This is a genomic window from Staphylococcus equorum (genome assembly GCF_029024965.1).
In the GTDB taxonomy this organism is placed as follows: domain Bacteria; phylum Bacillota; class Bacilli; order Staphylococcales; family Staphylococcaceae; genus Staphylococcus; species Staphylococcus equorum.
Window position 1 is genome coordinate 57,672 of the sequence record NZ_CP118982.1, and the last position, 230,686, is coordinate 288,357.

Below are 230,686 nucleotides of genomic sequence, written 5' to 3' on the forward strand. Positions count from 1 at the left end.
GGTTTGAAATTGGACATAGTTTCTTCACACCCACTGAATTTGTTCAGGATGAGAACACATGGTTCAACCGAATATTAAAACTAGAAATAGAACCATTGCTAAACGAATATTGGTTTGATGAGGAGGACAGAATTCATGACCTCACAAATAAATATAAGTAGAATACCCATTAAAAATATTTACTATATGCTTGTTTATTCTTGGGGCTATCCACAAGAACACAAATTGATAACTGTATCTCAAAGAGACGAAAAAGATTTAACTAATCTTTTGTGCTTTGTATTAATTTCTAAACTTAAATCATTAATTAAAAAAGGTATCTATAAAGAGTATAAAGAAGTTCAACAAGTCTCAGGTATCTTAAGAGGTAAGACTAACTTTACCGAATCAATCAAAAATTTCTCTTTTAAACAAGGAAAGATGCATATTGAGCCTGATGAATTAACGATTGATACTTTATACAATCAAATAATTAAAAGAATCATCATAACTTTACTTCAATATGAAACTTTAGAACCTAAATATAAAATTGAACTTAAACGTATTTTATCCTATTTCAATTTAGTTTCAGATATTAAAATCAAAGAACAAGATTTCAAACATTTTATTTACCATAAAAGCAACTATCATTATAAATTCATTATGTTGCTATGTCGTTTTATTTGGACGAAACTTTTATTACATGAATCCGAAAGTCATGATTATTTCAACGATTTCACACGAGATCATAAGGAACTTGCACGCTTGTTTGAAAAGTTCGTTAGAAACTTCTATGCGCTTGAACTTTCAAACTGTACAGTGCGGAGTGAAAAATTTCATTGGGCATCTAGTGGAACATTAGAATCAGCCTTACCTGAAATGAGAACTGATATATCTATTGAATCGCTAGACGAAAAAATAATTCTAGATACAAAATTTTATCACACTGCATTAAAGCAGTCATTTAACAAAGAAAGCATTAATAGTGAGCACGTATATCAAGTATTCTCTTACTTGATGAATGATTATAAATGTCGCAACTTAAAGCAAACTGGTATATTGTTGTACCCAGAAGTCAATAAAGAGATTTCATTTGATGGAACTATACATCAATTTAGCTTTAAAGTATGTACCGTGAATCTATACGGTGATTGGAAAAATATACATGATAGGTTGTTGAATATAATTACTTGATAGCAGTAATAAATGTGATATTTTCAATTAAAATAATAGACGGTTATCTTTCTTTTGCATCACGTTTGCACATAATCAAATATCAAAAATGATTTTTAAAAAGAAGAGATTAAAAAAATCATTAGTGAATAAACTTCTAATTCTTTATACCAAAACAGCTCCTTATAAATTTAAAAAACGTAAAATTCAACATAAAAAATTTGCGGTTTCCTTTATTGCTTTTGATATTTCATTTTTTCAAAAATAGCTTATTCTAATAGAATAAAACTTCAAAATTCTTTATTCTATTAGAATAAAAGGGTCTCTGAAGCTCTTTAAATAGGCTTTATCTATAGGATTAGGGTTCACATTAACAATGCCATTCGTAATTTATAGAATAAAAATTTTTTAATGCATTATTGTCTAATGTAAATGTGCTATAAACGCTGTTATAACAGTATTTATAGCGATATCAAATGACAAAGGAATGGTAAGGAAAATACATCAGCTATGCTGATTGACACGTCAGTGGCATTGTATTTCCTTATGCTCTTACAAGATTTCTATGCCATTTTCACTTTTCTATAACTTCATGTGATTTCTCAATATAAAACTAACAACAATTTTTAATTAAGTCTGTCCACAAGCAGTACTAATTATAGTAATATATTATTAAGTTATCATCATACAGTTGCTAAAATATTAGTTCAACTGACTACTTCACTTTTGAATTTAAAGTTTATAATACTAATGTGATTTTTCTATATAGGATCAAGATAGAAAATCGGTTTTAAAAACCAAAACTAAGGGGCTCATCAATTTGAATAATTTAGGAACTTTATATTTCTTATCAGGAAAAATGGGTGCAGGAAAAACAACAAAATCGAGAGAATTAAAAAAAGATAAAAACGCAGTACTATTATCAGAAGATGAATGGCTTGAAAGTTTATATCCAAAGAAAATTAAGACATTTGAAGATTATCAATTTTTTTCAAAACAAATACAACCACTAATAAAAAAACACATACAAAACATATTAAATGTAGGATCAAACGTAGTAATGGATTTTCCAGGGAACACTAAAAATCAAAGGCAATGGTTATTAAATATAGCAAATGAAATCAATGCGAAACATGAGCTTATATATCTAAATGTTAATAATCAAAAATGCTTAGAACAAATAAAACAAAGACAAAAAGAAGAACCAGAAAGAAAGGATTTTGACACAGAAGATACTTTTAATTATGTAACTAGTTTCTTCGAAGAACCTAAAGAATCAGAGGGAATAAAAATATTGGAAATTAAAAAATGATGAGATGGCTTGTGTTTTCTATAAAACTTATTCTATCAATTGCGATGTTTACCCTCATGTATTGGCAATTGGATAAAGGTTTGAATACGTGGTTTATTGTCGGTTATATCATTATCATATTTATGATTATGTTTTTGGATAACAAACTTAAAAAGAAAGAAAATGAGGGAGAGAACTTCTAATGCATTTATTTAAATATTTCATACTCATGCTAGTCGTATTTTTTATACTCGACAGCATACTTTTGGTTCTGTTGCAAAGTAAAAAATATAGCTAACCACTAATTTATCATGTCAGTGTTCGCTTAACTTGCTAGCATGATGCTAATTTCGTGGCATGGCGAAAATCCGTAGATCTGAAGAGACCTGCGGTTCTTTTTATATAGAGCGTAAATACATTCAATACCTTTTAAAGTATTCTTTGCTGTATTGATACTTTGATACCTTGTCTTTCTTACTTTAATATGACGGTGATCTTGCTCAATGAGGTTATTCAGATATTTCGATGTACAATGACAGTCAGGTTTAAGTTTAAAAGCTTTAATTACTTTAGCCATTGCTACCTTCGTTGAAGGTGCCTGATCTGTAATTACCTTTTGAGGTTTACCAAATTGTTTAATGAGACGTTTGATAAACGCATATGCTGAATGATTATCTCGTTGCTTACGCAACCAAATATCTAATGTATGTCCCTCTGCATCAATGGCACGATATAAATAACTCCATTTTCCTTTTATTTTGATGTACGTCTCATCAATACGCCATTTGTAATAAGCTTTTTTATGCTTTTTCTTCCAAATTTGATATAAAATTGGGGCATATTCTTGAACCCAACGGTAGACCGTTGAATGATGAACGTTTACACCACGTCCCCTTAATATTTCAGATATATCACGATAACTCAATGCATATCTTAGATAGTAGCCAACGGCTACAGTGATAACATCCTTGTTAAATTGTTTATATCTGAAATAGTTCATACAGAAGACTCCTTTTTGTTAAAATTATACTATAAATTCAACTTTGCAACAGAACCTAAAAAATTAATAAATTCTGTCTCTAATTCACTCAAACTTAGTGGAATATATAAAATTTTTCTGATTACAGGTGGAGGACTAGCAGCAAATTTTTATACAAAAAATGGATTTATAAAAACAAACGAAGGAATCATGATGGAACTCGAATTATGATTAAAATAAACGATATCAATTACGTGCAACATTGAGATTTGAAATAAATATCAACTTAAATACAAAAAAGGCTTAGCCACAATGGCTAAGCCTTTTGATATGGAGACGGCGGGAGTTCATTAAAACGATAATTAAAATATTTAAAATATGCTATAAGTATTGATATAACAACGTTTTGATTGCATTAGTGATTGTGCTTGAAATGTATAAATTGAGAAAATCGGTATTATTTGGGGTAACGACTTTTAATTTATACTCTTTTTAAATTTATACTTTTCGATTATTAATAAAAGGTGTAAACTGTAAAATAATTTTGTGATTTTTTTCAATATTTTTCATTATATCAAATGAAGTATTTAATCTGTTAAGTGACTCTTCATCAAAACCTTCTTGCTTAAAACCAACCTCTTTGTAAATATCATTATATGCAACTAACACATTTATTGTTTTGTGAAAATCTAATAGAGATTGGTACATATCTTCATATTTCTTTTCAAAATAATATAAATCACTATCAAAAAATAAATCATTTAAATTTTCTTTTAATTTTATCAAGTCATTATCATGACTTTCAAACAATTCTTTAATATCATCAATAATAAAGACTGGCTTAGAGTGAACTGCCTCGTGATAGAATGTATAATCTGGTCTTAATCTCACAACTATATCTTTAAAATTTGATAAATAAAGAATATATTTCTTTTTTATATGTTCTATTTTACCAGCTTTATCTTCATTTGATATTTCTAAAGCTTTATCACCTGCTATTTTAGCACCTAAATAAGCACCACCAAATGTGGCAAATAATCCTATAAATAATATTATAATTTCCAAAGTTTCATATATGTATTCTTTATCTACCAACTGCCCTATGACTAAACCAAATGATAGTATTGCAATCATACTCACAACAATTAGCACGATGGTTATTCTTAAGTTTTCTTCATGCATTTTCTTCACCTTTTTATCTTAATAATACAATATTCAGCGGAATAATGTATATACTTGACTTCACTCAAAGCGATTTCTAGACAAGTTAGCCTATAACTACCCACATAAAAGTATTTCGAGGCTTTCAAATCACAATGAGAGAAGGATAGTTCAGCACTTATTATGTGATCTGTAATTTAACTGATGAATTATCATAGATAATATTTATAACCATAGTGAGACGATTCAAATCCTAATTTTTCATAAAACTTATGTTTTTCTATTCTTTGTTTATCTGTTGTTAGTTGAATCAATACACATCCTTCAATTTTGACCATATGAATTACTTCTCTTATGATCTCTTTACCAATACCTTGACCTCTTAAATTATATTTAACTCTAACAGATTATATTTGGGCTCTTTTAATGCCACCTCTAGATAGACTTGGGATAATTATTAATTGACATCAGGCTACAATATCATCCTCTTTTTCAACTACTATAAAATTATTTCCTTCTTGTTTTTAAATATCTACCAGTGCTTGCCTATAATTATCGTCTAAAATTTCGTCTTTACTTTCTCTATTTTTACCTAAAAAGTCATCTTTAAATAAATTCACTTTTTAAATTAAATCTTGTTCTACTGCATTTATATATTGCATAAATTAATCCCATTTTAGAAGTTTAATACCTCAAATTGTACCATAAAAGACAGAAATGAGACGTCATCACCTGCTAATGCAATATGACATTATCCCTTTACAAAACAGAACACTTGTTCGTATAATGAAATTACTAATTATACTTGAGGTGTTTGAAATGAAAATCATTAACCCTGATATGCCAGAACCTTATAAATATGAAACTGACTATCGCAAAATACCTAAAAAGTATTTAAACAGTAACATTCCAGAAGGTCGCAAGATGATTAAGTGGGCACCATTTGCAACAATGCCACAACAATATGAAACGATTAACGGTTTTATCGAAGACCAAAGTAAGACAGATAAGCCTATCTTAGATGAATTGGCCTTACGTGATTTGAATGATGTGTTAACGCAGAAATTATTTTATGATCCACCAGCCACGATTAAGTATTGGGAAAATGGATATTACAAAACGATTGAATGTGAGATAAAGAAGTTTGATAGTGAAAAGAATAAATTAGAAATTATTAAAGATAAGGAGAAGATTAGAATGAATATGGATTGTATTGTAGAAATAATATAATTCAAATTATTATAGCGCTTTCCTATGCAATAATGTATAATACAATTACTAAATAAGGAGGGGATATTATGCCAGCAGCATTAACTAAAGTTTGTTCAAGATGTGGGGAAGAAAAAAGGTTGAATCAGTTTTATGAGAATAGAACTAAAAGTGACAAAAGAAATGGCATTTGTAAATCTTGTCAAAAAGAAGTAAATAATAGTTAATATTAGGGAAATAGAGAGTCTTAAAGACTCTCTATTATTTATAATTCGTCATATGCATCTTTTGCAGCCCTTCTTTTTATAGTACTGTTGCTTTCATCTAATATAATCTCTTTTAATTCATCAGCAGAATAATTAGAGTATCTTCTTTTGTACCTATCATATTCAGCTTCAGTTTTATTTTTCTTATCTTGGACAGAACTTACAGCTTTTTCAAATATTTCGTCTTTATTATTATAAAGGTTTACTGCACCTTCTTTTACTTTTCGTCCCAAAAACTTTCCGAATTTCGCACCAGTCTTACCTGCTGTTTTAGCTGCCACTTTACCTCTAACGATATTATCTATTTCAATAGTATTATTTGGGTCATCATTTTTTAAAAAATAATGATTAATGGTTGCTTTAGTTACACGATTTGTTAGTTCTAAATCTTTGATTTCCTTTTTTATACCTTCTAACAAATCATATTCCATAGCATCTTTTTCGCTAACATAATATTCATCAATAAATTTATCAGTAAAATCTTTCATATCATTTATTAATTTTTCTTTTTCAACTTGATCCATGCCTTTAGACTTTTTGTTGAATTCTTTACTTAATATTTCATCTAAATATTCTTCTTCTCTTTTTAATTTTTTTAATTCAATATCTTCTATTCTCATTTTTAATTTCCCCTTTTAATATTCTTACTTCCCTTGATGATACCGAATAACTATTGTGGATTCTCAGTTTCGTGCAAAATGTCTATTTTAAATATTGTATTTGGCTTCGTTATGACCACCCCTTATATTAAATTAATTAAATATTACACTAAAATTTAATTGAGTAAAAGATAGAACATAAAAGCGAACAAAAAATATCCCCATCACTATTGTGACAGGTTATTAGATAACGATATAAAATTTGATAACGTTAGTAAGAGAAATCAAATCTAACTATAGTTTATCATAAAAATAATCTAGATAGTATTGTAGTAATAGAGTAATATTATAATAATGGAAGTTCGAAATTTAAGGGGGATGGATTAAATGAATATTTTAAAAATTATAATGTCTTTATTAGTTATAGCTATTTTGATGATAGGATTATCTTTTGCTGCGTTTATGGTATATGAGAACACAATAGCAAAAAAGGATGATGTATCAACCAGTGTTAATGAACAACATCAAACTGTCGAAAACGATACTAGTATGAATAGTGAACAAATAGCAGAGGATAACAACGAAGTGTCAGAAGAAAAGCCCGAATATTTACCACACTTATCTGATAAAAATTATGCATTCAGACTTATGACACTAAATAGAGATGCATTACTTGAGGGAAGTAGAGAACAAAAAGAATATGATGGCACTATACAAACTGCACGCACGAACATAGCAAATGGTCTAGGTAAAGACTTTGATTATAAAATCGTTGAACAATATGAAGCAATAAATGCTGCAGGTGGTAATCAAGGTAAGGCTCAAGAATACATTAAAAACAATCCATATAAATAACCCACCAATTAAGGTAGGTTTTATTCATAGAAACCTAATTCTATTAATCTATTTTCTACTGCTTGTATATCTATATCTTTAGCCCTTGCAATATGGGTAGCTTTGCTAAAATATTTTAATTCTCTAATTAACAAAGGTGTCTCTATATTTATATACGAAGGTCTTGATAGTCCATATGCCCTCCAATTTAATAGAGGTGGTCTAAATTTTCTTTGGTGAGGTTCTCCTTGATTAGAAGTGATTCTAAAGAAATATACTTCTTCTTCTTCCCTTTCTAAAATAAAGATAGGTCTTTCTTTACTTTCACCTTTATTGTAAGGTTCATCGAAGAAAACGGTTCTGTTGCAAAGTAAAAAATATAGCTAACCACTAATTTATCATGTCAGTGTTCGCTTAACTTGCTAGCATGATGCTAATTTCGTGGCATGGCGAAAATCCGTAGATCTGAAGAGACCTGCGGTTCTTTTTATATAGAGTGTAAATACATTCAATACCTTTTAAAGTATTCTTTGCTGTATTGATACTTTGATACCTTGTCTTTCTTACTTTAATATGACGGTGATCTTGCTCAATGAGGTTATTCAGATATTTCGATGTACAATGACAGTCAGGTTTAAGTTTAAAAGCTTTAATTACTTTAGCCATTGCTACCTTCGTTGAAGGTGCCTGATCTGTAATTACCTTTTGAGGTTTACCAAATTGTTTAATGAGACGTTTGATAAACGCATATGCTGAATGATTATCTCGTTGCTTACGCAACCAAATATCTAATGTATGTCCCTCTGCATCAATGGCACGATATAAATAGCTCCATTTTCCTTTTATTTTGATGTACGTCTCATCAATACGCCATTTGTAATAAGCTTTTTTATGCTTTTTCTTCCAAATTCGATATAAAATTGGGGCATATTCTTGAACCCAACGGTAGACCGTTGAATGATGAACGTTTACACCACGTTCCCTTAATATTTCAGATATATCACGATAACTCAATGCATATCTTAGATAGTAGCCAACGGCTACAGTGATAACATCCTTGTTAAATTGTTTATATCTGAAATAGTTCATACAGAAGACTCCTTTTTGTTAAAATTATACTATAAATTCAACTTTGCAACAGAACCTTTAATAGTATATCAATTTAATGATTTTGCATTCCTAACCACTATGATGTTATAATGCAATTAACAAAGATGTCGTGCATGTATGCACCAAATCCCCTAACTATGCCAGTAGTTAGGGGATTTTTTGGTGTGACTAGTCGCCTATTTATCATTGCGTTTGCGTAGCCAGTTCGCAAATAAAGCAACGATGCAACCACTTGCTGCTGTGGTCATGATGTTTACAAAGATGTCGGTCATTGCGTATGCACCTCCTCTCTACGTCAAATTGACGCCAGAGATAGGCGACTCCACTATTATACCATCTGTTAATCTACAAGCATATGCACTTCCGATAAGTTGAATTATGTTGAATGGAAATCATACTACTCTATTAAAATCCTCTATTTCGTGTCTCAATTCTTACATTTAAAATTTCATGAAAACTTCTAATGCTCCAAATTCTACTGGCATCTTTTCAAAAAAATTACATAGTACTTGTATCAATTAAAAAAAGATATTTAACGTCTGAAGCTAAAAATCTCTTACAAGTATCATCAATTTGATTAGCTGAAATTAATTCGATTTATGGTTCAATTGAAACTCTTTGTTATTCATAAGAAACCTTAAAATATACCTGAGGTCAATGAAAATCCCTCTCATGAAATTATAACTGAATATCAAATTTGGTCGTTTAATAATGGAATAACGACACAATTCGTATTAATATTTATAGCCATTATGATTTTTTTCAGAATATTGTTAAAATAGGGAGAATGAACTTGATTACATAAGGATGAGACAAAATGGCGAATTTAGTTAATGATACTCTATCAGCATGGTTACTAGTAGAATCTTTACAACCTGGTGAAGTTAAATATGACAAGGGAAGCACTTTACCTAAAGGTAATTTTCAAAATAATGAACAACAAAAGCAATTACAAAGTTTTGAAGATTACTATGATATATGGAATGACGAACGATATAAAATTGCAGAGCAACCTCAAAAATACGGTAAAAGAATATTTCGCTTATATAGAAATTGCTTTTATTTTAAAGAAATTGATAAAGAAATTCAAAATATTTTTAACAATAATACAGAAATTTTTAACCCAAATGAAAAGCGTTGTTATGGTTATACATTCCAAACTGATGAGAATGGAAAAGTAGTAACGGATAGTCTACATATCCCTATGATTATGAGTGCACTTAAAGAAATCAGAAAAAATAAGAGTGCAAACATAGAACAAATATTTAATGACTCTAAACGTAAATTCCAGCAAAAATTTAATGAAATTATTGCAGATGAGCCGATTAACAAAGACAAAATTAAGCAATTGGATGAAACGTACCGTGACTTTTTTGCTGTACTTATTTCTGAAACAAATGGCATATTCAAACATTATTTTACGATTGAATATATTAAAAATAGTGAATCTCCAGACCCTGATTTTAATAGTTTCTTTATTGGCGATATAGAAAGAGCTCGTAAAGATCCTAATCAAACATTGAAAGCTTATATTGAAGGCATAGATGATTCGAAGCGTATTGAGGTAGATGAAAATAAAGAAGTGTTTGATGAGTTTTTACACCCGGAACATTTGCCAGACGGTCGTTGGCCATCACAAATTGAACATAAATTATCTTTAATGCAACAACTAGCTGTAAATCGTATAACAAGTGGTAATGAACATATTAATACGGTAAATGGTCCTCCAGGGACAGGGAAAACGACTTTATTAAAGGATATCTTTGCACACTTAGTTGTTGAGCGAGCTAAAGCCTTTGTAGTGTTAGATGATCCACGGGATGCTTTTGAAAATGTTAAAATACATGACACAGATGCTTATCCTATTAAAGTGTTAAAAGAGGAATTCACTAAATTTAAAATGGTAGTTGCATCAAGTAATAATGGTGCAGTAGAAAATATATCTAAAGATTTACCAAAAATGGAAGAAGTAGTTCGTAATCCTGAAGGCAAAGCATTTCCAGAATATGAATTAGATTATAATAAAGCGACTGATGAATTGAAAAGTTTTAGCACGATTGCATCTCGATTAATAGGAGAGCCAGCGTGGGGGTTATTTTCAGGCGTATTTGGAAAAAGTGACAATATCAATAAAGTAATGAATCAAATTCTTAATAGTGATTCAAAATCTGATAATCAGCAAACTTCATTAGTGAAGTTGTTGCAAAATGAGAAAACTAGTATTGGTTATAATCAATTAAAGCAAAAATGGAAAGTTTGTAAGAAAGACTTTAATGAAGAGCACAAAAAAGTGAAAGAATTAAAACAATTATCAGTTGAAGCATATGATAAATACAAAGAAAATGAACAATTATTAAATAAAGAAAAAGAATTAAAATCAGAAATGGAAATATTGAAAGAAAGTTTAAGTCAAAACCATAAAGATTTATCAAGCAAAAACGCTGAATTAGAGAATGTAAAAAATGATTTTCAATATTTAGAGCAACAAATTGAAACAATTGGTGAAATGATTCAAACATATAATCCAAATAATATATTTGAGAAAATGAAGTCATGGTTTGGACAAACTAATGATGAGAATCTAGATAAATGTAAAGAAGATAAAATAAAGTTATTAGAAGAAAAAAAGACTTACCATACAAAAATCAATGATTTACAAAAAGGCATAAAAGAGATAAGTAATAATAATAAAGATTTCGAGCAAAAGATAAAGAATAACGAAGAAAAAATAAATGACTGTAATATCAAGCTGACAGAGTATAATAAATACAAAGCTGATTCTAAAGTTACGTTTCCTGAAGCTGATTTTTGGGATGATGATAATTATGAGAAGCGTCAGGTAGAAAATTTGTGGAATTCTAATGAATTACAGTATCATCGTGGGTTATTATTTTTAAAAGCAATGGAACTACAAAAATTGATATTAATTGCCAATAATGGTCCAGTTTATTATGCTATGCAAGACTTTAAGGCTCGTAATTCATATCTTGATTCGGCACCAGTTCGTGTGACTAATGCATGGAATGTGATGCATCTTATTTTTCCTGTAGTAAGTACGACATTTGCAAGCTTCGCATCAATGTATAAAGGATTGCCTAAAGATTTTATTGACTACTTGTTTATAGACGAAGCAGGCCAAGCCCTCCCACAAGCAGCAGTCGGAGCATTATATCGTTCTAAGAGAGTGATTGCAGTTGGAGATCCTATTCAAATAGAGCCAGTAGTAACAATGGAAGATAATTTAATAGCTAATATTAGAAAAGGCTATCATATTCATGAACGTTTACTTTCAAAAGCATCTTCTGTTCAAACTGTAGCTGATTTTGCGAATAAATATGGATATTGGAAGACTCAGACGGATGATGAAGATAGTAAATACTGGATTGGAATTCCATTATGGGTACATAGAAGATGTTTAAAGCCAATGTTTACTATCGCCAATCAAATTGCCTATGATAATAAAATGGTCTTACCTGAAACTATTACCAATATAGGTAAAACTGGATGGTATGATATTAAAGGTAATTCGGTACAGAGACAATTCGTAAAAGAACAAGGAGATAAAGTCATAGCACTACTTAAAAATGATTGGAAACAAGCTATAGAAAATGGAGAGCATGAACCAAGCGTTTATGTCATCTCACCATTTACTGAAGTAAAAAAACAAATTCAATTATTAGCAAGAAAAGAATTGCTTCATACTGTAAGTGACGATTCTAAAAAAGTAAGTGAGTGGATCAAAAATTCAATTGGAACTGTCCATACATTTCAGGGTAAAGAAGCAAAGAAAGTTTATTTTGTAATAGGAACTGACAATAATCAAGATGGTGCAGTCAATTGGTCATGCGCAAAACCCAATCTATTAAACGTTGCTGTCACAAGGGCTAAAAAAGAATTTTATGTTATTGGTGATAAAGATCGGATTAAATCTAAACCATACTACAATGTTATTAACTTAGAATCTAATACAGAAGATCTCGATGAAACCATAGAAAGCCGTTCATGATATAAATAAAAGATTCAATTAGTTAAAAGTAATCTTTCTATATAGTTGAGCATAAGTCATAGTAATAAAAACACTTTCGTTGAATTCAAACGAAAGTGTTTTTTTATGAAGAGAGTTGCCCATTCAATAGAAAATAAAAATTATAATATAGTTGATGAACAACACAAATCGATATAAAATAAAATTGTAATTTTACTTCGTGTTAAAAGAGGGGGATAACATGTTAAGAAGCATGAGTAGATTATTTATAAAGGAACAAAAAAGTGAAGCTATTGATGAGGTTGCTGTCAGTCTTTCTAAGCGTTTGAGTATAGACTCAAAGGTTCTATATAAAGATATAATAAAGTTTTTCGAAAAGTTACATTCTAAGACTATGTATTCGGGAAAGTTGAAAAATGCGCAATAACTTTATCTTTACTGAATTTAATCGATTATTGATAAATGACATGATTATATATCTCATACCACTAATTGGTATAACGTCATGGCAATTCTCTGATTCTAAAATAGTGTTCCTCACGTCAACTTACTCAATAGGATTTATCATATTGAGTAAATTCTCAGGTTATCTTATTGATAGATTTTCTAGTGTGACAGTACCCATATTCACATATTTAGTCTATATCTTGTTTAATTTGATTTTTATTTTCACTGTACTGCGTAACATGAATGACTTTGCGATTGTATTTATTATTATTGTTGTAATGAGTTTATCTTCAAGTGTCTTAGAAATTAATACAAGCGTTTTTATTCCAGATTATTTTAATGAAGATTTAACTTCTATTAATAGTTTAGTTCAACTAGTTAGATCAGTTGTCAATTTTATATCTCCAATAATAACTTTTACGTTAACTAATAGTATAACTGTAGCTATGTTTATATTGCTGATTTTGCAGATACTAAACTTCTTAATTTATACTTACAAATTAAGAAGATTGGATGTAAATTCGTATAAACAAGATGTTAATCAGAATAGTGACAATATTAATTTCAATTCGTTAAAATATATTTTGAAAAATAGAAAACTCATTTTGATAATCATCGTTACAATGGGGATTAATTTTTCAATGACAATACTTACAAATACCATGGTTTTATACTTAGTAAGATATTTAGAGTTAAGTAATAAATTAGCAGGAATTATAATAGGATTGCTTTCATTTGGAGCTATAGTTGGCTCGGTACTTCCTAATATAATGATTAAAAAGTTTAGCTTTGAAAAATCAATAGGAGTAGTAAACCTCATTTTAAGTATTCCATTTTTATTACTTATTTCAAAATCATATTTATTTTTCTTAGGTGTATTTTTAGGATATCTCTGTAGAAGTTTCGGAAGTGTTTTAAGAACCATAGTTCAATATGAAATTGTTCCTGAAAACATAAGAGGTAAAGTAAATTCTACTATATATTTATTTACTTGGGGTACTATACCAATAGCTGGTTATTCAGCTTCATTATTATTGGAGACCATATCATTACATACACTGTATATGATGATAGCTTTGCTTTTCATACTAGCAAACGGTTTGTTTTTATTTAGTTATAACGAAAATAGTCATTTAAGAAGGAATGTTTGATTTTAAAATAAGCTTAGAATATGTAGAAAAATAATAAGATAATTTAATAAAAGGAGCATTGTTAATGATAAAAAAACTAACCATGCTAGACTCTGAATCAAAAGAAATAATTTCAAATATTTGGCTAAATTCGAATTTAGATGCGCATAGTTTTATAAATAGTGATTATTGGATTGGAAACCTAGATAGAGTAAAGAGGATGTTTCCTGATTCAACCATTTATGTGTACTACGTTGATAATCAAATAGTTGGGTTTGCAGGCTTATATGAAAATTATATTGCAGGGATTTTTATCAATGCTAACCATCGTAATAAAGGAATAGGAAAGCTGTTTCTGCAAAAATTAAAAACTGATTATAATATGCTAAAGTTATATGTATATGAGAAGAATGTTAGAGCTACTAAATTTTATCTGGAACATAATTTTGAAATTATATCTAAAGATTTTGAAGGTGAAACTCAAGAATATGAATATTTTATGGAATGGAATAAAAATAACTCAAATTAATTCTAAGTCTGCTCGAAGAAAAATAATAGTTAGCCAAAATTTATAAAAAGAAAGGTTTACTAGCTTATTCTAGTAAACCTCTCTTCTTCCTAATACTAGTTTAATATATTATTTTCATTCATAACGATTGCTATAAATTCATTCACATTATATATTTGGCCTTCATGTTCCCCATATTTTCGAACTGATAATGTATTATTACTTACTTCATCATTATCGATAACTATAGTATAGGGAACTTTTTTAATTTGAGCATTTCTAATTATATTAACCTGATTTAAATGTATTTTATTATTAACAGGTATGATATTAACCTGATTTGGCGCTAACCATAACGATAAATTGCGACCATAGTATTCAAGTAAAATATCTAAAAAGCAATCAATAGATTCATAAATTGCTCTATGAATAACTACAGGTCTTTCATTTTAATTAACTGCGTGTTCTAAAGTTGTAAATTTTACTTGTTAAAAATCCAACATGAACTGAAATAGTAAAACGTAATATTTAAATCTCGCCTTTTAAAAAAATTCATATTAGTTACGTTTTTTGAGTTGTTTTGAACAATTAGAGATTTATCATTTTTTAAATACTTGAAGAAAATAAATATTTAAGGAGAGTGAAAAAGTGGAACAAAACATAATTAACGTAATAGAAAGGCATAAAAGAGATATAGAAATTAATAATAGTCACTTAACAATTAAATTAAAATGCAATCCTAGTAGTAAGAACGGTAAGGAGTTATTTGAAGTTTTAAATTTTTTAATGCAAGAAAATTATACTCTGATTTTTGGTAGCCAAGAGTACGAGTGTGTTAAATGGCAAACATTTTATCCTTGTGGAAATTTTTTTGAGAGATTGATTAGTAAGTATTTTGAGAATGATATAGAAATGTATATGTTACCATTATCAAAAACAAATGTGGATATAAAAACAAATACTGTGGATATAAAAAAAGCAAATCAAGTTAATATATTTACAGAAAGTATAAATTCAATAAAAGCAAAGAAATTCATATATAAAGAAGAGTTGGATGATAATATTAATGCTGATTTATTGTTTGCTATTAACAACATAGAAAATTCTCTTAACCACTATATAGTGCCTAATTATAGTGACATGACTGTAGTGAAAAAGTTTGCTAAGTCATCCTCTAATATTGCAAGTTTTGCTGCAGATGTTATTACGATTCTAGCTGTATTTATTAAATAATCATTTAATAGAATGGTATGGAGAAAAAGTAGCGCATTCATTAGAAAAAAAGTAATAGAAATAAAAAATTCAAGGTTGCTCTACGAAACGTATTATGGAAGCCTTAAATATTAAATATAAAAGTCAAATAAATAGATGTTAGCAAAGGAAGGGAGTTAAAAAAACATAGATTTCATCAACAAGTTGGAAAACAAAATTTCAATGAGAAAAGAATTGAAGAATTAAGTAAAGAAGAAAAATTAAATGCCAATAATCTAAAATAAGCTTAGAAGATGTGGAAAAAACATTTAGGCATAAAAAACCCCATAATATTTAAAAATATTATGGGGAATTACTTTCATCCAATTTTAGGCGTTTTTAAAAATAGCTTAGCAAGAAATCAAACTATTTTGTGTGTAACTTTAAATGTAAAGTGTGTACTTTTTCTGCCAATGCTTGAACTGGACCATCGACATCAGCATTTTCAATAACGTGATGGATAGGTAAACTTTTTACTGGTGATTGTGGTGCACCTATCTCACTTAGCCACGTATTTAATTGTTCAGAAGAACTGGCATAAACGATTCTTCCAAGACCTACCCAACCATGCGCGGCGGCACACATCGGGCAGTGTTCCCCAGAAGTATAAACCGTTGCTGTCTTGCGCTCTTCTGGTGTTAAATGATTAGCAGCCCATTTCGCTATTTCAAATTCAGGGTGTCTAGTGTGATCACCACCACTAACATGGTTGTGATCTTCAAATAAAATGTTGCCATTAGAACTCACTAATATAGATCCAAATGGTTCGTCACCCTTATTCAATGCCTGTTCTGCTAATTCGACACATCTCTCTAAATAAGTCATATCAGATTCACTAACCATCTAATAACCTCCTTAGTCATTACAAATGAATATTATTCTTTCAAAAATATTACATAGTACTTGTATCAATTACAAAACGATATTTAACATCTGAAGCTAACACTCTCTCATAGGCATCATCAATTTGATCAGCTGAAATTAATTCGATTTGAGGTTCAATGTTATGTTTTGAACAGAAATCCAACATTTCCTGAGTTTCTCTTATACCACCAATAGCTGAACCAGCAAATGATCTACGATGACCAATTAAATTTGCTACATGTAATGATATAGGCTCTGCGGGTGCCCCAACATTAACGATTGTGCCATCTAGTGTTAATAATCTAAGGTAATCATCTAATTTCAGATTCGCACTTACTGTATTAATAATTAAATCAAATGAGCTTGCAAGTGTTTCAAACGTTGATTCATCACTTGTTGCATAATAATGTGAAGCACCTAATTTCAAACCATCTTCTTCTTTATTTAATGTTCTTGATAATACAGTTACTTCAGCACCCATAGCATGTGCAATTTGAACAGCCATGTGTCCAAGTCCGCCCATACCTATAACTGCTACCTTTTTATCTTCATTTGCATTCCAATGATTTAAAGGTGAATAAGTCGTAATGCCAGCACAAAGTAAAGGTGCAGCAGCATCTAAACCAATATTATCAGGAATACGTAATACAAAATCTTCATGCACTACGATATGTGTTGAGTATCCACCTTGTGTTGGTTCGCCATATCTGTCAGTACCTGCATATGTACCGACATTTCCTTTTAGACAGTATTGTTCTTCGCCATTTTGACAATGAACACACTCTCCACAAGAGTCTACCATGCAACCTACGCCGACACGGTCATCTATTTGATATTTACTGACTTCAGAACCGACTTCTTTAACAATTCCAGCGATTTCATGACCTGGCACTAATGGATAATTAACAGGTCCCCATTCTCCATGTGCAGTATGAATATCAGAATGGCATATGCCTGCATATTTAATTTCTATCAAAACATCATTTGTATCAAGATCACGTCTTTTAATTTCCGTAGCATAAAAATCAGAATCTGGACTATTTACAGCTCTAGCTTTAACATTTAACATATATAAATTCCTCCATTATTCGTACTTCAGAATATTTCTATTGATATTCTTCATTGTTCATAATAGACCTTAAAGTATACTTTAGGTCAATGAATATGACTTCGCATAAAATTATGACTGAACAAAAATAATATCTGGAGTAAATAATATATGCATTCATTTATAAAACAGTGAAATCATCGATAAGGTTGTTTCCAGTATTTTAAAACTAATTAATATTGATTCAAAAATTACCAAATAAAAAAAGAACGCGTCTTATAAAACGTGTTCTCCTTTTTTATAAATACTTTAATTTCACTACCTAACTCACTCTACATACCCTAGTTCATTAACCACTTTGACCATGTCATCATGAATGACTAAAGTTGCGTGGTTATCATAAGGTGTATGGTCTTTATTAATGATAACTAGGTTCTGTCCTTTAAAGTTCGAAATAAGTCCTGCTGCTGGTTGAACTACGAGTGATGAACCTAGGACGATTAAAGTATCGGCTTCTTTTATTTTATCTAGTGCATTATAAATCGTATTTTGATTTAATAATTCTCCATAAAGTACAATATCAGGTCTAATAGGACTTCCACACACTTCACATTCGCGTAAATGATGCTTCATCACATAATCTTTGAAATATGCCTTATGGCAGTCAATACAATAGAAATGATTTAACGTACCATGCAGTTCGTCTACATTAAGACTCCCCGCATCAGAATGTAGACCGTCGATGTTTTGAGTGATAACACCCAATGAACGTTTATCTTGTTCTAGTTGAGCAATCCATTGATGAACAAGGTTCGGTTGTTTATCAGCTAAAAGTAAACGTTTATGATAAAAATCAACAAATCCTACTGGGTCATCTTGAAGATAATCCGTACTTAATAAATATTCAGGCGCATAGCCATCTTTTGAAATTTCATCAAATAGCCCACCCATAGAACGAAAATCTGGGACACCACTTGCGACAGATACACCTGCCCCTGTAAAAAACGTGATTTTATTAGAATCATTAATGATGTTCTTGAATTGTTCAATCCTGTCATTCATGCATTTCACTCCATTAAAAATTTAAAAATCCTTCTCCTAACCTTTAAATTAATTTTAAATTTTAAAAAGTAATTTAGCAAACAAAACAGATACTTGAGCTCCTACATAGGACGGTAGATTATCTCTTGTTTAAGGGCATATTTACGCTCCATTTGAAATTATATTATTATTTTATTGAATTTCACATTTAAAAATTATACAAATTAATTCCAAAAAGTATGATATATTTCTAATAATTATATGGATAAATTTTAATAACTAAAGGCGGTTTGGGGCTTTGAAGAAACAAAAACTAAAGTTAAGCACATTGATTATTATTGTAGTATGTATTGTAGTGTTATTTTCACTACTTATTACGAGTGTATTGATTAGTAAGACAATTAAAGAAACTATACATCAAACAACTGAAGAGAAGGCTGAAGTAATTGGTAAGACCGTTGCTCAGTCTGAGATTGTTCAATCTACTTTGAAAAAAGGTGACAATGATAACAGCATACAAACTTATGTGTCTGAAATACAACAATCAACGGATGTGAGTTTTATTGTTGTGATGGATATGAAAGGGATACGAAAATCGCACCCCAATGAAAAACGCATTGGTAAGCATTTTAAAGGTGGCGATGAAACGAATGCACTGCACGGTAAAGAGAGTGCTTCGATTTCTAAAGGGACACTCGGTGAATCATTAAGGTCATTTACACCTGTTTATGCTGATGGTAAACAAGTTGGAGTAGTTGCCGTTGGTGTGCCGATGAAAAGTGTTTCTGAGGCACTTGCAGATGGCAATAAGCAGATTATCATTGGGTCAATTGTAGGACTGGTTGTCGGTGCCATTGGTGCATATTTACTGTCTAGATATATTAAGAAAATTTTACTGGGTTTAGAACCATCGAATATCGCTAAGATACTTGGAGAAAGGAACACGATGTTGCAATCTGTTCATGAAGGTATCGTTGCTGTTGATAAAGAAGGTAAGATTAATTTAGTGAATAAATCAGCGAGGGATATATTTAATAAGGCAGATTTAAAAGGCAATCCGATAGGCATGAAGATTGATGATTATATGGAGTCGACACAACTACCAAAAGTACTCGAGTTAGGTAAACCAGAATTGGACAAGGAACAAAATATTAATGGAGTGAAGATTTTGGTTAATAGAGTGCCACTGGTTGTAAATAATGAAATTGTTGGTGCAATTTCAACATTTAGAGACAAGACAGAGGTGAACAAACTTTCGGAACAGTTAGTAGGCGTGAAGACATATGCTGATACATTACGTGCGCAGTCACACGAGTTTAGTAATAGGTTGCACGTGATTTCTGGTCTGCTGCAAATGGAACATTATGATGATTTAAAACAGTATATACATGAGATTGTTGAATTGGGTAGCGAAGAGAATGGTAGTATTACGTCGAAGATTAAAGATCCTGTATTAGCTGGCTTCTTAATTGGCAAATTAAGTTTGGCGAGAGAACAAAATATTAAATTGTCTATTATCAGCCATACAAAGATTCCTGAACCAAAACACTCATATATTACTCATGAAATGATTACCATTATAGGTAATTTAATAGATAATAGTATAGATTCTTTAAGCGCATCCGCTGTTAGTGAGAAAACAATTGACGTAAATTTGAAATATATAAATAACGCATTAATTATAGATGTTGTAGATTCAGGCTTAGGTCTAAAAGGTGAATTAGCACATCAGATTTTTGAAAAGGGCTACTCTTCTAAAGGTGAGGATAGAGGCTATGGGCTACACCTTGTTCAACAAAGCGTAGAGAAACTTAACGGCGAAATAAATATAACCTCTAATGTAGAAGGCAATGTGACATTTTCAGTCGTTATAAATTATTCAGAAAAGGGGAGACTATAAATGTTAAATATCTTAATTGTTGAAGATGATCCAATGGTTGCACAAATAAATCAACAATTCGTTAAAAAAATAGATGACCAAACTTCAGTTGATATTGCCTCAAATGTTAAAGAAGCTATAAAACATATAGAAAATAAAGAAATTGATTTACTATTGCTGGATATATACATGCCTGAGGAAAATGGATTAACATTTCTTAAATATATAAGAGAGCAAGGTTATAAAATAGACGCAATTCTCATCACAGCAGCTACGGATGTCGAGGAGATTCAAACTGCATTTCGTTACGGCGCTGTAGATTATTTGATTAAGCCCTTCGACTTTGAGCGTTTTCAACAATCATTACTGAGGTATAAAAAAGGCCTCACATTCTTTAATAAAACAAGTAGTATTAATCAAACGGATATTGATGCTGAGTTTCTCAACAAGGAAGTTGTTGACCGTGATTCAGAGCTCAAATTACCAAAAGGTGTAACAGAAGCCACGTTACAAGTGATTATTGATAAAATGAAATCCTTTGAAGAAAATGAATTCTCTACAGATGATATCTCAAAGCGTGTTAATATTTCGAGAGTTTCTGTAAGAAAATATTTAAAGTTTTTAACGGATATAGAGGTTTTAGAGGAATCGTTAAATTATGGTATAGGGCGTCCCATTAATTTCTATAAGGTTAAAAAGGATAATCTTCAGTATTTAAAGGGTTATATAGAATTATAGTGAAATGTTACCGAATCAAAGGGGTGAAATTCCTTTTGATTCGGTTTTTTTAATTACAAAAAGATAATTAAAATTTCATAAACTATAAATTTATATTGTCTATGAATAGAATAGATTTATACGTAACAAGGGGGTTAATAATGAATACGAAAGCAAATTTGAAAGCGCTTACTAATGGTGGGATGCCAATAGAGAGCAGCTTTAAAAGTTTAGGAAAAAGGCTGATTAATATTAAAGTAGGTGTGTTGCCATTACCACTTTACTTAACACTAGCTGCAATTATATTAGCTGCATCCGTATATAATACATTACCTGCAGACATGATTGGTGGATTCGCAGTAATCATGATTTTGGGTATCTTGCTAGGAGATCTTGGTCAAAAATTGCCGATTTTAAAAGATATCGGTGGACCTGCTATTTTAGCATTACTTGTACCATCTGTTTTAGTGTTTTTAGATGTTATTAATACGTCTTCAATGGAAGCGGTTACAAGTCTAATGAAGACATCGAACTTTTTATATTTCTATATTTCTTGTTTAGTTGTTGGAAGTATTTTAGGTATGAATAGTAAAGTGTTAATTCAAGGATTCACACGTATGTTTGTGCCTTTACTAGTGGGAACTATTCTGGCAGTATCTGCTGGTTTATTAGTCGGCTTATTATTTGGTTATGATATTAAGCATACATTGTTTTATATTGTTGTACCTATTATTGGAGGAGGTATTGGTGAAGGTATTCTCCCATTATCCATTGCATACTCATCTATATTAGGAGGAAGTGCTGGATCGTTCGTTTCTCAAATGATTCCAGCAGCAGTAATTGGTAATATATTTGCGGTTGTCACTGCGGGAGTCATGATGCGCGTAGGTGAAAAACATACAAAGCTTTCAGGAAACGGAAAATTAATTAAATCTGAAAATATAAATGAAACAAATGATGATAAAGAAGAGAAAGAAAAAGTCATTGATTTCTCACTTATGGGCGCAGGTTTACTCATTGCTTGTAGTTTCTTTATTGTCGGTACACTTGGTCAAAAATTCATAGGTATACCGGGGCCAGTTATTATGATTCTATTTGCAACGATTATTAAATGTTTGAAAGTAATGCCACACAAAATGGAAGATGGCGCACATAATTTATATAAATTTGTATCTACAAGTTTAACTTGGCCATTAATGGTAGGTCTTGGAATGTTGTACATACCTTTAGAAGATGTCGTTAAGATTGTTACACCAGCATATGTTGTCATATGTGCATCAGTCGTATTAACCATGATTGTTTCTGGTTATTTTGTAGGTAAATTGATGAAAATGTATCCAGTAGATGCCGCTATCGTGACGGGATGTCATAGTGGTCTAGGCGGTACAGGAGATGTAGCTATATTATCAGCATCTAAACGTATGGCACTTATGCCATTTGCACAAGTTGCTACCAGAATAGGCGGCGTATCAACAGTAATCATGGCCACGTTTTTGTTAAAAATATTAAGTTAAATCATAATACTATATAAGGGGTAATAAATATGTCAGTAAGAAATGAAACTACAGATTCTATCAGTTTACACCATGAACGTTCAGGAAAAATAGAGATTACGAGTAAAGTAGAGGTTAATGATGAACAGGATTTGAGTGTCGTATATACGCCTGGTGTATCTGAAGTATGTAAGGCGATTACAGAAGATGAATCAAAAGTAAATTCGTTAACAGCGCGAGGTAATATGATTGCTGTAGTTACGGATGGTACGGCTGTACTTGGACTAGGTGATATTGGACCCAAAGCGGCTATACCAGTTATGGAAGGGAAAAGTATTTTATTTAAAAAACTGGCAAATGTAGATGCATTTCCGATTTCATTAAATACAAAAGATACTGAAGAAATTATATCTATTATAAAAGCGTTAGAGCCTAATTTTTCTGGAATTAATCTAGAAGATATATCCGCACCACGTTGTTTTGAAATTGAGAAGAGATTAATTGAAGAACTTGATATTCCAGTATTTCATGATGATCAACATGGAACGGCAATCGTTGTGCTTGCAGCATTAATCAATGCACTTAAATTTGTTCGAAAAGAGGACTATTCTTCAAAAATAATTATTAATGGTGCAGGCTCAGCAGGTATTGCGATTGCTAAGTTGTTATTAGAAGCGGGATATAATAATATTACGCTGGTCAGTCTAGAAGGTGTCTTAAATAAATCAGAAACATGGATGAACAGCGCTCAACAAGATATTGCAACATATACAAATCTTGAAAGATCTACAGGCACATTGGATGATGTCATTCAAAATGCAGATGTATTTATTGGTGTATCAGGTCCCAAAGCGTTAACAAAAGATCATGTACAGTCAATGAATGATAACCCAGTTGTTTTTGCATTAGCTAATCCTACCCCAGAAATATATCCAGAAGAAGCAATAGAAGCTGGAGCTACAATCATTGGAACAGGACGTTCAGACTACCCTAACCAAATCAATAATTTATTAGCGTTTCCTGGAATATTTAGAGGCGTATTAGATGCACAATCAAGTGACATTACTACAGAAATGAAAATAACAGCAGCTAAAGCAATTGCTGGTTCAATAAGAGAAGATCAGTTAGCAGCAGATTTCATCATTCCGAATGCGCTAGATAAAAACGTCACTCACCAAGTCGCCGAAGCGATTAAGCATAGTGCGAAAAAAGAAGGGGAAATATTAGTTTAGAATGAAAAAGGAAACAATAAATAAAACAGTTAACAGATTTATGATTTTACACAAAATAGAAATTGAGTAACCTGAAGCAGATGAATTCTAAATAAGTATTTAAAAAATCGAGAGGGACGTAAAATAGCAGTTATTGTAAATGATATGAGTGAAGTTAATATTGATAAAGATTTGGTTGCAGAAGGTGGCCGCTTATCGAGAACAGATGAAAAACTCGTTGAATTATCAAATGGCTGTATCTGTTGTACTTTGAGAGATGATTTATTAAAAGAAGTGGAACGTCTCGTGCATAAAGGAAATATAGATTATATTGTCATTGAATCTACAGGTATTTCAGAACCTGTCCCCGTTGCCCAAACATTTTCATACATAGATGACGAACTCGACATTGATTTAACGTCGATATGTCAGTTAGACACAATGGTGACAGTTGTAGACGCGAACCGATTCACCAATGATATTAACTCAGAAGATTTATTGGTCGATCGAGACCAAGGTGCTGATGTTACGGATGAACGCACGATTGCAGATCTACTAATCGACCAAGTTGAATTCTGTGATGTCCTGGTATTGAATAAAACAGATTTAGTTACTGACGAAGAATTACAGAAACTTGAAAATGTACTGAGACAGTTACAACCTGAAGCGAAATTAATTAAAACTGTGAATGCAGAGGTAGAATTAAACGAAATTTTAAATACGGGACGCTTTGATTTTGAAAAAGCGAGTGATTCTGCAGGATGGATTAAAGAATTAACTGAAGGTGGCCATGCGACACATACACCAGAAACTGAAGAATATGGTATTAGTTCTTTTGTTTATTCCAGAAGATTACCGTTTCACGCGAAACGTTTTAACACATGGTTGGAAAATATATCAGATAACATCGTTCGTTCCAAAGGTATCGTGTGGCTCGCGCAATATAATGAAGTCGCTTGTTTATTATCACAAGCTGGGTCATCTTGTAACATTAGTCCAGTGACTTACTGGGTAGCTGCGATGCCATTAGAACAACAAAGACAGATATTGCACGAAAGAACAGATGTGGCAGAAACATGGGATATTGAATATGGAGACCGAAACACACAATTTGTCATCATCGGTACAGATTTAAATACTGAAAAAATTGAACGTGAACTCGATGCATGTTTATTAAATCGTTATGAAATAGAGCAAGATTGGGGCAGTTTAGCAGACCCTTATCAATGGGAGATAAGTAAGCAACAATAAACTAAAAGAGGAAGCATTTGATTATAATGCTTCCTCTTTTAGTATTTAATTATTTTTGTGATAGGTGAATACTATTTATTTCTTTTTTGGTCTTTGTTTTCTACCAATCAATAGTAAGCAAGCGCCTAAAATTAATGACGCCCATAGTGGTAGTTGGCTTTGACTTTGACCTGTGTTTGGTAATTGTTGTGTTTCAGTTGAATGACTATGTTCATTTGTCGCGTTTTGTTTATCGAGATTAACGTCCTCTTTATCAAGTATAGTGTTTGTTGTACTTGTTTTATTAATGCTTGTATTATATTTAGTACCATTTTGGTTATGCGTTTCTGTAGCTAGATGATGTTTAGGTTGTTTTGATTGTGAAACTAATTTTTGATTTTTCATCGTATTATTATATTGGGCATCGACGGGTGCTGTAGAAAAATCAGCTGATTGAACTGTCGAGTTGCTATTTAACTGAGACGAGTCATTTCGAACATTTGATGGAGTTTCAGAAATTAACGCGTCAGGGTTCTCAATAGCTGCATTTTGACCGACAAGAGGATCTTCCGAATGATGTTCAATTTCAAGATTTTCGTCATTCGAATCAATAGTATCATTATCTTCACCATCGTTGACAGGCGGGTTGTCATTTTTAGTGTTGTCTTGGTCATTAGGATGAGCTTGTTCACTTCCACCAATCTCATCTAACTCAAATGTAGATGTAGTGCCTGACAATTCAAAAGATACGATTAACATTGCTTTACCTGTCGGGCTGTCTTCTGCAGATACAAAAGTAATACCTTCAGGTGAGACGTCTTTATTTTGTTCATCATAAAGGTATTGCGTGAATTCAGTAGCGGTAGGGTTCGTAATATTATATATCATCACGCCTCCTACACGTTCTAAGCCGACGAAGGCGTATGTTTGATTGCCGATAGTACCAACTTCTATAGACTCGACTTCAGGACCTTTATCGTCACTTCTACCATCTACTTCTAGTTCATTAAAGTCTTCATAATTAGCATTAAAGCGTTCTGGCAAAATATCTTTGATACGCTGTTCAATATCATTGCCACTGTCGTAAACCATAGATAGGTCAGAACCTTTTAATATTGAAAATGAACGACCACTGAACGTTACGAGCGCATTATATTTTCCATTTTCATCTCTAAATTTGTGAGAAGTTGTCACTTTTAATCTGCCCAATTGATCATCATCAAATAACCCATTAGCCACAAGTGCATCTAATTCTTCTTGCGTATAACCTTCATAGTATTTAGCGTCTAATTCAATATCATCTTTAATATCTTTGACACGGACTTCCTCTGAATAGCCTTCATAATCTTGTGAATCACCTTCATTGGCAATTAATAAATATGTTTCTCCATTATATTCGTATGAATCAATACCATCTGGTTGTAACATACCGAGTACTGGTACAGGGCGTAATTCTTTTTTACCATCTTTGTCTGAAGGGTCAATGGCATTTTCAGGTAAGGAATGATCTTTATAGGGTAATCCTTGGACTTGTACGAATTCACCATTTTCAATATCTAGTTTAGCAATAGCATTTGATTCTTGAATTGTCACATAAGCATATTTCCCGCTGTCATCTGTCACGATATACTCGGGCTCTAAATTTAGATAAGCTTCTGATTTATTAGGACCTAATTCACGAATAGATTCGTTCATATGCTCTTGTGTTAGTGGGGTAGTGCGAACGTGTGAGTTGTTTAATTCGGTTGGTACATCTGATGTGTCGATAATTGACACAGAACCTTCTGGGTTCACTTTGTAATCGTCAGAGGGTTCGCCTTCATTGGCCACAAGTAAACGCGTACCATCTTTAGTGAAAGTTACCATGTCGGGTAGACTGCCTACCGTCAAATCATTTAAGTATTTTCCTGTATCACTATAGAAGACAACGTGACCGGGTTTTGTTTTATCTTTGACTGGTGCAGAAAGAGCAATATAATTACCATTAGGATGAACAGCTACACTTGTAAGATCCCCTGCTTCAATACCAGCATCTTGTAGATAAATTCGATTTACGAGCTGAATTTCTTTGTTTTTAGTGTTTTTAATATCTAAAATGTCTAATGCTTCTTTATCACCATTTATCGAATAGGCATAACCATTTTTAGCGTTATATTTTACAATTTCTGTACCACCTTTATCAAAGCCGGCACCGCTATCATAACGGCCTGTGTGATTAATATTGAGTGATGTTGAATCTTTAGAAGCATTACGTGTATTTCTAATTGTTGGATTTTGTGCAGATGCCATTTGTAAGACTGCTTTTGGCTGTTTGTCTTGTTCCTGAGTATCATGTTGAATGGCTTTTAAAAGTGTTGCTCGTTCTTCATTGGTTAAAGTTTCTAATTTTTTAGTAGATGTGCTGTTGGATGAAATGGCATCACTGTTTTCATTATTATTGTTCAATGGTTCTGAAGCGAATTGCGATTCCGTTGATGCGTCTTCTATTTTATGCGGTGGTTTTATACTATCCTCTGTTTTGTTGACCGATTTGTTTGCTGGGTCATGTTGTTTCTGTGTTGTTGAGGTTGCATTATCTGCTGAAGTATTTGAATTTTTTGTGGATTTGTCTGGTTCATTTGGAGTGTTCGAATTATCTGTTGGTGCCTCTGATTCATTTAATGGTGTCTTTGAATGCTCTGTTGATGTCTTTGAATTCTTTGTTTGGTCTATAGATTGTTTGGATTCGTCGTTCTTTTGAACTTGTTCTTGTTTAGCTTCACTAGATGAAGATTTTGGTGATTGATCAGATTTTGAGTTTTCAACATTTGAATCTTTTTTCTTATCTTTTTCTTTAAGAAGCTCATGTTGTTGAGATTTTTGTGTATTCTGCTCTGCAAATTCATCTTTACTCGTATCATGTTCTGTTATTGATTCTTCTGATTCTTTAGTGTTGTTATCAATAGATTGTTCTTCAGTAGTATCACTTTCAGTTGGCTGTTCAGGTTTTAGTGTGTCTGAAGAATTATTTAATGAACTTTGTGTGTTTGGTGACTGATTTTCATTTTTTACGTCTTGTGTGTTGGTGTTGGTTGTTTCTTCTTTAGGTTCTTCTGTAGTTCCTTTATTTTGATTATGTATATTTGCTGCTTGATTGTTGTTCAAATTATGATTATCAGTAGGTGTTGATTTAGGTGATGGTGATTCTAATGTATGGTTCTGACTACTAGTTTGATCTTGAGCAGTTGTAGTTTCAGAACCATTTTTAACGTGACTATGTTCATCGGCGGAAGCTTGATTACTCATCCCAAGTAATAGACATGTCCCAATAGTAACTGAAGCAGTTCCCATCATACCTTTTCTAATAGAATAAATTGTGTTTCTTTTCGTATTGTTAAACATAAAATCCCCCTAGATAGATAAATACGTACTTATTAATTATCTCACTAGTATGTTTGTGTATTATTTTTTTAAAATAAAGAATTAGTAAATATGCTTTATCAAAAAATAAATAAAACTATTAATACATAGTGTTACCTATATGAATCAAGTAATTTAGAAAATATTTAATTCAATTACATTTGGGAATAGAGTAATCATATATATATTTTGATGTTGCTACGTTTCTTTTGGGTTTTATTGCGAGAGGTAGTTTTACTATAAAACAATAAATATTGTACACAGTTAATTTAATAATTTATACTGGGTAAATATTAGAAAGAGCGTCTAAAGTATTTTAATAAAGCATCACTGAAGGAGGTACACTATTGAAACAAGCTACAGAATTTGCGCAGTTATTAAGATCATTAGATGGACAGAAGTATGGTGCATATAAACGCTTGAAAGGTTTGTATCAATTTAAGCAGTTTCGTCTTGCGATTGATCATGCACAAGTGGATCCGTATGCGCCGCCTTCAAAAATGAGAATTATCATGAATCGTGAAACGGCAAATATTCCAGACAATCTGCTAGATTCTAAAAATAAAATTGTGGCAGTATCTGATTTTCTAGCTCGAGTGTTTAAAGAAAGTATAGAATCGTTGAAACATAACGATAAACACGCAAAAAGTGCTAGAAATATTTCTATCGATCGTTGTGGTCAAGAGATATTAGAGCGGACTGCTGTTGTGATCAATAAACAGGACATTGAAGTGAGGCTAGAAATTAGTTTGCCAGCAGCAGGTCGGAAAATTTTAGGAAAAGTCGCAGCAAATATATTAATCGACACGTTACCAGAAATTGTAGAGCATGCATTACTTTATAAAAATATTGATCAAGCTGCATTAAAGACACAAGTTACGTTAATGTTGGACCAAGCATTTATTCGTGAAGAACTTGAGCGCAGACAACTTGTATCATTTGTCGCGAATGGTTCCATATTGCCACGTAAAAGTGGTGTTTCAGATAAACAATTATCCGGTGCTGTAGCGTTTAATAGTCCGGAAAATGTAGAAGTTGAATTGTCTTTACCGAGTGGGAAAACCATCACTGGTATGGGTGTTCCGAAAGGGATTACTTTAATTGTTGGCGGAGGTTTCCATGGTAAGTCAACGATACTTGAAGCATTAGAACGTGGTGTCTATAATCATATTCCTAGTGACGGTAGAGAATACGTTATTACGTGTCATGATGCTATGAAAATACGTGCAGAAGATGGCCGTAATATAGAAAAAGTGAACATCAGTCCCTTTATAAATAATTTACCGGGAAATAAAAATACTCAGCAATTCTCGACTGAAAATGCTAGTGGCAGTACGTCGCAAGCAACGAACGTGATGGAAGCATTAGAGGCAAACACATCATTATTACTAATTGATGAGGACACATCTGCAACAAACTTCATGATTCGAGATAGCCGTATGCAACAACTGATTGCGCCTGAGAAAGAACCTATCACACCATTTGCGAGTAAGGTAACACCACTTTATGAAGAATATGGCGTTTCTACAATTTTAATTGTAGGTGGCTCGGGTGATTATTTTGAAGCGGCAGACCAAGTGTTGATGATGGATGAATATGTATTGAAAGATGTTACAGCACAAGCTCAATACATTGCGACGTCAAACGATAGTAATAAAAGCACGAATATAGATAAAAAATTCGGTGACATTCCTAAACGCATCCCGTTAAAGTCTAGTTTTTCTAAAAAAAGGAAAGAAAATCGTTTTAAAATTAAAGGACTGTATTCGATTTTATATGGTAAGGAACTTATTGATATTTCAGGTTTGGAACAATTGGTAGATAATAGTCAAACACAATGTTTAGCGGACATGATTGATTATTACCAGAAGCATCTATTAAATGAGCAGGATACTTTAACTCAAGCAGCTGACAAGCTTTATGATTTTATAGAGCACAATGGTTTAGACGCACTTACTCCATTTAATGGACACCCAGGAAATTTAGCTTTGCCAAGAAAGCAGGAATTCTGTGCAACGCTTAATCGTTATCGTGGGTTAAAAGTGAAAAGCACATAAGAAGACGACAAAGCGCTTAACCAAAAGTTATATATGTTTTTAAAGTATAAATAGTCTTTTAAAAGATTTTCTGAATTTATCCCATGCTTCTATATCAAGGTAGTATTTATTTTCAGTTTTTTTAATCACCTCTTTTTTTAATAAGTTTTTAAACGTTCTACTGTATTTAATATTTAAACTTTCGTAAGTCTTAGCAGATTGGGGTGAAGTGGCTTGTACTTCGATAAATTTCTTAGCGACTTTATTTTGCTTCCATATTAAAACTTCTGATCCGTTAGTCATATAATCCTCCTTTTTCAATTATTATATCATAATATAAAATAATAATTGTAATTATCACAATATAATTATTACTGTGTTTATAATTAAAACAATTAAATAGTAGGAAATGGCAGTGAGAGGATAACATTTGCTTAATAAAGTACTAATTATTATGAATTCGGGAGACTGATTAAAATAAGAACAACCCTCTTAACGTTTTGTATATAAAGGCGTTAAGAGGGTTGTTGACTTTCAATATTTATTATAAAAGTCCTGATGATACATAGTAGATAAATATGATTAAATTTAAAATAAATAATACGATTGCTGGCATTGCCTTCTTAATAGGATCGTTTCCTAAAAATACGAGAGATAACGCGCCTGCTAACATTGTCGCGCCAAGTAATATGCTAGCTAAGAAAGCGAACATGCCATAGAAAATGCCGATAAGCATTGCTAAACCACCAAGCAACTCAAATGTACCAGTGATTTGATTGAAAATGGGTGGATAACCAAGTCGCGAAAAATCAGCTTTCATGGCTCCGGATAATATTTTAGAACCTGTCATTATGAAAAATATGCCTAAAATAATTTGTAATATAATAATTATAATTTCCATCTAAAGCGCCTCGTTTCATTTATTCTTTGTCACGAGATATTAAGCCAGAAAGAATGAATGGAATCACACGATTGATATAGGTTTCAGCAGGGATATCGCTATAACTTTGACACCATTTTTCAGAAGCTCGATATATACTTGCACTTAGCATCGTTGCAGCTAAGTGTCGTGTATCGTCATCCTCGAAATTCACCTCTAGCAACAATTTATAAAGTACTCTTTCAACGTGTTCTTGTATAATGTTGCCGATTGTTTCAGGATAACTCCTATGACATCTTCTATTTAACGATAATTGAAACTCTGCGATTGTTTTAAAAATATTAGAAATGGTAGCCTCATCTAATTGACGTTGTTCATAATTTGCATAGTTCAAATTAATCAATAATTCTTCGGCAAGGACTTTATCTAGTAAATCGTAAATATCACTAAAGTGATAATAGAACGTAGCTCTATTAATAAGTGCTTCTTCCGTAATATCTTTTACAGTTATATTTTTAAAATCTTTTTCATCTGAAAGCTTAATAAATGCTTGCATAATTGACTTTCTGGTTTTAATAACTCGTAAGTCTGATTTTGATTTTAGCATTCGACTCCCTCATTTTCTCCCAACACTTTGTCATTAGTGTTGAATATCCAACATTAATATATCTTTGTTGGTACTTATTATCGCTATTAATACTTATTATAAAGCTATATTAGTTATATTTAAACTTTGGAGGTTATCTCAATGGAAAAAAACATGGTATGTGATATGTATTCTGGTATATGTAAACCAAGTGAGGAAAATGAAATTGAAACGATAAATTTTGATGTGAGCGCACCAAATTTAACTTTGTATTATGTAACAGATCCTATGTGTTCACACTGTTGGGCATTTGAACCAACTCTAAATAAATTACTTGTACAATATGGTCATTTATTTAATTTCCAAATGGTTATGGGGGGATTATTAGAAGAATGGGGAGACGGCCCGATAGATCCAGCGAATGGTATCTACAAGCCTGCAGATGTTACCCCACACTGGCAAGAAGTAGGGAATTATTCACGCATGCCTATTGATGGCACAATAATGGAAATAGATCCTGTTCAATCTTCATTTCCTGCATCTAGACTCTATAAAGCAATTCAGCGTGTAGATTCACCTGCGGCTGCAATTAAATTTACTAGATTAGTTAGAGAAGCTGTTTTTGTTTTTAATAAAAATATTTCAGATAAAGCAGTGCTTAAGCATATTGTTGAAGATTTATATAAAGGTGACAATACTATAGATGTTGACTCAATTTTAAACATCGCAGACAGCGACATAGGACAAAATCTACTTAAGGAAGATTTTAATTTAGTGAGTCAATTGGGCGTACGTGGATTCCCAACAATAGTAATCGTTAATAAAGATAACCAAGGAACAAAAATTGTAGGAGCTCGCTCATTAGAAACTTATATAGATGCATTAGAAAAATTAGATACTTCTACAACTATAGAGCCAAATCCATTGCCAAAATTCTCATTATATTTAAATGAACAATCAAGTTTATTTTCCAAAGAAATTGAAGTAATGTACGATATCGAAGAAAAGAATGTTCCAAATTTTATAGAGAAAGACTTGGACAAATCGAAATACACTATCTCGAATATACTTGGAGAAAGCTATTACGAAGCCAAATAAATTGAGTTGTTATTAATGAATTATAAAATTTAACAAGATGAAAACACTATGAAAAGTAGTGTTCTCATCTTTTTTATTTCCCGAGAAATAATTAAATAACAGAACAGACCCTTTTAAATTTAATAATAAAGAATGCTAGTTACATCGTTGTTACATTGAATATTTAGATGCTATAAACAGTAAATTATCTTTATATCGCCTGGTGTTTTATCATGTAATCAGCAGAGGATTTTTTTAATTGTGTGATGCTCATATACGTTTTAAATATAAAAGTATAAGCATGATATCAAATTAGAAAACCATCAATATTCAATAAGGTTTATAAAGGAGTACTAAATAAATGACAAAACATATACCATTAAGTGTCCTCGAACTTGTAGGCATTTCAGAAAATCAAACAGTCAAAGAAGCGCTTGAAGCATCTATGGATAATGCAGAGCTTGTAGATCATCTTGGATTCAAGAGACTTTGGTTTGCTGAGCATCATAATACAAAAAATCTTGCATCCAGTGCTACATCACAACTGATTGCGATGGCAGCAGCACGAACAAAAAATATTCGTGTCGGCTCGGGCGGGATTATGTTGCCAAATCATTCACCATTGCAGTTAGCTGAAAATTTCGGCACGACTGCACAACTTTATCCGGGGAGAATTGACCTTGGACTTGGAAGAGCGCCTGGCACTGATCAAAAGACATCACAGTTGATTACACGTTCTGATAGTGATGCACAGACTTTTGCAAATTCTATTTTTGACCTCATGGGCTGGTTCAGCGACGAAGGTCTCGGTAACAGTGTTCCTGTGACTTCCACAGTAGGTACAGGTACGAATATACCAATTTGGGTATTGGGCTCAAGTATAAATGGTGCATCTATTGCTGGACAGCTTGGCCTGCCGTATTCTATTGCGACACATTTTGCACCTGATGACTATAAACAAAAAATTGACATGTACCGTTCAACATTCAAGACGGATGCGCCAACTTCTCAGATTGATGAACCGTATGTCATGGCGGGGATTAATGTAGTTGTAGCACCAACAGATGAAGAAGCAGAAAAAATTTGGACAACGACGATTCAAATGATGAGAGATATGCATACTGGTCAGCAACGTAAGCTACAACCACCTGTAGATCCCGAAGAATTAGGGTCAGAAGAACAAAGAAAAATGATGGAATCAATGTTCAGTATCAAAGCGGTGGGTTCACCTGAAACAGTTCGTAATAAATTAGAAGCATTCACTGAAGAGACTGGAGCGGATGAACTTATCATTGCGACTTATGCGTATGACCCAGAAAAAAGAAAACAATCCATGGAACTACTCGCAGACCTGTGGTTCTAAAGCAGTGATGCTCAAGGAAGTTATTTTCATGGTTAATCAAAGTAAAAAACAAAAATCGTCTGATTAGATTTAAGATAATGAGAACTGCATGTCGTTTATGATATGCAGTTCTTTTATATATAAATAAAAAGTGAATAAAAATTATTTTAAAATTGAAATTAAGGATTTAATACATCTTTTTTAAAAGCTATTTGCTATATGCATCTTTAGTTTCGTATACTATTACTATCAAACTAAAGGGGAAATTATATGAACAATTCACAAAATCAAGTTATTCAAAGTTATAAAGAATTTTGGACGCGTTTTTTGGACATTAATGGCAGATCTACTCGTCCTGACTTTTGGCATCCTTTTTGGATTAACTTCGTAATATCTTCGCTTTTAGGAATAGTATCAGCAGGTTTACTAAGCAGTGTATTCGCAATTGCAATTATTATTCCTTCATTTACCGTAATGGCCAGACGTTTACATGATACAAATCGTACGATGGTTCTTGCAATAGTTTCTCATATCAGCGGTTTTATAGCGATGGTGGCAACTATTGTATTTATTGTCGGTGTTTTAGCAGTTGCAAGCTCCGGTAGTGGTGGCATGATTGGTGCTTCATTATTAGCTGGTGCATTTGGTGCCGTTGTTGCTGGAGTAATAGCACTATATACTTTATATGTATTAGTTATCACTGGTAATAAAGAACCTAATAATTATGGCTCAGGGGGAAGCTGTGAAATTGACCCTCAGGCTCATACTCATTAGTTAAATAAATTCATTAAAGACTGTAGATAAAGGCTCAAATGAGTTTTTACCTACAGTTTTATTTTGTGTTTCCTTTAAAGTAATGGTTCGATTTTAAAAATACTATCTCCAAAAATTAAATAGTGGTAAACTTATATCTTAAGTATTAAAACTGAGCATTTAATAAAGGAGTAGTTGAGTACTTTGAAACTAATAAAAAAAGCAATCATACCGGCAGCTGGTTTAGGTACAAGATTTTTACCAGCAACAAAAGCAATGCCGAAAGAAATGCTACCAATCTTAGATAAACCTACAATTCAGTATATAGTTGAAGAAGCTGCAAAAGCGGGCATCGAAGATATTATTATCGTAACAGGTAAACATAAACGTTCAATTGAAGATCATTTCGATAATCAAAAAGAATTAGAAATGATATTAGAGGACAAAGGTAAAACAGATTTACTAGAAAAAGTGCATTATTCTACAAGCCTTGCTAATATTTTTTACGTAAGACAAAAAGAACAAAAAGGTTTAGGTCATGCGATTTATTCAGCAAGACAATTTATTGGTAATGAACCATTCGCAGTTCTTTTAGGTGATGATATTGTAGAATCTGAAACGCCAGCAATTAAACAATTGATGAATGTATATGAAGAAACAGGCAAGTCAGTGATTGGCGTACAAGAAGTACCAGACTCAGAGACACATCGTTATGGTATTATTGATCCTTTAGAAAAATTAGGATTAAAATATAAAGTAAAGCAGTTTGTGGAAAAACCAAAACAAGGTACAGCACCATCAAACTTAGCAATCATGGGACGTTACGTTTTAACGCCAGAAATTTTTGATTATCTTAAAAGTCAAAAAGAGGGCGCAGGGAATGAAATTCAATTAACCGATGCTATTGAGAGAATGAATAGCGAAAGCCAAGTTTATGCATATGATTTCGAAGGTAACCGTTATGATGTCGGAGAAAAGCTGGGATTTGTCAAAACAACGATTGAATATGCATTAAAAGATAAGAACATGAAAGATGAATTAAAAGCATTTATAAACAACTTAAATTTATAAAAAATAAACGCAATTCACTTAACAATAGTGAGATTGCGTTTTTTATCTTAAATATAATCAGTTTATAATATCAACAAATTTTTCATTTGCTGTTAAATAATAGCCATCAGAAGTTTTTAATCTAGGTGTAAGTTTGTCAGTGAATGCAAGATCAACAATATCTAATGTCATTCCAGGTTTTAAAGTTTTAATTGGATCGTTGTTAAATGAAATAGTTTCGTACAATTTACATTTTTTAATAACTTCTACTGATTTTGGAATATGAGATACATAACCTTCAATCTTATTAAGATTTATTTCTGTTACAAACGCTTTATCCACTGTGATGTATAAATTATCATTGGTGATTAATAGAGGTGTTTGATCAGCACTTTTTCCAGTTGCTTTAATTTTTATAAGTTGCCCTTTTGCAATTGAGTCGAGGGGATCATTGAAATCAGTATTTTTATATCTGTTGATTTCTTGTTTCACAACAATATGGTCAGGCGCATGTACTAGATAATGATCCGTATTTAATGAAACAGCTTCTTTTTTATCTGAAATAAATTCAAGGTGAAAGTTCTGACGTTTTAATTTACTTTGGTCATTAAAATTTGGATAAGTTGCACGAACTAACACTTGGTCAAAGCCGTTATATTGAATTGAAATATTAAAATCAGTATCTTCAAATTTCAAATCGTCTGTTTTAATATAAATACAGTCATTTTCTACTATGAAATCCACTTTTTTACTGAAGCGGTCATCTTTAATTTTGACTAATTTTACTGCGTCAATAGCTATATTAGGTTGTTTATACAATTCTATGACTTCATAAAATGTATTATTGATTAGTCTTGTACCATTGTATATGGCAGTACATTTTGTTTTAAGTTCAACCAAATTCTTGAAACTTTCAGGATATTTAAAATAAACCATGTGATCTTTAATATATTTATAAGCATTTGCTTCATAAATCATATATTCAATATATGATACAAAATTCTTTTGATTATGGTGGTATGTATGATAAACATTTTTATACTTATCATTTATTAATAATTTTTCCATCTCGTAGCCCGCACCTGTGATTACAGACTCAACTTCATTGAATTGTTGATAAAAGAAATCCTTGTCATTAGAATTCAAGAATGTTTTTGTAACTAAGAAACGAGAAATAAAATCCATTTCTAAAATACGACATAAAATTTGCTCTTTAGCGTATTCAGGAAGTTCCATTTGAATAATTTCTTTAAGTACATCCAAATTAAACTGAGATTTTTCCATCATGTCAGTGGCTTTTATTAATGAAATATTATCAGCATAACGATTTACATGATAGACAGGTTCTGGTGACATAGAAGCACTTTGAGATTTACTGATTAATTCAGAATAAAACAGTTTATCTTCTCCATACTTTAAATTTTTGAACTTCATATTGTTATCAATAACAGTTGAGCGCTTGAACACTTTACCCCAAGGGCCAACAGCTCTAAATATATTATAAATTTCATAAGGTACCAGTCCATTCGCTTCTTTATAAGAAGCGAAGTTAGCTACTTTTCTTATTTCATTATTCATATGTTTGTAACATTGACCAAACCCAATATCTGAATTATGTGTTTGCATCTGACGAATTAATTTAGGAAAACCTTCTGCTTCTAACCAATCATCAGCGTCTAGTATAGTTAAATATTCTCCATTGGCTTCTTGCATACCAATGTTACGTGGGATTGCAGGGCCGCCTGAATTTTCATCTAATTGAATAGCTCGAATAAATTCATATTGTTCAGCATAACGATTTAATATTGCGTACGAACCATCTGTGGAAACATCATCCACAAAAATAGCTTCAATTTGCGACTTATCAATATTTAAATTAATTAAGGATTGAATACAATTTTCTAAAAAAGGTTCTTTGTTATATACTGTTACCACTATTGAAATTAATTTCTGAATTGTAATCTCCTACTTATTGCTTGTAACTAAAAGTATTTATCACCATTATATATTATTTTCATGTAATGTACATTCAAATATTAATAAAGATGATTAACTACGTATTTGAAGATACATAAAGTGACATTATATTTTTAATGTTTATAGCTCGACTTTTAGTGCCTTATATGTAGAAACGCATCAAACATGACGCTAAAAATAATTCACTTAGAATGTTACTCTATTCATTTAACAGGTTTGCTTATTCGTTTCTATGCCTCTTGTAATGTTATAGTTTAAGAAACTATAATAGCGAATGCGATTAAATATTCAAATGGTGATGTGAACATCTATTTAAAAGTAGAAGATGCTAAAGTTATCGTCATCATGGAAAATGATGCACCGAATTTAACTCAAGAAAATGTAGAACAAATATTTAATCGTTTTTATATGGCAGATCGTTCTCGTATAGGATATGGAAGCGGATTGGGCTTATCAATTGCACAAAGTTATATGAAGAAAATGGATGGTACAATATACGCAAAATTAGAGAATGAAAAAATATCCATTATATGTGAATGGGATAAACGAAGCGAGTAAAAACTATAAAACTGCTTATATATCATTTCATTGGTTGTAAGTTATACGCTATAAGTATTGGAGAAGGTTGCCTATGAATAATTTTAAAAAGATATTTACAAGTAGCACGAAAACGGCAAATAAGAAAGTAATCACCGTATATGTGATTTTGCGCTTAATTGTTATGTTCAGCCTTATTAATGAATTGATATTTATCCAAAGATGGGATGTGATTTTCACCCTTGTTTTGACGCTTGTACTCTTTACTATTCCACAATTAACTGAACGATTATTAAAAATTGAAATTCCTAATTTACTTGAATTTATAATTATACTGTTTATTTTTAGTTCTACGATTTTAGGTGAACTTGGAGATTTTTACAGTTATTTTAGACTATGGGACACAATGCTTCATTCAATTAATGGCTTTTTAGCTGCAGGTATCGGATTTTCACTAGTATTTTTACTTAATAAAAATGTACGAGGAATCAATTTAAATCCACTGTTTCTGGCAATCGTTACATTTTGTTTTTCTATGACAATCGGTGTGATGTGGGAGTTCTTTGAATATACTGTTGATCAGGGTATGGGTATGGACATGCAAAAAGATCGAGTAGTTCAAAAAGTGAATAGTGCAGCTTTGGCAAATGAGCACAATACTGTGCATCACATTGATAATATTGAGAAAACAATTATAGAGAGTAAAGACGAGTCGGGAAATCATGTAGAAAATGTGGTTGATGGTGGCTATCTTGATGTCGGCATACATGACACAATGAAAGATTTATTTGTGAACTTGCTGGGTGCAGCTACATTTAGTGTGCTAAGTTATTCATACGCGAAATACGACCGGAAAAAATATAAATTTGTGAAGAATTTTATTCTAAAAAGAGAAAAACCATAATTGTTCACTGTCGATATTATGAAGTTAACGACACCTGAAATTAAGCTCAAATAGTTAAACCTGAGGTCCTTTTTGTTCAATATAATCAATTTTATAATTTAACTATTTGAGTTTTTATCTACAGAGCTCCTTTTTGGTATTGAGTTTTAAGTAAAATAAGTAATATAGTTAATAAAATGAATGAGGGTAACCAAACAAGATCCAAATTCAACATGCCTAGATAAATACAAACAGAAAGAATGGGTAGGCCGAGTGAATTTCCCAGGGAATAAACACTTTTTACATTGTGACTTGCGTATTCTGTCACGATTATTTTTCTGAATATGATTCTTGCACCACCAAAAGATAGACCAAAGCATAGCATTAATAGCAGTTTTATTATTATTGTATCCTCGAAGTAATACCATAGAACAGATATTGATATACTTATAATTAAAAAGATATTCATCCATTTATAAGACATATACTTACTAAGTAAAATACCGATAAGTGCCATACCAACGCCTAAAGCACTATCTAATAATGCTACTTCGTGTATCTCTCGATTTTTATATACTGTAAATGTAGGTAACATAAAATTGATAGTTCCTAATATTGGCCACATAAGCATGCCAATGAGGTAATGAACTATTTTTACAGGTTCCTTTGAAGTATGTGCAGTTTTACAGGTAACATCATGTGTCATCAATTTTACTTTTTAAATGCCTAAGTGAAGTAAGAAGTAGACTATCCCGTATATTAAAAAAATCCAAAATAAAGCAATGAATTTCATAATTACTGCAATAAACAAAGGTCCTATCATTAAAGCGACTTGATTGACTGTCATTGAAAGAGAACTATATTTATTAATAAATTCTTCATTTTTATTCTCTTCTAATTCAGAAAACCACAATTCTAAACTTGTTTCTAATAGAAAAAATACAATCCATAAAGCAAAATTCAAAAGTATTAATAAAAGCGTGTTTTGGTAAATCATGGTGATAGCGATAACTATAAAAAATATTCCTAAAAAAGATAATTTTGTAAGGTTACTGCCTGAATAATTTTTGAAAAATAAATTGATTAAAAATGGAGTGAATATTGCAGGAACGAATGAGAGAATAGTTGAAATCGCTAAATCACTTGTAGATTCAGGACTGGCTAATTCCCAGTTAATCGCTAGAATTAATCCACCACAGATAAATCTATATAAAGCCGTAATGATTAAGTATTTATTCATTATAATCATCACTACTATCAAAAATTTTATTTGCTAAATCATTAGCTTTATTTATATGTTTATATATTTTAGTAGTTGGTAGCTCGGGCCAACCAAATTGCACTAAACCATCACGACTGCTCCAGTTTTCAGGATCACTTACGATATCACCGATATTTTTTAATAAACTGATACGCTTAATTTCGGTATCTTTTGATATATCTGGGAAATTGATATTTGCTATTTTTCCTTTTTGTGCCTTCATGAAAGCTATTGCTGATGTGCTGTTTGGTCTAAATGTGAATGGAGGTTTGAGTTTGTTGTTTATATACATTTCAATATGTAGTTGATAGGGGTTAATGCTGTAAGAAGATTCAACTAAATCCATAATAGCATCTCCGCCTGGTCTAGCTGCGGCTTCAATGACGTATAGATTGTTGTCTTTGATTTTTATTTCTATGTGAGCTACCCCACGATTAATTCCTAAAGATTTACATGCTTGTATTGCTAGTTTTTTAATATTTTCATCTTTATATCTGTGGCTAGGAACTAAGTGCCCCATTTCAGTAAACCAAGGTCTTGGAGATAAATATTTTTCTGTGACAGTGATTACTTCATAGAAGTTTTCACCACATAAAACTTCTACAGACACTTCCTCGTTGCTATCGATAAATGTTTCAATAAGAAACGTATTTTTAGAAACTTTGAAAGAATCAGCATAAGCAGCCATAACTTTTTGAGATTTCATATAAGCTTCCTTACATTCTGCTTCATTATGAGCTAAGTAAACGCCGCCACTACCGCCAAAATCTACAGGTTTTATAATAACGGGAAACTCAAATGTTTGTATCAATTCTTTCAATTGTTCAATAGTTTCAAAAAGTTTCGATTTTGGAGTAGGGATATCAGCTTTTTCAAATACTTCCTTCATTAGATGTTTATTTCTACAAGCTTCTACGACTTCATCATCAAGGTAAGGCAACCCGTAGTCTTTGTTTAACTTATTAGCTACTTTAAGTGTCCAATCATTTAAAGGAACTATAGATTTAGGTTCATAACCTTGTGTTTTATAATAGTCTATTTCATTTTTTATATCCTCATAACTTAAGGGGTCTGCATCAATACAAAAATCAAAATAAGCATTGTATTTATATTTCGAACCTTTTATTGCTGTCCATATCTGAAAATCTCTTATTGATTTCCCACCGGCATATGATCGTTCTCTAAGGAATTGATCAGCTCCTAATAACAGTAAATATTCTTCCATATTAGCCTCCTTAATTTTTATGCATATTTTATTACATAAAAATAATACCATATTAATGTAAATTTAAACAATTAGGAAAACGATTATTTTGTTATAGTATTGTGGTTTGTTTTATATAGTGTTGCTTTGTATTGATTAGAAGTTTGGAAAAACTTAGTGAGCTGATTGGTTAAGAAGTATCATGATCTAAGTTAGCGTAAAGATTTGAGGTTAATATATTAAAGGATTTTAAAGTTATAGTTTGGGGATGAAATCAAATTTCATATTTTTGATTTCATCCCCAGTCTTTTTCATTAAAATAAAGTTTTATTCTTCTTGCAGTTCATTGTATCCAAAGTCAATTTCAAAACCTAAATCTTGAATCATTTTATAGTCTAGTTGATTTGGCTGTCCTCCAGTAATTAAATAGTCTCCTACAAATATTGAATTTGCAGCCTTCAAAGCTAAAGGTTGTAGTGAACGTAAATTAACCTCTCTACCGCCAGCAATTCTAATTTCTTTAGATGGATTAACGAGTCTAAATAAAGCAATTAGTCTTAAACATTTCATAGGAGTTAATTCATCCATTTCTCCGAACTTTGTGCCTTGAATAGGATGTAAAAAATTAATAGGAATACTATCGGCATCAATTTCTTTTAAGGCGAATGCCATATCAATAATATCTTGATTTGATTCTCCCATACCACAAATGACACCAGAACATGGTGAAATATTGTTTGCTTTCATAATTTCTAAAGTATTGGTTCTATCCTTATAAGTATGTGTAGTTACAACTGTTTCATGGTAGTTTTCGCTTGTATTTATATTATGGTTATATCTATCGACACCAGCTGCCTTGAGTTTTTTAGCTTGCTCATCATTGGTTAATCCAAGACATGCACATACTTTCAACTGTGGGTGATTTGATTTTATTTCTTCTACAGTTCTACTTATATGGTCAATTTCTTTATTACTTGGACCTCTACCGCTCATAACGATACAATAAGTGCCTATATTGTTTTCATGCGCTACTTTGGCACCACTAACGATTTGTTCTTCTGGCACTAAACTATAGCGCTGCTTTTGTTTCATATCCCTAGATTGACCGCAATAACCACAATCTTCAGGACAGATACCACTTTTTGCATTTAAAATCATGTTTAATTTTACTTTTTTGCCGTAATAGTGTTTTCTTAATATGTAAGCCTCGTTTAATAAATCTAATGTGTCTACGTTAGAATCTTCATATACATTTAGCAACGTATCTTTAGTTAATATTTTCCCTTGTAAAATGTTTTCAGCTAATTTCATATTAATTCTCCTCATTTCATTAGGCTTTAATAGTTTCTCCTTTTTATAATAAGGCTATTTCTATACAAATGTAAACTAAAATAAATAAATGGTTTACATTAACTCCGTACTAGCTGAAAATTCTGATGAGGGGGGAACAAGGTTTTATATTCAACTTGCTTAAGGAAGTCTAATAAAATTTACAAAAACTTAAAATTTGATTTGATTCATCTAAGTAGTCACGATAAACTAAAGTCATTGTAAAAAATATATTTACGAGGGGATAGTGTAGTGTTTAATAGTAGCGAACAATTAATTTTAGGATTTACGATCATTATTTATTTTATTTTTCTATTGCTCATGTCTGTATACATACAACGAAAAATTAAAACTTATGATGACTATAATATGGCAAGTAGAACGGTAACATTATGGCCACTGATTTTAACATTTGTCAGCACTGGTGTAGGTGGCGCGACATTGTTAGGTTATATGGAGAATGGTTATACATTAGGTATGGGACAGCAGTGGATTCATATCACTATGATGGCCGCTGTTATCGTACTTGCATTCTTTTTATTAAAACGTATTAGATTATTAGGTGAAAAGCACAATATGGTAACAATCGGTGATTATACTGCGCTTCGTTATGGAGAATCAGCACGTATTCCAACTGTTATCAGTTTCTTATTTGCTTATTGTGCGATGACAGGTATGCAGTTTGTTGCAATTGCTTCTATTTTAAATTTAACAATAGGATTAAATATGACAGCGGGTATTATTATAGGATGTATCTTGCTGACTATAAAAACTTATCTCGGCGGTTTAAAAGCTGTGATTTGGCAAGATGTTGTTCAAGGGACGATGCTAACGATTGGTATCATAGTACTATTCTTTGTGGTTATATTCTACTCAGGTAATTGGAGCGAAATTAAAGCTAATGCGAGTAGCCAAAATCAAAATGATATGTTGAACTTCCTTAATATCACACCAAATGAAATCTTAATTTATCTGTTAACATTAGCTTTTTATCAATTTATCAGACAAGATGTGTGGCAACGTATTTGGGCAGCTAAAGACTTGAAAACTGCGAGAAATGGTTATGGCCTCTCGATGATTATTGCGGTAGCATTAGGTGCAATGACAGTATTTATTGGTGTCTATGCTAAGTTTGGTTTGAATTTGGACATAGCAGAAACCCCATTAGTTTATTATAATGTCATCCAAAACGTGTTCCCATTTCCATTAGTCCTTGTAATGATTATAATATTATTAGCAGCAGTCATATCTAGTGCGGATTCCTTCTTTATTGCAGGTTCTTCATCTATAGCTAACGATATTATAAAACCAAATGTGAAAAGTGATAATCAGAATAAAATGCTGTTATATAGTAAACTTTCAGTGTTAATCGTAGCTGTGATTTCGTTAGTATTGGCGCTTATGATCCCAGGATTAGTAGATCTTATGGTAACAGGTACTGCAATGTCAGTTTCAGGCTTACTTGCGCCAGTGATGTTCGGTCTATTTTGGAAAAAACCTACGAAGCTTGCAGGTAACATTGCAATGTGGAGTGGGCTTGGTTCAGCAGTAATATGGCAAATACTAGGTCATCCGTTTGGTCTACATCCAATCTTAATTGGGTTGCCACTATCAATAATTATGTTATTACTTGTAACATTCTTTGGTAAAAAAGATTACGCAACAGTTTAAGCAAACAGTTCACCAAAAACTTTATAAAAAATAACAAAATCTCACTCATCTTATTTGATGAGTGAGATTTTTATTATAAGCTAATTGTGTTTTTTATATCATATACTTTCATATTAGATTATATCTCAAGTTATTCTTCTGATATTTTAACCACTTGTTTACCAAAGTTTTCACCAGAAAATAATTTTCTAAATGCATTAGGCAATTGATCAAAACCTTCATCGATTGTTACTTGTGATTTTATTTTATCTTCAGCTACCCATTTGGCAAGTTGTTCGCTTGCTTCTTTAAAATGCTCTGCAAACTGTCCTACTACAAAACCTTGCATTAGGGCTTGGCTTTTAACTAGTGTTTCCTGAATTCTTGGTCCCATTTCAGTTTGCGTATTATTGTAAGTTGAGATTGCACCACAAACAGGTACACGTGCAAATGTATTTAAATGTTTGAAAACTTCATCTGATAATTTTCCACCGACGTTTTCGTAATATACATCAATACCATTTGGTACAGATGCGGCAAGTTGTGCTTCAAAATCATCGCCTTTATAATCAACAGCCGCATCAAAGCCTAATGTGTCTGTTAAATATTGTGTTTTTTCTTTTCCACCGGCAATGCCAACTACTTTTGCGCCTTTTATTTTAGCAATTTGTCCTACTACAGACCCTACAGCGCCGGAAGCAGCAGATACAACAACTGTTTCTCCTTCTTTTGGTTTACCTATTTCCAACAAACCAGTATATGCTGTCATACCTGGCATTCCTAAAATGCTTAAGTATAAATGTAGAGGAACTTCTGTGGAAGGTATTTTAGTCACTTGATTAGCATCAGTAGTGATTATTCTTTGCCAAGGTAAGACACCCGTAACATAATCTCCTTCTTCCAAGTATTCTACTTCGGATTTTATAACTTTCGCTAAAACATGCCCATCAATTGGTTTGCCGATTTCATAAGGTTTAACGTAACTTTTTGAATCATTCATTCTTCCGCGCATATAAGGATCCACAGAAATATAAATAGATTTTAATTGTACTTCACCTGTACTAGGTTCCGCTGTTTGGATTGCTTCGTATTTAAAAGTGTCATCTTTAGGTAATCCTTCTGGTCTTTCGTTTAATACAATTTGTTCATTTTGCATAATAATCCTCCGTTTTAATGTTTTTTAATTAGTGTTTAAACTGACTTGCTTAAATAAAATGATTTCTTGTAATAATGATTGCTTTTGAACTATAAAAATCAAATCTTTTTAATTGTTTTTCCTCCTCTTGCGTGGTTATATAATAAGATAACAGTTAAACCTTAGTTTAAGAGAAGGGATGTGCTTACATTGGAAAAAATTTATATTGATCAAGTAGCAAGCATATGTGATATAAGTAAAAGTAAATTAAGATTTTATGAAAAAAAGGAGATATTAAAATTTATAGAAAGAGACACTAATAATAAAAGGCTCTATAGTAAAGATGATATTGAAATGATAAAATTCATCAAATGTTTAAGTAATTTGAATATGAGTTTAAAAGAAATCAAAAAAAATACAGGTATGTTATATGATAATGAAATAGATATAAAAACAATATTAGAAGTACATTTAGGGGTTTTAAATAACCAAAAAGAAGTATTGAACAAAAGAATTGGAGTTATTGAAGGAGAGTTACTTCAAATCACTTAATTTATTACTCTCCAGTTAAAGTTGTGATATTAATATATGGAAAGTTCATTTGAAAAAGAGGTGTATTCATTTATGAGTATTGTTACAGTAATTTTAGTTTTATTAGTTGCTATTGAATTTATATATATAATGATATTACAAACGATTAAAACGACTTCCCTTAGAACTAGTAAAATATTCAATATTAAGCAGGAAGAATTAAAAAAGCCCAATTTAAAGGTTCTTATGAAAAACCAAGGTGTATACAATGGACTTCTTGGTGTGATGTTATTATATGCGCTGTTCTTTTCCCATAATCCTAGAGAATTAATTACTTGTATTTTAATTTATATCATTTTAGTTGCCGTATATGGGGCAATTACTAGTCAAAAATCTATAATTTTAAAACAAGGCGGGCTCCCTATAATCGCACTTATTTCATTGCTTTTTTAGTTTGGATTTAACTTATTGCCGTAATGATGAACTTTAAAATCCCCCCTACTGTTATACAAGTAGGGGGGGGATTTTATTATTCGTCGACATCTGCAACAACTGTTTGTTGGTAATCAATTAATATGACAGATCTAAGACCTGTACCTTGTTCTGATCCTTTTTCAACTGGACTTACATAATGACTTACATTAGGGTCGTAAACGCCGTAGGATTCTAAAGGGTTCTCCATTTCAAAAACTTCTATTATATTGTTTTCATCAGTATCTTCCGGATTATTCCCAGCAGCTTCCGGTACAGCGATAGCATTCGTTCCACCAACAATATTCTTTCTTTCAATTAAATGAGCAAAAGTAAACGGCTCTCCGTCTTGGTGTAAACAGTTCGGTGAGGAAACAGCTTTATCTCCGTCATTTTCTACATACAATTTAACGAAATGCACACCCACATGAATCGGTAAAATTTTATCCTCTTCGTTCCAAAACGTTTCATGATAGTTGGCTATTATAATATCGTTCAACAATTTATTACTTCTTATATTTTCATCAATAGAATGGAATTCTCTATATGAGCCAGAATGTTCTGGATTAAACTTCCCTTGAAAATACGCAGAATAATCAACGCCATTTCTTTCAATGGTAGGAAGCCAAAAAGCATCTTCTGTGCCAGGTAACACGATTGCTCTAGAGTATCTTCTATATCTATTAAGGTTAGGGGCATAATCATCTTCAGGTAGATCAGCAAAGTACGCTAATATTTCATTATAATCTTGTTCAATACCCTCATAATTTAAACTTTTCATTAAATCATATCTTGAATAACCATCTTTTTGTAATTTATTCATTATTCAATAGTATCCTTTCTGTTTTTAAATCTAATAATGTTTGAATGTCCGTACTAATTGCGTCCAATTATTCATGATTCTTATATATGTGACTTAATAATCTCTTTTATATTTTATACCATTGTAAGTAGCAAACACAAATATCGATAAATTTTGATTTTCTAAAAATGAACAAAAACATTTTATCGATTTAATCCGACTATTCTTATATCATTTACCATTTTGGTGTTGACGAAGTATATAATATTCGCTATATTTACTAGCATAGATATTATCTGAAAATTCTATATATTGAGAATTTTCATCTTAGGAAATGAGTAAAGTAATTCAAAAATATTAAATTAAATTTTAAAATTTCCTCAACAGTCACTATTAAGCACAACGAAACTACATTTAGGAGGAAAAACATATGCCGAAGAAGCAGATACATTTTAATGGATTTGTTCAAAACTCACCATCCCCACATTCATCTGGATTATGGAAACATGACAAAGACCAAGGTGCACATCATAATCAATTAGATTATTGGATAAATATTGCGCAAACTTTAGAGAAAGGTAAGTTTGATTCTATATTTATTGCAGACGTTTTAGGAACATATAGTGTTTATAATCAATCGAGTGATGCTGCAATTAAGCATGCAGTTCAACTGCCTGCGCACGATCCTATACCGATTATTTCTGCTATGGCTGCAGTGACAAAACATATTGGCTTTGCCCCAACAATCTCTACTACATATGCACAACCGTATAGTTTAGCTAGGCAATTATCTACATTAGATCATTTAACTAATGGTCGTTTAGGTTGGAATGTTGTCACTTCTTATTTAGAAAGTGAAGCGATTAACTTAGGATTGAAAGAACGATTACCAAAAGATTTAAGATACAACAGAGCAGATGAATTTCTCCAAGTCGTTTATAAACTTTGGGAGGACAGCTGGGAAGATGGGTCTGTAGTTAACGATAAAGACACGGATACGTACGCGGACCCTGATAAAGTGCATGAAATTAACCACGAAGGTGAATTCTTTAGCGTGCCAGGACCCCATATAGTTGAACCATCACCTCAAAGAACGCCTGTATTATTTCAAGCAGGTGCTTCAGAAAAAGGTAAAACGTTTGCGGCGAAACATGCAGAAGCAGTGTTCACGAAACATACCTCAGTAGAATCATTGAAACGCTATGTAGACGATATACATACTAGAGCTGAACAGCATGGCAGAAGTAAAGAAGATATTTTAGTATTCCCTATGGTACTCCCAATTATCGGAGAAACAGAAGAAGAAGCCTATCAAAAATATGAAGCATTAACAGAGCATATTAGCTATGAAGGTTCCGCATCATTATTAAGTGGACATACAGGCATTGATTTTTCAGAGTATGACCCAGATCAGTATATAGAAGATATTGAGACTGAAGCGATGCAAGGCAATCTTAATATGTATACCAAAGACCCACACCATAAATGGACACTCAGAGAAGCTGTGAAAAATCATGGTCTAGGCAATGGCACAGCTAAATTTATTGGAACGAAAGAGCAAGTCGCTGACAAGTTTGAAGCATGGGCAGTTGAAGGTGGGGCCGCTGGGTTTAATATCGCCCAAAGCTATTCACCTGGTACATTTGAAGAATTTGTCGATTATGTTATCCCTGAATTACAAAAAAGAGGTCTATATAGAACAGAATACGAAGGCACAACACTTCGTGAAAATATGTTCGGTAAAGATCAAAAAACAATAAAGGAAAATCATCCAGCAAAAAACAAGAGTGCAGCGAATACTCTTATATAAATTAATAATAAAGGAGTAAAGAACAATGGATGAAATTACTCTCTATACATGGATAGGCTTCATATTATTTATGATAGTCATGGTTATTGTCGGTTATATCAGTTCACGTAAGATGAAAAATATTGCTGATTTTGCCACTGGTGGCGGTAACATTGGGCCTAGAGTGCTTGGACTATCATTTGCAGCAACATACTTAAGTGCAGCCACCTTTTTAGGCTATCCCGGTTGGTCATATGAATGGGGTCTTAATAACTTATGGTTATTTCTAGCCATGTTTATTGGTGGACCTACGGGTGTCTTAATGGTGGCTAAAAAGGTAAGGAAATTGAATACAAATCAAAAATCTTTATCGCTTCCAGATTGGTTAGGAGATTTTTACGATAGTGATATAATGCGCGTAGGTACTGGCATTATCCTTCTTTTTAATATATTTTATATAGCCAGCCAGTTTGTTGCAGGCGCAAGGATTTTTGAATATTTACTCGGTATGTCTTACTTTAGCGGACTCGTCTTTATTGCGGTTATTGTTGTACTTTACGTATACGTTGGTGGCGCACTTGCAGATATCTATACCGATGCGATTCAAGTTGTAATTATGGCCATTGCAGGTCTTGCTGTATTTATCTCAGGAATTGTTATTTTTTGGAAAGGGAGTATAACAAGTACATTTGCTGGTATCGCAAATAATTTATCTAACCAAAATGAAAATTTAGTTAAGGTATTTAATCCAGAATCTGTACATTTCAACTCTTTTGCCATGGTTTTAGGTGCAATCGTTATACAGTGGGCGTTTGCTTCTGCACCACATTTATTCAATAAAATATTAGGTTTGAAAAATGAAAAAGATTTAGGAAAAATGATTAATACTTATATTATGGTCACGGGGCTATGTCTACTCGTGCTATTCGGTGGTATATTCGCTCGTGTCGCGCTTGGAGATAGTGTCGAAACGTCAGACTTAGCACTGCTTGACTATATCATTTGGGCATTTCCTGCAGTGATTGTAGCACTTTTCGGTGTGGTCATTTTAGCTGCAGCAATGTCGACAACAGATGGATTATTTGTATCTATTTCTACAGTATTTGCGAATGATATATTCTTGAAGTTCTTAGTTAAAAGAAAAATAATAAATATTAGTGATGAAAAAGCGAATAGAATTGCATTTCAAATAAGTAAAATCAGTGTGCCAATTGTAGGTTTATTATCATTTTTACTTGTTTTACAACCACCAAAGCATATGAGTGACATTATGTGGATTGGAATATCAGGCATCGCAGCGGGCACATTAGGTCCTATCTTACATGCCATATACGCTAAAAGGAAAGCACCAGCGAGAGCAGCAGAGTTATCTATGTTTGTAGGGCTAGGTTCATATTTAGTCATTTACTTCGGCGGTATTATTCCAAGTACTATGTCGGCAGGGGCAGTAGCAACATTTATCGGTATCGCAACAATTACAATTGCTGCATTTTTCATCAAGCCAAAAGATAATCAAAAATATAATGTAGAAGAAGGTAATAATTAATGTTTGTTAATGAGATGTTATCGATATGGTTATATGGTTTTCTAGGAATGTTTGTTGTAGTGTTTATTTCGTTAAAAGTCGGATATTCAAATAAAGATAAATAAATAATTTTAAAAGGAGCATTTACATGCCATTAATTAAATTAGACATGATCAAAGGTAGAGAAAAAGAGGAAATCAAAAGTATTTTAGATATCACATATAACGTGATGTTAGATGCGTTTCAAGCACCAAAAGGTGATAAATATTTAATTGTTAATCAACATGAGGACTATGAAATGGAAATATTAGATACAGGCTTAGGCATCGAAAGAACGGATGACGTGATTGTATTTACTATCGTTTCAAGACCGAGAACAAAAGAACAAAAAACGACATTCTACAAAAATTTAGTGAATACGTTACATGAAAAAGTAGGCATTCGTAAAGAAGATATTATGATTAGTTTAGTAGAAAATACCGATGAAAACTGGAGTTTCTTTAACGGTGAAGCACAATTTTTAACAGGTGATTTATAATCTAACTAAAGGACATATTATTTCGTTAGATGACAACACTTATATAAAGCATAAAAAATACACTTCCACTTTGTAGCGGAAGTGTATTTTTGTGTTTATCAAAAATTAGAATTTATCTTTTAAGTCTTTAGCTTTATCTGTTGCTTGGTCTTTCAATTCTTCTTTTTTCTCGTCGTCATTTTTAATTTCGTTGGCCTTATCTTTAGCTTTATCTGTTGCTTGATCTTTATACTCGTCAAACTTACTCATAAATAAACGCCTCCTTAAAATGTTATATTACTATGATTCCACATATCAAAGAAGTTAAACATATTTATTTTTAACTTTTTCCATAATAAAGAAAATATTTTAAAACCTAGACAAAACCTGTGCTATAAAGCATTAGATTTGTCTTTTAGTTTTATTATATAACCATAAAATCTAATGAGAAAACGTTTTCAAAAAACACATTTTTCAACCGTAAAAAGTATTAAAAATTAATCTTTATTAAGTTGAATTCTAATTAAAATATAAAAATAAACGTGAATAATACGAAAAAAATAATTTTTTTAATAAAGGAATAGTATTTTTTATGAATACAATGTAATATGTAATCATACCTAATATTAGAGGGGGAGTTTATGCAGTGAGAGAGAGACAGAGGTTTTCTATAAGGAAATTGGGAGTTGGCGTTGGATCTGTATTGATTGGTCTTACGATTTTTGCAACAAGTGGGAACGTTGCATCGGCTGATGAGAGACAAAATAAGGGAGATAGTTTTGAATCCGTCGTGTCAGATAAAAGTGTAGGCGAAATTGGGAGCCCTATACAAAATGATACAGAAAAGCCAAGTGAAGATGAAAAAGGTACGATTGAAACTGCTCAACAAGAAATTGAAAATGTGAAAGCTGAGAATACATCAGAAGTTTCACAAGAAAAGTCAGAATTATCAAACGAAAGTAAAGAAGAAGTAACACAAGAAGAGATAACAACATCAACAGAAGATGTGAAAAGTACGGAAGAAGTTTCACAAGAAACACCAAAAGCATTACCTGAAGATGAGAAAAACATAGATGAGGTAACACCAGAAGAGCAAGAACCAGTAACTGAAGATGTGAAAAGTACGGAAGAAATTTCACAAGAAAAATCAGAATTATCAAACAAAAGTAAAGAAGATGTATCAGAAGTAGCACAAGAAGAGCCAGTGACACCGACAGAAGATGGAAAAGATACAGAAGAAGTGACACAAGAAGATACGAAAGAATTACCAAAAGATGAAAAAGACACAGAAGAAATAATCGAAGAAGATACAGAAACGTCGCCTAAAGATGAAAAAGATACAGAAGAAGTACCTGAAGAAGATACGAAAACATCACCTGAAGATGAAAAAGACAAAGAAGAAGTGACACAAGAAGATACAAAAACATCACCTGAAGATGAAAAAGACACCGAAAAAATAACCGAAGAAGATACAGAAACAGCGCCTGAAGATGAAAAAGACACAGAAGAAATACCTGAAGAAGATACAGAAACGTCGCCTGAAGATGAAAAAGATACAGAAGAAGTGACACAAGAAGATACAGAAACGTTACCTGAAGACGAAAAAGACACAGAAGAAATAACACAAGAAGACTCGGAAATATCACCTGAAGATGAAAAAGAAATAATTGAACCGGCTGAAGAAGGATCAAAATCAGAAGATGAAGATATAGCAGAAACAAATGCGACACTTCAACGAAGAGCAGATGTAAATAATCAAGCTACTGAAGGTATACAAACCTATGCTGCGCTTGCAGATGTTACACTTTTGGATAATATGGAGCTAACAGCGACTCATAATAATGGTGTATTAAATCTACAATTAGAGGGGAGACCTTTAGTTGGTTTAGGCGTAGGAAATACGTATCCAACATTCCAATTGTCTCCACAATTCCGTGATTTAATGACAGATCCTAATTTTTTAAATGCTATAGAATTAGATTATGATTTACCAGGATTGCTTGGTGTATTAAGAAATACTGGAACTTTACAGGGCAACGAATTGACGATTGACCCTAATACGGGTGTAGTTTACGGGACAGTTGAAAATTTAGTGAATTTAGGTGTTGGTAGTAGAGTTACTTATAATTTGATGATTGATTTAAACCAATTGACAGAAAATGGTATGTTACCTGAATCTGATCTACCAGGAAGACAAGAATATAATTTTTCATCAGCTGCGGGTAGTGGTTTAATAAATGTTGATCTTCTCGCAAACAGCGGAAATGACACATCTATTGTTATAGAAAACGAAGAGGATTCAGAGTCCATTAGTGAAAGCGAATCATTGAGTACGTCAGAGTCACTCAGCGAAAGCGAATCATTAAGTGATTCCGAATCACTAAGTGAAAGTGAGTCATTGAGTGCCTCCGAGTCATTAAGCGAGAGTGAATCGTTAAGTACGTCAGAATCGCTAAGTGAAGTTGAAAGTGAATCACTAAGCGAAAGCGAGTCATTGAGCGCATCAGAGTCGCTAAGTGATAGCGAATCAATGAGTACATCGGAATCACTAAGCGAGAGCGAGTCATTGAGTGAGTCAGAGTCACTAAGCGATAGTGAATCATTGAGCACATCAGAATCACTAAGTGAAAGTGAGTCATTGAGTGCATCTGAGTCACTAAGCGAAGTAGAAAGTGAATCATTAAGCACGTCGGAATCACTAAGCGAAAGCGAGTCGTTGAGCACTTCTGAATCATTAAGCGAAAGCGAGTCATTGAGCACATCAGAATCACTCAGCGAAAGCGAGTCATTGAGCGCATCAGAGTCACTAAGTGAAAGTGAGTCGTTAAGCACATCAGAATCACTCAGCGAAAGCGAGTCATTGAGCACATCAGAGTCGTTAAGCGAGAGCGAATCGTTGAGCACTTCTGAATCATTAAGCGAAAGTGAGTCGTTAAGTACTTCTGAATCACTCAGCGAAAGCGAGTCATTGAGCGCATCAGAGTCACTAAGCGATAGTGAATCATTGAGCACATCAGAGTCACTAAGCGATAGTGAATCATTGAGTACATCAGAGTCACTAAGCGATAGTGAGTCGTTAAGCACATCAGAATCACTCAGCGAAAGCGAGTCATTGAGCACTTCTGAATCATTAAGCGAAAGTGAGTCGTTAAGTACTTCTGAATCATTAAGTGAAAGCGAGTCATTGAGCACATCAGAGTCGCTAAGCGAAAGTGAATCATTAAGCACGTCAGAATCACTAAGTGAAAGTGAATCATTAAGTACGTCAGAATCACTAAGTGAGAGTGAATCGTTAAGCACATCAGAGTCGTTAAGCGAAAGCGAATCGTTAAGTACGTCAGAATCACTCAGCGAAAGTGAATCATTAAGCACGTCGGAATCACTAAGCGAAAGTGAGTCGTTGAGTACATCAGAATCATTAAGTGAAAGTGAATCATTGAGTACATCAGAGTCATTAAGCGAGAGTGAATCACTAAGCACATCTGAATCACTAAGTGAAAGCGAATCATTGAGTACATCAGAGTCATTAAGCGAGAGTGAATCACTAAGCACATCTGAATCACTAAGTGAAAGCGAATCATTGAGCACATCCGAATCACTAAGCGAGAGTGAATCATTAAGTACGTCAGAATCACTCAGCGAAAGTGAATCATTAAGCACGTCGGAATCACTAAGTGAAAGTGAATCATTAAGCACATCTGAATCATTAAGTGAAAGTGAGTCGTTAAGTACATCAGAATCACTAAGCGAAAGTGAATCATTAAGTACGTCGGAATCACTCAGCGAAAGTGAGTCATTGAGTACATCGGAGTCACTAAGTGAAAGTGAGTCATTGAGTACATCGGAGTCATTAAGCGAGAGTGAATCATTAAGTACGTCAGAATCACTAAGCGAAAGTGAATCATTGAGTACATCGGAGTCATTAAGCGAAAGTGAGTCGTTGAGTACGTCGGAATCGATCAGCGAGAGCGAGTCATTGAGTACATCAGAATCATTAAGTGAAAGTGAATCATTGAGTACATCGGAGTCATTAAGCGAGAGTGAATCATTAAGTACGTCAGAATCACTAAGCGAAAGTGAATCATTAAGCACGTCAGAATCACTAAGTGAAAGTGAATCATTGAGTACATCGGAGTCATTAAGCGAAAGTGAGTCGTTGAGTACGTCGGAATCGATCAGCGAGAGCGAGTCATTGAGCACATCAGAATTACTAAGTGAAAGCGAATCGTTAAGTACTTCTGAATCACTCAGCGAGAGCGAGTCATTGAGTACGTCAGAATCACTAAGTGAGAGCGAGTCATTGAGTACGTCAGAATCACTAAGTGAGAGCGAGTCGTTAAGCACATCCGAATCACTCAGAGAAAGCGAGTCATTGAGTACATCGGAATCACTAAGCGAGAGTGAATCATTAAGTACATCGGAATCACTCAGCGAAAGTGAGTCATTGAGTACATCCGAATCACTCAGCGAAAGCGAGTCATTGAGCGCATCAGAGTCACTAAGCGATAGTGAATCATTGAGCACATCAGAGTCACTAAGCGATAGTGAATCATTGAGTACATCAGAGTCACTAAGCGATAGTGAGTCGTTAAGCACATCAGAGTCACTAAGTGAAAGCGAATCGTTGAGTACATCAGAGTCACTAAGCGATAGTGAGTCGTTAAGCACATCCGAATCACTAAGCGAAAGCGAGTCATTGAGCACATCTGAGTCGCTAAGTGATAGCGAATCAATGAGTACGTCTGAGTCACTAAGTGAAAGTGAATCATTAAGCACGTCAGAATCACTAAGTGAAGTAGAAAGTGAATCATTAAGTACATCCGAATCATTAAGTGAAAGCGAGTCGTTGAGTACGTCTGAGTCACTAAGCGAAAGCGAATCGTTGAGCACTTCTGAATCATTAAGCGAAAGTGAGTCGTTGAGCACTTCAGAATCACTAAGTGAAAGCGAGTCATTGAGTGAGTCAGAGTCACTAAGCGATAGTGAATCATTGAGCACATCAGAATCACTAAGTGAAAGTGAATCATTGAGTACATCTGAGTCACTAAGCGAAAGTGAATCATTAAGTACATCGGAATCACTAAGTGAGAGTGAATCGTTAAGCACGTCAGAGTCACTAAGCGAAGTAGAAAGTGAATCAATGAGTACTTCTGAGTCATTAAGCGAAAGTGAGTCATTGAGTGAGTCAGAGTCACTAAGTGAAAGTGAATCATTAAGCACGTCAGAGTCACTAAGTGAAAGTGAATCATTAAGTACGTCGGAATCACTAAGTGAAAGCGAATCGTTAAGCACATCTGACTCATTAAGTGAAAGTGAATCAATGAGTACATCAGAGTCATTAAGCGAGAGCGGATCAATGACTTCATCTGATCCAAATAATTCATTAGATTCTACAAACACAGTAGAAGCATCAAACAATTTATCAGGTTCTACAAACTCAGCAGAAGCAACGAACAATTCATCAAGTTCTATAGACACAGCAGAAGCATCAAACAATTCTTCAGATTCTACAAATACATTAAAATCAGCAAATGATTCAGGTTTTGAGAATGAAGCGAATCAAAATGATAAAGATAAAGACAAAGATTCAGAGTTACCAGATACAGGTGACGATACAACGAAGAATGGATTGTTAGCAGGTATTCTTGGACTAGGTGGTTTAGCACTACTGAGAAGACGTCGTAAAAAAGAAACTGATAATAATTAATAACATTTGATTTGAAAATCAATACAAAATACAGCTGAGGATATTCTCCTTGGCTTATTTTGTTATAATAAGTTAATAAATATTTCTATAGTTATAGGAAGTGTAATATATGAGTGAAAATATAAATGAAAAAGAAGAATTAGATGAAATAAATAAACAAATTGAAGAAGAATTAAATGAATATGATGCTGAAAAAGATCAACAAAAAGCAAAAAAAGAATTTCTGACACTTAAGTTCTTTGGCACGTCTATTATATTGACCTTTATGATTTTTAGCATAGTGAAATTGTTTGTTTGATAAGTAAAATTGTGATTTTAACTTTAGTTATTGAGGTGTAATACATGACGATATATAACATGAACTATGGCATTGGATGGGCAAGTAGTGGTGTAGAGTATGCGCAACTTTACAGAGCTCAAGCTTTAAGAGGAAGAGCGGAAACATTAAAGTTTGTGTTTTTAGAATTTATAAAAACTGAAAATATACAAACCTTAACAAAAAATTTAGGGTTTAATGATGATGAAGTGGTATGGTTATACCAATTTTTCACAGATATAAAAATAGCACCTTCAAGTGTTAAATTAGATGAGATTATTCAATCACTCAATGACGACATCACTAAAACAGAAGCTGAAGGAAAAATTAAAAAGTATTTTTTTAATAAAAGCAGTAACTATATCGTATGTCATTTGAAAGACGAAGATAGCGATATTGTTGATAGAGTCGAATATGTATCAAGAGGGAAGTTACTACGCAAAGATTATTATTCTTATGTACGTGTCTTTTCAGAGTATTACGCCCCCGAAGATAATATGGCTAAATTATATATGAGAGTCTTTTACAATGAAGACGGTTCTACAGCATATAATGAATATGTAAATGGTGATGATAGTATGTTTGTCTTTAAAGATAGAATACTATATTCCAAACAAAATTTTATTGCATATTTCATGGAAAAACTTCAGTTGTCGCATGAAGATATGATTTTATTAGATCGCTCAAAAGATATTGGTCAAGTTATGATAGAAAATAAAAATCAAGCTAAATTAGGTGTAGTGATTCATGCAGAACATTATAATGCATCGACAACGAACGACGATTATATACTTTGGAATAATCATTATGAATATGTATTCACTAATGCGCAGGAAATTGATTTCTTTATCACAGCAACGGAAATTCAAAATAAACTGCTGACAGAACAATTTGAAAAGTATAATCATATCATGCCTAAAATATATACAATACCTGTAGGCAATTTAACAACTTTAACACAACCTTTAAATAGAAAACCTTATTCTATTATTACTGCTTCAAGATTAGCAGCTGAAAAACGTGTAGATTGGTTAGTTAAAGCAGTCGCAATTGCGAAACAACAAAGACCTGAAATAACATTTGATATATATGGAGAAGGTGCTCAAAAGCAGACATTGCATAACCTTATTCGTGAAAATAATGCAGAAAGTTATATCACTTTACATGGCCATGTAAATTTAAATCAAGTATATAAGAATTATGAATTGTTTCTATCAGGATCAACGAGTGAAGGCTTTGGACTAACATTGATGGAAGCGATTGGTTCAGGATTAGGGCTTATTGGTTTTGATGTTAATTATGGAAATCCGACTTTTATTGAGGACAAAGAAAATGGCTATCTCATACCTATTAAATTAAATGTAGAGTCAGAGTCAGAAATAGTAGGAAAAATTGCTGAAGCTATAATTCGATTTTTTGAAAATGATACAAATGATTTCCATGAGGCATCTTATAAAGTTGCTGAACAATTTACACAAGATGCTGTAAAAATCCAATGGAATAATTTAATTGAAGAGGTGCTTTATGATTAATTTATTTGAAGCTTTCGATAAACAAACAATAGTCCTTTATAATTCATTTAAATTTTCTGGTATGAATAGACAAACAATCGTTATTGAAGCAGATGGCTTTCTTCCTGATGATGTTAAAACCCCATATGAATTTTTTGCAGAAAATGAAAATTTGCCAGTTAAACCATTATTTTTTAACCAAGTTAAAACACCGAAATTCTGGTTGATTGAAGGCAATAATAACGATGCTGTAATTAAAGATACAGGAGATATTAAAGCGAGAATTATTTATAAAAAGAATTATAAACATAGAATCGTAGAACGTATCGAGTGGTTAAATAAACAAGGACATACGCAGTATATTGATTATTATAATAAATACGGATACAGTTATGCACAAGTAGTATTGGATCCTAATACCCATAAAAGAATATTAAAACGTTACTATAACGCTAAAGGTGAAGTGTTTATGGTTGAGAATTTCATCACAAATGATGTTATTTTGAATTGGCAAGGCAAAGAATACTTCTTCCATTCGAAAATACAATTTGTTAATTTCTATATCCAAGTTGCAGGGTTAGAATCAGAACAATTTTTAATCAACTCATTTTCAGTACCAGCCGCAGTGATGAATGGTTTAAGCGAGCCTAGCAATGATTATTTTTATTGGCAAGGTGATATTACGAGCGATATTATTCGTCATATGGAAAATATACTATCTAAAGAACGTAGATCATTCAGTATTATTGTGCCGAGCGATGAAGCCTATGAACAACTTAAATCATCCATTAGTGATAAATGGAAAAATAGAATATATAAATCTGGATATGTATATAAATTCCTGAAGTCTAATAATCATTCTAACCAAGTGCTAACACTAACAAATTCTGACCAAATACCGCATTTAGAACAAATTGTACAAGCACATCCACATTTAGATTTTCATATTGCAGCTATGACTGAAATGTCTAAGATATTAATGAACTTGAATAAATATACCAATGCTAAATTATATCCAAATGCTAAAAAGACTGAATTTAAAGCACTTTATAAAAAATGCGATATCTATTTAGATATTAATAAAGGCAACGAAATATTAGATGCAGTTAGGGCAGCTTTTGACTACAAACTATTAATTTTAGGTTATGATGCCACTGCACACAATAAGGTAGTAACAGCACCAACTCATTTATTCGATGTAGAGCATCCTGATATGCTAATCAGTGCGTTAGAGGAAGTTACACAACACAATGACACATTCGATAATTACTTAGAATTACAATTACAACAAGCTAATGCTATCGATAAAACAACATTTATTGAATCAGTAAATTAATAAATCACACAATAATAAAAACTCCCAATGACTTTATAATTAAGTCATTGGGAGTTTTTGCTAGAGTTCTTGTTTATTAAATATTTTAATTGATGAAATGTATGAAACTATTAATAAAATAATACCTAAAAGTGCATAGGTACTAACTACGAGTAAATTACTTGTTAGGTTAGCTATACCTTCAATTGATCCAGATGAAGCGAGAATTGGCATAATAAATCCAAAGAATACTAGGAAAAATAAAGCTATTACTATAAAAGATGTTGTGATTAAAATAACATTTGAATTTTCTGGTCCAAATTTAAATGTTAAAGGGAACATTATAGCGTATGAACCAGCGCCACCTATACCTATTAACATAGATACTAACGTGAGATTTAAATTTTGTGTTATGAGTGCTAATGGTATAACACCGATGATAAGTCCTATTAAAATAAGAACACCGTAGAAGATGAAATAACTGTTTACATATGCACTTCTACCTTTAGGTAAAGTCGACACATAATACATCCATTTTGAATCCTTCTCATGTTTAATGTTATCAGTTACAGGTGAAATAAGAAAAATCATTGGTAAAAAACATGTCATGATAGGGTTCATAAATGTGAATAGTATACTAGCGACAATACCTACAATTAAGTAAGTAAAGAGTGATTTTTTTGATGAGTAATAACTGCTAAGTGTTAATCCCTTCATTATTTATCACCTCTCATAATTAATTTGGTTGCGTCATCAATATTTTGCAAAGGTCTCGCATTTGTTATTTGGCTGCGATTATTGATTAAAGTAGTCCTCGTGTTATTACGAGCCCTTGAAGCTACAATAAGATTAGTTGGAATATTGAAATCTTCTTCAGGTTGCTCAACAATGCCATAATTATCCAACAAATTTTGTTTATTTTCTTCAAAAATAACTTTGCCATCTCGCATAAATACTAGTTTAGTTGCAAGCTGTTCAATATCTTCTGAAATATGAGATGAAATTAAAATCCCATTATCTTCTTCTATGTAATCCTCTAACATTTCAATAACTTCTTCACGACTTGAGACATCCATACCGGCAGTAGCTTCATCAAGAATGAGAAGTTTACTTTCATGTGCTAACGATATTGTCAAAGCAGCTTTCATACGCATACCACGTGAAAAGGATTTGATTGCATTATTATTAGGTAACTCAAATTTATCGATTATTGAAAAGAATTTTTCGCTATTCCATGATTGATAAATATTAGAAAACACTTTATCAATTTCTTTGATTGTTAGTTTGTTTGGTACACGTAAATCATCAAATACAACACCAATATTTTCTTTATAGTTGGAATCACTTTCTGTTATAGTTTCATCGAAAAAAATGACTTCTCCACTGTCTTTAAAGCGATTTCCTACCAATGTATTAATCAGTGTAGATTTACCCGAACCATTTTTCCCAATTAAACCTACAACTTCTCTTGGTTTGATTGATAGTGAAATATCGGAAAGGTGAAAGTCAGATTTTGTGTAAGACTTATTTAAATTTTGAACTTTTAAAAGATGTTCCATAGATACACTCTCTTTCTATATATTATATTTATAAATAAAATTTACGGACTTTTAACATATAACCAAATGCATTATAAATAAAAAGAATAATAATAAGGAGCAATCCTAAAAGTTGGTTGATGCCAGTAATTAATGAGAATAAACCTAATATCATTCCACCAATAATCAATAAAGTAAGATTGATATGATAAATTTTGAACATAGAGACGAGTGTTATATGACGTTCGCCTTCGTCCATGATGTCTAGAATTTTCTCCGTATACTGAGCTTCACCTTGTTTTGGATAACGACTATCAAATTTCCTTACAAAGAAACCAATCATTAGAGAAGGAATAATTGTGATTAAATATGGAATAATAGGGTAAAAAATGTCCCCCTCAGAAGCATTTACCATCACTATAATAAGCATACAAATTAAACTAATTAGAATTTGAACATAATAAATGAAGCTCGTTCTCATAAACATCATATTTGCCTTCTCTTCATATTCATCAGCTTGTTGCCCCTCTATATCATGGTTCAATTTTGATTTGAATGTGAGTGCATTTTTTTGAACTTTATATAACACTAGCGTAAGGATTATATTAATGAGGGATGCAATGAGACAAACAATGATTGTAATTTCGTGGCTTGCGAAACTTATGTTTGAAAAATGACCGTTATTTTCAAATATGCCAAAGGATAGGCCAATAATACCACCAATGAGTCCTCCTACTAAAACAAGCAATAAATAGCGTCCTACTTTCATAAATCTTCCTCCTCAATTATGAAGATGTTTTCAACGGGTTCATTAAATATGCGAGCAATTTTAACAGCTGTCAGAATTGATGGCATAAAATCATTACGTTCTATTAAAGAAACAGTTTGTCTAGAAATTCCTGCGTTTTTAGCAAGTTGTGTTTGATTATAGCCATCACGTGCACGTAATTCTTTAAGTCGATTGCGCATTATTGATCAACTCCTTAGGGTTAATATATATTACTTTTGTCATTTTGACAACTATATTTGTCAAAATGACATGTATCGTGTATGTTATATGTGAGAAATTTATAATATGAAGAGGGGAGTCATTATTATGAAAAAAATTGATATTATAGGTAATGATTCGTTAATAAAGGCATTTTCTAAATATCAAATCGCCTTATGTATTGTTTTTGGTGGCGTGTTTTTTGTCATGGTAAAGATGTCTGATACTATTGATATTTTCGATTCAATGTTAGCTAATATATTTATTGGAATAGGGTTATTTATAGGGACATTTATCGTACATGAATTAATTCATGCTTTGTTTTTCAAATTATTTTCACCATTGAATAAGGTGAATTTTGGGATGGCTAACGGCATGATATATTGTGCAATACCAGGGGGAAGCTTTACGCCATTAACTTTTGCTATAAGTGCAATAGCACCATTTGTAATTATTACTTCAACTTTCATCATAACTTTTTGTATGGGAATTTTACCCAAAGTGTTCTTTTTATCATTTGCTACCATGCATACAATGTCATGTGTTGGAGACTTTTATTGGGTGATTAAAATGATACAAACGCCTAAGCATTCTAAGATTGAAACTACAGATAGTGGCATTGTTATCAGTTAAAACTTGGAAGTTACGAAAAATTATTTCGATATTCAGACGCACTAATTTCAAAATGCTTTGTAAAATTTTTAGAAAATAGTAAAGGATCCTTATATCCGACTTTACTTGAAACTTCACATATCATGTTATTCGTATGTATAAGTAATTGAGATGCATGATACATACGGATATATGTTAAGTATGCTTTGGGAGAACAATTTAAATTCTTCTTAAACAGCTTGAATAAATGACTGCGAGTGACATTAACATATTGCGCAACATCAACGACACTAATATTCTTGTGATAGTTTGAATTGATAAATTCGACTGCTTTTTGGATATCTTCGTTAACAATATCGACGTTAACTGAGAAATTTTTAGGAAACTGTTCTTGTAGCATATAAACTAATTGGTATATATGCTGCATGATTAAAATATCATGTGAGTTGCTAGACGCAATGGTTTTTGAAAGATTACAGATATTTTGGATCGTTTTTTTAATTTCAGAAGTGTCTTTACCTTTAATGACGTGATCATCAACGATATAACTGCGTGCTAAATAATCTAGAATCTGTTTACCGCTAATACCAACCCAATAATAAGTCCAAGGTTTTGAAAATGAAGGCTTATATTCAACTTCCATACCTTTTTCTAGTAAAAACATATCGCCTTTTTTTAAGTTAAAACTCTCCCCATTATATTTAAAAATACCTTCACCATGAGTCACGATATGTATGACAGATGTTTGGAAAACTGTATAATTATAACCTACGTTTGGTACACCGACTTCAATACCACATTCTACTAAATTAGCATCTATTAACTTTTTGCTAAATTTTTTCCATAAAACTTGCATAACACACCTCTCAATTCATTATATTGAACTTCTTTAGACTTATATAACCACATTATAATAACAAAATGCAACATTTTGCCATATAACATCATCATTATGCTATTCATTACACGCACTTTAAGTTGGTAAAATGACATTAACATATATGTAAACGCTTTAAAAATTGAAATTTTAGAGGTGGAGAAGATGGATAGATATTTAACTGGAAAGCAAAAATTAGCTTTTGGATTTGGTGCAATAGGGAAGGACGCCATATTTAATATTGTTGGGCTCTTCTTAATGTTTTATATCACAGATATTGTAGGTTTATCTCCTGCGTTTGTCGGAGTTATGCTTTTTGTTGCACGTATTTGGGACGCGATTAATGACCCGATTATGGGGATGATCGTTGATAATACGCGGAATAACTTTGGTAAGTTCAAGACTTGGCTCGTTATCGGTACGCTTGCTAATGCTATTGTTACAGTCTTGCTGTTTACGAATTTAGATTTATCTCAAACGTCTATGTATATTTATATATCGATTATGTATATTTCCTGGGGAATGACATATACGATGATGGATATTCCATACTGGTCTTGGTTACCGAACTTGACGCATAATCCTAGAGAACGTGAAGAGATTTCAGTTATACCTAGATTTTTCGCAAGTTTAGCTGCATTTATTGTAGGTACTTTTGGTTTGTTCTTTATACATAAATTAGGTGATGTCTTTGGTAGTGGCAGTGATTCAGTAGGAATTTTTGTCTTTGCCGTAATTTGTAGTATTGTTTTTATCTTTACGATAGGTGTAACAGTATTCAAAGTACCTGAAGATCATGAAATGGAAAAACAAATAGGTATTAAAGTTAATTTTAAAGATATTGGTCGTATTTTATTTAAAAACAAAGAGTTACTTGCCATCATGGGTGTTTTATTAACTTTTAATTTATGTCTACAAACGCTTAATGGTTCTATCATTTATTACTTTAAATATGTAGTGAATGCGGAACATTTATTTTCAATTTTTAATTCAATGATTCTGTGTGAAATGCTTGGTTTGCTACTTTTACCACGTTTTATTAAATGGGTTGGTAGAACTAGAGCGTTTAATACATCCATTACACTTATCATAACTGGTTTGGTTATTATTTTAATATCAGGCTTCGTGGCGCCACAGAGTACTATCTTAGTCATTATAGGTGCAGGTATGTTACGTGTTGGTTCAGGATTTATGATTGGTATAACAACAGTGTCGCTTGCAGATGTGATTGATTATGGTGAAGTGAAGTTTGGGCAACGTAATGAGAGTGTGATCACTTCCACAAATACGTTTTTAACTAAAGCTTCACAAGCAGTTGCCGCTTTAATTGTGGGGATTGGCTTATCTGTATTAGGTTATACGCCGAATGAGGCACAATCAGAGACCACGGTTAATGGTCTGCGTATCATGATTATTGTCGCACCGCTAGTTTTCGTTAGTCTAACAGCATTTTTATATCATAAAGCATTCCATTTAAAAGGTGACTTTTTAAATGATATTGAGAAAACACTCCGATATAAACGTCAGAGAGAACATAGAGAGAATATTAAATAGAGGGGATGTCATTTTATGTTAGAAAAGCAATTTCATGAAAATATGGAGGTTCAGCATGTGAACTTGATGCCAAGACGTGCATTTTATATACCTTATCAACGAGGGGAGGCTGACTACCGTTTAGAAACACGTTATAATACAAAAAATGTGACATTATTAAATGGTGATTGGCACTTTGAATATTTCAATTCTCTAGAAGCATGTTTAAATCAACCTCAACAGATTAAAAAGGATATATTGCCAGTACCGTCTGTATGGAATTTATATGGCTACGATCAAATACAGTACCTTAACACACAATATCCAATTTCATTTGATCCACCATATGTTCCGAAGTATAACCCATGCGGACGTTATACGCGTTCTTTTGAGTTAAGTTCATATGATATGCAGAGTGATTATCATTTGAATTTTGAAGGTGTCGCTAGCGCATTTTATGTATGGATAAATGATCAATTTGTAGGTTATAGTCAGATATCTCATTCTATTTCAGAATTTGATATTTCAAAATTTGTACGTGATGGAGAAAATACGATACAAGTTCTTGTATTAAAATATTCAGATGGCACATATTTTGAAGACCAAGATATGTTCAGACATTCAGGTATTTTTAGAGATGTTTATATTTTAAAACGAGCGCAATCACGTGTAGATGATTTTAAAATTGAAACACACTTAAATGATGATTTGAATAAGGCAACGATAGATGTGAACTTGGCACGTAAACAAGGATTAGACCAAGTTGAATTACACTTATATAATCCATATGGTGAATTAGTCAGCAGTACTCAAGCTTCAGAACAGTGTAGGTTTACAGTTAACAAACCACAATTATGGTCAGCAGAAAGCCCTGTACTTTATACGTTAGCAATTACTACTGCTCAAGAAGTGATTACCCAAAAAATTGGTATTCGAGAAGTTAAAATCAGAGATAATCAATTTTATATTAATGGACAATCTATTAAATTACGTGGCACCAATCATCATGATAGTGATCCTAAAACAGGCTATACGATAAATGAAACTCAATTTATGAGAGATTTAGAGCTTATGAAGCAAGGTAATTTTAACGCAATTCGTACAGCACATTATCCGAAATCGCCTTTATTCTATGAATTAACAGACCAATATGGCTTTTATGTGATGAGTGAAGCAGATTTAGAAACGCATGGTGTAGTTCGTTTATATGGTGAAGAGAACACTGAGCACTTTAATATCATTACGGATGACCCTAAATATCAAACTGCAATTATCGAGCGTATTGAAGCATCAATAATCCCTTTGAAAAACTATAGTTCGATTGTTTCATGGTCAATGGGTAATGAATCTGGATATGGCGTTAATATGGTTGAAGGCTTGGCACGAGCGAAAGAATTAGATGTTACACGACCACTTCATTATGAAGGCACATTACATCGTGATAAATCAAAAGACTATGATTTATCTAACGTTGAAATGATTAGTAGGATGTATCCATCTCCAGAAGAAATTGAAACGACATATTTGAAGAACCCGAATTTAGATAAACCCTTTATTTTGTGTGAATATGCGCATGCCATGGGGAATTCACCAGGCGATCTTCATGATTATCAAAAGCTTGTTGAGGCATACGATAGTTTTATTGGAGGGTTCGTATGGGAATGGTGTGACCACGGAATTCAGACAGGCGTGAAAGATGGTAAGCCAATATTTAGGTATGGTGGAGATTTCGGAGAACGTCTACATGATGGTAATTTCTGTGTGGACGGTATTGTTTCACCTGACCGTATACCTCACGAAGGATATTATGAATTTAAACATGAACATAGACCTTTAAAAGTAATAGCGCAAGATGAGTATCAACTGACATTACGTAATCAACTTGATTTCACACATATAGAAGATTATTTAAGTGTTGAAGCAACCGCTACTTATTTAAATGGAAAGCGTCAGACGTTTGAAGTTACTTTTACTAAATTCGCACCCCATACGACTCAAAATATTGATTTAAGTGATTATATTAATATAAATGAACTTAGTGATTTGATGTTACACTACAAATTGGAATGTACAGATAAGTTACGTCCGGCTCATTTTGAATTAGGATATGATCAAATCGTGTACCAACGCCAATCAATGACGTATCAGAATACGAAACCGTCATCAATAGCATATAAAGACGATATTCATACAATCCATGTTTCTATTGGTGATTGGATATACACTTTTAATAAAATAGATGCGAGTTTAAAAACAGTTGCGCATGAAGGTGTAATAGTTATGAATCAGAAAACAGAAAATAATCTATGGCGTGCACCAACAGATAATGACATCAATGCTAAGCAAGAATGGGCATACGCTGGATATAAAGATATTACTACGCGTGTGCATGATTACAGAATCGTTGAAAATAAGAGTGACGTCAGTCTTGTTTTTGATATTGCGTTGGTTAATGAAGCGGTTCCTCCTGTGCTTTCAGGTACACTTACGTGGACAATTCAAAACGATGGTACACTTACTGTGAATTATGATTTAGCGAAAGATACATTAGCGCCATTTCTACCACGTTTCGGTTTAGCCATGACATTACCAAGTAACTATGAGCAAGTCGAATATTATGGGAATGGTCCTTATAGCAGTTATCAAGATAAAGGTGTGGCAACATATTTAGATTATTTCGAAACGACAGTGACAGATAATGTAAGTAACGATATCAAACCTCAAGAATCAGGAAGTCATAATCAGACTACATTTGTTAAAGTTTCAAATGGTCGAAATGCTATGGTTTTAACAAGTGGAGACACATTCAGTTTTAATACAACGCATTATTCATTAAATCAGCTAACGCATACGTCACATAAAGACGAATTAGAAGTCGAAGATTATACGTATTTGCATATTGATTATGCTCAAAGTGGGATTGGCTCTAATAGTTGCGGTCCAGAATTAAATGAAGCTTATCGACTCAATGATACACAATTAAAATTTAATTTTAAATTGAATTTTGAGTAGCTAGTGTTTAAGGTGTTCACTCATATTAGTCAGCAATTCAGAAATTTATTTTATATTTGAAAAGGCCGTTATCACGAAATGTGGTAATGGCCTTTTTTGAATTAAATCTTCATGACAAATAGTGATTTAGCTATTTCCTTGGAAAATAATAAGATGACATAAAAATAAATCATGGTGTTATATTTCCAATACATGCTAAAATTAAAATTAATAATAATGCTAAAAATTTCTGTATTATAAAATATAAAAATAATTGAACTATAGAACACTACATTCATAATATAAAAGAAGGTGTGATTTTATTGGAACTTAGACATATGCAGTATTTTGTTGAAGTCGTAAAACAAAAAAGTATGACGAAAGCAGCAGCTAAACTTTTTATTACACAGCCAACAATTAGTAATACGATTAGATTACTAGAAAAAGAATTAGAAGTAACATTATTTAATAGATATAAAAACCAAATATACCTAACTGATGCAGGAGAGGCATTCTTTTTTCAATGTAAAGAAATGCTAAAAATGTATGAAAACATCCCTAATGAATTAAGTAATCTTTTAGAATTGAAAAGTGGACATTTAAAAATAGGCATCCCTACAATTATTAATATTCGAAGACTAATAAAACTCATCTCTCAGTTTCATGATTCTTATCCAAATGTAACATTTCAACTTTTTGAAAATGGAAGTAAAAAAATTGAAAATGATATATATTATGGTGATTTGGATATGGGGATTACTGTCTTACCGACGAATCATAAAATTTTCAGTACATTCACTTTTTTGGAAGAAAAATTAAAGCTTGTAGTTCATAAAGATCATCCATTATCTGATAAAGATACGATTGATATTGAAGATTTAGAGCATCAAGAATTTATTTTATTTAATTCTGATTTTTACTTAAACGATAAAATAAAAAATACGTGTAGAAACTATGGGTTTAATCCTAATATTATTTTTGAAACGACTCAGTGGAGCTTTATAGAAGAAATGTTAATAAATAATATGGGCATCTGTATATTACCTGAGGGGATACTTGATTTATTGGATAAAGATTTGAAAGCTATTAGTATTAACGAACCTTCAATGAAATGGGAACTTGCCATTATTTGGAGAAAAGATATCATAGTTGATTCATTAACTAAAAATTGGATTAAATTTATACAAGAAAACTACTTATTACACCATTAAACGCAAGGTCATTCACAAAATTTATGCCCTTATAAAAAAAGGATATTTTCTATTTATATGCTCCCGCTCTATAATTTATGACATAAACATTATAGAACGGGAGTTTTTCATGGAAAATTATAAATATCCGAGCGATAGTAAAATTGTCAGTACCGATCAAGTGTTAATTAATGACTTAAATAATTACAACACACTATTTGGTGGCGTATTGATGAAAAAAATCGATAATAATGCGACATTGTCTGCTAGAAGACATGCAAGAGTTAAAGAATGTGTCACAGCATCTACAGATAGTGTAGAATTTTTACATCCTATTACTCAATCTGATTCAGTTTGTATAGAATCTTCTGTAGTTTATACAGGAGAAAAATCTATGGAAATATTTTGTAAGGTTATTTCGGAAGATATGATTACAGCAGAAAGAAAAATTGCTGCTATCGCTTTTCTTACGTTTGTAGCCTTAGATGAAAACAAAAAATCAATTAAAGTACCTAAAATTACAGCGCAGACTCAAGATGAAAAAACATTGTATATGTATGGTGAAGAAAGAGCGAAAATGCGTAAAGCGAGAAGAGCACAAAGTAAAACATTAATTAAGTCTCTTAATTTATGTAAACCATGGGAATTGGAGAAGTGATAAAAATGGTTAATGAAATGGATGAACTCACACAATGCAAATTAGATTTAAAAACTTTGAGAGAAGAATCTCCTCAGTTATATGAGCAATTAGAATATATAGCAAGTTTAACAAGACAATTAAGTATTCACTATAAATATTTAGGATTACTTATGTTTTCAAATAATAATGAAGCTATTCAAAACAATAGACCTATCTTAATTAGGGATTCTGTTTTGGAGTTATATGAAAGAGAAGTTGAAAAAGTAAAACAAAATAATGAATTCAAATTTGTTAATGAAATGATATTAAAATTCCAATTTGTAGCTTACTCACAAATATTCCTTATCGTTTTAGGTGCAGAACCTAGTTTTGTATTTAATAACACGATTATTAAATAATACAGGGCTACTTCTATCTTGAAATGAGGCAGCAATAAATGAGCATATCAGAATGTAGATATTTATGTATCAAACAAGACAAATCCTTTGAAAAAGGTAAGCTATATTGGCTTTTCCCAACAGAGGTGTCTACACTTGATGAAAAATATTTTTACGTATCAAACGATGGACAACTTTTAACAGAAGCGTACAAAAGTAGTAACTTTATTAAAAGTGTCTCGAACTAATGTAATTTAGCATTTTTTAAATACGGTAGGAACTCAATCCACTGTTGTTTTAAAAAATTAGGATTTTGAACATGTCTAGTTATCTATTTTATAGTATGCATCCTCAATCATACTATTCCTTAGTTGGCCGGACTCTTCAAAATATGACAAGTATAGATGTATAAAAAAAGCAGTCACAAATTTAATGATTTGTGACTGCTTTTTATAATATCATTCTTTTTCAACATTTGATGCACAAGCAAAGCAATACAAGTGATTGTCATTATATTCACCATTCAAGAAACCATTTAAACAATAAATATCTTTTTGGCAGACAGAACATTTCCCTACTAATTCTCTCATTTTAAAAACCCCTTTGAAAATTCATGCATTCGTCTTAAGTTAATCATACTATAAATCAATAATATTTATACAGTTGAGATAAAGGGACTAAATATGTTTTGTATAATTGTATCGATTTTGGAACGTGCTGACGCCCAGGGAAATAGTATGAGGGAGAGACTACAGGCTCGAGCCATACCCCTAGGCAAGCATGCACTTTCAAAATCGTAAGATTTTAGTATAGAAAAAAGAACTAATACATAATTTAATGTATTAGTTCTTTGCATTTGAGAATATATGATCATATCAGAGTTTTTTTACAGTCAATAATAAATAGATAAAGAATGGGGCGCCGAATGCAGCAATGAACACACCAGCCGGAACTTCTTTTGGTAAAAACACCGTTCTTCCTATAAGATCCGCAATGACGATGGAAAGTGCGCCAAAGATCGCTGACATTAATAAGCGCTTTAAATAATTCCCTTTAATTAAAGCTTTAGCAATATGCGGTGAGATTAAACCAACAAAGCCAATGTTACCCACAAAACTAATCGCTGCACCAGCAAGTATCGTTGTAATCACCATTTGAATGAGTCGCGTTTGATTAACCTTTACGCCTAAACCTGTGGCAACATTATCATGCATAACGGATACTTTCATTCTCGGAAGCACGATAATCAACAATGGCAAAGTACACACTATAAATAACCCCAATATCAAACTGTTTTCAAATGTGGCACCAGATAAACTACCGACAAGCCAAGTATAGGCTTTAGACGCAGCAAGTTGTTTTGTAAGCACAAGCGTGCCATTAACGAGCGCCATAAATAACGTTTGAAGTGCGATACCAATAATAACTAATGTCGTTGGTTGGATATTGCCCTTTTTTTGAAAACTGATAAGAATCATCATGACCACAGCTGCACCAGTGAGCGAAAACGCCGGCAGCCAATGGACACTAATATCTCCTAAAAACGCAATAAATGCTACTGCACCAAATGTTGCGCCACCTGTTACACCTATAATATCTGGAGAGGCGATAGGATTTTTAAGTACATTTTGTAGAATCAAACCACTAACGCCAAGTGCTGCACCAGCTACAATAGCCAATATAATTCTTGGCAAGCGCAACACTTCGATTGTAAATTGATCAGGACTTGAAATAGGATCAATAATATAAGAAAGGATACTATTTAACGATATAAAAGTAGACCCCAGCATTAAACTCAAGATTGAAAAAACAATCAATATGAGAACGGCAATGACTAAGCGTTTAGTATCTTTTTTATGGACTGTCTCATTCATATGCGTTGAATTCCTTTCCTAATAATATAAATAAGTGTAATTGAGCCAATGACTGCTGTGATAACACCTATAGGAAGTTCGAGTGGTTTAATAATTGTCCTAGCTAAAATATCGGACAATGTCATTAATATAGCGCCACTAACCGCAGTGAAAGGTATTAAATATTTATAGTTAGCCGGCATTAACTTTTTACTAATATTCGGTACGATTAACCCGATAAACATAATAGATCCTGCAAGTGCGACCGAAATGCCGGCAAGCGCACTAATAGTTAATACCATAACCCTTTTTGTTAATTTGACCTTTTGACCAAGTGAAGAAGCAATTTCATCACTCGTCATTAAGATGTTGATATGTGACGACATCGCAAAGGCAATGAGCAGAAATATAATAATTATTGGAATCACCCAAGGCACTTCCCACACATTACGCATAGCAACAGAACCACTTAGCCAAAACAGAAAACTTTGTAAATTGCTTTGGTTCATAATTAAAATGCCCTGTGTAAATGCTCCGAATAATGCTGAAATCGCTGCGCCAGCCAATATCACACGTTTAGGTGAAAATTGCGCTTGTTTAAACATGCCAAGTGTAATGACAAGAACAGTTACAATAATTGCCCCAATAAATGAAATAGTTATGAGCGCTTCAAATGATTGCACTTTAAAAAATGTTAAGCCACAAATCACAAAGAACACGGCGCCTGAATTAACACCAAACAGCCCAGGTGAAGCAATTGGATTACGTGTTAATACTTGCATAAGCAAACCAGATACAGAGAACGCCGCGCCGGTAAGTAGAGCAATGATTGTTCGTGATGCGCGTGATTCGGCAAGTAGAATATGTATATCGTTATTGCTATTAAAGTGGAACAACGCTTGTACCAACTGTGAAAGTGATACAAGCGTGTTTCCAATTATTAAACTTAAAATCGTTACAACGATAAGGCATAAACCAGAAAGCATTAATTTATACCGCGGTTTAAGTAACATGAGGTAACTCCTTATTGATTAAGATTGTTTTTCAATATCTAATTTTTTGTATAAATCATCAATGAGTTCAAGAGATGAAGTATAACCACCAGCCATGTTCCATGTGATTTCATCTACATTTTTTGAAACTTCATCATTTTTTACTGCATTTAAGTTTTTCCATTGATTACTTGATGTCCAATCTGCTTCTGTCTTCTTAGTTAACTCTGCGTCTTTATCAGTAGTGTTAGACTTGAACATAAATATATGATCAGCATCCATAAGCGGAATGCTTTCTTTAGATGTTAATTGAATGATGTCTTTACCTTTATCAACTTGTTTTTGTTGTCCTTCTGGTCGTTTAAACCCTAAGTCATGTAAGATGTCTCCAGCGTATCCACTTGCATAAATACGTGCATGATCTGGTCTGAAGTTGATAACTGAAGCTGACATTGGCCATTGATCTCCATACTTAGCTTTTGCATCTTTTTTAAATTGTGCAACTTTATCATTATATTTCTTTAATAACTCATCAGCTTTGTCTTCTTTACCGAGTGCTTTACCCATCATTTTCGTTGTATCTTGAAATTTATACACTGTATCGTGCGTAATTGTTGGTGCGATTTTAGAAAGTTGTTCATATTGTTTTTCGTTTCTGACTTTAGAACCGATGATTAAATCTGGTTTTAACTTAGATATTTCTTCTAAGTTTGGTGAAGGTTCTTGACCTACTATTTTTGTATCTTTTAGGTCGTCTTTTATGTAATCATATTTAGGTTGTTGCGTCCAAGATTCTACAGCACCGACAGGCTTGACGCCTAATGCGACAGATACATCAGTCGCGCCTTGATATAATGTTACGACACGTTTTGGTTTTCCTTTAATTTCAGTGGTCCCCATAGCATGTTTAATCTTCGTTGTTTTACTATCTTCTTTTGACTCCGATGACTTTTCGGACTCCCCATTTCCACAAGCTGCTAACACCATAACCGCTACTATAACAGTAATGAATACTTTTGCTAAATGCTTCATTTCTCTAAAACCTCCAACTTGGATTGATAATCATTATCAATCCTAATATCTTATAAAGTAAACGATATGTCAACAAAAATTTTTAATTTTTTAAAAAATTAAATAAAGATTTGACATTTTTAGAAAGGATACCTAGAATACAGTTTATTGATAATGATAATCGTTATCAGTATCGTAATGTTATTAATAATCCATATTTTTTAGGAGGAATTTAAGTGAGACAAGAACCTAAGCATTGTCATGATTCTTTACTTTCATGTATAGGCAAAACGCCAATGATACAGCTCAAGCAACTGTTCCCGGAACATAATGTTTACGCAAAATTAGAATATATGAATCCAGGCGGCAGTATGAAAGATAGACCAGCTCAATACATCATTGAAGATGGTTTTAAAAAAGGAACAATTACTAAAGGTACACATTTAATTGAGAGTACTTCAGGAAATTTAGGTATTGCTCTAGCAATGATCGCTAAGATAAAAGGATTAACACTAACATGTGTGGTAGACCCGAAAATTTCAGAAACAAATTTAAAAATTATTAAAAGTTATGGTGCAAATATAGATATGGTAAACGAAGCGGATGAAAATGGTGGGTATTTAATGACACGTATTCAACGTGTTCGTGAATTACTTGATTCCACTGACAACGCATATTGGATTAATCAATATGCAAATGAATTAAATTGGAAAGCACATTATCATGGTGCTGGTGCAGAAATCGTAGAGCAAATAGAAACTCCAATTGATTATTTTATAGCGCCAGTGAGCACAACAGGTAGCATTATGGGCATGAGTAGAAAGATCAAAGAATATCACCCGAATGCACATATTATTGCGGTGGATGCGAAAGGGTCAGTTATTTTTGGTGAAACGCCTAAAGATAGAGAATTACCAGGTATTGGCGCGAGTAGAGTGCCTGAAATTTTAAATAAAGAAGAAATAGACCAAGTTGTTCATGTGGATGACTACCAATCAGCACTTGGATGTAAACGCTTAGTTGATTATGAAGGTATTTTTGCAGGAGGATCAACAGGTTCAATTATATCAGCGATTGAAAAAGTCATTGATTCAATTGCTAAAGATAAAACAATTGTGACGATTTTACCTGACAGAGGCGATCGTTATTTAGATTTAGTCTATTCAGATGAATGGTTTGATGAAGTGAAAAACAAAAAAGGAGCGCTAACACGATGAACAAAGACATGTTGTATTTAAATAGATCAGATATTGAACAAGCAGGAGGTAATCATTCAACAGTTTATGTAAATGCATTAACTGAAGCATTAAAAGCCCATGCGAATCAAGATTTTGTGCAACCATTAAAGCCATATTTACGCGCAAATGGTACAGAAGGACATATTGCGGATCGTATTATTGCCATGCCAAGTCATATTGGCGGTCAAGATCCAGTATCAGGTATTAAATGGATTGGTAGTAAACATGACAATCCTTCAGAACGTAAGATAGAGCGTGCAAGTGGTGTCATTATCTTGAATGATCCTGAAACAAACTATCCCATTGCAGTGATGGAAGCGAGCTTAATTAGTAGTATGAGAACGGCAGCTGTCTCAGTTATTGCTGCTCAGAAATTAGCGAAAAAAGGATTTGAAGCATTAACAATTATTGGCTGTGGTCTAATCGGTGATCGACAATTGCAAAGTATGCTAGAGCAATTTGATCATATTAAACAAGTATATGTTTTTGATCAATTTGAAAAAGCCAGCGCTAATTTTATTGAAAAATGGGCCGAAGCATGTCCAGACATTCACTTTGTTCAAGCGACAACAGCGAAAGAAGCAGTTGAAAATGGAGAGGTAGTCATTACTTGTACAGTTACGGACAAACCTTACATTGAATATGATTGGATTCAAAAAGGCACATTTATCAGCAATATTTCAATTATGGATATTAAAAAAGACGTCTTTACACAAGCAGATAAAGTCTTGGTAGACGATTGGTCACAAGCAAATCGCGAGAAAAAGACAATTAATCAACTTGTATTAGAAGGGCGCTTTAGTAGGGAAGCCTTACATGCTGAATTAGGAGAATTATTAACGGGTGCTAAACCAGGAAGAGAAAATGATGACGAAATTATTTTATTAAATCCAATGGGTATGGCAATCGAAGATATTTCAAGTGCTTATTATATTTATAAAGAAGCTAAGCAACAGCAAATCGGAACAATATTAAGTCTATATTAAGGAGTGTCGTACAGTGATAGAAGTCACAGCGAATCATCAACAAAATCATGCACACACTACTATTTTAAGAGATCTAGTGGATGGTCTATTATTTGAAGATGTCTTCGGTCTTCTGACAAAAAGTGAAGCATTGCAAATCGCTTCAGATACGATATTGAAATATGGCAATGAAGATAAGGTGCTCTATATACCTGTTTATCATAGTGGTTTAAATATTTATAGATTAAAAGGAACGACCGTCTTTGTAAAAGACAATGACGAACAACACGCGATCAATGCTTTAGGGTTATGGGATGCATTAGTTGAAATGAATGCACCATCGAGCCATGAATTGAATACAGTACGTTTTCGAGAAGGGCTAGAAGTTGCGATGGATCAGTTAACAGCGCAATTGGCAGGATTAACCTTATCAGAGCATCCCTTTATCAAATCAGAACAGTTTGCGAGTTTAAAGGATCGTCCATTTCATCCTTTAGCTAAAGAAAAACGTGGTTTAGGTAAATCAGATTATCAACAATATCAACCCGAATACTTTAAAACTTTTTCTTTAAAAACGGTCGCGATACATCGTGATTACATTTTAAAGAGTGAGTATTTAAACGAAAGCTTACTCAATGAAGCATTAGCAATCGAAGACGAGGATATATTACCACACACACTTGAGTCAGCAGACTTAGATTCAGAGTCGTATATGGTATTTCCTGTACATCCTTGGCAAATGACACATGTGATTCCCGAAATGTTTCAAGCAGAAATCGCAGCGCACATCATTGTGCCATTAGATTATGAGTTCGGCGAGTTTCTACCCTCATCATCTATGCGCTCGCTTATTGATATTCAACGTCCGTTTCAGCATATTAAAGTACCGTTTTCAATGCAGTCGTTAGGTGCACTGAGATTAACACCGACACGCTACTTATTAAATGGTGAAAAGGCAGAACAATTATTAAGTGAAATTATATCTCAAGACAGCACTTTAGAAAATAAGGTAGCGCTGTGTAATGAAAAGCAGTGGCTATCGTTTATTAATGCAGATAAAGATATATTCCAAGATCAAATAGGCCATCTGACAACACAGATTAGAAGTTATCCTAAGCAAGTGACAGCACCATCGTCACAACTCGTATCGATGGCTGCATTAGCGGCACATGATGCCACATTATATGAAGATATTCTTGGCATAGCCCAAGATCAAATGGAAAGTCAGCAATTAGAAGTGTTATTTGATGAGATAATAGATCAATTTCTTCATATTATGCTTAAATTTATGAAAAATGGTGTCTTACCAGAAGTACATGGACAAAATATTTTAATCTTATTTAAAGAAGGGCACGTGGATCAATTTATATTGAGAGATCACGATACAGTACGTATTAATCCACGGTGGATGCATGAAAATAACATTGATATTCCACAATATGCGATAAGCAAAAATTCTCCAAATACGTTAATTAATGAAGATATAGAAACATTCTTTACATATTTTCAAACATTAGCAGTATCAGTGAATTTATATGCAATTGTAGATATGCTACATCACGTCTTTGGATTGGATGAACTAATGTTAATGAATAAAATTAAATCATCACTTTCAAAGCATGTGCAGCAGATGGATTGTTCGGAAGTGGATAAAGCACAAGTGCAACATATTTTGTTCGAGAAGCAAACGTGGCCTTTTAAACGCGTACTCTTACCACTTTTACATCAACAAGAATCAGGTGGCGGTAGCATGCCATCCAGTATTGGGACAATACCAAACCCAATGATGCGTCATGAACAGTGAAGCGATTTGGTATAGGAACTTTCGCATTTTATGGCTGAGCCAGTTTATTTCGATAGCTGGACTGACCGTACTCGTTCCTTTGTTGCCAATCTATATTGCATCGCTCAAGGATTTATCTGTTACAGAAATTCAAATGTGGAGTGGGATTGCAATTGCAGCGCCCGCTATCACAACGATGATTTCATCACCGCTGTGGGGCAAACTTGGCGATAGAATCAGCCGAAAATGGATGGTACTCCGTGCATTATTAGGTTTAGCAGTTTGTTTATTATTGATGTCACTCTGTACGACGCCACTGCAGTTTGTGTTAGTCAGATTATTACAAGGTTTATTTGGCGGTGTCGTAGATGCTTCTAATGCATTTGCGACGAGTGAAGCACCTGAAAAAATGCGTGGTAAAGTACTTGGGAAATTGCAAAGTTCTATTAGTGCGGGCTCTCTTGTGGGACCACTTATCGGAGGCGTTGCAGCAAGTATTGTTGGATTTCAGTCGTTACTGTTAGTGATTGCTATTTTGACATTTATTGTCTGTGCAGTAGGTATTAAGTTACTTATAGAAACTACACATCAGCATAACAGTAGCGAACCAGAACCTATACGTTGTGGTGTAAGACAATCATTTAAATGTTTACTGTGTTCGCAAGTGACATGTCGTTTCATTATTGTTGGTATGCTTGCCAATCTTGCGATGTATGGCATGATGACTGCACTCGCCCCTTTAACAACTGGCGCCAACCAGACATTTTTAGATGATAAAGCGGCAGTAGGTCTTGTTCAATCTGCATTTTGGACTGCTTCTATTTTAAGTGCTCCATTATGGGGAAGCTTAAATGATAAAAACTACGTCAAATATGTCTATTTAATCACTGCACTCATTTGTGGCTTAAGTGTTATATTCCAAGGCCTGTCCACTACACTATGGATGTTAATCATTTTTAGAATGATACAAGGATTTACGTATAGTGCATTAATTCAAAGTGTGATGTATGTCGTTGTTAAGGCATGTCATCAAGATTTAAAAGGCACTTTCGTTGGTTCCACAAACAGTATGTTAGTTGTAGGACAAGTTGCAGGCAGTATGTTAGGCGCTGTGATTACAAGTAGCTATAACCATACGGTTACATTTATCGTGATGGGTGGCATATTTATAAGCAGTTGTGTTGTCTTATTATCATCTCAATTAAACGCTGTGAAAGATTATAAATTAACAATGAATGTATGGGAGTTGAATAATAAACGTGCAAAGTAATCAGAATATTGAAATAGCTGAACAAGCAGCTGTAGAACGTATATTGAATGTATATTTTAGAGAACAAAATTTGTACAATGCGCAGCCAGAGCAAAACATGTGGCACATCACGCTCGGGCCGTCTAAAACGTTAATAGGTAAATTTAATTATTGGTCAGTAATGGGTCATCACACATACCACCCAGTGATGTGTGCACAAGACAATGGCACGTCTTCACAGTTAGCACCAATGGAAGTGATTGAGCACGTGTTTGAGATGCTCGAACAACAAACAGGAGATGAAGATAAAACCGGATTAAAAGCAACACTACACAATATTTATAAAGATATTAACAATAGTGTAAAACGCACTGCACTCTATTTAACACGTGCGCAACAACAACAAACAGAAGATGAGTATATTATTTCGGAACAATCCCTTTATTTAGGTCATCCGTTTCATCCAACACCCAAAAGTTCTGTCGGATTTAGCGAAGAAGATTTATTGCATTATGCACCAGAGTGCCACGCACAATTTCAACTGTATTATATACAAGTTAATCGTTCTATCATGCTAGAACGATATGTGGAAGGTAGAGCTGCCACAGTAAATGAATTGGTATTACAGTTGGCACAGTTAGATTCTGATGACATAGACGACGGTTATACATTGTTACCCTTGCATCCATATCAAATAACCGTATTAAAAGATAACGCTAAGTTTAAACAATGGATGGATGACGGCTTAATTAAAGACATCGGTATCAGCGGACATTATGTCTATCCAACGTCTTCTGTTCGCACGATATTTTCAAAAGAGCTTAACATTTACCTGAAATTACCGATAAATGTCAAAATCACAAACTTCGTAAGAACGAATGATTATGAACAAGTAGAACGAACGATTGATGCTGCAAATGTCATCGCATCGATAAAAACAGACTATGAAACAAAGCATTTTAAACTGATGTTTGAAGAAGGTTATCGTGCATTGAAATATTCGTCTGAAGCAGGGGCTTTTGATTTATTAGCAAATACTGCAATGATCGTGCGTGAAGGTATTGAAGATTATTATTCGGAGAAACAAATTCACGTGTTAGCGAGTCTATTTGAAACGATGCCACATGAGCCGGACTCTATGTTAGGAGACTTGATTACTCAAAGCGGTTTGTCGGATGAGGAATGGTTAAGTGCATACTTAGACATCACCTTATATCCAATGCTTGAATTACTATCTGAAACTGGCATTAGTTTAGAAGCACATGTACAAAATACTTTAATTGAATTTAAAGACGGCCATCCGGAAGTATGTTACGTCAGAGATTTGGAAGGCGTATGTATAGCAGAAGATATCGCAAAGCGTGCGCAAATTATTCCCAATATAATACAAAGCGATAGTCCAGTTGTCTATAGTAATGAAGCAGCGTGGCATCGTTTTAAATACTACATTATTGTAAATCATTTAGGACATTTGGTCGCTACAATGGGCAAACGCGTTGGCAGTGAAACGACATTATGGCAAACGGTTCGCAATAAATTGTTGAATTGGTCTCAAGACGCCAGTACATCAGCACAAATGAAAGTCTATGTGGATGACCTATACGAAAGGCCAACATTTTCAGCAAAAGCAAACTTTATGAGCAAAATAAAAGATTGCGGCGATAACCCACTTTATACCAATATACCAAACCCAATGTTTATGGAAGAGGAGGTACGACAACATGATGCACAATATTGAACAACAAGTAAAGCAACGCATTATGAATCAACTTGTAACTTCTATTATATACGAGGATGTTGTGCAATATGAGGTGACACAACAAGGTGCTACTTCGATAGTTACCATTGAAGCTGAAGACGCAACGTATCGCGCTGAAGTGAGAGAATTAGACAGCTTTCAAAGGCTAGAACTTACGTCACCCGTATGGCGAATCACAGATGATGGCGATACAGCAGTAACGGTTGATTACGCTACAATGTTACGAGAAGTCATATATACATTTGATAAAAACAATGAAAAAGTTGAGGCGTTTATCAACGAATTACTACAAACGGAGCTGAAAGATACACAAGCCATGCGATATAAAGAGATGACTGCGGGTAGTGTTGAATTAACGTTCGATGCACTTGAATCTTATGCGATGGAAGGCCATCCTTATCACCCAAGTTATAAATCACGCCTTGGTTTTACGCCTGTAGATAATTTGCAATATGGCCCTGATTTCCAACCGACATTTACATTGAAATGGCTCGCAATTCCCAAACATTATATTGAACAAACTGTCTCTCGAAATATTGAATCGCAAGACTTACTTCAACAACAATTAGGTGATGAAGTTGTGCAGCAGTTTAAAGAAGTGCTACTAGCATTAGATAAATCATTAGCAGACTATGAGTGGTTACCTGTGCATCCTTGGCAATTTGATCACATTATTGCGAGTGAACTTGCTGAACAATGGATTAATGGTGAAATTATATTACTAGGCGAATCGGAAGAATACTATACACCGCAACAATCAATTCGTACATTATCACCTGTGGACACGTCTAAATATTATATTAAAGTGCCCTTAAGCATTACGAATACATCCACTAAACGTGTATTAGCGCCACATACGATTGAGAATGCAGCGCAAATTACAGATTGGTTAAAGCATATTCATGAACAAGATAGCTATCTAAATAAGGAATTAAAAACAGTATTCTTAGGTGAAATATTAGGTATGTCTTATATTAATGATAATTTAACTGAATCAAAGCGTGAAGCAATATATGGTGCAGTATCTGTCATATGGCGAGAGAACTTACACAGTTACTTAACTGAAACAGAAGATGCGATACCGTTTAATGCGATTTATAGTTTAGACCAACGACAAAATCCAATTATTCAGCAATGGATTGCACAATATGGTGTAGCAGCTTGGGTTAGACAATTTATCAAAGTTGCAGTACAACCGATTATTCATATGCTTTATTATCACGGTATTGCACTTGAATCACATGCGCAAAACATGATGCTTATTCATGAAGACGGTTGGCCAACACGTGTAGCAATTAAAGATTTTCATGATGGTGTGCGTTTTAAACGTGGATTACTAAGTACAGAGGCACAAAATCCTCAATTAAAAGACACACCAGAGGAACATAAGAAAATTAATCGTAATTCATTTATCGAAACAGAAGATGTGGAACTTGTTAGAGACTTTACTTTAGACGCATTTTTCTTTATTAATATTTCTGAAATTATTATGTTCTTTGAACGTCACTACAATTTGAGTGAACATAAACAATGGATGTATGTATACGATGAAATCAAGCAATATCGTCAAACCCATCCTGACTTACCTAATTATGAGCACTTTGATTTGTTTGAAAAAACGATACAAGTAGAAAAATTAACGACAATAAGATTATTAGAGGATACGGAAATAAGAATCCATCACGTAACTAACCCGTTAGGAGTGATTCATCATGATGACGTTATCCCTCAAAGATAAATTGGCACAAGACACTGAAGTCTATGGCATTTTCAATTCGATTCCGAATCCACTTGTTATTGAAATCATCGCAGCAAGTGGTTACGATTTTGTAATTATAGATACTGAACATGCTGCCATTAACGATGAAACGTTAGAACATTTAATTCGTGCAGCTGAAGCAGCGCAAATCACGCCAATTGTCAGGGTCACTCAAGTCATTGATCGAGATATTATCAAAGTGTTAGACATGGGCGCAAGAGGTATTATTATCCCTCATGTTAAAGATAAAGCGACCGTAGAACATATTGTGGAATTAAGTCGCTATTATCCTCAAGGTATGCGCAGTTTAAATGGTGGACGTATGGCCAAGTTTGGTGAAATTCCATTAACGGATTACATGACGAACGCAAACGACAAAATTATTGTCATGGCGATGATTGAAGATCAAGAGGGCATCAGTGCCATAGAAGACATTGTACAAGTTGAAGGTTTAGACATGATTATTGAAGGTGCTGCCGATTTATCGCAATCGTTTGGCATGCCATGGGAAACGAGCAGTGAAGTCGTACAATCAGCATTACGTTACATGCATGACGTGACAAGTGATTACAATAAACACTTTTGTGCCTTACCAAGAAATAAAGAACAACAAGATATATGGGCACAACGTGGTGTTAATACGTTTGTACTTGGAGACGACCGTGGCAAACTCTACCGTAACTTAAAATCAGAATTAACCTCATTTAAAGGAGGAGTCGAACGTGCCACAAATATTCGACAAAATTAAAGAGATAAAGCAAACTGGCGCACCTGTTTGTCATTATATATATGATTTAAACGCATTACGTCAACATATGCATAAAATCGTGTCGTCCTTACCAGAGAACTGTGAGATGTATTATGCGATGAAAGCGAATAGCGAAGATGACATTTTAGCAACGATGAGTGAATCCGTTGCTGGATTTGAAGTTGCATCTCAAGGTGAAATACAAAAAGGCTTAGCACATAAAAAAGCGAACCGTATTATTTTTGGTGGCCCAGGAAAAACAGACGAAGAATTAACATTTGCCATCGATCAAGGCATTCAACGCATTCACGTTGAAAGTATATACGAATTAAAAAGGTTAAATGCTATCCTAGATACCAAAAATAAACAGATGGATGTCTTATTACGTGTGAATTTATCAGGACCTTTTCCAAATGCGACGCTACACATGGCAGGACGCCCAACTCAATTTGGTATATCGGAAAATGAAGTCGAACAAGCAATTAAGCTTGCACTTGAACTACCGCATATCAAATTAGAAGGATTTCATTTTCATTCTATTTCAAATAACTTAGATGCAGCGTTACATTTAGATGTTATGCGACTCTATTTTCATAAAGCCAAAATATGGTCAGAAGCTTTTCAATTTCCACTGAAACATATCAATATCGGTGGAGGTATCGGAGTCAATTACGCAGATTTAAATCAACAATTCGAATGGCAGAAATTTGTGGAAGGCTTTCAAGACGTCATTAATGAAGAAGCGATGAATGACGTTACGTTGAACTTTGAGTGTGGCCGATACTTAGTTGCGCAAATCGGTTACTATGCGACTGAAGTCATTGATATCAAGCAAGTGCATAATGCGTATTACGCTATTTTAAAAGGGGGCACGCAACAATTCAGACTACCAGTGTCATGGCAACACAACCATCCTTTTGAAATATGTCATATTAACCATAACCCTTATCACTTTGAACGCATGGAAGTCGCAAATGAAAAGGTGACATTCGTCGGTCAACTCTGCACGCCGAAAGATGTTTTCTCAAAAGAAACACCAGTAAAATTTGTAAGAACTGGGGATGTCGTAATATTTAATTACGCTGGCGCTTATGGTTGGTCTATTTCTCACCATGATTTTTTAAGTCATCCACATCCGACATTTATCTATTTATCTGATCAATAAGGAGGACTACAATGGAACAAATGTATAAAGCATTAAAACTTGTACCAGTGGAACACATAGACTTACACGAAACATTTGAGCAAAAGCGTTTAGAAAAGACAAAGCAAAGTATTGAAGCGGAACAAATTATGAGACATCCAGTGTTAGTTACACAAACACAGTCAGGTAGATATATGGTTATTGACGGTGTGCATCGTTTCACGAGTCTCAAGGCACTTGGATGTCGCGTTGTACCAGTGCAAGATATTAATGAGACACAATATTCAATTAGTACATGGAACCATAAAGTGGCTATTGGTCAGTGGTGGGAAACTTTGCGACAAGATAACAGTTTGCCATGGACGACAGAAATTAAAAATACCACGCCATTTATTACAATGTGCAAAGGCTATAACGAACAATATTTATATGTAGAAGATTTAGGAGAACAGAAACTAGAAGCGTGGGCAAAGGTCGTTGCCAGTTATAGTCAAACCTATGATGTGGAACGTATAGCACAGAGTGATAATACTTGTGTATCTAACCAGCATATTTTGATGAAATATCAGCCGCTTGGTTTTCAAGAAATCGAAACAATCGTCAATAGAGGAGAAACTGTCCCAGCCGGTGTCACGCGGTTTAACATTTCTGGTCGCTGTCTTAACTTACAAGTGCCGTTAGCAATTTTAAAAGAACAGAGTGAGCTAAATAGAAATGTAAAATGGAATGAATTTTTAGAGGGAAAAATGGATAGTGTACGTTGTTACTCTGAAAAAGTATATTTAGTTGAGCAATGACGTCTTATTATAAAAAAGAACGAGTGATGCATGGCATCCTCGTTCCATTCTGTCGACAAAGTCTTATGATTTTGTCGATTTTTTGTGCCTATTTAGTTTTTTCATCTTTACGGGCTTGTTTTAAATCAATTTGAGCTAATAGTGGATCATGATCACTCGCACGACCTGACATATCAGTGAAATCACTGTTTACATGAATTGGATCTAATTCTGTATGGTTTTTCAAGTTATTTGAAACGAATATGTGATCAAGTGCTTGCGAATTACCTTGATAATTGTATGAATAACGTTCGTTTTCAGGTAAATCGTAAATCATATTGCTCATATTAAAGCTTTCAAATGTTTTTAGCGGTTTTGACCATTGGAAATCATTATAATCGCCAACGGATACGATATTTGCATTAGGATTGTCTTTTTGAACTTGTTCTACAAAACGTCCAACTGACTTCGCAATTTCAACACGCTGATTTTCACTTTCTAATACAGGTGGTTGTTGACTACCGAATAGCGGTGTATCACCATTTTTAGAGTTCCAATGATTCGCTAATACGATGACTTGTTCGCCATGGAATTTAAATTGAGCAGCCAATGGTTTTCTAGAATCATCAAAGGCAGGGTTATTTGGGTCGATGCGACCTGGATTTAATGTTAAGTCGCCATCTTTATATGAGACTGCTGTGTCCGCATCTCCAGATTCAATAGATTTATCAAATTGAACACGCTTAGGATTGTATAAGAAACCAACACGAATATTTGCATCAGGCTGTCCGCCGTCTTCATTCATTGAAGGATCTATATTTAAATATTTATATTTAGGACCACCAGCTTCTTCAATATCTTTAATTAAGCGCTCATAAGATTTATTAGCTTCTGGTCCACCTTCTTTTGGACCATCATTATCTTGTACTTCAGTCACGCCGATAATATCAGGATTTTTCATGTGTTCTGTGATACCATTCGCTATTTTATCCGCTTTATCCTCTGTTGTAGATGATGAATTGCTAGAGAAATTTTCTAAATTATAAGATGCAACATTGAGCTTTTGATTACTCGGTTCAATGGAAGTTGGTTGTGGCTCAGTATTACCCTCGACATGTGCTTGTTTCATGTCATCTAAATCTACATTTAGTTTGTAGTTTTGGAATCCATAATTCACATGACCAATAATTGGACCTTTAAATTTATCGCCTGTTGCTACATCAAAATCACGTGCTTTATTATTATCATACATTTTAAAAGGAATACGTTCACCATGCTGGTCATTTTCTGTTAAACGTACACCGCCATTGTCAGTTTCAGCAGGTTGGTCGTCTAAAACAGTGAAAAGGTCACCGTGTTCTTGTGGGCCAACACTTCGGACATCGCCAACTTCAACACGCATGCCCTCTAGCGATTCCCAGTAGTCAATTGCGTATTGCTCACGATCAAAGGTTTGAAAGTTATCGTTTGCAGAAATTTTGCTTGGTACTTTTTCAATCTCATACGGCTCGGGCAATTTTTGGTTACTTTCTTCAATAGATACATTGCCACCTTTATCGTCACGCGCATTAATTTGAGTTACTGGTAAGTCAGTTTCTTGTTTATCGCCATAACCGTCAATATAATATTCATCGACAGTGCCCGTAACATTAACTAAGTCACCTTTTTGGGCGTCGTAATTTTGATTACCCGTATAAATGATAAGCCCCTCAGATGTATTTGGGTTATTATCCTGTTTATCGTCAGGTGTTTCTATATGTAAGTACTTACCACCATTTAATTCATATTGATATGTAACAATGCCTTTTATGTTGTTTACTTTTTTGCCATCGTAAGGTGATTGATGACCTTCGCCTTGGATATCGTGAATCTCTATACTTTTTGTCGAACTATCTTTTGTATCTTTCGGACTCTGCTCTGCTGTCGTTGCGTGAAGTGTACTAGGTGCTATGACAGTAGTTGCTAATGCCATAGATGTGATAAATGACCAAGTTAATTTCTTCAAAACCATTCCCCTTTAAATTTCAAATTTAATTATATTGTAACAAAGCTAATTCAAAGGAATTGTTAAGATAGCGTAAATTAATATTAAGTTTGGTTGATGGTAAGGGGAAATAAAAGTGAATAATTTGGTTTTTTAAAATTTCTCCAAATAAAATTAAATAGTAATTTGAAATTTACAAAATCCATATAGCATTAACTTTAGATTAATATTACATTGCTAGAATAGTGAATGAAACATTAAAAATTCATATTGGGAGGTACGTGTGATGGCATATAAGTATCGTTCTATTGCTGTAAGTACTGTAATGAGTCTAGCTATAGTATTTACTACAGTTTCAGCACCAACAGCTGATGCAAGTGGTTCAGGTAGTGCAGGTAGTGCAACAGAAGGGGAAAAAAAAGGTGATATTGAATTACTGGATAAAAAACCTAAAGTAGCTGAGGTTCCAGAGAACAACAATCCTAACCGTGTAATTACAAATTTAAAGGGTGATACTAAAACAGAAATGGGTTTTAGTTGGTATACAACAGACAAGTTCAAAGATTCTAAAGTATGGGTTTCAGAATCTAAAGATTTTTCAGATGCAAAATCATTTGATGCAAAACCTAAAAAAGTAGACTCTAAGTATCTTGAAAGAGATAAAGATGGCAATATCATCTATAAAGATGTAGCCAAAGATGATGAAGGCGAACCTATTGAAAAAAATGGCAAACCTAAAGTGAATGGTTATTACACCGATGAAAATGCAGGTGGCCCTGAGTGGACGAGTGGCGACAAGCACGGTAAAACAGATTTAATCAAAGAAAAAGAATATACATACAAAGCACAAGCTAAAGATTTAAAACCGAATACACAATATTACTACAAAGTGGGTAGTGAAAGTGGGAAGAAAAGTGAAATAGGTAAGTTCAAAACTTCCGGTGATAAAGGCGATCCATTTAGCTTTGTACAATACACAGATACGCAAAATGCTTTTTGGAATGAGAACGTAAGAAATGAAGCAGCATTTGGTGCTGATACATTGAAAAACGCAATCCAAACAGCAGGAGATCCTAACTTCGCACTACATACAGGGGACTTTGTAGAAACTGCTGAAGTTGAAGATGAATGGAAAGACTTGTATAAACAATCTAGACCATCATTTATGTCGTTACCAGTTGCTGCAGCGCCAGGTAACCATGATGAGTATGCGTTAAATGAAGAAGATGAAAAATTATTGAATAAATTCAATGAACACATGAACGTACCAAAAGAAAATGACGCAGTAAATGGCGGTTCGTACTATTCATTTGATTATAATGGGGCACACATGGTAGTAGCGAATACAAACGACAATAAGAAATCAAAAGACAATCCAGATGAAAAAGCCATCGGTGATGAACAGATGGAATGGATTAAGAAAGATATTAAACAGGCGCGAGACAATGGGGCAAAATGGGTTGTTTTAAACTTACACAAACCAATGTATTCTAAATCATATCATGCACTTTCAGATGAAGATGTGAAGAAAGTAAGAGACGAATTAACAAAAGAAATTGATGATCTTGACGTTGACTTAGTATTACAAGGACATGACCATGTGTTATCACGTACACATCCTTTAGAACACACATCTACGAAAAATAGTTTTGTGAACGCGAAGAAAGAAGATACTGAACAATTCGTTGGCGAAGATGGCGTGAAATATTATGACGATCCAGAAGGTTCAGTTTATGTGTTACCTAACACTGGTGGTACGAAAGAATATGATAGTATTTATGACCGTTCATTAGAGCACATTAAAAAGGTTAGACCAGAATTAAGCTGGTTAACTCAGAAAGATTTAGATCATTACAACAGTCTATTCAAACTAGGCGAGCAGCCACAAGAAACAGACGCATTTGAAGATAAACATGAAAATAACAGAGATTCATCAGCTCAAAACTTCTCAGTATATGAAGTTGAAGGCGATCAATTGAAAGTTAAAATTTATCAACTACGCGGTGACATCAGTAAAGGTGAACAACGTAGCGTAGAATTAGTAGATGAATTTGGTATTCAAAAAGATTAAATATAATTAAAACTGATACCTAAGCTGTAATTTATTTTATAACTTAGGTATATCGGTTTTCCTTTGAAAAAGGAGACTTTGTTTTATGAAACAATATATTAAAGTATTATCAATGGTATCTATTTGTACAGCGTTACTTATGGGTTGTAGTAATGAAGAAAATGAGACAAATAATCATTCTGGAAAAGAAGCAGTAGCGCAAGAGTCCAGTGAAAACGAAACATCAAATAAAACTCAAATTTCTGATGAAGAGCAGAAGAAAATAAAAGAAGAAATGATAGATTGGTTAGCTGAAGATAAAAAAGAAGACGGTAAGGCAGTCTCCAATCGTTATTTTAGTACAAGTAGTATTTCTGATGGTGATTGGTATGCGGGTACGGAAAAAGGAGAAATACAAATCAATAATACAGGCAAACCTGGACCTGAAGCATTCGATTTGCATGCTGTAACTGGTGCCGTTGCCTATACACCTAAAGATGGTGAATCAGGCTTTGATAAAGAAGCGGAAGACCTTTCTAATGTAGAAGGTTATAAGGAAGTTGCAGACTTAAGTAAGCCAGTGACAAAATACATTTTCACTGAAGAGGGCAAGGTCTACGAATACCAATTTGAAGGTAAAGATGATGTGACTTTAGCATCAGGATTTGCACCAAAAGATCATACTGGTAAAGACCCGAACCTACGCCCAGACCAACAATTTAAAGAAACCGAAAACAAAGCGTTGAGTAAGTTTTATAAAGAATTGGTTGAAGAATATAAATAAGAGTATATTGGAAAATCATATAGTTAATTTTAGCAGCAAATAGTAAATTACCATTTTTTTAATTTGGTGTTATTTATATTTGCTGCTTTTATTTTTTTAGTTAACAAAAGTGAAATTAAAATAACAAGGGATGTGTTTTAATTCTTAAATTCTTAAATGTATAATTTTTGTTTTAAATGTTAAAAGATAGTGGTTTCATAATTATAAAATTAAGAAAAATAAGTTTTAGAATTAAAAGTCTGAAAATTCCCATTATAAATGGTATATTAAAATTAGAAGTATACAATATTAAAGATATAAATTAGTTTGATTACGATGAATAAAAGTATATGGCTGTTAGTGTTTACCAAAGCGAAAATAAAATACACATAGCGCACTCGATAAAATCAGAATGTACAAAATATATAGTACATTCTGATTTGTTATATTGTATAATACATTTTATATAAATATAATTCAAAGAGGTGCACCGTTTTAATGATTAGAATATTGATTCCATGTTTTAATGAAGCGTTTGTAATTAAACAAACTTATGATAAATTAACAGAAATTATGCAACACGATAGTTATATTAACGGTTATACATATGAATTACTTTTCGTGGATGATGGAAGTAGAGACCAAACATTAACAATAATTCAACAATTATCTGAATTAGATAGTAGAGTGAAATATATTTCGTTTTCACGTAATTTTGGTAAAGAGTCAGCGATGTATGCAGGTTTGAAAGCAAGTACGGAAGCTGAGGCGTTGATAATCATAGACGGAGATTTACAGCACCCGCCTTCATTGATTCCGCAAATGATTGTAGATTTTAGAAATGGCGAAGATCAAGTGGTGGCTAAAAGGGATAGAACTGGAGAACGTTGGTTACGTAAGCATCTGTCTAAAATGTATTATTTAATGATTAATAAAATGGTAGATGTTACCTTAGAGGATGGCATAGGAGATTTCAGGTTATTGAGTCAGCGTGCCGTTAAAGAGGTTGTTAAATTAGGAGAATACAATCGATTTTCAAAAGGATTATTTGCATGGATTGGCTTTGAGCCTAAAGTCATTGAATATCAAAATGTACAACGTGAAGAAGGAGAGTCTAAATGGTCATTTAGTTCATTGTTAAATTATGGTATAGATGGACTGATTTCCTTTAATAATAGACCGTTACGTATTATTATTTATTTGGGATTATTCAGTTGTTTGATGAGCTTTCTCTATATTGCATTCAATTTAATTTATACACTGAGTTATGGTGTGTCTACGGCTGGTTATTTCACTACTATTTTTGCGATATTATTTCTAGGCGGCGTGCAGCTGACTTCTCTAGGTATTATTGGCGAATATATAGGTAGAATTTATTATGAAGTGAAACAGAGACCGTTATTTATTATACATAAGACGAATTTAAATAAACATGAGGTAAATTAATATGAAATCACTAAATTTGGACAAGATGTATCTGACACTTACAGCACTATTTTTATTTTACTATTTTATGGCGTTCTTTTTACCATTAACCCATGATGATTGGGATTGGTATAGTCAGTATGGCGTACAAATGTGGCAGGAAAAATATGCGAATTTAAATGGGCGTTATTTGGGTAATATTTTAGAAACTGTAGCAGTTCGTTTGGATTGGTTTAGGTGGATATCTTACGCGTTGATTAGCATGGCTATGATATATATTATTGTTCGTTTTACTCATAATACGAAACAGCCACTATATTATTTAATAGCTTTCATATTTATGGTTACGATACCAAGTGAGATATACAAACAAACTTATGGATGGTTTGCAGGTTTTTATAATTATGTCCCAGCAACATTGTGTGTGGTGTACATTTTATGGTTTATTGTTACAGTTTTATTCGAACGAAGAGGGCTTACACCTGTAACTAATATTGTCTTTTATATTATTTGCTTTATTGGGCAATTTTTTATGGAAAATACCACACTCTTTAATAGTATGATTTTGGTGTTAGCCATAGGTTTGAATTTATTACTTTATCGACAAATTAATCCTAAATTTATAGTTGGTTTATTATTATCTGTGGCTGGTACATTGATTATGTTTTTAAACCCTAATTATCGTAAAATATTTTTTGAAGGCAGCAGTTACCAGAATATATCGAGTGAAACAGGATTAGTCGATAAAATATTCCACACGATAACTACGACAATTCCAGATTGGGTCTTTTTCAATCAAATTGTGATTTTATCTATGATTATTGCTGTGGTGCTAGTTATGCTATATCGCAGTACTGTGCTGCATAGCTTATCCAAGGTGAAAATAGGGCTGACTGTTACAGGATTATTGATATTGCCTATTTATTACTTTTTCATATATAAAAAATTCGAATTACAAAATTTCCATTCAATCACTATAGCAAATCTGCTTAATACTTTGATTTGTATTATATTTTTAGGTGGAATGATTTATGCAATACATTTAGTGATCGGGCAAAAGGAAGTACGTTATACATTATATTTACTCCTAGCCTCAACTATACTTGTAAGTGCACCTTTAGTCATTGTATCACCACTCGGTCCAAGGAATTTTTATACTGTATATGTAATCTATAGCATCATTTTATTGATTTTACTTGTTCAACTCAACGTCATGCATGCGTTGTGGCGTAATATAATTGTGGGAATTGCAATTATATTTGGTGTTGTTTATTTGAGTGGTTTTTGTTATATTCACTATCAAAATGAAACGCGAATCGCGAATTTGAAACAAGAAGTAAAAGAGCATCCAGATAAGGATTTCTATACGATGGAGAAACTGCCATTTGAACATTATTTACATCATGCAACGCCAACCAGCGAGAAATATCAAACACTATTCAATAAATATGAAGGTTTACCAGCAGATACAAAAGTTAAGTATGTGCCTTTTGGTAGCGAAGAAAAGAAGAGTGATTGATGAAATCATGCGTTAATTATTATGAATTATTACTAGTGTTCGAATTACTCGAAACACATAAAAGCTCCGGGATAGTAAATTTACTAACTACCCCGGAGTTTTTATTTAAATATTTGTGAAGTAATTTATTAATCATCGCCATCTTCATAATCATCATAATCGTCGCCGTCGTCATCACTGTCATCGTCACCGTCATCATCATCTGAATAAATACGTTGTTTTTGATTTGTAGGCGGTGGTTGTGTAGGTTGGGTTTCAGTTGATGCTGCATCATTATTTTTATTGAACCAAGCCACTGAGGATACTTTACCTGTAACATGATTGATAATGATATTAGCACCTTTTTGACTACTTATATCTTGAGTCACCAAATAGTATTTAATACCTTTATCTTCTTTTAAAGTAATAGATTTAAAGGTACCGCCGACATGTTCTTTTGCTATATCTTTGGCTGATGCTTCACTGATTTTTTTATCTTCCTCTTTCTGTTCCTTTTTGGGTTCAGGTTTCTTTGGTTTTAAATCCTTTGTTTGTTTTATATTAGAAATTGTTTTCTTTTCTCTATCTACTTTAATGTGATATATACCTTCACTTGATTTTAATTTTACTAAAAATTCATTTTTATTATCAGTGAGCTTGATAGATTCAATATCACCATTGTAACGTTTCTTGACCATTGCTTTTGCATCTGTCTCTGCCATAAGTTGCTGATTCGCTTTTAAAAATATAATTACACATAGGGCGACAGATAATCCAATACATGTCATTATTAAAATTAATTTAACGAGCAGTTTCATTTTTTGACTCCTTTAGGCACAGTTAAAATAAAGGATGATCCTTTATTTACTTCGCTTTTTACATCAATCACTATATTTTGTTGTGTGGCAATTTCTTGCGCAATGGACAACCCTAAACCTGAACCGCCAGTGCTACGTGACCGTGCTTTATCTACACGATAAAAGCGAGTGAAAATATGAGGCAAGTCAGATTCTGGAATACCTATACCGTCATCCATAATTTCAATGTTGAATGAATCTTTATTATCAGAAATTCTGACAATAATAAGTGATTCACCATATTTGTGCGCATTATCTAAAAATATGTGTATTAATTGCTTGAATAAAGAAATATTTAGCCAAGCTTCATAAGATTCACAAGCTACTTCTACTTTTATATCTTGTTTATATACATGCTTTAAACGATGTGTGATTTCTTCAATTAATTCCACTATATTTTCATATTCAAGACTACTTTCCGTCTTATTTTTAGTTATTTGAGCATAATATAATAATTGTTCTGTTAAATATTTCATTTTTTTGGCTTCATCACCAATAGCATGGATACTTTCATCTAATGTTTTTTGATCTTTCTTTCCAAATCGCTGCAACATTTGACTATAAGAGTTTATAACTGTAATTGGTGTTTTTAATTCATGTGACGCATTCATAATAAATGCTTGTTGTCTCTCGTCGTGTTCTTTCAATTTGTTCATCATGTCATTAAAGGAAGTAGATAATTCCTGCAATTCATACGAATCATTTTGTTGTACTTCTACAGGTAAATAATCTTTGGTTTCTTGTGTTTCTTTGATGTGCTTACTTAATTTCAAAATCGGTTGCGTGATAATATTGGTGATTACTCTATTCAAGTAAAAAATAACTATTAGTAATAATATAACTGAGCCGATTAAAATCCATTTTAAAATTTGAAAGGATTCATACTTAAAGTCTACATTTTCATAAAGCTGTAAATTGACGACTTCACCATGTTCCCAAACGATAGGCAAGGAAATCATTGCAAAATGATGACCTTTATAAGCAACGGTTTTTTTATATTGCTTACTTTGAAAGGGTTGTTGGATATTATTATAATCTACATTAGTCGTGAAATTCACTTTGGCTTTATCGTTCTTATCAATAACGCTGATGTAGCCATCAGAAAGTATGTAACTGTTATTCATAATTTCTTGATTCGTTCTATTATCCGATTTTTTAATTTCTTCTATAATATTAATACTACGTGCTTCAAGTTGATTTAGCTCAGAAGCTATTGAAAAATGTTTGAAAATAACATACACAAAGATGTTCACACAAATAATCAAAATTACGGTCATCACGGTGATATACAACTGGATTCTAGTTCCTAATCTCATATAAATTAATCCTTAATCATATAACCATACCCACGGACACTATCGATAATGGATGGTTTGTTTTTGTCTAACTTTTTACGTAAGTGACGTACATACACATCGACTACGTTAGTATCGCCTTGGTAATCAAATTGCCATACGTGTTTGATTATTTGCTCACGCTCTAAAGCCTGATTTTTATTTTCCAGGAAATAAACAAGCATTTCATATTCTTTTGGCGTAGTACTCACTATAGTATCGTCCATATAGACTTCACGTGACTTTGTATCTACAGAAATATGTCTATGTACGAGAATGTCATCATCTTCTTCTGTGTCAGCATGTAGCATTTTTAAATGCGCACGGATTCTAGCTAATAATTCTTCTATTTCGAAAGGCTTAGTAACATAATCATTTGCGCCAGAATCAAGGCCGCCGACTTTATCCATTAATGCGTCACGAGCGGTTAACATGATGACCTTTATTGAATTATCTTTCGTTCTAATACGTCTTAACACTTCCAAACCATTTAATTCTGGCAACATAACATCAAGCAAGATGAGATCAAAGGAATTATCTTGAAATGCTTGTATTCCTTGCTTGCCTGTATATGCTAAAGTCACATCGTATTCTGCAAACTCTAGTTCTAATTGCAATACACGTGCAATTTTTTCATCATCTTCCACAATTAAAATCTTTTCCATTATTCAATACACCTACTTTAGTTTTAAACCTATAAATTGCCAATAAAATAAATACATTAAGACCATAAATACTACATAAATAGGGAGTAACCACATATTTAATTTTAAAAGTTGTGAAGTATTAAATGGTCGATCATCTAACTCATAAAATATTAATAATGCTTTTGAACTTACTGGTAATGTTAAGCAATAGTTTATGCCAATTAATGTTATAAATACAACTGACATAGGATTTAATTCAAAGGTTTTTGCGAAAATAAGTACCGTTGGAACAAGTACCACAGCTCTTGTTGTATGGCTTGTAATGAGTAAATGTGAACCTGCACTAATGATGCTTAGTATAATCACAAATACAATTGCAGGCATTACTGGTAATCCGTTAAGTAATGATAAAATTTGGTCTTGTATGTACTTAACGACACCGTATTTAATTAGTAATTCTCCAAGCGCAGTTGCACTAGCTACGAAAAATATTAAACTCCATGACACTTCTGATAAAGCTTTTTTCCAAGTTATGAGTCCTAATTGAGGAATCAACATGCAAAAAGCCATTAAAATTGTTACAAAAGCAATATCAAGTCCATGTAAACTTTCAGTAACCCACAGTACAATAGTTATGCCAATTAAAATAATTGCTTTACGTTCCTTTGACGAAAGTGGTGTTTGTTCAACGTCAACTTCAATATCGACAGGTTCTTTATCTGAAACTTCCTTCATAGGTTGTTGTTTAATAGGACTGTACATTAATATGACAGCAGCAATCAAACTAATTAGTAAACCAAAGGGTAAGCCCCATAACACGAAATCAATATAAGAAATCGATTTATCTGTTTGACCTTCTAAAATACCTATACCTATTAAATGACTTCCCGCACCAATTAAGGTCGTATTCGTCATAGTTAAAATAAGTATAGGTATCATTAAACCATACATCGTGGCACGCTTTGGAAACTGTGTTTTTATCGCTTGATAAATAGGTAACATTGCTGCTGCACGACTTGAAGTTGAAGGTATAAAGAAAGTCATGAGTTGAATCGTTGCCAAAATGAATAAACTTGCACGCTTTTCAGTATGGCATTTTCGGCTAAACCAATTGACGAGCCTTGTTAATAAACCACTTTCTTCTATGACACTACTGATGATAAATGCGCCAATCATTAACCAAACGATATGTTGATTTAATGATTCAAATAATATTGAATCTGGAACACCCAGCAACACTGCACCGATCAAACATAGCATCCCAGCTAATCCTGCAGGTAAATTTGAAAATATAAATAATATAAGAGCTAAAATAAAAATCATTATACTTACTTTGCCTAAGTAACTTAAATCTAATACCAAAAAGATATAAAAACTTAAACAAAGAAAAGATATCCAAATCCATAGATGTGAAAATGAAACATTAGCTAGCATCTGTAACGACTTCCTTCAGTTTTTGCTTTTGTTGTTCCCTTGCTTTAAAAAGGTTCATACCAATCATAATATAACGAATCGCACTTTCTACACTGCCCTCTAGCCATTTATCTGCGTCGTTGATTGCATTTTCTAAAGTAGCTGGTTCAGGTATAATACTAGAAAATGCATCAATACCACTTTGATAATTTATTTTTGCGCCTTTACCAATCGTTCCTGCAAAAGCTATTACAGGTTTATTGTGATTTTTAGCAATACGTGCAACTTCAGCAGGCACTTTTCCATTCGGTGTTTGATAGTCAATACAACCTTCTGCAGTGATGACAATATCCGTTGATTCAAGATTGCTTTCGATTTGAATATAATTTTTAATTAAATCAAACCTTGGATGCAATGTTGCATTAGCGAAAGCGATGAGACCGGCTCCAAGACCACCTGATGCCCCTGTACCTTCTGCATAACGTAAATCTTTATTTGTATGTTGCTTAATTAAAGCAGCTAAATGATATAAATTATTTGATAAATGTTCTACGTCCTCTTGTGACGCCCCTTTTTGAGGACCAAATACTCGTGCAACGCCTTTATCACCACATAATATATTAGACCAATTTACAGCAACATCAATTGGTGTTGTTGATACTCGGCTGTCTATATTGCTTAAATCTAAGTCATGAATTTTATCAATATCAACGCCACCATCAATGTAAACTGCCTCGCCATGCTTATTATAAAATTTAACGCCAATAGCTTGAGCCATACCTACGCCACCATCAGATGTACCAGAATCGCCACAACCTATAATTATTCTATCTACACCGTAATCAAGTGCTTTAATAATCATTTGACCTACGCCATAAGTTGTTGTGTATAATGGGTTTCTTTGTGTCTTAGGGACATGTCTTAACCCTGCAATTGCAGCCATTTCAATCACAGCTACAGTTTCTTTCCCTTCTTTAAATACGCCAAAGTAAGATTGGATGCGTTGTCCGACAGGGCCAGTGACATGAGTCATTATTTTATAACCATTTCTAATTTTAATAATAGATTCTACGAAACCTTCGCCACCATCAACCATAGGTATAACGTTCACTTCATAATTTGAATTGACACGTTTAATACCTTTTTCAATTGCATAACCAACTTCTTCTGCACTTAAACTTTCCTTAAAACCTGATGGAATAACTGTAAATTTCATAATCTTCATCTCCCCGTATATAGTCTTAATTAATTGATACTCTTAGACTATGGTATGGGGGTTTACAATTGCTTAAAGAATTATTAAAAAATGATTAAAAAATTTAATAAAACATGATACCCAGTGCTAATCCTAAAATTACAATTAGCCATGACGGTGCTTTACAGTATGCTAGTAATACAAATAATATGGCAGCAAATGCGAAATCCATATGTGAATTGACGGATGATGTAAAAATAGGATCATACAGTGCTGCAATTAGAATACCAACTACACCAGCACTGACCGCTTTTAACATTGCTTTAGCATAACGATTCGACTGCACGTGTTCCCAAAATGGTAAAACGCCAATTAATAGTAAAAAGGCAGGTAAAAAAATAGCGATTGTTGCGACAATGCCACCTGGAATGCCAGACATAACGGTACCGATATATGCTGCAAAGGTAAATAATGGACCCGGCACTGCCTGTGTTAATGCGTACCCTGTTAAAAAGTCGTTCGCACTGATCATATCTGTTGCGACAAATGCTTGTTCTAATAATGGTAGAACAACATGGCCGCCACCGAAAACAAGTGCACCTGAGCGATAAAAATGATCAATCATACTCACCCATGAATTGGTTGTGAAGAAATTAATAATAGGTAAAATTAATAAAAAACTGAAAAAGAGTGTAAGTGCAATAACACCAACCAGTTTAGGAATATTGAATATCTTTATTGATGGTTTACTTTCATCATTTTCTTTAAAGAGTATTAATCCAGCAAGCGCCACGATAATCAATGCACCCAATTGTGACATAGGGTGAATCACTGTGACTGCCATAACTAAGGTAAATAGTGCAAGAAGCTTTGTTTTCACATCAGGCAAAAGTTTCTTGCCCATGCCAATAATGGCATTAAGCACGATGGCAACTGCAACTAATTTCAAGCCATGCGTCCAACCTAAATCACTGCTGTAAGCAAGGAGCAGCGTCGCACAAAGCATTAATACAATGACTGAAGGCAATGTAAAACCAATAAATGAAATAACACCACCAAGTAAACCTGCCTTCGTTATGCCGATACCAAAACCGACTTGGCTACTTGCAGGACCAGGTAAAAACTGACATAACGCGACTAAATTTGTATATTGCTGTTCTGTGAGCCACTTCCTACGTTTAACGTATTCATCATAGAAGTAACCGAGATGTGCTGTTGGACCACCAAAAGATGTACAACCTAATCTTAGCGCGACCAAAAAGACTTCAAGATATTTCATTAGCATAACCTCCCAATTTATAAATTATACTTCGCCAACAAGTTCTTTTAATTTTTGTTGGCTTTTGGCTAACATTTCTTTACCAAATGAAGTGATGGTATAGTTCTTGCGTTGTTTACCTGCAACCACATTTTTCTCACTAACAAGTAATCCTTCGTCTTCCATACTATGTAAGAGGGGATACAACGTACCAGCGCTCATTGTATAACCGTGTTCTTGAAGTTCCTCAATCATCCAACTACCATAGATAGGATGTTCACTTGCATGATGCAAGATGTGAATATAAATAAACCCTAAAAACATACGTCTTTCTAATTTTGATTCCACATACATTCATCCTCTCTAATTAATATATCGAAAAGCGATATCGCATTTCGATTTCAATGTAACATTTATACTTTTGTCTGAGGTTGAATTTACATAAAATTTAAGAAATTATCATATTTTGTAATATTGCTTATAGCTCATTTTTCTTAATTAAAAAACAGTTTATTTAGTGAGAATTAGAAAATGTTTTTAAGATTTAAATTATAAAAATATTGTAAATATTCACTTAATTAATGTACACTGTATAATGTATACATTAAAAAGGGGTGTGAATATGAAATTTAAATTAGATTATGAAGAAATAGATTTAACTTTTGATAATGCTTATTGCATTGGATATTCAGGAAGAAATGTTGAAAAGACAAAGGAGCATATAGCTGAATTAAAAGAACTAGGCGTGCCTGAACCTAATTCAGTTCCTGAAATATATCATTTAGATCCGCTACTTTTTAGACAAAATAAGTCTATTTCAATTATTGGTGATCAATCTAGTGGAGAAGCTGAAATTGTTATTATCTTTGATAATGATAAGCGCTATGTGACGCTTGGTAGTGATCACACTGATCGTGAACTAGAAACTGTGAGTATTCATAAGTCTAAACAATTATGTGCAAAGCCAATCGCCAGCACTATATGGGATTTTACTGAGGTAGAAGAACACTGGGATGAATTAGAGCTAAGGTCATTCGTATTCGTAGATGGGGACTGGCAATTATATCAAGACGATAAAGTAAGCAGTATTTTACCTTATAAAGATTTAATAACTTCTTTAAATCAAGATGACGCAAATTTAAAAAATGCTGTTGTTTATTGTGGTACTGTGCCATTGGTTAGTGGATTTAAATATCCGAATGCTTTTAAAGCTGAGTTAGTAAATCCATCTAATAACAAATATATTACATTAGAATATGAGGTGAAAAAACTATGATCAACGTCCAATTATTTCAATTTAATGTTGCCTTAGGTGATTTCGAAAAAAATAAAAATAAAATCATGCAATTATTTAGTGAGGAGTTGTTAAAAACTACAAGTATTGTTGTTTTACCAGAAATGTGGAATAACGGTTACGATTTAGAAAATTTAAATGAAAAAGCTGACGATAATCTGAAAGTAACCATAAACTTTATTTCAAATTTAGCTAAAGAATATAAAGTGAGCATAGTTGCAGGGTCTGTTTCGAATAAAAAACAAGATGAAGTTTATAATACGTTAGTTGTTTTTAATGAGAATGGCGAACTCATTTACAATTACGATAAGATTCATTTGGTTCCAATGTTAGACGAGCCAAAGTTCATGGTTGGAGGACATTTTTTACCACAACCTTTTCAATTGATGGATACAGATATGGGGGGCATTATTTGTTACGATTTAAGATTTCCTGAGTCAACACGTCAATTAGCAGTAAATGGCGCTAAAGTGATTTTTGTCGTTGCAGAATGGCCAGATTCAAGGTTATATCATTGGAAGCACTTAAATATTGCTAGAGCAATTGAGAATGCGGTATATGTTATAGCTTGTAATTCATCTGGAAGTGATGGCAAAACGACATATGCAGGACATTCTATGATTGTTGATCCAAGGGGAAACGTTATTCAAGAAGCTGGAGAAAGTGAAAGTACAATTTTTACTGAAATAGATGTGGAGCTCGTTCATGAAATACGTGAAAGTATACCCGTATTTAAAAATAGAAGAATAGATTTATATTCTTAATGGGCCTTTAAGGGGATGACATTTTATGAAAAGATTTTTTTCATTTTCTTTATTAATAGTTTTAATATTAAGCGGCTGTCAAAGTGGTGAGGATAAAACTAAAGATGAGGAAGTAAAAACAATACGTCTGGCACATACTGGTTCAGATACACACCAATATAATATAGCTTCCCAAAAATTCAAAGAATTAGTTGAAAAGAAATCTCAAGGTGAGTTAAAAGTTAATGTCTATGGAAATGGAAGCTTGGGTAATGAAGACGAGTTAGTAGATCAAACGATGACTGGCTCAATTCAAATGTCTACTGTAGCAGCTGATAGTAGCTTGTCAAACACAATACCAGAAATGAACTTATTTGGTATACCGTATTTATTTGAAAATAAACAAGATGTGTATTCTAAACTCGATGGCAAACCAGGAAAAGATTTATTGAAATTAGCACAATCTAAAGATATGCAAGGTCTTGGGTATTGGGAAGTAGGATTTAGGCATTTTACGAATAATAAAAGAGAGATAAAGCATCCTGAAGATATGAAAAATCTAAAGCTAAGAGTACAATCTGCGAAGGTATGGAATGAACATTTAAAATCTTTAGACGCAATACCTACGCCGATTAGTTTTAGTGAATTATATTCTGCATTAGATCAGGGCGTTGTAGATGGCCAAGAAAACCCATTACCAACAATTGCATCTCAAAAATTATACGAAGTACAAAAATATATTTCTTTAACCAATCATACTTACACACCTGCAGTTATCCTCATGAATCAAGATTATTATAAGAACCTTTCTGAGCAGGAGAAGAAAATAGTGAATGAAAGTGTTGAAGAATCAACGAAATATCAACGTAAATATATTGCAGACCAAGAACAAAAAATAAAGAAACAACTAAAAAATGAGGGCATGGTTATTACTGAAGTAAATCGGGATGAGTTTAAAAAGAATACGAATGATGTACATTCAGAAATCAATGATCAAGTACCTAAATCCATAATTCGTCAATTTAGCGAATAAGGGGGATAAATATGAATAAATTAAATATAATAGAGAAGAAATTTATAACCATTCTTACTCACCTAATGACAGTTTTTATGATTTTATCGATCTTGACTATATTCTTGCAGCTCCTTACACGTTTTGTTTTTAAAACTTCAATTTTTTGGTCACAAGAACTTTTAATGTTGTTTTTTGTGTACAGTATTTTATTTGGAGCAGTGGTATTAATGTATAAGCAAGAGCATTTACAAGTTGATTTATTTGAAAAGTTACCTAAAAAGTTAGAAAAAGCGCTAGATTATTTTGTGAAAAGTGTAATCACCTTCGTACTATTAATAATTTTTTATTATAGTATTTTACAAGTGAATTTAAGTATAAGTGCGGGGCAAGTTATGACTTCTATGCCAATTGGTAGATGGATTATGTATATACCAATGCCAATATGTTTCATATTGATGATTTATTTTACTTGGAAGCCGGGTGATAAATCATGATATTATTTCTAATTATATTGTTATTTGTACTTATAATTATCAGAATGCCCATTGCGTTTTCTTTAATGACTGTATCTATTATAGGAATTGGATGGACTGGTGTAGAATTTTTAGAAATTATACCGAGGAAAATGTATTTTGGCATAAATAATTTCTCACTTTTAGCTATACCTCTATTTGTATTAGCTGGAGAAATAATGTCAAAAGGTGGTATGTCTAAAAGAATTGTTGAATTCTCTAAACTACTAATTGGTCCATTGCCTGGTGGTTTAGCAATGGTTGTAATAATTTCGAGCGTATTTTTTGCTGCGTTAACAGGTACAGCAATAGCTGCAGCAGCAGCAATAGGTGGCATGTTGTTACCATTAATGAAAAAAGAAGGATATGATGAAGGTTTTTCTGCATCATTAGTTGCTTCGGCTGCGACAGTGGGACCAATTATACCACCTAGTATTATATTTATTTTATTTGGTGTTATGGCAAACCAATCTATAAGTGATTTATTTATTGGAGGAGTTGTACCCGGTATTTTAATGGGTGTTGGGTTGATGATTTATAGTTACTTTGTAGGTAAAAAAGAAGGGTATAAATCTATGGATAGTTTTCCACCATTAAAAGATATACTCTTAGGTTTTAAAGATGCAGTTTTGGCGTTATTGATGCCAGCAATTATTATAGGAGGTATTGTTAGTGGATTATTTACTGCTACAGAATCTGGTGTAATTGCAGTTTTATATGCGATAATAATAAGTAGTGTTGTATATAGAGAATTAAACTTCAAAAAAATGTATGAAGCATTAATTAGTAGTACAAAGACTTCCGTTGGTATCATATTTTTAATAGGAAGTGCAGCAATATTTATTTGGTTTGTTTCCTTTAATAATGTTCCAGAACAACTACAATCTATGTTAGGTGTTTTTGCAGATAATCCAATTTTACTATTACTTGTAATAAATATTGTATTATTAATAGCGGGTACATTTATAGATACGATAAGTGCAGTTACTATTTTTACGCCAATCTTCTTACCGCTAATTATGGCAACAAATATAGATCCTATTCATTTCGGCGTGGTAATGGCTGTGAACCTATCAATAGGAATGATAACGCCACCAGTAGGAGTTTGTTTATTTGTAGTATCATCTATAAGTAAAGTGCACATCAAAAAAATTATCAAATCAGTTACACCACAATTAGCTATTTTACTTGTAATATTAATAATTATTACGTACGTACCATGGTTAATTACTTATCCGGTTTCGTTATTTAAATAAATTCTCTAGGAGGTTCAAGGATGTATGATTCTTTAAAAAAAGTTAATAGAAATTCAATAAAACAAGAAATATATGATCAAGTTAAGCGTTCATTATTTAATAATGAATTACCACTTGATCAATTTATTACTGAAGTTGAATTATCTAATTTACTAGACGTCTCTCGTACACCGGTTAGGGAAGCAATAAATGAATTAGTGTTAGAACAACTTATGATTTTTAAACCAAGAAAAGGTTATAAAGTAAATACATTTACTAACCATGAAATTGATCAAATTTTCTTATTGAGAGAATCACTGGAGATTGCTTGTGTGCCTTTTATTGTACAAATAATAGATGAAGATCATATCCATGATTTAAAAGCTATTATTGAAAAACAAATAAAAGCAGCTCAAAATGATGATTATTATACATTTATGTTATTAGACAAAAGTTTCCATACCTACTTAATGGAAATTATTCAGTTTGAGTTATTTTTAAAAAGCTATAATGTGCAACATGACCTATCCATTCTTATTGGTACTCAAGGATTAAAAAGCCAAGGAAGAATGATAGAAGTTATTGATGAACATAATGAAATAATTAAGGCACTATCATACAAAAATGAGGAAGCTATCGTAAACATGATGAAATCTCATTTAGAGAAATCTATGACTGCGTTTAAAGTGAAATAGTTGTAGTTTATATAGCAAATATTTCCTATATATAAGTTTAAACAATGAATGATAATAAATAATTGAAGATACTATATTATTATGGAAGTGGCACTAATTTGGGCTGACTCCTGCGGGAAAGGCACTGGCCGAAGACTACAGGCTGAGGCCGTGCCCGCGGAAAGCATGCACAAAAAAGTGCCAACAAAGTCGAAGACTTTGTCTATACCATGAAAAACGGCAAACTAAATATGTTTGCCGTTTTTTTATGTTGTTATGAAAATAAGTTAATAGAAATATATAAAATTAAATCGTCGAGATTTCAACGTAGCCTTAATTTAAATATAAAGTGTCACCCTCTCTATGATTAACTACGTGAATGTTTGTAGTGACTCATGAATATTAAGATTAAATTGATAAGTCCTACGGTGAGACCACCTATCAGCGCATACAATCCAAGAGGTACGAGAAACCAAGGCTCATGCAGTATGCCGTCTTGTGAAACGTAAGAGGGGATGGCTAAGAAAAGTATCGCACAGGTGATACCAATCAAAATTAAAATCATACTTACAATACTTAGACGTATGCGTTTGATGCTTTTTCCATCATTAACGAGTTTATCTTTAATAACGTCATCGCCTAAGATTAAATCATCGAGTGACAAGTGGAACGTTTTAGCGATATGCACAATTATTTCTATATCTGGTAAATATCTATTATTTTCCCAAGCTGATACTGTTTGTCTCGATACATTAAGTTGTTCGGAAAGTTGCTCTTGTGTGAGTTGATGTTCTTTTCTAATCGATTTAATTTGATTTCCAAAATCCATACGATCTTTCCTCCAATCTCTATATATCTATATAGTTAGATTCTTCGTAAAAGCTGATGTTATGAGATTGCTAGCAACACTTTACACCTCCCGCAAGACATACTGTCACTCAAAACAGCTATGTCTTGTGATGCTTTCTTTTATAAATACATTCTATATTTGATAATAAAAACTTGAAAGAAGGCAGTTAATTGTCTAATAAATTTAGGAGGTTATATACAGATTATGAGTAAAAAATATTTTTTTCAAGTATTTTTTGCATGATTTTCGGAATTTTAATGGGAGGTCTATTTATTGTTTTACCTAGTCATGTCGATCAAGATGGCATCTTACGTGAGCCATGGTTTTTAGTGGAATTTGGTTTCTTATTTGTGGCATTAGGGATATTATTAATGATCGTAACTGTCGTAAAATATTTATACCATCGTTTTGTACAGCATAAACAATAACGTTTTAAGAGACTAGAGCATAAATAAAGCATCTCATGTTGATAATTTAAATATCTAGTAATCTTTATAGAGCGTGAAAAGAAATCAAATGACAAATTTTGGTTTATTTTCTCGCTTTTTTTAAAAACAAAAATAAGATAATTTACTAAAAAAGTAAAATTAATGTATAATAACATGTAAGCGCTTACTAATTTATTTGAATCATACTAAATCAAGCTTTTAAAAGGAGAATGTAAATGAAGGACAAAGTGATGATGATAACGGGCGGTAGTAGTGGCATGGGCAAAGCAATGGCGAAACGATTTGCTGAAGAAGGTGCCAAAGTAGTCATAACAGGTCGCTCATTAGAACGACTTGAAGTTGCTAAAGCGGAAATTGAACAATATGAAGGTCAGGTGCTATGTATAGACATGGATGTACGTGATCCAGAGCGTGTGCAGTATACAGTAGATGAGACTGTAAAAACATTTGGACAGATAGATGGCCTTGTGAACAATGCAGCGGGTAATTTTATTTGCCCTGCAGAAGATTTGTCGATTAATGCGTGGAATTCAGTTGTAGATATTGTATTAAATGGTACTTGGTATTGTACACAAGCAGTAGGTAAAGAATGGATTAAAAATGGTCAAAAAGGTCGTATTTTGAATATGGTTGCGACGTATGCTTGGAGATCTGGTCCAGGTGTTATTCACTCTGCAAGTGCGAAAGCTGGCGTCCTTGCTATGACGAGAACACTTGCCGTGGAATGGGGTTCTAAATATGGAATTACAGTGAATGCCATTGCACCGGGGCCAATTGAAAATACAGGTGGGGCAGGAAAATTAAGTCTATCTGAAGAAGCACGTCAACAGACACTAGATAGTGTACCAGTTGGTAGAATGGGTCAACCTGAAGAAATTGCAGGTTTGGCTAAATTCTTGTTTTCAGACGATGCGGACTATATCAATGGCGCTTGCATGACCATGGATGGCGGGCAATGGCTCAATCAGAATGCATTTTAAACAATTCTCAATTTATATAAAAGACAAATCGGACGATTCATATCGTTTGATTTGTTTTTTTAATTCAACGCTATCGCTAATATATAATAAAAGTAACGGATTCAATTACAATTTATAAAACAAATTAACCTTATTCAATTGAAATAAATGACTATTTCTACTATGATATATACTTGTGTTAAAAAAATAACGAAAAATTATATCTACGAAACTTTTTGGTTAATAACTGAAAAGTTTCTTTTTATGTCGTGCTTCCTAGGCGATCAATATAAATGAAATAAAACAGTAGGAATGAGTGATTTTCAAATAAAAGGAATGAGGTGTTATTGGGATGTTGTACAAAATCCATTTTAAAAATATATGTTTCTGTATTTTAGGAACATTTCTTATAGGTATAGGCATTAATGTGTTTGTAATTCCTGCTAATTTTGGGGAGGGTGGTACGGTAGGTATTTCGCTAAATCTAAAATATACACTAGGCTTATCACCGGCAATTACCTCTCTAATTATAAATATGATATTAATTGCGGTAGGTTGGAAATATTTAAGTAAAACGACAGCAGTTTACACATTGATTACAGTAATTTCGAGTTCAATATTTTTAGGACTAACTGAATCATTTAATATGCAGATTGAATCTGATTTTATAAGCACAGTGTTTGGCGGCTTACTACTTGGTGTCGGTACTGGACTTGTAATCTCAGCGCGAAGTACATTAGGTGGCACATCTGTTATTGCTAAAATTATAAATAAGTATACTGAAATCAAAACTTCTCAAGCGTTGTTTATGTTTGATTCAATCATTGTGTTATCTTTCTTATTCATCCTTCCTGTGCAAAATGTTTTATATACAATTGTTATGCTTTTTATCGTTGAGAAAAGTATGTCATTTGTAATAGAAGGTTTTAATCCTAAAAAGCAATTACAATTATTTCAAATTATAATAATGAAATTAGTAAGGGGATTAATAAAGAAACAGGTAGAGGTTCAACATTATTGAATGGAGTCGGTGGCTATGAACGAAAAGAGACGAATGTGCTTTATGTTGTCGTGCCGCAAAACCAATTATCAAGAATTAAGAAAATCGTTAATGCTCACGACGAAAATGCTTTTCTTGTTATTCATGATGTAAGAGATGTCTTAGGCAATGGCTTTATGAAAGTACAGTAACGTAAAATATGTGTAGATATAAATACACATCAAAAAAGTCCTAATACTGTCATCAGTGTTAGGACTTTTTATTAATAATTATGGCAATGTTAGATTTTAATTATGGGTGGAAGATTACTTTATCAAAATGTTTCTTTTTATTAACTAATGCTTCAAATGTTTCAGGACCTTTTGCTAAATCTAAGCGATCTGAAATCATCGGATCCACTTGAATCTCTCCTGTAGACATGTAATGAAGGGACGCATGCCATTCTTCGCCTGGAAATGGGGCGGATAAGCCGTTCCAAGATCCAATAACATTAAGTTCATTGCGTAATATTTTTTCAAAATGAACACGATCCATTTCAATATCGGAGTAAGGTATGCCTAGCAGTAAGACTTCCCCGCCCTTAGCCGGTAACGTTAAGACTTGTCCAATCGTAAATGGTGAGCCTGCTGATTCAACAGCGACATCTATGTTATGAGGAATAGTAGCGATAACGTCATCTAAATTTTCTGCTTTAGAATTAATCGTATAATCTGCGCCAAGCGTCTTAGCAATTGCTAATTTATCTGGGTCGATATCAATAGCAATCGTCTTAGCGGCACCAAATATTTTAGCCCATTGAATGGCTAGCAAACCGATACTGCCACATCCTATAACAGCTACAGTCGCCCCAGGTTTCATACTTGTTCTATAAAAACCATGTGCTACTACTGCAGAAGGTTCGACCATAGCAGCTGTATCAAAGTCTACATTAGTTGGCAATTTTAAGACGTTATTTGCAGGTAGTTTAACGAATTCTGCAAAACAGCCAGGTTCATAAGAGCCAATAACATATAAATGTTCACATCTAGAGTATTCACCTTTTTCACATTGTTCACAGGCGTGACAAGCGATAGCTGGGCAACCCGTGACTGCATCGCCAACTGCCACATGATTAACGTTATTGCCTATACTTTCTACAACTCCTGAAAATTCATGACCAAATGTCATGCCTTCACGATAAGGGCCTAGCTTCTTATAGCGAGAATTGTCTGAACCGCATATACCAGTTGCAATCACTTTAATAATGACATCGTTACTGTCTTCAATTTCAGGCGGTTTTGTTTCTTCGTATCTTAAATCTTCAATGTCGTATAGGTTCAAAGCTTTCAAAGTATTTCACCTCTTATCTTCTGAATATTAATTTTGTTCAGAAGTAACTTTTTTCTTTTTAAAAAATTTTGCGCCGAAGTAACCAAGAAAAACGACTATATTACAATAAAGTAAGTTATTCATATATAAATCTGTAATACCTCTCAATGGCCCAAGCATGAAATCTAACATATGTTCTACCATAATAATTATCTCCTTATATCATTTAATTGCTAAATGATGGTTATTTGAAACAAGTTAATCGATAGGGCGAAGGAGTACTTTGATGCCTTCTCCACCTTTGATATGGTTGTAGCCTTCTTCCCATTGCGTAATATCAAGTTCATTTGTGACTAACGCTTCAGCATTAACATCACCACTGCTTAATAGTTGTAAAGAAGGTTCCCAGTCGGCTGGTTTTTGACTTCTCGTACCGACCACTCGTATTTCTTTTTGTATGATTTTCTCTAAATCAAAAGAAATTTCTGGATCTTTAAAGATACCAACTTGGACATATTGTCCTTTTTTACGTAAGATATCTAAACCTTGTTTGGCAGCGGGTACTGCACCAGAACATTCTAAAACTACATTTGCACCATAACCATTCGTAATACTGTTTACATAGTCTTTTAAATCAGTATTTTGAATATTGACGACATGATCTAATTTAAGTTCTGTTGCCTTATCTAATCTTGTTTGATCATTATCTAATCCAGTGATTACGACTTCTGCACCTTTACTTTTAACGACTTGCGCGACAAGTAATCCAATAGGTCCAGGCCCCATAACGACTACGACATCGTCAGGCTGTATTTCAATTTTAGAAACGGCATGGTGGGCACAAGCTAATGGCTCCGTCATAGATGCTGCTTTATATGAAACATTATCAGGAATACGGTGGACACTAGCTGCACGTGCAACTAAATATTGCGTAAAGCCACCGTTTTGTTGTGTGCCTAAACCTTTACGATGATTACATAAATTATAATCACCACTTTGACAATATTCACATTCACCACAAATGTAATATGTTGTTTCAGAAGTGACGCGATCACCAATTTTAAAATCGGTGACATTAGCGCCTGTCTCTACAACCTCTCCTGAAAATTCATGGCCAAGTGTCACTGGAAAGTTCACTTTATAATGACCTTCATACGTGTGCACATCCGTGCCACAAATGCCTGCATAATGGACCTTTATTTTTACTTCATCTGCGTTCGGTGAAGGTATCTCTCTATCTAAGACTTCTAGATTCCCGAATCCTGGTTCAGTTTTAACGAGTGCTTTCATGTAATGTCAGCTCCTATTTGTTAATTAAATAAACTAAAGAATTTGAAGATAATGTAATTTAAGATGTTACCACCTTGGTCAAGACTTGAAATTTGAGATGAACCAGATGGCATATTTACGTTTGTGCCTTCTGCCATGCTTGTGAATATCGGTGCAACATCTGTTGCGATATATAAAGAGATGGCAATCATGATTGTGCCGACAATAACCGAGTGTATGATATTACCTCGTGCAGCACCTACGATAAATGCGACGATAAATGGAATTGTTGCTAAGTCACCAAATGGTAAGACTTGGTTACCAGGTAAAATAACTGCTAGTAATACTGTGATCGGAACTAAAATTAAAGCTGTTGAGATAACTGCTGGGTGGCCTAATGCAACCGCAGCGTCTAAACCAATATAGATTTCACGATCTCCAAAACGTTTGTTTAACCAAGTACGTGCAGATTCGGAAACAGGCATTAAACCTTCCATCAAAATCTTAACCATACGAGGCATTAACACCATAACGGCAGCCATTGACATACCAAGGTTGATAACATCGCCAGCGTTGTAACCAGCTAATAAACCAATGATTAAACCAAGTACTAAACCGACGAATATGGATTCACCAAATGCACCAAAACGTTTTTGAATCGTTTCTGGGTCTGCATGTAATTTGTTGATACCAGGCACTTTTTGTAAACCTTTAACTAAGAAAATACCTGGCGCATATGAAATTGTACTACCTGTGGCGATCGATACCCCAGGTAAATCGTAGAACTCACTCATCATTGGTGCAGTCCAGTCAGCTACTTTCAGACAGACGATTTGGAATATTGCTGCAGCCACTAATGATTGCCAAATGCTATCAGATACGGCGTAAACCATGGCACCCATAAATGTATAATGCCAGAAGTTCCAAATATCTACGTTCATTGTTCGGGTAGTCTTTGTCAGTAACATGACAATGTTAATCACAATACCTAAAGGAATAATAAATGCTGCGATAACAGATGCCCATGCAATAGATGATGTTGCTGGCCAACCCACATCAATAACATTTAAGCTTACCCCTAGGTTCTTAACCATAGCTTGAGCAGCGGGTCCCAAGTTGTTTACAAGTAAATCAATAACTAAGAAAATCCCAACGAATGCGACACCAATCGTCAAACCAGATCTAAATGCTGCGCCGACTTTTTGCCTAAAGAATAATCCTAGTAAAAATATAACGATTGGAAGGATTACTGTTGCCCCTAAATCTAGAAAAGCTTGAATAAAATCTACAAATCCACTCATCCCTTACACCATCCTCTTTAATATAAAGTGATGTTGGTATAAATTAAGACGCCATTTTGATAAAACCATGAACTTCTTTTTTGATATTTATCCCAACGATTGATTCGGTATTTTAAATTAAATGACTCATTATTCTTGTAATGCGTCTAAGATTTCTTTTTTAGTATCTTCAACGCCAATTCCAGTTAAGAAATTACGTGCGTTAATGACAGGGAAGTCGTATTCTTTTTGCGTCATTGCAGTTGTAACTAATAAATCTGCTGAATCTGCGTAAACACCAACTTCTGAAATTTTAATTTGTTTTAAATCTACTTTGATATTGTGCTCTTTTGCCATTTCTTCGATTGCACTGTTTACTACCGTTGAAGTTGCGATACCTGCGCCACATGCTACTAATACTTGTTTCATAATAATTTCCTCCTAATTTGAGAACTTAATATTTAAATTCTCTTCCTGTTATATTTTTTATTAATAAATTGAATGATTATGCGTCTGCTAATTCTTGCTCAATAACTTCTACGACTTGATTGCTATCTGTTGCATTGGCAATGGTTTCAAGTATTTGATCATTTTGGAAAATACCCATCAATTTTTGAAGTAATGATAACTGTGCATCCTCTTTATCCATTGCGAGCATAAAGATTAATTTTACATCGGTTGTTTCTTCAACTTCGCCCATGATGACGAAGGGCACTGTTTCTTTAAGGACAGCCACACCGATTGATTTTGAATTCACGTGCTGAATATCTGTGTGTGGGATAGCTACAGAACAATAAACTGTAGGTAACCCTGTAGCAAATGATTGTTCTCTTTCGATGACTGCATCTTTGTATGATGCTTTTACGTAACCATTGTCATGCATTAAATCAGCTAATTGACTTAATACGTCTTCTTTTGTTGTGGCCTCTAAACCAATGACAACATTCGAGGCATCAACTGTTAAACCTTCCATATGACGCAACCCCTTTGCTTTAGTCTATTTTTGAAAATTGTTTAATCGTTTCAAATATTTGGGACTTTGAATCTGTTTGTATAATGCTTTGCATACTTTCATTGTCTTGTGCTAAATCTCGCAACTGTAATAGAGGTCTTAAATGTTTGAATTTATCTGTTGCTGCGATAACCACAAAGACCTGTACTTTCAGACCTGTACTTAGCGTTAATGGTTCATCTAATACCAACATACTCATAGACGTACGGTTTACGTTTTGTTCGTTTTCAGCATGTGGTATGGCGATGTGTTGATTGATAACCATATAAGTATCGTCAAAAGATTGAATCATTGAATCGATGTAATTTGCATCTATATACTTTTGACTAGAAAGTGCTTCAGCTGTTAGCCGAATTGCTTCTTCCAAATTTGAAACATGAGATGCAAATTGAATATGGTGTATCGGTAATAAATCTTGTAAATTCAAATGACCATTTAACGAAATTGAAGACGATTTGATTGAAGCATATGCATGAATATCATCAAATTGGTTTTTAATTTCATTAAGTAAAGCATCTTCGTTATGAATATCAGCATGTTCACGTATCATGGCTAACATCTTTTCAGCGTGTATGTCTGTCTCGAAACTATTGTTGGGTTGACCGAATACGTGCTGACGAAGGTCGTGTTTTTCTTTGGCAGTTAATATAGATTTCGTGATATATAATCTTTTGTGTGTCATCACGTGCATTGGTGAAAAGACAATATCAAAGTCTAGCGTATACTGATTAAATTCACGTAGTGATAATGCATCTAAAAATATGAATTCTGGAAACACACTACGCAATTCTTGTAACATCAATTGAGAAATTGATGTACCTTGTGTACAAACCACAACAGCTTTTACTTTTTTGTCGATGTCTTCATCTTGTCTTCTTAGAATACCGCCAATGAGTATGGTTAGATATGCGAGTTCATTATCAGGTAATGGTTGGTTAAAGAACTTTTCCATAGGTTTAGAAGAGAGTTTAACAAGATGAAATAATTCTTTGTAATCATCTTTCAGATTATTCTGTAAACTATCGACATCAGATAACTCGTATCTAATTCTGTAAAAGGCAGGCTTCATATGAAATAACAATTGGTTGACCAATGTTTCACGATCTTCAAAAGTGATAAAAGTGATTTTCTCAAATTGATCAAGCATACTTTGTAGTGCAGTTTTTAATTCTGGTAAAACTTTCACATCATCTAATTCCGACCATTGCACACTTGTTGATAAGAGTTGCAATGTTATAAATAATTTCTCTTGCCGAGGTATATCAGGATAGTTTGAAGTTAGTATTTCAGTTGCTTGATACTCCTCAGTGTCGGAAAGGTCATTGTATCCAATTGAAAAAGGTGAGACGATCTTATCGTGCTGAATTCTTCTCATAATGAAATAGAGTTTGTAGCGTAATGTCTCAGTACTTTGATCAATAAAATTATTCTCTAAATATTGTTCGATTTTGTTGATTTGAAAATCGATGATTTGAAGTTTCTCTTCTTGCAACGCTAAACTTGCTAAAATATCATCTTTTGAAATATTTAAAGTGAATACTTTATCAATTAAGCGTGTTAAAAGTCTTCTAATTTCAAACTCATTACCGACTAAATAATAACCCTCCTGCCGTGAATATTTCAGAGTGACATCATATGGTTCTAGTAATAATTTTAATTTTTTCAAATCATTTAACACTGTGTTCTTACTTACTTTTAAATCGATTCCAAAGTGATTTAATGACAATGTTTCATCTTCTCTAAACAACATCAGTAAAATGAGATGCGCGCGTTGGTAAGCAGTATATACTTGCTCATCTTCCTGTGGAATAGGTTCAATTGATACATTAAGAAAATTTTTGATTATATCATCAACGATGAAAAATCCTTGGCTTGTGCGTTCAATCGTTGGGCAATCTTGTTCAGTTAACCATTCATTGATTTTTTGGATTCGATAGCCAAGTTGTCTACGAGACATGTTGAACATTACTTCTAAGTCTTTGCCTTTAATTTTCGGATTTTTAATCATTTCGGTAATGATATTAAAGTTTTCTGCTTGTATTTTGAATCCCTCCCTTGTTGTTGACTCTAATTTAGCACAGCTCATCAAAGAGTTGTACACTCATTAGACACAAATGCATTTCCGTTTTATGTACATCATTGTGATTAGCATGAGAAAAAGCACTTACCATCGCATTTGGAATGATAAGTGCTTATCGTATAATATGTTTATTATTTTAATAATTTCATTCTTAATTCATTGATTATAAGATACGAAAGTTAAAAAGAGAAATTATATTACCTTTACTGAATGATTTTCTATAATAGAGACTACGCAATAATGATGAAAAATTACTATAAATTTTTAAATTATTTCATTTTACATTGACATATAATCGTCAAAATTTCATAATAGTAGTTATATATATAAGAAATCTAAATATTCGCAAAACTATGTTTGGAATGATGACTATCAACGAAGTGAAAAATTTATGTAAAACGCATACAAGTTTAACACCGCAGGCTATACAACATATCGTAGAAGTATCTGATCATTTACAAATGATTGCTGATTTAAATAGGGCGAATGTGTTTATTGATTGTCCTACTAAAAAAGATGGAGAAGTTATAGTAGTAGCGGAGGCCATACCTACAAATGACGAAGGTTTATACCAAGGTTCAGTCATTGGTGAAAATGTGTATGAAAAATTTGAACCCGCTGTATTCCAAGTGTTGGAAGGAGATGAATTTGCACAACATCGTGCAATCACTCAAGAAGGTAAAGTTGTAGAACAAAGTGTTACACCAATTAAATTGGAAGATGTCATTGTTGGAACGCTGATTATGGAAATAGATGTAAGCAACAAAGTAATGGAAGAAAAACGTTTAAGAGCTTTGACGCAGGCGACAACAACATTAAGTGATATCGTCTCGCAAAATAGTGAGAACCCAATTTTTGTACCGGATATGATTGAAGAAAGTTTATTTGATTTAGATAACGCATTAGATATTCGCTACTATAATTTAGCCGGTGAGACAATGGTTAGAGATTTAGTAGACGTCAATTGTGAAGCGGGATTGAATTTCGTAACGCTGTTCCCGAGCATTAAAGACATGCTTACAGATGGTCGTGTTATCACAATTGAAGAACGCGAGCTTAAAGGACACTACTTTCAAGTGAAATGTATTCAGTTACTTGAAGAAGGCGTAATGACAGGTCATTTAATACTATTGAAAGATATTACAGATTTGAAAGAAAAGGAACGCGAACTCATTTCTAAATCTGTAGCAATTAGAGAAGTACATCACCGTGTGAAGAATAATTTACAAACCGTTGCCAGTTTACTGCGTTTACAGATGAGACGCGGATTGCCAAATGGTAGTGAAAAATATTTCCAAGAAAGTTTAAATCGTATTCTAAGTATCGCTTCTGTATATGAAGTCATTCTAGATGAATCATCGACAGATACGGTGAATATCGATAAATTGATTAAAAAGATAGGTAATATGGTCGTTTATAACGAATCATCGAATAAAACCTTACATATCACATATCAGACAGATGAACATATTAATTTAGTATCTAATATTGCAGTCTCTGTAGCATTGATTGCGAATGAATTAATTACGAATTGTTTAACACATGCTTTCAACAATCAGACTGAGGGTATCATAAGTGTAGTGTTAGCTTACGATACAGAATCTGATACCGTAAAGCTTGAAGTTCAAGATACAGGTGAAGAAGAGAGTGCCTTTCAACCATCATTTGGTTTGAAAATTGTCACTACTATAGCAGAAAATGATTTAGAAGGTACATTTAACATTGACCGTAATTCAATTGGAACAATAGGTAAAGTTGAGTTTCAACACAAAGGGGTGGATTGAAATGAAATCTATTATGGTAGTTGAAGATGAAGCAATTGTCCGAATGGATATAGTAGAAATGCTTGGGGAAGCAAACTACAATGTCGTCGCAGAAGTAGGTAATGGAGAAAAAGCAATTGAAGCCGCAGATCAATTTCGGCCAGATTTGATCGTCATGGATATTAAAATGCCAAAGTTGAATGGTTTAAAAGCCAGTAAAATTATTGGTAAGAAACATGATATTCCGATACTTATCCTGACAGCATATAGTCATTGTGAGTACGTTGAAGAAGCTAAGCAACAAAATATCGTAAGTTATATCGTTAAACCTATATCTGAGTCACAATTGCTGCCAGCTATTGAAATTGCAATGTCGCAATCAGATAGTATGGGTAAACTCAAGCAAGAAGTGAGTGATACACGTTTGCAAATGGAGCATCGGAAACGTATAGAAAAGGCAAAAGGCTTACTAATGAAGCAACTTGATTTAACGGAAGAAGCAGCTTATCAAAAGCTTAGGAGAAACAGTATGGATAACCAAATAGCTATTGAAAAAGAAGCTTCAGCAATCATTAAACAATTGGGGTAATAGCATTACAATACAAGTGAATATAATCAAGCAAAGGTGCTTATTTGAATTAATCAAATAGGCACCTTTTTGTTTTTTTATAGCTCATAAAATGGGGGGAACTATCATGGAACATATTGGTACAGTGATTATTTACATTATTATGGTATGTGCAGTGTTAGGTGCTTTTGGTGCAATTCGGAATGCGAATGAAGGTATAGGGAAGGAATTTATGGAAGGAATTTATACCATTGGACCTATCTTTGCTAACTCAGCAGGTATTATGGCTTCTATTCCATTCATATCGCAGTTTATAGAAAAATTCTTTGGACCACTTTTTGATAAAATTGGTGCGGATCCCGCTATAGCTGCAACATCAATACTCGCGACAGATATGGGGGGATATCAACTCGCAGATGTATTAAAGGATAGTTATGAAGGTTGGATTATGGCAATGATTGTTGGCTTCATGGCTGGTGCCACAATCGTCTTCACAATCCCGCTTGGTCTCCCGATGTTGGATAAACGAGATCATAAATACATGGCTTTAGGTATTCTATCAGGTTTGTTGGCCATTCCTTTTGGCGTATTTATTTCCACGGTAATTATTTTATTCAGTCATACAAAAATACGTACAGTGATTGATACAACGAGTGCAGCAACACATGTGTTCCAAATTAGCTTGTCTACTGTGTTTATCAACTTATTACCGTTAATTATTTTTGTAGTAGTAACAGCCATAGGGCTGTATTTCTTCTCAGATATTATGATTAAAATATTTATTGTCTTTGGTAAAATACTAGATTCTTGTATTAAATTGGTCTTTGTATTTTCAGTAGTAGAAATATTTACAGGATTATTTACAACAGTTTTTGGTGTTTGGGGATTTGATCCAATTATGGCGGATAGTGAAGATAACTTTAGGGCACTAGAGAACGCAGGGAATATTGCTATCATGTTATCGGGTGCATTTCCAATGGTTTATTTAATACGTAAGTACTTCTCTAAAGGTCTGCATAGTGTTGGGAGTAAAGTAGGACTCAGTGAAGTAGGTAGTGCTGGGTTTATCGCTACGATTGCTAATATTCTAGCAATGCTTAAGTTAGTAAAAGATATGCCACCTAAAGATAAAGTGTTAAATATCGCATTCGGTGTCTGTGGTGCATTCTTATTAGGTGACCATTTATCATATACGGCGAATTTCCAGCCGACGCTCATACCAGCTGTATTAATTGGTAAATTGAGTGCGGGTGTTATAGCCATATGTTTTGCTTATATTCTATGTATACCGAAAGCGAGAAAATTGGAAGAAATTGATAGACGTTCCGGCATCATTGGAGAACATGAATATTTAGATAAATAAACATAAAAACAGGGTGGGCAAATTCATGCCAACCCTGTTTTTATGTGTTGAAGTACACATAGGATAAATATGCTTACAAGATTATTAAACTAAATACTCACATACTATAGAAGAAACACGTTATGAAATTTATTTAGAACACAGTAAAAGGAAGCGGGAATATGAAATCAAAGTGTAGAATTTGATTTCGTATTCCTACTTCCTTAAAAGCTGACTCGATATCTGATAACTACTGTGAATACGCTACTTATAGAGATGTATTAGAAATAGTTTGCAGTGATACCGCCGTCTACATTCATGTTTGCACCGTTTGTCCAATCCGACTCATCTGATGCTAAGTATAATGCAGCGTTCACAATATCTTCTGGTTTGCCAAATCTTCCAGTAGGTTGTCTATTTAATCTCGCATTTTTAGCTTCTTCATCTGCAACTAACCATTCCATTAATAATGGTGTTTCAATCGGACCAGGGCTGATTGCATTTGTGCGAATGCCTTTAGGACGAAATTGAATTGCTAATGATTTCGTTAAAGATACGACTGCTCCTTTTGAAGCGGTGTACGCATCTTGAGGCACTGAACAACCCATTTCAGCAACAAATGAAGCTATATTAATGATAGATCCAGAATTGTTTTTCTCCATTTCAGGAATCACATATTTCGTCATAAAGAAAATGCCTTTAACATTTATATTCATGACTAAGTCCCATACGTCTTCGCTTGTATTGACGACAGAATTATCTGCTTCTGGCATGACGCCAGCATTATTATAAAGCACATCAATTTTTCCATAAGTTTCAACTGTATCAGCAACCGCACTTTTAACATTGGCTTCATTAGCTATATCTACTTTGAAAAAAGAAGCTTCTCCGCCGTTATCTGTGATTGCCTTCACAGTCTCTTGACCGGCTTGTTCATCTCTCTCGAATACTGCGATTTTACCGCCTTCATTTGCAAACATTTGTGCGGCTACTTTACCCATGCCACCGCCAGCACCTGTGATAATACATACTTTGTCTTGTAATCTCATAATCGTTTTCCTCCTCAGTAATATATTTAACTTTGTTCGAAGTAACGCGAACGTTCCCAAGTTGTTACGAAAGAATCGAAGTCATTCTGCTCTGATTGTGCAGCTTCTAAATAGTGATTCGCAACATCTTCACCAAGGACTTTTGTTACCACATCACTATTTTTCCAAGTTAAGATTGCTTCATGTAACGACGATGGAATACGATCGATATTATCTTGTTCATAAGCGTTACCAACGAGTTCTTCAGTAAGTTCGATTTTATTTTCGATACCATATAAACCTGCGCCAATTAAAGCGGAGTAAGCTAAGTATGGATTCATATCTGCACCTGAAATACGTGATTCAAAGCGTAATGCGTTTTGTTCACCTACAACACGATAGCCAGCAGAACGGTTGTCTTGGCTCCATGCAATACTTACCGGTGCCCATGAGTTAGGCGCAAAACGTTTATAAGAGTTCACGTATGGCGCAAACATTAATGAAAAATCTCTCGTAAATTTAATGATGCCAGCTAAGAAATGTTTCATCGTTTCAGATTTTGGTTCTGCTGCATCATCACCTGCATAGAAAGCATTCGTTTTCGTGCCTTTTTTCATCATACTCAAATGAATATGACCACTTGATCCTGTCCATGCTTCGTAAGGTTTAGCCATGAATGTTACAGATTTATCGTTTTGGATACAGATTTCTTTCATACCATGTTTGAACATAATATGTTGATCAGCAGCATCTAAGGCGTCTGAATATTTTAAGTTGATTTCGTGTTGCCCTTTATACGCTTCACCTTTTGAAGATTCGATAGTAATGCCCATTAAGTGCATTTGATTTCTTATTTCTTGATAAATCGGCTCATTCTTACTACCTTGTAATAAGTTATAATCTTCATTTAAGTGACCGGCAGCTTCTAAATTGTCGTATCCTTGTTTCGAAATATCTTCAAATGAATTATTGAATAAATAGAATTCAAGTTCACTTGCCATATGTGGTGACAAGCCTTGTGCTTCTGCTTTATCAATTTGTTGTTTTAGAATGTTACGTGGCGCAATCGCAATCGGTTCACTACCATCTACGGTATATACATCACAAAAGACCATTGCAGTGTGTTCTAACCACGGTACAACTTTTAACGTATTCAAGTCAGGTACGGCTAAGTAATCACCGTAACCTTTGTCCCAGTTCATAAATTCAAAATTATCGTTTGTATCCATTTCAAAGTTTGTACCTAACAAGTAGTTACAGAAATGTGTACCATCAGATATATCATTTTCTAAAATGAAATCACCCGTGATTCGTTTCCCCATCAAACGACCTTGCATGTCACAAAAACCCATGATAAGTGTATCGATATCATCAGATTTAACTAATTCAAGTAATTGTTCCTTTGTAATATCGCCAGTTACTTTTTTGCCTTTAATATTGTTATTCATATATGACAACCCCTTATTAGTTTATTTAAGTAAAGATAATGAAATATATTTCAATTCTAAGAACCCATCTAATCCAAAGTGACTGCCTTCACGACCCATTCCACTTTCTTTAATACCGCCAAATGGTGCTTGAGGGACACTTAATTGAGTACCATTGACACCAATCATGCCAAATTCTAGTTTTTCACTGATTTTATAAACTGTATTGATATTATTAGAAAAGAAGTAAGCGGCTAAACCATATGGTGAAGCATTTGCAATATCAATCGCTTCATCTTCATCTTCGAATGTAATAATCGGTGCGACAGGCCCAAATATTTCTTCCTGTGCTATAGCCATTGTTCGTTCAACTCCTGTTATGACAGTAGGTTGATAGAAAAGGGTAGATGTAGAAATGTCAGCTTTAGCTCCACCAGTTTCAACTTGAGCACCTTGTTTTTTAGCATCTGCGACTAAGTATTCAACTTTATCAATCGCTTTTTGATTAATCAGAGGTCCTACTTGCGTATCCTCTTGATCACCTGGACCGACTTTAATTGTTTTTACACGGTCAATAATCTTTTGTGTCATCTCTGCTTTAACATCTTTGTGTACAAGTACAACATTGATGCCATTACACATTTGACCGCTGTTTTCGAACTTGTTATCAACGATAGCGTCTGCAGCGTTATCCAAATCGGCATCCGGTAATACAATTGCTGGTGCATTGCCCCCGAGTTCGAGTGAGATGCGTTTGACTTGATCAGAAGCTTTGCTCATTAATTTCTTGCCAATTGGTGTTGAACCTGTGAATGACATTTTTCTCACACGCTTGTCCTCAAATAGTTTGTCTGAAATGAGTGAAGAACTACCAGTAACAATATTTGCGACCCCTTTATCAATGCCAGTTGCCATTAATTCGTCGAAAATCGCAATTGCAATTCTTGGAGTTTCGCTTGATGGTTTGACGATGACAGTACAACCAGCAGCTAATGCAGGTGCAACTTTTCGTGCAACCATTGCGCCAGGAAAATTCCATGGTGTAATCAAACCACAAACGCCTACAGGTTGTTTTGTGACTGAGATACGTTGATTATCTGATGAAGGTGGAATGACCTCACCATAAATACGTTTGCCTTCTTCAGCAAACCAACGAATGAATTTAGCACAAACACCAACTTCACCAAAAGCTTCTGCGTATGTTTTGCCTTGTTCTTCACTCATAATCGTTGCGAGTGATTCTTGTTTATTTAATAAATTGACTGCCCATTGTTCTAAATAACCTTGTCTTGTTTCAGCAGTATAGTTCGACCATGTTTCAAAAGCAGTGGACGCACTTTCAATTGCTTGTTGTACGATATCTTCAGTTACACTTGGTACTTTGCCAATTGACTTTCCGTTTGCTGGGTTAACTATGGCGATGGTCTTGTCTGTTTCAACTTTTTCACCGTTTACCCAGTTATAATTTAAATTACGCGTCATATAATCTCCCCTTAGTATGCAAAAAGACGCCTATATACTCAATTTTTGTTAATTGAGATATAAGCGCCTTTGCTTAGTTGTTATTCACTTGGAAAAACTGAAAATAAAATTTTGAAACCCTTTTCAATTTCGAGTTAACCAAATATTACTAAATTTTTTAAATGTTGTCAATATTCAGATAATGTACTATACTTTGCACAAATAAGCGTAGGGGGTAGATTGAATGGGCAAAACGTTGGATTTATTACAAAAATTAATTACTTTTGATAGTTCTAATCAAGAAGTTGCAAATGAAACCATTGATTATTGTAAACAGTGGTTAGAAGAACAGGGGCTCAAATCTGAAATTATAACGAACAATGATTATAAGATGCTTATTTGTAATGTAGGCGAAGGTAGTAAGCGACTTATTCTAAATGGGCATGTTGATGTGGTGAGTGGGAAAGAAGCACAATTTGACCCTGAAATTAAAGATGGCAAAATTTATGGACGCGGTTCTGCTGATATGAAAGCAGGTGTCGCTTCATTTATGGTTGCAATGACTGAACTTCAAGATGTTGATTTAGGTGATGCCAGCGTTCAACTTCAATTAGTTACAGATGAGGAAATTGGTGGTCATAATTGTTCTGCGTATTTAACAGAGCAAGGTTATTTAGGTGATTTTGTGATTTGTGCTGAACCAACTCAAATTGGAATTGGCTATCAATCTAAAGGAATTTTACAATTTGATATTCAATTAAATGGTAAATCGGCACATGGTAGTAGACCTTGGGAAGGTGACAATGCCATTATAAAAGCCTATGAAGTATACGAAAAAATAATTGACTTGCCGTTTGCGAAACAATCTACAGATATTTTTGATGGCCCCTCCATCAATCTTGCTAAAATTTCTGGTGGTGAGGTTTATAACAAAGTACCAGATGTATGTACGCTTTCAGTTGATATTCGTTATTTACCTAACCAGGATAAAGATGACATTCTAGAACAAATTAAAGGTGTTACAGATGATGAAATAGCTGTGCATATGTCAGGTCCGAGTGTGAAAAATGAAATAGATAATCCTTATATTCAACATCTTGTAAAAGAAATTAAATCTGTAACTGGCAATCAAGAAGCCAATATTTTTGGACAGCATGGCTTTGCTGATACAAGATATTTTTCTAGATTTGATGTGCCTGCAATTGAATGTGGACCTTCTGGTGATGCGTGGCATGGCGATGGTGAATACGCCGTAGTAGACTCATTAGACCAATATAAAGATATCATTGTAGGTTTTGGAAAAACGTTTAATTAGAAATTAAAATTAAAGCGAACGCCCAATTTAATCATTGTGCGTTCGCTTTTTTGATAACTAAAAGTGACTAAATTAAACCAATCCATTGCCAGTAAGTGAAACTAAATAACACGATAAGTAAGTAACCGATAACAGTGATTGGAATACCTGTTTTTAAGAAATCTTTAACGGTAAATGTTTCGGTACCATATGCTAGCATAGATTGTGGCGAACTAACAGGAAGTAAGAAGCCAAAGCTAATTACAAATTGCTGTATGAGCACAAAGGCCATAGACTGTTCTCCTAAATCTAATGTGGTCGTGAGTGAAATGAATACTGGAATCAATGCAGAAGCCAAACTTGTGGCACTCGCAAAACCTAAATGAATCAATATATTAAACAAAGCAATTAAAGCAATCGTCATCACTAATGGATAATGTTCGAGACCGATAAGCCCAAAGGTTTGATCACTTAACCATTGCGCAGCAGTTGTTTTTAATAACACGTTACCTAACGAAATACCCACACCAAATACAATAATCGTTCCCCATGGAATACGCGACTCAGCTTCTTTCCATGTCATAATACCAATTTTAGGGGTTAACATGATTGCTAGCGCTAATAAAATAATAGAAGATGAATCAATCGGATGTAGCACTTTTTCTGTAGACCAAAGTAAAAGTAATGCAATTGAAATAGCGATGAGACGCCATTCTTTAGCAGTGACAGGGCCCATTTCATGTAATTGTTGTTTAATCAGTTGTTTGCCTCCAGATATTTCATTTACTTCTGGTGGCATTACTTTTAGCATAATGAAATAAAGTGCAATAGACATCAAGATAGACCATGGACCAGCATACAGGAACCATTGTCCCCATGAGATATCTATGCCTAATTGATCATTAATAAAATTGATAGCAACGATATTTTGAGCGGCTGCCGTCTTAATACCTACATTCCAAATAGATACAGCCTGCACCGCCGTAATGATAAGTAAAGCAGCAAGTTTACTATTTTTAGAAATGCCAAAAGCAGTAACCATACCTAACAAAATAGGAATAACTGCGCCAGCACGTGCAGTTGCTGAAGGTACAAAGAAAGCTAGAAAGATGGCAACAATAATCGTCCCGATAACGATGCGATTAGTCTTATTGCCTACCATAGAAAGAACGATAAGTGCGAGACGCTTATGTAGATTTGTAATTTGCATTGCGGTAGCTAAAAACAGTGCTGCAGCTACCAGTGCAATGGCAGTAGATGAAAATCCACTAAAAGCGAGTTTCAATGCGTTGGTCGTCCCGAATAAGCTACTACCTTCTAAAACTTTACCGCTTGCTTGTGGATTGCCTAGAGACTCCGTTAAATTTTGTACGGGACTAAATCCTAAGAGCAAGATAATCAAACCGACAATCATCGCTGCTGATACAGGGTAAGTGACTGCTTCAGTTACCCATAAGATAACGGCGAATAGTAAGATAGCTAATGCACTTTTAGCCATGAAAGGTAAGGTGTCTGGCGTTGGTAATAGCATGATAATCACAAGCGCAAGCACACTGATGATTAGCCAAAGCGGTTTAAATGTGGTGTTTTTATTCTTTGCTGAATGTTGTTTCATCTTTAAAATGCTCCTTTTCTTAATTTTTCAATTTTATAATATCAAATCAGTAAAATGTGCTCACTATAATATTAAAAAGTTCATAAAAATGCCTTTAGTTAAGTAAGAAATATAAATAAAAGGATGAGAACCTACATTATAATGACTGAAAAATTGTGTGCATTTTATAAAATGTTTAATTTTAAAGAAACAGAGAATAATAATGATGTAGAGATAATGTGCGTGAATTTAAATAAATGATAATAAGGTGATTAAATGGATGCAAGATTTCCAATAGGAGAATTAGAAGTTCCAGATAATGTAACATTAGATGATATACAAAAATGGGCGAAAGAAATAGAAGGTTATACTGAACGCTTAAGAGAGACTGTAGACTCGCTAGATGATGAAGCGTTGAATGCAAAGTATCGTGCAGGGAGTTGGACAGTACGTCAACTTGTACATCATATTGCTGACTCTCAATTAAATATGTATCAGCGTTTGAAGTTAGCACTCACGGATAACAATCCGACCGTACCAGCATTTATTCAAGATGAATGGGTGATGTTGCCGGATAACGACTTACCTATCGAAAGCTCGATTAAGATGCTAGAAGGCATGAACGAGCGTATCGTAGCAATTGCTAACAATTTAAATGAAGATCAATTAGCACAAACATTTACGTTAAAAGATAGTGGCGAGATAACGGTAGCTAAAAAGATAGCAAAATTATCTTGGCATGAAGAACATCACTTAGCACATATTAAAATAGCATTATCTAAATAGTAGAATTGAGAAGGCCGTTCAAATTATGAGAATTTGAACGGCTTTTTAATTTGGTATGTAGTTGACTTAGTTGATTTATAGAAAATGGGTGTAAAATAACTCTTGAAAAAAGTCTGAGTATGATTTCTAATAAATTGCAAACTGAAAAATAAAGTGGAATTGTACACAATTGACAAACAAATTACATAAATATTACGTGTTTATATTTTATAATAATCTGTTTATAGACGTTTATGAAAGCTTTTAGTAACTTTTTCGCCATTATTAGTAACTTTTTCACTGTAATTTAGATGTAAAGAACGTGCGTATATTTTAATTTGACTGTAACCTACAAACATTTTATGGATGTTATAGTATTATTTGTGAGTTGGTTGAAGCAGTAAATTAATTTTTAATTAAATAATTGAAATTCAGCCATATAAAATAAAAAATTAAAATTATCTTTTTGGGAGGATTTATTAATAATGAAAAAAACAGTAATCGCATCAACTTTAGCACTTGGATTAGGCGTAACAGGAGCAGCAGGTAATTCAGCTGACGCTTCAGAGCAAAACGTAGATAAAGCACAATTAGCACAATTAGCGCAATCAAATCCAGAGCAATTAAATGAAGCACCTGTTCAAGAAGGTTCATATGACATCGACTTTAATTATAATGGTACAGAATATAGTTTCGAATCAGACGGTACAAACTTTAGCTGGAGCTTTGGTGGAGGATCAGATGAAGGTTCAACTGAAGCACCTGCTCAACAAGAAGCACCAGCTGAACAAGCAGCTGAGCCAGCACAACAATCAGCACCAGCTGAACAAGCTGCAGAACCAGCTCAACAAGAGGCACCAAAAACTGAAGCAACTCAACAACCACAACAAGAATCTACTTCAAAAGAATCAAGCTCAAGTGAAGCTTCAAGTGGTTCATCAGTAAATGTTAACTCTCATTTACAAGCAATCGCTCAACGTGAATCAGGCGGCGATCTTAAAGCTGTTAACCCATCATCAGGTGCAGCAGGTAAATATCAATTCTTACAAAGCACTTGGGATTCAGTAGCTCCAGCAGCTTACCAAGGTGTATCTCCAACAGAAGCACCTGAATCTGTACAAGATGCTGCAGCAGTTAAACTATACAATGAAGTTGGCGCTTCACAATGGGTTACTGCATAATTTAAACAGTAATTAATCATTTTAAATAAACGATTCAAAACCTGCTTCTATAATATAGAGGCAGGTTTTTTGATTTAATAAATAATTTGAGATAAATAAAACAAGGGAGTGGGACAGAAATCTAATTTTTCTAATAAAATTTCGTCGTCCCACCCCGGCACAGCTGACTAGAAAATGGAATACAAGAGCTTTAGCTCTTGCATAAGAACTACTTGTCTTCATAAATGAAGTAGTAGTTCTTTAAATGCTTGATATAAGCGTATTTTCAATTCAGTCAGCCACTGCCAATATAAAAAACTGAGGCTAAGACATGTGATATGTCCCAGCCTATTGTTTTTGTTATTAAAATATTTCCGAGGAAATGCAATTTTAGTATGGAGACGATACAAGTATTACAAATAATGTGACCAGATACCGTCGCTTGGAATTGATTCTACAGATATAATTTCATCTTTAGTCGGATGTTTTACGCTAAGATGCGATGCCCATAAAGCAATTTGTTGACCAGGTTTATTAATATGTTGTCCATATTTTTGGTCTCCATACAATGGTAAGTTTTGATTCGCAAATTGCACTCTAATTTGATGTGAACGTCCAGTTCGCAATTGTACTTCGACTAAACTTTTCTTTTCAGCATTACGAATTATTTTGTAGTCTAAGATCGCTTGTTTTGCTTCTTTTCTTCTTGAATCTACCACATATACGATATTTTTATTACGATCTTTCCAGAGATAATCTTTAAGTTCACCTTGTTTTTTTGCAGGTGTGCCATGAACAACTGCTAAATAAGTTCTATCAAAATTTTGCTTTCTTAGTTCATTTGATAAACGAGATGCAGCTTTGGATGTTTTAGCAAATACCATAGCACCACCGACTGGTCTATCAAGACGATGTACTAAGCCAAGATAAACTTTTCCTGGTTTATTATATTTTTCTTTAATGTAATCTTTTAACATAGACAATAAATCTTCATCTTTTGAGTCATCAGCCTGTACTGGTATATTGATAGGTTTTTCGACCATAAGTAAATGATTATCCTCATAAAGGACATTGATAAACATTGAACTCCTCCAAATCGATATAATACTTTACATAGTTAGTACGCAATATTAAAAAATAATTAAAATTATATCAACATAGTATATTATCATATCGTAGAATAAATTCAATATCATAAATATATTCTAGAAATAAAAAATAATGTGTTTAAAATAACGTGAAATAAAAATAAATCGAAGTAAAAAAGTAAGTGTATACTATTGGTGTAAAGGTACATCATTGTCACACTAATTACATAGAGATTACATAGAGGTAAAGCAAGTATTCTATTTATGAACTATCGTGAGAGTATTTTGGTTGAATTTTCTGGAAATTATTAAGATATTTAGTGTAATGGGAGTGTAAAAAGTCGATTGTTTTTTTAACTTCACTGTAACCCACGAGCTATTTATAGATGTTACAGTAGGTCTTGTAAATTAATTGAGGAAAGTAAATCGTCTTAGCGATGATTGAAATTACGAATTAATTTTAAAACTATAAAATGAAAATTATCTCTTAGGAGGATTATTAATAATGAAAAAAACAGTAATTGCATCAACTTTAGCAGTAGGATTAGGCGTAACAGGAGCAGCAGCAGGAAATTCAGCTGACGCTTCAGAACAAGGTATCGACAAAGCAGACTTAGCGCAACAAGCTCAATCAAACTCTGAACAATTAAATCAAGCACCTATACAAGAGGGTTCATATAATCATAACTTTACTCAAGATGGCGTAAATTATAACTTCCAATCAGATGGTACAAACTTTACTTGGAGCTATGGTGAAGGTTCAAATGGTTCATCAGAACAAGCTTCAACTAATAGTGGTCAACAACAAGCTCAACCACAACAAGAACAAGCTCAAAAAGCAACTGCTGAGCAACCAACTGAACAATCAGCTCCACAAACTGAAGAAACTCAACAACCACAACAAGAAGCTGCTTCAACTCAATCTTCAGAAAGTTCAAATGAATCAAGCTCAAGTGAAGCTTCAAGTGGTTCATCAGTAGAAGTTAATTCTCATTTACAAGCAATCGCTGAACGTGAATCAGGTGGCGACCTTAAAGCTGTTAACCCTTCATCAGGTGCAGCAGGTAAATACCAATTCTTACAAAGCACTTGGAATTCAGTAGCACCTGAAGAATACCAAGGTCAATCACCAACTGAAGCTCCAGAATCAGTACAAGACCAAGCAGCAATGGATCTTTACGAATCTGAAGGTGCTTCACAATGGGTTACTGCATAATATAAGCAGTAATGTCTAATTAAAATTAAATATAGTTAAGTGAATAAACTAATCCCTGTTTCTACTATGTAGAGACAGGGGTTTTTATATGTAAATAAATTTATTTTGAAAATTGATTAACTAATGGGTGTAAGGGAATAATATGATATTATGAAAAAACTTTTAGCACATTTAATCGTAGCATTGACGTTAGCAATTATATTATTTTTGACTACTTTATTTTTCGATTTATTTAAATCGATGCACTTAACAGCATTATTACTGAATATAGATTTTTTAATAGATGACAATGCTTCAAATATTGTTATGGAATTTTTAATTCATGTAGGCATTACAATTTTACTTTATGCTTTACTCTATTTTATTTATAAAAAGTTAGGGGATTATTATTATATCGCGTTAATTTGTGTCATGTTTTCATTTTTAGCACTGTATCCATTGCTGATTTATATGGCAATTAACCCTGTTTTTCAATTCCAATTCATGGGGTATATCTGTTGGATTATTGCACATATTCTATTTTTAGTTTGTACGCATAAAGGGATTAAGTTTATGGAGAGAAGGTTTTAAAATTCATAATTTTGTTGAAAACTTAATACAGTAAAAGTGAAAAGTCGCTTTATAATTATTATGTAACGACGTTAATTACTCTTAAGGAGGGGTTTTTAATTAAAAATGCAGAATTAGTATTATTTGACTTAGATAATACTTTATTTCCTTTCAATGATTTATGGTTAATTGCGAATAAACAAATTTTCAACGATTCTGGATATGCAGAAGATATTGCATATAATGAATTCCTCAAAATTTACACTTATTATGATAAAAAATTTTGGTTGAAACATAGTCGAGGAGAGATAACTTTAGATGAACTCAGGCAACTACGATTAATAGAAAGTTTAAAATATTTTAAGAAAAATATTACCACAAAAGAAGCACATGAATATTTCTTAGCTTTTTTTGACATTATTATTCAACATATTAAACCAAATATAACATTAAATAATCACCTTAATGAATTGAAAAAATGGGTCAATATAGGTATATTAACTAACGGGAAAAATTCAGAACAAACAACTAAGATAGCACGTTTAGAATTAAAAAAGATATTTGAAAATAATATTTTTATATCTGAAGATATTGGAAGTGAAAAGCCTGATGGTGCTGCTTTCTTAAAGGTAACTCATATGCTAAATATCAAACCTGAGGATACAATATATGTAGGGGATTCTTGGGAAAATGATGTTTCTGGTTCACTTAATGTAGGCATGAAACCAATTTGGTTTAACGGTGATAAAAAAAGAAATGACGAAAATATAGAAGTTACTAATAGTAGTATTGAAAAGTTAGTAAAAAACTTGATAACACGAGTAAAACGATAAATAAAAAAACTGTTATGCATCATGCATAACAGTTTTTATATTATTGGCTTACAAGATTTTTGAAGTTTTCTAAGCGTGCGGCTTTTTCTTCTTCGCTAATGTCATGTTTTTTTACATAACGATTATTTTCGTGAGTTGCACATTCGTGTGTACAAGCACCTAAATAACGTTCTTCATTTTCTTCAGAAACAAGAATTTGTTTGTTACATTCTGGATTGCTGCAATTGATATAACGTTCGCATGGTGTACCATCGAACCATTCTTTACCCACAACTGTTTTGTCTACTTGGTTGACTTCTACACTAATACGTTCATCAAAGACGTACATTTTACCGTCCCATAATTCACCTTTTACTTCCGGATCTTTACCATAAGTAGCAATGCCACCTTCAAGTTGACCTACATCCTCAAAGCCCTCTTTTAATAAGTAACCAGAGAATTTTTCACAACGGATGCCGCCAGTACAATAAGTGACAATCTTTTTGTCCATGAATTGCTCTTTATTTTCTTTGATCCACTCAGGTAGGTCTCTAAATCTCGTGATATCAGGACGAACTGAGCCGCGGAAATGACCTAAATCGTATTCGTAATCATTTCTTGCATCAATGACTACAGTATCATCAGCCAATAAAGCTTCTCTAAATTCTTTTGGTGATAAGTAATTTCCTGTTAATTCTCTTGGGTCAACGTCATCTTCTAAATCTAGAGCAACGATTTCTTCTCTTGGACGTACGTGCATTTTTTTGAAAGCATGTCCTTCAGCTTCATCAACTTTAAAAGTAATCCCTTTAAATCTTTCATCTGATTTCAATTGTTCCATATATTTATCAGTAGCTTCGACTGTCCCAGATACAGTACCATTGATACCTTCTGTAGATACTAAAATACGGCCCTTAAGTTCTAAATCCTTACAAAATTCTAAATGCTCCGTAGCGAAAGTTTCGGGGTCATCAAGTGTTGTATATTTATAATACAATAATACTCTATAATCCATAATTCGATTCTCCTCTAATCTATTCTTTTCATTATTATTAATATAAAATTTATGGTTGAAGTGGTTGGTTGTATTGAAGCAACGTAATGCTTCATTTATAATTTACTTACTCATTATTTCGAGTAAAAGAACAAAATTCTCCTTATTGCATTATAACAAAAAAGGGATAATATTCAATTTATTAATTTAAATTAGTGCAATATTTTCATTATATATGAAAAGTACATTTGAAGAAATAGAAAAATAAAAATGCTCTTCTCAAAGCCGTCACTTTAATAGTGAAAACCATGAAAAGAGCATAGGTATATAGCATTCATTTTATACTTCTTAAAATTTAGAAACAGCTATGATGAACTTATTTCTTTTTATTTGTGCAAACAAGTGCAGTCACTAAGCCAATTGTACTTATAGCAAAAATAATGTTCATAATTGCTAAAGTTTCGATGATTACGACGTCTTTGCCTAATCTTTCAAAGGCATTTTGCTGCATTTCCTTTTCAGAGCTTAAATCGCTTTGTGATCTTGAAGGTTTTTCTTCGATATCTTCTAACATTCTTTCTTCAACTTTAGGCATGTAATTCCTCCTTGTATACTACTTTAATATTTTCCCTTTTGACAAAAAATCAATCATACACCTTTGAAAACGCTAAACTATAAGTAATTGCAAATGAACGTGGTTATTACTATACTGAATTGATAATTGTTAGTTGAAAAGGGAGAGATGTAAATGGAAACGGTATACTTGGCAGGCGGATGTCTATGGGGTGTACAAGCCTTTGTTAAAACTTTACCTGGTGTAGTAGACACAGAAGGTGGCAGGGCAAACGGTATTACAGATACACTCGATGGAGAATATGATGGATATGTAGAAGTCATTAAGACAACATTTGATCCAGCAAAAGTGACAGTTACAGACTTAATGGGATATCTATTTGAAATTATTGATCCTTATAGCGTAAACAAGCAAGGTGAAGATGTTGGCTTGAGATATAGAACAGGATTATACAGTGAAGATGCCAAGCATTTAAAAGAGGCACAAGCATTTATAGATGCAATTGAAGACCATCATCTGATTGCAACAGAAGTATTACCACTGACAAATTACGTGAAAAGTGCAGAAGAAAATCAAGATAGATTAACAAGATTCCCTGATGATTACTGTCATCTTCCTAAAGCACTCGTAAATAAATATAAATAAATAAATAAACAAGGCGGCTCTCAGATTAGTGAGAGCCGCCTTTGCTTATGAGCAGTGATTATGAACTATCTCATGATGTATAAAATAAGTAGTTTATCTTTAAGCCTTTAACACATCTTGTTCTAATGGAATTGATTTTTGAGCGCCTTCAACTTGGACTGTAAGCGAAGCTGCTTTATTTGCGTAAGTAATACTTTCTTCTATATTAAAGTCTGTCATATTGAGACGACTTGCAAATGCACCGATAAAAGTGTCACCTGCTGCTGTTGTATCAATCGCTTTTACTTTAAACGAAGGTATTAAACCAGCAGAATTTGCTGTCGCGTAATAAGTACCTTGCTCGCCAAGTGTGATAATAACAACTTTCATTCCTAAAGATAAAAAGTATTCGGCGTTTTGATGCATTGACGCACGATCTGTAACTGCGATACCACTTAATAATTCTGCTTCTGTTTCGTTTGGCACAATAATGTCAGTTAAAGTAAGTAAATCTTTAGATAATTCACTTGCAGGAGCTGGATTTAAAATAGTAGTGACATTGTTTTCACGTGCGATTTTAAAAGCGCTAATAATCGCAGGAACAGGCACTTCAAGTTGAGCAATAATATAATCTGCTTCTGCAATTGCGTCAGCTGCTTTATTTACATCTGTATCATTTAATTCCATATTTGCGCCACCATAAACTAAAATTGTATTTTGTCCATTGGCATCAATTGTTATAAATGCTTGGCCTGTTTGGGCAGTATCTGTTGTCATGATGTAGTCTGTATTCATATGCGCTTCTTCAAAATCTTCTAACATGAAATCTGCGTCTCCTTCAGTTCCAATCTTAGAAATAAAAGTTGTTTGGGCATTTGAGCGTGCAGTTGCAAGTGCTTGATTTGCGCCTTTACCGCCACCATAAATTTTTTGAGCATTTTGAAGATGTAATGTTTCTCCCGGTTTAACAAAACGGTCTACGTTTAAAATTTTATCTACATTGGTAGAACCAATAATTACAACTTTATTTGTCATAGTATATTCTCCTTTTTTCTTTAAAATGTCACGTTAGATTCAAGTGCAATATTTGAAAATGGTGTCGTTTCCCCTGTGCGAATATTAGCTTTTGTTAGTGAATGATTTAAATTTTGTTTCATTTCTTCATGTGGAATAAATGAAATTTCTACATTGTCACCTATCAATGATTTAATTTGTTTAAGTTGTTCAGCGTTTTGTGTTTTGATTTCTTCTGCAAGAAATATTTTTTGAACTTCAACTTCTGATAAAACGTTCTCTAAAACATCAATAAAGCGTGGTAGATCTTTAGTAATCGCTAAATCAATACGACGTTCGTCATTTGGAATTGGCATACCCGCATCATTAATTGTTATTAAATCAAAATGACCCAATGTTGCAATTGCATGTGATACATGACTATTTAAAACCTTTGTTTTTTTCATAATTAAATCTCCCATCCTATAGTTTATTTAATAAATACTGTAACTGCTGCTGCTATTAATATGATTACAAGTCCAATAATAGTAACGATAAGTTCTTTTGGTGTTTTTCTCTGATTCAAGAAATAAATACCTGTTAACGTAGCTAATACTACTGATGTTTGTGACAGTATGAATCCTGTCGCTAATCCATTCATATCTGACTGTGCAGAAATTAAGTATGTTAATGCACCAAATGCAAAGAACAATCCTGAAATAATTTGTTTCCAGCTGACTTTTTCTAAGAAAGCATTGCCTTGTTTCATATTCATAAATGCATAAATTACTGCAGCAAGCACCATACCCATTGCTTGTGGTAAGAATGCTTCCATACCACTGATATTAGTTGCTTGAGGTGCTGCAGAGTAGGCCCAATAACCTATTTCACCTATAAGTAGTAAAATAACTGCATTTCTTAATTTCTTACTATATTGTTGTTCTGATTTTTCACTCCAAACGGTCATATATGCACCAATTAGCACAACAAGTAGGGCAGTGAAGCCGATAATTTTATTTGTTAATCCTGGCCAATCTCCTAATGCAAAGACACCCCATAGTGATGCACCTAATAGTTGAAATGCAGTTGTGATTGGCATAGCTCTGGAAGAACCGACTAGACCAAATGCTTTAAAAGTAATAATTTGTCCAAAGCCCCAACCAACACCTGATATTAATGAAAATATAAGGTTCATTCCTGTTGGAAAATCGATACCTTGAATGAATGCGAAACCTAATGCGAAAATCAACGTTCCTACTGTTGCACCAAATATTTGGTTAACTGGTCGTCCACCAAACTTCGATGCGATGGTAGGAAATAGTCCCCAACCCAGTAATGGTCCAAGACCAATTAAAATTGCTATAATATCCATAAGACACCTCTATATATATATTTATGTAGTGATTATTTTTAGGTAAAACGATTTAGTAAAACGTTTTACTAAGTCATAATAACATCAATTTCTATATTTGTACACGCTTTCATTTTTTACAAAAAAATATAAGACCTAGAAGATAAGCTGAAAATTGATAACTGCTAACTCGAGTCAAGCAATCAATGACATATCTTTAAGTCTTATATTATGTGTGTTTTATTTTTAAAAATGTTGCGTTGTTTCTCTGATAACTAACTCATTATGTAATGCAACGTTATGTAAAGTTGCATCATTTTGATTCAGCTTATGAGTGATTAAAGCTAATGCAGCCTCGCCTATTTCTTTAATAGGTTGTGCAACTGTGGTGAGGGAAGGGACAAGATATTTTGCAATGTCTATATTATCAAAGCCAATAACTGAAATATCGTTTGGTACGTGAAATCCTTTATCAGCGAGGCCACGCATAATACCAATAGCCATCTCATCATTTGTTGCAAAAATAGCACTTGATTTGGACTTTATAATATCATCAATGACTGCAAATCCACCTTCTTTATTTAAAGGGGTTTCGATAATTATAGGAGATGGTATCTCATGCATTTCACAATATTTGATGAAACCATCTGTTCTTGCTTTCATATTACTCGTTAAATTATAAGGTTGAATGATTGAAATGTGCGTGTGGCCGTAATCAATAAGATGTGCGGCTGCCAGTTCACCACCATTGCGTTCATTTGTTTTTACGATATCAGTAAATCCATGGTCATCACTTTGATCTAGTACGATATAGGGTATATTATGATTTAATAAATATTGATTTAAACGAGACGGGTTCTTAATCATCTGCGCAATAATCAGACCATCCATGCCTCGTTCGACAAGATGCATAATCCCTTCTTCGATTTTATCTTCCTTTGTTGTTAAGAAGAATAAATCGACATCATCTGGTTTGTGATCGTCCATAGTTTGCATCATCGTGGAAAAGAATGGATTAGTTAAATTTGGTAATAGCACACCGATTAATTTTGTTTGGCTACCACGTAATTGTTGCGCATTTTTATTAGGGAAGTAGCCTAATCGCTCTTTAGCAGCAATGACTTTGTTTACTGTTTCCTCTGAAAAACGGTTGCTTTTTTTATTTAAAATTTGCGAAACCGTAGTCAAAGACACGTCTGCTTCTTTAGCTACATCTTTGATAGAAACTTTTTTCATCCAAGTTCACTCCTTATACAATCTATCCATTTAATATAATAAGTAATATTTTTATTAATTATAGCGTACCATGTACAAAGTAAAATGTATCCATTTCTTATTAATAAAATGAAAACGTTTTATATTTTGGGGGTGAGTTTTTTTAAAAGTGAAGAAAAGATAGGAGTGACGCAGTTCATGTAGTAAAATATTTTTACAGACAAGTGGGAATAAAGGTGGCTAATCTCATTGAAAATGGGGTGATGCCTATGATTTTGGTCTCTACTCCAAGAAAGGATAGAAAATGACTGATTATGAAATCTTGATGGTTGTGTTAACAATCATTGGACCCATATTAGTTTGTAATAGCCAAAAAAAATAACCTTCCAACTTTGGAGAAGTTAAGGTTATTTTAACCAAAAAGTCACCGTGTTTTAACGGGTCTGTGAGGGAGGTATGTTAGCGCATATCTCCTTCTTAATTTTAATATAACAACGGTTAATTCATAAGTCAAAAGATTTTATTATATTTTTAAAAGCGTACATAGAGACGTTATAAGACTTCAATAAAATGATTCATTTAGGGATAGTTAAATTTTTCAAAAAGTGATGCAGTTCATGTAGTAAAATATTTTTACAGACAAGTTGGAATAAAGGTGGTTAATCTCATTGAAAATGGGGTGATGCCTATGATTTTGGTCTCTACTCCAAGAAAGGATAGAAAATGACTGATTATGAAATCTTAATGGTTGTGTTAACAATCATTGGACTCATATTAGTTTGTAATAGTCAAAAAAATAACGTTCCAACTTTAGGCAGATAAATGTTGAAACGTTATTTTCACTTTGTCTAGCCACCGTCTTTTTAACGGGTCTGTGAGGGAGGTATGTTAGCGCATACCTCCTTCTTAATTTTAATATAACAACGGTTAATTCATAAGTCAAAAGATTTTATTATATTTTTAAAAGCGTACATAGAGACGTTATAAGACTTCAATAAAATGATTCATTTAGGGATAGTTAAATTTTTCAAAAAGTGAAGATAAGGTAGGAGTGATGCAGTTCATGTAGTAAAATATTTTTACAGACAAGTTGGAATAAAGGTGGCTAATCTCATTGAAAATGGGGTGATGCCTATGATTTTGGTCTCTACTCCAAGAAAGGATAGAAAATGACTGATTATGAAATCTTAATGGTTGTGTTAACAATCATTGGACTCATTTTAGTTTGTAATAGCCAAAAAAATAACGTTCCAACTTTAGGCTAATAAGTGTTGGAACGTTGTTTTCAAATCAAAAAGCCACCGTATTTTAACGGGTCTGTGAGGGAGGTATGTTAGCGCATATCTCCTTCTTAATTTTAATATAACAACAGTCAATTCATAAGTCAAAAGATTTTAATGAGTGACGTTTCAATGGCTTAACAGTAGTCTTTCAAGAGGGAAGGCAGTACAAAGAACGACGTTTAAACTAAGTACGTAATTACTTTATATTATATGATGAATTCAACGTATAAATTCAATTTTTCTTAAAATTTGATTCATTGAATAAATATGACGTATGCTATAATATGCGGTATTAAGACAAATTGGTGAGACTAGGAGATTTTCAATTATGAATAAGCCGAAATATCAAATTGTAGCGGACGAAATTAAAGAAAAAATAATTAACAAAAGCTATCAAGTTGGAATGCTCTTACCTACAGAAAAGCAATTTCAGGATAGATATAATTTAAGTCGCTATACAATCAGACAAGCAATGGATTTATTAGTCAAAGAAGGATACATTAAAAAGAAAAAAGGTTCTGGATCATATGTGAGTTACAATTATTTAAATACAAATCAGAACAATGAAACTAAAAAAATAGGCGTAATCGTGACTTACTTATCGGATTATATTTTCCCGAGTATTATTCGAGGTATTGAGAATGTATTAAAAAAGAATGGCTATTCTTTAATATTAGCAAGTACGAATAACAATCATGAGGAAGAACGTAAATGTTTAGAGATGATGCTGAATCAAGGTGTGACGGGACTTATTATAGAACCTACTAAGAGTAATGTCTATAACCCGAATTTGTCCTATTATTCATTATTCAAACAGCGAGATATTCCGATTTTAATGATTAATGCTAAGTATGATGAGTTGAATTTGCCTTATATAGCAATTGATGATGTGAAATCTGGCTATTTAGCAACAAAATATTTAGTAGATCAAGGACATGAAAATATTGCTTTAATTACTAAAATAGACGATAACCAAGGTAAATTAAGAATGAAAGGTTATTTTAATGCTTTTGAAAGTAATCATATTCTTTTTAAAGGCGAACATATTTATACATTTGATACCGAAAGTAAGCCACAAGTCATCGAACAAATTGTTCAGCATATTTATGAGAAAAAGATTAATATCACTGGCTTAGTTTGTTATAACGATGAAATTGCTTACGAGATTATCCAAAGATTAAAACAGCGAAATGTGCAGATACCAAGCGATTTATCTGTGGTTGGCGAAGATAATTCAGTGCTAAGTAAATTGAGTGAGATGGATTTGACTACAACGTCACATCCTCAAGAATTACTTGGTAGAAAAGCAGCAGAATGGATGATTAACGCGATAAATACAGATAAAAAACAAACGTCACAACTTATAGATACATATATTATCGAACGAAATTCTGTAAAAAAATTATAAAAGACAGGCTCAAATCAATCAAGCTATTGGTTTGAGCTTTTTTATAACTCAAAACATGTACGGACATAAAATAATAAATATTGACATGTACGGACAAATATTATAAGGTATATTTGAAAACGGTTTCAATAGGAGTGTTGGAAATGGATGGTTTGAAGAAAGCATTAAGTAGTGAAGATATATCGATTGGTATTGAACTTGGTTCTACAAGAATTAAAACCGTAGCAATTGATAAGCATTTAAATACAGTTGCATCTGGACATTTTGAATGGGAAAACCAATTCGTAGATGGATATTGGACATATTCCATTAATGATATCTGGGTCGGTTTACAGAAAAGTTATAGTGCAATGACAACAAAAATGAAAGAAAAACATAATTTAACATTAAAACAAGTGAAGTCGATTGGTATCAGCGGTATGATGCATGGTTATCTAGCGTTTGATCATAATGAAGATTTACTTGTACCATTTAGAACTTGGAGAAATGGTAATACAGCAAAGGCAGCTACGTTACTTAGCGAAGCGTTTCAATTTAATATTCCAGAACGTTGGAGTATTGCGCATGTATATCAAGCCATATTAGATAAAGAAGCCCATGTGAATCAAATTGAATATTTAACAACGTTAGCTGGATACGTACATTGGTACTTAACTGGTGAAAAAGTTGTCGGTATTGGCGAGGCTTCAGGCATGTTCCCTATAGATGTTAACAACAAAGCTTATAGATCAGATTTATTAAATACAGCTAATGACTTATTTAAAGGAAAAGGATTTGAAAAGTCAGTAGCAACTATATTACCTGAAATTAAATTGGCTGGTGAAAGTGGCGGTCGTCTTACAAGCGAAGGTGCAACATTATTAGATCCTTCAGGTAATCTCGAAGCTGGTAGCGTTATGTGTCCGCCAGAAGGCGATGCTGGTACTGGTATGGTAGCAACGAACACAGTAGCGCAGAATACAGGTAATATATCAGCCGGTACTAGTGCATTTGCAATGGTTGTATTATCTGATGCATTAAAAGGTATGTACCCAGAAATTGATGTAGTAACAACGCCCGATGGTAGTGAAGTAGCAATGATTCACACCAATAACTGTACTTCTGATATTAATGATTGGATGAACATATTTGGCGAAGTATTAAGCGTCATGAGTGTTGATTTTTCATCGGATAAGTTGTACGGACAGATATTCGAGCGTTCATTGGAAAGTGATGACAACATTGGTGGCTTACTTTCATACAACTATGTTTCAGGAGAAAATATCACAGATGTAGAGACAGGTTATCCATTATTTGTACGTGAACCAAACTATAATTTCAATTTAGCTAATTTTATGAAAATGCATTTATATAGTGCATTCAGTACTTTGAAAATTGGAATGGATTTATTGAAAGATAATGAATCGATTAACATAGATAAATTGATAGCACATGGCGGTATTTTTAAAACCAAAGGTGTCGCACAGCAAGTATTATCATCAGCACTTGAAAATAAGATTACCGTAATGGATACGGCAAGTGAAGGTGGCGCATGGGGTGTCAGTGTTTTAGCTTACTATACCGCACAAGAATCTCAACAACCTTTAGCTACATTTTTAAATGAAGTTGTATTTTTAAACACAGAAGAAGTAACTACAGAACCAGTAGAACAAGAAGTGATTAACTTTAATAATTATGTAGAAAAAGTTAAAAAAGGTTTACCTATAGAACAATCGATAGCTAAATATTTAGGAGGCAAATAACATGTTAGAAACGTTAAAAGCTGAAGTTTTTAAGGCAAATTTAGAATTGCCAAACCGAGGATTGATTAAATACACATGGGGTAATGTGAGTGCCTTTGATGCAGAATCGCAATTATTTGTTATCAAGCCGAGTGGCGTAGATTACGATGTCATGAAACCAGAAGATATGGTGGTTTGTAATTTAGATTGTGAAGTGGTTGAAGGAGATTTAAAACCTTCTTCAGATATGCCAACGCATGCTGTCCTTTATAAAGAATTTGGTGATATTGGCAGTGTCGTACATACGCATTCACCATGGGCAACAACGTGGGCGCAATCAGGATTGAACGTGCCAGCTATGGGAACAACACATGCAGATACATTCTACGGCGAAATTCCGTGTGCTAGATTTTTAACGACTGAAGAAATCAATAAAGATTATGAGTATGAAACAGGCAATGTCATTGTTGAAACATTTAAAGAAAAAGGTATCAACCCACATGAAGTACCTGCAGTATTATTGCATGGTCACGCACCATTTATTTGGGGAGATAATTGTGAAAAAGCTGTGATGAACGCAGTAGTGTTAGAAGAAGTATGTAAGATGAATATCTTCACAAGACAATTAAATCCATTCGCAGAAACATTACCTAAAGCAGTACTTGATAAACACTTTGAAAGAAAACACGGCGCAAATGCCTATTACGGACAAAACTAAGGAGGAAACAAAATGGCTACAACAAAAAAATTCTGGTTTGTGATTGGATCACAAGAACTTTATGGTGATGATGCACTCGCACAAGTTAAACAAAATGCACAAAATATTACGGACGAATTAAACGCGCAGGCACAATTACCGTTTGAAATAGAATTACAAACGAAATTAGCAATTTCTGCAGATGTTATTACAGATATTATGAAAGAAGCGAATTATCGTGATGATATTTTAGGTGTGATTACATGGATGCATACATTTTCACCAGCGAAAATGTGGATTAGAGGTACTAAATTATTACAAAAACCATTATTACATTTAGCAACTCAATACAACAATGATATTTCATGGGAAAACATTGATATGGATTATATGAATTTACATCAATCAGCGCATGGTGATAGAGAATACGGTTATATTAACCGCCGTCTTAATAAGAAAAATGAAATTATTTTTGGACATTGGAAAGATGAAAATGTACAAAAGCAATTAAGAGAATGGATGGTTGTAGCCAATGCTTATAATGAAAGCTTCAACTTAAAAGTTGCAAGATTTGGTGACAACATGCGTAATGTAGCTGTTACTGAAGGGGATAAAATCGAAGCACAAATCCAATACGGTTGGACTGTAGATTATTTTGGTATAGGTGATTTAGTAGAATATGTGAATCAAGTAACAGATTCAGAAGTAGATCAATTATTTAAATCATATGAAGATTTATATGACTTTGAATACAGAGCGTACAGTAAAGACGCATTTAATGCTTCTGTTAAAGAACAAATAAAATATGAAATTGCGATTAAACGCTTTTTAGATGAGGGTGGATATACTGCTTTCACTTCTAACTTTGAAGATTTACATGGCATGAAACAATTACCAGGTTTAGCAGTACAAAGACTTAATGAACAAGGTTACGGATTTGCAGGTGAAGGTGATTGGAAGACTGCTGCTTTAGACCGCTTACTTAAAATTGCTGCAGAAAATGAAGCAACAGGGTTCATGGAAGATTATACGTACGACTTAAGAAGTCACCAATCACATATACTAGGCGCACATATGTTGGAAGTTGATCCAACATTAGCAGACACGAAACCTAAAATCGTTGTAAATCCCCTAGGTATAGGTGGTAAAGAAGATCCAGCAAGATTAGTATTCGATGGAAAAGCTGGCGACGGCGTAGTGGTCACAATGATGGATCTTGGCACACACTTCAAGTTTATTGTGAATGAAATTACTGCTAAACAATTAGATGAACCTGCACCTAACTTACCAGTAGCTAGAGTGTTATGGGATGTTAAACCATCATTAGAACAAGGCGTGAAACGTTGGATTGAAGAAGGCGGCGGTCATCACACAGTACTGTCACTTAAATTGAATACATCGCAAATAGAAATATTATTAAACATGTTTGATTCAGAATATACATTAATAAATTAAATTACAGTAGATTTGTCGTTAATCAAATAACGTAATGTAAGGCATATTTTGTTTTAAAAAAGGGTGAATGGGATGAAAATAAACAGTAAAGTTTCGAATCGCTTTATCTATTTCTTCGGCGCTTTTGGTGGGATACTTTTTGGTTATGACATAGGTGTTATGACCGGAGCGTTACCATTTTTAAGAGAAGACTGGAATATTAATAGTGGATTTATAATTGGGTTAATTACCTCGTCAGTAATGCTAGGCGCAATATTTGGTGGTATTTTAGCAGGTAAATTATCTGATACGCTTGGTAGAAGGAAAATGATTTTAATTTCTGCAATCATTTTCGTAATTGGTTCTGTTTTGTCAGGCATCGCACCACATGATGGTAGTTATTTCTTAATTATATCAAGGGTAATTCTTGGATTAGCAGTTGGTGCTGCATCAGCATTAGTACCAGCTTACATGTCAGAAATGGCTCCAGCTAAGTACCGTGGTCAATTGTCTGGTATGAATCAAACAATGATTGTATCTGGGATGTTATTATCATACATCGTAGACTATTTCTTAAGAGGTTTACCTGTTGAAATGGGTTGGAGATTAATGTTAGGTGCAGCAGCAGTTCCAGCAGTCATTTTATTCTGGGGCGTATTAAAATTACCAGAGTCTCCAAGATTTTTAATTAAAAATAATAAATTTAAAGAAGCTAAAATAGTCTTAAGCAACCTTAGAAATAACCAAAACGTAGATAAAGAATTTGAAGAAATAAACAAGACTATTCAAATAGAAAGTAAGAATAAAGTAAACCAATCATTAGCAACGTTATTTAGTGGCAAATATAAATATTTAGTTATCGCTGGATTGGGTGTAGCTGCGTTCCAACAATTCCAAGGGGCAAATGCAATATTCTATTATATTCCATTAATTGTTGAACAAGCTACAGGTAGCTCAGCAAGTACAGCTTTAATGTGGCCAATTATTCAAGGTGTGATTTTAGTATTAGGATCATTACTCTTCATTTGGATAGCAGATAAATTTAACAGAAGAACATTACTTATGTTAGGTGGTACTGTGATGGGATTATCATTCATATTACCAGCAATCATTAATTTGATATTACCAAATGCGAATCCAATGCTCATTGTTGTATTTTTAAGTATTTATGTAGCGTTCTATTCATTTACATGGGCGCCGTTAACATGGGTTATCGTTGGAGAAATATTCCCATTAGCAATTAGAGGATTTGCTTCAGGTGCAGCATCTTCATTAAATTGGATTGGTTCTTTCTTAGTTGGATTACTATTCCCAATTATGACAGTGTATTTCCCACAACAAATCGTATTTGCGATATTCGGCATCATTTGTATACTCGGCGTACTGTTTGTGAAAAAATTCGTTCCAGAATCTAGAGGACGTACACTAGAAGAAATCGAAGCAATCGGTGCTTCACATGCCTCAAACAATGAAAAAGCACAAGCACAAACTGAAAAAGTATAATTAAGATATTACTTTGAGACTGGAACATATATTTATGTCCTAGTCTTTTTTATTTTCAAAAACTACAAATGTTTAGAAGTTAAATTTAAGACCCTCTCTAAAAATATCACACGTGATTTTAGAGAAGGTCCTTTTTTGTGAGGAAAATGACTTTATTTTAAGAAACCTAAAACAAAGTCTACACCGCTAGCTAATGCACTCGCAATGCCTTGTACCCATAGTTACCCAATCATGAGCGATACCTGCTTGGATGGCATTATTTAGTGCTTCTATGATTGCTGACATATAAAACACCCCTTTCCAAGTATTTAAAATTAAAACAAAGTTTTAATTTATAAACTACAATATAAAATATTTCCCTGTCAATTTGCTTGAAAATGCCTAACTAGCGGATTTTTATGCTTAAGTGTAATATTACTTATTTAATTGGAATTGTAAGAATTGGATATTTTTTAGTGCTAAATTGATTTTACAAATGAGAGGTATATACTCGTTTTATAAACAATAATTTACATGGGAGAGGGAACTCTATGGCTGACCTTGTAGCAAAGTTAACAAACGCAATAAAATATTATGATCAAAAGAAAGTCTTAGATGGCATTAATATAGAATTAACTGAGGGAGAAATATTAGGGTTGATTGGTCCTAGTGGTTCAGGAAAAACTACGACAATAAAATGTTTAATGGGTATGGAAAGTTTAGATGAAGGACAGGCTCAAATATTCAATAAACAAATACCTAATCGCAAAGTATTGAATGAAATAGGCTATATGGGTCAAAGTGATGCTTTGTATGAGTCATTAACAGCACGAGAAAATTTAGTGTTTTTTGGGAACTTGATGGGGTTAAAAGGTAAGAAATTAGAAGAAGCAATTGCTGAAAATACAAAAATAGTGAATTTAGAACATGAATTAGGAAAGATAGTTTCTCATTTTTCAGGTGGTATGAAACGTAGACTTTCTTTGGCTATAACACTGTTAGCTAACCCCAGCCTTATTATTTTAGATGAGCCTACGGTTGGTATTGATCCTAAGCTTAGAAAAGATGTTTGGAAGCAATTGAATGAATTAGCAAATAAGGGAAAATCGGTGATTGTTACAACACATGTTATGGGAGAAGCGGAACGTTGTGATTATATAGGCTTAATTGTTGAAGGAAAATTATTTACGATTGGAACACCTCAAGAATTAAAAGATAAATTCGAAGCTGATTCTATAGAAGAAGTGTTTATAAAAGCAGAAGCGGAGGTGAAATAATGAGATTTAAGGCGATTTTTATCAGAGTTATTAAAGAATTATTACGAGATAAAAGAACGTTAGCTTTAATGTTATTTGCACCTATTTTGGTTTTAACATTGATGTATTTTATATTTGATACTAATAATGAAACAAATATAAAAATGGGGGTGAATGCCTCAGTATCAGATGAAATTGTGAACGCTTTGCCTTCAGATAAAGTAGATATTGAAAAATATGATGCGCCTAGCTCAATTAAAGATACAATTGTGGATTCAGATTTGGATGCATATATTGAACAAAAAGGGCCTAATCTAGAAGTTACTTATAAAAATGAAGATCCAAGTCTTACAGGGTCAACGAAGCAATTGTTAGCGAGTGCAATCCAAAAAAATAAGATGCAAGATATGACTAACATTGTTGAAAAGATACCGGACAACATGAAACAAGGCAATGGACAACAGGCAGAGGCATTGAGCATAGATAGTCATTATCTTTATGGTGATGCTGACAGCACATTTTTTGATAAAATATTTCCAATTCTCATAGGTTTCTTTGTCTTTTTCTTTGTATTCTTAGTTTCTGGTATAGCACTTTTAAGAGAACGTACGAGAGGGACTTTAGAACGTGTACTTGCAACATCTGTTAAAAGAAGTGAAATTGTCTTTGGTTATTTAGCAGGTTATGGTTTGTTTGCGATATTACAAACATTAATTATTGTATTTTATTCGATATACTTACTGAAAGTTGAAGTTGTAGGAAGTATCTGGTGGGTATTATTAATTAATATACTTATTGCATTAGCTGCTTTAGCTATTGGTTTGTTTGTTTCAACTTTTGCAAATTCAGAATTTCAAATGGTTCAATTTATACCGTTAGTTGTTATACCTCAAGTCTTTTTCTCTGGACTTATCCCCTTAGATAGCATTGCCAATTGGGTCAGTGCTATTGGCTATGTATTTCCGTTAAGATATGCCGGTGATGCGCTGACCAATGTAATGATTAAGGGACAGGGATTTGAATTTATTTGGTTCGATATTGTTATACTGTTGCTATTCATTTTGATATTTACAATACTAAATATCATTGGTCTTAAACGTTACAGAAAAGTATAAAGAATAAATTTGAATTTTTACACACATTAAAATATAAAACTAAAAAACACTTTCGCGTAAATTTATTTAAATATGAATCCAGCGAAAGTGTTTTTATTAATTTCTATAATTTAGTCTGTTTCGTAAAAATATATAATTGTTTTTAAGTTTAACGATAGTGGAAATATCTATACATTAACTTCGAATTTTACTGTGCTGAGTTATTACTTTGAACTTCTTCCACATTATTAGAAACTTGTTTATCTTTGTCTTTAATCCAAACTTTTTCTAATTCTTCTAGTGTTTTACCTTTTGTTTCTGGAATGAATTTCCATACGAACAAGCCAGATAAAATACTCATCAGTGCGTAAAATCCATAAGTCATTGTACCGCTAATATCCATCATAGATGGGTAAGTAGAAGTAATTGTAAAGTTTGCTAACCATTGTACTGCGACAGCTATAGCCATCGCGCCACTTCTAATTCTGTTAGGGAATATTTCTGATAATAACACCCAGATAATTGGTCCCCAACTCATCATAAATGATGCAGTATATATAACTAAGAATATTAATGTTGTAATGCCAAACGCACCATTAGCAGCGAGTGTACTCATTCCGATCATTCCAATTGCCATACCAGTAGAACCGATAATTAATAAAGGCTTACGACCAAATTTATCGACGTATAATATAGCGATAACGGTGAATATTACGTTTACTAATCCCATCACAACAGTTTGTATCATTGAGGTATTCTCACCTGCACCTAAATTTTCAAAAATACGAGGTGCATAATACAATGCCACGTTGATACCGATGAATTGTTGGAAAATAGATAATAAAATACCGATAATAATCACAGTTTTACCAAAACTAAATAATGGTGCTTTTACATCTGTTAGTTTATTTTTAGTTGATAAGATATCGTTTAAAACGTTCTGTGCATGATTTTTAGAAGAGTATATTCTATTTAATACTGTAAGTGCTTCAGTGTTTCTATTATTTAAAGATAAATACCTTGGTGTTTCAGGTACTAAAAATAATAAAAAGAAAAATGCAATTGCTGGTATTGCTTCAGTCATAAACATATAACGCCATCCGATTAGTTCAATCCAGCTTTGAGATTGACCGAAAGTGATACCATAGTTTACAAAATAAACGACTAACATACCAAATATAATAGCGAATTGGTTCCATGAAACAAGTCTCCCTCTTATAGAAGAAGGTGCAATTTCACTAATATACATTGGAGATATTGCAGAGGCTAATCCCACGCCAATTCCACCGATGACACGATATAGATTAAATGTTATCAGTAAAGCAAGACTGGATTCACCTGGTTCAAAAAATAAAAACTCCGGATAGCCTGATAAAAGCGCAGAAACTATAAATAAAATAGCAGCTATTTGTAATGATTTTTTACGACCGAGACGACTTGAGAAACTTGAAGATAACAAGCCACCAATAATACAGCCGATTAAGGCACTAGAAACTGTAATGCCATGGATAAAGCTACCGTAATCTTTAGTTAAATATTTCTGGAGAGATTGTTCAGCACCAGAAATAACTGCAGTGTCATAGCCGAATAACAACCCACCAAGCGTTGCGATTAAAGCTATTTTAAAGATAAACTTCTTATTATTATAAGTTGACATATATCCATCCCCTTGATAAATCACTTAAATTTACTTAGTTTTTGAGTTACTGGTTGTGTAGCGTCATAGATTGTTTTATAAATATCAAATAAGTTGTGGTATGATTTACTATTTTCTTCAATAGGAGATACTTTTTGATCATATGTAATCCATGATTGACTCATTTCATTGAAAGTATCAAACCACGCTTCACCCATGGCTGCTAACATCGCTGCCCCATAAGCTGGACCTTGTTCTTCAGTTCTTGTGGTGATAGCTGCATCGAAAACATCTGCTTGGATTTGGAGCCATTCATGATTTTTTGCGCCGCCCCCGATAGAAACAATTTCCTTAATGTTAATACCGTTGTTTTTCATGATTTGAATGCTTTCATTTATAGAATATGTGATACCTTCGATAACAGAACGTTTCATATCGAGTTGTGTGGTATTCGCATCCAAACCGATAAAGCTGCCTCTAACTGCCGCGTCATTATGTGGTGTACGTTCACCGAGTAAATAAGGTGTGTACATTAATCCATTCGACCCAACATCAGAATCAGAAATCGTTTTTAAGAATGCAGCAAAATCTGCATCAGGGTCTAGTAGTTGTTTTAACCATTCCAGACTATAACCAGCGGATAAAGTAACTCCCATAATGTATTTTTGATCAGGCACACAGTGATTAAAGTAATGCACATTGCCATCATTTTCATAGTCAGTATTATTTTCAATGGAGAGTGCTACGCCAGAAGTACCAATACTTACCAATTGCTTTTGTTCATCTGTGATACCAGAGCCTAAAGCGCCACATGCGTTATCTGCGCCCCCTTGATAAACATTGATATCCCAATCGATGTTTAAAGCTTTTTTCACGTTGTCAGTTAATTGACCACTTTTTTCATGAGAAGCAATGATATCTGGACAAATAGATGTGTCAATATCTAAACTATTTAGTAGTTCAGTAGACCAATTTTCTTCTTTCACGCTAAACATAATTGTACCTGCAGCGTCTGAAGGTTCTGTAAAAATGTTGCCAGTTAATTTATAAACAATGTAATCCTTTGGCAACATGAATTTATGAATTTTGTTGTAATTATCAATTTCATTATTTTTAAGCCACATTAGTTTAGGTAATGTAAATCCTTCTAACACAGTGTTTTGTGTGAATTTCAGTAGTGCGTCGAGACCTAATTTATTTTTGATTTCATCAACTTCATTAGATGTGCGTGTGTCATTCCATAAAATAGCAGGTCTAATGACTGCACCTGCTTGATCAATAACCACTAGGCCGTGCATTTGACCTGAAAAACTAATGCCAGTAATTTCTTTTTGTGCATATTTGTTTAATAAATGTTTTAAACTCTCAATTGTTGCGTCATACCAGATATCTGGATTCATTTCACTGTATCCAGATTTAGGATGCAGCGTATGATAAGAGACGCTGTATGAATCTACAACGTCTCCATTTTTATTAACAACAATAGACTTTAAGGAACTTGTACCAATATCTATACCGATTACATAAGTCATTTTTATCAGTCTCCATTATTAATGTTTAAAATATATTGATTCATTTGAGCTTTAATTACTTCTAAACGATCAGAAGTATTATCAATCTCCTTAATGTTGAAAGCATATTCCTCTAATTCTTTAAATGAAGTATTACCTTCAACTATTTTTTTACCAATACCTTCAGCAAAAGATTTATATTTTTCATCTACAATATTTTCAAAGAAATTATCTTCAATCATTTTGTGTGCTACTTTTAAACCAAGTGCAAATGTATCCATACCAGCGATATGCGTTAAAATTAAATCTTCTTGTTTGAATGAAGTTCTTCTTGGCTTAGCATCGAAGTTCAAACCACCTGGATTTAATCCACCATTTTTTAAGATTTCGTACATTGCTAATGTTGTATCATAGACGTCAGTAGGGAATTCGTCTGTGTCCCAACCTAATAGTGGGTGACCTTGGTTTGCATCTACTGAACCTAATAAATCATTATCACGTGCATATCTTAATTCATGTTGGAAAGTGTGACCAGCTAATGTTGCATGGTTTGCTTCAATATTGAATTTGAATGTTTTATCTAAGTCATATTTTTGTAAGAAAGCATGTGAAGTCGCAACATCAGTATCATATTGGTGTGTTGTAGGTTCTTTTGGTTTAGGTTCAATTAAGAATTGTCCTGTATAACCAATTTCTTCTGCATAGCTTTTAGCCAATTTTAAGAAATTAGCTAAGTTGTCTAACTCTAATTTCATGTCTGTGTTTAGTAAACTTTCATAACCTTCACGTCCGCCCCAGAAAACAAAGTTTTCAGCGCCTAATTTTTTTGCGATTTCTAATGATTTCTTAACTTTTGCAGCGGCATATGCGAAAACTTCAGCGTTAGAAGAAGTTGCTGCACCATGTACGAAACGTTCGTGTGTAAAGTTGTTTGTCGTATTCCAAAGTAATTTTTTACCAGTTTGATCCATTTTTTCTTTAATAAGGTCTACAATGATATCTAAATTTTCATTAGATTCTTTTAATGTTGCACCTTCTGGAGCGATATCTATATCGTGGAAACAGAAATAATCAATACGTGTTTTTTCCATAAATTCGAAAATTGCATCAACTCTTGCTTTAGCTTTATCCATGTCACTTAAGTTATCCCAATCACGTTCAGCTGTACCAACACCGAATGGGTCAGATAAGTCAGCTGTAAATGTATGCCAATAAGCCACACCAAATCTTAGGTGTTCTGCCATTGTTTTGTCGCCTACTTTTTCTTCGGGATTATAATATTTAAAACTAAAAACATTATTTGATTTAGGTCCTTCGTAATTTACTTTATCAATATTGAAATATGTCATGATAATCCTCCTATAACTAGTTGGTTAGTTTATTAAACAAACTAACTTTAGAGATAATATAGCACGGAAAATTATTTTTGTAAACGCTTTCTAAAATATTTCAAAAATAACCCTTCTACAAAAATGTAAAAGGGTGTGCTTGTTTAGTTAGATTTTAATTGAATATCATCAATGTTTAATAATTTCTGCATAATTGCGATTGAGCCACCTAATAAGGTTGCGTGTTTCACATTCGTAGTAAGATTGAGTTGTACGGAATGAGTCGAATATTGATGTAGCTGTGTTTTAATCGAATCTAAAATAATAGGTAATTCATTGATTAATGTGCAGTTAACATAAATCATATCCGGATTAAATTGCGTATTTAAATTGTGAACTAATACTGCAATTTTAGTTGTAAAATATTCAATTTCTTGAATAACAATATCATTATGTTGATGATAAAGTTCGATAAGTTCTGAAAGTGATATATTTTGTTCAAATTTATTACTAATACTTTGAATTAATGCTTCTTGAGAGCAAATATTTTCAATTGTGTTGTATGTTTCACCATTTTGAAGAACGAGCGTTTTACCGATTTCGCCAGCTTCACCATTAGAGCCACGATATAATTTTTTATCGATGATTAAACCTGCACCAATGCCTTTGTGAATACTTAGAGCAATTAAATTTCTCATTTCTGAATTACTATGGATGCTTCTTTCATAAATTGCAGATAAGTTTGCTTCGTTTTCAATAATTACTGGAACTTGAGTCAGTGATCTTAACTCATCTGTAATGGAAATGCCTTCACTTTCATGGAAGGGAAGGTGAATAATAGTTTGATTGTGATCTACAATACCGTGAATTGAGACAGACATGCCCAACAAGCCATAGGAAGTATCATAGCTTTCAGAAGTAGGTATATTTGTTTTTAATATAGCCAAGATGCTACTCACTTTTTTGTCAGGTAAGTTATATGATTCATGTTTTAACACGGTACCATCAAAATAATTGTACATTAATTCTACAGAGCTATATGTTAAATCCATAGAAATATAATAGCCATAATGTTTGTTGATTTTTAGGAGGATTGGTTTGCGTCCTCCGCTTTTCGTACTATTACCTTCGCCCACTTCAATGACTAAGGATTTCTTTTTCAAAGCATTTAATATATTAGAAATAGTGGCTTTATTGATTTCTAAATTCTTAGATATCTGAGTGCGTGAAATATTATGATTATTGAAGATTTGTTTTAATACACGTCTTTCATTCATACTGATTTTTAAATTATTTTCCATTTTTTAATTACCTCTTATAAGTTTAAACAGGGTTTAAATGCGATTTTTGTCTAATATTACAACAGTGTAACACATTACACCAAAGTTATAGATTATAGATAAAGTTATGTTAGCAAGTAATATTAGTGATACAAGTCTTATATTATATATTATAGTAGACAGATTAAAAAAATGGTAATTATGAAGATAAAACATAAAAATAATCTAAACATTTTTATGTTTAGATTATTTTAGAGTGTCGACAAAACCTCCGACTTTGTTGGCAATTATTATATACAAGATTTCCGCGGGCATATCCTGTAGTATCCAGCTAGCACTTTATTAACTAGTTATGAGACAGCCCAAATCATTGCCATTCTTAAAAACAGATTATAATCAATTATCCATTTTGATGTTTTAAGTTAATATTCTAAGCGTTTGAACATTTTTAAACCTGCGAGATAACATACGATAGAGTAAACGAGTGTTATTAAAATAATAATTACTAGTTTAGTAAAGAATTCACTGATATTATTTGCTTCTTCATAACTGTTAGGAAAGAAATATTTAAATCCATGAATGAGTGGGGCAGCAGACATTATCATTAATAATATGACCACACCAAGTATGTTAAAACCTGTTGAGAGTTTCATAGATAACATAATTCCAAAGAAAATAGCTATTAATGTAATACCATAGATACCTATAATGCCTAAAATATCACTGTAGTTAATACTTGCAGAAGATGATAAAAAATCTCCCGAAGCATAATTGAATTTAATAATATATGTAAAATATAAAACTTGAGAAGCAATGAACAATAGAATGAAATAAATAACATACATAGATAATAAAGCAGCTATTTTAGAGTTATAGAGATATGTACGGCTAATATCTTTATAAAAAATTAAACGACCAGATTCATACTCTTCATAAAAAAGAAAACTAATAAAATAAGTAACTAAAATTAATGGTACAGCAAATTGAGATTGAGCAGCTAAAACACCATAATAGAAATCTAGTCCGGTGAGTCCATTTGTTTCTCCATTTATTTGCATAAAATTAGTAGGGAGGATTAGTGTAATTAAATATAAAAACGGATAAAGCGCAATTAAGTAAAAAATTAAAGCTGAATTGCGAGTGGATATATTACAAAATATATGTTTAGTAAGCATTTTCTCACTGCCTTTCAAATTCATCATAATGGTGATATAAATTATCTTGTTCATTGACTGTATTTACTAATGTGTAATGATTAACTACATATTTCATAATATCGTTATACTCCGCAGAATCGATTTCAATAGAAATTTCATTCATAGAAATATTTTTTATTGTTGTAAATAGGTCTAATAATTCTTGTCTATGCTCAGGATGAATTTGTTCCTTAACTACAATTTTTAAAGCTTGGTCTTTGTTGTAATCAATATGATGAAGTTTTCCATTTTTTATAATAACGAATTTATCACAAACCTCGGATAATTCGTTTAACTGGTGACTTGAAATAAGAAGCGCAATGTTTCTTTCTTCCACCCATGTTCTCAAAGCGCTAATGAGCGTTTTAACACCGTCAGGATCGAGACCAACAAAAGGTTCATCCATAATTGCTAATTCAGGTTCATCTAGTAAACACATCGCCAAAGATAATCTTTGTTTCATACCAAAGGAAAAGTCTTTCACTTTTTTATTTTTAGTATGTGCCAGTCCAACAAGTTCTAGAACATTATCGATATTATCAAGATATTTTTCCTTATTATTTACTTTTAAGTAGTAAATCAAATTTTTTTTAGCGGAAAAGTGTTTGAAATAAACTGTATCAATCATAATGCCTACGTTTTTCATAACGTTATTATTTTTAAAAATATCTATACCGTTTAAAGTGATAGATCCTGAAGTTGGTTTTTTAGACTTAGCAATAATTTTCATTAATGTAGTCTTACCAGCGCCATTTTTACCGATTAATCCAATAATATCACCTTTATTAATCGTTAAAGAAACACCATCAAGCACATTGAAGTCAGAATTTTTAAAGCGTTTATAAAGATTATCTATTTTTAACATTATGTTCTCCTTTAAAAAATATTTTTAAGATTAAATAAGTTAAACAAAAGTATATTAAAAATGAAAAGATAAATTGAGGGATGGTAAGTAAATTTTGATTTATTTCTATATAAAAATCGTTCTTCTCAGTTGTAAAATCATCACTAATTTCTTTGAATTTTGGATTAGACATTATAGAGTTTGACACAATGTAATAATATAAAATATTGAACAGAGCCATTATAAATAAAGATACTAAGTTATATGTATTCTTGCTAAAAATAATAGAAAGAATATTTGATAGTAATGGAAAAATAAGTAATCCCAAAATCATAAATATTAATCCTAAATTGACATTTATTAAAGACATTATAAAAGAGAATACAAGATTTAATATAAATGAAAAAATGATATTAGATTTGTTGAATACTCTTTTCATAAAAACAAACTCCTTTTAAGAAAACTTGTAAATCAAAATATTATACAACCAATGGAAAGCGATGGCATCTTGTAATTTATATTTATCTGCGAGCCAATACATAATTAAGCTGCTTGGGAATTTTGTACATAAATTAACTATGAGATCGCCATTAATATGTAAGATTAAGGAAAATAAAAAAGAACCTATTATAAAACTTGATGATTTGTTAAAGACGCTTAATAAGAGTATTAGTAAAATATGTCTAAATAGAAATTCTTCACAAATAGCTACAATAAAATACTCAGTTGTTGCTGCCTTTCCAATTAAAAATAAAGAAAAAGGCAAAATAATAATAAATATAAAAATTAAACGTTTATAATTAAAAATTTGTAAGTACCAAATACGTAAATGCTTTTTAAATAAATACATTACAAGTAAAGTGGGTAATCCAATGAATGAAATGATAAAAATAAGCATAAAAATTATATAGTATATAAGAGCGGAAGAATTATCTAGAATAGATACTGAAAGCATAAGCATTATATTTAAACTCACACCAGAGACAACTATAAGTAATGTTGCAATTACAATTGCTTCTATTTTCTTCATAAATATTGACCTTTCTTAGATATTAAGAAGAAGGTGTGTACTAACACACCTTCAATAACAAAGATTAAAAATACCATTTTTTGCCTTTTCTACCGAACTTGAAAATCCACAAATTCACTTCATTTAGACTAAATAAATCTAATAAAGATTTCATATGCAAAACCTCCATTCTGTTATTTGATTTTAATATAATGCGTTTTCATAAATCGGTCAATATAATAAAATCAGAAAATTATGAACATTTTATGTATGATATATCACATTAAATTCATTATTTTTTAAATATGTTAAAATTCATAATATAAAGATAAAACAAAAATAGTATTTTTAGAAGTTGAATTTTATGATTGACAAGTTATTTTCAAGAGCGTATTATATAAAAATGTACATGGGGTGTACTGTATAAATAAAAACACTCCACATATTTAAAAAATAGATAAATTTAAGGATTAATACTCTCCATAACGCAATGTTTATAGCGTTTGGGATTATTTTCAAACTAATAGTACATGGGGTGTACAATTTTAAAAAGAAAGGTAGATAGTAAATGTTTAATGAATTTAAATTTATATTCAGAAATAAAATGTTGATCGTATCTCTTATAGCCATAGCACTTATCCCTCTAATTTATGTGGCACTATTTGTAGGCTCAATTTGGGACCCATATGATAAGACAGATCAATTGGAAATATCTATTGTAAATCAAGACGAATCAGCCAAATTAAATGGTGAAAAAATAACAATTGGCGATGATTTAGTAGATGAATTAAAAGATAATGAGGATTTTAAATTCCAAGCAGTTTCCGAGAAAAAAGCTGCACATGAATTGGAAAAAGGTAATAGTGTGGGAACAATTATTGTACCTAAAGACGCATCTAAAAATGCAACGACATTACTAGATGAAAATCCTAAAAAAATTAATTTAGAAACGCAAGTTAATCCGGGATCAAGTTACACGGGTAGTCAAACTGCTCAGAAAGCAATTGATACAGTAACAGACACAATTAAAGATGATATTCGTGAAAATTACTTAACTGAAATATTTGCGAGTACGAAAAAATCAGAAGATGGTTATCAAGATACATCTGACGCACTAGGCGAAATGTCTAATGCAGAGTCACAATTAATTGATGGTAATCAGCAAGTCAGTGATGGCTTGCAACAATTAGTCCCAGCCGTAGGACAACCTGCACAGCAATTATTATCAGGTAATGACCAAGTTACTGATGGTTTAAATCAATTACAGGAAAATAATGACCAATTAAAAGCTAAGTTAGATGAAGCAATCACGAGTCAGCAAGATGTTTCACTTGAAGATGACAATGAAAAAGCATTAAATAATGTAACGAAAATAAATGAAAATAATCCTACTGAGGCTGACAATTATGGCGAAACAATTGTACCTTATATGGCGAGTGTAAGTTTATTTGTTGGAGCAGTGTCATTTAGTGCGATTTATCCATTGAGAAAAACATTAAACAAAGGCGTTTCCTCAACTAAACAAGCTCTTGGTAAGCTATTACTTTATCTTCTGCAAGGTAGTTTATCAGCATTGTTTATGAGTAGTTGGGTTATATTTGCATTCAATATGTCGATTGACAACGTAGGCCAGTTCCTATTAGTGAGCTTCTTATGGGCTATTGCTGCAATAACGATTACGTCATTCTTAGCATTATTCTTGGATAGAATTGGATTATTCTTATCCATGTTATTACTCATATTACAATTGAGTTCAAGTGAAGGTATGTTCCCAATTGAACTTTCAGCCAGTTTCTTTAGATGGATTCATCCATTTTCTCCAATGTCCTATGCGATTCAAGGATATAGAGAAGCAATCTTTACCAATGCCGGACACTTTGACTTTAGTTTCATTGTAATACTATTAAGTGCTATTATTATTGGAATGATATTATTACAATTCTTAGTGCTATTATGGTTTAACAAGAGAGAAAAAGTTCCGTTTTCAGTGGAATTTAAATAAAGCTAAAGCAATATAGGGGTGAAAAGTATGGAAAATGAAAACATCAATCAAACGATAGAAGAAGCCATTACCAAATTTCAGTTTGTTATGTTGCATTTAAATAAAGAAATTGTAGAAATGATAAAGGAAACAGGTTTAGGTAATTTTCTATCAAGAGAACAAATTGAAGCAATGAGAATAATACAAACTGAAGGTAAAGTGACGATTAATGCACTTGCAATGTTGCAAAATATATTTAAAACGGCAGCTTCTAAACGTATCGTTAAATTAGAAGAAATGGGCTACGTTGAAAGAGCCTATACAGATAATAAACGTATTAAATTAGTTAAACTCAGTACAGAAGGGGAGACTTTTTTAAAAAAGGCAAATTCAGTTATGATTGAAGCTGTTAAAGAACGTATAGGTGACAAATTTACAACAGATGAAGTACATGAGTTTGTAGACCAATTGTCGCGTCTTAATGACGCATTTAAAGCACATAAAAACTGACAAAAAAGACTCGCATACAATGCGAGCCTTTTTTGTTATTATATTATTTATTATTTCAAACATATTTTGTTTATAATGAATAGACTTAAATATTAACAATTAGTATAATTAGCATTGTAATTGAAGCGAATAAATAGAAATAGGAGGCGCACGATTATGATAAAAAGAACAACTGAACGCGTACTCACATGGATAGGTATTGCATTGCAATTAATTGGTGTAGTTCTTATCGCAGTTTTCATACCAATGATAGGTAACAATGAGGTGAAAGAAACAGTCATTCAACAAATGATGGCAGATGATCCAAGCTTCTCATATGAAGATGGTACAAATATCTTCGGTATGTTGAGTAGTTTATTAACAGCAGGCTTGGTTTTATCTATAGTAATTTTGATCATTGCAATCATTGGAGCTATTTTAATAAATAAAAAAGCTAAAGCAGCCGGAATCTTACTTATTCTAGTAGGTGTCATTTCATTCTTAGGAAACTGGATAAATGCGATATTATGGATTGTTGCAGGTGTTATGTTATTAGTGAGAAAACCAAAACAACCGATTCATGGTGAAGGTGAAATGTATAATGACAATAAACAAGACGCAGTGAATGAGTCATATGAAAGATCTAATTCTAATCAAGATCAAGATTTAAAAGACTTTGATGATTTAGATGGAAAAACGAAACAAGATTATAATGATCCATATAAATACTAATTAAACTCGATAATTAAATGGATCAAAAACAAACTAGGTTTCCAGATGATTGGAAATCTAGTTTTTCAAATTATAAATAAAATAGACATATTATAGTCATATTCACATTCATAAAACCGTAAAAAATATGTTATATTTTAATAAAGAGCTATTCAATTAAATTAATTGTTATCAGGCTATTTTCTGATATTAAAATGGGGTGAAAAATATGATGATGGTAATTGGAATGCTATTACCTATTTTGGTAGTTGGATTTATAGTGATGTCAGTGTTAGAAGAGAAAAAAAGAAACCGCAAGAAATAAAAAATTAAGTATTTGAAAGGAACACTAAACTTAGAATACTTAATTACAAAATAGAGCTAATTTCCGCATGAAATTGGCATTTTACCCAAAGGTTAGCCTTACCTCTTAGTGAAGGAAGACTAGCAGAAGTCTAATTCTCGACTCAGTATGTGGAATTCATAGTGGTTTGGATATATATTTTTTCAGACGACCAAATTAAAAAGAGTCTAGATTTCAGAATCTTAAAAATGAAATTCCATACATAAAATATTTATAAAAAACGGATTGTTTCACGTTAAACAATCCGTTTTTTATTTCATATGTAAATATAAAGATGAAAAATATTTTATTAGTCAGACAAACAGTAAATTAATTAATATTCTGCTATCATAAACTATAATAATTAATTTATATAAGTCTAATTCATATATGATTTTGAACAAAGGGGGAATATAATGAGTGAGATGTTGTATATTTTACAAACTGTACTTTTACCTATTTTTATCATGATTTTTTTAGGGTTTATTTTACAAAAGAAATTCACATTAGATTTAAAGACGCTAGCTAAATTAAATATATATGTATTTGTACCAGGGTTTATATTTGTGAAGTTTTATAAAACAGATTTCGCTATAAAGCTTTTATTTTACATAGTCATTTTCTTTATTTTGTATATGGTCGTCCTATATATAATTGGTAAGCTGTTGTCTACTATTCGTAAAACAGATAAAGGGGAAGCAACAACGTTGACGAATAGCATTCTGTTTTTCAATTCAGGCAACTATGGCGTTCCAGTTAATGATTTAGTGTTTAAAGGCGATCCATTAGCTATGTCTGTGCAAGTTATTGTATTGTCATTACAAAATATATTCACTTTTTCATACGGAATTTTTGCGATTCAGTCGTTGCAAATAGGGAAATTACAGGCGCTACTTGGATATTTTAAAATGCCAGTTTTATACGCTTTGGTGTTAGCTATTATTTTAAATTATAATAATGTGCCAATACCAGAATTTATTTGGACGCCAGCAAATTACGTGGCGGATGCAATGATTGCTGTTGCATTATTATTGCTAGGGGCTCAAATTGCGAATATTAAATTCAGCTTTAAATGGTCAATTTCTTATATTTATATATTTGTGAGACTAGTTATTGGTCCACTTATTGCTTTAGTGATTATTAAATTACTTGGTTTAGAAGGCGTGATTGCACAAACGTTATTTATCGCTTCTGCTATGCCAACATCGGTAAATAGTTCAGTTATTGCGCAAGAATATGATAACCACCCAGAACTTGCTGCGCAATTGGTCTTCTTATCAACACTACTAAGTGCAGTAACAGTAGTCATCGTCATCTATTTTTCTAGAATTCTATTTTAAATATCTAGACAACCTAGTGGAGCGGGAATATGAAATCATAATTTGATTTTATATTCCCGCTCTCTTTTTTAGAATTTTGATTTATTTATCGGACGTGTTATAAATAGGTCGTATATCACATATTACGAAATAAAAATTTAAAATCTATTTATAAAGGACCGATTAAATTGACTGATGCAGTGTTAGGTATTGATATTGGAACAAGCTCTGTTAAAGTAATAGCAGTAAATAGACATGGTAAAGTTTTACAGAGTGCAAGCGAATCTCTAGACATCATACAGCCACAAAATGGGTTTAATGAACAACATCCAGAAGCGTGGTTTAAAGCAACTAAACGATGTATTAAGCGATTAATGGTGACAGATGAAGTTAAGCATATGCATATTAGCGGACTATCACTTTCAGGACAAATGCATAGTTTAGTAATATTGGACGATAATGGCGAACCACTACGAAATGCAATTCTTTGGAACGATACAAGGACTACACCTCAATGTGAAGTTATTAGAGAAAAACTAGGTGATTATGTGTTAGATAATCCTGTATTAGAAGGTTTTACCCTTACGAAATTATTATGGATAAAGGAAAATGAACCTGAACATTGGCGCAATACGAAAGTGTTTTTATTACCTAAGGATTATGTTCGATTCAAATTAACTGGCAAGTTAAATATGGAATATTCAGATGCCTCAAGTACATTATTATTTGATCATAAGTGCAAAGCTTGGGATGAAAATATTGGTGAACAATTTGATATTCATAATATTTACCCTAAACTTGTAGCTTCACATAAATTAGTTGGTTATATGGACGAGAAGATAGCAACAAAACTCGGACTAAATGGGCAAGTGGCTGTTATTGCAGGTGGTGGTGATAATGCATGTGGAGCGCTTGGTGCGGGAATGATTAAAACCAATGAAACACTTTGTAGTATTGGCACTTCAGGCGTGGTCTTATCATGTGAAAGTGAAAAACATACGGAGTATCGCCGGAATATGCATTATTTTAATCATGCTTTAGAAGATATGGCTTATGTTATGGGCGTGACACTTGCTGCTGGTGACAGTTTGCAGTGGCTACGCCGAAATATATTAGGATATTTAAGCTATGATGAAATCATTACCATGGCGAGTCAATCACAGGTTGGCAGTAATGGATTATTATTCACACCATATCTATCGGGAGAACGCACGCCACATGGGGATTCCAACATCAGAGGGAGCTTTATAGGTTTAAGTGGCTTACATAGTAGTGGTGACATGGCACGGGCAGTTATTGAAGGTATAACCTTTTCTTTATTCGAGTCGATAAAATATTTACGCGATTGTGGTAAAGATATTCAACATATCGTGTCTATCGGTGGCGGGGCAAAAAGCGACTTTTGGTTGCAATTACAAGCCGATATATTTAATGCTGAAATTAGTAAATTGAAGTATGAAGAAGGGCCTTGTATGGGTGCGGCAATCTTGGCTGTATGTGGTCTAGGATGGTATGAAAGTATCGAAGCGGCTACAAAGCAATTTATACGTTATGAAAAATCTTTTAAACCAGATAGTGAGAAACACAAACAATATATGCAATATTTTGCTTTATATAAAAGTGTATATCGACAAACTCAAAGTCTTACAGCTAGTTTACTAGAAATATCTAAAAGTAAAAAATAGTTACTAGTTGAATTATTTAAAAATAAGTAATAGTATCTACTTTAACACTTAAAAACAACTTAAATTATAATACCACTTGAAATAATCAATGGAATAGGTTAAGTTGTATGTAATAATTCTTCAACACATATTTAATAATTATTATAAAAATTAAATAGCTTAAATAACCACTGGAAGTGCCTTGCATAAGGCTGAGACCGAAGTAGTAACTTGGGAATTCCTTGAACCTGATCCAGTTTGTACTGGCGTAGGAAAGTGGCGTTATAAACATGCGAATTCGTTAATCCAACGTCATTTTTCTTACCAGAAAAATGACGTTTTTTTATTTGGGGTGAAAACATTGTTTATAGCAATTACACAGTATAAGTATTTAAATGCAGTAGAAATTAAGCAGTATATCAAAATAGAGCAGTTTATAGACTATTTAATTATCAGAACACCAATGGAGACGGCTGAATTGATTGATTGGGTTCATTTGCTTAATCAATCCGGCTTTCCTAAAAGTAAAATAATTATTCATGACAATTTAACTGTATTAACACGATGCAAGTTACGTGCGATTCATTTTAAAGAAAAAGATGAGCGCATAGCGGACTTTAAATATAATCATCCAGACATCCAAGTTAGTATGTCTACACACGACACAAAACATATAGCGCAAGCAGAAGCATTACAGTTAGCATTTGTCTTATATGGACATATTTTTAAAACCAATTCCAAACCGAATCAACATCCAAGGACAGAAAATGAAATAAATAAAGCGTTAAAATTCAATATCCCAATTATCGCTTTAGGCGGTATCAATACACAAACTTTAAAAGAGCTACCTAATGGATTCAAAGGCATTGCAGGGATTTCCATTTTTGCGCAACAAAACGTAAATGAAATCAAACAGCTGAAGGAGGCTTGGCAGACGTATGTATGATGTCATAATCATTGGCTCTGGTGTAATGGGCATGTCAATCGCGAGAGAATTAAGTAAATCAGATATCAAAATTGCTGTGATAGATCGTGATATACCAGGGAAACATGCTTCATTTAAAGCTGGAGGCATGCTTGGTGCTCAAAATGAATTTACTGAAGACAGTGATTTGTTTCATATAGCACGAGAGTCTCAAGTTATGTTCGAGCCACTGAGGGATAGTTTGCTAGATGAAGTAGGCTTAGATATTGAATATCTGGATAGTGGTTTAATTAAACTCGCAAGCAGTATTGATGATAATGCAAGTGTTGAAAAGCAATACAAATTTCTGCAGCAATACAACCGAGATGTGGAATTATTGCCTGCAAAGTCACTGAAAGAAAGAACGAATGGCAACGTAATATCAGACAATTTATCCGCGATGTATATACCGAATGATAATCAAATCAATGCCAATAAATACACGAAAGCGTTATTAAAATCATTAGAACAACGGGGCATTCACCGTATTTACAACACAGAAGTTAGTGACATAACACCATTAAATCCAGGATATCGTGTGGTAACGGATACAGATGTGTTAACTGCGGAAAAGGTAGTGGTCGCTGGAGGAGCTTGGAGTGGAAAATTATTGAGCCACCACATGCCAAACAGTAGTGTTACAGGAGTTAAGGGTGAAGTGTTACTTGTAGAGCATCCAAATCTGTCTTTAGAAACAACGCTATTTACTACAAATGGTTGTTACGTTGTTCCAAAAATGAAAAATCGTTATTTAATTGGAGCCACAAGTTATTTTGATGATTATTCAGTAGGTGTTTCTCAATTAGGGAAAAAATGGTTGTTACAACAGGCTACGATGCATATTCCTAACTTAAGAGATGGTAAATTAATCAATCAATGGTCAGGCATTAGACCTTATACCTCAGGTGAAAAACCCATTATGGATGAAGTAGCTAAACATTTATTTATCATTTCAGGACATTATCGCAATGGCATTTTACTATCACCTTACGTTGGAAAATGGATGGGCGATTGGATTCAGTATGATCGTAAGCCGGAACAATTTGCAGATTTTATAATTGAAAGGGGTAAGACCAATGAAGTGCATTATAAACGGTGACAACTTTACTTTTGATAGGGCATTAAGTATTCAGGAAGTGATTCAAGAACTAGATTTGGATGAAACGCGTATGATTGTGGAACATAATGAACAATTAATTCAGAGAGAACAATTTTCAAAGCATAAGGTTACGGATGACGATCGTTTGGAATTATTAGAATTTGTAGGAGGCGGATAACATGTTCAAGATAGGCGAATTTAAGTTAAATTCAAGATTATTATTAGGAACAGGGAAATTTGATAGTGAAGCGATACAAACTGAAGCAATCGAGGCGTCAGGGACAGAGGTTTTGACCTTTGCAGTACGTCGAATGAATTTATATGATAAAAAGTTACCCAATCCATTAGCGAAAGTAGACTTATCTAAATTCATTACTTTTCCTAATACTGCCGGGGCCAAATCAGCAGAAGAAGCAGTCCGCATAGCTGAAATCGCAAATCATGCAGGTGTCTGTGACATGATAAAAGTAGAAGTTATAGGAGACGATGAAACGTTATTACCCGACCCGTTAGAAACGTATAAAGCTTGTGAAATCTTGTTAGATAAAGGTTATACAGTTTGTCCTTATATTTCTAATGATGTGGTATTAGCAAAACGATTAGAAGATTTAGGTGTGCATGCAATTATGCCACTCGCATCACCGATAGGCACGGGAAGAGGTATTAATAATCCTTTGAATTTACGTTATATAATCGAAAAAGTAAATGTTCCTGTCATAGTTGATGCGGGTATTGGTTCTCCTAAAGATGCCTGTCATGCAATGGAACTCGGAGCAGATGGTATCCTACTTAATACGGCAATATCTAGCGCACAAAATCCAGTGAAAATGGCGGAAGCGATGAAATTAGGTATTCATGCAGGTAGGTTGAGTTATGAAGCGGGAAGAATACCAGTGAAATACACAGCACAAGCTTCAAGCCCTACTGAAGGTATAGGGTTCCTATGACACAACGCTATGATCGTCAAATGCGTTATGAACCATTTGGTAAATATGGACAAGCGCAATTGCAACAGACACATGTCATGATTATGGGCGCAGGTGCGCTTGGAAGCCAATGTGCAGAGTTGTTAACTCGAATGGGTGTTGGTCAGCTCACTATTATCGATATGGATATTGTAGAAGAATCCAATTTACACAGACAGGCTACTTATGTTGAAGCAGATGCCACGCAAATGCTGCCTAAAGTAGAAGCGTTAAAAGTACATCTTGGACAAATTAATAGTGAAGTTCAAGTACAGGCGTTATATCAAGAGATTACAAATACAAATATAGAAGCATTACTCTGTCAACATCAACCTGATATCGTACTGGATGGAATGGATCATTTTGCGATTAGGTATTTGATTAATGAAGTTTGTCATAAATTAGGTGTGCCATGGATTTATGGAGCAGCTGTAGGCAGTAAGGGTACAGTATATGCCATTGATTATCATGGGCCATGCTTAAAATGTATGCTTGGTACAACGCCATCTACAGGGGAAAGTTGCGCAATAAATGGTGTACTTCCTCCAGTGATTCATCAAGTGGCAAGCATGGAAGTATCAGAGTTATTAAGGTGGCTGTCTGGAAAAGGTTTTTCTAGAAAGTTAACAACGATGGACTGCTATACGATGCAGTATAAAACACTTAATATAGATACATTAAAAAACAATAACTGCCCTATCTGTAACGAAGGAAATTATGAATATCTCAACATGGCTCAACAAAATTCTATTGAAAAACAGTGCGGTAATGTATTTCTATTGAGATTTACTCCTCAAATATTTAAATATACAGATTTACTACCAGTGAAAGTCATGAAAAGTAATTATTTCGCTAAAATGATATCTTATCGAGATTATGAAATAACGCTATTTAAAGACGGCAGAATGAACGTGTATGGTATTGAAAATGAAGACCAAGCTGTAGCATTATATGAAGAATTTCTAAAATGCTTAAAGTGATAAATGAGTTAATACATTTATTGCAAAAACAAACTAAAGTTCATGAAATGTTTAAAAATATATGACAAATTCGTTAACGTAGATGTTCATATTTGAATCACTATATATAGTGTTATAAATTAAAATAAAACACAATATATAGTAAAGAGGGATAATGTGAATAAACTTGAAACGAATTTAAAAAATCTTATTACTAAAGATCCTACAGTAGTTAATGAAAATGCCAATAAAGATAGTTCTACGTTTTCAACAATGAGAGATTTAACGGCGGGAGTAGTTTCTAAATCATATGCATTGGACTATTTACTGCCAAAGCATGTGGCTGAAGCGCATAAACAGGGAGATATTCATTTTCATGATTTAGATTATCATCCTTTTCAACCATTAACGAATTGTTGCTTAATCGATGCTGAAATTATGCTAGAAGACGGTTTTCAAATAGGTAACGCAACAGTGACTTCACCGAAATCGATTCAAACAGCATCTGCGCAGTTAGTACAGATTATTGCGAATGTATCGAGTAGTCAGTATGGCGGTTGCACAATTGATAGAGTCGATGAATTGTTAAGTAAGTACGCTCTATTTAATGAGCAAAAACACCGCAAAGTTGCAGAAAAATTTGTGAATGCAGCGGATATTGATACATTTGTGGATAATCAAGTGACACAAGATATAGGCGATGCTATTGAGAGTTTAGAGTATGAAATTAATACTTTATATACATCTAATGGACAGACGCCATTTGTAACACTGGGATTTGGACTCGGTATAGATAAATATAGCCGTAAAATTCAGCAAGCAATTTTTCACACGCGTATTAAAGGATTAGGTAAAGACCGCATTACCGCAATTTTTCCTAAATTAGTATTTTCCATCAAAAAGGGTGTGAATTTCAGTGAATCAGATCCCAATTATGATATTAAACAACTTGCGCTAGAATGTTCTACAAAGCGTATGTACCCAGATATTTTAAATTATGATAAAACTGTGGAATTGCTAGGCGATTTCAAAGCACCGATGGGATGTCGTTCATTTTTACCTGCATGGAAAAATGAAGCAGGTGAATATGAAAATAATGGTAGATGTAATCTTGGGGTAGTGACACTCAATGTACCACGCATTGCATTAGAATCTGATGGAGATATAGAACTATTTTGGAAATTATTCCATGAACGCATGAATATCATGCATGATGCGTTAGTGTATCGTTTAGAGCGAATAGCAGAAGCAACACCTGATAATGCTCCTATTTTATATAAAAATGGCGCATTTAAACATCGTTTAACAGACAATGATAGTGTGATGGACCTATTTAAAGGTAAACGTGCAACATTGTCTATGGGGTATATCGGTTTATATGAAGCGGCTACAGTATTCTTTGGTCCGAATTGGGAAAGTAAGTCCAAAGGCAAAGCATTTACGTTAGCTATTTTAAAAGCCATGAAAGTTTATCAACTACGTTGGACTGAAAAATACGATGTGTGGTTCAGCATATATAGTACACCAAGTGAATCTTTAACAGATAGATTTTGCAGATTAGATCGAGAAAAATTTGGTGACGTTGCTGACATTACAGATAAAGGCTACTACCAAAATTCATTCCATTATGATGTACGTAAAGACGTTACACCATTTAAGAAAATAGATTTTGAAAAAGATTATCCTGTATATGCGAGCGGTGGGTATATTCACTATTGCGAGTATCCAAAGCTCAATCATAATTTGAAAGCTTTGGAAGCGGTTTGGGATTATTCCTATGACAAGGTGAGCTATCTAGGGACGAATATCCCTATCGATCATTGTCGTAAATGTGATTTTAAAGGAGATTTCAAAACAACAGCTAAAGGTTATCGATGTCCTGAATGTGGTAATGATGACCCAACAACCGTAGATGTCGTTAAACGAACTTGCGGTTATTTAGGCAATCCTGTACAACGGCCGACAATTGAAGGTCGTCATAAAGAAATGTGTGCACGTGTTAAACACTTGAAAGATACAACATTATGAAGATCTTAGAAATCACAAAGGGACAAGGTTATATTGCCAAAATAGAAGCGCAGAGCTTTGTTGATGGCGAAGGGGTTAGATGCAGTATGTACGTTTCTGGTTGTCCTTTTGCTTGTAAAAATTGTTATAACAAAGCTGCTCAAAATTTTAGATACGGAGAACGTTTTAACGAAACTATTTTAGAAGAAATTATGGATTATTGTGAACCTGATTATATTTCAGGTTTAAGCATTTTAGGTGGCGAACCTTTTTGCAATTTAGATATTACTTTAAAATGTGCCCAAGTATTGAGGCAACGTTTTGGTAATTCCAAATCGTTATGGGTATGGACAGGATTTTTATATGAATATTTAGTTCAAGATACTGCTGAGAGAAGGGCATTACTTGAGCTCATCGATGTATTAGTAGATGGGCCTTTTATCAATCATTTGTTTCAACCTAACTTACCTTATAAAGGTTCATTAAATCAACGCATTATTGATGTACCAATTTCATTGAGCACAGGTAAACGATGTGAATATATTACGACTTAAAAAGAACTTAATTTTTTATATTCTAACTCGGTTACGCAAGCGAATTAGTATTAATATAGTAAGAAGTTTCCTAATATAGAGGGGAACAAGGAACAAGAAACTGAATTTAATCATTATAGATAGAGATTAAGCATAGCGTAAAGGAGTAGATTATGAATGTGTACAGGATTTTCATTCTTATCAAAGAGTAACCAGGCGATCTTAGGACGTACGATGGATTTTGTCTATCATTTGGACGGACAACCCGCAGTACAGCCGCGTCATTTTTATTGGGAATCACGTGTTGGATATAAAGGTGAGACGCTGTATGGTTTTATCGGAGCAGGCAGCGATATGGCAGGCTTTGTATTTGGAGACGGCGTGAATGAACACGGCGTGGGTGCTTCCGTACAATACTTTAGAGGTTATGCATCGTATGCTTCTGAAGTACGAGAAGGCTTTATAAATATTAGCCAAAACGAAATTATTACATGGATACTTGGCTATAATAAAAATATTGACGATTTAATCGAAAATGCTAAATCAGTTAATGTGGTAGCACATGTAGTAAACGAAATTGCAGAAGTACCGCCATTGCATTATCACGTTTCTGATGATACAGGTAGATCTGTCGAACTTACATTCCAAGGTGGCCGTATCGTCATAAATGAAAATCCAATCGGCGTATTAACGAATAACCCAGATTTAAACTGGCATTACGAAAACCTAAGAAATTATACAAATATTACACCACAGAAACCAAAGGAAAGTACATTTATGGGGCAACCACTAAAATCCTTAGGAAATGAAGGTGGCACTTATGGTTTACCGGGTGGCTATACAGCACCAGAGCGATTTGTGCGCACCGCATTTTTGAAAAATCATCTTATAAATAGTGACAAACCTGAGTATGATGTGTTGGATGCATTCAAATTATTAGATGGCATTAGTATTCCTAAAGGCGCTGTACTTGATGAAAATGGAGAATTGCATTATACCCTTTACCAAACAGTGTTCAATTTAACAACACGCACAATGTATGTTAAATGGTACGATACAAACCAAATGACTGAATTGCAATTAACTGAAGACCTCATCACAAAAAAAGATATTACTGTTTTTGAAACAGCTAAAGGTTTAGCTACCAATAAATTGAATTAATAACATATTGATTATAATGATGAAAGATTAAAAAAGCGGAGAGACGATGATATTTATCGTTTCTCCGTATTTGTATTAAATCAACTATTTTATAATTAATGATTAATGATTAATGTACTTAAGTTTAATTTGTGAAATTTATATACTAAAAGTCATATTGATCATTTTCTTCTTCTATTATTTGTGAATACACTTTGGAGACGCGTAATGTTGAAGTAGCTAATTCCTCTATTCTGAATAAGATATCATCATTTACAATCGTACCTTGTGAGAAATCACGTTCTTCGATAAATACATAAGTTTGAATAATGTGTGCCTTCATATAACCTAATATTGGTTTTAATTGTGTTTCAGGAATTAAATAATGCTTAGGCGAACCGGCCGTGGCTATGATTCCGATAACTTTATCTCTAAAAGCGTTAACAGGAAGTAAATCAAATACGTTTTTTAAAGTGCCAGGAATTGAAGCTTGGAATATAGGGAAACCAATAAAAATAATATCAGCTTGCATTAAGGCAGTAGTGAATTCTAAAGTATCCCCTGAATAATCTAAATAATTGCGACCATCACTAAATGACAAATTTAAATTTTTTAAATCAAAAAATTGAATTTCATGTTCTTCATGTTGATGAGAAATTGCTTCGTTTAAATATGTCATGGCTGTACTTGTCTTAGAACCGACAGTTGAGCCGGATAGAATTACGATTTTCATGTTAAGTCACCTACTTTTTCAAATGTTTTTTGACTCCAGGTATAATTTCATTACCGATAAGTTCGATATTTTTCATGATTTTATCGAAAGGTACACCACCAAAATCAATTTGCGCCATAAATCTTTGGTGATTATATAACTCATGTTGGTAAAGTATTTTTTCAATAATTTGCTGTGGACTTCCTACCATTAGGGCATCTCTATAATCAGGTGTATTTGCAAATTGTTGTTTTGGATAACCAGTTCCTCTTATAAATGACATGCCTACATTAATATGAGGATAAAATTCACGTAAAGCAGCTTGTGTTGTATCAGCAGTATAGAATAAACTTGCTGTAGAAACAGGTAATGCTTCAGCGGAATTGTCAAAGCCATATTCTTTGGCAGTTAAACGGTATTCGTCTATAGAATTTTTAAATGTCATTGCTGGACCACCTAAAGTTGTAATCATCATCGGAATACCTTGACGACCAGCCTTGATTGCACTAGCAGCAGGACCACCAACTGCTCTCCAAATTGGTAACACATTATCTATAGGCCTTGGAAAAATTTCCATGTTATTTAAGTCAGGTCTGAACTTACCAGACCAAGTAATTTTATTTGCTTTATTAAGTTCTAACAGTAAATTTAATTTCTCTTCATAAAGTTCGTCGTAGTTATTTAAATCTAAACCAAATAAATCGAATATACCAGTGCGTGATGCTCTTCCCGCTACAATTTCTGTGCGACCCTGAGAAATAAGGTCTAGTGTTGCAAAGTCTTCAAAGACTCTAACTGGATCAGCTGCACTAATAATAGAGGATGAACTAGATATTTTAATCGTATTTGTTGCTTGTGCGATTGCACCTAAAATAACAGTGTGCGCCTGTGTAGTAAAATGTTCTTGATGGCTTTCACCAACGCCGAAAACGTTGATACCTGCTTGTTCGGCTAATTGACTCGCTTCAATTAATTCTTGTATACGTTTTTCAGAACTTACTTTTTCACCTTTATGAGGATTAAGTAAGTGGTCTCCAAGTGAATAAAGACCAAATTCTAATGGGGTATTTTCATTCATTTTTAATTTAGCCATAGCGTATCATCCTTTATAAATCATGTAGTTTAGACTCTATTTCTGTTCTTTGATTTTCCATAAAATCTGGCAAATTGAGTTCTTTACCTAGGTTTTCAATCTCTGTATCAACCGTAAATCCAGGTGAATCAGTTGCAAATTCATACATAATACTATTATGTCGATAATAAAGAGATTTGAAAAAGTAGCGATCTATAATGCCACTATTATTTCCTGGGTTATGATCAATTGTGTTTAATACGGACTCTAAATTTGAATCTTTTGGCGTGTTCACGGCGATATGATGTACATATCCTTGACCAGGACGCGCACGCTCTCCTTGTTGTTCAATAACTACGAAATCAGTATACAAACCTTCTTGATCTAATGTCATAACAGTTTCGTCAGTGTCTTGACGAGGTGCATAATTTAGTTCGTTTTTTAAAAAATCGATTGTTGGTTGAGCTTCACGTACTCTAAGCTCAACAGGTCCCATACCTAATATTTGATGTTGTACAGGAACATCCGCATAAGGATTTTTTCTCCACGTTGTGGGGATTTTATAATCATCGTTAACGAGCAATACGATTTCTAGATTATCGACATCTTTAAATAATAGTGCTGGCTGATTTAGATATGTTATATCAGTTGTCGTAATATTAGCTTCTGTGAGACGCGACTTGAAATAAGATAGTGCAGCTTCATTTGGGACGAGTAATGATAAACGATGGATAGAATTTGTACCAGGACGGTTCTTACCTACATGTGGAATTTCAAAAAAACTTAGTAATGTACCGACAGAGCCAATTTCATCACCGAAAAACAAGTGATACATAGTTGGATTATCTTGGTTCACGGATTTTTCTACCAAGCGTAATCCTAATAGTTGAGTGTAGAAGTCTTTGTTTATTTGAGCATCTTTTGTATACATTGAAATGTGATGATGACCGACAATGTTCATATGTGTACCCCCGTATTATGATAATTTCTAGTTTTAATACTCATTACCTATTTAAAAGAAAATAAACCGATGTAGTATAAAAAGTATACTAGTTATCTATAATATATGTCGAAAATGGAAAAAAAGCAATAACTGTGAACTAATATAATTTATACATAGTTTTCATTTAAATTATATTAGTTCTATAATTAGTCGAAATAAAAATAGGCATAGATACATTGAATTACTATGTATCTATGCCTATTTGATGTTATTCAGTTTTTTTAAAATCTAAATAATAGAGACTGAATTCTAAATCATTTTTTAGGTGTGTTTCTAATAATTCAACAGCTAAATCTATGTCTCTCTTAAAAAGTGCCGCAACAATTTCCTTGTGTTCTTCGATTAATCCAGGGCGACGTTGATTAATGACAGTTTGACTAAATAAATAGATAAAACTTTTGTATTTTTGATACGTATCGAGTATAAATTGATTATTTGTAGCTGCAATAATCTTTTGATGGAACTTGTCATTCGTTTCAATAATTTGATCTTCAGATTCTTTATCGATATTTATTTCGGCATACTTATTTAATTCTTCTAAATCTTCTTTTGTGTATACTACCGCTGCTTTTCTTAATGCATAGGTTTCTAATAAAATACGCATTTCAAAAATTTGTCTATATTCTTCACTTGTTGGCATGAAAATATAAGAGTTTTTAATAAAATATTCTAATTCTAGTTGTTTCAAAGCCTCGCGTATAGGTGTTCTGCTTACATCATACTTCTTAGCAAGTTTAGCTTCTGTAATCTTTTCATCTTTTTTCAATTCACCAGAAATAATATCATTTCTAATCTTTTGATAAACAGTTAATTCATTAGTGTTCAATTTCTTCACCTCATTATCATAAGTGTACTATAAATAATTCTTTGTATAAATGTATACATTTTAACTGTTTTAGTATACAATAATGTTTGTAAACGTTTTCAGGAGGGTGTAATTTATGAAAATAGGATTTATTGGTCTCGGTATAATGGGAAAACCAATGGTTAAGAATTACTTGAAAGAGAATGTGACGGTTCTCGTTAATGATTTGAATAAAGAAGCAGAAGCAGAAGCTATTAATGAGGGGGCACAAGCAGTATCTGTAAAACAAATGGCTCAAGAAGTAGATCACATTATTACTTCATTACCTAATGGTGAAATTGTAAAAGCAGTTTTATACAGCGGAAAAGATGCAATTTTAAATCAGTCAGATATTAGTGTTCAGACAGTCGTTGATACAAGTTCGTTAACGCCAAATGAGTCGTTAGAGATAAGTAAAGTTTTGAAAGAAAAGCAAATTAAATATATAGATGCACCTGTAAGTGGCGGTGAGCCATTAGCAATTACTGGTGAACTCTCAGTCATGATTGGTTGTGATGAATCAGATTTAGAAATCGTTCAGAGCGTTCTAAAACCTATTGCAAAATCTGTGATAAGAGTCGGTGATGTCGGTGCAGGAAGTGTTGTTAAACTGGCTAATCAGATTATAGTAAATACAAATATTGCAGCACTTTCTGAAGCAGTTGTACTTGCGAAAAAATTTGATATTGACTTAGAAAGCATGCATGAAGCAATTAAAGATGGCCTTGCAGGTTCAAATGTTATGGAAGCAAAATTTCCTAAGATGATTGAAGAAGATTATCAACCTGGTGGCACACTTAATATAAACCTGAAAGATATGAAGAATGTAAGTTCGACAGCAGATACAGTTGGACTAACACTACCTTTAGCAAATCAAGTCAAAGAAATATATAAATCAGAAGTAGCCCAAGGGAATGGTACAAATGATCATTCTGGTATTATAAAATATTTTGAAAAAATTAATAATATATAGATGAGGTGAGAAAGTGCTAACTGAAGATTTAATTAATCAAACAAACAATGACGAGATTCATAAGCAATTGGATGACTTTAAATATAAAATCATAGTTTTGGATGATGATCCAACTGGTACACAAACAGTTAAAGACTTACCTGTGTATACAGATTGGTCGGAAGATTTAATTGAAGATGGATTTAACCAAGAGAATCATATGTTTTATATATTAACTAATTCTAGAGCATTGAATGAACAAGAAACGACAAAATTGCATCAGGAAATTAGTCGAAATATAGAATTGGTTTCTCGACGTTTAGACTACCCTTTTATTGTAATTAGTAGGGGCGATTCCACTCTAAGAGGTCACTTTTATTTAGAACCTAAGGTCTTAAGTGATGCCTCAGAAAAAGCATTTGATGCGGTGTTTTATTTACCTGAATTTTTTGAAGGTGAGAGGTATACATATAACGGCGTCCATTATCTTAAAGAAGATGGGAAATACACTCCTGTTTCTGAAAGTGAATTTGCAAATGATACTACATTTGGTTTTGAATCCCAAACGATGGCAGATTTTATAGAAGAGAAGAGTTTTGGTGACGTTAAAGCTGAAAATGTATACCATATTACGTTATCTCAAATAAGAGAAAGAAATAAAGAAAGTATATTACAAACATTTCACGCAGTATCAAACTTTGATGCAGTCGTGGTAGATGCATTAAATGATGAAGATATGGATTATTTTGTATCTTGTTTAACAGCATTTTTAGCGAATGATGATAAGAAATTTATGTTTAGAACAGCTGCATCGTTTGTGAAATCGATGTGTCAGACTCCAGGTGAAATCATTAATCTAAATCAGTTTAGTAATAATAACCATGGCGGTTTGATTATCGTTGGATCACATGTGAAAAAAACATCATCACAATTACACCATTTACTAAACAACACTCATATCACACCAATTGAATTTGATGTTAAATCAGTTACTAAGGCAGATTTAAACGTATATATAGACGAAAGAATTCAAGAAGTAGAAGCATTAATTAAAAATAGTAAAGATGTGGTTGTTTATACTTCTAGAGATGTTATTAAGACTGAAGATTTAACAAATAATTTAGGGATTTCTACAAATATTTCAAATGCTTTGGTAGAAATTGTAAGGGGCTTAAGCATAAAACCAAAGTTTATTATTGCCAAAGGCGGAATCACTTCTAGTGATGTTGCCACTAAAGGATTGGAAATTAAAAAAGCACAAGTAATTGGGCAAATAACGCAAGGCGTACCTGTGTGGCTGACTGGTGAAGAAGCAAAGTATTCTAATATGCCTTATGTTATTTTCCCGGGAAATATTGGTAGTACTAATACGTTAACAAATGTATACAAAATGAACAGTAGTATAAAAGAGAATTAGAAGGTAGGGAGATAAAATGATGGGAGAAATGTGGCCATTAATTGCTGTAGTAATAGGGGTACTTATATTATTAATGTTAATTATTTGGCTTAAATTAAATACATTTATTGCATTAATCATTACTTCAATGGTAACAGGTATCTTGCTAGGTATGCCTTTAGACACGATTGTCACTACTATTGAAAAAGGGATGGGCGATACTTTAGGACATATTGCAATTATCTTTGGTCTCGGGTCCATTTTAGGAAAACTGTTATCTGACGGTGGTGGAGCAACACGTATTGCAGACACACTTATAAACGTTTTTGGCGAAAAATATGTGACCTGGGCTATGATTATTGCTTCATTTATTATTGGTATTTCGTTATTTTTAGAGGTAGCGTTTGTATTATTAATTCCATTAGTATTTACATTAGCAAAAAGAATGGAAATATCGAATTTAAAAGTCGGCTTACCAATGGCAACATCAATTGCTATAACACATGGATTTTTACCACCTCATCCAGGTCCTGTAGCGATTTCCGAAGCTGTTAATGCAAATATTGGTTATGTGCTAATGTATGGAATCATTATTGGAATTCCGTTAGCGATTATTGTTGGCGGAACATTTCCTTTAATTGCACATAAACTGACACCAGAAGCTTTTAAAAGAGAAGGTAATCAAGCAGCAGTTGGAGAAATGAAGGAATACGATCAAGATCAATTACCTAGTTTTGGTATTAGTCTACTAACAGCACTTGCTCCAGTTATATTGATGTTATTGGCGACAGTGGTACAACTCATTACGGGTAATGATGATGGTAACGCCAAAGGATTTGAAGGTTTTATTTACTTTATTGGTACTTCTGTAACTGCAATGCTTATCGCTGTGTTGTTTGCGATATATACAATGGGAATTAGACGTAAACAAACAATGAAGGAAATTATGGACACTGTTGCTAACGCAATTACACCAATTGCTATGTTAATACTTATCATTGGTGGTGGAGGAACATTCAAGCAAATATTGATCGATGGCGGTGTTGGTGACACTATATCAGAAATATTTAAAGGCACAGAAATGTCACCGATTATTCTTGCGTGGTTGGCCGCTGCTTTATTACGTACAGCATTAGGCTCTACAACAGTAGCAGCGATTTCTTCAGTAGGAATTGTATTACCATTATTGCAAACAGCAGATGTGAATATTTCCTTAGTAGTATTAGCAATTGGGGCAGGAAGTATTTTCTGTTCTCATGTTAATGACGCAGGTTTCTGGATGTTCAAAGAATACTTTGGTTTAACTATGAAAGAAACATTTTTAACATGGACGCTATTAGAGTCTATCTTATCTGTGGTAGGTCTTATCTTAATATTAATCACAAATTTAATTATATGATATTAATTGTTAACCAAAATAAAAAATCCCTTCATAAACAATCACTTGAATGTGATTGCTATGAAGGGATTTTATTATGATTTGTTGTCCTGAGTCAGCGTAAGCATACCATCTTCCATGTGATATACGCTATCACAATACTCTGTTAGTCGCTCATCATGCGTAACGACGATACAAGTTTTGTTTTGTTCCATCGTTTGTTCTTTCAAAATTTTCATTACTTCCATTGCATTATTCGTGTCTAATGAAGCGGTTGGTTCATCAGCTAGAATAATTGATGGTTTTGTATAAAGTGCTTTAGCAATCGCAACGCGTTGCTTTTGTCCACCAGATATTTCACTTGGAAGTTTATTCTCAAGCACCGCAATATCTAGTTGCTTAACAAGTTGATTATAACTTGCTTCATCTAGCACATCTTTTTTCTGTTTTTGTAGTAACTTAAATTGCTGTTTTACATTTAGAAATGGTACAAGATTCGTAGCTTGAAGAATAAAACCAATTTCTTGCATCCTCGTTTTTGCTAATTCTTTTAACGACAGTTGAGAAACGTGTTTATCATTGATGATAATTTCACCAGATGTAGGTGTTTGTAATGCGCCGGCCATTGTTAGAAACGTACTTTTTCCAGAACCAGAGGGTCCGATAATGGCAATTAGTTCATTTTTATTAAATTTTAAAGATGTAGGTTTTACAGCTTCAATTGTTTGATTCCCGTCTTTAAAGCTTTTAGTGACGTTTTTAAATTCTAGCATTTATTATACACTCCTATTTATCCTATTGCCTTGAGTGGATCTACTTTTCTAATCGTCAATATCGAGAAGAGGCTACCTAATAGAGAAACTATGATAAGGACGACGCCGTATACTAATAATGTAGTAACATCAAATTTAACCGGGACTACACTTGGTAAAAAGGCGCCGGTCAGTAAAGTTAGCGCCAGTCCAATTAATGTACCAATCATTGCAATGATGAATGTTTGTGATAATACAACTTTTGCTAAATATCCATTTGTGAAACCTTGTGCCTTTAATACACCGAATAAATTTGTTTTTTGTAACGTAATGACATATAAAAAAATGCCAATCACTGTTGCAGAAATAATAAATAAGAACGTGATCATAAAGTTTAAAGTTAAGTTTTGAGCTTGATAACCTGGTAAATTTTCAACGAAACTTTCAATTTCTATAGCTTCTAAATCACTATTTAAATCTTGCTTATTCCAATTTTTATCTTTGACCACGACCGCATTGGTTGTATCTTTATCCAATGAAGGGTTAATTTTTTGTATTGTACTATTATTAGAAAATAGGACTGGCGAGGCATTGTATTTAGCACTTTCACTAAAGCCTACAATTTCCAATTTTTCATCTGATTGTGATAACGATAATTTATCTCCTATTTTAAACCCTTTATCTTTTAAAGTTTCATCCGCCACTACTTCATTGTCAGATTTTACTTTTTTGCCTTCTATCATATCAGGTACTAGGAAAGAATCAGAAGTGACACCAAATAGTAAGGCATTTTCTTCTGCATTACCATTAGAAGCGATAACACCAGTCTGTTTTAAAGTCGTTTGTTTATCATATGTATTTCTGACATCATCTTTATTGAACGAAGACTGTTCTACAGTTTCATTTGCATCTTTATTTAATACAATAGCATCGGCTTGCCATTTATCGATGCCTTCTCTATTCATATTCATCAGACCGCTTGCTAAGCCGGATAAAAGGAAAAGTAGGTAACTGATCATAATTAAGACACCGATAATCAAGCTGAATTTCAACTTGTTACGCTTAATTTCATTCCATGCTAAAAACATAAATTACCTCCTATGTGTTAATTGCGATTATATTTATATAAATTAAAAAATTCATTTTCAACTTACTTGTTTTATAAAGCTTACTTCTATCATAACCTATTAAAAAATAAGATGTATTCATTTTCTATGTAAAAAAGACAGTGTATCTTGAATCGTAGATTATTTAATGAAAGACAAAACACTTGTATAAGCATTGCTTATACAAGTGCTTTGAAAATTAATCTTCAAAATTAATAGTTTGTGGTTCATCTAATGTTTTATCATTCATTATCTTAATAGATTGTGGCTGAGCTTTAACTACGCATAATTCTGGGTCAGTTTTGTTATCGAAAAACGATTTGTCTTGATTTTGCCATAACCAATCAATTGTTTCTTGGTCTTGAGCAATTGATAATGTGGCATCAATTTCTAGAAAACTACGATTATTTGTGTCATCGTAACCAATTAAAATATGTGCACGTGGATTTGACTCAATTTCGTCAATTTTTATTGAGTTAACATTTGTTTTTGTATAAAGCGTGTTACCGTCATTATAAAAAATCATATATCTACTGTTAGGCACATTATTATATGCGGTAGATAGCACTCCGACACGTGATGTATTAAGTATTTCATTAATCTTGTTAGTTAAATTAGTATTATCCATATATAAATCACCTCTGTTTGCTTTATTCCCTAATAATGATATTTAAAAACTAAATTCCGAAAAAACTAATGAAGTTCAATTAGATAATAATTATTCTAAAATCATCATAAATGCTAAAACTACAAGACATGCAGACATACTAACTTTATAGATAAATTCATATTTTAATAGAAGTTTTTTAAAGCAAAGTCCCATAACTGCCCAGGCAACTGCACCTGAAACACCTATAAGTGCAATGATAATTGTATAACTGAGTGTAGCAAGAAAACTTATATTTTGAGTAGTTACATAGGTCACGATTGCAGTAAGTACATAAACGATTGTTTTAGGATTCATATATTGAAGAAGCAAACCATCTCTCATACGATACGTATTGCTTTGTTGAGCGTCTTTAGCATTGTGTTTAAATACAGAATAAGCAAGATACAATAAGTAAATAAATCCCACTATTTTAATTACAAATATAAAACTCGAAAAGTAAGCAGCCATATACTCACTAAATAATAAGCAAAGCATGGAAAGTGTTAAAAAACCTAATCCAATACCAATTAAGAATTTCGCAGTGCCTTTAAGACCTAATTTTAAAGCGCCATCTAATGCTAATAAGTTATTTGGTCCAGGTGTATAACTCATAAAAAAAGTATAAAAAACAAATGATATAAACAAATTGCATTCTCCCTTCATTATCCTGTATTATGGAAATATAAATATAAAACTTCCGCTCAATAGGATATTTCCTTTTAAAAGGATTTTATATCCATTAAACAGGAAAGTCAATGTAAAAGGGGCATAATAATGGAATTTCATAAAATAGTAGCTAAGAATATTTACTTATATAGAAAGAAAAATAAGATTAGCTTGGACAAATTATCAAAGCTCACAGGGGTGAGCACATCTTCATTGAATGAAATTGAAAAAGGTAATACGATTCCTTCAATAAATACCGTTTGGAAAATTAGTAATGGTTTAAAATTATCGTTTAGTAGTTTAATGAATGAGGCAGAGTCAGATTATACACAGTTAAAAAAAGAAGATGTTGTACCTGTTACTGAAGATGAGGGGAAATATCGTGTTTATCCATATTTTCCATTTGAAAAGAGTAAGTCCTTTGAATTCTTTTACGTTGAGCTTGATCCAGGAGCAACATTAGATGCCGAACCCCATTTATCCGGTTCAGAGGAATCAATTATTGTAATTGATGGACAATTAGAAATGCATTTAGAACATGAAACGCTTCATTTAGGCGAAGGCGATGCTTTGAGGTTCAGATCAGACATCTCTCATAGTTATGTTAATAATGGAGAAAATATGACCCTAATATCTATGGTTATTGACTATCAATAAATTAAAACCCATGTTTCTCTACATAGTAGAGGGCATGGGTTTTGTTATAAAATAATATAACTGTGTGTAAAAGATTTATTATTCTTTTTTATGAAAATTGTCTTTATTTTTTTCTCTGTTAAACCAAAAATATGCATTAGGAGCATCTTGTTGCGTGGGTTTATAAACAGCTAAGCTGCCAGAGCCTTTCGATTTTTTCTGATTTTCAAAATCTTTTAAAGCACGAAAGGCGGGCTTACATAAAATCCATATAGCTATAATATTTAGCCATGCCATCATACCAACACCTACATCGCCCATTGCCCACGCAGCATCAGCGGTCTTGATTGTGCCATATGCAGTGGCAAAAATAAGTAGGAAACGGGTCAATGTAATATAAAAATTTGATTTTTTAGCACTCAAATTTCTAGTAAGATACGCAATATTTGTTTCGGTAATATACGAATAAGCTAATATGGTAGTAAATGCAAAGAAAAATAATGCAACTGCTATAAAATAAGAGCCGAATCCAGCGAAATTTGGGTCAAATTGGTAGCTATCGCCTTGAAATGCTTTATCGATACCAGATTGTACATACATGGCAGTCCCAGAGAAATCTTTAGAGCCATCTGCATTTAATACATAAACACCATTATCTTCAATTAAATTAGGCTGTCCTTGTGCATTCTCTGTGCCATCTGTTGTATTATAAGTTCCTGAAATTAAAATAATTAGTGCGGTAGCTGTACAGACGAAAATAGTATCTATATAAGCTGAGAAAGCTTGTACAAGCCCTTGTTTTGCTGGGTGAGATACTTCTGCCGCTGAAGCTGCATGGGGTCCTGTCCCTTGACCTGCTTCATTTGAATATAATCCTCGTTTTACACCAATTTCAATCATTGCCCCAATAATTCCACCGAAAGTAGATTGTAACCCTAGTGCAGATTTAAAAATAAGTGCGAATAATGCAGGAACTCCTCAATATTTAAAAAAATTACAATAACAGCTAATAAAATGTAAGCTATAGCCATAAAAGGGACAATTGCTGTTGCCATACTGGCAATGCGTTTAATTCCACCAAAAATGATAAGCGATAGTAATATTACTAGAAAAATTGTGACTGCCCATTTTGGAATGCTAAAAGCACTATGTAATGAAGTTGCAATTGCATTGGACTGTACGCCTGGCATTAAAAGTCCGATTGAAATAATAGTCACTATAGCAAATATTAACGCAAATATTTTTCCGAACTTTCCTCCAATACCATTTTCAATGTAATAAGCAGGGCCGCCTCTGTATTCCCCATTTTCCTTTTGTTTATATATTTGACCCAATGTAGACTCTACAAATGCAATGCTTGCACCTAGTAAAGCTGTCACCCACATCCAGAAGACTGCACCGGGGCCGCCAATAAATATGGCAGCTGACACACCAACGATATTCCCAGTGCCAACTCTGCCAGCTAGTGATAATGAAATAGCTTGAAAACTAGAAATACCTTGTGGAGATTTTTCACCTTTGAATAATAAACGTAACATTTCTTTAAATTGTCTCACTTGTGCGAAGCGAGTAATAAGTGAAAATATCAATCCTGTTATTAATAAACCAAAAACTAACGGAGGACTCCATATAATTTTATCTAAGAAATCAATGAATTCTGTAATCAAATTAATTCTCCTAACATAAAATGAATTTTTATACTGATTTATGTAAGCGCTCGCTCGTAATTGTACACGTCTGAAATCTGTGAGCAAGAGTGTCAATTAATTCATTAACATTTTAATGAATTAAAATATAGAATTAATTTTTAATAATTTTATATATGGAGTAAAATAAAAACACACAAAAAATCTGTTCAAGTTTCTATTATTGAGACTTGAACAGATTTTTGGTTATGCTATTTTCTTTTTTCTGCAGTGGCGTTAATTCTTTTATTTAATAACACAAAGAATAAGATGAATGCGATAGAAATAAAGATGTGACCTAAACCAGCAATGCCCGCGATTGCAGGACTTACACTGAATCCTTTGATAGTAGCAATACTGTTCACAAATTGCATCGCTACAGTTACTAATACGCCTAAGTGGAAAATATAAAAGAAACTATTAAATAATTTACTATTACGAGTCAATTTAAGTTGATGTTCGATAACCATGAAAATCAAGAACATAATTGTACCTAAAACTAATAAATGTGTGTGCGTTACATTTAATTGCGAATAACCGCTAAAATTTTCTCCTTTTGACATTTCTCTATAGAACAAACCACTAAGTAATCCTAATAAAGTATAAAAGGCAGAGCTGAACATTAATTTTTTCATTTTTTCTTCCTCCAAATTGTTAATAACTGCAATATAAAGTAATTTTATGAACTGTTTATGAACAGCATAAAAATAAATTACCGTTTATAACAATATGAAAGAAACGCACGATAACGAATGAAATATAAATTTTAATATTAGCATATCAAGTAGAGCGTATTTAAAAAATAGCACCTTATTATTTTTGTTGTGCCAATAACAGCGAATAAATAGTATCCAGTACTGGCGTATCCACTTGATGTAATTTTGCTTTTCTAAATAAAAAGCCTTGGATTCCTTCTATTTCTAATGGGTTATCTGAGATGATATCGTAATACATACTTGTGCCCATTTGATTGGGATAACCTTCGTAAATCGTCATAATACCATCGATAATGTCATCACCAAAATAGATATTTTCAGCTTGTGCAATGGCTACACCTTCAACTAATAATTGCTTACAAAGGTGTTTCATTCCTGGGACTTGAAGTACTTCGGCAGTGCGACGACTTAATGCTGTGACACTATTAATAGCTAAATTAACAAGTAGTTTATACCAAATGGCATAATCAATATCGTTTGTGAGTTCAATTTCTAAAGAAGAGCCAGCTACAATATCTTGGAATGCACGCGTTTCTGGAGAATCTTCTAAAATGATTTTGTGATCACGATAATGCGTTACTGTAGAACCAGATTTTCGTCCGCTAATATAAACAACACCTTGAAATACGTGAGGGTGTTCAAAGCGTGACAACTGACCGTGACCATTTTGAGCAAGTATAATAGTTGTTTGCTCATGGATTAAATGTTTCATTTCTCTTAATACATCATCAAGTTGAGGTATTTTAACCGCAATAATTAAAACATCAACTTGGCTTTGATCAGTTGTTAATGGCGTTACCTGTAAAGTATGTGCATGTCCAGTATTATTATTGGCAAAGTAGGTGAGTGTTTGATGTTGTCGACCGAGTAAGCGTAAATCAGGATGTATGGTTAAAAGGTCAATTGCAATCGTGCTACCTACTGCGCCAGGTCCAATTAATGCAATTTTGTTCATGTTTTTAATTTCCTTTTCTAAGTAGATTGGTTAGTATATGGATAACAATACAAATATAACAAACTGCGGAGATGATTTTAATTGAAAACATTAAATCAGTTATTAGATATGAAACAGAGTAACGATAAAATATCAATGGTGACAGCTTATGATTATCCTAGTGCGAAGCAAGCTGAAGCAGCACAAATAGATACAATATTAGTTGGTGATTCATTAGGAATGACCGTCTTAGGCTATTATAGTACAGTACAAGTGACGGTAGACGATATGATTCACCATGCAAAAGCAGTACGACGAGGTGCGCCAAGCACGTTTGTAATTGTAGATGTGCCTTTTGGTGCGGTGGGTATAAACGAGCAGTCGGATTTAGAAACAGCTGTAAAATTATATCAGCAGACTCAAGCGAATGCGATTAAAGCTGAAGGTGCACATTTAACTCAATATATTGAAAGTTGTAGCAATGTGGGTATTCCAGTTGTTTCACATCTTGGGTTAACACCCCAAAGTGTTGGTATAACTGGGTATAAAATGCAGGCAAATACTAAAGAAGCAGCACAACAACTTATAGATGATGCTTATAATGTACAACAAGCAGGTGCTGTTATGTTAGTGCTAGAAGCAATTCCAAGCGATTTAGCTGCTAAAATCACTAAAAATTTAGATATACCAGTTATTGGAATTGGAGCTGGTAAAAGCACAGATGGTCAAGTATTGGTGTATCATGATTTACTAAATTATGAAGTCAACCATCAAGCAAAATTTGTGAAACAATATGGTGATTTTTCAAAAGGTGTTCAAGCATTATCTCTATATAATACAGAAGTTAAGTCACAACAATTTCCAAGTGATGCGCACACTTACAAAAAGCAGGTCATGAACGAGGTGTCTGAATGACTGAGTTAATTACTACTATAGAAGAAATGACTGAAATGTCTAAGCAATGGATAAAATCAAATAAATCAGTGGGCTTTGTACCTACGATGGGCGCTTTACACGAGGGCCATTTGAAAATGATGTCACAATCTATTACTGAAAATGACGTGACAGTGATTAGTGTTTTTGTAAATCCACTACAATTTGGACCTGATGAAGATTTAGATGCGTATCCTCGAGACATTGAAAGTGACACAATTAAAGCCTCATCAGTAGGCGTAGATTATATTTTTTATCCGAGTGAAAAAGAAATGTATCCGGAACAACCTACAATTGAAGTAAAGGCTGGACGTCTAGCATCAGTATTAGAAGGCGCACAACGTCCGGGGCATTTTGACGGCGTAGTGACAGTAGTAAATAAACTGTTCAATATTATACAACCAGAACGTGCTTATTTTGGAAAAAAGGATGCACAGCAATTAGCTATAGTGGAAAAAATGGTTGAAGACTTTAATCATGCAATTGATATTGTAGGCGTAGACATCGTTCGTGAAGCGGATGGTCTAGCTAAGAGTTCACGTAATATTTATTTAACGTCAGAAGAAAGAGCAGAAGCGCCTCACCTTTATAAAAGTTTGCAGTTAGCACAATCATTATATAATCAAGGTGAACGAAGCAGTTTGAAAATTATTGAAGCTACGCGTGATTATATACAACAACATACGAGTGGGGATATAGAAACAGTGGCAATTTATAGCTATCCTCAACTTGTCGAACAACATGAAATTACAGATAAAATTTTTATATCGCTAGCAGTCAAATTTAGTCAGGCACGTTTAATAGATAATATTATTATCGGTGATTAATTTGTCGTAATGTATTTACATGATTAGTGAACAATTCAGTTAGATACAACATTCTCTCAATATACAATTTACATTTTCTTAGTGTTGATTTATCATATGTAGAGAGAGATATTTATCGAGAAAACAATTATATGATAATTAAATAGTTTTAAGGGTATAAATACAGTAGTAAAAATAATGTATGCGTTATCTCAAGAACTAAACAACTTTGTTTTATCTTATATAATTAATTAAAAAGTGATTATGAGAGGTGGTAAAAAAATGAGTGAATCTAACTCAAAAGATGTCATTTTAATTGGTGCTGGTGTTTTAAGTACAACATTCGGTACGATGTTAAAAGATCTTGCACCAGAATGGAATATTAAACTTTTTGAAAGACTCGAAAAACCTGCAATTGAAAGTTCTAACGAACGCCACAATGCTGGTACTGGACATGCCGCATTATGTGAATTGAACTACACAGTTGAACAAAAAGATGGTTCAATCGATATAGAAAAAGCGAAAGAAATTAATGAACAATTTGAGATTTCAAAACAATTTTGGTCTCACTTAGTAAAAAGTAATCAAATTCAAGACCCACAAGAATTTATACGCCCATTACCGCATATTAGTTTTGTGCAAGGCGATAAAAATGTGAATTTCTTGAAGAGACGTTATGAAGCACTTGCGCCTTTATCAATGTTTAAAGGTATAGAATATACAGAAGATCATAAAAAACTACAAGAGTGGATGCCATTAATGATGGAAGGCCGCGACCCAGAAGAAGTAGTTGCAGCTAGTAAAATTGACGAAGGTACAGATGTTAACTTCGGTGAACTTACAAGAAAAATGGCTAAAAACTTAAACGAACATGAAAATGCAGAACTTTTCTACAAACATGAAGTTCAAGACTTCAGCCGTCGTAAAGATGGTAAATGGGAAGTTAAAATTAAAGACCTTAAGACTAATAAAGTAGAACATCACATCACTGATTATCTATTTATTGGTGCAGGTGGTGCTGCAATTCCAATGCTACAAAAAACTGGTATTCCAGAAAGTAAACATTTAGGTGGATTCCCAATTACAGGAGAATTCTTAGTATGTAATAATCCTGATGTTGTAGCTAAGCACGAAGTTAAAGCTTATGGTAAAGAACCTGAAGGTACACCGCCAATGACGGTACCTCACTTAGACAGACGTTATATTCAAGATGAAAACTCATTACTATTTGGACCATTCGCAGCGATTGGCCCTAAATTCTTGAAAAATGGTTCTAATTTAGATTTATTTAAATCAATCAATCCTAGCAATATAATCACTATGTTAGCTGCAGCGGCGAAAAACTTCCCGTTAATTAAATATTCTATTCAAGAAGTATTAGCTAAAAAAGAAGATCGAATGAAAGAATTACGTCGATTTGTTCCTGATGCTAAGGATGAAGATTGGGATATTATGCAAGCTGGTAAACGTGTTCAAGTTATCAAAGATACGAAAGAACACGGTAGAGGATTTATTCAATTCGGTACAGAAGTTGTAAATTCAAAAGACCATTCTGTAATTGCATTATTAGGTGAATCTCCAGGTGCTTCTACTTCGGTTTCAGTTGCATTAGAAGTAATCGAGAAAAACTTCCCAGATTATATGGCTGAATGGGAACCTAAGTTGAAAGAAATCATTCCATCTTATGGTAAATCATTAATTGAAGATTACGCATTATTAAAAGAAATACGACAAGCAAATAATGCTGAACTTGGTTTGAATAATTTATAATAAGTAACAAATTTACCCTTGGAGCAGTTTGGCTTCAAGGGTTTTTTATGTTTGATAATAATTTTGAAAACGAATTACAATCACTGACTATCTGTAAGTAAGACACTATCTACAAACCTTCAGCACAATCCTACTAGTGAAATTCCCTTGAATTTTAAAGTCGGAAAATAAAATTTTTCGCTTACATTTGTTTTGAAGAATACTCTCGTGTATTTTACATATAACTATATGAAACAACTAAAATTCACTATTATCTTATTTTTATTCATTGAAATATATCATTTTATATGTCCTGTACTATAATAACTTTAAAATAGTTCTTGTGTTTTAAAATATGGTTGAGTAATATTGAGTTGTACAAATTTATTTTGAGGTGGAAATATTATGAAAAACAAACAAGGGTTTTTACCTAATAAAATGAACAAATATTCTATTAGGAAATTTACAGTTGGGACGGCGTCACTTTTAATTGGAGCTACATTAGTATTCGGCGTAGGAAGCGAAGCACAAGCAGCTGAATTAGATGAGATTAAGACTAATGATAGTGGAAGTAACAAAGGGGAAGCATTAGATATAAGTGAAATAAAAACTATTGAAACAGAAACGCAAGATGTTGAGAAAGAACCAATTTCTAATGCAAATGACGTTAAAGATACAGAGGGTAAAGAAGAAAATTCTGATATAGACACATCAAAAGTAGAAAGTGAAAATACAGAAAAGGTTCTTGAATCGCAAAATGTTGTAGAGACAACAAAAGAAAATACAAATATTGAACATTCAACAGACAACAAAAATCAGGAAATTAATGAAAAAGCTACTTCAGAAAATAATGTAATTGAAGAAGAAACACCTACTAATGAAAAAGTAGAAAGTGAAAATACAGAAACTCCTAACATAAATGAAAATACGGATACATTAAAAATTGAAGAAAAAACAAATGATGAAATAAATACAAGCGAACCGAAAACAACTGATGAAAATAAGCATGAAATGACTGAACAGAAAACAAAAATTGAAGAGGATTCTCAGCAACCAACAGAGTCAATTAATGAAAAAGTGCAAACAGAACAAGAAATAACTTTAGATCAAACAGAAATGGAAAATGGCGACAATGTAAATGATGAAATTACACCTACTGATCAATCTACAGCCGACTCAGCATTGATACAACAATTATCAACTACTACGGATAAAGAAGCAGAAGTTAAAACTTTCTTAAATAGTGAGTTGTCAGAAGAAGAAACAAAATCAATTATAGATCAAACAAATATTAACTTTGAAGAAGCGTCTAATGAGTAAATTAAGAATGAAATCTTAAAAGCATTAGCGATTCAATTAGCTAATGAGCAAGATGCGAATACAATTTTAGCTACACCTAAAAGAACAATGCTACGCACTATGGCAGCACCAACAGCAATAGCAACAGCTGATGCGACAAATGAGCAAGTGGATAAATCACTGGGTTACGTAGACAACTATACATTTGCGAGTTTAATATTTGATCCTAAAACATTATCTTCACAAGGTGCTTTAGACAGCAAGGAAATAGATTTTAATATTGATAGCTATATGTCAGGTTCAAACTCTGGTGATAGATATAAGATTGATTTGAAGTTAGATCCAATTATTGCTAAGCACGTTACTAAAATATCAGTAAATCCTGCCAACCGTAGTAATCCAGTAGAATTTGTACGTTTAACTGACGACCAAGGTAATTTAACCAATACGTGGGAAGTCAATTTTATCAGAGCTAATAATGGGCTATTTGGTGGTGCTGAAATATTAAGTCAATATTCAGCTGAAAACGGTAAGATTTATTTAGATGATACAGTTAGAAATATAATTAATGAGGCTGGAGATTTAAGTAACAATAAATTAAATTACCAAATGTTTGTGAGAGATTCTAGTGAAAATAAAATTGTACGTACTACCGAAAGTAGTGGATATTTCTTAACAAATGCTGACTCAGATTTAATACAGCTGCAAAATAAGATATCCACTGCAAATAGTAAATCATTTACATCAAGTAGTGGCTCTGCGGTGTTTAATTCAGATATCGGTAATAATGGTGGCATTATAATAGACCAACAAGTTATGAAAGATGGCATTTTTAGTTACAATACTGCTGGAAATAAACAATGGTCATACAATTATCAAATTGATAAGGACTTATTACCTTACATTGAGAGTGCAGAATTACACACGTATGATTACGCTGGTTTAGCTGGGTTTGATAAAACTTATTATGCTTCTAATAAAGTAGCAGATTTAACACTAGACACAATAGGTAATGGTAAAATCACAAGTGAAAATTTGAATGACCTTATATCATTCAATAATAGCTTGCCAGAAACTGTAGGTATGAGAATAGTTTTGAAATTAAACCAAAGCGTGAATAATATTTTAACTAAAGAAGCATTGTATGATTCTGCAGGTAACTTAATTAGTGAAACAACTAAGCAAAAAGAAGATTTCACATTTGCAGGATATTTAACTGATAACGGTGGAATGCTTATCAATAATACAATGGGCACTTCAACATTAGCATTACAAGATTATGATAAAGATGGTCTGTTAGATAGGTATGAGCGTCAAGTATCATTGAGTAATGCTGAAGTTTTAGATACTGATGCTGATGGGAAAAATGATGGTGATGAAGTAGTCAATTACAAAACATCTCCACTGGTAGGTTTACCAGTAGTTGCAGATATTAACATGGCAGATACTATAGTAAGTGGATCAGTCCCATTAAAAGAAGGAGCAGTTTCACAAACTGCAAAAGTGATTAATGCGGATAATCAGATCATTGGCAGTGCAACTGTAAACAGCGATGGATCATTTGCTATTGTTATACCTAGCTCGCCCGCAGGAGAATATACAATTGCGATTGATTCACCAAATTATGCTAATGATGAAGTAAGTAAATTTAATATTATAGATAATACTATAGTCCCCACACCAACGATTGATCCAGTAGATGATAATGATACAGTCATTGTTGTTCATGGTGCTACAGGGTCAACAGTAACTGTTACTGACAACCACAACAATGTAATAGGAACAGTGAAAATAGCAAATGACACTACTTCAGGTAGTATTACATTATCTAATCCACTAGAAGCAGGTACAGTGTTGACTTCAACTGCTAGTGAAAATGGTAAGATAAGTGATTCATCTAAAACAATAACGGTTACAGATGCAACCGCACCTGACGCTCCAATAATTAATACTGTTACGAGCGAGGATACACAGGTGAGTGGGACGGCAGAACCAGGAACTTCAGTTAGAATTAATTTTCCTGGTGGAGGATACACTGCGATAACTGCAGATAGTAATGGTAATTATATTATTGATATACCAGATGGTGTAATACTTGAAGGTGGCGAATCAATCACAGCGACGTCTAAAGACGATGCGGGTAATATATCTGAAACAGCAACAACAATCGTTACTGATATCACTGCACCCGAGACACCAACGGTGGAAGAAGTAACGAGTGAAGATACACAAGTTAGTGGCACAGCCGAACCAAATTCAGAAATAACTGTAACATTCCCAGATGGCACAACAGCAACAGGTACAACAGATGAAGAAGGTAACTATACAATAGATATTCCATCAAACATTGATTTAGTAGGCGGAGAAGAAGTTACCGCGATTTCAAAAGATAATGCAGGTAACATATCTGAAGAGGCGACAACAACAGTAACTGATATCACAGCGCCAGAAGCACCAACGGTGAAAGAGTTAACAAGTGAAGATACACAAGTCAGTGGCACAGCTGAACCAAATTCAGAAGTAACTGTAACATTCCCAGACGACACAACAGTAACAGGCACAACAGATGAAGAGGGTAACTATACAATAGATATTCCGGAAAATGTTGAGCTAGAAGGCGGAGAAGAAGTAAAAGTTGTAGCTACAGATAAAGATGGCAATGTATCTGAAGAAGGATCAACAACAGTAACTGATGTGACAGCACCAGAAGCACCAACGGTGAAAGAAGTAACAAGTGAAGATACACAAGTTAGTGGCACAGCTGAACCAAATTCAGAAGTAACCGTAACATTCCCAGACGGCACAACAGTAACAGGCACAACAGATGAAGATGGTAACTATACAATAGATATTCCGGAAAATGTTGAGCTAGAAGGCGGAGAAGAAGTAAAAGTTGTAGCTACAGATAAAGATGGCAATGTATCTGAAGAAGGATCAACAACAGTAACTGATATCACAGCGCCCGAGACACCAACGGTGGAAGAAGTAACGAGTGAAGATACACAAGTTAGTGGCACAGCCGAACCAAATTCAGAAGTAACCGTAACATTCCCAGATGGAACAACAGCAACGGGTACAACAGATGAAGAGGGTAACTATACAATAGATATTCCAGAAAATGTTGAGCTAGAAGGCGGAGAAGAAGTTACCGCGACTTCAAAAGATAATGCAGGTAACATATCTGAAGAGGCGACAACAACAGTAACTGATGTGACAGCACCAGAAGCACCAACGGTGGAAGAGTTAACAAGTGAAGATACACAAGTAAGTGGAACAGGAGAACCCGGCTCAACAATAACAGTTAAGTTCCCAGATGGAAGTGTGGTAACGGGTGTAGCTGATGATAAAGGAAACTACGCAATCGATTTACCAATTGATAAAAAATTAAAAGGTAACGAAGAACTTGTAGTGACATCAACAGATGCATCAGGCAATGTATCAGCAAAAACAAAAGTAACTGTAACAGATGTGACAGCACCAAACGCACCAGCGGTGAATGAAGTTACGAGTGAAAGTACGCAGGTAACAGGAACAGGTGAACCAGGTTCAACAATTACGGTTAAGTTCCCAGATGGAAGTGTGGTAACAAGTACAGCCGATAATCAAGGAAACTACGCAATCGATTTACCAATTGATAAAAAATTAAATGGTAACGAAGAACTTGTAGTGACATCAACAGATGGAGCAGGCAATGTGTCAGCAGAAACAAGAGTAACTGTTAAAGATACAACAGCTCCGGATGCCCCAACAGTGAATGAGGTAACAAGTGAAGGTACACAAGTAACAGGAACAGGTGAACCAGGTTCAACAATCACAGTTAAATTCCCAGATGGAAGTCTGGTAACGGTTGTAGCTGATGATAAAGGAAACTACGCAATCGATTTACCAATTGATAAAAAATTAAAAGGTAACGAAGAACTTGTAGTGACATCAACAGATGCATCAGGCAATGTATCAGCAAAAACAAAAGTAACTGTAACAGATGTGACAGCACCAAACGCACCAGCGGTGAATGAAGTTACGAGTGAAAGTACGCAGGTAACAGGAACAGGTGAACCAGGTTCAACAATTACGGTTAAGTTCCCAGATGGAAGTGTGGTAACAAGTACAGCCGATAATCAAGGAAACTACGCAATCGATTTACCAATTGATAAAAAATTAAATGGTAACGAAGAACTTGTAGTGACATCAACAGATGGAGCAGGCAATGTGTCAGCAGAAACAAGAGTAACTGTTAAAGATACAACAGCTCCGGATGCCCCAACAGTGAATGAGGTAACAAGTGAAGGTACACAAGTAACAGGAACAGGTGAACCAGGTTCAACAATCACAGTTAAATTCCCAGATGGAAGTCTGGTAACGGTTGTAGCTGATGATAAAGGAAACTACGCAATCGATTTACCAATTGATAAAAAATTAAAAGGTAACGAAGAACTTGTAGTGACATCAACAGATGGAGCAGGTAATGTGTCGCGAGAAGCAAAAGTGAAAGTTAAAGATACGACAGCCCCAGCAGCCCCAACGGTAAATGAAGTTACAAGTGAAAGTACACAGGTAACAGGAACAGGTAACAGGAACAGGTGAACCAGGATCAACAATCATAGTTAAATTCCCAGATGGAAGTGTCATAATAGGTACAGTAGATAACCAAGGAAATTACGTGATTGATTTACCGGTTGATAAGAAATTAGATGGAAATGAAGAATTGGTTATCACATCAACAGATTCATCAGGTAATGTGTCACGAGAAACAAAAGTGACAGTTAAAGATGCGACAGCACCAGCAGCACCAACAGTGAATAAAGTTACGAGTGGAGATACGAAAGTAACAGGAACAGGTGAACCAGGATCAACAATTATAGTTAAATTCCCAAATGGAACTATCGTAACTGGAAGGGCTGATAATCAAGGAAACTACGTAATTAATATCCCTTCTATAATAGATTTAAACCCTGGAGATACTATACAAGTCTCATCAATTGATAAGTCAGGAAATATGTCTGGAACAACAACAATTATTGTGAATAATAGTAGTGTTTCAATAACAAAACAAGCGAATGATCATGATAAATCTAGCAATAATTTTGATTTAAATAGTCAATTAGGATTGAATGGAATTGAAGGGGAAGATGGAAAAGAACACACAAATTTAAATAGTAACATCAAACATTCCGATGATTCAGTTAATCATAAATCAGGGACAGATGTAGCTTCCAAAGGCGATGTTATACAAACTAATGATGAAAAAGGTACTATTTCAAATATGAATAATGATAAAAATAATCTAGATAAAGGAAATAATAAACATGTAGATAAATTACCTACTACTGGTGAAAATGAGAACCAAAATAAAGGATTATTCAGTTCATTATTAGCTATGATTGGTGCATTTATATTAATTGGAAGACGTCGTAAAAATACAGAAGAACATTAATAAGTATTAATATTATAAAGATAAAATATCATTAAAGTATTACAAAATAAAGAAGACGGAATGCTCTTTAAATAGAGCTTCCGTCTTCTTTTGTATATAACTTATTGATGATGTGCCATTTCTAAAAATATAGCTTAGGCGTATAATGGAGTAATTAGTAAAGAAAGGTGTGGAGAAATGCAAAAAGCTTATCGGCAACTTATATTAGGTATGATTTGTTTGTTTATAGTTATGGCAATTGGACGTTTTGCATACACACCTATTATGCCGTTTATGCAACAAACGGGACATATGGATAACCAGAGTGCAGGATTACTTGCAACTATTAATTACTTAGGTTATTTAATTGGAGCAATTATTCCTATATGGATAGTTGTGTTTAGCAAGGTTACAGATTTGAAAGTTTATTTACTAATCAATATAGTTTCAACAATATTGATGGGATTATTTGATAATTTTACATTATGGATAATTTTCCGTTTAATCGCAGGGATAACGAGCGGAACGGTTTTTGTTTTAGCCTCAAATGTGGCGCTCGAAGCATTGAGAGCAGCGAACAAGGGTCGTATCTCAGGTATGCTTTATAGTGGTGTGGGTCTAGGCATTTTCACAAGTAGTATATTCATATTTTTATTCACTACAGAAAATAATTGGAAGATAACGTGGATTTTACTGGGCGTTTTTGCTTTAGTTATGGGAAGTTTTGTGTTTTTTGGTATGCGCCAAAATTCAAATGTTGAAAATGAAACACAAACCTTAAATGAAAAGGAAGATAAACCGAAAGTTAAGTTGAATAAAAAATTTATTTGGGGATTTTCAATAGCGTATTTTTGTGAAGGTGCGGGTTACATAATTACAGGTACATTTTTAGTAGCAATCGTTAAATCCATACCTGAATTTGCAGATTATGCAGCGTTAAGTTGGATGTTTGTAGGATTAGGAGCTATTCCATCGACGATTTTATGGTCTATGATGGCTGAAAAATTAGGGTACAGTAAAGCAACTAATTTAGCATTTATTTTACAAATTATTGCCGTAATATTGCCTGTTTTTTCAGAAAGTATAACGAGTTTAGTGATAAGTTCTATTTTATTTGGTGCTACGTTTCTTGGTTTAACGACATTGTTTATGTCTAAAGCACAAACGTTAATGTTTCAAAGTAATAGTAAAATAAATTTAGTTGCTTCATTAACGGTTATTTATAGTTTGGGACAAATGATTGCACCAGCACTTTCTGGTGTATTGATCGGTGAATCTGGAAATTATAATGCAGCACTGATTTTCGCGTCAATTATACTTTGCGTGGGACTATTAAGCAGTATGTATAGTTATAGAGTCACAAATTAAATGATATATTCAAAAGAGAAAATGGATTTAAATAAATAAAAAGTTAGAGGAGTTATATACACGTGTAGAAGTACTCTATTCAGGTTTTTTAACAGTCATAATACTTTTGTGTAAATTGACTTTTTGTGGTAATATCGTCATGGATAAAAATTCGAGATAATAATAGATAAGAAGGTTTAAATATATATGAAAGAAAACTTTTGGCGTGAATTACCACGTCCATTTTTTGTTTTGGCACCAATGGAAGATGTTACAGATGTTGTTTTTCGTCACGTTGTCAGTGAAGCAGGCAGACCTGACGTTTTCTTCACGGAGTTTACAAATACAGAAAGCTTTTGCCACCCTGAAGGTGTACACAGTGTACGCGGACGCTTAACATTTACTGAAGATGAACAGCCTATTGTCGCTCACATTTGGGGAGATAAGCCAGAGCATTTCCGTGAAATGAGTATCGGTATGGCAGAAATGGGCTTTAAAGGCATCGATTTAAATATGGGTTGTCCTGTGCCGAATGTTGCAACAAAAGGTAAAGGTTCAGGACTAATTCAGCGTCCTGAAACTGCAGCTGAAATTATTCAAGCAGCTAAAGCAGGAGGTCTTCCCGTAAGTGTTAAGACTCGACTCGGTTATTCTGATATCGATGAGTGGAGAGATTGGCTGACACACGTATTCGAACAGGATATTGCGAACCTATCGATTCATCTTCGTACGCGTAAAGAAATGAGTAAAGTGGATGCGCACTGGGAATTGATTGGAGAAATTAAAAAGGTTCGTGATGCAATCGCACCGGACACATTATTAACGATTAATGGAGATATTCCGGATAGAAAAACAGGACTCGAACTGGCAGAGAAGTATGGCATTGATGGTGTAATGATTGGACGTGGAATTTTCCAAAATCCGTATGCATTTGAAAAAGAACCAAAAGAGCATACGAGTGAAGAGCTATTAGGTTTGTTAAGATTACATCTTGATCTATTCGATAAATATACAAAAGAAGAACCCCGTCAGTTTAAACCATTGCGCAGATTCTTTAAAGTCTATGTACGTGGCATCAAAGGTGCAGGTGAACTGAGACATCAGCTGATGAGTACGAGTACAACAGATGAAGTCCGGACACTGCTTGATGAATTTGAAGCACAAATGACACCTATACAATAACATTAATATAATTGGATAAAAACACTGAAGAAGTAAAAGAAACGGCTTATAAATCTTAAATTTAAGATTTGTAAGCTGTTTTCTGTTTGATTGTTAATGAAATAATAAATGCAATAATCATGAAAGCTGTGATCATAAATACAACACCTGGCCATTGTATCAGCCCATAGAAGATACCTGCTAATGTACCGCCAATAGATGACCCCATGTAATAAAATAATAGATATAAACTAGATGCTTGCGCTTTATGATGTTCAGCACGACTTGCAACTACGCCACTTGCTATCGCGTGACCACTGAAAAATGCATAAACACTGAATGCCAATCCGAGTATTTTAAAAGCTAAAAAAGGTAAAAGTGTAATCCAAATACCAACGATTAATAGTAATATGCTGAATTTTAAAGCGTTTAATGTGCCTAATTTATTACGTAATTTTGCATTTAATATAGAAGATATCATACCAATTAAGAATAATAAGTAAACAAAGCTAATAATACTGTCATGCAATTGATAAGGTTTAGCTGCCAACACAAAGCCAATATAGTTAAAAGCAGCGATGTTACAGCCTAATAATAGAAAGCCAATCATAAATGGTTTTAGTAAACGAATATTTTTCAAATGTTGACTATAGCTCAATACTAATGCTTTAACAGAAAAGTGTTGTTTCTCAAAATGTCGAGATGCTGGTAGTAAGAAAGCAAATAATATTGCTGCAATAACACTAATAACTGCAATAGAGAATAAGCCGACTTGATACCCATAAATACTTGAAATAAATCCAGTGAATATTCTACCAAACGCACCACCAAAGGCGTTGCCACTAATATAAATACCCATTGCCTCGGGTAAACTATGTGCAGAAATTTCTTCTCCGATATATGCCATGGCGATAGAGGGTAAGCCTGCTAAACAAATGCCTTGTATAAGTCTAACAATTAAGAAGGTGTTGAAATCTGTAATGAACGGTTGCACTAGCGCTAATAATGACACCGAAATTACAGAAAAAATCATAATAGGTTTGCGTCCAATTACTTCCGATATTGCACCGAAAAATAACATAGCAAAAGCTAATGTCAGGGTTGCTGCCGACAATGCCAAACTTGCAACAGTTTCGCTCACATTAAATGATTGTGTGAAGTGGGGTATTAATGGTTGAACGCTATATAGAATTGAAAAAATAGTAAATCCTGAAATGAAAAGTGCAACGATAATTTTAATATATGCTTTTGAACCTCTATTTACATAGTTATTTTTCAAATCTTCCATTATATGACCCCTTTATTCTTAATATATCTATAGTATCACTTAACAGATAATATAAAAAATACATTATTTATTTTAAAAGATCTAATAATATGAGGACTTAGATTATTGAGAAGTGACTGTATTTTTTAGAAGCTTTAGATAGAATTTTCAAAAAAATTACAGGTATCTCAAATCAATTACTAAGAAATTAAAAAACAGTTTCTGCTATTCTCTTTATATAATTTCTTTGCTATTGTTAGCTAAGGAAAAATTTTGGGAGGATTTATTAATTATGAAAAAAATCGTTACAGCAACAATTGCTACATTGTCATTGGGAGCAGTGGGCATAGCACAGTCAGACGCAGAAGCATCAGAGAATAATCAATCAGGTACGCAATATTCAAGTAACCAATCTACAAATGGTATATTTGAATATGGTTATATTGATGAAGATAATAATGGGAATTATCACCATACATTAGATGGAAACTGGGATCAATCAATGTTTGATCAACAACAATATTATTTCTATTTAATTGATGAAGAAGGAAATTACCATTATTACTATTTCCCTATGAATAATCAGGGCACAAACTCAACAAATACGAATGCAACAAGTGCATATAATGATAACAACTATAGTGCTGATAAAAGTCATGAAGCTGTTCAACAGAGTGGCTACGATGTAAATGAAGCACCAGCGCAATCACAAGAAGCACCACAAAGTTCTAATAATGAAGTTTCTGCTCAAACTTCATCACAAGAACAAAGCACAGCAGCTAACGACAACGCATCTTATACACAAAATAATACATCATCAAACGAAAACTATGAAAATAGTTATACGCGCAATGACGGTAATGGTGTTGAAGATGTAAAACAAAATGCAACATCAAATAATGTAGAGAACACAACAAATGCACCTGCTACAGAATCAACAAACACAAATAGTTCTAATGAAGGACAAGCTACACAACAAGAAGCGGCACCTTCATCAGAAGCTTCAAACAACAATGCATCATCAAACAACAATAACAATGCGAGCACATCAGAAGCTTCAAATAACAATGCATCATCAAACAACAATAACAATGCGAGCACATCAGAAGCTTCAAATAACAATGCATCATCAAACAACAATAACAATGCGAGCACATCAGAAGCTTCAAATAACAATGCATCATCAAACAACAATAACAATGCGAGCACATCAGAAGCTTCAAATAACAATACATCATCAAACAATAATAACAGCACAAGTTCATCAAATTGGTTAACAAGTAATAGTCAAATGCAACCATATGGTCAATATCATGGTGGCGGGGCACATTACGGTGTGGACTATGCAATGGATGAAAACACACCAGTGTATTCATTAGCAGATGGTACTGTTGTTCAAAGTGGTTGGAGTAATTATGGTGGCGGAAACCAAGTTACAATCCAAGAACAAAACAGTGACAACTATCAATGGTATATGCACATGAATTCATTAAACGTTCAAAAAGGTGACCAAGTTAAAGAAGGACAACAAATCGGTGAGTCAGGTAGCACTGGTAACTCTACTGCACCACATTTACACTTCCAACGCATGGAAGGCGGAATTGGTAACGGTTATTCAGTAGACCCAACTTCATACGTAAACTCAAAAGCATAAATTAAAATGATAAAATAAAACGTTCTTGAAATTCTGTTATAGAATTCAAGGACGTTTTTTTATAGTAATATGCAGAATTAACAAAGAATATTTGAAATATCTTTAATACCATATCATACTTACATTAAATTTAAATTGAAGAGGATGATGGTATGTTTACTGTTTATGGACATAGAGGTTTACCAAGTAAAGCACCAGAAAATACGCTCGCGTCTTATAAAGAAGCTGGGAATACGCCTGGATTAAAATGGATAGAATTAGATGTAGCGATTACTAAAGATGAACAGTTGATTTTAATCCATGATGATTTTTTAGATCGAACAACGAATATGGTAGGAGAAGTGACACAATTAAATTATTCCGACATCAAAGATACATCAGCAGGTAGCTGGTTTGGCACAGAATTTGAAGCAGAAAAACTACCTACGTTTGATGAGGTTATTGAATTGGCAAATGCCTATAACATGAACTTAAACATTGAATTGAAGGGCGTTACAGGTCCGAATGGCACAGTATTATCAGAAAGTATGATTAAACAAGTTGCAGATAAACTAAAAAGATTAGATTCGGAGTTAAATGTATTGATATCAAGTTTTAATTTGGTTTTAGTGAAATTAGCAGAGCAGTTTATACCTGATTATGAGAGAGCTGTAATATTTAAATCAGCAGCTTTTGGTGATGATTGGAGAACGTTATTAGATTATTGTGGTTCGAAAATAGTGAATATAGAAGATGCGAAATTGACAGAAGCACGTGTTAAAAAAATTAAAAATGCTGGCTATGTATTAAACGTTTGGACAGTAAATAAGCAATTACGTGCAAATCAATTAGCAAATTGGGGCGTTGATGGTATTTTTACAGACAAAGCAGATGAAATGATTCATTTAGAAAGATTGTAAAATTGTATTTCTGGAGGGGGTTAGGAAAGCAAATTCCGAATTTTGATTTTCTTCTGCTCTTTTTTAATATGATTTAAAATCAGAGGTCCTTTGTCTTAATTATACATTAAATAATAATATTATTATAGACTACTTCTTTATTGTTTATCAGTTTATACTGGTGAATAGCTTAGATGAAGAAGGAGTGTTGAACAATGGTAGAACAAAAAGAAGTGTTGGATCAAGGACCATTTTTTCATGGGACAAAGGCTGAATTACAAATAGGTGATTTACTACAAACACAGAGAATTTCTAATTATCAAAACCGTAAAATGAACCATATTTATTTTACTGGCGCTTTAGACACAGCTAAGTGGGGGGCAGAACTTTCGGCTACATTAGCTGACGAACCGGCACAAGAATATATTTATATTATTGAACCCATTGGGGCATTTGAAAATGATCCTAATGTCACAGATAAAAAATTTCCTGGTAACCCAACTCGCTCATATCGCTCGAAGGAACCTTTGAGAATTGTAGCAAAATTAGCTACATGGGAACGACACTCGAATCATGATATTGAACAAATGTTAAAAGGGTTAGCACAATTACGTAAAGATGGATTAGACATTATTGAAGATTAATATACAATTGTAATGAAAATAATGTAAAGCAGTCTATAATTAATAACAGTGGGCTGCTTGTTTATATAAAAAAAGATTATTCCCAGTGAGGTATTATCTGTCACATATTAGTGTTAAAATTCATTTGATAAATGAGAAGAATCATATCGGCTTTCAAAGCAATATAAACAGATGTAACGCTTGGAATTCGATAAAATAGTATAGTTATAATGTATGTAATATTCAAATATAAATAAAAAGGATTAATAAATGATATGTTTCGAAAATTTATAAGTGTAATACCGACTGCTATTTGTGGCTTAGCATTGGGTATTTCAGCATTAAGTAATCTTTTGTACATTATGGATAGGAATGTTTTAGCTACAATATTTTTAATTATTAGTGTTATTGTAGTTGGATTATTTATACTAAAATGTATACAATTTCCTAGCATTGTATTGAAAGAATTATCTGACCGTAATATATGTGCGACTTTTCCCACGTTTACAATGACGTTTCTGACATTACTCTATATCTTATACCACCAACTGAATATTACCTGGGAAATCATAATTTGGTTGTGGTGGTTCGTTGTGATACTGCAGTTTGTTATTATTGGGTTATTTATTTATTACCATATTTATTTACATGAAAATGAACGTATCGTTCCGAGTACCAGTTGGTTTGTTACATTTGTGGGAATTGGCGTTATTTCAGAAACTGCTGAAGATTTTTCACCATTCTTTGGGGAATTGATCGTGTATATTGCGACGCTATGCTTTTTAGTATTAATATGTGTCGTACTGTTTAAAAAGACATGGCGATTATATAACGAAAATCAATTTCCTATGACAATCATCATAGCAGCACCAGCTTCACTTTGTTTAAACGGTTATTTATTAAGTGTAGTACATACACAAATGTTTTACATTATAACGATGTTGATTATCTCTCAACTCATATTTATATACTCATTAACATTTATACCGAAATTATATAAATTGAATTTTAGATTTTCATTCTCAGCATTAACCTTCCCGTGGGTGACAACAGCGACATCACTCTATAACTTACTTGAAATTGAATCTTTACCTCATAAAGTACAAAGTGTATTGTATTTTGTAATGATATTTGAAGTGATATTTGCAATCGTGACTGTGATTTACGTGATTTTAGGATATGCTTCATTTCTAAAGAAACGTACAATTGAAATAAAATAACCTAAATTAAAGAATGAACCTATCATCTAGTCAGCATAGTGGGAGTGGGTATACGAAATTAAATTTTGATTTCGTATACCCACTCCTTTTTAACTGCAATGAATTGAGTCGTTTTAACTGACGGATTTGCTCGCTTCAAATAGAGCATCTAGATGACTTGTAGTTAGTGCTGTATTTTGATTGAGTACTTTAACATCGTTATAAAGTGCTTCAAGCTCTTTAAAAGAACCTTGTGTTTGATTGATGAGGCCAATGTTCATAACTGTTTTTAATACTATATTGGATAATCCTTTGAAATTTTTAAATATAATAAACTGTGCTTTTGGTTTTATAGTATGGCCTTTGTGTTCTAACAATTGATGTAGTTCAGTAAAAGCAGCTATCGTTTCTTTGGTTAACGTCTGCGCGTTAGTGTTTTGGTTTTGTTTTAGAATAAATAGCATGTTTAAAGGTAAGACTAAAGCAGCGTGTGACATCAACCAATCTTCAAAGTTCTGTTCATAAGTTAGTTTGATTTTCGCATTTTTAAATATTGAATTTAGTTTGTCTGAGAATGTAATTTCTCCATGCATGTTTCCTACTTTGAGCTCTCCAGCATTAAATCTTAAAATATTAGTATGGCTTGCTTCTCTTGAACCACCAGTCATTAAAAAGCCGAAAGTGATATGCTTAAGGTGATTACTCTGTTGCGTCAATGTGCTTTGTAGTAATTTAGGATTCATGTTATTTCCAATGAAAATAATGTTTTCACTTTTGTTTTGAGCTAATGTTGGTACGACATTGTAAAAATCTGAATATTTCATAGTTACAAAAATAACATCATAAATATCATGTTCTGAAAGTGTACTTATCGTTGTTATATGTTCATTTGTCGTTTTTCTTTGCAATGAATGCTGAAGTTTCAAACCTTTTTGATTCAAGTGCTCTAAAGTTTTTCCACGTGCAAACATTGTAATGTCATTATCTTTGGTATTTAGTGCGTGAGCTAAAAATTGTCCCTGTACACCTGCACCATATATTAAAATTTTCATATCATTATCACTCCAATTTAGTTATTGAACAATTGTTTAATAGCTTGAAGTTATCATCAATAAGATTTAAACTCAATGAACAATACAACCTTGTTGATGTTTAATGAACAAATATTAAAAAATGTTGATATTAAAAGGAGTTAAAATGGATAAACGAAAAGAAAAATCCCAAAAACTTATTATTCGTAGCTTTGTTGAACTGATTAGAGAAAAAGACTTTGATAAAATATCAATGAATGATATTGCTCAACATGCCAATATAAATAGAGGTACCATTTATTTGAATTTTATAGATAAGTACGACATTTTAGACCATGCAATTGATTATATTTTGGGCGCAGCAGTGGATAAATGCAATATTTATCTTGCAGAATCAGGAGATAATAAAGAAACGTTGCGTGAAGTCATGTACGTGATTGACGATAAGTACGATATTTTGAAAACTTTGGTTAAAAAGTCAGATCTTAATATGCTTAAGCAAACATTATCAAAGAAAATGCGCGACACCATAAATAAACAAAACAGTGAAATTACTGCCCAGTTTTTATCTTCTGCTGTAGTAGGCGTTATTATATGGTGGATTGAAGAATCAAAACCGTGTGATATAGATACTTTAGTAGGAGAACTTTCTGTATTATTGGAGCCACATTTAAAGCACTTGTAACAATCAACTGAACTGTAATAAAGATATTAATTAATAACCCCCGCCGATGCGCTAAAAATTACAAAAAAGGAATGTGAATAATGGAAAGTAATAATAATGATTATGAGAATTTGTTATTTTATTTTGCTTACAAAACGTTTATAAATACAGCAGATGAAATTATTGAAGCATATGGCTTAAATAGACAACATCATAGGTTCTTATTTTTTATCGAAAAAGTACCTGGAATTACAATAAAAGATTTATTGAAAAGTTTAGAGATTTCTAAACAAGGCAGTCATGCAACGTTGAAAAAATTAAAAGATGAGGCATATATCACTGAACAACCAACCGAAACGGATAAACGTATTAAAGCCTTGTACCCCACAGAAAAAGGAACCAAATTAGTAAAAGAACTTAATAAGGCACAAAATGATTTATTTCAAGATATACAGAAAAAAGTTGGCAATGATTGGTATGCCATAATGGAAGAATTTGCTTCTTATCGTACAGGATTTCAAGAAGTAAAATATTTAAAAGACGAGAATAAGAAAGATTAAATGATTAAACAACTTTATACTATTTAAAATTAAGGATTTTCTAACTATAGCGGAATTAACTTGCTGAATTACTATTATGAAATAAAAGGAAGGATGATTGTATGGTTAAGATAGCAATTGCAGGGGCAGGAGCAATGGGTGGTCGTGTTGGGACGCAAATTGCCGAAGCAGGATATGATGTAACTTTAATAGATTATTGGACAGAACATATTACAAATATTCAGCAACATGGCTTGAATATACAAACCGAAAAAGATACATATCATATTAATATCAAAGCGCAGTTGCCAGAACAAATCGATGAACAATATGATTTGATTATCATTTTAACAAAAGCGATGGATTCAGAAGCAATGATTGAGGCGTTGAATGAAGCTAATGCGATTAAAGAAACAACGGCGGTATTAACAATGATGAATGGCTTAGGACATGAAGAACGTTTTGCCAAAATCATACCGAAATCACAAATATTTTTAGCAGTAACGATGTGGACAGCAGGTTTAAGAGGGCCTGGACAAATACTGTTAGAAGGTACAGGAACAATAGAACTGCAGCGCGCAGACGGTGGGGAAGACTATCGTACAGAAGCGATTAATACAATTTTTAATAATGCAAAATTAAATTCTACAATCAGTGATAATGTCTTTGAATCTATATGGTCAAAAGCTACATTGAACAGTGTACTGAATCCATTATGCACGATCTTAGATAAAACAATAAACCAATTTTCACTATATGAACAAGCACGACAAATGGTTATTCCTATTATTGAAGAAATCGTGGCTGTGGCTCATGCACGAGGACTAGAACTCAATTTTGAAAATTTAATTAACAAAATTGAAGCTGCTTATCCAATTGAATCACAAGGTTTACATTATCCATCAATGCATCAAGATTTATATAAAGGGCGGCTAACAGAAATAGATTATTTAAATGGACAAATTGTTACATACGGTAAAGCCTGTGGTGTGGCGACACCACATAATGAAATGCTGACACATATGATTCATCAATTAGAATTAACATATAAAAAATAGTAAAAAATAAAGTCAACATCGTTGACCTTTCATCTCTATTAAGTTAAGTTTGTAGTGTAATAGAGATGGATAAAAAAGGGGAAATGATGAATGAAAAAACGTATAGGACAATATTTAATGGACTGCATCAGCGCTGTAGGCGTCGATAAAGTATTCGGTGTGCCAGGTGACTTTAATCTGACTTTTCTAGATGATATTATTAGTCGCGATGATATGGACTGGGTTGGTAACACAAATGAATTAAATGCTAGTTATGCGGCTGATGGCTATGCGCGCTTAAAAGGGATAAGTGCAATGGTAACAACATTTGGTGTAGGAGAACTCAGTGCTGTTAACGGTATTGCTGGTGCATATGCTGAACGTGTGCCGGTTATTCAAATTACCGGTGCGCCTACAAGAGCAGTAGAAAATGCAGGGAAGTATGTGCATCATTCCTTAGGAGAAGGAAATTTTGATGACTACAGAAAAATGTATGAACCGATTACGACGACACAAGCGTATCTTACGCCTGAAAATGCCCAGTCAGAAATTCCTAGAGTAATTGAAGCTGCATTAACTGAAAAACGCCCAGTGCATATACATTTACCAATTGACGTAGCAAGCGTAGAAATTGAAGTAGACCAACCGTTTGAAGTGCCACAACATCAGGGGATGGATGTTGCTAAATATGTGAATATGATCAAAGAAAAGTTACAAAGTGCGGATAAACCAGTCATAATCACAGGCCATGAGATTAATAGTTTCGATTTACATGAAAAGCTTGAACAATTTGTGAATCAAACGCAAATTCCTGTAGCACAATTATCATTAGGCAAAGGTTCGTTTAATGAAGAAAACCCATATTACATGGGTATTTATGATGGCTCTTTAGCAGAAGAAGATATTAGAAATTACGTGGATCAAAGTGATGCAATTTTAAATATTGGAGCGAAATTAACAGATTCTGCAACTGCAGGATATTCGTATCAATTTGATATTGATGATGTCGTTATGATTAATCATCGTCACTTTAAAATGAATGAAACGAAAGATATGGAAGTATCACTTATCGATTTATTGGATGGCTTAAATACAATTAATTACGTTAATGGCGCAACGTTCCCTCAATTTCAACGTCCTAAAGAAAATCAATACGATTTGAATGGAGATCCTTTATCTCAAGCAACTTATTTCAAAATGATGCAAGATTTTATTAAGCAAGACGACGTGATATTAGCTGAACAAGGCACATCATTCTTTGGTGCTTATGATTTAGCGTTATACAGTAACAATAAATTTATAGGACAGCCATTATGGGGGTCAATTGGTTATACTTTACCAGCGACACTGGGTACGCAGATGGCGAACACACAGCGTAGAAATTTATTATTAATTGGAGACGGTTCCTTACAATTAACAGTACAAGAAATGTCTTCGATGATCAGAGCGCAAATCAAGCCGATTATTTTTGTTATCAATAATGATGGTTATACAGTAGAACGTAAAATTCATGGAGAAAATGCGTCATACAACGATATTAAAATGTGGGATTATAAATTATTACCAACAGTCTTCGGTGGAAAAGATGAAGTCATTGTGCACGATGTGACAACGAGTGAAACACTACAAAATACATTCCTCGAAATCGAGGCACAACCAGACATGATGCATCTAGTTGAAGTGAAGATGGCAGTACATGACGCACCACATAAATTAAATGCAATTGGCCAAGCATTTGCCAAACAAAATGGTTAAATTCACATAAAATGTAACAAGGAAGCATTGGACATGATAAGGTCCAATGCTTTTTACATATTTTGAGATATTAATTCGTTTTTACAAAGCAAATACGCGATATAAAAAAGACAAACTAAGCTGTTTTATCTGCTCAGTTTGTCAGTATTTTAAATTAATCTTTTTCTATTGCTTCATAATCTACTTGATCATAGTTTGTTTCAAGTTTACGTAACTCGTCACGGGTTTCTTTTTTTAACCCTTCGCCGTAGTCCATCATTTTAACGATATCTTTAAACGCCGCGTACGGGATTGCGAGTTCATCAATATCGTCGATGGTTACATGTAAATCAATATCCTCTGGACGGTCTTCTTGTAATTTTAAGACAAAATCTGGTTCCGTCACAAATGGAGACGACATCCCCACCATATCTGCATGTTGTAAAGCATCAAGCGCACTTTCAGGTGAATTAATACCGCCACTAGCGATGACAGGAATTCTACCATCAAGGTAATCATGGACGACAGCATTGACATATTTTCCTGTGTGCTTGCCGTCAGAACGGACTTTGTTTTGATAAATTTGACGTCCCCAACTTGCGATTGCTAAATATTGTATATTCGCTGTATCTAATACCCAATCCAGATGTTCGTTGAATTCGTCTATTGTATAACCCACATCACTCCCTCGTGTTTCCTCAGGTGTAGCGCGATAGCCTAAAATAAATTGTGGTGGTGCTTCTTTATCAATGACTTTTTGTACAGCAGCTAGTATTTCCAACCCGATACGAGCACGATTATCTAAACTTTGATTTCCGTATTGATCTGTACGTTGATTAGAAAAAGTAGAGAAAAATGTTTGTATAAGTAAGCGTTGGGCAGCTGAAACTTCTACACCATCAAAACCAGCTTGTATAGCACGAGAAGTTGCCTCCGCATATTGATGCGTTACAGAGGTGATTTTATCTATAGACATAGCTAGAACGTCATGTTGAATAGGAGAATTTAAGGACATAGCGCTTGGGCCATAAACTTGGCCATAATTTAAGATGGCTTGATTTGAAAATCTTCCTGCGTGAGTCAGTTGTAAAATGGCTTTATTGCCATTTTTTTTCATTGCAGTTGCTAATTTTTTTAAACCAGGTATACAACTGTCATCAGTGATACTAAAACCATATTCAAATAATTGACCATAAGGTTCAATATAGGCTGCACCTGTTACTTGTAAGGGCGCAGCGTGTGCCCGGCGTTGTGCATAGCGTAAGTCTTGCTCAGTAATATGTCCGTCTTGTGTTGAGGAATTCGTAGTCATAGGTGATAGCACAAAACGGTTATTGAAGACGACGCCATTGGGTAATGTTAATGGTTCGAATAATGCTTGATAATGAGTTTTCATAACTATAACCTCGATCTTCGTTGTAATATGTAATTTTAAATTAACACTAATAGGATATCGTGGTCAATTAAATAAAAAATATGGTAATTTTTTCAAGCAAAATGTAACAAAAATTTTCTATATCAGTTATCCTAGAGGGTGAGGGTAATTTAAAAAAGGGAAACATGTTTTGCAGATACGTGTCTAAAGTTTTGTACATGAATTTTAGCATAACTGAGATACGATATACACTCAAACGAAAGTGCTTACATTATAAGTACGACAAAGTATATAAGGTCAGTATTGGTGGAGGTGGTAACCAACGTGGTTCAATTGAATATTTTAGATTACGCTGTTATTGATGAAGGCAAGTCAGCACAAGATGCCTTACAGGATACAGTACGCTTAGCGCAATTAGCAGACAAACTTGGTTATAAGCGCTTTTGGATGACGGAACATCATAATGTACCGGCGTTTGCATGTAGTAGTCCAGAATTATTGATGATGCAATTACTGGCAAAGACGAAGCAAATCCGACTCGGTTCGGGTGGAGTGATGTTACCGCATTATAGTCCGTTTAAAGTGGCTGAAAATTTTCGATTATTAGAAGCATTTTACCCTAGGCGTGTAGACTTAGGTATCGGTAATAATTCAGGTACACCCAGTGTAAAACAAGCTATGAATGAAACGAAAACACATTTCTTAGACTACGAGCAGTCTATTACCGATGTGCGACATTATCTAACTGAGCGTGAACCAGAGCAACGTTTTAAACAAGTATTTGCACAACCTCGTGTTACTACTGTGCCTCAAATGTGGCTATTAAGTACGAGTGTACCGTCTGCACAAATGGCAGGACGTCAAGGCATGGGATATACACTGGGAACTTTTTTATTACCTAATGAAAAAGCAATTAAAAAAGCTGAAAGCAGTGTACAAGCTTATAGAGAAGCCTTTAAACCTACGGCATTAAATATGAAACCTACTGTTATGCTCACTACATTTGTTGCAGTTGCTGATACAGCATCAGAAGCAGATGCACTAGCTCAATCATTAGACGTTTGGCTACTAGGAAAACAACAATTTGCCGAATTTGAGCGTCTACCTTCTATCGAAACAGCACAATCATATTCACGTTCTGAAAGAGATGAACGTTTGATTACTCAAAGCCGAGCTCGTATAATTGTAGGTACAAAAGAAAGTGCAAAAAAACAAATAGACACAATGATTCAAACATTTAATGCTGACGAAGTGATGGTTGTACCTTTGATACCAGACATAGCGCAACGCTGTCGTACAATCGAATTACTCGCGCAAATATATTTATAACAAATTGATGAAAGGAAGATATTTTATGAAAAAATTAGCAAATTATTTATGGGTAGAAAAAGTTGGAGAGCAGTACGTATATAGTATGACACCTGAATTGCAAGATGATGTAGGAACAGTAGGTTATGTTGAATTTATGGGTGGCGACGACATTAAAGTCGATGACGAAATTGTTAGTATTGAAGCTTCTAAAACAGTATTAGACGTTCAATCACCATTAGCAGGTAAAATTGTTGCACGTAATACAAAAGCTGAAGATGAACCAACGCTTTTAAATTCTGAAAAAGCTGAAGAAAATTGGTTAGTTAAATTAGAAAATGTTGACGAAGCAGCATTTAATGCACTTCCTGAGGCATAAATTATGCAACAAACAGAACGTTTGGCGTATTTAATTGAGTATTTGTGGCAAGAAACACATGATGGCGCCATTGCAGACTTACCTGATAAGGAAGCAGAACGTTTCGAAACGTTTCGAGGGTTAGTAAATGTAAGGCCAGCAACACCGATTGAAGCTGATTTTATTGAGGTACAAGATGCATTTTTGAAAAATTACAATGCGCAACAAGTTACGTCGTTAACATCATTAACCCCATATCTCAATGACGATATATATTTATGGCAAGGTGATATCACGCAGCTTGAGGTAGACGCTATTGTAAATGCGGCTAACAGTAAGCTGTTAGGCTGTTTTGAGCCGAATCATAACTGTATTGATAATATCATTCATACTAAAGCAGGCGTCCAGTTGCGTTTAGCTTGTGCAGATTTAATAGATAAACAAGGTAGATGTGAAGGTGTTGGTAAAGCAAAAATCACCCCTGCTTATAACTTGCCTGCTCAATATGTCATTCATACAGTAGGACCACAAATTCGTAAGACACCGGTGTCACAAATGAACCGTGATTTACTTGCGCGCTCGTATCGAAGCTGTCTCGAACTTGCGGACCAGCAAAACTTATCAAGTATTGCTTTTTGTTGTATTTCAACAGGCGTATTTGGTTTCCCTCAAGATGAGGCTAGACAGATAGCAATTTCGACTGTAATGCAATATAAAAGAGAACATGATTCTGATATCACAGTGGTTTTCAATGTGTTTACAGATAAAGATGCTGCATTGTATAAGGAAGGACTGAAACATTATGACTGAATCAACTTGGGATGTCTTAAATACTAGTTATAATCGACAATCCGATATATTAGCAGATGCTTTAAATGAAGCGGACGCAGTTGTGGTTGGGATAGGTGCCGGTATGTCAGCGTCAGATGGTTTTACGTATATAGGTGAACGTTTCACACAAAATTTCCCGGATTTTATTAAAAAATACGGTTTCTTTGATATGCTACAAGCAAGCCTTCATACATTCGAAAGTTGGCAAGAATATTGGGCTTTTCAAAGTCGATTTGTTGCGCTGAATTATTTAGACCAACCTGTAGGAGCATCTTACACTGCGCTTAATCAAATTTTAAGTAATAAAGATTATCATATCATCACGACGAATGCAGATAATGCATTTGCGGTAGCTGATTTTGATTTGGATAAAGTTTTTCATATTCAAGGAGAGTATATCTTGTGGCAATGTAGTCAACATTGTCATGCGCAGACTTACCGTGATGATGCTGCAATACGTCAAATGATTGTAGAACAAGAGAATATGGAAGTACCACGAGAACTCTTGCCGCATTGTCCTGAATGTGATGCGCCCATGGAAATCAATAAACGAAAAGCACAAGTTGGTATGGTAGAGGATGCTGATTTTCATGCGCAGTTATCTCGCTATAATCAGTTCCTTGATGCACATAAAGAAGATAAAGTATTATATCTAGAAATAGGTATTGGCTATACGACACCACAATATGTGAAACAACCTTTTCAACGCATGACACGACATAATCCAAATGCTTTATTTATGACAATGAATAAGAAAGCATATCGTATTCCAGAAAATATTCGAGATAGAACAATACATCTAACCGAAGATATTTCAACACTCATAACTGAAGCCAACAAAAAATTAACTATATAGGAGAACAATATGTATTTAATTGAACCTATTCGCAATGGCGAATATATAACAGACGGTGCAGTTGCATTAGCGATGCAAATTCACGTTAGCCAAAATATATTTTTAAATGAGGATATCTTATTCCCGTATATCTGTGATCCAAAAGTGGAGATAGGTCGTTTTCAAAATACTGCGGTAGAAATTAACCAAGATTATTTAGATGAACATGGTATTCAAGTTGTTCGCCGTGATACAGGTGGTGGCGCAGTTTATGTAGACAGTGGTGCAGTGAATATGTGTTGTATTTTAGAAAAAGACGATACAATTTATGGTAATTTTAAACGCTTTTACGAACCAGGTATACATGCTTTACATCAACTGGGTGCAACAGAAGTTGTGCAAAGTGGACGTAATGATTTAGCCATTCACGATAAAAAAGTATCTGGTGCAGCAATGACTTTGATTAAGGGACGTATCTATGGTGGCTATTCTTTATTATTGGATGTAGATTATGAACCTATGGTTAAAGTATTGAAGCCGAATCGTAAAAAAATAGAATCCAAAGGTATTAAATCCGTAAGATCACGTGTAGGCAATATTCGTGAATATTTGGCACCGGAATATCAAAATGTAACGATCCATGAATTTAAAGATCTGATGGTTAAAGAGATTTTAGACATTGATGATATGAATGACGCAAAGCGTTACGAATTAACTGATGCTGATTGGGAAGCCGTTGATGAAATGTTAGCGTCAAAATATAAAAATTGGGAATGGAATTTTGGTGGTTCCCCACGCTATGAATATAATAGAGACGCGAGATTAGCGGCAGGCACGATTGATATCTCTCTTTCGGTAGAAAAAGGACGTATTTCAGCATGTCGTATTTATGGAGATTTTTTTGGACAAGGCGACATTAAAGACGTTGAAGAACAACTCAAAGGCGTACGTGTAGTCAAAGAGGATTTATTAAAAGCTTTAAGTGAAATAGACATTACATATTATTTCGGTAAAGCTACTGCAGAAGAATTAGTAGATGTAATATTAAGTTAATAAAAATTGATAATTAAGGCTGAGACATAAATTCATGTCTCAGCCTTAATTGTTACATTCACTTTCGTCACAACAATATTCAATGGTTTATAAATAGGTTGGTTATGTTTTCTTTGATTTGAAAAATACCTTAAGGGTAGAAGATGAAGAGACTCGAAATATAATCAGCTTTTACTTAAGGAGGTTGTAGCATGGATAAGCAACATATTAAAGAGGCTTTAAATAAGCATTCAGAAATAATTATCGAAACTATAGAACATGACCGCATTACTGTAAAGAAAATTGAAGATAATGACGATGAACAGTATTTACATGTATTGGAGCCTAAAGACCAAAAAGTAGAAATTGCTAAAATTACAGATTTTCAAGAAAATAACTTTAATCAATTATAATAAATATGTATAAAAGACCAATGTACCCCGCATCCTAATTAAAAGAATACGGGGTACATTGGTTTAGCTAAATAATTTAATTTTAGAGTACATTAGCTGCGCGTTGATCTGTAACAATGAGTAGTACATTACCTTGATCCATAAGTTCTTCGTAATCTTGCGCATCACTTTCAGAAACGCCAAGAATTTGTAACTTATCTCTTAGTTGGTCACCTTGGTTTTGTTCATCTTCGCCAACATCAGAACGATTGTAATCAATACCTGAGACCTCTGTATTTTTCACGATGCGTTCTGTATGATCTGCATCATGAGATAGAACATAAATATCTTTTGCATTAATTTTTTGATCTTTTAATGTGTTGATATTAATTTCAATGTCTTCATCATTTGAATAAGCTTTAACAATTGGTGTCATATACATACTCCTTTAACAATTGAATTATTTTATAATGCCACTATTTGTTTGTTCATTTTCATCAACCGTTTTAAGACGTGCGTAACGATCATGTGCGATATAAAATTTAGTGTGTTTAAGAGAAAAGTCATATAATTCTTCTCTTTTAATACCTTCAGGCATTTCAAATTCTGTTACGACTTTTTCTTCACTTTGATTTTCTACTTTTACGACTTGTTCAGGTTCAACATCTAATGTTTCTTTAGGATAAACCAAAGCAATTGTTGTTTTACTTTCTTTAACATCTTCTAAATTTTCTATTTTAAAAGCTTCGCTAATATAGTTTGCTACTCTTTTTTCGCGTTTACGTTTTCTTTTATTAACTGCAGCTTCTTTTTTATAATTTTTTCGGAAAATGAAATAAATAATTAAAACAATTACTATAAATATTAAAAAATAAAATATGGACACAAAAATGCCTCCTTTATTTAAAGAATATAAAAAATGATTTCATGTTATACCTTTATATTAATTGTATACCACTAGTGAGATTTTCAAAACAAAATACGAATTGTATCAAGACTGTGGATTTTGAATTACATGATGAATTCAAATATAATGATATATTGAATGGGTTTTAAAATAGCTATTAACAATTTAATATTGTACCAAGTGATAACGTAGCATAATTTAGATTAAGTGAGAAGGAGAGACCAACATGAAATTAGGTATCGTAGGCGCGGGCAAGATCGTCAAAGAAGCATTACCAGTGATGGAAGAAATTTCAGACATTGAGTTTCATAGTATTATTTCAACAGGAAGAAATCCAGAAAATGTAGAAAGTTTACAGAAACAGTTTAATATTAAAACAATTTTTACGGATTATAATGAGTTCCTTCAAGATGAAGGTATAGAAACGATTTATTTAGCTGTACCAAATCATCTGCATTTTGATTATGCACGCAAAGCAATTGAGCAACAGAAACATGTAATATGTGAAAAACCATTTACTTTAACTAAAGAAGAATTAACAACATTAAAAGCATTGGCTGAAGCGAACAACGTTATTATTATCGAAGCTATTACTAACCTGTATTTGAGTAATTATGATGTGTTAAAACAATCAGTGAGTGAAATAGGTACATGTAAAATAGCCCAATTTAATTATTCACAGTACTCTTCAAGATATGATAATTTTAAAAAAGGCATTATTCAACCTGCTTTCGATCCTGAGAAGGGCGGAGGTGCACTCATGGATATCAATGTATACAATATCCATTTAGCAGTTGGACTCTTCGGGATGCCTAAAGGTGTTACTTATTTTGCTAACGTTAAAAATGATATTGATACATCTGGTATCTTAAATCTTGATTATGATGAAATGAAAGTTGTTTGTATTGGTGCAAAAGACTCTAGTTCTGACAATCAGTCTTACATTCAAGGTGAAAATGCAACAATTCATATTAAAGGTCCAACAAATGAATTAAAAGCGTTTGATCTTACATTTAATGACGGTGGTACACAATCATATCAAGTTAACCAACAAAAACATCGTATGTATGAGGAATTTGTGAAGATGGTTCAGATTATTAATGATAAAAATTTCGATTTAGCAGAAGAAAAATTAGAGCATAGTATTCAAGTTATAGAAGTATTAGAACTTGCATTAGATAGTGCAAATATTAAAGTGGGTCCTTCATTAAAATAATTAAGCAATAAAAAATCCAGTACTTCACTTAAGTGTGAGTGCTGGATTTTATGTTGTCGATAGATTTTTAATTTTGGAGCAGTCTTTTGTGTGTGTTTTCCGAGGGTACAGCCTCAGCCTGTAGTCTTTAGCTCGTGATAGACTATTTTAATCTTCTATTTTAATGTGGTTATGAACTTCGTGCTGAATTTCATTGTATACAGTTGAGAAAGTTTTGCCAGATTGGATTGCTGCATTTTTTACATCTTCAAATTCTGGTTTCGCTTTGATAATTTTATTATCCATCATGCCTATTTTTACTAATATAGCACCATACTTTGTGTGAATTGTTTGAAACTGGCGATGGAGAATTTTGCGATTGACTGCATAACTTCTTACACCTAAAGAGCTTGTATTTTTAAGTATATAATTCTCAAAGTATTGTGCGTCATCAAATTTACTAATCACTGTAAGTTGTGTTGCGGGTCTACTTTTCTTCATCGTAATTGGAGTGAAGTAAGCATCTAGCGCACCGTCATCCAGTACTTGTTCGATAAAGAAACCGAGCATCTCTGGTGTCATATCATCAATCTGACACTCTATCACTTGGACTTGTGTTGGTGTGTTGTCTTTTACTGTATATTCAATTGTTCGTAAAATATTGGGGAAATCGAAATCTTTCGTACCACAACCATAACCGATTTGCTCCATGGTTACTGCAGGTAAAGGACCGATTTCCGAAACTAATGCTTTAATAAAACCAGCGCCAGTTGGTGTTGTCAATTCACTGTTAACATCAAAGGACGCAAGCGGGATACCTTTGAGTATTTCAGCAGTCGCTGGTGCAGGTACTGGATAGACACCGTGTGCGATATTGATTTTACCGTTACCAGTTGGGATAGGCGAGGCATAGAGTTCATCAATAGCTAAATCTTCTAGTGCAAGACATCCGCCAATAATATCAATGATAGAGTCCATAGCGCCAACTTCATGAAAGTGAACATCTTCAACAGACATACCGTGAATTTTAGCTTCTGCGTGTGCAATCACGTCAAATACCCGGAGGCTTCTTTCTTTCACTCTGCTTGGTAAGCTACTCTCTTTAATCATCTTAAAGATATCTGATGCTTTTCTATGATGGTGTGCTTCTTCGAAATCAATTTTAAGTGACATAGCTTGAATGCCTTGTTTGTTTTGAGTTGAGAAGTTAAGTTTGAAATGATTGAGCGGTAATGTTTTTAATTGTGTTTCAATAAAGGTGACATCTGCACCCAAATCTACAAGCGAAGACAATAGCATATCTCCAGCAATACCAGCATGACAATCAAGATAAATCGCTTTGGACATAATGTTTCACTCCGTTCTAAGCATTTTCAATCATATTTATAATCATTGCGGCATTATAGCCACCACCAAATCCATTATCGATGTTGAGTACGCTCGAGCCAGGTGCGCAAGAATTAACCATAGATAAGAGTGTGGTAACGCCATCTAAATTGGCGCCGTAACCAACACTCGTAGGTATTGAAAAGACTGGATGATCCACTAAGCCGGCAACGACGCTAGACAATGCACCTTCCATACCAGCAATAACTACGGACACCTTGCTTTGACGAATGTTTTCGATATGTGCAAAAAGCCGATGGATGCCAGAAACACCTACGTCATAAAAGCGTTGTACTGAAATACCCATAACTTCAGCTGTAATAGCCGCTTCTTCAGCTACAGGTAGGTCAGATGTACCCGCACAAATAATTGCTGCAAAATGTTCAGTTTTGTTAATTGTATTAACGGGTGTACAAACGATACGTGCTGTCTCATGGTATTCAAGTTGTGGATACTTAGCAATGACATTCTCTGCTTTAATTTGATCGATTCTAGTAATTAAGATGACTTCATTATGCTTTATTAAAGTGTGTACGATTTCGTCTAATTGGGTTACAGTTTTCCCTTCACCAAATATAACTTCAGGAAAGCCTTGTCGTTTTGTTCTGTGTAAATCAATTTTTGCGAAACCTAATTCATCATAATGACTTAATTTATCTTTGGCTTCTGTAATGGAAAGCTCGTTCTCTTTAACTGCTAGAAGTAATGACTCTATTGTGTCTTGGTTTTCAGTCATAGTTTCGCCACCTTTATTTTGTTAAATCTCATCTTGTGTATTGATGACTTCATTCATGCTGCCTGTACGATAACCTTCTAAATCAATGGTTACATAATCAAAACCAAGTTCTTTCAAGCGAAGTGTAATTTTATTTTTATATTGAATCACTACTGGGATATCTGTGTCGTCTACTTCTATTCTTGCGATATTATTATGATAGCGTACTCTGACATGATTAATGTTTAAGCTTAAAATGAATTTTTCAGCTTCATTTACTTTGTTAACCTTTGTGAAATTTAAAGGTTCACCATAAGGGATTCGAGAAGCCAAGCTACACAAAGCAGGCTTATTCCATACAGGGAGATCATTGGATTTACTTAACGCTCTAATTTCAGATTTATATAATTCAATTTCTTGTAGCACACTTCTAACACCGAATTCAGTTCTTGCTTTGAGTCCAGGTCTGAAGTCATCTAAATCATCCATAATCATGCCGTCGATGACATAGTCAAAGTTGTAGTTTACTCTCAAGTCTTCAAGTTTTGAATATAATAAACGTTTACTGTAATACCAACTACTTGGTGTGTTTTCAACTATATTTGGATCTTTTAATTCTTCAATTTCAGTTTCTATCACATTGGCATTTAGTGATTCACCTAGATGCAGGGCTTGATCAAATTCTTCATTTCTAAATAACTCGGATTTTACAATAACTGCTTTTACATTATCAGTGCCGAGTACATCGATGGCTTTCTTTAATACAAAGCTGCTATCTACACCACCTGAAAACGCGACGATTACACGATTCATATCTTTTAATACACGTTCTAATTGTTGTTCTTTAGTTAATACTTTAGTTAACATAATGATTCCTCCTAAATTATGATTCTACGTATGGAATAGTAAGTGGTCCGAGTGGCATAACACCTATCGTCATATCTTTTCCATATTTATCTTCTAATGCTTTAAGTGTCTCATTTATATTATGCACTGGATGTAACATGGCATCTTTGGTTTGTTGGTCACTGAGTTTAGAATATAAATAAACATCAGCGAAAGTTTGAATCACGGCTTGTTTTTGTACTTGCCATTGGTCAAGCATCGCGAAGTTAGGATCACTGATCATGTCGACAAGCCCTTGAGGGGAGTCAGCCATTTTTAGTATCTCTGCATAATTACCATGATTAGGATAGCCATCGCTACATTCAGATAACATAATAATGGTGCCACCTTCTTTAACTACTTTATGTGCTGCACTCATGCCTTTAACTGTTTGATATAAGTTTTGATCTAAAGGATAGCCGGAGTTAGAAGCAATCACGACATCAAAACGCTCATCACACTTGAACATAGCATGTGCTTTGGCATATTCACACCCTTTATCATGTGCTTCATATAATTCACCAGCAAATACTTCGGTAATCGCTTTCTCTTTATTCAACGTGACGTTGAGCATAAAGTCTGGTTTACACATTGCATTGATTTCCCGGGTCATATTTTGAACAGGATTATCTTGCATATTGCCCCAAGTTGAACGTATATCGCCAATCATTTTAGCGTTATGGAAGGTCATAATTGTTTCTATGCCAGCAATACCAGGCATAATACCTTTAGGCCCACCAGAGAAGCCAGCGAAGAAGTGAGGTTCGATAAAACCGGTGACAATTTTAAAGTCAGATTCAACATAATCTTTGTTCAGGTATACATCACAACCATATTGACTATGGCCTACTTTTTTAAGCGTATCCTTATCATTACAATGATTATGTACAATTTTCACTTTGCTCACTATGTCTTCACCAAGCATTTGTACAAGTTCTTCTCGTGTTTGATCGCGATGTGTACCTGTACCATTGATAATCACAAAGTTTTCTAAAGGTACGTGGGCTAATGTTTCTATCAGTAATGGTACGAGAATGTGATTGGGTGTCGGTCGTGTGATGTCACTAATAACAATAGATACAGTTTGGTTAGCACTCACCATGTCTTGCAATGGTTCTGAGCCAATTGGATTATTTATGGCTGTACGTATTGCTGTTACATGATCTTCAAGTGGATCAATGTTTTTGGGTTCAATTAGAACGCTTTGCTCCGGCAAGTCAACTTCAACATTTGATTTGCCGTATAATATTGTAGTCTTCAAAGTTAATCCTCCTTTTTATTTAAAGCGCTTTCATAATTAGCCGTATTTGTGGCTTGTTTTAACTTAGGAAATGCTTTGTGATCGTTTTTAAAATGTTCCTGAGTGCCATCAATGCCTTTGCGCTTCTGGTATTTATCTACCATGATAACAGCAATTGGACATAAAATCGCCGTAGTAATAGCAGAAACTGAAATTTGAGCTGTCGCGATAGGTGCTACTTTTTCTATCATAGCAAATTCACTTTGACTCAAATTACCACTAGCTAAAGCAGTTGAAGCGGCTGCGACAACTGCAGCAGGTGTAGAAACGGCGTTACCTGCAGTAGACGATTCTGAAATAGGACCGATGACACTTTTCTCTTTAAATAGTTTAAAGGCAATTACACCTGTCACAGCTGTACAGACAAATGTAAGCAATGCTAATGTGAGGCCACCAGATAATACTGAGAAATTAAAGAATTCAGCTAAATTCATTCCTGCTCCTAATGAAAAGGCAAAGAAGGGAATGAGTAATGATTCTCCTGGTCGTAAAAATTCTGCGATTTTAGGATCTAAGTTACCTAAGAGCATACCTATTGCGAGCGGTAATAACACAGAAACGAAAGAAATGACTGGAAAATTCGTACCGATAAATCCTAAAGATATTAATGTAAGTAAAGGACCATCATTAATAGCTAATATAGATAAACCACCGATATCAGAGCGGTTGCCATATGCACTTGTTAGCGCAGCATACATTCCGCTGTTACTATTGGTCATTGCTGCAATAATTGCTATTGTAGATAAACCGAATAACCCTGTCCATGGATCAAATATAGCGCCAAGTAATAGACCAACACCTAAACCCGAAAAATATTTCGTTGATGTTAATATCATACCTTTTTTCAATGCCTTGCCACCAATTTTTAAATTCATTTGACTTCCTACACAAAAGATAAATAAGGCTATTAAAACGAGCGCACTATCTTTAAATAAATCCTGAGAAAATCCCCCAATTTGCAACATTTCATAATGACCTTCTTCAGTCTTTGGAGCGCCTAAAAATTTCAAACCATTCGTAATAAAATTCAAATGCAATTGATCAATCGTGTTGATTGCAGCGCCTAATAATAACGGAACAACCATCAAGCCACCAGGTACTTTTTCAATCGTATCTTTAATTCTCATAACGAAACATCCCCTTAATTATGCTAGTGGTTATGGAAAAATGTTCTTATGATGTTCTTAGTCGTTTTTTTTATTAATTTTTCCGAATTTGCTAACGTCTCTGCGAGTGACAATGGACCATCGGTTAAACTAAAAGCACTTACCACACCAACCTCATCAAATTGGTCTATATCTACTTCGATAGAGCCTCCGATAAAGATGACAGGGACATCAAATTGTTTCGCACATTTTGCGATGCCCATAGGTGTCTTACCATAAAAAGTTTGAAAATCAATTTTGCCTTCTCCAGTAATAACTAGATCTGCATTTGGTAAAAGCTGTTCTAATTGCGTATGTTTTATTACTACTTGAATACCATCTTCAAAATGACTAGGTAAAAATGCTTTGAAAGCACCTCCTAGTCCGCCAGCTGCACCAGCCCCTGGCAAATCATGAAGCCTCATATTCGTACTTCTTTCTACAAGATTTGCCCAATGCGTGAGATTGTCATCAAGTTGTTTAATATTATCTTCTGTGGCACCTTTTTGTTTACCAAAAACATGTGAAGCGCCGTCAGGACCTATTAAAGGATTTTGAACATCCGTCGCAATAATAAATTCACAATGTTTAATTCTAGTGTCGAAATGACTTAAGTCTATTTGCTTAATATGTTGCAAAGCACCTCCTCCAAAGGCGATATCTTTGCCGTTTTCATCTAATAGTTTGGCGCCTATAGCTTGTAACATACCTGCACCAGCATCATTTGTTGCAGAGCCGCCAATAGCTAAAATAAATTTTTTGTAACCTTTTTCTAAAGCGTCATAAATTAATTCGCCTGTGCCATAAGTCGTTGTTGTCATAGCATTTAAAGTGTCATCAGTTAAATGTTTTAGCCCAGAAGCTTCTGCCATTTCAATTACGCATGTGTCGTCACCGAGCACACCATATTGAGCAGTTACATGATTTCCAAGAGGACCTGTTACTGAAGCAGTATGAAAGCTTCCGTTTGTGGCATTCACTAGTGCTTCCATCGTACCTTCGCCGCCATCACCAACGGGTAAAGCATGTATGTCAGCTTGTGGATATACTTCTGTAATGCTGTCTGCCATATATTTTGAGACTTGGGTTGCTGTCATACTCCCTTTAAATGAATCCGGTGCTAAAATGATTTTCACTTGTGAATCCTCCTTTGTAAACGCTTACTTTTGTTTATTATTTCATTGTATCGATTTTATTTTATTGAAAATAGAGTTAAACTATACAAATATAAATCTATAATTTTGTATAAAAACGATAAGTGGTGAAAATATGAATATACTCACAGAGGAAATGGCAACATTAATTGTAGAAGAAACAGCTAAAAGAACACAGAGCAATATTAATATCATGAATTTTAACGGAGAAATCATAGCATCATTTGATAAAAAACGTGTAGGCACAATTCATGAAGGTGCACGTAAAGTATTAGAACGAGAAGAAACAGTTATATTATCAAAGGAAGATAGTGCGACATTAGAAGGAACACAACCAGGCGTAAATTTACCGATTATTTTTCAAGATAACATCGTCGGTGTGATTGGTATAACAGGTGATCCTGAAAAACTCACCCATGTATTAGATTTAGTGAAAATGTCTACGGAATTATTGCTATACCAAAATTATTTTACATACGAATTAGAGGGGAATATACGTAGTCAGGAGTTATTTATAGAAGAATTGCTGAAAAGTGAACCGTCAAAATCATTTATTCAACATTTGAGTAATCAACTTAATACTAATCTATTAACATTCGGCAAATGCATTATCATCAATATTGAAAAACAAATATTCTCTAAGAACAGCACCGTGCGTACATTAGCAAGTAAGATTGACCCTAGTTCTTTTGTCATTGCGTTTACGAATCATAACCGTATCGTAATTCTTGCTACTGATGAAGACCGATGTGCATTAGATGTGAAAATAAATCGAATTCATCAAATGTTTAAAGACTTACAATTAGAAGTGCATATGACCTCAAGTCTTATATTTACAAATTTAAATGATTTTAAAAAAGCGTATGAAGAATGTGAGCTCGTATTTATGTTAAATGAGCAATCAGCACCACTTGTATCATTTGAAGAGGTAGAAGAAAAAACACTGTTATATCAAATCGACAGCGAAATTAGAGAACGATTCAAAAAAAGAATAATAGGGGATTTAGATGAGCAAAGTATTGCAACATTGAAAATATTTTTTCATAACAATTTGAATATCTCGCAAACAGCAAAGCACTTATACATTCATAGAAATACACTGTTATATAGGTTAGAAAAATGTAAAACAGTTACAGGATTGAACCCTAAAAAGTATTCTGAGGCATTGAAATTACAAATTGCAATGTGGTGTTAAGGCGAGAATAGATAGGTGTGATTTGAAAAGCAAATGATTATAAAATTTAGAATTTTGATATTTATCATGATTGAATTTTCAAATTGTAATGGGTGTAAAATATTAGAACTTCAATTTTTAGAAAATTATTAAAAACCACTTTACAAATTACACGAACGACAATATAATAAAATTAAGTTATTGCTAAATAATTCTATAAAATAAATAATGAAAATCTTTATAGATGCAAAACGTTTTGTTTTCAGTTTGAAATTTTGTTTTGGAAATGGCGCCATTATTGAGTTGTTAAGTAATAACTCACATCAATGTGTCATTGGTGTATTTCAAGATGAAGGAGCGTGAACAAGATATAGCCGAAATAAAAGTTATTGTTTAGAAAAGTATTTTGCAAAGCACGAAGCTATAAAATAAGTATTACACTACAGAGGAAGTAGCACCTTATTTTCAACTTAAAAGTTGAGCATATTCAAAACTAATAATTTCCACCTTTGTTACTCGCGACATAATTCAATTGCAAGTATACCTCTTTATCACTTTATCAAATGATTATATATTAAATATTCACCTACTTTAAAGCAGACATTTGGTCTGTAACATGTCATTTTGAATGATTGTAAATGCCACAAGTTATAAATGTTAGATTGTTTATATAGCACAAATCTATCTATTTAACTCACTTAATCTTTTAACATTTATCAATAAATAGAACCAGTTTATATCAAATGAAAATATTAAATAGATTAACTGTGCGTTTTATGATTGATAGAAATATAACATTTCATTGATGGTGATATGAAAGCTACCTATGAAGCAGGTTCCTTATATTGTAAGCATCATAGTTGCATAGTAAATTAAATGATATCTTACATTCAAATATGACGATAAACTGGTGAACATAAGAAGTTCCAAGCAATACATTAATAATGATTGCTTGGGCTTTTTTGTGTTTAAAGCAGCTACCATTTGTTTGAATCAGATGAATTTGTAATAAAGAAAAAATAAATATATTTTCCAAATTTTCAAATATTATAGTTGTTTTTTGCTTTTTAATATGACATACTCAATAACAATTAGTATAACGTATTTCAAAATAGGGGTGATTTAGTATGACAAAATATATTTATGCATTTGACGAAGGTCAAAAATCAATGAAAGATTTACTAGGTGGCAAAGGGGCCAATTTGGCTGAAATGAAACGCTTAGGGTTACCTGTTCCAGATGGTTTCACGCTTACAACTGAAGCGTGTATTGAATACTTGAAACATGGTTCTAAAGTGCCTGAAGCATTATCAGAACAATTGAATAGTCAATTAGCAGCATTTTCTCAACGTACAGAAAAATCATTTTCATCTGAGGAACAATTATTACTTGTTTCAGTACGTAGTGGAGCGAAAATATCTATGCCTGGTATGATGGATACAATTTTGAACTTAGGGCTAAATGATGATAATGTGAAAAAATTAGCAGCGAAAACAAATGATGCTCGTTTTGCTTATGACTGTTACCGTAGATTGTTACAAATGTTTGGTGAGGTCGTATATGGCATACCAATGAATGCATTTGATACATATTTTAATGCTTATAAAACGCAACATGAATATCAAAATGATGCTGATATTCCGGCAGAAGGGTTACAAGAAATTTGTGAACATTTTAAAGGTGTCTATTTAGATGAAGTATACAAACCATTTCCACAAGAACCATTTGATCAACTAACAGAAGCAATTGAAGCAGTATTCAAATCGTGGGATAACGATCGTGCTCGAGTCTACCGAGAATTAAATGAAATTCCACATGATATAGGTACTGCAGTTAATATTCAAGAAATGGTATTTGGCAATAGTGGCGAACGCAGTGGCACAGGTGTTGCGTTTACACGTAATCCTGTCACTGGAGAAGCGAAATTATTTGGTGAATATTTATTAAATGCACAAGGTGAAGATGTCGTAGCTGGTATACGTACACCTAAAGATATAGAATCATTAAAAGATCAAATGCCACATGTGCATCAACAATTTGTAGATGTATCGCAACGTTTAGAGACACATTATAAAGATATGCAAGATATAGAATTTACGATTGAGAATGAACAGCTCTATATTTTACAAACGCGTAATGGCAAACGTACAGCGAATGCAGCGATTCACATTGCAGTAGATTTAGTTGAAGAAGGTGTAATTACAAAAGAAGAAGCTGTGATGAATGTCGAAGTAAAATCGATTGATCAATTATTGCATCCTAATTTTGATAAAACAGCGCTAGATCATGCTTCAGTTATTTCTAAATTAGGCTTGCCAGCCAGTCCAGGTGCAGCGAGTGGAAAAATTGTCTTTTCAGCAGAAACAGCTAAAATACAATTTGAACAAGGTGAAAGTGTTATTTTAATGCGCCCTGAAACGTCACCTGAAGATATTGAAGGTATGGTCGCAAGTGAAGCAATTGTAACGACGCATGGCGGAATGACTTCTCACGCAGCAGTTGTAGCACGTGGTATGGGTAAATGCTGTGTTACAGGTTGTTCAGATTTAGAAATTAATGTTGTCGATAAAGTTGTAAATTATCCTGGTGGCACATTGCACGAAGGCGATATGATATCTGTTGATGGCGCTCAAGGGGACATCTATGTTGGAGAAGTTGAAACAATGAAAGCAGAAAGAAGTGAAGCTTTCGAACAGTTTATGGAATGGTCAGACGGTGTAGCAAAATTAGACGTACGTATGAATGCAGAAACGCCTCAAGATATCCAAGGTGGCTATCAATTTGGCGCAAAAGGCATTGGGCTTGTACGTACAGAGCATATGTTCTTTGGACCTGAACGTCTCGTTGAAATGCGTCGTTTCATTCTGTCAGATACACAAGATAAACGTATCGCAGCTTTAAATGAAATTAAACAATATCAAACAGCAGATTTTGAAGAAATATTAAAACTATCTGGAGAACGTCCGACAATTATTCGTTTATTAGATCCACCACTACATGAATTTTTACCAAAATCAACAGAAGAAAAATCATCTGTTGCTGGACAATTAAATGTACCAGTAAAAACATTAGAACAATATATAGAAAATTTAAACGAAGTGAATCCAATGCTTGGTCATAGAGGTTGTCGTTTAGCTATTACTTATCCTGAACTATATGTCATGCAAGTAGAAGCGATTATGGAAAGTGCATTAAGATTAAAAGTACAAGGTATTGATTGCCAACCAGAAATCATGATACCGCTTGTTTCAACTGTTGCAGAATTCACGACATTAAAGACACAAATCACTGAACGTATTGAAGTATTGCAGCAAGAAGCGGGAGAATCTGTAAATTACCTCATAGGTACAATGATTGAAACACCACGTGCTTGTCTAATTGTAGGAGATTTAGCAAAAGAATGTGATTTCTTTAGCTTTGGTACGAATGATTTAACACAGTTAACATTTGGTTTTTCACGTGACGATGCTGGGAAATTTATTGGTGCGTATTCTGAACAAGGCATCATAGATATTGATCCTTTCCAAACGTTAGATGTAGAAGGGGTAGGACAATTAGTTAAAGTAGCAACGGAACAAGCGAAAGCTGCCAATCCAACGCTTAAAATAGGGGTTTGTGGTGAACTTGGCGGTGACCATAAATCAATACAATACTTTAATAATTTAGATATCGATTATGTCTCATGCTCTCCGTATAGAGTGCCAGGCGCATTGCTTTCTACTGCGCAAAGTGAAGTTGAAGGTGGTCGATTACGTGTTTAATGATACACAAACACCACAACTCACTTTGTTCGTGGTATCAGATTCAATTGGTGAAACTGCACAACGTATGATTCACGCCACGTTAACTCAGTTTCCAGAAGTATCACAAATAGAGATTAAGAAGTTTCCATTTATTAAAAGTGAATCAGAATTAATTAATGTTTTGAAACGAGCAAAAGAACGAGGGGCAGTCGTTGTTACGACGTTAGTGAACCCAGAATTTAATATAGTAGGTCAAAAGTACGCACAAAATGAACAAATCCCTTATGTCGACTATATGTCAGATTTAATAGGGATTATTCAGCAGCTTACCAATTGTTCACCTATTCTTGAAAGTGGCGCTTTACGCAAATTAGATGAAAACTATTTTAAAAGAATTGAAGCAATGGAATACTCAGTGAAATATGATGATGGTAAGCATTTTACTGATATTGGCGAAGCGGATGCGCTCATCGTTGGAGTTTCTAGAACATCAAAGACACCTTTGAGTATGTATTTAGCGAATAAGGGTTATAAAGTAGCAAACATTCCTTTAGTACCAGAAGTTGATATACCAGATGAAGTCTTTAAATATAAGAAGTTGAAAGTATTTGGTTTAACTGCTAGTCCTAATTACATTTTGAATATTCGTAATGAACGTGTAAAAGTTTTAGGATTACATGGGCCTACAAATTACAATAGTATTGAACGTATCAGACAGGAGTTAGTATATGCTGAGGAAATTTTTGAAAAATTAAACGCGACTGTGATTAATACGGAATATAAATCTATCGAAGAATCTGCATTTTATATTGAAAAATTCTTGTAATAAC

At 33.4% G+C, this 230,686-nt stretch carries 210 protein-coding genes, 4 pseudogenes and 1 riboswitch (1 of these 215 running past the window's edge); of the genes and pseudogenes, 125 read left to right on the forward strand and 89 right to left on the reverse strand.

Features of this window, described 5'->3' with window-relative positions:
- The 4 genes from PYW44_RS00220 to PYW44_RS00235 form a co-directional block, all read left to right on the forward strand.
- Positions 1 to 161, forward strand: partial view of an AAA family ATPase gene (locus PYW44_RS00220; RefSeq protein WP_115075900.1) — the end only. Its footprint begins 2,290 nt before the window's first position; 161 of the gene's 2,451 nt are visible here — the last part of the coding sequence; its start codon lies off the left edge, out of view; the stop codon is at positions 159 to 161.
- Complete coding sequence (locus tag PYW44_RS00225; RefSeq protein WP_170166231.1) at positions 136 to 1,173, forward strand: 5-methylcytosine restriction system specificity protein McrC; 1,038 nt, start codon at positions 136 to 138, stop codon at positions 1,171 to 1,173. The genes PYW44_RS00220 and PYW44_RS00225 overlap by 26 nt, the downstream gene beginning before the upstream one ends.
- A 799-nt stretch (positions 1,174 to 1,972) precedes the next feature.
- Positions 1,973 to 2,464 carry a P-loop nucleotide/nucleoside kinase family protein gene (locus PYW44_RS00230; protein ID WP_115075902.1) on the forward strand — a complete coding sequence of 164 codons (492 nt, stop codon included), beginning with the start codon at positions 1,973 to 1,975 and terminating at the stop codon, positions 2,462 to 2,464.
- A complete protein-coding gene (locus PYW44_RS00235) occupies positions 2,461 to 2,646 on the forward strand; it encodes a hypothetical protein (protein ID WP_115075903.1) in 186 nt (61 codons plus the stop codon). The genes PYW44_RS00230 and PYW44_RS00235 overlap by 4 nt, the downstream gene beginning before the upstream one ends.
- 122 nt (positions 2,647 to 2,768) lie before the next feature.
- Here the strand turns inward: PYW44_RS00235 and PYW44_RS00240 are convergent, their stop codons facing one another.
- From PYW44_RS00240 to PYW44_RS00250, 3 genes and pseudogenes are all read right to left on the reverse strand, one after another.
- A complete protein-coding gene (locus PYW44_RS00240) occupies positions 2,769 to 3,443 on the reverse strand; it encodes an IS6-like element IS257 family transposase (protein ID WP_001106019.1) in 675 nt (224 codons plus the stop codon).
- Positions 3,444 to 3,920: 477 nt separating this feature from the next.
- Positions 3,921 to 4,604, reverse strand: a complete 684-nt coding sequence (locus PYW44_RS00245; protein ID WP_115075904.1) for a hypothetical protein — start codon at positions 4,602 to 4,604, stop codon at positions 3,921 to 3,923.
- 191 nt (positions 4,605 to 4,795) lie between these two features.
- Positions 4,796 to 4,975 (reverse strand): annotated as a pseudogene (locus PYW44_RS00250) (GNAT family N-acetyltransferase); the annotation flags it as partial.
- Between the two features lie 427 nt (positions 4,976 to 5,402).
- Here PYW44_RS00250 and PYW44_RS00255 point away from each other — a divergent pair.
- Both PYW44_RS00255 and PYW44_RS00260 read left to right on the forward strand, forming a co-directional pair.
- Positions 5,403 to 5,813, forward strand: coding sequence for a YolD-like family protein (locus PYW44_RS00255; RefSeq protein WP_115075906.1), 411 nt, complete (start codon positions 5,403 to 5,405; stop codon positions 5,811 to 5,813).
- Positions 5,814 to 5,881: 68 nt separating this feature from the next.
- Positions 5,882 to 6,019, forward strand: coding sequence for a hypothetical protein (locus tag PYW44_RS00260; RefSeq protein WP_170166228.1), 138 nt, complete (start codon positions 5,882 to 5,884; stop codon positions 6,017 to 6,019).
- Positions 6,020 to 6,057: 38 nt separating this feature from the next.
- On the opposite strand, the gene PYW44_RS00265 is transcribed toward PYW44_RS00260, so the two are convergent.
- Positions 6,058 to 6,678 carry a hypothetical protein gene (locus PYW44_RS00265; protein WP_115075907.1) on the reverse strand — a complete coding sequence of 207 codons (621 nt, stop codon included), beginning with the start codon at positions 6,676 to 6,678 and terminating at the stop codon, positions 6,058 to 6,060.
- 366 nt (positions 6,679 to 7,044) lie between these two features.
- On the opposite strand from PYW44_RS00265, the gene PYW44_RS00270 reads away from it, so the two are divergent.
- Positions 7,045 to 7,512, forward strand: a complete 468-nt coding sequence (locus tag PYW44_RS00270; RefSeq protein WP_103267952.1) for a hypothetical protein — start codon at positions 7,045 to 7,047, stop codon at positions 7,510 to 7,512.
- Between the two features lie 393 nt (positions 7,513 to 7,905).
- Here the strand turns inward: PYW44_RS00270 and PYW44_RS00275 are convergent, their stop codons facing one another.
- Positions 7,906 to 8,580, reverse strand: coding sequence for an IS6-like element IS257 family transposase (locus PYW44_RS00275; protein ID WP_052998601.1), 675 nt, complete (start codon positions 8,578 to 8,580; stop codon positions 7,906 to 7,908).
- 197 nt (positions 8,581 to 8,777) lie between these two features.
- Entirely contained in the window at positions 8,778 to 8,873 is a 96-nt protein-coding gene (locus PYW44_RS00280; RefSeq protein ID WP_002510758.1) for a type I toxin-antitoxin system Fst family toxin, read from the reverse strand.
- A gap of 545 nt (positions 8,874 to 9,418) precedes the next feature.
- Between PYW44_RS00280 and PYW44_RS00290 the strand changes: the two genes are divergently transcribed.
- The 4 genes from PYW44_RS00290 (at position 9,419) to PYW44_RS00305 (ending at position 14,692) form a co-directional block, all read left to right on the forward strand.
- Positions 9,419 to 12,607 (forward strand): AAA domain-containing protein, encoded by a 3,189-nt coding sequence (locus PYW44_RS00290; protein WP_115075908.1) that lies wholly within the window; start codon positions 9,419 to 9,421, stop codon positions 12,605 to 12,607.
- A 220-nt stretch (positions 12,608 to 12,827) separates the two neighbouring features.
- Entirely contained in the window at positions 12,828 to 13,013 is a 186-nt protein-coding gene (locus PYW44_RS00295; RefSeq protein ID WP_115075909.1) for a hypothetical protein, read from the forward strand.
- The gene (locus PYW44_RS00300) at positions 13,003 to 14,184 is read left to right on the forward strand and encodes an MFS transporter (RefSeq protein WP_115075910.1); all 1,182 of its coding nucleotides are present in this window, start codon (positions 13,003 to 13,005) and stop codon (positions 14,182 to 14,184) included. Before PYW44_RS00295 ends, PYW44_RS00300 begins: the two co-directional genes overlap by 11 nt.
- Positions 14,185 to 14,248: 64 nt before the next feature.
- Complete coding sequence (locus PYW44_RS00305; protein ID WP_107518631.1) at positions 14,249 to 14,692, forward strand: GNAT family N-acetyltransferase; 444 nt, start codon at positions 14,249 to 14,251, stop codon at positions 14,690 to 14,692.
- A gap of 95 nt (positions 14,693 to 14,787) precedes the next feature.
- Here PYW44_RS00305 and PYW44_RS13340 read toward each other — a convergent pair whose 3' ends face one another.
- Entirely contained in the window at positions 14,788 to 15,102 is a 315-nt protein-coding gene (locus PYW44_RS13340) for a His/Gly/Thr/Pro-type tRNA ligase C-terminal domain-containing protein (RefSeq protein WP_115076069.1), read from the reverse strand.
- A gap of 217 nt (positions 15,103 to 15,319) precedes the next feature.
- Between PYW44_RS13340 and PYW44_RS00315 the strand changes: the two genes are divergently transcribed.
- Positions 15,320 to 15,904 carry a hypothetical protein gene (locus tag PYW44_RS00315; protein ID WP_115075911.1) on the forward strand — a complete coding sequence of 195 codons (585 nt, stop codon included), beginning with the start codon at positions 15,320 to 15,322 and terminating at the stop codon, positions 15,902 to 15,904.
- A 384-nt stretch (positions 15,905 to 16,288) separates the two neighbouring features.
- On the opposite strand, the gene PYW44_RS00320 is transcribed toward PYW44_RS00315, so the two are convergent.
- The 3 genes from PYW44_RS00320 to PYW44_RS00330 form a co-directional block, all read right to left on the reverse strand.
- Positions 16,289 to 16,765 carry a nucleoside deaminase gene (locus tag PYW44_RS00320; protein ID WP_115075912.1) on the reverse strand — a complete coding sequence of 159 codons (477 nt, stop codon included), beginning with the start codon at positions 16,763 to 16,765 and terminating at the stop codon, positions 16,289 to 16,291.
- 49 nt (positions 16,766 to 16,814) lie between these two features.
- Positions 16,815 to 17,855: an NAD(P)-dependent alcohol dehydrogenase gene (locus PYW44_RS00325; RefSeq protein WP_069812827.1), complete on the reverse strand. Its 1,041-nt coding sequence runs from the start codon at positions 17,853 to 17,855 to the stop codon at positions 16,815 to 16,817.
- Positions 17,856 to 18,161: 306 nt separating this feature from the next.
- Positions 18,162 to 18,896, reverse strand: coding sequence for an NAD-dependent protein deacylase (locus PYW44_RS00330; RefSeq protein ID WP_115075913.1), 735 nt, complete (start codon positions 18,894 to 18,896; stop codon positions 18,162 to 18,164).
- 277 nt (positions 18,897 to 19,173) lie between these two features.
- Here PYW44_RS00330 and dcuS point away from each other — a divergent pair, with 277 nt between their 5' ends.
- From dcuS to PYW44_RS00355, 5 genes are all read left to right on the forward strand, one after another.
- Positions 19,174 to 20,775 (forward strand): DcuS/MalK family sensor histidine kinase, encoded by a 1,602-nt coding sequence (gene dcuS, locus PYW44_RS00335; protein WP_115075914.1) that lies wholly within the window; start codon positions 19,174 to 19,176, stop codon positions 20,773 to 20,775.
- A complete protein-coding gene (locus tag PYW44_RS00340) occupies positions 20,776 to 21,492 on the forward strand; it encodes a response regulator (RefSeq protein ID WP_115075915.1) in 717 nt (238 codons plus the stop codon).
- Positions 21,493 to 21,632: 140 nt separating this feature from the next.
- Positions 21,633 to 22,985, forward strand: coding sequence for a 2-hydroxycarboxylate transporter family protein (locus tag PYW44_RS00345; RefSeq protein WP_115075916.1), 1,353 nt, complete (start codon positions 21,633 to 21,635; stop codon positions 22,983 to 22,985).
- Between the two features lie 29 nt (positions 22,986 to 23,014).
- Positions 23,015 to 24,196: an NAD(P)-dependent malic enzyme gene (locus tag PYW44_RS00350; RefSeq protein ID WP_115075917.1), complete on the forward strand. Its 1,182-nt coding sequence runs from the start codon at positions 23,015 to 23,017 to the stop codon at positions 24,194 to 24,196.
- Positions 24,197 to 24,280: 84 nt separating this feature from the next.
- On the forward strand, positions 24,281 to 25,426 hold the full coding sequence (locus PYW44_RS00355) for a GTP-binding protein (protein WP_115075918.1): 1,146 nt from the start codon (positions 24,281 to 24,283) through the stop codon (positions 25,424 to 25,426).
- A gap of 75 nt (positions 25,427 to 25,501) precedes the next feature.
- On the opposite strand, the gene PYW44_RS00360 is transcribed toward PYW44_RS00355, so the two are convergent.
- Complete coding sequence (locus tag PYW44_RS00360; protein ID WP_107517024.1) at positions 25,502 to 28,786, reverse strand: choice-of-anchor I family protein; 3,285 nt, start codon at positions 28,784 to 28,786, stop codon at positions 25,502 to 25,504.
- Positions 28,787 to 29,151: 365 nt separating this feature from the next.
- Between PYW44_RS00360 and PYW44_RS00365 the strand changes: the two genes are divergently transcribed.
- Positions 29,152 to 30,861, forward strand: coding sequence for an ABC-ATPase domain-containing protein (locus PYW44_RS00365; RefSeq protein WP_115075919.1), 1,710 nt, complete (start codon positions 29,152 to 29,154; stop codon positions 30,859 to 30,861).
- Between the two features lie 39 nt (positions 30,862 to 30,900).
- On the opposite strand, the gene PYW44_RS00370 is transcribed toward PYW44_RS00365, so the two are convergent.
- The 3 genes from PYW44_RS00370 to PYW44_RS00380 form a co-directional block, all read right to left on the reverse strand.
- On the reverse strand, positions 30,901 to 31,143 hold the full coding sequence (locus tag PYW44_RS00370) for a hypothetical protein (RefSeq protein WP_115075920.1): 243 nt from the start codon (positions 31,141 to 31,143) through the stop codon (positions 30,901 to 30,903).
- 241 nt (positions 31,144 to 31,384) lie between these two features.
- Entirely contained in the window at positions 31,385 to 31,741 is a 357-nt protein-coding gene (locus tag PYW44_RS00375; protein ID WP_046465713.1) for a DoxX family protein, read from the reverse strand.
- Between the two features lie 19 nt (positions 31,742 to 31,760).
- A complete protein-coding gene (locus PYW44_RS00380) occupies positions 31,761 to 32,327 on the reverse strand; it encodes a TetR/AcrR family transcriptional regulator (protein WP_002506296.1) in 567 nt (188 codons plus the stop codon).
- A 141-nt stretch (positions 32,328 to 32,468) separates the two neighbouring features.
- On the opposite strand from PYW44_RS00380, the gene PYW44_RS00385 reads away from it, so the two are divergent.
- The 4 genes from PYW44_RS00385 to galU all read left to right on the forward strand — a co-directional run bounded on the left by PYW44_RS00385 (position 32,469) and on the right by galU (position 36,549).
- Positions 32,469 to 33,404 (forward strand): DsbA family protein, encoded by a 936-nt coding sequence (locus PYW44_RS00385; protein WP_115075921.1) that lies wholly within the window; start codon positions 32,469 to 32,471, stop codon positions 33,402 to 33,404.
- Between the two features lie 340 nt (positions 33,405 to 33,744).
- A complete protein-coding gene (locus PYW44_RS00390) occupies positions 33,745 to 34,746 on the forward strand; it encodes an LLM class flavin-dependent oxidoreductase (RefSeq protein WP_002511738.1) in 1,002 nt (333 codons plus the stop codon).
- A 306-nt stretch (positions 34,747 to 35,052) separates the two neighbouring features.
- The gene (locus PYW44_RS00395; RefSeq protein WP_230622017.1) at positions 35,053 to 35,499 is read left to right on the forward strand and encodes a DUF805 domain-containing protein; all 447 of its coding nucleotides are present in this window, start codon (positions 35,053 to 35,055) and stop codon (positions 35,497 to 35,499) included.
- A gap of 183 nt (positions 35,500 to 35,682) precedes the next feature.
- Positions 35,683 to 36,549, forward strand: coding sequence for a UTP--glucose-1-phosphate uridylyltransferase GalU (gene galU, locus PYW44_RS00400; RefSeq protein ID WP_021339363.1), 867 nt, complete (start codon positions 35,683 to 35,685; stop codon positions 36,547 to 36,549).
- Between the two features lie 57 nt (positions 36,550 to 36,606).
- Here the strand turns inward: galU and PYW44_RS00405 are convergent, their stop codons facing one another.
- Positions 36,607 to 38,463, reverse strand: coding sequence for a glycosyltransferase family 2 protein (locus PYW44_RS00405; RefSeq protein WP_115075922.1), 1,857 nt, complete (start codon positions 38,461 to 38,463; stop codon positions 36,607 to 36,609).
- Between the two features lie 309 nt (positions 38,464 to 38,772).
- Between PYW44_RS00405 and PYW44_RS00410 the strand changes: the two genes are divergently transcribed.
- The gene (locus PYW44_RS00410; RefSeq protein ID WP_256092550.1) at positions 38,773 to 39,063 is read left to right on the forward strand and encodes a sensor histidine kinase; all 291 of its coding nucleotides are present in this window, start codon (positions 38,773 to 38,775) and stop codon (positions 39,061 to 39,063) included.
- A gap of 73 nt (positions 39,064 to 39,136) precedes the next feature.
- Entirely contained in the window at positions 39,137 to 39,946 is an 810-nt protein-coding gene (locus PYW44_RS00415) for a DUF2238 domain-containing protein (protein WP_002506301.1), read from the forward strand.
- Between the two features lie 118 nt (positions 39,947 to 40,064).
- On the opposite strand, the gene PYW44_RS00420 is transcribed toward PYW44_RS00415, so the two are convergent.
- From PYW44_RS00420 to bioB, 4 genes are all read right to left on the reverse strand, one after another.
- Entirely contained in the window at positions 40,065 to 40,631 is a 567-nt protein-coding gene (locus PYW44_RS00420; RefSeq protein ID WP_021339366.1) for a hypothetical protein, read from the reverse strand.
- 12 nt (positions 40,632 to 40,643) lie between these two features.
- Positions 40,644 to 41,165 carry a hypothetical protein gene (locus PYW44_RS00425; protein ID WP_236593593.1) on the reverse strand — a complete coding sequence of 174 codons (522 nt, stop codon included), beginning with the start codon at positions 41,163 to 41,165 and terminating at the stop codon, positions 40,644 to 40,646.
- Positions 41,158 to 42,411 carry an ATP-grasp domain-containing protein gene (locus tag PYW44_RS00430; RefSeq protein WP_021339368.1) on the reverse strand — a complete coding sequence of 418 codons (1,254 nt, stop codon included), beginning with the start codon at positions 42,409 to 42,411 and terminating at the stop codon, positions 41,158 to 41,160. Before PYW44_RS00430 ends, PYW44_RS00425 begins: the two co-directional genes overlap by 8 nt.
- A 306-nt stretch (positions 42,412 to 42,717) precedes the next feature.
- On the reverse strand, positions 42,718 to 43,701 hold the full coding sequence (bioB, locus tag PYW44_RS00435; RefSeq protein ID WP_002511733.1) for a biotin synthase BioB: 984 nt from the start codon (positions 43,699 to 43,701) through the stop codon (positions 42,718 to 42,720).
- Positions 43,702 to 43,971: 270 nt separating this feature from the next.
- Between bioB and PYW44_RS00440 the strand changes: the two genes are divergently transcribed.
- On the forward strand, positions 43,972 to 45,390 hold the full coding sequence (locus PYW44_RS00440) for a sodium:solute symporter family protein (RefSeq protein WP_021339369.1): 1,419 nt from the start codon (positions 43,972 to 43,974) through the stop codon (positions 45,388 to 45,390).
- Between the two features lie 130 nt (positions 45,391 to 45,520).
- On the opposite strand, the gene PYW44_RS00445 is transcribed toward PYW44_RS00440, so the two are convergent.
- Positions 45,521 to 46,525 (reverse strand): NADP-dependent oxidoreductase, encoded by a 1,005-nt coding sequence (locus tag PYW44_RS00445; protein ID WP_021339370.1) that lies wholly within the window; start codon positions 46,523 to 46,525, stop codon positions 45,521 to 45,523.
- A 189-nt stretch (positions 46,526 to 46,714) separates the two neighbouring features.
- Between PYW44_RS00445 and PYW44_RS00450 the strand changes: the two genes are divergently transcribed.
- Entirely contained in the window at positions 46,715 to 47,056 is a 342-nt protein-coding gene (locus PYW44_RS00450) for a helix-turn-helix domain-containing protein (RefSeq protein ID WP_021339371.1), read from the forward strand.
- Positions 47,057 to 47,128: 72 nt separating this feature from the next.
- Positions 47,129 to 47,488: a DUF1304 domain-containing protein gene (locus tag PYW44_RS00455; protein WP_021339372.1), complete on the forward strand. Its 360-nt coding sequence runs from the start codon at positions 47,129 to 47,131 to the stop codon at positions 47,486 to 47,488.
- Between the two features lie 76 nt (positions 47,489 to 47,564).
- Here PYW44_RS00455 and PYW44_RS00460 read toward each other — a convergent pair whose 3' ends face one another.
- Positions 47,565 to 48,329, reverse strand: a complete 765-nt coding sequence (locus PYW44_RS00460; RefSeq protein WP_021339373.1) for a 2OG-Fe dioxygenase family protein — start codon at positions 48,327 to 48,329, stop codon at positions 47,565 to 47,567.
- Between the two features lie 409 nt (positions 48,330 to 48,738).
- Here PYW44_RS00460 and PYW44_RS00465 point away from each other — a divergent pair, with 409 nt between their 5' ends.
- From PYW44_RS00465 to PYW44_RS00475, 3 genes are all read left to right on the forward strand, one after another.
- Entirely contained in the window at positions 48,739 to 50,118 is a 1,380-nt protein-coding gene (locus PYW44_RS00465; protein ID WP_021339374.1) for an LLM class flavin-dependent oxidoreductase, read from the forward strand.
- Between the two features lie 25 nt (positions 50,119 to 50,143).
- Entirely contained in the window at positions 50,144 to 51,643 is a 1,500-nt protein-coding gene (locus tag PYW44_RS00470) for a sodium:solute symporter family protein (protein ID WP_021339375.1), read from the forward strand.
- 127 nt (positions 51,644 to 51,770) lie between these two features.
- Complete coding sequence (locus PYW44_RS00475; RefSeq protein WP_002506312.1) at positions 51,771 to 52,160, forward strand: tautomerase family protein; 390 nt, start codon at positions 51,771 to 51,773, stop codon at positions 52,158 to 52,160.
- A gap of 105 nt (positions 52,161 to 52,265) precedes the next feature.
- Here PYW44_RS00475 and PYW44_RS00480 read toward each other — a convergent pair whose 3' ends face one another.
- Positions 52,266 to 52,409 carry a hypothetical protein gene (locus tag PYW44_RS00480; RefSeq protein ID WP_002506316.1) on the reverse strand — a complete coding sequence of 48 codons (144 nt, stop codon included), beginning with the start codon at positions 52,407 to 52,409 and terminating at the stop codon, positions 52,266 to 52,268.
- 376 nt (positions 52,410 to 52,785) lie between these two features.
- Between PYW44_RS00480 and PYW44_RS13420 the strand changes: the two genes are divergently transcribed.
- The 4 genes from PYW44_RS13420 to gtfB all read left to right on the forward strand — a co-directional run bounded on the left by PYW44_RS13420 (position 52,786) and on the right by gtfB (position 61,009).
- A complete protein-coding gene (locus tag PYW44_RS13420; RefSeq protein ID WP_142711453.1) occupies positions 52,786 to 57,846 on the forward strand; it encodes a YSIRK-type signal peptide-containing protein in 5,061 nt (1,686 codons plus the stop codon).
- A 109-nt stretch (positions 57,847 to 57,955) separates the two neighbouring features.
- The gene (locus PYW44_RS00490; RefSeq protein ID WP_021339006.1) at positions 57,956 to 58,144 is read left to right on the forward strand and encodes a hypothetical protein; all 189 of its coding nucleotides are present in this window, start codon (positions 57,956 to 57,958) and stop codon (positions 58,142 to 58,144) included.
- A gap of 44 nt (positions 58,145 to 58,188) precedes the next feature.
- Positions 58,189 to 59,694 carry an accessory Sec system glycosyltransferase GtfA gene (gtfA, locus tag PYW44_RS00495; protein WP_021339005.1) on the forward strand — a complete coding sequence of 502 codons (1,506 nt, stop codon included), beginning with the start codon at positions 58,189 to 58,191 and terminating at the stop codon, positions 59,692 to 59,694.
- Complete coding sequence (gene gtfB, locus PYW44_RS00500) at positions 59,687 to 61,009, forward strand: accessory Sec system glycosylation chaperone GtfB (RefSeq protein WP_021339004.1); 1,323 nt, start codon at positions 59,687 to 59,689, stop codon at positions 61,007 to 61,009. Before gtfA ends, gtfB begins: the two co-directional genes overlap by 8 nt.
- Positions 61,010 to 61,069: 60 nt before the next feature.
- On the opposite strand, the gene PYW44_RS00505 is transcribed toward gtfB, so the two are convergent.
- From PYW44_RS00505 to PYW44_RS00520, 4 genes are read right to left on the reverse strand one after another with little or no spacing between them, the layout of a single operon-like run.
- Positions 61,070 to 61,705 (reverse strand): ABC-2 transporter permease, encoded by a 636-nt coding sequence (locus PYW44_RS00505; RefSeq protein ID WP_021339003.1) that lies wholly within the window; start codon positions 61,703 to 61,705, stop codon positions 61,070 to 61,072.
- Positions 61,705 to 62,547: an ABC transporter ATP-binding protein gene (locus tag PYW44_RS00510; protein ID WP_021339002.1), complete on the reverse strand. Its 843-nt coding sequence runs from the start codon at positions 62,545 to 62,547 to the stop codon at positions 61,705 to 61,707. The genes PYW44_RS00505 and PYW44_RS00510 overlap by 1 nt, the downstream gene beginning before the upstream one ends.
- 28 nt (positions 62,548 to 62,575) lie before the next feature.
- Positions 62,576 to 63,295, reverse strand: a complete 720-nt coding sequence (locus PYW44_RS00515; protein WP_069802507.1) for a DUF3169 family protein — start codon at positions 63,293 to 63,295, stop codon at positions 62,576 to 62,578.
- Complete coding sequence (locus PYW44_RS00520) at positions 63,292 to 63,495, reverse strand: helix-turn-helix transcriptional regulator (protein ID WP_002506324.1); 204 nt, start codon at positions 63,493 to 63,495, stop codon at positions 63,292 to 63,294. The genes PYW44_RS00515 and PYW44_RS00520 overlap by 4 nt, the downstream gene beginning before the upstream one ends.
- Positions 63,496 to 63,622: 127 nt before the next feature.
- Between PYW44_RS00520 and PYW44_RS00525 the strand changes: the two genes are divergently transcribed.
- Entirely contained in the window at positions 63,623 to 64,147 is a 525-nt protein-coding gene (locus PYW44_RS00525) for a DUF3267 domain-containing protein (RefSeq protein ID WP_021338999.1), read from the forward strand.
- Positions 64,148 to 64,157: 10 nt separating this feature from the next.
- Here the strand turns inward: PYW44_RS00525 and PYW44_RS00530 are convergent, their stop codons facing one another.
- Entirely contained in the window at positions 64,158 to 64,982 is an 825-nt protein-coding gene (locus PYW44_RS00530) for an AraC family transcriptional regulator (RefSeq protein WP_021338998.1), read from the reverse strand.
- Between the two features lie 186 nt (positions 64,983 to 65,168).
- Here PYW44_RS00530 and melB point away from each other — a divergent pair, with 186 nt between their 5' ends.
- The 6 genes from melB (at position 65,169) to PYW44_RS00560 (ending at position 71,982) form a co-directional block, all read left to right on the forward strand.
- Positions 65,169 to 66,557, forward strand: a complete 1,389-nt coding sequence (melB, locus tag PYW44_RS00535) for a melibiose:sodium transporter MelB (protein WP_021338997.1) — start codon at positions 65,169 to 65,171, stop codon at positions 66,555 to 66,557.
- A gap of 15 nt (positions 66,558 to 66,572) precedes the next feature.
- The gene (locus PYW44_RS00540) at positions 66,573 to 69,548 is read left to right on the forward strand and encodes a glycoside hydrolase family 2 TIM barrel-domain containing protein (RefSeq protein WP_115075923.1); all 2,976 of its coding nucleotides are present in this window, start codon (positions 66,573 to 66,575) and stop codon (positions 69,546 to 69,548) included.
- Between the two features lie 302 nt (positions 69,549 to 69,850).
- Positions 69,851 to 70,738: a cidABC operon transcriptional activator CidR gene (gene cidR / locus PYW44_RS00545; RefSeq protein WP_002506331.1), complete on the forward strand. Its 888-nt coding sequence runs from the start codon at positions 69,851 to 69,853 to the stop codon at positions 70,736 to 70,738.
- Between the two features lie 109 nt (positions 70,739 to 70,847).
- Positions 70,848 to 71,375, forward strand: coding sequence for an acyl-CoA thioesterase (locus tag PYW44_RS00550; RefSeq protein WP_002511719.1), 528 nt, complete (start codon positions 70,848 to 70,850; stop codon positions 71,373 to 71,375).
- A gap of 5 nt (positions 71,376 to 71,380) precedes the next feature.
- Positions 71,381 to 71,755: a hypothetical protein gene (locus PYW44_RS00555; RefSeq protein WP_002506333.1), complete on the forward strand. Its 375-nt coding sequence runs from the start codon at positions 71,381 to 71,383 to the stop codon at positions 71,753 to 71,755.
- 38 nt (positions 71,756 to 71,793) lie between these two features.
- Entirely contained in the window at positions 71,794 to 71,982 is a 189-nt protein-coding gene (locus PYW44_RS00560; protein ID WP_021338994.1) for a hypothetical protein, read from the forward strand.
- 210 nt (positions 71,983 to 72,192) lie between these two features.
- On the opposite strand, the gene PYW44_RS00565 is transcribed toward PYW44_RS00560, so the two are convergent.
- The 4 genes from PYW44_RS00565 to PYW44_RS00580 all read right to left on the reverse strand — a co-directional run bounded on the left by PYW44_RS00565 (position 72,193) and on the right by PYW44_RS00580 (position 75,611).
- On the reverse strand, positions 72,193 to 72,324 hold the full coding sequence (locus PYW44_RS00565) for a hypothetical protein (RefSeq protein WP_256092634.1): 132 nt from the start codon (positions 72,322 to 72,324) through the stop codon (positions 72,193 to 72,195).
- Positions 72,325 to 72,609: 285 nt separating this feature from the next.
- A complete protein-coding gene (locus PYW44_RS00570) occupies positions 72,610 to 73,608 on the reverse strand; it encodes a FecCD family ABC transporter permease (protein ID WP_021338991.1) in 999 nt (332 codons plus the stop codon).
- Complete coding sequence (locus PYW44_RS00575; RefSeq protein WP_069812878.1) at positions 73,605 to 74,600, reverse strand: FecCD family ABC transporter permease; 996 nt, start codon at positions 74,598 to 74,600, stop codon at positions 73,605 to 73,607. The genes PYW44_RS00570 and PYW44_RS00575 overlap by 4 nt, the downstream gene beginning before the upstream one ends.
- Positions 74,601 to 74,618: 18 nt before the next feature.
- The gene (locus tag PYW44_RS00580) at positions 74,619 to 75,611 is read right to left on the reverse strand and encodes an ABC transporter substrate-binding protein (protein WP_021338989.1); all 993 of its coding nucleotides are present in this window, start codon (positions 75,609 to 75,611) and stop codon (positions 74,619 to 74,621) included.
- Between the two features lie 215 nt (positions 75,612 to 75,826).
- Between PYW44_RS00580 and sbnA the strand changes: the two genes are divergently transcribed.
- The 9 genes from sbnA to sbnI are packed head-to-tail and all read left to right on the forward strand — an operon-like array spanning position 75,827 to position 87,032.
- Positions 75,827 to 76,807, forward strand: coding sequence for a 2,3-diaminopropionate biosynthesis protein SbnA (gene sbnA, locus PYW44_RS00585; protein ID WP_021338988.1), 981 nt, complete (start codon positions 75,827 to 75,829; stop codon positions 76,805 to 76,807).
- Positions 76,804 to 77,814, forward strand: coding sequence for a 2,3-diaminopropionate biosynthesis protein SbnB (sbnB, locus tag PYW44_RS00590; RefSeq protein WP_107514884.1), 1,011 nt, complete (start codon positions 76,804 to 76,806; stop codon positions 77,812 to 77,814). The genes sbnA and sbnB overlap by 4 nt, the downstream gene beginning before the upstream one ends.
- Before the next feature lie 13 nt (positions 77,815 to 77,827).
- Complete coding sequence (gene sbnC / locus PYW44_RS00595) at positions 77,828 to 79,597, forward strand: staphyloferrin B biosynthesis protein SbnC (protein WP_069812883.1); 1,770 nt, start codon at positions 77,828 to 77,830, stop codon at positions 79,595 to 79,597.
- Positions 79,587 to 80,846, forward strand: coding sequence for an MFS transporter (locus PYW44_RS00600; RefSeq protein WP_107514886.1), 1,260 nt, complete (start codon positions 79,587 to 79,589; stop codon positions 80,844 to 80,846). The genes sbnC and PYW44_RS00600 overlap by 11 nt, the downstream gene beginning before the upstream one ends.
- Positions 80,836 to 82,563 (forward strand): IucA/IucC family protein, encoded by a 1,728-nt coding sequence (locus PYW44_RS00605; RefSeq protein ID WP_115075924.1) that lies wholly within the window; start codon positions 80,836 to 80,838, stop codon positions 82,561 to 82,563. Before PYW44_RS00600 ends, PYW44_RS00605 begins: the two co-directional genes overlap by 11 nt.
- On the forward strand, positions 82,550 to 84,322 hold the full coding sequence (gene sbnF / locus PYW44_RS00610) for a staphyloferrin B biosynthesis protein SbnF (RefSeq protein WP_236593612.1): 1,773 nt from the start codon (positions 82,550 to 82,552) through the stop codon (positions 84,320 to 84,322). Before PYW44_RS00605 ends, sbnF begins: the two co-directional genes overlap by 14 nt.
- Positions 84,297 to 85,091, forward strand: a complete 795-nt coding sequence (locus tag PYW44_RS00615; protein WP_069812891.1) for an HpcH/HpaI aldolase family protein — start codon at positions 84,297 to 84,299, stop codon at positions 85,089 to 85,091. Before sbnF ends, PYW44_RS00615 begins: the two co-directional genes overlap by 26 nt.
- Complete coding sequence (locus PYW44_RS00620) at positions 85,066 to 86,256, forward strand: type III PLP-dependent enzyme (RefSeq protein ID WP_069812893.1); 1,191 nt, start codon at positions 85,066 to 85,068, stop codon at positions 86,254 to 86,256. The genes PYW44_RS00615 and PYW44_RS00620 overlap by 26 nt, the downstream gene beginning before the upstream one ends.
- 11 nt (positions 86,257 to 86,267) lie before the next feature.
- Entirely contained in the window at positions 86,268 to 87,032 is a 765-nt protein-coding gene (gene sbnI / locus PYW44_RS00625; RefSeq protein WP_107515888.1) for a bifunctional transcriptional regulator/O-phospho-L-serine synthase SbnI, read from the forward strand.
- Positions 87,033 to 87,120: 88 nt separating this feature from the next.
- On the opposite strand, the gene PYW44_RS00630 is transcribed toward sbnI, so the two are convergent.
- Positions 87,121 to 89,022, reverse strand: a complete 1,902-nt coding sequence (locus tag PYW44_RS00630; protein ID WP_370444978.1) for an endonuclease/exonuclease/phosphatase family protein — start codon at positions 89,020 to 89,022, stop codon at positions 87,121 to 87,123.
- 259 nt (positions 89,023 to 89,281) lie between these two features.
- Here PYW44_RS00630 and PYW44_RS00635 point away from each other — a divergent pair, with 259 nt between their 5' ends.
- The 4 genes from PYW44_RS00635 to PYW44_RS00650 all read left to right on the forward strand — a co-directional run bounded on the left by PYW44_RS00635 (position 89,282) and on the right by PYW44_RS00650 (position 94,752).
- Positions 89,282 to 91,066 (forward strand): purple acid phosphatase family protein, encoded by a 1,785-nt coding sequence (locus tag PYW44_RS00635; RefSeq protein WP_107515890.1) that lies wholly within the window; start codon positions 89,282 to 89,284, stop codon positions 91,064 to 91,066.
- 85 nt (positions 91,067 to 91,151) lie between these two features.
- Positions 91,152 to 91,829, forward strand: a complete 678-nt coding sequence (locus PYW44_RS00640; RefSeq protein ID WP_021338977.1) for a hypothetical protein — start codon at positions 91,152 to 91,154, stop codon at positions 91,827 to 91,829.
- A gap of 477 nt (positions 91,830 to 92,306) precedes the next feature.
- Positions 92,307 to 93,254 (forward strand): glycosyltransferase family 2 protein, encoded by a 948-nt coding sequence (locus PYW44_RS00645; RefSeq protein ID WP_115075927.1) that lies wholly within the window; start codon positions 92,307 to 92,309, stop codon positions 93,252 to 93,254.
- 1 nt (position 93,255) lies between these two features.
- Entirely contained in the window at positions 93,256 to 94,752 is a 1,497-nt protein-coding gene (locus PYW44_RS00650; RefSeq protein WP_021338975.1) for a DUF6056 family protein, read from the forward strand.
- A gap of 128 nt (positions 94,753 to 94,880) precedes the next feature.
- Here PYW44_RS00650 and PYW44_RS00655 read toward each other — a convergent pair whose 3' ends face one another.
- The 7 genes from PYW44_RS00655 to PYW44_RS00685 all read right to left on the reverse strand — a co-directional run bounded on the left by PYW44_RS00655 (position 94,881) and on the right by PYW44_RS00685 (position 101,783).
- A complete protein-coding gene (locus PYW44_RS00655; protein ID WP_115075928.1) occupies positions 94,881 to 95,549 on the reverse strand; it encodes a PepSY domain-containing protein in 669 nt (222 codons plus the stop codon).
- Positions 95,546 to 96,904, reverse strand: a complete 1,359-nt coding sequence (locus PYW44_RS00660; RefSeq protein ID WP_021338973.1) for a sensor histidine kinase — start codon at positions 96,902 to 96,904, stop codon at positions 95,546 to 95,548. The genes PYW44_RS00655 and PYW44_RS00660 overlap by 4 nt, the downstream gene beginning before the upstream one ends.
- A gap of 5 nt (positions 96,905 to 96,909) precedes the next feature.
- Positions 96,910 to 97,587: a response regulator transcription factor gene (locus PYW44_RS00665; protein WP_002511690.1), complete on the reverse strand. Its 678-nt coding sequence runs from the start codon at positions 97,585 to 97,587 to the stop codon at positions 96,910 to 96,912.
- A gap of 12 nt (positions 97,588 to 97,599) precedes the next feature.
- Positions 97,600 to 99,003, reverse strand: coding sequence for an SLC13 family permease (locus PYW44_RS00670; protein WP_198456370.1), 1,404 nt, complete (start codon positions 99,001 to 99,003; stop codon positions 97,600 to 97,602).
- Positions 98,993 to 100,198, reverse strand: a complete 1,206-nt coding sequence (locus PYW44_RS00675; protein ID WP_107510948.1) for a glycerate kinase family protein — start codon at positions 100,196 to 100,198, stop codon at positions 98,993 to 98,995. Before PYW44_RS00675 ends, PYW44_RS00670 begins: the two co-directional genes overlap by 11 nt.
- A 103-nt stretch (positions 100,199 to 100,301) precedes the next feature.
- Complete coding sequence (gene chrA / locus PYW44_RS00680) at positions 100,302 to 101,456, reverse strand: chromate efflux transporter (RefSeq protein WP_021338970.1); 1,155 nt, start codon at positions 101,454 to 101,456, stop codon at positions 100,302 to 100,304.
- Positions 101,457 to 101,480: 24 nt separating this feature from the next.
- Positions 101,481 to 101,783, reverse strand: coding sequence for a PadR family transcriptional regulator (locus tag PYW44_RS00685; RefSeq protein ID WP_002506400.1), 303 nt, complete (start codon positions 101,781 to 101,783; stop codon positions 101,481 to 101,483).
- A gap of 274 nt (positions 101,784 to 102,057) precedes the next feature.
- Between PYW44_RS00685 and PYW44_RS00690 the strand changes: the two genes are divergently transcribed.
- The 6 genes from PYW44_RS00690 to PYW44_RS00715 are packed head-to-tail and all read left to right on the forward strand — an operon-like array spanning position 102,058 to position 106,929.
- The gene (locus PYW44_RS00690; protein WP_002511686.1) at positions 102,058 to 102,711 is read left to right on the forward strand and encodes a DUF2848 family protein; all 654 of its coding nucleotides are present in this window, start codon (positions 102,058 to 102,060) and stop codon (positions 102,709 to 102,711) included.
- The gene (locus PYW44_RS00695; RefSeq protein WP_031265948.1) at positions 102,711 to 103,493 is read left to right on the forward strand and encodes a carbon-nitrogen family hydrolase; all 783 of its coding nucleotides are present in this window, start codon (positions 102,711 to 102,713) and stop codon (positions 103,491 to 103,493) included. The genes PYW44_RS00690 and PYW44_RS00695 overlap by 1 nt, the downstream gene beginning before the upstream one ends.
- A 25-nt stretch (positions 103,494 to 103,518) precedes the next feature.
- Entirely contained in the window at positions 103,519 to 104,505 is a 987-nt protein-coding gene (locus PYW44_RS00700; protein ID WP_021338969.1) for a DctP family TRAP transporter solute-binding subunit, read from the forward strand.
- Positions 104,506 to 104,516: 11 nt separating this feature from the next.
- Positions 104,517 to 104,981, forward strand: coding sequence for a TRAP transporter small permease (locus PYW44_RS00705; protein ID WP_021338968.1), 465 nt, complete (start codon positions 104,517 to 104,519; stop codon positions 104,979 to 104,981).
- Positions 104,978 to 106,255 (forward strand): TRAP transporter large permease, encoded by a 1,278-nt coding sequence (locus PYW44_RS00710; protein WP_021338967.1) that lies wholly within the window; start codon positions 104,978 to 104,980, stop codon positions 106,253 to 106,255. The genes PYW44_RS00705 and PYW44_RS00710 overlap by 4 nt, the downstream gene beginning before the upstream one ends.
- 20 nt (positions 106,256 to 106,275) lie before the next feature.
- On the forward strand, positions 106,276 to 106,929 hold the full coding sequence (locus PYW44_RS00715; RefSeq protein WP_002511681.1) for a GntR family transcriptional regulator: 654 nt from the start codon (positions 106,276 to 106,278) through the stop codon (positions 106,927 to 106,929).
- Positions 106,930 to 107,275: 346 nt separating this feature from the next.
- Here the strand turns inward: PYW44_RS00715 and PYW44_RS00720 are convergent, their stop codons facing one another.
- On the reverse strand, positions 107,276 to 107,737 hold the full coding sequence (locus PYW44_RS00720) for a helix-turn-helix domain-containing protein (protein ID WP_002511680.1): 462 nt from the start codon (positions 107,735 to 107,737) through the stop codon (positions 107,276 to 107,278).
- 260 nt (positions 107,738 to 107,997) lie between these two features.
- On the opposite strand from PYW44_RS00720, the gene PYW44_RS00725 reads away from it, so the two are divergent.
- From PYW44_RS00725 to PYW44_RS00735, 3 genes and pseudogenes are all read left to right on the forward strand, one after another.
- A complete protein-coding gene (locus tag PYW44_RS00725; protein ID WP_021338966.1) occupies positions 107,998 to 108,186 on the forward strand; it encodes a DUF3955 domain-containing protein in 189 nt (62 codons plus the stop codon).
- A gap of 236 nt (positions 108,187 to 108,422) precedes the next feature.
- A complete protein-coding gene (gene fadH, locus PYW44_RS00730) occupies positions 108,423 to 109,187 on the forward strand; it encodes a 2,4-dienoyl-CoA reductase (RefSeq protein WP_002511678.1) in 765 nt (254 codons plus the stop codon).
- Positions 109,188 to 109,518: 331 nt separating this feature from the next.
- A pseudogene (locus PYW44_RS00735) lies at positions 109,519 to 110,357 on the forward strand (YitT family protein).
- Between the two features lie 100 nt (positions 110,358 to 110,457).
- Here the strand turns inward: PYW44_RS00735 and PYW44_RS00740 are convergent.
- The 7 genes from PYW44_RS00740 to PYW44_RS00770 all read right to left on the reverse strand — a co-directional run bounded on the left by PYW44_RS00740 (position 110,458) and on the right by PYW44_RS00770 (position 117,121).
- Positions 110,458 to 111,495, reverse strand: coding sequence for a galactitol-1-phosphate 5-dehydrogenase (locus PYW44_RS00740; RefSeq protein ID WP_107515913.1), 1,038 nt, complete (start codon positions 111,493 to 111,495; stop codon positions 110,458 to 110,460).
- 27 nt (positions 111,496 to 111,522) lie between these two features.
- On the reverse strand, positions 111,523 to 111,678 hold the full coding sequence (locus PYW44_RS00745) for a hypothetical protein (RefSeq protein ID WP_002506404.1): 156 nt from the start codon (positions 111,676 to 111,678) through the stop codon (positions 111,523 to 111,525).
- A gap of 54 nt (positions 111,679 to 111,732) precedes the next feature.
- Complete coding sequence (locus tag PYW44_RS00750) at positions 111,733 to 112,764, reverse strand: zinc-binding dehydrogenase (RefSeq protein ID WP_046465745.1); 1,032 nt, start codon at positions 112,762 to 112,764, stop codon at positions 111,733 to 111,735.
- Between the two features lie 20 nt (positions 112,765 to 112,784).
- Entirely contained in the window at positions 112,785 to 114,044 is a 1,260-nt protein-coding gene (locus PYW44_RS00755) for a PTS galactitol transporter subunit IIC (RefSeq protein WP_021338962.1), read from the reverse strand.
- A gap of 129 nt (positions 114,045 to 114,173) precedes the next feature.
- On the reverse strand, positions 114,174 to 114,452 hold the full coding sequence (locus PYW44_RS00760; RefSeq protein WP_021338961.1) for a PTS sugar transporter subunit IIB: 279 nt from the start codon (positions 114,450 to 114,452) through the stop codon (positions 114,174 to 114,176).
- Between the two features lie 76 nt (positions 114,453 to 114,528).
- Positions 114,529 to 114,996, reverse strand: coding sequence for a PTS sugar transporter subunit IIA (locus PYW44_RS00765; protein WP_021338960.1), 468 nt, complete (start codon positions 114,994 to 114,996; stop codon positions 114,529 to 114,531).
- Between the two features lie 19 nt (positions 114,997 to 115,015).
- Positions 115,016 to 117,121, reverse strand: a complete 2,106-nt coding sequence (locus PYW44_RS00770) for a BglG family transcription antiterminator (protein ID WP_051300679.1) — start codon at positions 117,119 to 117,121, stop codon at positions 115,016 to 115,018.
- A 356-nt stretch (positions 117,122 to 117,477) separates the two neighbouring features.
- On the opposite strand from PYW44_RS00770, the gene PYW44_RS00775 reads away from it, so the two are divergent.
- From PYW44_RS00775 to eutH, 3 genes are all read left to right on the forward strand, one after another.
- Positions 117,478 to 118,899: a sensor histidine kinase gene (locus tag PYW44_RS00775; RefSeq protein ID WP_236593592.1), complete on the forward strand. Its 1,422-nt coding sequence runs from the start codon at positions 117,478 to 117,480 to the stop codon at positions 118,897 to 118,899.
- 1 nt (position 118,900) lies between these two features.
- A complete protein-coding gene (locus PYW44_RS00780) occupies positions 118,901 to 119,467 on the forward strand; it encodes an ANTAR domain-containing response regulator (protein WP_021338957.1) in 567 nt (188 codons plus the stop codon).
- A gap of 106 nt (positions 119,468 to 119,573) precedes the next feature.
- Positions 119,574 to 120,809: an ethanolamine utilization protein EutH gene (gene eutH, locus PYW44_RS00785; RefSeq protein ID WP_021338956.1), complete on the forward strand. Its 1,236-nt coding sequence runs from the start codon at positions 119,574 to 119,576 to the stop codon at positions 120,807 to 120,809.
- A 260-nt stretch (positions 120,810 to 121,069) separates the two neighbouring features.
- Here the strand turns inward: eutH and PYW44_RS00790 are convergent, their stop codons facing one another.
- Genes PYW44_RS00790 through PYW44_RS00800 form a run of 3 tightly spaced genes read right to left on the reverse strand, consistent with a single transcriptional unit; the run spans position 121,070 to position 124,725 of the window.
- Positions 121,070 to 121,837: an SDR family NAD(P)-dependent oxidoreductase gene (locus PYW44_RS00790; protein WP_021338955.1), complete on the reverse strand. Its 768-nt coding sequence runs from the start codon at positions 121,835 to 121,837 to the stop codon at positions 121,070 to 121,072.
- 26 nt (positions 121,838 to 121,863) lie between these two features.
- Positions 121,864 to 123,264 carry a glutamine synthetase family protein gene (locus PYW44_RS00795; protein ID WP_021338954.1) on the reverse strand — a complete coding sequence of 467 codons (1,401 nt, stop codon included), beginning with the start codon at positions 123,262 to 123,264 and terminating at the stop codon, positions 121,864 to 121,866.
- Between the two features lie 21 nt (positions 123,265 to 123,285).
- Entirely contained in the window at positions 123,286 to 124,725 is a 1,440-nt protein-coding gene (locus PYW44_RS00800; RefSeq protein ID WP_021338953.1) for an NAD-dependent succinate-semialdehyde dehydrogenase, read from the reverse strand.
- A 223-nt stretch (positions 124,726 to 124,948) separates the two neighbouring features.
- Here PYW44_RS00800 and PYW44_RS00805 point away from each other — a divergent pair, with 223 nt between their 5' ends.
- Complete coding sequence (locus PYW44_RS00805; RefSeq protein WP_021338952.1) at positions 124,949 to 126,019, forward strand: M20 family metallopeptidase; 1,071 nt, start codon at positions 124,949 to 124,951, stop codon at positions 126,017 to 126,019.
- A gap of 67 nt (positions 126,020 to 126,086) precedes the next feature.
- On the opposite strand, the gene PYW44_RS00810 is transcribed toward PYW44_RS00805, so the two are convergent.
- Positions 126,087 to 127,613: an SLC13 family permease gene (locus tag PYW44_RS00810; protein ID WP_021338951.1), complete on the reverse strand. Its 1,527-nt coding sequence runs from the start codon at positions 127,611 to 127,613 to the stop codon at positions 126,087 to 126,089.
- 255 nt (positions 127,614 to 127,868) lie between these two features.
- Between PYW44_RS00810 and PYW44_RS00815 the strand changes: the two genes are divergently transcribed.
- A complete protein-coding gene (locus PYW44_RS00815; protein WP_021338950.1) occupies positions 127,869 to 128,378 on the forward strand; it encodes a YfiT family bacillithiol transferase in 510 nt (169 codons plus the stop codon).
- A 464-nt stretch (positions 128,379 to 128,842) separates the two neighbouring features.
- Entirely contained in the window at positions 128,843 to 129,538 is a 696-nt protein-coding gene (locus PYW44_RS00820) for a transglycosylase family protein (protein ID WP_046465751.1), read from the forward strand.
- Between the two features lie 392 nt (positions 129,539 to 129,930).
- Here the strand turns inward: PYW44_RS00820 and PYW44_RS00825 are convergent, their stop codons facing one another.
- Positions 129,931 to 130,599 (reverse strand): RluA family pseudouridine synthase, encoded by a 669-nt coding sequence (locus PYW44_RS00825; protein ID WP_115075929.1) that lies wholly within the window; start codon positions 130,597 to 130,599, stop codon positions 129,931 to 129,933.
- A gap of 511 nt (positions 130,600 to 131,110) precedes the next feature.
- Here PYW44_RS00825 and PYW44_RS00830 point away from each other — a divergent pair.
- From PYW44_RS00830 to PYW44_RS00840, 3 genes are all read left to right on the forward strand, one after another.
- Positions 131,111 to 131,821: a transglycosylase family protein gene (locus PYW44_RS00830; protein WP_021338947.1), complete on the forward strand. Its 711-nt coding sequence runs from the start codon at positions 131,111 to 131,113 to the stop codon at positions 131,819 to 131,821.
- Positions 131,822 to 131,971: 150 nt separating this feature from the next.
- Positions 131,972 to 132,391, forward strand: a complete 420-nt coding sequence (locus PYW44_RS00835) for a hypothetical protein (protein WP_021338946.1) — start codon at positions 131,972 to 131,974, stop codon at positions 132,389 to 132,391.
- A gap of 98 nt (positions 132,392 to 132,489) precedes the next feature.
- Positions 132,490 to 133,203: an HAD family hydrolase gene (locus tag PYW44_RS00840; protein WP_031265941.1), complete on the forward strand. Its 714-nt coding sequence runs from the start codon at positions 132,490 to 132,492 to the stop codon at positions 133,201 to 133,203.
- Positions 133,204 to 133,243: 40 nt separating this feature from the next.
- Here PYW44_RS00840 and trhO read toward each other — a convergent pair whose 3' ends face one another.
- A complete protein-coding gene (gene trhO / locus PYW44_RS00845; protein WP_021338945.1) occupies positions 133,244 to 134,197 on the reverse strand; it encodes an oxygen-dependent tRNA uridine(34) hydroxylase TrhO in 954 nt (317 codons plus the stop codon).
- Positions 134,198 to 134,552: 355 nt separating this feature from the next.
- A complete protein-coding gene (locus tag PYW44_RS00850) occupies positions 134,553 to 134,771 on the reverse strand; it encodes a hypothetical protein (RefSeq protein ID WP_002506421.1) in 219 nt (72 codons plus the stop codon).
- Positions 134,772 to 134,924: 153 nt separating this feature from the next.
- On the opposite strand from PYW44_RS00850, the gene PYW44_RS00855 reads away from it, so the two are divergent.
- Entirely contained in the window at positions 134,925 to 135,395 is a 471-nt protein-coding gene (locus PYW44_RS00855; protein WP_002506422.1) for a peptide-methionine (S)-S-oxide reductase, read from the forward strand.
- Positions 135,396 to 135,494: 99 nt separating this feature from the next.
- On the opposite strand, the gene rbsK is transcribed toward PYW44_RS00855, so the two are convergent.
- From rbsK to rbsR, 4 genes are all read right to left on the reverse strand, one after another.
- Positions 135,495 to 136,409 (reverse strand): ribokinase, encoded by a 915-nt coding sequence (gene rbsK / locus PYW44_RS00860; RefSeq protein ID WP_021338944.1) that lies wholly within the window; start codon positions 136,407 to 136,409, stop codon positions 135,495 to 135,497.
- A gap of 20 nt (positions 136,410 to 136,429) precedes the next feature.
- Complete coding sequence (gene rbsD, locus PYW44_RS00865) at positions 136,430 to 136,834, reverse strand: D-ribose pyranase (protein WP_021338943.1); 405 nt, start codon at positions 136,832 to 136,834, stop codon at positions 136,430 to 136,432.
- Positions 136,835 to 136,857: 23 nt separating this feature from the next.
- Complete coding sequence (gene rbsU, locus PYW44_RS00870; protein WP_002506425.1) at positions 136,858 to 137,739, reverse strand: ribose/proton symporter RbsU; 882 nt, start codon at positions 137,737 to 137,739, stop codon at positions 136,858 to 136,860.
- Between the two features lie 225 nt (positions 137,740 to 137,964).
- Positions 137,965 to 138,954: a ribose utilization transcriptional repressor RbsR gene (gene rbsR, locus PYW44_RS00875; RefSeq protein ID WP_021338942.1), complete on the reverse strand. Its 990-nt coding sequence runs from the start codon at positions 138,952 to 138,954 to the stop codon at positions 137,965 to 137,967.
- 702 nt (positions 138,955 to 139,656) lie between these two features.
- Here rbsR and PYW44_RS00880 point away from each other — a divergent pair.
- The 7 genes from PYW44_RS00880 (at position 139,657) to PYW44_RS00910 (ending at position 146,979) form a co-directional block, all read left to right on the forward strand.
- The gene (locus PYW44_RS00880; protein ID WP_236593591.1) at positions 139,657 to 139,755 is read left to right on the forward strand and encodes a hypothetical protein; all 99 of its coding nucleotides are present in this window, start codon (positions 139,657 to 139,659) and stop codon (positions 139,753 to 139,755) included.
- A 347-nt stretch (positions 139,756 to 140,102) separates the two neighbouring features.
- Entirely contained in the window at positions 140,103 to 140,198 is a 96-nt protein-coding gene (locus PYW44_RS00885) for a hypothetical protein (protein ID WP_232246074.1), read from the forward strand.
- Positions 140,199 to 140,544: 346 nt separating this feature from the next.
- Positions 140,545 to 141,624, forward strand: a complete 1,080-nt coding sequence (locus tag PYW44_RS00890) for a GntR family transcriptional regulator (RefSeq protein ID WP_021338941.1) — start codon at positions 140,545 to 140,547, stop codon at positions 141,622 to 141,624.
- Positions 141,625 to 141,767: 143 nt separating this feature from the next.
- Positions 141,768 to 143,366 carry a xylulokinase gene (locus tag PYW44_RS00895; RefSeq protein ID WP_021338940.1) on the forward strand — a complete coding sequence of 533 codons (1,599 nt, stop codon included), beginning with the start codon at positions 141,768 to 141,770 and terminating at the stop codon, positions 143,364 to 143,366.
- Between the two features lies 1 nt (position 143,367).
- Positions 143,368 to 144,063 (forward strand): L-ribulose-5-phosphate 4-epimerase, encoded by a 696-nt coding sequence (locus tag PYW44_RS00900; protein WP_002506429.1) that lies wholly within the window; start codon positions 143,368 to 143,370, stop codon positions 144,061 to 144,063.
- A gap of 12 nt (positions 144,064 to 144,075) precedes the next feature.
- The gene (gene araA, locus PYW44_RS00905; RefSeq protein WP_115075930.1) at positions 144,076 to 145,497 is read left to right on the forward strand and encodes an L-arabinose isomerase; all 1,422 of its coding nucleotides are present in this window, start codon (positions 144,076 to 144,078) and stop codon (positions 145,495 to 145,497) included.
- 72 nt (positions 145,498 to 145,569) lie between these two features.
- Positions 145,570 to 146,979: a sugar porter family MFS transporter gene (locus PYW44_RS00910; RefSeq protein WP_021338938.1), complete on the forward strand. Its 1,410-nt coding sequence runs from the start codon at positions 145,570 to 145,572 to the stop codon at positions 146,977 to 146,979.
- Positions 146,980 to 147,165: 186 nt separating this feature from the next.
- On the opposite strand, the gene PYW44_RS00915 is transcribed toward PYW44_RS00910, so the two are convergent.
- Positions 147,166 to 147,264, reverse strand: a complete 99-nt coding sequence (locus PYW44_RS00915; protein ID WP_021338937.1) for a beta-class phenol-soluble modulin — start codon at positions 147,262 to 147,264, stop codon at positions 147,166 to 147,168.
- Between the two features lie 245 nt (positions 147,265 to 147,509).
- On the opposite strand from PYW44_RS00915, the gene PYW44_RS00920 reads away from it, so the two are divergent.
- Complete coding sequence (locus tag PYW44_RS00920; protein WP_021338936.1) at positions 147,510 to 148,235, forward strand: ABC transporter ATP-binding protein; 726 nt, start codon at positions 147,510 to 147,512, stop codon at positions 148,233 to 148,235.
- Positions 148,235 to 149,329, forward strand: coding sequence for an ABC transporter permease (locus PYW44_RS00925; protein WP_021338935.1), 1,095 nt, complete (start codon positions 148,235 to 148,237; stop codon positions 149,327 to 149,329). The genes PYW44_RS00920 and PYW44_RS00925 overlap by 1 nt, the downstream gene beginning before the upstream one ends.
- 187 nt (positions 149,330 to 149,516) lie before the next feature.
- On the opposite strand, the gene xylE is transcribed toward PYW44_RS00925, so the two are convergent.
- The 8 genes from xylE to PYW44_RS00960 all read right to left on the reverse strand — a co-directional run bounded on the left by xylE (position 149,517) and on the right by PYW44_RS00960 (position 158,133).
- The gene (gene xylE, locus PYW44_RS00930; RefSeq protein WP_021338934.1) at positions 149,517 to 150,965 is read right to left on the reverse strand and encodes a D-xylose transporter XylE; all 1,449 of its coding nucleotides are present in this window, start codon (positions 150,963 to 150,965) and stop codon (positions 149,517 to 149,519) included.
- 20 nt (positions 150,966 to 150,985) lie between these two features.
- The gene (gene xylB / locus PYW44_RS00935) at positions 150,986 to 152,476 is read right to left on the reverse strand and encodes a xylulokinase (RefSeq protein ID WP_021338933.1); all 1,491 of its coding nucleotides are present in this window, start codon (positions 152,474 to 152,476) and stop codon (positions 150,986 to 150,988) included.
- A 5-nt stretch (positions 152,477 to 152,481) separates the two neighbouring features.
- Positions 152,482 to 153,804: a xylose isomerase gene (gene xylA / locus PYW44_RS00940; RefSeq protein ID WP_021338932.1), complete on the reverse strand. Its 1,323-nt coding sequence runs from the start codon at positions 153,802 to 153,804 to the stop codon at positions 152,482 to 152,484.
- A 143-nt stretch (positions 153,805 to 153,947) separates the two neighbouring features.
- Entirely contained in the window at positions 153,948 to 155,084 is a 1,137-nt protein-coding gene (locus tag PYW44_RS00945) for an ROK family transcriptional regulator (RefSeq protein WP_021338931.1), read from the reverse strand.
- A gap of 401 nt (positions 155,085 to 155,485) precedes the next feature.
- Entirely contained in the window at positions 155,486 to 156,121 is a 636-nt protein-coding gene (locus PYW44_RS00950) for an amino acid transporter (RefSeq protein WP_226957267.1), read from the reverse strand.
- A gap of 121 nt (positions 156,122 to 156,242) precedes the next feature.
- Positions 156,243 to 157,124 (reverse strand): ABC transporter ATP-binding protein, encoded by an 882-nt coding sequence (locus PYW44_RS00955; protein ID WP_021338929.1) that lies wholly within the window; start codon positions 157,122 to 157,124, stop codon positions 156,243 to 156,245.
- Positions 157,108 to 157,542, reverse strand: a complete 435-nt coding sequence (locus PYW44_RS13370) for an Msa family membrane protein (RefSeq protein WP_021338928.1) — start codon at positions 157,540 to 157,542, stop codon at positions 157,108 to 157,110. Before PYW44_RS13370 ends, PYW44_RS00955 begins: the two co-directional genes overlap by 17 nt.
- Positions 157,543 to 157,557: 15 nt before the next feature.
- Positions 157,558 to 158,133: a CPBP family intramembrane glutamic endopeptidase gene (locus tag PYW44_RS00960; protein WP_021338927.1), complete on the reverse strand. Its 576-nt coding sequence runs from the start codon at positions 158,131 to 158,133 to the stop codon at positions 157,558 to 157,560.
- 547 nt (positions 158,134 to 158,680) lie between these two features.
- Between PYW44_RS00960 and PYW44_RS00965 the strand changes: the two genes are divergently transcribed.
- The 13 genes from PYW44_RS00965 to PYW44_RS01025 all read left to right on the forward strand — a co-directional run bounded on the left by PYW44_RS00965 (position 158,681) and on the right by PYW44_RS01025 (position 172,307).
- Positions 158,681 to 160,114, forward strand: a complete 1,434-nt coding sequence (locus PYW44_RS00965; protein WP_021338925.1) for a YhgE/Pip family protein — start codon at positions 158,681 to 158,683, stop codon at positions 160,112 to 160,114.
- Between the two features lie 27 nt (positions 160,115 to 160,141).
- Complete coding sequence (locus tag PYW44_RS00970; RefSeq protein ID WP_021338924.1) at positions 160,142 to 160,603, forward strand: MarR family winged helix-turn-helix transcriptional regulator; 462 nt, start codon at positions 160,142 to 160,144, stop codon at positions 160,601 to 160,603.
- A 156-nt stretch (positions 160,604 to 160,759) separates the two neighbouring features.
- Positions 160,760 to 161,314, forward strand: a complete 555-nt coding sequence (locus PYW44_RS00975; protein ID WP_021338923.1) for a DUF4064 domain-containing protein — start codon at positions 160,760 to 160,762, stop codon at positions 161,312 to 161,314.
- Between the two features lie 738 nt (positions 161,315 to 162,052).
- The gene (locus tag PYW44_RS00980; protein WP_002506448.1) at positions 162,053 to 162,976 is read left to right on the forward strand and encodes an AEC family transporter; all 924 of its coding nucleotides are present in this window, start codon (positions 162,053 to 162,055) and stop codon (positions 162,974 to 162,976) included.
- Between the two features lie 167 nt (positions 162,977 to 163,143).
- Positions 163,144 to 164,640: a xylulokinase gene (gene xylB / locus PYW44_RS00985; RefSeq protein ID WP_021338921.1), complete on the forward strand. Its 1,497-nt coding sequence runs from the start codon at positions 163,144 to 163,146 to the stop codon at positions 164,638 to 164,640.
- A gap of 162 nt (positions 164,641 to 164,802) precedes the next feature.
- Positions 164,803 to 164,911, forward strand: a riboswitch (TPP riboswitch).
- A gap of 60 nt (positions 164,912 to 164,971) precedes the next feature.
- A complete protein-coding gene (locus PYW44_RS00990) occupies positions 164,972 to 165,565 on the forward strand; it encodes a thiamine phosphate synthase (protein WP_232621041.1) in 594 nt (197 codons plus the stop codon).
- Entirely contained in the window at positions 165,558 to 166,682 is a 1,125-nt protein-coding gene (locus tag PYW44_RS00995) for an NAD(P)/FAD-dependent oxidoreductase (RefSeq protein ID WP_021338919.1), read from the forward strand. The genes PYW44_RS00990 and PYW44_RS00995 overlap by 8 nt, the downstream gene beginning before the upstream one ends.
- A complete protein-coding gene (thiS, locus tag PYW44_RS01000) occupies positions 166,660 to 166,860 on the forward strand; it encodes a sulfur carrier protein ThiS (protein WP_021338918.1) in 201 nt (66 codons plus the stop codon). Before PYW44_RS00995 ends, thiS begins: the two co-directional genes overlap by 23 nt.
- 1 nt (position 166,861) lies before the next feature.
- Positions 166,862 to 167,629 (forward strand): thiazole synthase, encoded by a 768-nt coding sequence (locus PYW44_RS01005; RefSeq protein WP_021338917.1) that lies wholly within the window; start codon positions 166,862 to 166,864, stop codon positions 167,627 to 167,629.
- Entirely contained in the window at positions 167,626 to 168,627 is a 1,002-nt protein-coding gene (locus PYW44_RS01010; RefSeq protein WP_021338916.1) for a ThiF family adenylyltransferase, read from the forward strand. The genes PYW44_RS01005 and PYW44_RS01010 overlap by 4 nt, the downstream gene beginning before the upstream one ends.
- Positions 168,628 to 168,765: 138 nt before the next feature.
- Positions 168,766 to 170,634, forward strand: a complete 1,869-nt coding sequence (gene nrdD / locus PYW44_RS01015) for an anaerobic ribonucleoside-triphosphate reductase (protein WP_256610042.1) — start codon at positions 168,766 to 168,768, stop codon at positions 170,632 to 170,634.
- Entirely contained in the window at positions 170,631 to 171,167 is a 537-nt protein-coding gene (nrdG, locus tag PYW44_RS01020; RefSeq protein WP_021338914.1) for an anaerobic ribonucleoside-triphosphate reductase activating protein, read from the forward strand. The genes nrdD and nrdG overlap by 4 nt, the downstream gene beginning before the upstream one ends.
- A 156-nt stretch (positions 171,168 to 171,323) precedes the next feature.
- Positions 171,324 to 172,307: a choloylglycine hydrolase family protein gene (locus tag PYW44_RS01025; RefSeq protein ID WP_021338913.1), complete on the forward strand. Its 984-nt coding sequence runs from the start codon at positions 171,324 to 171,326 to the stop codon at positions 172,305 to 172,307.
- A 145-nt stretch (positions 172,308 to 172,452) separates the two neighbouring features.
- Here PYW44_RS01025 and PYW44_RS01030 read toward each other — a convergent pair whose 3' ends face one another.
- The 4 genes from PYW44_RS01030 to PYW44_RS01045 form a co-directional block, all read right to left on the reverse strand.
- The gene (locus tag PYW44_RS01030; protein WP_021338912.1) at positions 172,453 to 173,019 is read right to left on the reverse strand and encodes an NADPH-dependent FMN reductase; all 567 of its coding nucleotides are present in this window, start codon (positions 173,017 to 173,019) and stop codon (positions 172,453 to 172,455) included.
- A gap of 10 nt (positions 173,020 to 173,029) precedes the next feature.
- On the reverse strand, positions 173,030 to 174,091 hold the full coding sequence (locus PYW44_RS01035) for an LLM class flavin-dependent oxidoreductase (RefSeq protein WP_021338911.1): 1,062 nt from the start codon (positions 174,089 to 174,091) through the stop codon (positions 173,030 to 173,032).
- Between the two features lie 13 nt (positions 174,092 to 174,104).
- On the reverse strand, positions 174,105 to 175,031 hold the full coding sequence (locus tag PYW44_RS01040; RefSeq protein WP_021338910.1) for a VOC family protein: 927 nt from the start codon (positions 175,029 to 175,031) through the stop codon (positions 174,105 to 174,107).
- A 250-nt stretch (positions 175,032 to 175,281) separates the two neighbouring features.
- The gene (locus tag PYW44_RS01045; protein ID WP_021338909.1) at positions 175,282 to 175,899 is read right to left on the reverse strand and encodes a GntR family transcriptional regulator; all 618 of its coding nucleotides are present in this window, start codon (positions 175,897 to 175,899) and stop codon (positions 175,282 to 175,284) included.
- A 115-nt stretch (positions 175,900 to 176,014) separates the two neighbouring features.
- Here PYW44_RS01045 and PYW44_RS01050 point away from each other — a divergent pair, with 115 nt between their 5' ends.
- Genes PYW44_RS01050 through PYW44_RS01060 form a run of 3 tightly spaced genes read left to right on the forward strand, consistent with a single transcriptional unit; the run spans position 176,015 to position 179,664 of the window.
- A complete protein-coding gene (locus PYW44_RS01050; RefSeq protein WP_021338908.1) occupies positions 176,015 to 176,890 on the forward strand; it encodes an NAD(P)-binding domain-containing protein in 876 nt (291 codons plus the stop codon).
- Between the two features lie 13 nt (positions 176,891 to 176,903).
- Complete coding sequence (locus PYW44_RS01055) at positions 176,904 to 178,286, forward strand: four-carbon acid sugar kinase family protein (RefSeq protein ID WP_021338907.1); 1,383 nt, start codon at positions 176,904 to 176,906, stop codon at positions 178,284 to 178,286.
- 16 nt (positions 178,287 to 178,302) lie between these two features.
- On the forward strand, positions 178,303 to 179,664 hold the full coding sequence (locus tag PYW44_RS01060; protein ID WP_031265934.1) for a gluconate:H+ symporter: 1,362 nt from the start codon (positions 178,303 to 178,305) through the stop codon (positions 179,662 to 179,664).
- 74 nt (positions 179,665 to 179,738) lie between these two features.
- Here the strand turns inward: PYW44_RS01060 and PYW44_RS01065 are convergent, their stop codons facing one another.
- From PYW44_RS01065 to PYW44_RS01080, 4 genes are all read right to left on the reverse strand, one after another.
- Positions 179,739 to 180,416 (reverse strand): ABC transporter ATP-binding protein, encoded by a 678-nt coding sequence (locus PYW44_RS01065; RefSeq protein WP_002506461.1) that lies wholly within the window; start codon positions 180,414 to 180,416, stop codon positions 179,739 to 179,741.
- Between the two features lie 17 nt (positions 180,417 to 180,433).
- Positions 180,434 to 181,483 carry an ABC transporter permease gene (locus PYW44_RS01070; protein WP_021338905.1) on the reverse strand — a complete coding sequence of 350 codons (1,050 nt, stop codon included), beginning with the start codon at positions 181,481 to 181,483 and terminating at the stop codon, positions 180,434 to 180,436.
- Positions 181,484 to 181,700: 217 nt separating this feature from the next.
- Positions 181,701 to 182,129: a pyridoxamine 5'-phosphate oxidase family protein gene (locus tag PYW44_RS01075; protein WP_021338904.1), complete on the reverse strand. Its 429-nt coding sequence runs from the start codon at positions 182,127 to 182,129 to the stop codon at positions 181,701 to 181,703.
- A gap of 90 nt (positions 182,130 to 182,219) precedes the next feature.
- Complete coding sequence (locus PYW44_RS01080; RefSeq protein ID WP_233640620.1) at positions 182,220 to 182,762, reverse strand: LysE family transporter; 543 nt, start codon at positions 182,760 to 182,762, stop codon at positions 182,220 to 182,222.
- A gap of 162 nt (positions 182,763 to 182,924) precedes the next feature.
- Here PYW44_RS01080 and PYW44_RS01085 point away from each other — a divergent pair, with 162 nt between their 5' ends.
- Positions 182,925 to 183,473, forward strand: a complete 549-nt coding sequence (locus tag PYW44_RS01085; RefSeq protein WP_021338902.1) for a helix-turn-helix domain-containing protein — start codon at positions 182,925 to 182,927, stop codon at positions 183,471 to 183,473.
- Between the two features lie 78 nt (positions 183,474 to 183,551).
- On the opposite strand, the pseudogene PYW44_RS01090 reads toward PYW44_RS01085, so the two are convergent.
- The 3 genes and pseudogenes from PYW44_RS01090 to PYW44_RS01100 all read right to left on the reverse strand — a co-directional run bounded on the left by PYW44_RS01090 (position 183,552) and on the right by PYW44_RS01100 (position 186,808).
- Positions 183,552 to 185,119, reverse strand: a pseudogene (locus PYW44_RS01090) (alanine/glycine:cation symporter family protein).
- A gap of 230 nt (positions 185,120 to 185,349) precedes the next feature.
- Positions 185,350 to 185,772: a DUF2871 domain-containing protein gene (locus tag PYW44_RS01095; RefSeq protein ID WP_021338899.1), complete on the reverse strand. Its 423-nt coding sequence runs from the start codon at positions 185,770 to 185,772 to the stop codon at positions 185,350 to 185,352.
- A 178-nt stretch (positions 185,773 to 185,950) separates the two neighbouring features.
- Positions 185,951 to 186,808 carry an oxidoreductase gene (locus PYW44_RS01100; protein WP_021338898.1) on the reverse strand — a complete coding sequence of 286 codons (858 nt, stop codon included), beginning with the start codon at positions 186,806 to 186,808 and terminating at the stop codon, positions 185,951 to 185,953.
- Positions 186,809 to 186,889: 81 nt separating this feature from the next.
- On the opposite strand from PYW44_RS01100, the gene panB reads away from it, so the two are divergent.
- The 8 genes from panB (at position 186,890) to PYW44_RS01140 (ending at position 199,516) form a co-directional block, all read left to right on the forward strand.
- Positions 186,890 to 187,702 carry a 3-methyl-2-oxobutanoate hydroxymethyltransferase gene (panB, locus tag PYW44_RS01105; protein WP_021338897.1) on the forward strand — a complete coding sequence of 271 codons (813 nt, stop codon included), beginning with the start codon at positions 186,890 to 186,892 and terminating at the stop codon, positions 187,700 to 187,702.
- Positions 187,699 to 188,547 carry a pantoate--beta-alanine ligase gene (gene panC / locus PYW44_RS01110; protein ID WP_021338896.1) on the forward strand — a complete coding sequence of 283 codons (849 nt, stop codon included), beginning with the start codon at positions 187,699 to 187,701 and terminating at the stop codon, positions 188,545 to 188,547. Before panB ends, panC begins: the two co-directional genes overlap by 4 nt.
- 243 nt (positions 188,548 to 188,790) lie before the next feature.
- Positions 188,791 to 190,296, forward strand: coding sequence for a malate dehydrogenase (quinone) (mqo, locus tag PYW44_RS01115; protein WP_303660281.1), 1,506 nt, complete (start codon positions 188,791 to 188,793; stop codon positions 190,294 to 190,296).
- 384 nt (positions 190,297 to 190,680) lie between these two features.
- Positions 190,681 to 191,595 (forward strand): YSIRK-type signal peptide-containing protein, encoded by a 915-nt coding sequence (locus PYW44_RS01120; RefSeq protein WP_170166223.1) that lies wholly within the window; start codon positions 190,681 to 190,683, stop codon positions 191,593 to 191,595.
- 87 nt (positions 191,596 to 191,682) lie between these two features.
- Positions 191,683 to 196,158, forward strand: a complete 4,476-nt coding sequence (locus PYW44_RS01125; RefSeq protein ID WP_201626110.1) for an Ig-like domain-containing protein — start codon at positions 191,683 to 191,685, stop codon at positions 196,156 to 196,158.
- 16 nt (positions 196,159 to 196,174) lie between these two features.
- The gene (locus tag PYW44_RS01130; RefSeq protein WP_236593611.1) at positions 196,175 to 197,008 is read left to right on the forward strand and encodes an Ig-like domain-containing protein; all 834 of its coding nucleotides are present in this window, start codon (positions 196,175 to 196,177) and stop codon (positions 197,006 to 197,008) included.
- A gap of 177 nt (positions 197,009 to 197,185) precedes the next feature.
- Entirely contained in the window at positions 197,186 to 198,355 is a 1,170-nt protein-coding gene (locus tag PYW44_RS01135) for a YbfB/YjiJ family MFS transporter (RefSeq protein WP_002506476.1), read from the forward strand.
- Positions 198,356 to 198,541: 186 nt separating this feature from the next.
- The gene (locus PYW44_RS01140; RefSeq protein WP_021338893.1) at positions 198,542 to 199,516 is read left to right on the forward strand and encodes a tRNA dihydrouridine synthase; all 975 of its coding nucleotides are present in this window, start codon (positions 198,542 to 198,544) and stop codon (positions 199,514 to 199,516) included.
- Positions 199,517 to 199,577: 61 nt separating this feature from the next.
- Here PYW44_RS01140 and PYW44_RS01145 read toward each other — a convergent pair whose 3' ends face one another.
- Positions 199,578 to 200,783: an MFS transporter gene (locus PYW44_RS01145; protein ID WP_002506478.1), complete on the reverse strand. Its 1,206-nt coding sequence runs from the start codon at positions 200,781 to 200,783 to the stop codon at positions 199,578 to 199,580.
- 1,240 nt (positions 200,784 to 202,023) lie between these two features.
- Between PYW44_RS01145 and PYW44_RS13375 the strand changes: the two are divergent.
- The 4 genes and pseudogenes from PYW44_RS13375 to PYW44_RS01165 form a co-directional block, all read left to right on the forward strand.
- A pseudogene (locus PYW44_RS13375) lies at positions 202,024 to 202,416 on the forward strand (M23 family metallopeptidase); the annotation flags it as partial.
- A 152-nt stretch (positions 202,417 to 202,568) separates the two neighbouring features.
- Positions 202,569 to 203,315, forward strand: a complete 747-nt coding sequence (locus tag PYW44_RS01155; protein ID WP_002506480.1) for a glycerophosphodiester phosphodiesterase family protein — start codon at positions 202,569 to 202,571, stop codon at positions 203,313 to 203,315.
- A gap of 194 nt (positions 203,316 to 203,509) precedes the next feature.
- The gene (gene arr, locus PYW44_RS01160) at positions 203,510 to 203,938 is read left to right on the forward strand and encodes an NAD(+)--rifampin ADP-ribosyltransferase (protein WP_002506481.1); all 429 of its coding nucleotides are present in this window, start codon (positions 203,510 to 203,512) and stop codon (positions 203,936 to 203,938) included.
- Between the two features lie 254 nt (positions 203,939 to 204,192).
- On the forward strand, positions 204,193 to 205,137 hold the full coding sequence (locus PYW44_RS01165) for a TDT family transporter (protein WP_002506482.1): 945 nt from the start codon (positions 204,193 to 204,195) through the stop codon (positions 205,135 to 205,137).
- A 113-nt stretch (positions 205,138 to 205,250) separates the two neighbouring features.
- Here the strand turns inward: PYW44_RS01165 and PYW44_RS01170 are convergent, their stop codons facing one another.
- Complete coding sequence (locus PYW44_RS01170; RefSeq protein WP_021338891.1) at positions 205,251 to 206,168, reverse strand: ketopantoate reductase family protein; 918 nt, start codon at positions 206,166 to 206,168, stop codon at positions 205,251 to 205,253.
- A gap of 145 nt (positions 206,169 to 206,313) precedes the next feature.
- Here PYW44_RS01170 and PYW44_RS01175 point away from each other — a divergent pair, with 145 nt between their 5' ends.
- The 4 genes from PYW44_RS01175 (at position 206,314) to PYW44_RS01190 (ending at position 210,142) form a co-directional block, all read left to right on the forward strand.
- The gene (locus PYW44_RS01175) at positions 206,314 to 206,832 is read left to right on the forward strand and encodes a TetR/AcrR family transcriptional regulator (RefSeq protein ID WP_021338890.1); all 519 of its coding nucleotides are present in this window, start codon (positions 206,314 to 206,316) and stop codon (positions 206,830 to 206,832) included.
- 80 nt (positions 206,833 to 206,912) lie between these two features.
- Positions 206,913 to 207,371: a MarR family winged helix-turn-helix transcriptional regulator gene (locus PYW44_RS01180; RefSeq protein WP_002511636.1), complete on the forward strand. Its 459-nt coding sequence runs from the start codon at positions 206,913 to 206,915 to the stop codon at positions 207,369 to 207,371.
- Between the two features lie 101 nt (positions 207,372 to 207,472).
- Positions 207,473 to 208,408 carry a ketopantoate reductase family protein gene (locus tag PYW44_RS01185; protein WP_002511635.1) on the forward strand — a complete coding sequence of 312 codons (936 nt, stop codon included), beginning with the start codon at positions 207,473 to 207,475 and terminating at the stop codon, positions 208,406 to 208,408.
- Positions 208,409 to 208,498: 90 nt separating this feature from the next.
- Positions 208,499 to 210,142, forward strand: coding sequence for an alpha-keto acid decarboxylase family protein (locus tag PYW44_RS01190; protein ID WP_021338889.1), 1,644 nt, complete (start codon positions 208,499 to 208,501; stop codon positions 210,140 to 210,142).
- Positions 210,143 to 210,296: 154 nt separating this feature from the next.
- Here the strand turns inward: PYW44_RS01190 and PYW44_RS01195 are convergent, their stop codons facing one another.
- Positions 210,297 to 211,517 (reverse strand): NADH-dependent flavin oxidoreductase, encoded by a 1,221-nt coding sequence (locus PYW44_RS01195; RefSeq protein WP_021338888.1) that lies wholly within the window; start codon positions 211,515 to 211,517, stop codon positions 210,297 to 210,299.
- A gap of 303 nt (positions 211,518 to 211,820) precedes the next feature.
- Between PYW44_RS01195 and PYW44_RS01200 the strand changes: the two genes are divergently transcribed.
- From PYW44_RS01200 to PYW44_RS01225, 6 genes are all read left to right on the forward strand, one after another.
- Positions 211,821 to 212,825, forward strand: a complete 1,005-nt coding sequence (locus PYW44_RS01200) for an LLM class flavin-dependent oxidoreductase (RefSeq protein WP_002511632.1) — start codon at positions 211,821 to 211,823, stop codon at positions 212,823 to 212,825.
- A 25-nt stretch (positions 212,826 to 212,850) separates the two neighbouring features.
- The gene (locus PYW44_RS01205) at positions 212,851 to 213,183 is read left to right on the forward strand and encodes a glycine cleavage system H family protein (RefSeq protein ID WP_002506490.1); all 333 of its coding nucleotides are present in this window, start codon (positions 212,851 to 212,853) and stop codon (positions 213,181 to 213,183) included.
- 3 nt (positions 213,184 to 213,186) lie between these two features.
- Positions 213,187 to 213,972, forward strand: coding sequence for a protein-ADP-ribose hydrolase (locus tag PYW44_RS01210; protein ID WP_115075932.1), 786 nt, complete (start codon positions 213,187 to 213,189; stop codon positions 213,970 to 213,972).
- Positions 213,965 to 214,849, forward strand: coding sequence for an SIR2 family NAD-dependent protein deacylase (locus PYW44_RS01215; protein WP_002511630.1), 885 nt, complete (start codon positions 213,965 to 213,967; stop codon positions 214,847 to 214,849). The genes PYW44_RS01210 and PYW44_RS01215 overlap by 8 nt, the downstream gene beginning before the upstream one ends.
- Positions 214,850 to 214,858: 9 nt before the next feature.
- Positions 214,859 to 215,881 carry a lipoate--protein ligase gene (locus PYW44_RS01220; protein WP_002511629.1) on the forward strand — a complete coding sequence of 341 codons (1,023 nt, stop codon included), beginning with the start codon at positions 214,859 to 214,861 and terminating at the stop codon, positions 215,879 to 215,881.
- Positions 215,882 to 216,072: 191 nt separating this feature from the next.
- On the forward strand, positions 216,073 to 216,273 hold the full coding sequence (locus PYW44_RS01225) for a hypothetical protein (protein WP_115075933.1): 201 nt from the start codon (positions 216,073 to 216,075) through the stop codon (positions 216,271 to 216,273).
- An 82-nt stretch (positions 216,274 to 216,355) separates the two neighbouring features.
- On the opposite strand, the gene PYW44_RS01230 is transcribed toward PYW44_RS01225, so the two are convergent.
- Together PYW44_RS01230 and PYW44_RS01235 are read right to left on the reverse strand one after the other, a co-directional pair.
- A complete protein-coding gene (locus tag PYW44_RS01230; RefSeq protein WP_002506495.1) occupies positions 216,356 to 216,688 on the reverse strand; it encodes a YflT domain-containing protein in 333 nt (110 codons plus the stop codon).
- 24 nt (positions 216,689 to 216,712) lie between these two features.
- Positions 216,713 to 217,138, reverse strand: a complete 426-nt coding sequence (locus PYW44_RS01235; protein ID WP_002506496.1) for a hypothetical protein — start codon at positions 217,136 to 217,138, stop codon at positions 216,713 to 216,715.
- A gap of 247 nt (positions 217,139 to 217,385) precedes the next feature.
- Here PYW44_RS01235 and PYW44_RS01240 point away from each other — a divergent pair, with 247 nt between their 5' ends.
- Positions 217,386 to 218,375: a Gfo/Idh/MocA family protein gene (locus PYW44_RS01240; RefSeq protein ID WP_021338885.1), complete on the forward strand. Its 990-nt coding sequence runs from the start codon at positions 217,386 to 217,388 to the stop codon at positions 218,373 to 218,375.
- 147 nt (positions 218,376 to 218,522) lie between these two features.
- Here PYW44_RS01240 and larC read toward each other — a convergent pair whose 3' ends face one another.
- Genes larC through PYW44_RS01270 form a run of 6 tightly spaced genes read right to left on the reverse strand, consistent with a single transcriptional unit; the run spans position 218,523 to position 224,921 of the window.
- Positions 218,523 to 219,701: a nickel pincer cofactor biosynthesis protein LarC gene (larC, locus tag PYW44_RS01245; protein ID WP_021338884.1), complete on the reverse strand. Its 1,179-nt coding sequence runs from the start codon at positions 219,699 to 219,701 to the stop codon at positions 218,523 to 218,525.
- Positions 219,702 to 219,717: 16 nt separating this feature from the next.
- On the reverse strand, positions 219,718 to 220,476 hold the full coding sequence (gene larB, locus PYW44_RS01250) for a nickel pincer cofactor biosynthesis protein LarB (protein ID WP_046466027.1): 759 nt from the start codon (positions 220,474 to 220,476) through the stop codon (positions 219,718 to 219,720).
- A 21-nt stretch (positions 220,477 to 220,497) separates the two neighbouring features.
- Positions 220,498 to 221,322 carry an ATP-dependent sacrificial sulfur transferase LarE gene (gene larE, locus PYW44_RS01255; protein WP_021338882.1) on the reverse strand — a complete coding sequence of 275 codons (825 nt, stop codon included), beginning with the start codon at positions 221,320 to 221,322 and terminating at the stop codon, positions 220,498 to 220,500.
- 16 nt (positions 221,323 to 221,338) lie between these two features.
- Positions 221,339 to 222,601 carry a nickel-dependent lactate racemase gene (larA, locus tag PYW44_RS01260; protein ID WP_021338881.1) on the reverse strand — a complete coding sequence of 421 codons (1,263 nt, stop codon included), beginning with the start codon at positions 222,599 to 222,601 and terminating at the stop codon, positions 221,339 to 221,341.
- A gap of 2 nt (positions 222,602 to 222,603) precedes the next feature.
- Complete coding sequence (locus PYW44_RS01265) at positions 222,604 to 223,767, reverse strand: 2-keto-3-deoxygluconate permease (RefSeq protein ID WP_021338880.1); 1,164 nt, start codon at positions 223,765 to 223,767, stop codon at positions 222,604 to 222,606.
- A 23-nt stretch (positions 223,768 to 223,790) separates the two neighbouring features.
- Positions 223,791 to 224,921 carry a glycerate kinase gene (locus tag PYW44_RS01270; protein ID WP_002506504.1) on the reverse strand — a complete coding sequence of 377 codons (1,131 nt, stop codon included), beginning with the start codon at positions 224,919 to 224,921 and terminating at the stop codon, positions 223,791 to 223,793.
- A gap of 133 nt (positions 224,922 to 225,054) precedes the next feature.
- Here PYW44_RS01270 and PYW44_RS01275 point away from each other — a divergent pair, with 133 nt between their 5' ends.
- From PYW44_RS01275 to PYW44_RS01285, 3 genes are all read left to right on the forward strand, one after another.
- On the forward strand, positions 225,055 to 226,134 hold the full coding sequence (locus PYW44_RS01275) for a CdaR family transcriptional regulator (RefSeq protein WP_021338879.1): 1,080 nt from the start codon (positions 225,055 to 225,057) through the stop codon (positions 226,132 to 226,134).
- A 1,106-nt stretch (positions 226,135 to 227,240) separates the two neighbouring features.
- On the forward strand, positions 227,241 to 229,874 hold the full coding sequence (gene ppdK / locus PYW44_RS01280) for a pyruvate, phosphate dikinase (RefSeq protein WP_115075934.1): 2,634 nt from the start codon (positions 227,241 to 227,243) through the stop codon (positions 229,872 to 229,874).
- Positions 229,867 to 230,682 (forward strand): pyruvate, water dikinase regulatory protein, encoded by an 816-nt coding sequence (locus PYW44_RS01285; protein WP_002511617.1) that lies wholly within the window; start codon positions 229,867 to 229,869, stop codon positions 230,680 to 230,682. The genes ppdK and PYW44_RS01285 overlap by 8 nt, the downstream gene beginning before the upstream one ends.
- Positions 230,683 to 230,686: the final 4 nt, after the last annotated feature.

What these genes read in the sequence shown, in the direction of transcription:
- PYW44_RS00225 (WP_170166231.1), top strand. Translation starts at nt 136, where the DNA reads ATGACCTCACAAATAAATATAAGTAGAATACCCATTAAAAATATTTAC.
- PYW44_RS00235 (WP_115075903.1), top strand. Translation starts at nt 2,461, where the DNA reads ATGATGAGATGGCTTGTGTTTTCTATAAAACTTATTCTATCAATTGCG.
- PYW44_RS00240 (WP_001106019.1), bottom strand. Translation starts at nt 3,443, where the DNA reads ATGAACTATTTCAGATATAAACAATTTAACAAGGATGTTATCACTGTA.
- PYW44_RS00245 (WP_115075904.1), bottom strand. Translation starts at nt 4,604, where the DNA reads ATGCATGAAGAAAACTTAAGAATAACCATCGTGCTAATTGTTGTGAGT.
- PYW44_RS00255 (WP_115075906.1), top strand. Translation starts at nt 5,403, where the DNA reads ATGAAAATCATTAACCCTGATATGCCAGAACCTTATAAATATGAAACT.
- PYW44_RS00260 (WP_170166228.1), top strand. Translation starts at nt 5,882, where the DNA reads ATGCCAGCAGCATTAACTAAAGTTTGTTCAAGATGTGGGGAAGAAAAA.
- PYW44_RS00265 (WP_115075907.1), bottom strand. Translation starts at nt 6,678, where the DNA reads ATGAGAATAGAAGATATTGAATTAAAAAAATTAAAAAGAGAAGAAGAA.
- PYW44_RS00270 (WP_103267952.1), top strand. Translation starts at nt 7,045, where the DNA reads ATGAATATTTTAAAAATTATAATGTCTTTATTAGTTATAGCTATTTTG.
- PYW44_RS00275 (WP_052998601.1), bottom strand. Translation starts at nt 8,580, where the DNA reads ATGAACTATTTCAGATATAAACAATTTAACAAGGATGTTATCACTGTA.
- PYW44_RS00280 (WP_002510758.1), bottom strand. Translation starts at nt 8,873, where the DNA reads ATGACCGACATCTTTGTAAACATCATGACCACAGCAGCAAGTGGTTGC.
- PYW44_RS00290 (WP_115075908.1), top strand. Translation starts at nt 9,419, where the DNA reads ATGGCGAATTTAGTTAATGATACTCTATCAGCATGGTTACTAGTAGAA.
- PYW44_RS00295 (WP_115075909.1), top strand. Translation starts at nt 12,828, where the DNA reads ATGTTAAGAAGCATGAGTAGATTATTTATAAAGGAACAAAAAAGTGAA.
- PYW44_RS00300 (WP_115075910.1), top strand. Translation starts at nt 13,003, where the DNA reads ATGCGCAATAACTTTATCTTTACTGAATTTAATCGATTATTGATAAAT.
- PYW44_RS00305 (WP_107518631.1), top strand. Translation starts at nt 14,249, where the DNA reads ATGATAAAAAAACTAACCATGCTAGACTCTGAATCAAAAGAAATAATT.
- PYW44_RS00320 (WP_115075912.1), bottom strand. Translation starts at nt 16,765, where the DNA reads ATGGTTAGTGAATCTGATATGACTTATTTAGAGAGATGTGTCGAATTA.
- PYW44_RS00325 (WP_069812827.1), bottom strand. Translation starts at nt 17,855, where the DNA reads ATGTTAAATGTTAAAGCTAGAGCTGTAAATAGTCCAGATTCTGATTTT.
- PYW44_RS00330 (WP_115075913.1), bottom strand. Translation starts at nt 18,896, where the DNA reads ATGAATGACAGGATTGAACAATTCAAGAACATCATTAATGATTCTAAT.
- PYW44_RS00340 (WP_115075915.1), top strand. Translation starts at nt 20,776, where the DNA reads ATGTTAAATATCTTAATTGTTGAAGATGATCCAATGGTTGCACAAATA.
- PYW44_RS00345 (WP_115075916.1), top strand. Translation starts at nt 21,633, where the DNA reads ATGAATACGAAAGCAAATTTGAAAGCGCTTACTAATGGTGGGATGCCA.
- PYW44_RS00350 (WP_115075917.1), top strand. Translation starts at nt 23,015, where the DNA reads ATGTCAGTAAGAAATGAAACTACAGATTCTATCAGTTTACACCATGAA.
- PYW44_RS00360 (WP_107517024.1), bottom strand. Translation starts at nt 28,786, where the DNA reads ATGTTTAACAATACGAAAAGAAACACAATTTATTCTATTAGAAAAGGT.
- PYW44_RS00370 (WP_115075920.1), bottom strand. Translation starts at nt 31,143, where the DNA reads ATGACTAACGGATCAGAAGTTTTAATATGGAAGCAAAATAAAGTCGCT.
- PYW44_RS00375 (WP_046465713.1), bottom strand. Translation starts at nt 31,741, where the DNA reads ATGGAAATTATAATTATTATATTACAAATTATTTTAGGCATATTTTTC.
- PYW44_RS00380 (WP_002506296.1), bottom strand. Translation starts at nt 32,327, where the DNA reads ATGCTAAAATCAAAATCAGACTTACGAGTTATTAAAACCAGAAAGTCA.
- PYW44_RS00385 (WP_115075921.1), top strand. Translation starts at nt 32,469, where the DNA reads ATGGAAAAAAACATGGTATGTGATATGTATTCTGGTATATGTAAACCA.
- PYW44_RS00390 (WP_002511738.1), top strand. Translation starts at nt 33,745, where the DNA reads ATGACAAAACATATACCATTAAGTGTCCTCGAACTTGTAGGCATTTCA.
- PYW44_RS00415 (WP_002506301.1), top strand. Translation starts at nt 39,137, where the DNA reads ATGAATAATTTTAAAAAGATATTTACAAGTAGCACGAAAACGGCAAAT.
- PYW44_RS00420 (WP_021339366.1), bottom strand. Translation starts at nt 40,631, where the DNA reads ATGACACATGATGTTACCTGTAAAACTGCACATACTTCAAAGGAACCT.
- PYW44_RS00425 (WP_236593593.1), bottom strand. Translation starts at nt 41,165, where the DNA reads ATGAATAAATACTTAATCATTACGGCTTTATATAGATTTATCTGTGGT.
- PYW44_RS00430 (WP_021339368.1), bottom strand. Translation starts at nt 42,411, where the DNA reads ATGGAAGAATATTTACTGTTATTAGGAGCTGATCAATTCCTTAGAGAA.
- bioB (WP_002511733.1), bottom strand. Translation starts at nt 43,701, where the DNA reads ATGAAATTAGCTGAAAACATTTTACAAGGGAAAATATTAACTAAAGAT.
- PYW44_RS00445 (WP_021339370.1), bottom strand. Translation starts at nt 46,525, where the DNA reads ATGCAAAATGAACAAATTGTATTAAACGAAAGACCAGAAGGATTACCT.
- PYW44_RS00455 (WP_021339372.1), top strand. Translation starts at nt 47,129, where the DNA reads ATGAGTATTGTTACAGTAATTTTAGTTTTATTAGTTGCTATTGAATTT.
- PYW44_RS00460 (WP_021339373.1), bottom strand. Translation starts at nt 48,329, where the DNA reads ATGAATAAATTACAAAAAGATGGTTATTCAAGATATGATTTAATGAAA.
- PYW44_RS00465 (WP_021339374.1), top strand. Translation starts at nt 48,739, where the DNA reads ATGCCGAAGAAGCAGATACATTTTAATGGATTTGTTCAAAACTCACCA.
- PYW44_RS00470 (WP_021339375.1), top strand. Translation starts at nt 50,144, where the DNA reads ATGGATGAAATTACTCTCTATACATGGATAGGCTTCATATTATTTATG.
- PYW44_RS00475 (WP_002506312.1), top strand. Translation starts at nt 51,771, where the DNA reads ATGCCATTAATTAAATTAGACATGATCAAAGGTAGAGAAAAAGAGGAA.
- PYW44_RS00480 (WP_002506316.1), bottom strand. Translation starts at nt 52,409, where the DNA reads ATGAGTAAGTTTGACGAGTATAAAGATCAAGCAACAGATAAAGCTAAA.
- PYW44_RS00490 (WP_021339006.1), top strand. Translation starts at nt 57,956, where the DNA reads ATGAGTGAAAATATAAATGAAAAAGAAGAATTAGATGAAATAAATAAA.
- gtfA (WP_021339005.1), top strand. Translation starts at nt 58,189, where the DNA reads ATGACGATATATAACATGAACTATGGCATTGGATGGGCAAGTAGTGGT.
- gtfB (WP_021339004.1), top strand. Translation starts at nt 59,687, where the DNA reads ATGATTAATTTATTTGAAGCTTTCGATAAACAAACAATAGTCCTTTAT.
- PYW44_RS00505 (WP_021339003.1), bottom strand. Translation starts at nt 61,705, where the DNA reads ATGAAGGGATTAACACTTAGCAGTTATTACTCATCAAAAAAATCACTC.
- PYW44_RS00510 (WP_021339002.1), bottom strand. Translation starts at nt 62,547, where the DNA reads ATGGAACATCTTTTAAAAGTTCAAAATTTAAATAAGTCTTACACAAAA.
- PYW44_RS00515 (WP_069802507.1), bottom strand. Translation starts at nt 63,295, where the DNA reads ATGAAAGTAGGACGCTATTTATTGCTTGTTTTAGTAGGAGGACTCATT.
- PYW44_RS00520 (WP_002506324.1), bottom strand. Translation starts at nt 63,495, where the DNA reads ATGCGCAATCGACTTAAAGAATTACGTGCACGTGATGGCTATAATCAA.
- PYW44_RS00525 (WP_021338999.1), top strand. Translation starts at nt 63,623, where the DNA reads ATGAAAAAAATTGATATTATAGGTAATGATTCGTTAATAAAGGCATTT.
- PYW44_RS00530 (WP_021338998.1), bottom strand. Translation starts at nt 64,982, where the DNA reads ATGCAAGTTTTATGGAAAAAATTTAGCAAAAAGTTAATAGATGCTAAT.
- melB (WP_021338997.1), top strand. Translation starts at nt 65,169, where the DNA reads ATGGATAGATATTTAACTGGAAAGCAAAAATTAGCTTTTGGATTTGGT.
- PYW44_RS00540 (WP_115075923.1), top strand. Translation starts at nt 66,573, where the DNA reads ATGTTAGAAAAGCAATTTCATGAAAATATGGAGGTTCAGCATGTGAAC.
- PYW44_RS00550 (WP_002511719.1), top strand. Translation starts at nt 70,848, where the DNA reads ATGGAAAATTATAAATATCCGAGCGATAGTAAAATTGTCAGTACCGAT.
- PYW44_RS00555 (WP_002506333.1), top strand. Translation starts at nt 71,381, where the DNA reads ATGGTTAATGAAATGGATGAACTCACACAATGCAAATTAGATTTAAAA.
- PYW44_RS00560 (WP_021338994.1), top strand. Translation starts at nt 71,794, where the DNA reads ATGAGCATATCAGAATGTAGATATTTATGTATCAAACAAGACAAATCC.
- PYW44_RS00565 (WP_256092634.1), bottom strand. Translation starts at nt 72,324, where the DNA reads ATGAGAGAATTAGTAGGGAAATGTTCTGTCTGCCAAAAAGATATTTAT.
- PYW44_RS00570 (WP_021338991.1), bottom strand. Translation starts at nt 73,608, where the DNA reads ATGAATGAGACAGTCCATAAAAAAGATACTAAACGCTTAGTCATTGCC.
- PYW44_RS00575 (WP_069812878.1), bottom strand. Translation starts at nt 74,600, where the DNA reads ATGTTACTTAAACCGCGGTATAAATTAATGCTTTCTGGTTTATGCCTT.
- PYW44_RS00580 (WP_021338989.1), bottom strand. Translation starts at nt 75,611, where the DNA reads ATGAAGCATTTAGCAAAAGTATTCATTACTGTTATAGTAGCGGTTATG.
- sbnB (WP_107514884.1), top strand. Translation starts at nt 76,804, where the DNA reads ATGAACAAAGACATGTTGTATTTAAATAGATCAGATATTGAACAAGCA.
- PYW44_RS00600 (WP_107514886.1), top strand. Translation starts at nt 79,587, where the DNA reads ATGAACAGTGAAGCGATTTGGTATAGGAACTTTCGCATTTTATGGCTG.
- sbnF (WP_236593612.1), top strand. Translation starts at nt 82,550, where the DNA reads ATGCACAATATTGAACAACAAGTAAAGCAACGCATTATGAATCAACTT.
- PYW44_RS00615 (WP_069812891.1), top strand. Translation starts at nt 84,297, where the DNA reads ATGATGACGTTATCCCTCAAAGATAAATTGGCACAAGACACTGAAGTC.
- sbnI (WP_107515888.1), top strand. Translation starts at nt 86,268, where the DNA reads ATGGAACAAATGTATAAAGCATTAAAACTTGTACCAGTGGAACACATA.
- PYW44_RS00630 (WP_370444978.1), bottom strand. Translation starts at nt 89,022, where the DNA reads ATGGTTTTGAAGAAATTAACTTGGTCATTTATCACATCTATGGCATTA.
- PYW44_RS00635 (WP_107515890.1), top strand. Translation starts at nt 89,282, where the DNA reads ATGGCATATAAGTATCGTTCTATTGCTGTAAGTACTGTAATGAGTCTA.
- PYW44_RS00640 (WP_021338977.1), top strand. Translation starts at nt 91,152, where the DNA reads ATGAAACAATATATTAAAGTATTATCAATGGTATCTATTTGTACAGCG.
- PYW44_RS00645 (WP_115075927.1), top strand. Translation starts at nt 92,307, where the DNA reads ATGATTAGAATATTGATTCCATGTTTTAATGAAGCGTTTGTAATTAAA.
- PYW44_RS00650 (WP_021338975.1), top strand. Translation starts at nt 93,256, where the DNA reads ATGAAATCACTAAATTTGGACAAGATGTATCTGACACTTACAGCACTA.
- PYW44_RS00655 (WP_115075928.1), bottom strand. Translation starts at nt 95,549, where the DNA reads ATGAAACTGCTCGTTAAATTAATTTTAATAATGACATGTATTGGATTA.
- PYW44_RS00660 (WP_021338973.1), bottom strand. Translation starts at nt 96,904, where the DNA reads ATGAGATTAGGAACTAGAATCCAGTTGTATATCACCGTGATGACCGTA.
- PYW44_RS00665 (WP_002511690.1), bottom strand. Translation starts at nt 97,587, where the DNA reads ATGGAAAAGATTTTAATTGTGGAAGATGATGAAAAAATTGCACGTGTA.
- PYW44_RS00670 (WP_198456370.1), bottom strand. Translation starts at nt 99,003, where the DNA reads ATGCTAGCTAATGTTTCATTTTCACATCTATGGATTTGGATATCTTTT.
- PYW44_RS00675 (WP_107510948.1), bottom strand. Translation starts at nt 100,198, where the DNA reads ATGAAATTTACAGTTATTCCATCAGGTTTTAAGGAAAGTTTAAGTGCA.
- chrA (WP_021338970.1), bottom strand. Translation starts at nt 101,456, where the DNA reads ATGAAATATCTTGAAGTCTTTTTGGTCGCGCTAAGATTAGGTTGTACA.
- PYW44_RS00690 (WP_002511686.1), top strand. Translation starts at nt 102,058, where the DNA reads ATGAAATTTAAATTAGATTATGAAGAAATAGATTTAACTTTTGATAAT.
- PYW44_RS00700 (WP_021338969.1), top strand. Translation starts at nt 103,519, where the DNA reads ATGAAAAGATTTTTTTCATTTTCTTTATTAATAGTTTTAATATTAAGC.
- PYW44_RS00705 (WP_021338968.1), top strand. Translation starts at nt 104,517, where the DNA reads ATGAATAAATTAAATATAATAGAGAAGAAATTTATAACCATTCTTACT.
- PYW44_RS00710 (WP_021338967.1), top strand. Translation starts at nt 104,978, where the DNA reads ATGATATTATTTCTAATTATATTGTTATTTGTACTTATAATTATCAGA.
- PYW44_RS00715 (WP_002511681.1), top strand. Translation starts at nt 106,276, where the DNA reads ATGTATGATTCTTTAAAAAAAGTTAATAGAAATTCAATAAAACAAGAA.
- PYW44_RS00720 (WP_002511680.1), bottom strand. Translation starts at nt 107,737, where the DNA reads ATGGATTTTGGAAATCAAATTAAATCGATTAGAAAAGAACATCAACTC.
- PYW44_RS00725 (WP_021338966.1), top strand. Translation starts at nt 107,998, where the DNA reads ATGATTTTCGGAATTTTAATGGGAGGTCTATTTATTGTTTTACCTAGT.
- fadH (WP_002511678.1), top strand. Translation starts at nt 108,423, where the DNA reads ATGAAGGACAAAGTGATGATGATAACGGGCGGTAGTAGTGGCATGGGC.
- PYW44_RS00745 (WP_002506404.1), bottom strand. Translation starts at nt 111,678, where the DNA reads ATGGTAGAACATATGTTAGATTTCATGCTTGGGCCATTGAGAGGTATT.
- PYW44_RS00750 (WP_046465745.1), bottom strand. Translation starts at nt 112,764, where the DNA reads ATGAAAGCACTCGTTAAAACTGAACCAGGATTCGGGAATCTAGAAGTC.
- PYW44_RS00755 (WP_021338962.1), bottom strand. Translation starts at nt 114,044, where the DNA reads ATGAGTGGATTTGTAGATTTTATTCAAGCTTTTCTAGATTTAGGGGCA.
- PYW44_RS00760 (WP_021338961.1), bottom strand. Translation starts at nt 114,452, where the DNA reads ATGAAACAAGTATTAGTAGCATGTGGCGCAGGTATCGCAACTTCAACG.
- PYW44_RS00765 (WP_021338960.1), bottom strand. Translation starts at nt 114,996, where the DNA reads ATGGAAGGTTTAACAGTTGATGCCTCGAATGTTGTCATTGGTTTAGAG.
- PYW44_RS00770 (WP_051300679.1), bottom strand. Translation starts at nt 117,121, where the DNA reads ATGAGCTGTGCTAAATTAGAGTCAACAACAAGGGAGGGATTCAAAATA.
- PYW44_RS00775 (WP_236593592.1), top strand. Translation starts at nt 117,478, where the DNA reads ATGATGACTATCAACGAAGTGAAAAATTTATGTAAAACGCATACAAGT.
- PYW44_RS00780 (WP_021338957.1), top strand. Translation starts at nt 118,901, where the DNA reads ATGAAATCTATTATGGTAGTTGAAGATGAAGCAATTGTCCGAATGGAT.
- eutH (WP_021338956.1), top strand. Translation starts at nt 119,574, where the DNA reads ATGGAACATATTGGTACAGTGATTATTTACATTATTATGGTATGTGCA.
- PYW44_RS00790 (WP_021338955.1), bottom strand. Translation starts at nt 121,837, where the DNA reads ATGAGATTACAAGACAAAGTATGTATTATCACAGGTGCTGGCGGTGGC.
- PYW44_RS00795 (WP_021338954.1), bottom strand. Translation starts at nt 123,264, where the DNA reads ATGAATAACAATATTAAAGGCAAAAAAGTAACTGGCGATATTACAAAG.
- PYW44_RS00800 (WP_021338953.1), bottom strand. Translation starts at nt 124,725, where the DNA reads ATGACGCGTAATTTAAATTATAACTGGGTAAACGGTGAAAAAGTTGAA.
- PYW44_RS00805 (WP_021338952.1), top strand. Translation starts at nt 124,949, where the DNA reads ATGGGCAAAACGTTGGATTTATTACAAAAATTAATTACTTTTGATAGT.
- PYW44_RS00810 (WP_021338951.1), bottom strand. Translation starts at nt 127,613, where the DNA reads ATGAAACAACATTCAGCAAAGAATAAAAACACCACATTTAAACCGCTT.
- PYW44_RS00815 (WP_021338950.1), top strand. Translation starts at nt 127,869, where the DNA reads ATGGATGCAAGATTTCCAATAGGAGAATTAGAAGTTCCAGATAATGTA.
- PYW44_RS00820 (WP_046465751.1), top strand. Translation starts at nt 128,843, where the DNA reads ATGAAAAAAACAGTAATCGCATCAACTTTAGCACTTGGATTAGGCGTA.
- PYW44_RS00825 (WP_115075929.1), bottom strand. Translation starts at nt 130,599, where the DNA reads ATGTTTATCAATGTCCTTTATGAGGATAATCATTTACTTATGGTCGAA.
- PYW44_RS00830 (WP_021338947.1), top strand. Translation starts at nt 131,111, where the DNA reads ATGAAAAAAACAGTAATTGCATCAACTTTAGCAGTAGGATTAGGCGTA.
- PYW44_RS00835 (WP_021338946.1), top strand. Translation starts at nt 131,972, where the DNA reads ATGAAAAAACTTTTAGCACATTTAATCGTAGCATTGACGTTAGCAATT.
- trhO (WP_021338945.1), bottom strand. Translation starts at nt 134,197, where the DNA reads ATGGATTATAGAGTATTATTGTATTATAAATATACAACACTTGATGAC.
- PYW44_RS00850 (WP_002506421.1), bottom strand. Translation starts at nt 134,771, where the DNA reads ATGCCTAAAGTTGAAGAAAGAATGTTAGAAGATATCGAAGAAAAACCT.
- PYW44_RS00855 (WP_002506422.1), top strand. Translation starts at nt 134,925, where the DNA reads ATGGAAACGGTATACTTGGCAGGCGGATGTCTATGGGGTGTACAAGCC.
- rbsK (WP_021338944.1), bottom strand. Translation starts at nt 136,409, where the DNA reads ATGACAAATAAAGTTGTAATTATTGGTTCTACCAATGTAGATAAAATT.
- rbsD (WP_021338943.1), bottom strand. Translation starts at nt 136,834, where the DNA reads ATGAAAAAAACAAAGGTTTTAAATAGTCATGTATCACATGCAATTGCA.
- rbsU (WP_002506425.1), bottom strand. Translation starts at nt 137,739, where the DNA reads ATGGATATTATAGCAATTTTAATTGGTCTTGGACCATTACTGGGTTGG.
- rbsR (WP_021338942.1), bottom strand. Translation starts at nt 138,954, where the DNA reads ATGAAAAAAGTTTCTATCAAAGATGTAGCTAAAGAAGCAGACGTGTCT.
- PYW44_RS00880 (WP_236593591.1), top strand. Translation starts at nt 139,657, where the DNA reads ATGACTGATTATGAAATCTTAATGGTTGTGTTAACAATCATTGGACTC.
- PYW44_RS00885 (WP_232246074.1), top strand. Translation starts at nt 140,103, where the DNA reads ATGACTGATTATGAAATCTTAATGGTTGTGTTAACAATCATTGGACTC.
- PYW44_RS00890 (WP_021338941.1), top strand. Translation starts at nt 140,545, where the DNA reads ATGAATAAGCCGAAATATCAAATTGTAGCGGACGAAATTAAAGAAAAA.
- PYW44_RS00895 (WP_021338940.1), top strand. Translation starts at nt 141,768, where the DNA reads ATGGATGGTTTGAAGAAAGCATTAAGTAGTGAAGATATATCGATTGGT.
- PYW44_RS00900 (WP_002506429.1), top strand. Translation starts at nt 143,368, where the DNA reads ATGTTAGAAACGTTAAAAGCTGAAGTTTTTAAGGCAAATTTAGAATTG.
- araA (WP_115075930.1), top strand. Translation starts at nt 144,076, where the DNA reads ATGGCTACAACAAAAAAATTCTGGTTTGTGATTGGATCACAAGAACTT.
- PYW44_RS00910 (WP_021338938.1), top strand. Translation starts at nt 145,570, where the DNA reads ATGAAAATAAACAGTAAAGTTTCGAATCGCTTTATCTATTTCTTCGGC.
- PYW44_RS00915 (WP_021338937.1), bottom strand. Translation starts at nt 147,264, where the DNA reads ATGTCAGCAATCATAGAAGCACTAAATAATGCCATCCAAGCAGGTATC.
- PYW44_RS00920 (WP_021338936.1), top strand. Translation starts at nt 147,510, where the DNA reads ATGGCTGACCTTGTAGCAAAGTTAACAAACGCAATAAAATATTATGAT.
- PYW44_RS00925 (WP_021338935.1), top strand. Translation starts at nt 148,235, where the DNA reads ATGAGATTTAAGGCGATTTTTATCAGAGTTATTAAAGAATTATTACGA.
- xylE (WP_021338934.1), bottom strand. Translation starts at nt 150,965, where the DNA reads ATGTCAACTTATAATAATAAGAAGTTTATCTTTAAAATAGCTTTAATC.
- xylB (WP_021338933.1), bottom strand. Translation starts at nt 152,476, where the DNA reads ATGACTTATGTAATCGGTATAGATATTGGTACAAGTTCCTTAAAGTCT.
- xylA (WP_021338932.1), bottom strand. Translation starts at nt 153,804, where the DNA reads ATGACATATTTCAATATTGATAAAGTAAATTACGAAGGACCTAAATCA.
- PYW44_RS00945 (WP_021338931.1), bottom strand. Translation starts at nt 155,084, where the DNA reads ATGGAAAATAATTTAAAAATCAGTATGAATGAAAGACGTGTATTAAAA.
- PYW44_RS00950 (WP_226957267.1), bottom strand. Translation starts at nt 156,121, where the DNA reads ATGCAAATAAATGGAGAAACAAATGGACTCACCGGACTAGATTTCTAT.
- PYW44_RS00955 (WP_021338929.1), bottom strand. Translation starts at nt 157,124, where the DNA reads ATGTTAAAAATAGATAATCTTTATAAACGCTTTAAAAATTCTGACTTC.
- PYW44_RS13370 (WP_021338928.1), bottom strand. Translation starts at nt 157,542, where the DNA reads ATGAAAAGAGTATTCAACAAATCTAATATCATTTTTTCATTTATATTA.
- PYW44_RS00960 (WP_021338927.1), bottom strand. Translation starts at nt 158,133, where the DNA reads ATGAAGAAAATAGAAGCAATTGTAATTGCAACATTACTTATAGTTGTC.
- PYW44_RS00965 (WP_021338925.1), top strand. Translation starts at nt 158,681, where the DNA reads ATGTTTAATGAATTTAAATTTATATTCAGAAATAAAATGTTGATCGTA.
- PYW44_RS00970 (WP_021338924.1), top strand. Translation starts at nt 160,142, where the DNA reads ATGGAAAATGAAAACATCAATCAAACGATAGAAGAAGCCATTACCAAA.
- PYW44_RS00975 (WP_021338923.1), top strand. Translation starts at nt 160,760, where the DNA reads ATGATAAAAAGAACAACTGAACGCGTACTCACATGGATAGGTATTGCA.
- PYW44_RS00980 (WP_002506448.1), top strand. Translation starts at nt 162,053, where the DNA reads ATGAGTGAGATGTTGTATATTTTACAAACTGTACTTTTACCTATTTTT.
- PYW44_RS00995 (WP_021338919.1), top strand. Translation starts at nt 165,558, where the DNA reads ATGTATGATGTCATAATCATTGGCTCTGGTGTAATGGGCATGTCAATC.
- thiS (WP_021338918.1), top strand. Translation starts at nt 166,660, where the DNA reads ATGAAGTGCATTATAAACGGTGACAACTTTACTTTTGATAGGGCATTA.
- PYW44_RS01005 (WP_021338917.1), top strand. Translation starts at nt 166,862, where the DNA reads ATGTTCAAGATAGGCGAATTTAAGTTAAATTCAAGATTATTATTAGGA.
- PYW44_RS01010 (WP_021338916.1), top strand. Translation starts at nt 167,626, where the DNA reads ATGACACAACGCTATGATCGTCAAATGCGTTATGAACCATTTGGTAAA.
- nrdG (WP_021338914.1), top strand. Translation starts at nt 170,631, where the DNA reads ATGAAGATCTTAGAAATCACAAAGGGACAAGGTTATATTGCCAAAATA.
- PYW44_RS01025 (WP_021338913.1), top strand. Translation starts at nt 171,324, where the DNA reads ATGTGTACAGGATTTTCATTCTTATCAAAGAGTAACCAGGCGATCTTA.
- PYW44_RS01030 (WP_021338912.1), bottom strand. Translation starts at nt 173,019, where the DNA reads ATGAAAATCGTAATTCTATCCGGCTCAACTGTCGGTTCTAAGACAAGT.
- PYW44_RS01035 (WP_021338911.1), bottom strand. Translation starts at nt 174,091, where the DNA reads ATGGCTAAATTAAAAATGAATGAAAATACCCCATTAGAATTTGGTCTT.
- PYW44_RS01040 (WP_021338910.1), bottom strand. Translation starts at nt 175,031, where the DNA reads ATGAACATTGTCGGTCATCATCACATTTCAATGTATACAAAAGATGCT.
- PYW44_RS01050 (WP_021338908.1), top strand. Translation starts at nt 176,015, where the DNA reads ATGAAAATAGGATTTATTGGTCTCGGTATAATGGGAAAACCAATGGTT.
- PYW44_RS01060 (WP_031265934.1), top strand. Translation starts at nt 178,303, where the DNA reads ATGATGGGAGAAATGTGGCCATTAATTGCTGTAGTAATAGGGGTACTT.
- PYW44_RS01065 (WP_002506461.1), bottom strand. Translation starts at nt 180,416, where the DNA reads ATGCTAGAATTTAAAAACGTCACTAAAAGCTTTAAAGACGGGAATCAA.
- PYW44_RS01070 (WP_021338905.1), bottom strand. Translation starts at nt 181,483, where the DNA reads ATGTTTTTAGCATGGAATGAAATTAAGCGTAACAAGTTGAAATTCAGC.
- PYW44_RS01075 (WP_021338904.1), bottom strand. Translation starts at nt 182,129, where the DNA reads ATGGATAATACTAATTTAACTAACAAGATTAATGAAATACTTAATACA.
- PYW44_RS01080 (WP_233640620.1), bottom strand. Translation starts at nt 182,762, where the DNA reads ATGAGTTATACACCTGGACCAAATAACTTATTAGCATTAGATGGCGCT.
- PYW44_RS01085 (WP_021338902.1), top strand. Translation starts at nt 182,925, where the DNA reads ATGGAATTTCATAAAATAGTAGCTAAGAATATTTACTTATATAGAAAG.
- PYW44_RS01095 (WP_021338899.1), bottom strand. Translation starts at nt 185,772, where the DNA reads ATGAAAAAATTAATGTTCAGCTCTGCCTTTTATACTTTATTAGGATTA.
- PYW44_RS01100 (WP_021338898.1), bottom strand. Translation starts at nt 186,808, where the DNA reads ATGAACAAAATTGCATTAATTGGACCTGGCGCAGTAGGTAGCACGATT.
- panC (WP_021338896.1), top strand. Translation starts at nt 187,699, where the DNA reads ATGACTGAGTTAATTACTACTATAGAAGAAATGACTGAAATGTCTAAG.
- mqo (WP_303660281.1), top strand. Translation starts at nt 188,791, where the DNA reads ATGAGAGGTGGTAAAAAAATGAGTGAATCTAACTCAAAAGATGTCATT.
- PYW44_RS01120 (WP_170166223.1), top strand. Translation starts at nt 190,681, where the DNA reads ATGAAAAACAAACAAGGGTTTTTACCTAATAAAATGAACAAATATTCT.
- PYW44_RS01125 (WP_201626110.1), top strand. Translation starts at nt 191,683, where the DNA reads ATGCTACGCACTATGGCAGCACCAACAGCAATAGCAACAGCTGATGCG.
- PYW44_RS01135 (WP_002506476.1), top strand. Translation starts at nt 197,186, where the DNA reads ATGCAAAAAGCTTATCGGCAACTTATATTAGGTATGATTTGTTTGTTT.
- PYW44_RS01140 (WP_021338893.1), top strand. Translation starts at nt 198,542, where the DNA reads ATGAAAGAAAACTTTTGGCGTGAATTACCACGTCCATTTTTTGTTTTG.
- PYW44_RS01145 (WP_002506478.1), bottom strand. Translation starts at nt 200,783, where the DNA reads ATGGAAGATTTGAAAAATAACTATGTAAATAGAGGTTCAAAAGCATAT.
- PYW44_RS01155 (WP_002506480.1), top strand. Translation starts at nt 202,569, where the DNA reads ATGTTTACTGTTTATGGACATAGAGGTTTACCAAGTAAAGCACCAGAA.
- arr (WP_002506481.1), top strand. Translation starts at nt 203,510, where the DNA reads ATGGTAGAACAAAAAGAAGTGTTGGATCAAGGACCATTTTTTCATGGG.
- PYW44_RS01165 (WP_002506482.1), top strand. Translation starts at nt 204,193, where the DNA reads ATGTTTCGAAAATTTATAAGTGTAATACCGACTGCTATTTGTGGCTTA.
- PYW44_RS01170 (WP_021338891.1), bottom strand. Translation starts at nt 206,168, where the DNA reads ATGAAAATTTTAATATATGGTGCAGGTGTACAGGGACAATTTTTAGCT.
- PYW44_RS01175 (WP_021338890.1), top strand. Translation starts at nt 206,314, where the DNA reads ATGGATAAACGAAAAGAAAAATCCCAAAAACTTATTATTCGTAGCTTT.
- PYW44_RS01180 (WP_002511636.1), top strand. Translation starts at nt 206,913, where the DNA reads ATGGAAAGTAATAATAATGATTATGAGAATTTGTTATTTTATTTTGCT.
- PYW44_RS01185 (WP_002511635.1), top strand. Translation starts at nt 207,473, where the DNA reads ATGGTTAAGATAGCAATTGCAGGGGCAGGAGCAATGGGTGGTCGTGTT.
- PYW44_RS01190 (WP_021338889.1), top strand. Translation starts at nt 208,499, where the DNA reads ATGAAAAAACGTATAGGACAATATTTAATGGACTGCATCAGCGCTGTA.
- PYW44_RS01195 (WP_021338888.1), bottom strand. Translation starts at nt 211,517, where the DNA reads ATGAAAACTCATTATCAAGCATTATTCGAACCATTAACATTACCCAAT.
- PYW44_RS01205 (WP_002506490.1), top strand. Translation starts at nt 212,851, where the DNA reads ATGAAAAAATTAGCAAATTATTTATGGGTAGAAAAAGTTGGAGAGCAG.
- PYW44_RS01210 (WP_115075932.1), top strand. Translation starts at nt 213,187, where the DNA reads ATGCAACAAACAGAACGTTTGGCGTATTTAATTGAGTATTTGTGGCAA.
- PYW44_RS01215 (WP_002511630.1), top strand. Translation starts at nt 213,965, where the DNA reads ATGACTGAATCAACTTGGGATGTCTTAAATACTAGTTATAATCGACAA.
- PYW44_RS01220 (WP_002511629.1), top strand. Translation starts at nt 214,859, where the DNA reads ATGTATTTAATTGAACCTATTCGCAATGGCGAATATATAACAGACGGT.
- PYW44_RS01225 (WP_115075933.1), top strand. Translation starts at nt 216,073, where the DNA reads ATGGATAAGCAACATATTAAAGAGGCTTTAAATAAGCATTCAGAAATA.
- PYW44_RS01230 (WP_002506495.1), bottom strand. Translation starts at nt 216,688, where the DNA reads ATGACACCAATTGTTAAAGCTTATTCAAATGATGAAGACATTGAAATT.
- PYW44_RS01240 (WP_021338885.1), top strand. Translation starts at nt 217,386, where the DNA reads ATGAAATTAGGTATCGTAGGCGCGGGCAAGATCGTCAAAGAAGCATTA.
- larC (WP_021338884.1), bottom strand. Translation starts at nt 219,701, where the DNA reads ATGTCCAAAGCGATTTATCTTGATTGTCATGCTGGTATTGCTGGAGAT.
- larB (WP_046466027.1), bottom strand. Translation starts at nt 220,476, where the DNA reads ATGACTGAAAACCAAGACACAATAGAGTCATTACTTCTAGCAGTTAAA.
- larE (WP_021338882.1), bottom strand. Translation starts at nt 221,322, where the DNA reads ATGTTAACTAAAGTATTAACTAAAGAACAACAATTAGAACGTGTATTA.
- PYW44_RS01265 (WP_021338880.1), bottom strand. Translation starts at nt 223,767, where the DNA reads ATGAGAATTAAAGATACGATTGAAAAAGTACCTGGTGGCTTGATGGTT.
- PYW44_RS01275 (WP_021338879.1), top strand. Translation starts at nt 225,055, where the DNA reads ATGAATATACTCACAGAGGAAATGGCAACATTAATTGTAGAAGAAACA.
- ppdK (WP_115075934.1), top strand. Translation starts at nt 227,241, where the DNA reads ATGACAAAATATATTTATGCATTTGACGAAGGTCAAAAATCAATGAAA.